This window comes from Thermoproteota archaeon (assembly GCA_003352285.1).
In the GTDB taxonomy this organism is placed as follows: Archaea; Thermoproteota; Nitrososphaeria; order Nitrososphaerales; family Nitrosopumilaceae; genus PXYB01.
This window is the reverse complement of sequence record QQVN01000005.1, coordinates 288,358-513,313: the sequence shown is the minus strand read 5'-3', so window position 1 is coordinate 513,313 and position 224,956 is coordinate 288,358. Positions and strand designations below refer to the sequence as shown.

Below are 224,956 nucleotides of genomic sequence, written 5' to 3'. Positions count from 1 at the left end.
CACTTTGTAAGCTACCGAACACTTCATCAGTTGATATTTGAATAAATCTCTTTTCTGTATTCTTTATAATCTCTAATATGTTAAATACTCCATATGTATTTGAATCAAAAAATGGTTTAGCATTTGCAATACTTCTATCAACAAATGATTCTGCTGCAAAATTAACAATAATGTCACAACCGTTAATCAATTTTTTCATCAGATCGTGATTGCAAATATTTCCTTTGAAATAACTATATTTTTTTGAATGGGCGACTTTTTGTACATTTTTCTGGTTTGAACCATAAAATTCGGAATCTACATTTACTACTTGATGTTCAGAAAACTCTTCTAATATTTTATTGATAAAATTACTTCCAATAAATCCTAATCCTCCTGTCACTAAAATCTTCAATACACCTGTAAATTTTTTCATCTTAATAAAATCTTGTACTTAAGAATTCAATCTTAAGAAATACTCCAAACTTTTTATGATGCAATAAATCTAATCATAACAATGATTGAACCCTTTTCAAAAAAATTAGAAAAATATTCGACAAAAGATGTTTCTGATAGTCATGTTAACGGCTCTTTAACTGTAATATGGAGAGATTGGGATAAAATCATCTCACATGATCCAAAAATGGTTTATGTTAGTTCTGTTAATCCTGGAGAAATAAAAGGCCCACATATTCACACACAAAGAAATAGTTTTTTTACTTGCATACACGGAAGAGTAATTTTCATTATTAAAGACAAAAATAATACATATTTAGAAATTGAATCAAGTGAGGATGAACCTGTAATGGTCTTTGTTCCTAAAAACTTTGCATCTGCACACATAAATTTATCAAAAAATATCTCTCGTGTTTTAACACTTGCTGATGTCGCATGGAGACCAAATGATAATGAGATGATAAATACACAATTTACAGACTATGATTTTAACAAATGGAAATAACTTTATCTAAAATAATTTATAATCAAATTCTCTATTACAATCCGATACGATAAACAATGAACCCAAATATTTTATTTTTAGTTATTGATTCCTTTAGAGCAGATAAATTTATTGGAATAAACAAAACATCAGTAACTCCAAATCTTGATTATTTAATAAAAAGTGGTACTTATTTTAAACAGGCTATTTCCTCATCTGATGCTACTTTGGTTTCTGAAGCTAGTACATTTACTGGTTTGTTCCCAATTAAAAGCGGAGTTCGTTCACATAAATTTAACAAAATTCGTAAAGATGTAAAAACATACTTTCAAATTTTTGGTGATCTGAATTACAAATTTTACGGATATTTTCCACAAGTTGCTATGGCCATTGGATTATTACCTAACTTTGAAAATTCTGATAAATCATACGCTCGTCATCCTACATTGGTTGACGGTGCAGGAAAACGGATAATTGAAAAACTACAATCTGGAAATATGAATAATCCTTGGTTCTTTTACATACATTGTATGGATTTACATTTTCCTATTTCAATTCCATCAGAATTTGATAATAAAAAGTTTGGAACGACAAAATACGATCGACAAATATCTGCAATTGATTTCTGGATTGGGAAGATCATAAAGTGTATAGATTTAAAAAACACATTAGTCGTGATTACCGCTGATCATGGATCTTATAATAAAGAACTTTATTTTGATAATAACGAGATAAACTTTGGATCCAATTCCGGAATACAAAAATATTCAACGTTTCTTGGAAGTCGAACACCTAAAGTCCTAATTCCCTTACGTACAAAAATTTTTGTTATTCTGGAAAAGATTAGAAAAAAAAGGAAAATTAAGAAAATTGAAAAGCTGAATCTATCTCCTCATGAAAAACGTAATTTATTAAATCAGCGAGGGGATACTGATAGATTTGTTTATGATGATTTATTCCGAATCCCACTCCTACTTGTAGGTCCAGGTATTCAAGAAGGAAAAATTATTTCTCAACAAGTACGAAGTATCGATATTTGCCCTACAATTTCTCATATTCTTGGTCTACCAAATCGTGATGATGAAATCGATGGTCGCAGTTTAATTCCATTCATTAGCGGTGAAAAAACAGATGATCTGATAGCATTTATGGAAAGTGAACCGTTACTCGATCTCAAATCAAATAATGTCATCGGTATTCGTACGCCAGATTTCAAATATTTCCGTGATCGATTTAATCCCAATAAATTAGTTCATCTTTATGATTTAAGGGACGACCCAAATGAGAATAATAATCTTGCTCGATTTAATCTAGAAAAGGTTTCTGAATTGGAAAAAATATTGCAAGATATTACAAAAAATTATGTTTTCACACGTGATAATTCAATCAACGTAAAGGAAGCCGAAAAAATAGAATCTGAACTAAGAAAATTAGGATATATCTAAAACAATGTTTTAAATTTAAAATGAACAAACTAAAATTAACTGTATTACTGAGATGACTACGCTAATTATCGTTGAAGATTTTTTAGATATAGAACAGCTAAATTCAAAAAACCATTTTTACAAAGCAGATAAAATTTTTACTTTGAATTTTCAATCTCATAATAAACTTAATGAAATGAACATTCAGCATGAAATTGGAGAATTATTACTATCAAAAGAAGATAAGATAAAAGCCTTCGATACAACTATTTCATTAAAAACATGGTATAGGAATCATCCTCATCTTTCTGAATTAACATTACAAAATTTAAACATAATTGAAATATTTGATTCTAATGAATTACAACAATTATTACTTGACACAATAACAAAATTGTTGACTATAAAAGAAATAATCAAAAAAAATAATCCCACAAGAATTTTGGCATCTGAAACTATTGGAAGATTTATACGCTCTATTCCGTTTTCTAGCAGTATTCATTTAGATTTATTTCAAAAATCAAATTATAATTCACTATTTTTTGACAAGTATCAAATACATTATAAAATTGGTCCCATACCACTAACTTTCAATTTAAGTCGTAATACATTAATGAAATTAAAAACATGGTATGAAAAAATCATCGCAGTAAATTATAATTTGTTTAATTATAAAGAGCATCAAAAAAAAATTTTATTTTTAGAATTTGATCCAATAAAATATGAAGATCTGTTAAATGAATTAAATAAATTAAATATTACTCCTGTTTTATTGAATAGAAGGAAGTCTGCAATTTGGAATTCAAAAGCAATTTCAATTATTAAAAAATATGATTGTAAATTAATTAACGAGTCATATTTCCTTCCACAAAAAAAACTATTTAATGAAACTGTTAATAATTTAAAAATGAAATTAGAGAAATTTTGGACAAATACAGAATTTTTTGATGAAATGTTTACAATTGATGACTGTCATTTTTGGCAAACTCTGGAGGAAACTTTGAAAAGAGTATATCAAAAACGATTAGAGGAATATGTAAAATTAATTATAATTTCCAATGGTTTACTAAATAAATTTCATTTCAATTGTATTGTATCGTTATATGCTACAGGCGAAACTGAAAATGCAATATTAAAATTGAATAATAATCGTATTTCTAATATATTATTAGAACATGGTTATGCTAATTTTGTTGATGAAGTTTCAAGATATGATGTTTTACACATGTATGATGTATTTATGGATAAAATTGGAGTCTGGGGAAAAATAGAAAAAGATTATCTTACTGATTGTAGAAAAATTAGTGAAAATAGAATTCTTCTTACTGGAAATCCTAGGCATGACATATTTTTTAGGACAAAACGTAATTTATCTATTAAAAATAGAGTTTTGATAATTCCCTCTCCTATCGTTAATTATAGTGGGTTAACAGACACCGATACTTATCTAAGATATGATAAAATTATTAAAAATTTAATGTCCATACTTAACAAATATCATATTGATGTTATAGTAAAGCTTCATCCAACTCAGGATTCGTCAAATAATTTTATAAAAAATATTTTCCTTCAAATTAATAAAAATATCAAAATTTATCATATGTCTTCTATCCTTGATCATTTAAAAAACGTTGACTCAGTTATTCACATAGAACCTCATGGAGTTGGATTATCGACATCCATCTTGGAATCCTTAATACTAAATATCCCAACTATGAATATTGTAATAAAAAATGAAATATATCAATTTGATTGTGTTAAAAAAAATGCGATTTTATCATTAAAGGATATAGATATTGTTGATGAAAAAATCCATAATTTTCTTTTTGATAAAAAACTGAGAAAAAATCTTATTAAAAATGGACAAAATCATGTGTTCGAATATTTAGCAAATCCTGGGAAGTCATCAATAGAATTTGCTAAAATCTTAAAATTGTTGGCTAATTAATTCTGTCCTACTTCAAATTTCTTATGCCATAACCCATACTGATCTTGTTCAAATAATTCTGGATTGTACCATTTATCTAAAATTTCATAAAATTTCTTAACTGAAATATCTGCAAAAGAGCAAAAACCATCTACAATACCTTGATCAAGTACTCCATCAAGTTTTTTTACAATTGGTATCATTTCTTCTCTAGTTGTCATTCCGTAACGAATCCATCTCGATGCCATTTGTGTAGCTGACGCATGACCGTATTTTGTGTATTTAAGAAACTCACTTAGTAAGTATGTAATAGAATCAATTGAATTATAATCTTCAATAGTGTTTTCTTTTTTATACTCATGTCCTAAATGTCTAAAACCCCAGCGCTTAGCAATTTCAAAATTTCTATGTGAATTCCATGGTGTGAAATAACTTAAGTAAATCGGATTAAAGTTATGTTGTTTACAAAATTCTAAAGTTGGAATTCGGCTTGAATTCAATTCTTTTTTGGAGACAACTCCTTCATCAATAAGCTCATCATGAATTGGTTTAACCACATCATTTTTTGGTTGCAATAACGCTGAAGGAGTTTCTTCATCATACTTACCACCGTATGTATAATTCACATCTTCTCCATAGATTAATAATTCAAGATTTAAGTTAATGGTCATTTTTATTGGGAAAGCATAGATTAAAGAATCAACATACCATGTAGGAAACCCATATCTCTCAAATGTTATTTTTGTAATTTTTTTCAAGACATTTCTATTGGGAATGTGTGAAATAATATCACATCCAAAAGTTTCAGAAATGTTCTCTAAGTTTGATTTTCCAGTTTCTGTGGAATCAATATTACCTACAGTTAATAATACTGGATTCATCTTCATAACCTCTTTTATAAAATATACTTGAAAATGTGAATCTTTTCCACCAGAAATAGCTATTGCACAATCATAATCACTGTTTTTGTTCCTATATCTGTTACATAATTTTTCAAGCTGGTTTTTTCGCAAATTCCAATCTGTTGTTTTTTGTTTTTCAAAATTAATACATCCTGTACAAACCCCATTTTGAAATTTAATACCTGGTCTTGTATCTGGCATTAAGCATTTTTGGCAATACTTCATAATATTAGCAAGTTTCTTTAATATATGAAGTGTTCCTTCAAATAAGTAAATTAATTGTATAATCAGTATAGTTAATTGAAGTTTTTCTCAAATAACTTCTTTACAAATTCTTTATCTTCCTGGGAAAGTTCTGGTTTTTTATGATCATTAAGAATTTTTTTTCCAACTTTACGTCTTAAAGAAAGTGGTATAAATTTTCTAACAACATTTCTGCTTGCATCGTTCTGAATTAATGTTCTTGTGATTTGGTTTGATGCCATCCCAAATTCATTTTCATGTGTAATCTTTAATTCTATATGTTCCTTGATATTCAAAAATGTCCATAACTCATTAATTATTTTTTGGGGAGTTTTTATCCAATCTTTAAAAAATACCACTCTAAGATTTTCTTCCGAAAATTGTTTTTTCCAAGTTTCTATATGTGAAGTCAAACCATCATTATAATAATTAAAAATTTCATTACTTTCATAATCTCGTTTCATGGCATTACGAAATGAAAGTTTTTCATAACCCATTGACCAACGAGCTAACCATGCAGAATAAGCTCTGTCAACCGGATCCCTTACTGTGATGATGATTTTCGATTCAGAATTAAAATCATAAATTAGTTTTGGTGCCGATGGACTTGAATAATATGTGACAGAAGCATCACCTATTGCAATAGCAGGCCCTGCGTCCCTAAAAATTTCTAAATAGTCACTAAGATTTTTTGGACCTTGTATTCCATCCTGTGGCTCTTTAATAAAATAGTGAATTTCTTTTTGTGGAGGTATGTATACATCAGGATGTTGGTTTAGATAATTAGCTAAAGTTGTTGTCCCAGCACGTGCCATGCCAACAATAAAAAAATTTGGTTTTTTCATCGTTTGTACATCCTAACCTCAACTAATAATTCCAATTACTAAATCATAATAATAAAAATATTGGAATTCTTTCATTGTTTCTAAATTATTATTTATACGTCATTAATTGTGTTTTTTACTTAAATATTACTTAGATAATACTAAAATAAAATTTCGTTTTTTTATCAAAAAATTATTCAAATATTGTATAATGTAAAATTTTTTAAAAAAGCTCATTAAATTGGTTATTTTTTTACGAAGACATACATAGATAAGGATAAAACTCTCTCCAAAAATTATTTTTTGTGAAAGTACTTATTATTGGATTAGGTTCTATCGGATTGCGTCATGTTAGAAACCTTCTAACAAATACAACGTATAAGATTGTAATTTTTACGAAAAGGAAATACCCCGAATTCAAAGAAAATAAGAGAATAACTCTTTCCGATTCATTAGAAAAATGTTTACAAGAGAAACCAACAGTTGCTTTTATTACTAATGAAACTGCATATCATATTTCCTTAGCTACTTTATTGACAAAAAATGGACTTGATCTGTTTATTGAAAAACCATTATCAAATTCATTAGACGGAATAAAAAAATTACAGAAAATTACGAAACAAAAAAAATTAATCACTCAAATTGGATGTAATTTACGATTTCATAAATGTATTAAGAGAATTAAGAAATTAATCACACAAAAAAAAATTGGGAAAATAGTTTCTGTACAATGTGAAACTGGATCCTTTTTACCAGATTGGCATCCATATGAAGATTATAGGAATGGATATGCAGCTAAAAAAGAATTAGGAGGAGGTGTGATCCTTACAATGATACATGATATAGATTATTTGTATTGGTTCTTTGGGAAACCTATCCAAGTTTTTTCTACCTCAGGAAAATTTAGTGACTTGAAAATATCTGTTGAAGATTATTCAGCTAGCATTATAAAATTTAAAAAAAATATTACTGCAGAGCTTCATTTAGATTTCTTTCAACGACCTGAATTTCGTAGCATTAAGATTAAAGGTACTAAAGGAATAATATATTGGGATTCTGAAACAAATGAAATAAAATTATTTAGTAATCAAAATAATAAATGGATTAGTGTATTAAAATTAAAAAAATTCGATAGAAATCAAATGTATGTGGATGAGATGAACCATTTTCTAAAATGTGTTAAATCAAAAAAGAAGACGATAAATAGCTTAAGCGAGGGCATTGATACATTGAAAATTGCTTTAGCTATGAAAAACTCTGCAAAATATGGGAGAGTAATACGTCTTGCATTTTAAATCTGTTAACAAGATCTTTAATTTACAAAATAAAGTGATAATTTTAACTGGAAGTGCTGGTCTTTTAGGAACCGAATATGCAAATATTTTAAGTGATGCTGGCGCTACTTTAATTCTCGTTGACACCAACACTACAAAAAATATAGAATTAAAAAATAAAATCAATAAACAATACAAATCCAATTCAATTGCTATGAATGTAGATATTACATCAAAAAATGATGTACAAAAAATGGTACTTGATGTAGTTAGTAAATACGGGAAAATTGACGGTTTAATAAATAACGCTTTTTTGAATCATGCAAAAAATCAATCACAAAATGGAAAGAATTCATTTGAATCATTCCCAATTGAAATTTGGAATAAATCCTTAGATCTTAATCTTACTGCGGTTTTTATCTGCTGTCAGGAAGTCGGAAAAGTAATGGTGAAACAAAAAAACGGTGTAATTGTAAATATTTCTTCAATATATGGGATTTCTGGTGCAGACCAAAGAATTTATGGAAAGAGTAACTTAAACTCCCCTGTTTCTTACGCAGCATCAAAGGGAGGAATAGTAAACCTTACTCGATATCTTGCTGCATATTGGAATAAAAAAAACATTCGTGTAAACACGTTAACACTAGGAGGAGTTCAAGATAATAGCTATCAGACAAAAGAATTCATCAACAAATATTCAGAGAAAACCATTCTAGGTAGAATGGCAAAGAAGGAAGACTATAAGGGAGCAATATTATTTTTGATGTCTGATGCATCATCATATATGACTGGCTCAAATTTAATTATTGATGGTGGATGGACTGCTTGGTAGTTTTTAGTTCTTTTTATTTTCTAAAATTAGTTTTGCTAAATTAAATTCAAATTCAGTATCGATCATCAGTCCTGTTTCTAAGGGAATCTCACATGGAATCATTTTCTGCATAATTTTTTTTCCTTTTTTGAGAAAATTCTTTGCGTTAAAAACATACAAACCATTCATTTGATAAACTATTGGCGCATCTTGTCTATTCTCAGGAATTTTTTTTAATTTTTTACATAATTGTAAATGACCTTTTTTATTTATCTCTGCGATATTAAAATATGGATTTAGATGTTGTCTATATACTCCGCATACTACATCTGCATTTTTCTTTTGTAGAGTAGTAACTGCTTTTTTAATATCTGTAATACGTAAAAATGGTACAGTGCAATCTAAAAGTACTACAATTTCAAAATCGAAGTCCATAGAATAAAGTTTTTTTATTCCATCAATTAGTGCATCTTCCATTGATGCTTTATTCGTTGCCAATTTTTTTGGTCTTATAAATGGAATTTCAGCACCAAATTTTTTTGATATTTTCGCTATCTCTGGATCTTCAGTTGATACAATAACATGACTAAAAAATTTTGAATTAATTGCCTTTTCAATTGTATAAGCTATCAGTGGTTTTTTTTTAATAATCCGAATATTTTTTTTTGGTACGCCTTTGGAACCGCCCCTAGCTCCTATAAAGCAAATTGGTTTTGTCATTTTCATCTATTTTTTTAGTTTTGATGTATATCAATGAACTGTTTTTGAATTGGAATACTCCATACTGATGAACTATGCAAAGTGTCTACAAATTTTTCAGTAGTATTTTCTATATAACCAAAAAAACTCATTTCCTTAAGTCTTTTATTCTCAACTTGTCTAATCGCTTCAAGAATACTTTTCTTATTTGGTTTGACATTAACTATATCTTTATTTTTACTTCTGTTCAACTGTCTAGTCCCGATATTGATTGCTGGTGTACCAAAAACTTCTGCTTCTCTTATAGCCGCACTAGAATTACCTATTATGAATTGAGCATTTTTTAAAATTGTTAAAAAATAAAGAAATCTAATTGATGGAAACACGGAAAACTTTTCTCCTCCTTCGATCCTTTTTATTTCATCTAGAATAATCTCTGTCCCAGTATCGTTATTTGGGTATATCACTACATAATTTTTTTTAGAGTCTATTAACGCAGAAATCACTTCACTAATTTGACTATGTAACGAATTCAATTCAGTGGTAACAGGATGAAAGATAAACACCGCGAAATTATTAAATGGAATTTTATAATGTTTTTTTACTGTTTCTATTGAGGGCAATTTCACACTAGTCATGACTTCAATATCGGGAGATCCAATTACAAAAATACTATCTTTTGATTCTCCTAATTGTATTAATCTTTTTTTTGCATCATCATTTGCTGCAAAATGAACATGAGATAATTTTGTTATCGCATGACGAATTAACTCATCCACAGTTCCTGAAATTTCTCCACCTTCTATATGAGCAACCAAAATATTGTTAAAAGAACCTACAATTGCACCCGCTAATGCTTCTATTCTATCACCATGAACAATTATCATGTTAGGATGAATTTCATTAATATATTTTGAAAAGCCTACAATTGTATTTGCCAAGATAATATCTTGTTTGTTAGTATCTAATTGATTATGAAATATGGTGATATTTTTATAACCATTTTTTTGAACTTCTTCAAATGTATTTCCATATTTTTCCAAAGTATGCATTCCAGTAACAAAAATATGACACTCAAAATCTTTCTCTCTGTCAATTGCATCCATTAATGAACTGAGCTTTCCAAAATCAGCTCTTGTTCCTGTAAGAAAAACAATTTTTTTAGTCATTAATCATACTCCATTTAAGTTGTGTATTCTTTTTGATATCTTGTTTAGATTTTTTACTAGTTAATTTTTCAAAATACTTTGCTCGTATCTCTCCTGTTCCTGGTCTCTTAACCCAAATATTTTCTTTTGAAAAAGATTCTCCTTTTTTAATATCTTTAATTGATACAACTGAAGCATAGGCAAATTTTGCAGTTATTTTTTCATCTGGGAGAATATTCTTTTTATTTCCTAATGCTTTAAAGATTGCATTACTTCCAAAAATAAGATCTCTTAACTCTGCAGGACTAATGGATATTGGAATATCTGGTCCTTTCCAATTTTTATTTGAAGTAAAATGTTTTTCAATTATTGATGCTCCAAGTGCCACTGCACCAAAACATGTATAATTTCCATAACTATGATCACTTAGACCTACAACTGTGTTTGGAAATTTAGTTTTTAATTTAGAAATAAATCGTAATCGAACATCCTCATATGGTGTAGGATACATTGAAGTTACATGCATTAACGCAAAATCAATTTTTGCTTTTTTTAAAATCTTAACACTATTAGTAATTGTGGATATATCGTTCATTCCAGTGCTTAAAATAATTGGTTTTCCAAATGACGCAATATGTTTTATTAACGGAAAATTATTACACTCACCTGAACCAATTTTATATGCAGAAACTTTCATTTTTTTTAACCTATTTGCAGCAGCACGGGAAAAAGGTGTATTAAGATATATCATATCTAATTCTTCTACATAGTTTTTTAATTCGATTTCTTCTTCTTCAGAAAAAGAACATCGTCTCATAATATTCCAAATTGATTCATTTGCATTAGCAGGTACAACATCATTTTCAATCATTTCATCTTCGATTATATGACATTGAAATTTTACACATTCTGCACCGCTCAAATGTGCATCTTTTATCATTTTTTTTGCTTTAGTAAAACTACCTTCATGATTAATTCCAATTTCAGCTATTATAAATGGGGGGTTATCTTGACCAATCTTTCTTTTTCCAATTTTAATTGTTTTAGGCATTTTTTTTAATAATTTCCTCGAGATTAAAAAATAACTGTTAAGATATTTGAGTGTCTGATTAAAAATAAAACGTACGATAAATTTAATATTTTGAAAAAATCATTGATTTTTTTCTTAACTAGTAAGATATTTTTACTAATTATTATTAACCGCTTTGATGAAAAAATACAACGTAATTTTCATACTAGTTGATGGTTGTAGAGTAGATCGTATTCATAAGACTCCTATTTTTGAGCAACTTCAAAGTCAAGGGACATTTTTTTCACAAATGATATCATATGCTCCCTACACACTTGCTTCAATGAATTCGATCTTTACAGGAATGTATGGTACAAAAAATGGGGTTGATGCATACTACAAGATGTTTAAACTAAATGAAAGTTCTAAAACAATAGCAGAATATCTCTCTGAAAATGGGTGGTATACACAGGGTGATGCAATGCGTTTGAGTTTGGTATCCGATAGAGGCTTTGATAAAATTACAGAACATGATGAAAAAACAACCAACTATGAGGTGGTGCACTGTGATATGTTAGATGAAATTGTAGAAAAATCAAACGGAAACCCATTTTTTGCTTATTTACATTATCCAAAAATTCACACATCTATTGTGGAGGCTGTGTTTTCTAAATATGATGATTTTTCGGATGAATATTTTGCTAAAAAAAATCAAAACCTAAATGATTATGATTCATATCTGTCTACCGCAGGGCATTATTTAGAAACAATTTTTGAAAAAATCCGTTCCCTTAATTTAGAAAAAGACAGCATCATTATTGTTATGGCTGATCATGGGATGGGAGTTGGCGAAAAAAAAGGAGAACGAGCATATGGAGTATATACATATGATTATTCTATCAAAAGTTTCTCAATATTTTTACAACCTGCTATCTTCCCAAAAGGAAAAAAAATTTCTGACTTAACTCGCACAATAGATGTTATGCCCACAATTTTGGATATCTTAGAAATTTCACATGACCAAAACTACCAACAAATGCAGGGTATGACACTTTTACCCTTACTAGATGGGAAAATAAAAAAATCTTTTTTTTCAAAAAAATCATCCCAAGAGAGATTCGCATTTTCCGAAACAGGAGGCCTTTATGGACCATGGCCTTCTCCAAATGAACCTAATGTAAAATGTATCAGAACAAACAAATGGAAATTAATACATAATACTACTCCTAACACATGGGAATTTTATAATTTAGAAAATGATCCTGGAGAAAATAATAACATCTATGACGAGAATTCAAAAACAGTAAAAGAACTACAAAAAAAATTAGAACAAATCCAAAACGAATAAAAATTTAATATAATCTCTTATCCGCCATTAAATATGAAAATCATCTCTCAGAATCTCGCAAATTATGGTTTTCCAATGCCAGAAGACGTAATTTTTCGTATTAATTTAGCTTGGTGTAATAGCCTATCTGAATTAGAAGAAATCTTGAAAAAACATAAAACTACTCCTATTTTTCTTGATCTTCCTGTAGGTCGCTTAAAACCTCCAAATAACAAATATTCCATGGAAGATCTAATTCCTATAATTAGATCATTTGAACAAATCAAATATTTTGCAATTTCAAATGTTGAATCAAAATCCAACCTTGAAGAGTATGTCCAATTATTACCTAAAGGCGTTACTATAATTCCAAAAATCGAAAGTCCCACTGCAGTTGATAACATAAAGGAAATAACAGATTTTTTAAATTACTCAAAACGAATTATCATGCTAGATCATGATGATCTATTCTCCGCAATTTTACGTAGAAAAGAACCTGAATCTAAATTCAAAGAATATGTCAAAACCCTAATTGATTTTTGTAATGAAAATAATATCATTCTTTTACGTACTGTTGGAGTAATCTTCAGCGATGATGAAAAACGTATTTCACAATATATTAAATGAAAGTGGATTATTAGTTGACTAGTGCATATTCGATAAATATTGATGAAAATGTTGCAATGGATATTGAACAATTATCCTCTGATGGTTTTTTACCACTAACATCTTTTTTGGATTATGAAAATCTTGATAGTGTTCTAAAAACAATGCGATTAAAAAATGGAGAAATTTGGCCAATTCCGATTCTTTTCCCAAAACCCGCAAAAGAAGTTCATCGTGGAGATGAATTAACATTAAAATTTAAAAATCAAATATTTGCAAAATTAACTATAACTGACTCTTTTAGTTATGATCTTTTAAAAATATCAAAGTTCTTTTTTGGAACAACCAATACAGATCATCCTGGAGTCAGTAAACTAAAAAATTCATCTACTGAATTTATTACCGGAAAATTAAAAAAATTAAAAAAACTGTCCTCAATACTTAATGTTGAATCATATTCCCCTACAGATTCTAAAAAAATCATTAAAAAACGAAATTGGAAAAAAATTGTTGGATTTCATACTCGAAATCCTCCCCATAGAGCCCATGAATTTTTACATAAGTGCTCGTTAGAAAATTCAGATGGATTATTCATTCATCCTGTAATTGGCAGTAAAAAAAGTGGAGACTTCTCTAGCTCAGCAATCATGCATAGTTACAAAAAATATATCACTCATTATTTGCCGAAATCAAACGTTATTCTTAATCCATTGTTAACTTATTCAAGATATGCTGGTCCTAAAGAAGCCGTTTTTACTGCATTAATTAGAAAAAATTATGGATGTACACATTTTATCGTAGGCAGAGATCATACAGGAGTCAAAAATTTTTACGGAAAATATGATTCACAAAAAATCTTTAAGAAACTTCCTGATATTTCACTTGAAATTTTAACTTATGATGAACCATATTATTGTAAAAAGTGCTCACAAATCACAACCTCTAAAACTTGTCCTCATGGTTCAAAGTATTATGTTGAGATTAGTGGAACTATCATTAGAAATTCTATTTTGAACAAATCTAAACTTTCAGAGATCTATATGCGTCCTGAAGTTATCAAATATTTAAAAATGAAAAAAAATGTCTTTGTTAAATAGACTAATGTTTTCCTTCTCGTACTACACTAACTAACGAATATAGTATTATTGCAGCCACCATCAAAAGTGCGCCTAAAACTACTCCTCCAACCCCTAATAACGCAATATTTGTGATAACTTTGTTCGTTTCAGTAAAAATCTGTAACGTCCATACAACAAAAAATAATCCGATTCCAAATAAAACTACTCCTGGAATTCCATAAAATGTTAATGGTCTATCTATTGAAACAAATTTCATTGTACTCAAAATTACTGAAGCTCCATGAGAAACTGGATGATGAGTTGACGTATCCTCACCATACAAAATTTCTATTGGAACCTCTGCTATTCGAAAATTCTGTTTAGATGCTTTAATCAAGATCTCTGTTGAAATACCCATTCCCTGTTCAGATGGATTTAAATTTTTTAATACATTATTACTATAAGCCCTAAACCCACTTTGGGCATCAGAAATTTTTGAACCTACAGTAGCATTTGTTAATCCCGTAATAACTTTAATTCCTAATTTTCTATATTTTGGAACATTATCATTCTTACCCAAAAATCGTGAACCAATAACGATGTCTGCCTCATTATTTTTTATTGGCTCGGTAACTTTGTTTATATCGTCTACTTTATGTTGACCATCTGCATCAAATGTGACTAAAATATCAATATTCATTTCTTTTGCCTTGAAAAAAATGGATTTAATTGCTGCACCGTAACCTAAATTCTTTTCATGACTAATTACAATTGCTCCTAACTCTTTTGAAATTAATGATGTAAGATCTTTTGAGCCATCATCACAAACGATAATTGTGTTTGATATTTTTTTTAATTTTAGAATAATTGCAGCTATGTTTTTTTCCTCATTGAATGCAGGAATTCCAATTGCTAAATTCAAGTAACTGTCAACTTTTTTACTAACTATTTAAATTACTAGATGAAAAAATTAACTACAATTATAGTCGCTTTTTAACAAAATCAATTGATTTTACTGGTGAAGGATCAATTTTTGATAAAACTCCTCTATAAATTGAGGCATAATCTAGCAGGTATACTAAATGAATAATTTTTGAAAGAATACTATTCCCTTCAGCAAAAACATTTCTGTACTGTATGTTATTTTTCTCAAAATATTCCTTTATAATCTTCCATCTTTCTTTGGTTTTCACATAATCATTTTTACCTTGTATTAAAATTGGTTTAGGAAATGTTTGATTTTCCCAAGCTACAATTCCATTATGACACGCCTCTAAAACATCTTCAGCAATAACATGAATTTTTGCATTTTCTTGTAATGAGCTCTTAAATCTAATCGCTGCTGCTTGCAATCCATTAGGATAATAGATTAGTGGCAGTTCAGTAATCCATTCAGCAAGTGTTAATGAAGGATTATCTTCATTTAGATTTGATGACGAAATTTCTTTGTTGGTTTTTTTTAGCTGTTCAATAGACTCTGTAATATCATTAGTATCAATTGGAATTTGAGGTTTTAAAATTTTTAACATAGAATATAAAAATGCAGTAAACGAAGCTCTTGGGGAATGTATTTGATCTATGTGTCTATGATGGATGTTATTTTTTTTACAAAAATCTTCTAACTTTCCTCCTGATGAAAAACCAATTGCATTTACATTATTTTTTACAGCGTAATCAAGAACATTTAGAGTTTCTACAGTATTGCCCGAAACACTTGTTGCAATTACAAGAGAGTTTTTACTAACAGTTTTAGGTAGCAAATAGCCTTTTACTATTGATACATGTGCATCAGTTTTAGATAAGATCGAACTAAAAATATCTCCAATAGCTCCTGAACCCCCCATTCCTACAAAAACAAAATGATCTATTTCATCAAAGTCTGTCTGCTCAAATTGATTGTTGAAGGATTCTTCAGCGATTCTAGCCCATTGATCATAAATTTTGTACATTCCTTTAGAATCATATCTATTAAGATCATCAATTTCCAGCAATTCCTAACTTTTACGGTCACCACTTTATAACGTTTCAAAAATTAATTATTTACAACGAAAATTATCATATTTTAAATATTGCAAATTTTTTTTGCAATAAATGGAAAATCAAAAAAAAAGTGATTCCCAATTAAAAACGGTTGAGTGGAAAAACAATAAAGTAATAATGATTGATCAGACTAAATTACCTACAGCATTAGTTTTTGTCGAATATGATAACTTTCATCAAGTTGCAGATGCAATTAAAACATTAGTGGTAAGAGGAGCTCCTGCTATTGGTGTCTCAGGTGCTTTTGGTTTAGGATTAGCAGCATTACAAAGCAAAGCTTCTACAAAAGAAGAGATTCTAAAAGATCTAGAAGAAGCCCGCTCGATTTTACAAGCAACAAGACCCACTGCGATAAATCTCAAGTGGGGATTAGATAAAATTATGGAAATTGCACGACAAGGAAATAATGTAAGTGAAATCAAACATCAAATCATTGAATCTGCAAAAAAAATTGCTGATGATGACATTACTACCAATATGATTATGGGAAAATTTGGTTCAGAAATGTTTGATGATAAAGACACAATAATGACACATTGTAATGCTGGTGCACTAGCTACTGTTGCATATGGTACCGCATTAGGTGTTATTCGGGCCACAAAAGATAGTGGAAAAAATATCAAAGTAATTGCAACAGAAACGAGACCTGTTCAACAAGGATCTCGTCTTACCGCTTTTGAATTAAAACATGATGGTATTGATGTAAGTCTTATTCCAGATACTGCAGTTGGATATGCAATGGCGAACAAACTTGTAAACAAAGTTGTGGTGGGAGCTGATAGAATTTTACGTACTGGACATGTTTATAACAAAATTGGTACATTTCAGGTCGCAACCCTCGCAAAGCAACATAATATTCCATTTTATGTGGCAGCTCCATTATCTACATTTGATCTTGAGAATTCTCCTGAGAATGTTATAATTGAACAAAGAAATCCTGAAGAAGTTACTGGAATTGGAGATAAGAAAACTGCTCCAGATGGCATTAAAGTTATTAATCCTGCATTTGATATGACTCCTCCTGAGCTAATTACTGGCATTATTACTGAAAAAGGAGTAGCAAAGCCCCCCTATGAAGAATCTATCAAAAAGTTATTTGAAGCTAATTAATAGAAAGTTTTTATTGTTTTTCTAATCTTTTACAAAAATATGAGTACTGTAACATCTGAAGCTGTTAGAAATTCTTTAAAACAATGTATGGATCCTGAAGTTCCATTAAACATTGTTGATATGGGTTTAATCTATGGAATCGATGTTGTCGAAAATAATGATGTTAATATCAAAATGACTATGACTACACAAGGATGTCCTCTACATGAAACTTTGGTCCAAGATGTTACTAGATATGCAAAAAAAGTCCCAGGCGTAAATAATGTCAAAGTTGACATTGTTTGGGACCCGCCATGGTCCATGGATAAAATGTCTGATGATGCAAAAGCTATTCTAAAGAACATGGGTGCTGGATTAACCACCCCTGCTCCAATAAACTATGAAACTGCAATGCCACAAGGTGTAGGAAAACTAGTAAAACAGGATGATGGTTCACTCGTTCTTGCAAATGAACATGAACAAGGATTCATGGTTAATCAGGCAATTGTTGACTTTTGGAAATCTTGTAACGGACAACGCAAAATTACTGAACTAGTTGAGCTATTTGCACAACAGACCGGTTTACAACGAAACCAAGTAGAAAAAGAAGTAATGCAACTGGTAAAACAACTTAATGATGGGGGTCTATTGGTGATTCCAAGTGGATCAGATGGGCCAAATGTAGAATTTAAGAAAAACTAGAAAATATAGTTTGAATTTGCTCCATCAAAGTTAATCGTAGTTCCTGACAGATATTTTATTTTCTTTTCAACAATAGATTTTACAAAATTTCCTATCTCTTTTGGATCTCCAAGTCTTTTCATTGGTAGTGACTCTGAATATTTTTCTACATCATCAATTAACTCTCTAGTTCTGTCAGTATTGATTGGACCTGGGGCAATATTGATGCAACTGATGCCTCTTGCAGCAAATTCTTTACTTAGAATTTTAAATACACTAGTAAATGCTGTTCTATAAGCACTCGACATAATTAATTTTGAATTAGGCTCTTTGATCACATTGGAACTAATTAGAAAAATGTATCCTCCATTATTCACTTTAATATCTTGTAGTATTATACAGAATCCTAGAAATAACTGCCTGTGAAATTTTTCCCATTCTTCTTGAGTAATTGAGTAGAATTCTTTTGCTGGAGGGCCTCCTGTATTCAAAACAAGAATATCCGTTTCATTATTTGATGTAATAAAATTTTTGATACTCGAAATATCAGATGTATCAACATGTTTTTTTGATGTTGCAATCACATCAAAACCTAATTCATTTAGCGAATTAGCAATCGCTTTTCCAATTCCTCTTGAACCACCAAAAACAATTGCTTTAGACATGATTTACTTGATCAGATTTCTTTTATTTCTGTTATTGTTCCTTGTACCGAATCCATTCTAATAATTGCCTTTTTTTCATCCCAACCCAAGGCAACATACCAATCCCCTGCATCATTATGGTATTTTGTTTCTAGAGTCTTTATCTGACTAGGTTGAATGTTGTATTTTTTTGATATTCCTGAAACTGCTAGAGATATGGCATCTTGTTCTTTTTCAAGACGACGCTTCATTAATCCAATACCTGGACTCATGACTAGTCATGGTTTTTCATCTAAATATAGTTACTTGATTATAATGAATATGATTTTAATAATTAAAAATATTGAAGATCTATATATCATTAATTAGAAAGTAGAAAAATGAAAGCAATTCCACGTTTAAATTCTATATTCTCAAGACGTTACTCAATTTTATCCATTATTGGTATTCTTTCTACATTTGGAACGGGTCAAATGTTGTCCGGTGGTGTATGGGATGCAGCATCTCATGCATTACGTGAACCAGAAAGCTTTTGGTCAATACAACACGTTGCAGTTTATGCTGGAGTATCAATGATTGCAATATCAGCTATCCTGGGATTAATTCTATTAAAAAAATATAATCTTGATAAATTTATCAGACGTGGAATTCAACTAATTACTGTAGGTTCTATCTTGCAAATTATATCAGGATATGGTGATTCTATATCACATGACATTTTTGGAATAGATGGATTGATTTCGTTATCTCATCAGCCTTTAGAACTTGGATTGATTTTAACCGCACTAGGAGGATTTTTAATTATAAAACATCACTCTAGTACAAACATTAGAAAATTATTGCCTATTTCAACTGTGATTTTACTTTTATCAATTCTCTGGTTAGGGTTTAATCTTACGCTCTTGGTCGGCGGTGTAGTACTTTGTATTCCTGTTTATGAGATATTCTCATCTGGATGTGCAATTTTATAATTATTTAATTTTCTATAAAACTTAAACACAATAAGCATCATACCAACCAGTACCATAACACCGGGAATCATCATCTCATCAGAGTTTGTATCTCCAAATTCTGAATTAATCAATATTTTATCTTGACTTAGATTTGTAATCTTCATTGTATATCTTTGACTGGAAGAAAATTCAAAATAGTTTATTGCAAGTTTTGTTTCAATTTTTTTATCTGAGATAATCCCATTTGAATCCAATATCTGCACAAATACAGAATCACCTAGTTTTGGTAATTCAATCTTGTAGAATCCTTTTCCCTCTCCTTCAAAATCTAGCATTATGGAATTTGCTTCTAATACTTCCAGTTCCATGATCTGAGAAATTTTTGTACTTTCTGAATACACAAATCCAATCCAAACTATTCCTAAAACCGTCAGAATGACTCCAATTTTTAATAAATTTAGCCTCAAATACACTACAGGTGAGAAAATTCCTACATAAATTAGCTCCAATGAATAAATTTTGATAAGAAGGGCTCGGAGGGCTTCGATCCCTCGACCTGGCGGTCCGAAGCCGCCCGCACTATCCAGACTGTGCTACGAGTCCAAAAAAATAAGCATTTAACAGGCCTAAATACCTGTCTAGATGACTTTGAAAGTTTCAAAAAAAGTTTCAGGTGTTGAATATGCAATTAGAGATATTGTTACAGCTGCAAGAAAATTAGAATTACAAGGAAGACAAGTAGATTATCTTAACATTGGTGATCCAGTGCAGTTTGGATTTCAACCACCTGATAATGTCAAAGAAGCTTTAATCAAAGCTATTCGAGATGGCGAAAATTACTATTCTGCATCAGAAGGAATTCCTGAATTACGAGAGGAAATCACAAAGAAGGAAAAAGTAAAAGGATTGAATGTTAGTGCAGAAAATATTCTTGTAACAAATGGCGTATCAGAAGGACTTGATATGGTAATATCATCAATCGTTGAAGAAGGTGATGAAGTTTTACTTCCAGGTCCATACTATCCACCTTATGCCTCTTACGTTAGATTGCATGGCGGTATTCCAGTAGAATTTGCAGTTGATATGCAAAATTCAAAACCAAACATTGATGATATTAGATCTAAAATTACAAAAAAAACAGTTGCAATTTGTCTTATCAGTCCAAATAACCCTACTGGTCTCGTGTTTAATCAAAAGTCATTAAAAGAATTAGTTGATGTAGCAAATGAAAATAATCTTTACATTATTTGTGATGAGATATATGATCAAATAGTATTTGATGAACAATTCACTGGTATTGGCAAAGTCGCAGGAGACTCGCCTGTTATATTACTAAATGGATTCTCCAAAGTCCATCTAATGTCTGGATGGCGAATTGGATATATTGCATTTAACAACTCACCACAGTTAGCATCCATTCAAGAAAACTTGCCGAAATTAGCTCGTGTTAGAATTTCTACCAGTCTTCCAGTACAGTATGCTGCACTGGAATCATTACGTGGACCACAAGGATACATTTCTGAATTTGTAAATGAACTAAAAAAGAGAAGAGACTTGGTAATAAAGAGACTAAACTCAATTCCGGGACTCTCTTGCCCTAATCCAAAGGGGGCATTTTACGCATTTCCTAAAATTGAAAACAATCCCTTTTCCACTGATGAAGAATTTGTCTTGCAACTACTTGAATCAAAAGGTGTGCTTACCGTTCATGGTTCAGGATTTGGAAAACAGTATGGTAGCGGTCATTTTAGATTAGTATATTTGCCAAATCTTGAAACTCTGGATTCTGCATTAAATAAAATTGAAGAGTTTATGTCTCAATAACTCCATGTGACTATTTTTCTTGGATTTATCTCAATAATACAATCAGTATCATCTAGCAATTCTTTTGCAGATTTATTCTCTAATGACTTGAAATATCTTAATAGGATTTTTTTTGCAATTTTATTTACAGTATTTTCTTCTTGAATTAATTTTGCATTTGCATTTCCCATAATGCCATAGATGTCAGGAGACTTTATGCCAGTATCTATGCAAAAACTAACTTTTTTGTTTCTCAGAAGATTTTTTGCTTTTTTTGTTCTAGTGTTTGTTCCGATGTAAAATTTTTTTTCAGAATAAATATACCATACAGGAACTACATGGGGAATTCCCTTTTCTGAGATTGTAACTAGTCTTAGAATTTTCTGTGATTTTAAAAATTCATCTTGCTTGGACATTTTTTCTAAATCCCATTCCTACCATAAATATTCCAAACGAAATCATTGCAACAGATACTTTTTCATTTGTAAATTCCCCATTGATAATAAAGTCAGATACAAATTCAGGTCCCCATAAAATTAACTGCCGCACTAAGACTATAACTGCTGAAATAATGAATAAAACACCAATAGCAGTATACCAATTTCTGCCACGACGATAATATTCGTGACTCATTTAGATGATTTTAATTCCAGGATTCTTTAGTTTGTTTTTGATCATTGCATTAAGCAATAATGGAGTTGCAATCTCTGCAAGATATGACAGTGAGCCAGGTCCAAGATAGATTGGTCTAAGCCCTTTAATCTCATTAATTAAACCATTAACGATATCTACAGAACCCTTATCGTCTCCACATACAAAAATATCATAATCTAAAGCTAGTTTAGGATTGATGAGTTTTTTTTCTGATATTACATGAAAGGCAGAAACTAGTTTTGATTTGTCTTTCATATGTTTTGATACTAATTGATATGAAAATGGTTTGTTGTCTTTTAGTGGAATAAACTCAAAGCCTACATCAGTCTTTGTCATTGGTACAATAGGGGAAATAACCGTACATGTATCTTTGACTACGGGTAATACTTGGGAACATACAGAATCAATATTCTCATATGGAATTGATAAAATCAAGACATCACTTTCCTTTGAAATTGCAACATTGTCATTACCTGTAATACTTCCTTTGATGTTCCCGAATTCTTCTTTTGCTGTCTGTGAATATTCATTTGCAGAAGCAGAGGCTCTTTCTGCATCTCTTGAGCCAATTAAAACATCATGATTAATACACCATCTGAGTGCAAATCCTTTTCCCATTCCCCCTGTTCCACCAATAATGCCTATCTTCACAAAACTACTCTGGCAATGTTATTATTATCTCTATTTGACATTCGAGTAAAATCTTGACTTCGATCATTTTTCTCAGACATGGTCAGGCCAAAAATAATACTGAACGTCTATTGGCAGGAAGAACAGAAGGCGTTCCTCTAACAGACACTGGTATTAAACAAGCAGAATCCATTGCAGGATTCATCAAGGAGATGAAAGTTGATCACATCTATACTAGTCCAATTCAACGTGCAAAGCACACTGCCGAAATAGTTGGAAATCATAATTCCATTGATCCAATTGTAGATGAACGATTAATTGAGCTAGATATGGGAAAATTTACCGGAATGAAATATGATGACATTTTCTCTAGTCATGGAAATGTTTTTTTGAAATTTTATCAAGGTGATGTTGAAATTGCACATCAAGGAGTTGAGACATTTGCCCAAGTCAAATCTCGGGTTCAAAGTATTGTAGATCATGTGATTTCACAACATTCAGGAAAAAATATTGTCTTAGTAACGCATATGGATCCAATCAAGGCAATGATCTCTTCAGTCCTTGGATTATCTCCTGAAAGAATGTTTGAACTAATTGTTGCAAATGCATCAATTAATGTATTCAAGGAATATGATGGAAAATTATCACTTAAAGCGATTAATGTAATGAATCCATCAAGATTCGATCAGGATTGGTAACTGCAAATCTTCAAAACCCTTAAATAGAAAGTTTGGGCCACGTGAAATCAACCGGGATATGAGGAGTATAACAGCAGTATTCTTAGTTTTGACGATTCTAGTAGTAATTCCAACAGTTCAATATGCATTTGCGGCTGGAGATGAGCCTGGAGAATATCTGGATAGACGTGTAGAAATTTGGAATCTTTTCTTTAGAATGATGACTGTAGCATTTACAATTGGCGCCATAGTATCTGGTACTATAGTATGGCTTTGTTGGCGATTTAGAGAATCTCATCCAAAAGCATCTCCAACAGAATATGAAGCAAAGGGAGAATGGTAGAAAATGGGACATCACTCTAACTGGCCTGAATGGATTTACATTGGCGTAGTTATTGCATTACTTTGTTGGGTAGGTGCAGAAGCATGGAATGTAGAACGATTAATTGAACATGTTCCAGAAGATGCAAAAATTATCAAAGTAACCGGTCAACAGTGGTTCTGGACATTTGAACACGAAGACGGAACAAAAGAAATAGGTGAACTACATGTTGAAAAGGGCAAAGCCTACAAGTTTGAAATTACATCAAAGGATGTGAATCATTCCTTTAACATTCATGATTATGTTGTTTTAATGGACGCTGTTCCCGGTAGAGTAAACACAGTTTGGTTTGCACCAATGGAGGCAGGAGAACACGACATTCAATGCAAAGAATTCTGTGGATTAATTCACTATAACATGCGAGGAAAGCTAATCGTCGAGGAGCCATCATCTTGAGTTATACTGATATTACAATCAATGTGAGGTCATTCTAATGGTTCTAGAATTACAAAAGCCACGACCAATTTGGCAAATAATGTTCTCCACTCATCACACTGATGTTGGATTACTTTATCTTATTACGTCATTGGCATTTCTCTTTATGGGTGGTGCACTTGCACTTGCAATTAGACTAGAACTATTCTTGCCAGGATCTCAATTCATTGCAGACTCTATGACATTTAATAGAATTTTCACTGTTCATGGTACTACACTGATCTTTTTGTTCATCTTACCATTTGCATCTGCAGTTGGTAACTACTTTGTCCCAATCATGGTTAGATACAAAGACATGGCATATCCAAAACTAAATGCTATAGCATTTTGGATGATTCCACCAGCAGGAGCTCTAATCTGGTTGGGATTTGCTGACTTTACTTGGTATGCAACTCCACCATACTCTATTATCAGCGCTCCTGGTCCAGCTGCCGACATGTGGATCTTTGGACTAAAGATTTTGGGTGTTTCATCAATACTTGGTGCAATTAATTTTGTTGTAACTATAATGAAATGCAAACACCCTGACATGTCACTTGGTCAAGTGCCACTTTTGGCTTGGTCTTTTCTATCCTCATCATTAATTATTCTAGTCGCTCTACCAACATTTGCAGCAGCCTTACTGATGCTATTAACTGATAGATTAGGAGTATCTGGATTCTTCAATCCTGCAATGGGTGGTGACCCAATTGCATATGCTCATCTCTTCTGGTTTACATTCCATCCCGAAGTCTACGTATTGGTAATTCCAGCAATTGGTATGATGTATGAAATTATTCCGCGATTCTCTAGAAAGCCAATATTTAGTCACAGCTCTGGAATCTTTGCATTTGTTCTTTTAGCAATTGTTGGTTTCTCATCATGGGCTCATCACATGTATGCCACAGGAATGTCCTTTACTGAAAAGACAGTATTCATGATAGGAACACTTGCTGCAGTACCCGCATCCGCAATGCACGTCTTTAACTTTTTGGCAACAATGTGGGGTGGCAGAATCAAATTTTCAACTCCTATGATGTGGGCCGTAGGTGGAATTGCATTATTCTTCTCAGCAGGTGCTGGTGGTGTAGTTAACAGTGCAATGCCTTTGGACTTTACAACTCATGACTCTTACTGGGTCGTTGGACACTTCCACTTGTTTGTAATGGGAACAATTGCATTTGGTTCCATTGGTTATCTCTACTACATGTTCCCATATGTTACAGGAAGAATGTATAATGAAAAATTAGGAAATGTTCACTTTATCATGTCATTTATCGGAGCAGTAATGGTCTTCTTTACACAACATGTACTTGGATTGTTTGGAATGCCAAGAAGAATTTACGATTATCCACCAATCCCCGAATGGATTGCAATGAATCAAATTGCAACAGTTGGTGCAATGTTGATTGGAGTTAGCATGGCAATATTCTTAGGTAACATGATTTACAGCGCAGCCAAAGGAAAGCCAGCAGACATGGATGATCCATGGAAGCTTGGAGGCAAATACTATTACCCTTACCAAAACAAGAACCCACATCATGATTAGGAGATTAAAATGAGTCAAACACACCAAGATCCAATTTACAGAACATCACCAGCAAGAACTGGAAAGATGATGGTCATCATGCTAGGCATCTGTATTGCAGGTGGTGCCATCTTCTTTGGTATGTGGGACTATTGGATATCTGCCCCACCACCAGTAGCTCTAATGGGTCAAACAGAAAAAGAAGCTCCTGCACAAGCAACAGGAAAAGATATTCCAATTACTTTGGAATTTGTAGAATCTTCTGATTTTCGTACTTTGGCATTTAATGCATTACCCGGTGAAGAAGGAAATAACCCAACCATTGAAGCAAATGTAGGTGATAAAATCATCTTTGAGGTAATTAACGCAGGTAAATCATTCCATGCATTTGGCGTTACCGCTGATGAGGAGGGATTTGCTGGCATAGTCTCTGGCAGTGAAGTAGCATCTCCAAATAATCCACTAAAACCAGGAGAGTCAGGTAGTGCTGAATTTGTTCCAACAGCTGAAGGCACCTATTACTATATCTGCACTGTTCCAGGACACAGAGAACAAGGAATGGTAGGAAAGATTGTAGTTGGCCCATCAGAAGGACCAGCAGAGGCAGCAGCACCAACAGGAGTCAGTCATGACTTTACAGTTGACTTTGTAGAATCTTCTGATTTTCTAACATTAGCATTTAATGCGTTACCAGGAGAAGAAGGACACAATCCCTCATTTACAGTAAACTCTGGTGATCAAGTAACATTTACTGCAGTAAACAACGGAAAATCATTTCATTCATTTGGTATAGTGTCTGATCCAGAAGACTTTGGAAATACTTTATGGAGTTCAGAAATTGCATCTCCAAATAACCCATTAAAGCCTGGAGAATCCGGTGAAGTAACATTTACTGCAGGAGCACCGGGAACATACTATTACATCTGTACAGTTCCAGGTCATGCATTACAAGGCATGCAAGGCACTTTCACAGTTGAATAATATTGATTTTAAAATATCTCTCTTTAGCTAGTCTCATTGTACTTTACTCACTGATGTTTGTAGGTGGTTATGTATCTGCAGCTGGATTAGGATTAACATGTCCTGACTGGCCACTTTGCCCAAACGGATTGCTTCCAGATGATGAATATTTTACTGAGTGGATGCATAGACTAATTGCAGCTACGACTGGTGCCTTGATAATTGCAACAACCGTTGGTGCATGGGTCTCAAAGGAATCTTATACTAAAATTAAAATCACAAGTGCTTTGGCAACTGCATTTGTTATTACACAAATTACACTAGGTGCACTTGTAATTGACATGAAACTTCATGCAGTTTTAGTAGCAATACATTTGGGTATTGGAGTGCTATTGTTTGCCATGGTTCTACTCACGACTCTATTTGCCTTTAGAATGGGCAAGCAAAAGTCAATTGAAACTAAGGCTTAAACTTTGAGCGAATCATTTTTGGTAGATAGATGTATCCAATTACTACTGCAAAAATAGCTGCTCCAATAGTAATACTTACGATGAAAATGTAACCAAATGGACTTTGGGTACTCATGTTAAAAGTATAGGTGATTACTCCATCCTCTCCTTCTACATCATAGAGATCTACCTTTACGATATGATTGCCCGGATGCTCAAAGACAAATTTTGTCTCCCAATGACTTCCTTCATGAACTTCTGGTCTAAAGGCAGTAATCTGCTCATCATTGAAAAATATCCTGACCCCCATAGTAAAGCGGTCTACCTCGTTATAGTCGCGATCAGTAATTCTAAATAAAATAGTAGACTCTTCATCGATCTGTGGAAATTCTGGCAGTGTGGCAATCTGTACCCTGTTGTTTCCAATTGTCTGCTCTGCTGAATTAAACAGAGAATGAGCATTGACACTAGAAATTTCTGAGATCGCAAAAATTGAGAAAACCACTAAAATCAAAACCAAAAAGTGCTTGGACATGACAGATCTACGCTGTTTGGCGAATATATTGTAAAGGAATTTTTCAACGGGAAATTGTCAAAACCTTTAAATCCAGACCTACAAGAACTTGAATCGTTGACAGTCGTAAGCAAATCAATCGACATCAAAGTTCCTGTTGATTCGGTCTTTACATACTTTGCAAGACCAGAACACGTATCCGATCAAATGTCTGACAAAGGTGTTGGAATGACAGTTATTCCAATGGATATCAAAGAAGGAATGGGTGTTGGAACTACCTTTAGAATCATTGGTGATTTTGGAGGTAAAAGACTAGAGTGGGACTGTGAGACAACAGAATTTATCAGAGAAGAATTGATCACAGCAAAACAAATCGAAGGACCATTCAAAAGATGGGAGATTCGAAACGAGTTCAAGGCACTTGGTGAAAACTTGACCCGAGTCACAATGACTGTTGATTATGAGATGCCATTTGGTCCATTAGGAACCATTATGGATAAAGCAAAATTTGCAAAATCTGCTGAAAAAGGAATGGAGACTGCACTCTTCAAAGTGCGTGGACTCTTAGAAGGAAACGGCTCAATTCCTGTATACATCACACTTGATGCATACCAAAAACTATTGGCAGAAAAGAAAAAGATGAACGACGTTCCAGTTTCAACTGTTTTGACTGCAATTTTAGAAAAATACAACGAAGTCGAAGCAAAAATTTCAAACTAACTTATCTTAACGTTAATAACAAATCCATTTTGTCTACTTGTAGGTGGGTCTATGGCTCAGCCAGGTAGAGCACCGGACTCTTAATCCGGCTGTCGAGGGTTCGAATCCCTCTAGACCCGCTCCGTTATGGCAAAAACTAGAATTTCTTCATACTTTAAACTCGTTTAATTTGGTATCTTATTGATAACAAATTTTCATTTTTTGCCAAGTGTGGTTTATTGACAATGATGACTAGGTACATTTGATGAACATATACGACACAAAGACTGTTCGTTGTATAGAGTGTGGAAAAAATATTGGTGAAGTTGACTATGACGCAGAGATCATTCGTCCAAAGTGTGGACAATGCTCAAATCCTATTCCAAGCGCAGAAGACAAATTTCAATACTCTGTAACTGCAATAAAGAGTCATCTTAAGCATTAATCGTATACCCATAAATTGTAAAATTTAATCAAATTTTCAAACAAATGTTTCATTACTTTTCTGCCAACTCTAAATACCTGAAACAATAATGATAATCATGCAGGCCTATGTTTTGTTATCATGTGTAAGTGGTTATGAAAAAGAAATCATTAGTGAACTAAAGTCAATATCTACAGTAGTTGAAGTAAATGGGATATGGGGAAAATATGATATTTTTGTAAAAATCTCATCCATGGAATTACTCGGGATTGAAAAAACTATTGAAAAGATTCGCTCCATCAAACAGATTACAGCTAGTGACACCATGCATGTAATCTACGGACAGGGTGGTAGTGTAGATGAGCTTGATAAGGGATAACTAATTCAGATTTAAAACATCATAGTATGATTTTGGAATCATATCTTGTGCTTTGAACAGCACATTATTCACTGCAGTATCTAGCACATATGTCACTGCCCAATCATCCTCGCTTCTAATAGAACGCCCAAATCCTTGTAATAACTTCATCAGCGTTTGTGATGTGTACCATAAAGGAAATTTTTTCATCTTCACATTAACGCGCTTTTCCATGTAATTTGGGTATGGGACTTTTGCAATAATTTGAAATCGCGATAAATCATCTTTTAGATCTACTCCCTCCCATAAAGAAGATGAAAGCAATACGCTGGAATTATTCTCTTTATGTTCTGCTAACACCTGCTCTTGTGTCTTTCCATCTGCGTTTACACTATGACAAATTTTTATTCGTTCTTTGTTTTGTTGCGATAGATGTTTTAGAATATTATAGCATCTTGAAATTGATGATGTAAGAACTAGGCCCCGCTCATCTGAATGCTCTGTTAGCAACTCATCAATTTTTTTTATAACTTCTAATTCATCTTCCTGTGTTGCACCGTAGCTTAATCTTCTGACATTTAGAAAATTTATTCTTCTACTTTCAATGGGAAATGGTGATTTTGGTGTGTCAACAAAAGCAATCTCGTCTTGACTCATTCCGGTATTCTCACAAAAGCTTTTCTTATCTAGAGTGGCTGACATGAATATCTGATATTCTGATGTAAAAAATGATTTTACAAAACTTGAGATATCAATTGGTTTTATTGAAATTGATCTAAAGTCACCATAAACGTCATTTTCTGGATTATTTATTACAAAATTTTCCTTATCAGTTACAATATCTACTCGTGCATTTGCAACTCTCTCATACTTTCTTTCAAGCTTTGATATCTGCTCATAATCTGGATTTCTCTGAAATTCCCTACTCTCTTTGATATCTCTGATTCTTGCAGAATAATAATCTGCCATGGTATCAATCATAGTAATCATAGAGTCAATATCACTGGAATCATAATCATTGAATTTTAGACCACACTCTTCTAGCTGGCCTTTAAAGACATCAATTCCTACAAACTGGATTACCTGATCCTCTATCTTATGAGCCTCATCAAAAATTGAAACCTTTCTTTCTAGATACTTTGCAAATAACTTTCGATTATACTTCATAATTTGAAAGTATGAATGATAATTCCACAGGGAATGTGCTGATACTAGAGCCTGATACTTTTGCAAATAATACAGACATGCATCTGAGCAATCTTCATTCTCCTCAATGCTTGATATCTTTGGCTTGTACTTGCAAATTTCCGTAATCTCTTTTCCATTTTTTGTAGTCTTTTCCTCGCACTGACCCTTGTCGCATGTAAGTCCCCATCTCATAGCTCGTCTTGGGATGGTTACTTTTTCAGAATCCATCAGTTTCAGGCACGGAAAATTTTGCTTTCCTTTGACTGCCATTAAAAATGAGAAATCCTTGGTATACTGGTCCTGGAGATGTTTTGATGCAGTTACCACAAATGAGCTATCAAAATATCGAGCCAAAGTGGCCCCGATCAAGGACTTTCCCACACCAGTAGGCGCACAGAGGATGATCTTTTTGTATCCTGACTTTATCTTCTCCTCGATCTCAGATAGTATTTCTTTTTGAATATTCCTTGGAGTGAACTCCTTTGGAAACTGTTGTAAAAGACTCAGGCTTTGAGTTTAGTTGATGGGTATTAAAACTATATTTTGATTTTATTTCTAACTAAATATGGGGAGCTATTTGACAAGAAAAATTTATTCTAATGAAATCTCAATATCATTTTCAAATTCTTTTGGAAGATCTTTCCACCATACTTTACTTTCTGCCATTTCAATCAAACGAGAGAGAATTGGTTTATAGATCTTGCGGTCAAAAAACCAACCGCATCGATCTTTACATATAACAATTGCTACAAAATGGAACTGATCTTTTCTGCCCTTCAGTTAAATGATATCGATCAAAGTTTTACTGGGGGAAACAACAACTGTCAATTGAAAAACACTGTCCAATGTGTGGGAGAATAATTAAGCTTGGAGATGAAAACTGCAAAGACTGTCAAACAAACAAGATTCAAAAATTCGAGCAAAAAAACTGATTATATAAAGATGAGATTTACTATTTCTTTTATTATGCCTGATTCATGCCTAGATATTTGAAAAACATCGAGCATTTGTCTAGATTTTATACACAAATAGTATTTATGGACCCGTCCTAGGATGAGCTCAAAGATGAAACCAAAAAAGATACACCACAAGCTTCTAAACAAAATTAGGGGCGAAGCAGTAAACAAGGAGATTAAGATATGTGTCGACTGTGGAAGTACAACAATTTCAATTAATGAAAAACACATCACATGCAAAGACTGTGGCTCTTCTCATAGATTTGCAAAAGAACACCATTCATTCAAATTTCATCCTGGAGAACTAGTCCAGATAATTGATTCTGGAAAAGGTCCCAGCATCATTTACAAAATTGCCAAAATTTCTCAAGATTCTGATGGCATTATACACTATACCCTAAAATCAAAATCAAATCCAATTACACTATTCTATCATGAAAACCATGATTCTTTTCTTGAAAAAGTAACATCACGCTAGCTTTCTAACTAGAACAAATCTTGATTTTTCAGGATCAATCTCTTCGTGCATCTCTACATTGCTGATTATCTTTACTTTGTAATTCATCCATCTTTCCAGCATGTTTCTTCCTTTTCGATTATTTTGCTCATCTATGATGTTATTTGCACCATAGATCTCACAATTTACTACATATCTTTTTGATACCCGAAAAATCTCCTTTATTCCCTCATCAATTTCCTCATCATCCAAATAATTGAAAAAACCATGAGTAAATACAAGATCAATTGATGAATCCTCATAGGGCAGCTTTGTCACTTTTCCTACTTTGAAATTCACAGTTGGATTTCTCTTTTTTGCAATCTCTATGATTTTTTCATTTGAATCAATTCCATGTGAATCAATATTTTCTGTAAAAAGCTTCAAATCATTTCCTGCATTGCAGCCAACCTCCATAACGCTTGAACAGCGCAGAGAAACTACTAGATCCCTGATAAACTTGGCAAACTCTTCGTTATAATGTAAATCTGCATCCTCTGCATATTTTTCCCAAAACTCCCTATTCATTATGCTTACACATACATGGAATCATTTTTGTATCAAAGGTACAATCATGGGGTCCATCAGATTTACCATCAACAGGAATCTCCTTCATACAGTCATCATGTCTGCCCTTTTGGCAAAACCAGCAAATTTTACTTGTATTTCCAGGGGAACAACTATCCATTTTCTATCCTAACAAGATATACTAACATTAAATGTATTTTAACCAAGGAAGAAATCTCTCGTCTTTTCCCATTGCAACATCCATGAAAGTTTTTTGTAATGCTTTTGTGATCTTTCCAGGCTTTGCATCTCCAATCTTTATCTTGTCTATCTGTGTAACTGATTTTACTTCGGCAGCTGTTCCTGTCATGAACACTTCGTCTGCAGCATATAGATCCTCCCTATCAAGATCTGTTTCAATAACATAACCGCCATTTTCTTCAATTATCTGAATTACACTGTCCCGTGTGATTCCCTCTAAAATTCCTGCAGACATTGGGGGAGTCATTATTTGATCATCTTTTACAATGAAAATGTTTTCTGCACTACCTTCTGAGACTTTGCCGTGATAATTTAACATGATTGCCTCATCGTATCCGTTATCCAAAGCTTCCATTCTTGCAAGTGCGGCATTTGCATAGTTTGATGCAGCCTTTGCCTTCATTGGCTGAGCTCTTGAATCTATCTTTATCCAGCTTGAAATTTTACACTTTGCACCTGAAAACTTTCCTGCCTTTGATTCACCCATCTTCCACTCCCAGCATGCAATTGCAACATCAACGTTGTTTTGAGTTGGTGTTAGGCCCATTGTTCCATAGCCGTAATATGCAATTGGACGAATGTAGCATTCTTTTAGCTTGCTCTCCTTAACTGTTTTAATTATAGCATCAGAGATTTGTTTCTTGGAAAAATTCATCTTCATTGAATAGAGCTTTGCAGATTTGAATAATCTGTCAATGTGCTCAGGTAATCGGAAAATAGCAGAACCCTTTGGTGTATCATAACATCTTATTCCTTCAAACACTGATGTAGAATAATGTAATGCATGTGTCAAAACATGTACTTTTGCATCCTTGAATGGAACAAATTTTCCATTCATCCAAATCTTTCCGATCTCTTTCATAGAAAATTGGAATAACAATAGTAATTTAAAGAATTATCTTGAATCTTCAGAATCTTCCTCAGAATCCTCTAGTGTCTTCTTTGTGGGTCTAGTGGGGATGTAGATTCCACGCATTTACAATTCTGGGAATAGTGAATTAATATGGAAAAGTGTGATTGGAATAAAAAAACAGGTTTAGAGTTTTTCATTTCATTATACCTAAACATGATCTATATAGATCAGCTCTAAATAGCTGAATTGTGTATACAAGATAGAGCGTGTTTTGGGTAACGCCAGGGCGGATTCTAGATTTAGGCCCGAGAAAAAACCCACCTTGGCACTTTTGGTGATTTCACCATTAGGGCCAATTTAGAATTATCAAACAAACTTTATCTTAGATTTTTCATCATGGATTGCACGGATTGCATTTTTTATGTTGTCCCCGGAATCCTCAACTACAATAATTATTCTTGATGTCTCTTCTTGTGCATCCATGTTTAGTATGTTTAATCCAGCTTCACCAATCTTTGCACTTGCCTTTGATGCAATCTGTTGTACTCTCCACATCTCATCGCCGATTAATGTGATTACTCCCCTGTTGTATGTTATGGTTGCAAGTGAATCAAAACCTAACAGATACTTTTCGTTTCTTTTAACATAATCCCCATCCAAAAATAAAATTCTGGTAAATTCTATCCCATCCTTTGTGTACGGAGATAATACAATAAACTCGCTGTATCGCTTTAACTTTTCTAGAGATTCTAGCAACCTTACTGCAGACTCACTTTCAATTCTAAATATTGCGCAATTTTTCTTTCCTGTTACAATTTTGAGTGGATGACCGTTTTGTTTATCAGGAGTTCTTTTGATTACAGTTGTCTTTGCAGGATTTTTCATGTTAGTGACTATGATTGGCATGTCTGCTCCGTTTTCAAGGATCTCCTTGATAGCTATTGGATCAAGAATTTTCATTCCAAACATTCCTGCCAGACGCGCTTCATTAAATGAAAGCTGTGACACCTCATCTAAGCCATCTGATACTATTTTTGGATCGGCAGAAACTACAGAGCTATCCTTTTCAAAGTCAATCTGTGTGTTGAATTTTTTGTGAAATAAAATTCCAAGATCAGCTGCTGTCCTATCTGATCCGCCTCTTTCATATGTTGTTGTTATTCCATCAGCGGTTTTTCCAATAAATCCGCCAATTGATACTATGTCATTTTGTTTTAACAGTGATTCAATAGGAGCAATTCGTTCAGCTGATTTTGAATAAAGAAAATTTGTAGACTCTATGTTGCTATCTGTAATGATTGGCCATGACTCAAAATCAACTGCTGCTGATTTTATCCCCTTTCCTTTTAGAATGTAATTCATTACCTGTGACATTAAAATCTCACCTGAGAATGCAAGTGCATTTGAGCGATCCTCATTTGCAAAATCTTTCTTTTCTTGGGCTAGGACCAAGGCGTCTTTTGCCTTTTGCAGATACTCTTCAATTGTCTTTTTGCAAGCCTCTTGATATTCCGTACTGACCAAGTCTAGAATCTTTGAATATGCATTTGAGACCTTCTCCAGAGTAAAACTCTCTCCGTTTTCGGCCTTTTGGCCAATCTCTAGTATTACATCGGTGATGGACCTTGTCTTTCCATCATCAATTGTAAGTGGTGCTGAAAATACAGCGATAATCTTGGAATTTTTCTTTAGTTCTGTAATCCTTTGAATAATAATTGGTATTGATAGACCATCAGGACCTATTGCACTACCGCCGAACTTTGCAACAACTAGATTTTCCATTTTAAGAGTAAAGTGCAAGCACTCCATCTATTAATCATTGGTTCACTTTGTAATTTCTGCAATCAATTTTGCGGCATTTTTAGCCCCCTTTGCTTGAATTGGGGTTCTGTTTCTTTTTGCATACTTTGGAATCAGCTCATCTAGCTTGAATATGTCATCATAGGAAAATCCTGCTTCCTTTGCATTGTCTTCTTGCTCAAAGTGATTCCTTATTGGAATAAAAATTCCTGGAGTGCCATACGCGTTTGCCTCATCTATTGTAGACTTACCTGCAAGTGACACAACAACATCTGCTGCATAAATTGCCTCATGCAAATTTTCTAAAAATCCTAAATTTCTTATCTCTTTGAATTCTTCTTTAATTGATGGTCCAGAAACTAGTACCAGCTCAAAGTCACCAAGCTTGGATGTTGCCTCTATAGTTTTTTTAATCAAATATAGTCCTGCATCTGTTCCTCCAATACTTAACAGAATGGTTTTTTTTGAAAAAGAAAACTTTTCTCTTAATTCTTCTCTTGAGTGGTTAGTTTCTCTAACAATTGGTCCTACTCTGTAGATGTTTCCTTCGTTTGCACCATTTTCAGGAAGTATAACTATGTCAGATTTTTTTATAATCTCTTTCATGGATTTGTTCATCTTTTTTTCTATTATTCCAACAATTCCATTTGTGAATTTTGTCTCTAAAATATCCGTAATTAGAACAGTTGGAATCTTTCTTTCTTGAGCTACAGTTAATGATGCAAAATCTTCATCGCTAACAACAACTCTTGGATTTTCATCTTGAATTATTTCTGATGAAATGTTTTTGCATTCTTTGTAGTACTTGTAGTATTGCCAAAGCCACTTTGCAGAGCCTTGCAATGAACCACTTTGGACATCAAAGTTTGGTGGTACATATGCATCATTTACACCAAATCCATATTTTTTGATTAATTTTGCAGCGCTAGTCCCTGATGTGAATTTGATTGTAAATTCATTGAGATATTTTGCAATTGCAATATCTCTTGATGCATGTCCTAATCCAATGGGACTAGAAAAAAATGAAATCGTCATGACAGAAAATTACGTTAATTACATTTCTAGCTTTTTCATTCTCAAAGTTTAAATGGATTTTAACAAGGAAGTTTGCTGGGCCCATGGTCCAGATCGGTTATGACGTCGCCCTTACACGGCGAAAATCCAGGGTTCAAATCCCTGTGGGCCCATTTGGACTTTAACCATTTAGGTTCAACTCCTTTAATATGGAAAATAACTTCTAAAATCGTGGTGAAACAATCAATTTGGGTAGGAATTACTATTGGGGTATTTTTTGTAGGACTTGCAGTAGGATTTGCAGTTTTTCAAACCCCAGATCTATCTACGGTCTCATCATCCAATGAATTGGAAAAATACAAGATTGCTGAACAACTTGCAAATCAGCATCTTGAAACATTTGATGAATTAGATTTTGATGTCTTTACTAATCAACAATGGCAGAGACTCCATGAGAGTCACTCGCAGGATATTGTTGTTCACTGGCCAGACGGGCGTACAACAGAGGGCATTGAACCACATATTGAGGATCTAAAAGCCATGTTTGTTTATGCTCCAGACACGCGGATTCAACAACATCCAATCAAGATAGCATCTGGGCAATGGACAAGTGTGATTGGAATTATTGAGGGTACATTTACAGAACCGATGCCTTTGCCAGATGGAAGCTCAATTCCTCCAACTGGAAAATCTTTCAAGCTTACAATGAATACCGTTGGCTATTGGGAAAATGGCGTGATGACTGAAGAATACTTGTTTTGGGATAACCTGGAATTCATGAAACAGATTGGATTGGCTTAATCATTTCATCTATCTTAATTTTTTAAAAAAAGCATTCGAGTCCATCTAACTTGAAATAGATTTACAAACTAAGCAAAAACTAAGGAAAATCTTAGATGATTCTTAGATTCCAAAAATTTCTTTAGATCATTCTTTTATAGTATATGTTCTGTTTTTTGATAATGAACAGTCTACTATCATTCTCAGTTCTTGTCTTTGCAATTGCCGGATTCTTGATAATGCCAATTCAAAATGATGCATTTGCTACAAAAGATGACAATAGTGGCAAGGCAAAAGGATGTGAGAATGCAAATGAGAATAGTAAAGCAAAAGAGAAAAATCCGCACTGTGAAACTGTAACTATAGATCCAACAAGCGGTCCTGTTGGAACAGCATTTACAATAATTGATCCTGAAGGACGTATTCAATCAGGAGATACTGCAGTATTTTTCCTTGAGGGAACTGATCCATCCGATGGAGCTGTAGCAGACAATGTTTCAGTATCTGCTGATGGAACAACTTTGACAGGAAATGTGCCTTTTGGATTGCCAGCTGATTTGCAATATTATGTTCATGTGTCTGGCAGTGGCGCACAACCTGAACGATTTGCACATTTACCATTCCTTGTCACTGCCGGTTCTGCTGGCGGCGGATTTTAGAATCTGTAGAGAAAATTAATTTCTTTTTGAAAAAATTTTAGATTTTTGGGACCAAAAAGATTTGAACCATTTTAGGAATTAACACTTTTCACGCCTAAATGCGCCCAAAATATTGCCCATTATGGTGGTAGAGTCCCTGTGGGCCCATTTTTGGCATTTCAAGAGGAAAAATTTTTAAAAAATCTGTTACAAGGCTTTGTCCTTAAGGTCAGCAACCGGGCAGTAAGCCGACGAGAGGACCTGCTTAAGACCAGCAACGAGATAGGAGTTTGCCGGTGACAGCAGCAGTTTAAGGCCTTCTCTGTTTGAAGAAGGCGACAACTGAAGCCCTTGTAATTATAGATACATCGTAATGATATTTAACTAGTGCTAAGAGTTATGCCTAGTGCTAAAAAATGAAAACTTTCGGACAGTCTAATTTTAGTATCAAATAGATCAAAGAATTATGTGACACAAAAAGAGCGAAGCCCATTATGGTATGCATTACCACTTGTCTTTAGTATAGTTGGCGCCATCATTGCGTACTATATTTTAAGAAAAGATGATCCTACAAAGGCAAAAAACTCATTATGGATTGGAATATGTCTTTTGGCATTTTATCTGGCATATTATCTAGTATTTTCTGTAATGCTTGAAATGTTTGAATTTTCCTAGTATTTGTTTAAATCATTTCTTACGATTAATGTTCAATGACAAATCAATCCCCAAAGGATTTAGTACCGCATTTCTTTGGTCAAACTGCTAGTACCTATGATAAAGTTGTACTTTTTACAACCTTTGGAAAGGATAACTATTGGAAAAACGAAATAATAAACAAAATAAAATCCCCAGAATCAATTTTAGATCTAGCCTGTGGAACAGGAATCTTAACTGGAAAATTAGCAAAAAAGTTCCCAAAATCAGAAATCATTGGGATTGATATATCACAAGATTATCTCAAAATGGCAGAAAAGAACTCTTCAACATTTTCAAATATTTCATTTTTACATCAAGATGCTGAAAATCTTAATCTTGATTTAAAATTTGATTGTATATGTTCATCATATATTCCAAAGTATTGTAATCCTGAAAAGCTTGTAAAAAATTGCATTGCTCATCTTAATTCTAACGGTCAAATCATCTTCCATGATTTTTCTTATCCAAAAAATAATCTAATAAAAAAACTTTGGAATTCGTATTTTGTTTTATTGAACTTGCTTGGAATTTTCCTACCTGCTTGGAAGTATGCTTTTGCAGAGCTTCCAAAGCTTATCAGGTCAAGTAATTGGGTTTTTTCCTACAAGCAAGAACTTGAAAAAAATGACTTTCAAGTAAAAGTCCAATATCTGACATGGGACTCATCAGTTATTTTGTATGCAGAAAAGCCTCAATCTACGAAATAAAATAGAATTTTAAAACAAAGTACGAAATCGTTCCTAAAACCACCCCCAGAGATAGCATTTTCAAGACTAATTCCTTTCGTTTAATGAGATTGATATCACCATCGTTGAGTTTTAGTAATTTGTAGGGCCTTGATGTAGATATCAAAGCATATGTAATCAGAGCTGTTATTGCCGCTATGATTATGGTTTCATAGGATATTGAATTTGTCTGAATAGCAGATCCTGCAAATACCGGTAATACTCCCCATGAAATAATTGTAGAAGTTTTGTTGTGAAATTTTCCACCAAACCACTCTAGATTATATGCAAATAGGAAAAATCCTTCTAAAATTCCAATGGGAAATAGTAACGGCGAATCTAAGAATGCATAATAGATTCCAATTGCAAATGAAATTCCTAGAGCCCCTAGAGCAATGCTCCATACTTTTCTCTTTGGCAAGTTTCCCCATGGTTTTGTCTTTCCTCCTACTGCATCAAGTAAATGAGCGCTTATTCCAAGTGCCAAAAAATAGATTATGCATATTGCAACAATTCTTTCTATATCCATTGGTCCAGAAATTGCACCAAGTGCTGCAAAACAAGTAACAATTGCAGTGTAAGGCAAAAATAAAATTCCTATACTTTTACGAAATCTATTTGATCCAAATTTTGGAACAAACCACTCTGATGTTCTGTCTACTTGCAATGGATATCAATAGGGATTCATTGCTTATATGATAAGATGCTTCAAAAGAGTCATGTTATTTAATAGAAAAAACAATTATTTTTGTTGAAAAAATATCAGAACTTAATTAAAAAAGGAATCAATGAATCACTAGAAAAAATCCCATTTCATAAAAAAGCTCCAATAAAACGTCTGTCTATGCTTAGTAAATCAATAATTCCAGAATCTGATACTCATATTGCAGTACACTTTGTTGATGCCTCAAAAAAACTTCCAGAGTATAGTCAATTGCATAAGCATAACCATGATGAAATTAATCTCATACTCTCTGAGAGTTCAAAATTAAAATATCAAATACAAATTGAGGATGAATCTTACACAGTAACTTCCCCATCGACAATCTTTATCCCAAAAGGACTTAGGCACAGTGCCCAGGCTATATCAGGAAAAGGAATATTCGTATGCGTGATATTATCTGACAAATATTCTTCAAAATAAGACCTGACTAAACCTCGTTACAGTCAGGAAGTTTCCCATACTCACTTTTGTAGCTGTTTAAGAGCTGTTCCTTTTTCTCAACTGGATTTTCAACGAAAAGCTTCTGATACGTATGGGTTTTTTGTTTGCATTCATTATTCTCAAAATTTGTATCAAGATATTTTGTAAATTGATTTTGTAAGTTCTCACTATCTCCAATGAATAATACGTTTAATTTTTTATCATAAAGGACATAAACTGCTGGTTTTGGTTTTACAAACCTTGCACTATCCAACCACAATTGCACTTTTTCTCCTAGAATTTCCATCTTCCTTCTATGTCTATTCTAGATGCTAATTATCTTCCGAATTCTGCTCTTGTAGGCAATTTATGCAAAGATGCTTTCCTTGTAATGGGAAAAATGTATAATTGTGTATGTATCCTGTTTTGCAAGCCATATTACCAAAAATAATCACTCGATGATTAGAAGAAGTTGGTGAGTTAATTCTGCCTTGTAAGGTAAAATTTACTTCGATCAAAGTCAGTTTGACATATAGTACTTTGCAGCGCACTCTTGGGAGCAAAACTCACTTGTGAAAAGATCAAACTCCTTCTGGCAATTTTTACACTTTACATTCATGCTAGAATCCCAGAACCTGTATGTTGTCACTCCAAGCAATGTCTGCCTTGTTGAAGACTTCTTTTATTTTTGAAGCGCAATCAGAAGGAACAGCAATGTAAAACTGCATTAATTTTCCAGCAGATTTTCCACTAGTAATGACTGTTTTTGGAAAATCTTGAAACTCTTCCTTTGTAATTTGATCAGTTAACTCACTGCACATCTTTGCCTCACCAATGTATACCTGACCAGTTTCTGAATGAATTCCTATGATGTCTGGAGCATGCCTTTTTAGCTCCATTGGTTTTTTGTAGCCTGGATAATTTGCATAATGAACTTTGATCTTTTTTGACTCAAAATACTCAATCAACTCCCTGAGTAATGATTCATGACTCTGCCTTCCTTTCAAATTATCCCCGTTAACATCTTTGAAAATATCATAAACATCGAGTGAAAACAGGATACATTAAAGTTTGTAAATCTAAATCAAATTCAGGCCCATTTACTGTGATTAGTTCTTATAACAGAGTAATTCATTCAGGGCATGTCAGAAGACAGAAAAATGTACCCTTGTACATGTTCAGACTGCGGCAAAGAATCAGAAGTTCCTTTCCAACCAAAAGAAGGACGACCGGTTTATTGCCGAGAATGTTTACCAAAACATAGAAGTAAAAGATTTTAAGAAATTCTAGTTTAAATTAATTTTAAATTTAATTATCTTATCAGAAATTTACTACATTTTTTTCTATTTTTTATTATAGAGTAATCTATGCCTATTTGCAACTAGGCGTGAGTATCCAAAAACATGCTAAAACCAAGAAAACACGCATAATGCACTAGTACTTATAATCTGAAAATCTATGATATAGTGAATATTATCTATGGTTTTGAAAAATTATCAAGCAGATAGCATTTGTGGACGTTGTAGAAAAAATTCAATGGTTACAGATAATGTAACTGGAGAAAAATTTTGTGGAAGTTGTGGATATGTTGATTCTGGTGTGATAGTAGATTCAAGTCAAGAGTGGCGTTCGTTTTCTGATGACACCGGAGATAGAGCCCGTGCAGGTTCTCCAACATCATTGACAATGCACGACATGGGACTTGCAACCGTGATTAATCCTGTTAACCGTGATGCAACAGGCAAGCCCCTTACATCCTCTATGCGTACAACAATTGAAAGACTGCGAACATGGGATAGCCGCAGCCAGACACATGATGCATCAGATAGGAATCTTCGAATAGCGTTTGGTGAACTCAACAGACTAAAAGACAAACTTTCTCTTTCTGATTCAGTTGTAGAAAAAGCAGCATACATTTACAGAAAAGCTATTGATAAAAAACTCGTAAGAGGCCGTTCTATTTCCGGAATGATTGGCTCTGCACTATATGCTGCATGTCGTGATACAGCAGTACCAAGAACTATCAAAGATGTTGCAGCAGCATCTAACATTAAGAAAAAAGACATCGCAAGATGTTATCGTCTACTTGTAAAAGAATTGGACCTAAAAATGCCAGTTACTGATTCAATTCAATGTGTTGCACGAATTGCAAGTACAATTAACATATCCGAAAAAACAAAACGTTATGCAATCAAGGTTTTAAAAACTGCCCAACAAAATGAAGAATCTGCAGGAAAAGATCCAATGGGGTTAGCTGCTGCAGCATTATACCTGTCTTGTGTTAAAAATGGCGAAGACAAGACTCAGAAGGATGTAGCAGAAGCAGCAAATGTTACTGAAGTTACTATCCGAAATCGTTACAAGGGACTAAAAGAAGTATAATTCTTAATTCTTCTTAATACTGCAGCAGCTATTGTTTTGAAGGCCACGTGCCACCCAATATACTGAAAAAATTAAAACTCCTACTGAAATGAATTTTAATTCCAAACCTTGCATGGGAAACAATGATAGTCCTCCTATTGCGCCAAGGATTACTGCCAATGGAGCAGTACATGCGGGACAGCCAGGTGTAAATGCAGCAAATGCTCCACCTAAGACTGCAGAAGAGTTTGATTTTACTGAATTCATCATCTTCATTCTCTTCATCTTGTATGCAATCATTGCAAAATTTATTCCAGCTAATGCAGAGATGACTACAGTAAGCGCAACAGATGTAATAACATAAGATGGTGCAAGTTCTAATTCAGCATTAAAATGAATTGGCAGCATTGACATTGTCAGGAAAAAGTAAATTATTCCCAATCCAAGACCACTTACTATAGCAATCATTGAATATTTTTTCATCTTCAATACGCTTGAAATTAATTGTAGTTTTGTTGCCAAGTACACTAAATTACCAAATCTGCTATTTTAACCGTTTTTGCTCTGTAAAGATATTTAGCCACAAACCTGATACTCAAAATATGGCAGACTTTACCGCTGATGAAAAAATAATTCTAATCCAGTATGCAATAAAAAAATACGAAAATGAGGAAGAGGTACTTTCAAAGCTGAAAACAATCTTGCCAGAAAAGGACGTCCAAAGAAACATCGATACTTTGATTGGAACTCAAAGAGTCAGACGAATTGGACCTGAAATAATTCAAAACAACGAAAGCCATACCGAACTGCCTGAACTTCCTGAAAAACTAAAACCAATTATTGATGGATTATAAACTAGTGAAAATTTTTAATATTGAATCCCTTTAGAACAGCCATGCAAAAAACTCTCGTACTATCAAGCATTTTGATTGCTTTTCTGATTTTACCTTTATCGTCGGTATCCTTTGCGCACCCACACTCCGGAATGATTGGAGTTAATGGTCATACACATACTCCCCAAACTGAAATCTTTCCAATAGATGCTACTATGGGAGTTGAAAAGTCAACTGTTTTCTTTCACGCACCTGCAGACAACGTTCTTCCATGGGCATTTGTTGAGGGAAAAATTGCAAATCATGTAAAGGACTACCCTGTAATTATCCAAATGTACCAGAATGGTGAACCTGCACGCTTTGCTCAAGCTGTAGTAAATGAAGATGGAACGTATGAATACAAATTTCGAGTAAGAAGTGTGGATGATGGACAGGTTACTCGCTCATTTACAGGCGACTATACTGTTGTGATTTACAAAGTAGTATATCTGCATCCAAACTTGGATACTGCCTAAAATCCTCGCAGTCCTTTTGGTCTGATTACCTCAGGATGTTTTTTCATCCATGAAATTTTATCCAGCATATCCTGCTTATCTTGTGGAAATGTGCCCTTTATTGTATAAGCATTAGAACCGTGATTTGCCCTAAAGACAACCTCATCTTTAACATCAATCTGAGAAATTAGATCCTCAAGCTCATCTAGTGCTTGTTCATCTGATACTGGAACAAACTCCTCACCAAACTTTGTTAGGAATTCATCCTTGATTCCATTTTCCAAGTATAATGTTAATGCCCCAACATAATTTGGAGAGCATGCACTGATTACTTCTGCAGTTCCTCGAATGTGTTCTTTTGAGTACTTGGAACCGCCTAGTCCCAATATCACCATGCACGACATTGTATATCCTACATCTTTTGCTTTGTTGACTGCCTTGATTATTGTTTTAGCTATTGCACCTTTTGTTACTTTTTTTAGAATTACATCAGAGCCGCTCTCAATTCCAAGATAAAACATTGTTAATCCAGCATCATGCATTCTTTTTAGCTCTTCAGGAGTTTTTTTTAAGATGTTCATTGGCATTGCATAGCATGATATTCTTTCAAGATTTTGAAATTTTTCTTTGATATATTTTACAACTTTGACCATGTATTCCGTATCTAGATTTAATGCATCCCCATCAGCAAGAAAGATTCTTTGAGTATCTGGAAGCTGTTTTGCCATCATGTCGATTTCTAATTTTACTTCGTCCCAAGGGCGCTCGCTGTACTCTTTTGATCTGTACATGTCACAGAAAGAACATTCGTTAAAAGAACATCCTAGTGTTACTTGAAAGATTAATGATCTTGCTTCAGATGGTGGTCTGTATAATGGATAGTCATAATTTAGCATCATAATACTACATTAGTAATTACATTAATTTATTCTTACTATGAATTTTTTTGATCAATTAAGCCCAAAATACCTTTTAGTAGAGTCACTTAAGAAATCTTGAATTATTTATGGCCAATGATCCTCATGCCAAACGTCTTTTGTGGTTTGTCTTTGCAGGCTCTCGAGGCGGAATTAATCGATTAAAAATTATTCAATCATTGAAAAATCAACCATCAAATACGAACCAATTGGCAAAAGAATTTGGATTAGATTACAAAGCAATTCAGCATCACATCAAAGTTTTAGAAAAAAATAACATGATAATCAAAGAGGGTGAAAAATATGCAATCACATATTTTGTATCTCCTTTTTTAGAAGTGAACCTGGAGACGTTTGAGGAAATTGCAAGGAAATTGGATAAAAGTACATAAATCTACGAGGTCGAAAGTTTTCTAATGGAACCTACCTCAGCTATTCTTTCTATTGTGTCCATTGCAAATATGGTCATTCTTGGTATTCTGATTGGAATATTTGGAAAGATGTATGTTAAAACAAAGGCACAGCTACCGCTGGGTCTGATTGTTGTTGCAGGCATGTTATTTTTGCACAACATCATTGGTTCTATGGCATACTTTTCTATGCATGAAATATTTTCGCATGAAATATTTCCATACATGTTAGGTGTTGGCATTGCAGAACTTATTGGCTTGTTAATATTCCTCAAAATTACGTTGGACTAGCCTTGGTTTATTTGCTGGATTAATAACAAAATTCTATGAAACAAAAATACAAGGAATACTTTGGATTAAACAAAAACATTCTCATTGCATTTGCAGCATCTATTACAATTTCTGCAGTTGTGGCCCAATTACTTGCTGGCCAAGAGGATTATCTTAACACCACGTATACATTGATTGTCGACTATACTGTGTTTTTTTCCGTTTTTGGTGGATTGTTTTACTTAGATAATAGAAAAAAATACAAGCTAAAATCAGGAGAGACTGATAAAGCACGCTTAAAATCTGACCTAATCAAAATTGTCTCATCATTAGGAATTGGAGAAGTCGTTTACACCATAGTTCGATGGATTTTACAATATTATCTGTTAACAATTGAATATGATCCATACATTGCATCCATAGTTTCACAGGGAATTTCTACAATTGTCTATATGATCGTAATAAATTTGAGTGTCAAGTTGACTAGGTTGTATAAGGATGACAATTAGCGTTTATGTTGATGGTTCCGGAGGCTCTGATTCGGGGTATGGCTTCTTTGTAAAAGAGACTGGGGAATCATTTTATGAAAAAAAACCAGACATTACAAATAACCAAGCAGAATATTTGGCAATAATTTCTGCTCTAAAAAAATTTGTAGATACTAAGGAACCTCTTGAAATTTTCAGTGATTCAAAAAATACTGTATCGCAACTTAATCATGAATTTGCAATAAACAATGAGCAGCTTAGGGAGCTGGCCCGTGAGGCATGGTCGCTAATTGGAAGATTCCCTAATCTGAAAATTACTTGGGTTCCAAGGAAAGAAAATCTCGCTGGCAAAATGCTTGGAAGCTAGATCGGCCTTTGATGAATAACTTTATTATGGAAATTGTTTTGATCCATTTTCGTTAATGTCTGAATCCGTTTTTCTATCACCAAAATCAATTGCAATAATTGGTGCATCAGATAAACGAGGAAGCGTCGGACGAACCATTACTTCTAATATTATGAATGGATTCAAAGGAACTGTTTTTCCAATTAGCCCAACTAGACCAACTGTATTTTACAAAAAAGCATACAAGACAGTTTTAGATGTGCCAAAACCAATTGATCTTGCAGTCATTGTTACAAAAAATACAATCGTTCCAACTGTACTAGAAGAATGCGGTAAGAAAAAGATCAAGGGTGCAATTGTAATCACAGCTGGATTCAAAGAAGTAGATGAAGAAGGCGCAAAATTAGAACAACGACTAAAAGACATTGCAAAACAATACAATATCAAAATTATTGGTCCAAACTGTCTTGGCGTAATGAATTTAGATCCAAAGACGATGATGAACTCTACATTTCTCAAAGTTACTCCAAAATCAGGTAGTATTGCTCTTGTTTCTCAAAGTGGTGCAATCTGCGCAGCACTAGTTGAAGACGCAAGTGCACAAGACATTGGATTTTCAGCAGTAGTCAGCATGGGTAACAAGGCAGCAATGAGCGAAATTGATGTCTTAAACATGCTGGCAAACCACAAACAAACCAAAGTTATTGTGATGTATCTTGAGGACATGGGAAATGGTCAACAATTTCTCAAGGTTTGCAGAAATATCACAAGAAAACTCAAAAAACCAATTATAATTTTAAAATCTGGTCGTAGTCCTGAAGGTGCAAAAGCTGCAATGTCACACACTGGTGCACTGATGGGCTCTGATGAAATCTACGATGCATTACTAAAACAATCTGGTGCACTCAGAGTTGATACAATGGAGGAGCTCTTTGATTACGCTGTGGCATTCTCAAAGCAACCACTTCCAGCAAAAGGTGATTTAGTTATTGTCTCAAACGCAGGCGGTCCTGCAATTATCTCAACTGATGCATGCTCAAAGATGGGAATCAAGATGGCAAAGATTGAAAACATTAGGCCAAAGATTGATGCAGTAATTCCACCTTGGGGCAGCTCACGAAATCCCGTTGATATCGTTGGGGATGCTGATTTTAATAGATTCCATCATGTGTTGGATCTTGTTTTAGCTCATCCAAAAGTTGGCTCTGTAATTTCAATGTGTACACCATCTGGTACTCTAGATTATGATCAACTAGCGGAAGTAATTGTTGCAATGTCAAAAAAATACAAAAAGACAATGCTTGCCAGCTTGATGGGATTAGATGAAGGAGTTACAAATCGTGAAGTCTTATCAAATGGTGGAGTTCCATACTTTACCTATGCAGAGGGCGCAATTCGTGCACTAAACGCAATGTTGACCTTTTCAAAATCTGTAAACTCTCCATTGGGAACTGTTACAAAATTCAAAGCTGACAAGGCAAAGGTAAAGAAAATTTTTGATAATGTAAAGAAGGAGGGACGACCAAATCTTCTAGAAGAAGAAGGACAAGAGGTTTTACGTGCATATGGCTTTCCTTTACCAAAGAGTATTCTTGCAAAAAATGAAGCAGATGCTGTAAAGAATGCAAAAAAGATTGGGTATCCTGTTGTAATGAAGATTGCATCCCCACAAATTATTCACAAATCAGATGCAGGGGGAGTCAAAGTTAATCTCAAAAATGAACAAGAAGTAAAGTCTGCCTTTAAGGAAATCGTATCCAATGCTAAAAAATACAACAAAAAAGCCGAAATCAAAGGCGTTTTGATTGTCGAAATGGTCAAAGGAGGAAAGGAGATGATTATCGGTTCTAAACTAGAACCAGGAATGGGACCAGTTATCATGCTTGGAATGGGTGGAATCTATGTTGAGGTACTAAAAGATGTGACATTCAAGCTAGCACCTGTAACAAACAAAGAAGCAGACGACATGATCTCTTCAATTAAGATGAAAAAGATTCTAGAAGGCGTAAGGGGAGAAAAGCCATCTGATAAAGCTAAACTGTCTGAATGCATTCAACGACTCTCCCAGCTTGTAACTGATTTCAAGGAAATAAAAGAACTAGACATGAATCCAGTCTTGGTAATGGAAAAAGGCAAAGGATGCAAGATCCTTGATGTCCGAATAGGACTTTAGATGATAGAAGTATCATTCCTGCCTGGATCTTTAGAATATTTATACAACTTAGAGTGAGGTATTTCTGATGGGCATTAGGACTGGCGAAGAGTACATTCAGAGTCTTAGGGGCAGAAAGCTGAAAATTTTCCTGTTTGGCGAATTAATTGAGAATTATGTAGATCATCCAATGATTAGACCATCAATTAATGCACTTGCTGAAACATATGATTTAGCTGTTCGTGAAGAAGAGCTTGCATCTGCTCAATCATCAATCTCTGGAAAACGTGTAAACCGATTTTTGCACATTGCAGAAAGCGCACAAGACTTGGTAATGCAAAATAAAATGCAAAGAAAGCTTGGACAAAACACTGGAACATGTTTTCAAAGATGTGTAGGAATGGATGCAATCAACTCTCTACATTCTACAACATATGAAATTGATGAAAAGCATGGAACAAACTATCACAAACGACTGTTAGATTTTATCAAAATGATGCAAGAAGAAAATTTTGTAATCGGTGGAGCAATGACTGATCCTAAGGGTGATAGAAGTCTTGGACCATCAGAGCAAGTTGATCCTGACATGTTTGTTCATATTGTAAAAGAAGATGACAAAGGAGTTTACGTTACAGGAGCAAAGGCACACCAAACTGGATGCATTAATTCACACTGGATTATCTTGATGCCAACAATTAGACTAACGGAAAACGACAAGGATTATGCTATTGTAGGTGCAATTCCAGCAGATGCAGAAGGTGTCACATACATCTATGGCAGACAATCCTGTGATACACGAAGCATGGAGGAAGGAGATCTTGATGCAGGCAACTCTATGTATGCTGGTCAGGAGGCCATGATAATTTTAGATAATGTGTTTATTCCATGGGATAAGGTATTCATGCACGGCGAATACGAATTTGCCTCAATGTTGGTAGAGAGATTCACTTGCTATCATAGAAGAAGCTATGTATGCAAAACTGGATTAGGTGACGTCTTAATTGGTGCAGCTGCTACCATCGCAGATTATAATGGAATTCCAAAGGTATCTCATATCAAAGATAAACTAATTGAGATGACACATCTTAACGAATCAATCTTTGCTGCGGGAATTGCATCTTCTTATCAGGGACAAAAAATGAAGTCAGGAGTTTACCTAAATGATGACATGCTTGCTCAAGTTTGCAAACACAACGTTACTAGATTTCCATATGAGATTGGCAGACTAGCGCAAGACATTGCAGGCGGTCTTGTTGTAACTCTACCATCAGAGAAGGACTTTAGACATCCAGAGGCTGGACCAATACTCCGCAAATATCTAGCGGGAAGAAAGGGCGTGGATGTTGAAAACAGAATGAGAGTATTGCGATTAATTGAAAACATGACCATGGGTAGAAACGCAGTTGGCTATCTTACTGAATCAATGCATGGTGCAGGTTCACCACAAGCTCAGAGAATTCAGATTGCAAGACAGATGCAGCTAGGATACAAGAAAAACTTGGCAAAACATCTTGCAAAAGTAAAAGATGACTTTGAGGAACCAAAAGAACAATCTGAATACTTTAAGCGAGTATTCAAACTACCATCTGAAAAATAATCTAGTCTTTCTTATCTGATTTTGTATCTTTAGTATCTAAAGACTCACCGGATTTTTCATTTGAATTTAACCCTGATTCTTTAGAGTATTCAGAATCTTTTGGAATGTTATCAAGATCAGTCAAGTTCTGTACATCTTGCTTTGGCTGGGTCAAATCAGTAAATTTAGAATCAATATCTTTTGATGCATCTTTTGTCTTTTCATTCTTCTTTTTTGAGAACTGTTTTGCTACCATGACTCCAATGATTATAACAATGATGATGTAGTTGATTGGAGGCTGTAGTATTCTTGTAATGTATCCAACTTGTGGAATTACGTATGCAACTTGTCCGATATACTCTTCTTCTGTTATTGGAAAGTCAGTGCCAGGTATTGAGGCAGGATTTGCATCTCCTTTGGTTCTAATTGTGAGAGGATCCTCATTGATAATTGAAGCTACCCTGTGAACAATCACTCTGTCATGATCTGATGGACGATTAAAGACAATAATGTCCCCAACCTCAACTTCTTCAAACGGCTCGTTTCCTTGAACCACTAAAACATCATACACCTGCAAAACTGGAATCATACTGCCACTAGATACAACATAGAATGGATTCTGAGTTCCAAATACTAGCTGCAATCCAATCCAAATTATAATTACACCAACTACTACTATGATAATGTCTTTGATGACACCCTTTGAAATTGAGATTGCAGTCAACTAGATTCCAGCCTATTCTTTCATTAGATAAATCTTAAGATAGACTAGATCTTTGTTCCACATTCTTCACAGAATTTTGAACCTGCTTTGTTAACAAAATTGCAACTAGGACATTTTCCTGAATCAGTTGGCGTCTGTACTGGTGGAGCAACTGTGGGTGGTGCTTGAGATGCAGCAGAGGATGTTCCAACCAAAACAATTTCTCCAACTTTTTTGATATTACTCCAAGGAATGGTTTGATCAGAACCGTTGTTATTACTAATTACCAAAACTAGTGATTGAGATGAATCAATGCCAATTTGTTTTGCAGTACCAATTCTCTTTGCTTCTTCATTGTATACTGCCATTCCAACTATTGAGCTAACAGAACCAACAGGTTGAGATTCAGCAGCTGGTGGTGAACTCTGTTGTGTGGAAAAGCTTGGAGTTGGTGGTGACATTGGAGGCTCTGGAATGCTTTGTGGTTCTGGTTCTGGCTCTGTAAATGAGGGAGGCTCTGTTGTAGTTTGTGGTGGTGTAAATGTTTGCTCTGGTGATTCAAATGGATTTGATTGCTCCATTGGTCTTGCATTACCAACATCTGTCATCTCATCTGGTTTTCTAAACTCCCTGTACTCTGCTAGTGTTGAGCCACAAGTAGCACAGATGTATTGTCCTTTTTCAAGTAAAATTAAATTTTCAGCAACTTCTTCGTTTGGATTTTCATATTCGATTCTAGGGCTACCTTCATAGTCTTTCTCACATGTATTGCAAAAATATTTTGAAATTGTATCTGAATCTAATCTCCCAATTGGTGCCAAAAACAAATCAGGGCCTCCAAGATTCCCTTTTCTTTGTTGGTCATCATTGACGCTTGCCATGATGTAGCCTCCTGATCCTCTCAACTTCTTTATTCGGAGATCAGAACTCATAATTCAGTTTCATTCAAAGGGAATTTAAGTATATTTCACAAAGTAATATTTAGAAAGTTATCAATTCCAAGCGCACAAATTCTGGTGAACATATTTAGGTGTGTTCGATTAAGGCATAACTGCTATGGGAATTACTCAAATTTCTGATACCAAAACATGGGAAACCGACGTCATGAATTCTTCATTACCGGTCTTTGTTGACTTTTGGGCCGAATGGTGTGGTCCTTGTAGAATGGTTAGTCCAGTTGTAGAGGAACTTGCAGCTGAATACGAAGGCAAAGTAAATTTTGTTAAAGTAAATGTAGATGAGGCCAACGAATTGGCATCAAAATACAATGTTTTTAGCATTCCAACTTTGGCCATATTTAGCAAAGGTCAAGTAGTCAGTCAACAAGTGGGTGCTGCTTCAAAGGAATCATACAAAAATATGATTGACAGAGCACTAGAGAAAGCATAGAACCTTTTTTCTTATTTCATTCTTTTTAATCTAAAGTAATTAATAATACAATTCATAGAATTGTATCATGTCGCTTGGTGAAGTTGATACACTTAACCTGTTAACTGAGAAGCTTGAAAATTTGTTCAATGATTCTCAAGGTTACTATGAAAGTTTTCTTGATGCAAACAATCTCTACAAGAATGGAAAACTATCTGATTCTGAATTCTTTCAAAAACTTGGTGATTACGTAGTAGCATATTCTGCTTTGGAATTTTTATCAATCAAAGTTATCTTGGAATTAAAAAAGTCAATTGACAGAATCGCTGGAGGCAAGGCACCTGGCGGAACTCAATCTCCAGGACTGATGCCCGGAATGGGCTCTGGAATGATGGGTGGAGGAATGGCTGGCGGAATGGCAGCAGCAAACCAAGCTAGAGTTGGAACTGCAGGAAATCCAGCAGGCGCACCACCAAGCATTGTCTCTGCAAAACAAGGATTTGGAGACATTGGAACACTACCATCACCTGATCCATCACTAGTCTCAAGACCTAAAGGCCCTGCATGTTCTGCATGTGGAGCACAACTAAGACCAAATGCTAAATTCTGTACCAAATGTGGTACTAAAGCTCAATAACTAATCCTGAGTACTACCGCACTCGGGACAAAACTTTGCTGAAGCAGAAATTTTTGCACCACAATCTGAACAAAACTTTCCACTACCACTAGATTCTTTGTTTGGATTTCCATACATGCCAGAAGTTCTTACAGCACCTGTTGGCTCGTAATGCTCTTCATCAATTATGTTGACAGGCTCAAAGTCTTTTTCTTCAACGTATGTGTATACTCTGGGGATAGTCTTTTCTTTATTTTCTGGATCTGGAATGGTATCTCCCAACCAAAATGCAAATCTCATCAGTGTTAACTCTGGTGTGGAAAATGCTAGAGTGTGACTTGACATGTAATCTTCTGCAGCCTGCTTTCCGTTTAGAACCTTCATGGAGAGCAGTAATAATGAATTATGTATAATAGTTTCTAGTTTGGTGGACCGGGAGGGAATTGAACCCTCGACATCCGCGTTGCGAACGCGGCATTATACCCCTAAACCACCGGCCCTCTAAATACAGATTTTTGATCTGCTTTTATTCATTTACTCAAACTAAAATATCCTAAGAGAGACTAACAGACATGACATATGATCTGGTAATTACTGATTCACATGTGATATTACCGCAAGGAATGGTTCAAAAAAACATTGTAATTGATGAGGGCAAAATTGTACAAATTACAAATGACACACCAAGCTCTGATCATAAAATTAACGGAAACGGTCTAGTCTCAATTCCAGGACCAATTGACACACATGTTCACTATGGAGTTTACTCCCCAATAGATGAGGCAGGCATTACAGAATCTCATGCAGCAGCGATAGGTGGCATTACAACTATGATGAGAATGCTAAGACTGGGAGACTCTTACAAAAAGTCCCTACCAGTACAACTTGATGCAAGCTCTCAAGTGCACTATGTTGATTATACAATTCATGCCTCAATTTTCAATGATTCGCAAATCAATGAGATGGAATTTTGCACCCAAAAGGGAGTCACATCATTCAAGCTTTACATGAATCTTGGAGGTGATGTGGGACATGTCTACATGGACATGGCTCCAGGCTCTACAAAACTGCATGATGCAAGAGTTGAGGTAAACTCTGAAATTGTACGAAAAGTTGTCCAAAAGGCTGCTCAGCTAAAATGCCCAGTTTTGGTTCATGCAGAAGACTATGAATCATGTGCATGTGGAATCAAAACTGCAAAAGAAAAGAAGCAAGATGGTTTAGGTGCATGGTCAGAGAGCCGCTCACCTGACTATGAAGCAAAAGCAATCAAAACTGTTTCAGAATTTGCAAGACAGTACAACTGTACCATTTACTTTGTTCATATTGGCTCCTCAAAAGCCCTTGAGCAGATTCGCATAGAGCGAAAAAACGGAACTAAAATTTTTGTCGAGACATGTCCTCACTATCTTACTCTGTCACATGACAAACAAAAGGGCTACCTTGCAAAAGTAATGCCACCAATTAGATCATCAGCAGATGTAGAACACATCTGGAATGGCATAAAACAAAACGAAATAGATACTGTAGGAACTGATCATGTAGCTAATCAACTAAAACTAAAACTTGGTGGTTCTGATGTCTGGGGTGCACTTGCAGGATTCCCAGGAATTGGAACTGTATTGCCTATTCTGCTTAGTGAAGGAGTCAACAAAGATAGAATTAATCTGCAGCAACTAGTAAAGCTGACTAGTACCAACGCTGCAAAAATTTTTGGAATGTATCCACAAAAAGGCTCCCTTGAGAAAAACACTGATGCAGACATTACCATAATAGATCTCAAAAAAGAAAAAAAAGTTACAACTGAACTATTTGGTGGATTCTCTGATTATTTGGTTTATGATGGATGGAATCTAAAGGGATGGCCTGTGAAAACAATTGTTCGTGGAGAGATAATTGCAGAAGATTTCCAAGTTGTTGGTAAACCAGGCTATGGTAAACTGGTACAAAGAAGCATCTGATAATTGATTAGTTTTTTACCTATGATGACCTATAGTACAGTATGGTATTGATATGGATTGGAATTGCAGTGGGAATTCTAATAGGAATTGTACTATTACGTAAAATTTTCAAATCGGGAAAATATGAGCGATTTAGCATTAACGCAGGATGTCGACGTTGTGGATATCCTACAAATGGATTGTCATGCCCAAGATGTGGCGAATCTCAAAGAAAAACAAGGTGATTTCATGATTGATAATCTTGGTCAATATATTGTTCCAATAGTTATAGCATCAGCTGTTGGAATCTTTATTGGAACACGTTTGTGGATATTATTCAAAAAATAATCCTAAAGAAAGGTGGCCCTCTTTGTCATTACTGCAAATAATGCTTTTGGTAGAGGATCAAGCGTCCCATAATACACTGTTGGTTTTATGCTGTTTATCTCAAATCCGTTTTCAAACGCATTGATGATGTCATTTTTTGAAAATCTATACGGTCCTTCATCTTGTGGAAGATCTTTTTCGTCTTTGCTCATTACTTTAAGAAATAAGATGGAACCATCACGCATAATTCTCCTAATCTCTCTCATGTAATCGCGTCTTTGGAATTGATCAAAGATGTGATAGCATCCTCTGTCTAGTACATAATCAAACGAATGGTCTGGCAGCCTAGAATGCAAAAAATCATCTACAAAAAATTTTGCTTCTTTTGATGTCTCTTTTGCTTTGTTAATGGCATTATCTGAAATGTCTGTACCAACTACCTCAAAGCCTAACTTTGCTAGCTGTGCTGCTTGAGTGCCTGGTCCAGTTCCTAGATCCAAAAATCTTCCTCTACTCAGCCTTTGATTTTTTATCTCTTCTGCCAAGTCTGCGTCAAGCTCTTCCTCATACCATGGCATCTTTTTTATCTCATTTTCTTTGTAGTATGCATCCCAACTTGGTAGGTTGTTTTTATCATCCAATTTAGTTTAGCAAACAGAGAATTTGCTGTAAATTAAAGCCTAGGGTATAGCGATCAGATTTGAGGCATACCACAACAGCAGAGCTATTTCCATATAATATTTTGAATAAGGTACTTTATGTCATTAGTACAGATTCACAAAAATTGGCAACCTGAGCCAACAAAAACACTGGTTGAAAGAACACCAGCTCAAGAAGGCACAAAACTTTCTCTTCCCTCAAACGTTACCTGGCAAGACCTTCGAGGATTGTCCTGGATAATGCTAGATGATTGGAGTGATTAGAATGCGTAGAAGCAAAAAATCTATCTGGATTCATAGAAATGGAAATGTCTATGTGAAATTCGTGCACCCACAATTTCTATAATTCTCCCTCCTTTTCACATAGCAACACGTTAATTTGATGAGTGATTCATTAGCCTCAGAACAAAATGAAGGCAAGATTTAATGGAAAATGTGTTGAATGCGGCGAAGCAATCAAAGTTGGAAAGGAAATTTTAAAAAATTCTAAAGGTAATTGGGTTCATAAAGCATGCTGTGATTTAGAAGAAGAACTCCCTTAATTTTAAAAAACTAAATTTTACTTAGTATCTTTTTCTTCTTTTCACGAAATTCTTTTTCCGTAATGACTCCTTCTTTTCTCAGCTTTCCAAGCTTCTCTAGTAGAATTAACTGATCCTTTGCAGATGATTTCATCGACTTTGTCTTTTTGACTCCTTTTGAGACATCCTTTTTTATCTTGACACTAAATTTTGCTCCTTTTTTGAGTAGGGAATCACTTACCTTATGTCCTTTGCTGGTAGCCTGTTTGAACATCTCTTGGGATTTTTGTTTTGAAATTTCATCGATTCGTGTTCTCTTTTTTGCTAAAATTCCTAATTCTTTTGTCTTCTTTTTTGCCAAGTTTGCTTGGACTTTTAATTTCTGCAAGATCTCATTTTTGGATTTTTCTTTGAATCTTCTTTGGTATTCCCTGAGAAGTAATACTGGAAATGGAGAATACTCTACATCAAGATAATATCTGATTATTGTATCATCAGGCAGTGTCTTTAGATAAGCTATAACCGATTCTTCTGATTTTAATTCCACATTGAAGCTATGTATTCTCGTCTTAAAAAGATTCAAACATATAATAAAATAAAAATGCACAAGAAAATTTCTTAAATTTTTATAATTTGTTTAGTATGGAGTGCCTTTCTGTCTTTGCTGCTTCATAGCTTCCATATACCATTCAAATTCATCTAGGAATCGCTTTACTCGTTTTTCATGCTTTTCATCAAGAAGATTTCCATTTTCATCAAAGACTGTTTGAACCTTGGAAATGGGATATGTAGAAGAAATTGCAGGCGTTCCCATCTCTGATAAAATCTGCCTCAAATGTGCTGCAGCATTTACTCCTCCAAAACCACCAACAGAATATGACACAATTGCAGAAGGCTTGAAAAAGTACTCTTCTAAAAAATAATCCAGCGTATTCTTCATAGCTGATGAAGTGCTGTGATTATACTCTGGAGTAATTGGAAGATAACCATCAGCATCTACAATCATCTGTCTTAATTTTTTTAGATTTTCAGGAGGATTCTCCATTTCCTTGTACATTCTATCCAGTAATGGTAAATTCAATTCCATTGGATCTATGAAAAAGACTTGATGGCCTCGCTCCTTTAGTTTTTGCTCCATCCATTTGGCAACCTTTATCCCATTTCTATCACGTCTAACTGAGCCAACTATCATTGCTACCTTGAACATAATTTTTCCTTGTACTATTCCAATAAAACTATTTTAGCAAAAAATACTATGGAACATGCATTCCACCACACAACACAACAAGCTGTGCGATTAAGTAGAAAATTTCCATGAGGATCTTTTTGTTTTCAAACTATTAAGATTATCCAAAATCATGGTACAACTCTCGAATGTACCAATTTGTCTTTTATCCAGAACCGTGTAATACTATTTGTTCAGATCATAGTGGATGAGAAACTACTAACACGCTTATTCATTGTTGTCATTTGTTTCTCATCCATTAAATCCCGTATTAGATGATGCCACATGAGAAAAAGAGTTACATTTTCAATAGATAGTTCCTTGGAAGAAAAGATTCGCCAGATTCAAGCCAAAAAAGTTCAAGAAGAACAATACTGGTATAGTTTTTCAGACACTGTTAATTTTTTACTAAACGAATATTTCTCAAAATAAATACTGACTCTGATACTCATCATATCTGTTCTAGAATTGTACCGGTATAATTTTTGAATGTACCAATTTGATTTTTAATCCATGACATAATTCCTGTCTAATGACTAATCTAAACAAGAACAAACTTCCATTGTTACTTGGAACAGCATTCTTGGCAATCACAATTGCTTATGGCGGAACAGTCTTTGCAAGTCATAGCTTTGAACTAGGAGCTGCAGCAGGTACCATTCCTGATAACACACACATCAGACTAAATGATATCACAATGCAACCAGGGGATATCTTCCCATTGTATGATTCTAGCCCAAACTATGTCTCAGGACACGTCTTGCTTAAAGCACCATGCGAGCCAGTAGCTGAAGGTGAAGATACCTACCAACCAACAATTGCACTAATTGCTGGCCATGTGGATGAGAACCTTGAGCACGCAAACATGCAGCTAGTTCCATTGTATTATATCAACGCAATATCAAAAACTACTGAACCAAGTAGTTGCATTTACCATGCACACATCCCAGACCCATTAAACGGTGGTGCACCAAGAGTGACTGATATTGATTTGATTAACCTCTCCGATGAGGCAATCTCATTTGGTGATGTTGATGTTGTTGATATTAACATACAACAAGTACTAGGAAGCATTGGAACTGATCAATACCATGACGGTCCAGTATTAGGATTTGGTCCAGGTGACCACAACCCAGTATATGACCTCAACGATGAAGACCCTCATAATGATGGTCTAGGACATTCATAGGAGAAATATGAAAATGAAACATACTACTCTTAGTCTCCTTGGTGTAATGGCAGCAGTCACACTGATCTCTGTCATTGCTTCTCAAGAGGCATATGCACATGGTAATATCAAAATACCATTGACTATTGCAAACGGAGAGCAAAGAACCGTTCAAGTCGTTTTGGGACATACTAATGAACCATCTTATGGAAATGAACCAGGTACATGGGATGGTATTCACGGTGTTGACATCACAGTTAGGGATGCTGACACCAAGTTACCAATCAAGACAGCCAACCTCAAAGTAGACAAATACTTTTTCAAAAATCAAAAGAAAGTAGACAAAGCTTCTGTTCCATTTAATCCAACAGATGCTGATGCTAAAGATTTGGGCGTTACAGCTGGTGCTGTATTTGGTCAACCAGGAAAGTTCCTTGCAAGACAAATGGTAATTGATGGAATTTACGGATACCGTGTATATGGTACTGTAACATACTTTGATGGTACAAACGTTCCTGTAGACTTTACAGGATTCTGTAGTGATGCATCCAAATTCAACTCTCCAGGATTCTCTGGCGGATATGGTTGCATTGGTGACATCAAAGATACTAAATTTCCAGGTAAAAAACACAAAATGAAGGATTAAGACAGCAAAGTCTTTTTCACTTTTCTTTTCTTTTTATTTTTTATTCTAAGTATGGTTAAGCTGCAATTCTATATCTACCATAAATGATATAGACATTAGCTAAAAGCAAAGCCATTGCAGCACCAATAAACCACTGACTAATTGATGCCCACTCTATTTGGTATTCCATGTTTGAGCTAAGAAGTGTGAATATTTCGTTTAGAGTTTTTTCATCTACAGATTTGAAATATTTTCCATTTGTCTCATCTGCAATTTTCTTCAGAGTCTGTTCGTCTAGCTCAACATATTGTGGTTCCCCATACACGTCATTTCTTAGAAATACTGGCTCTTCAGAACCTAGACCAATTGTGTGAATCTGAACATTGTTCATCTTAGCATAATCTATGGCCTCATCAGGCGTGATTAAGCCAGAATTATGAACACCATCACTAAGAAGAATGAGAATATTCTTCTTGTCTGGGATTGATGATACCATATCAATTCCCAAAGACACTCCGTCTCCAAGGGCAGTTGCTCCCTGACTCTGTTGTATTGATGAAATGGCATCAATGGTTTTCTCCTTGACTGGTGTCATGTATGAGATTGTAGTTGCTCCTGATTCAAAAAGAACTATTCCAACATTGTCATTTTGATTTAATTTTCCTACCAAACTACTGACTGCTCTTTTAGCCGCCTCCATTCTCGTTGGCTGATAATCTTTTGCTGACATGCTTTCCGAACCATCAATTACTATACTTAGATTAATTCCCTTTTCGACTGAAAATGATGGTATCTGTGGATTTGCCAGTGCAATGATTATTAGAGATACAACTATCAGTAATAACACAAATGGAAGATGTTTTCTAAGAAAACTTTTTCCAGAAATTGCTTTTTTTATTATGCTCAATGAGCTAAATTTCAAAAGTGATTCTTTTTTACTAGAGTTGTATTTTGAATACAAGAAAAACAATCCTGGAATTATTGCAAGTAACAATAATGCTGGCAAGAACTCAAACTGAATATTCATTGTAAGTGTGACCTCATCTTGTTTCTAAAATATTGATTGAATGTAATGTCAAATGGTTCTTCATTACTTAAATTCAACATATCAATGCCTAACTTTCGTGCATCATAATGAATTTTTTTTGATGCATCATCGATTAGTTTTGTGTATTGCTCTTGGAATCTCTTATCCGAAGTATTTACTAAAATTTGTTCTCCAGATTCAGCATCTTCCAAGTATGCATGTCCAATATCTGGAATTACTCTTTCACGAATATCTGAAATATTTACCAAGATTACCTGATGTTGTAATTTTAAGAGCTGCAATGGTTTAGAAAATGAATCTGACAAGAAATCCGAAATAATTATGACTACACTGCGCCTTCTTAATTTTTTGTAAAGATCTGAGATTGACTGAAAGATGTTTGTCTCCTTGCTTGAAGGATTATGATCTAAAAGCTGCTGAAGAATCTGTAGCATATGCCTTTTTCCCTTCTTGGCTGGAACAAACTTTTCCAGGGTATTTGTAAAAACTCCCATTCCAACTCTATCATTATTTTTTAATGCAGAAAATATCAGTGATGCAGTAATTTCAAAGGCAAGCTCTTTTTTGCTCTTCTCAAAGCCAAAATCGTTACTGGCTGACAAATCCACTACCACATAGACGTTTAGCTCCTTTTCCTCAACAAATTCCTTGACAAACAGGTTATCGTATCGAGCAGAAACATTCCAGTCAATTCTTCTGGCATCATCTCCAGGCATGTAACCACGCACTTCTGAGAACTCTATTCCGCCACCTCGAAATCGAGAGCGGTATCCTCCTGATTCCATTCCTTCAACTAGGGTCTTTGTATTGATTTCAAGATTTTTTATCTTCTTTAGGAGCTCAGATAAATTAGTCATTGCTACGGTGTAGTGATCTTTTCTAAAACAAAGTCGATTATCTTATCTGTGTTAATTCCGTTTGCTTCTGCCTCAAATGTCAGAATAACTCTGTGTCTGAGAACTTCATGTGCAACTTCCTTTACATCTTCAGGAATTACGAATCCCCTTCCATTGAGTAATGCATTTGCCTTTGCTGCTCTCATCAACCAAATTGAGGCTCTTGGCGATGCTCCAAACTCTATCATGCTAGCTAGATCAAGTTCGTACTCTTTTGGATTTCTTGTTGCGTTTACAATGTCTGCAATGTATTCTGTAATTACTTTGTCTGCATAGATGTTTTCATTAAATTTCTGAATCTCAATGATCTCTTCTGGTTTAATCAATGACTTTACTGATTCTTCATAACCGTTTGAATTGCGCTCAATAATTGATACTTCTTCATCTTTTGAAGGATAACCAATCAAAATCTTTAGTGCAAATCTGTCTACTTGTGCTTCAGGTAGCTTGTATGTTCCTTCATTTTCTATTGGATTTTGTGTTGCAAGAACTAGAAACGGTTTTGGTAGCTTGAATGTGTCACCATGAATGCTTACTTGTCTTTCCTGCATGGCTTCTAATAATGCTGATTGAACCTTTGGTGGTGCACGATTAATCTCATCAGCTAGAACAAAGTTGTGAAAGATTGGTCCTTTCTGGGTTACAAAATTTCCTGAAACATTTTTGTAAATTTTTGTTCCAAGAATGTCTGCAGGTAATAGGTCTGGAGTAAACTGAATTCTAACATCCTCTACATTGAAAATATTTGCCATTGTCTTTACCATGAGTGTTTTTGCCAAACCTGGTACACTTTCAAGTAGAACATGACCATTTGCAATAACTGAAATGAGAATTTTTCTAATTACATTCTGTTGTCCAACTATTACCTTCTGGGACTCTTCTAATACACTGGATAATTTTTGAGCATACTCTTGTGATTTCTGATTTAGATCTTCTATGTCCTTATTTGATATTTGAAAATCGGGTTCATACTCTCTCAGTGCCAATATTGTATTTTCTGAGTTTTTGCATTAATAGCAAAGTGGTTCATTCTAAGAATGTACCAATTTTCATTATAGTTGTTTTTTGCCTTTGAATTCTTGAAATTGACTATACGGGAATCATTTCTGTCCATTTTTCATGATTCACACACGTGTACTTGATTTTGGAGATTTATCATGCAACAAATTATTCGATTCAAAAAATTTCTACTTTGTCTGCTTTTGTTACCACTGATACTTTATACAAATCCAATCTATGCAGCACATCCTGATATCCAAATTGATTGGATGATAGAGGGACAGCTGAATTCTGGATTACAAACATCTTCAAATCAAATCATCTCAAATTATGAAAACATCATAGAGGAGCAAAAAAAAGAATCTGAAAAAGTGTACTATGATAAATTTGTTACAGGTAATGGTTACAGCATTGGTGATCATGCAATAACCATAGAATCCGAAGAAGGTCAAATACTAAACAAAGTCTTAATTGATCAAAGAGATCTGAGTGAGGAAAACTGGTTACACAAAATAAAATATCATGATAGATATTCAGATGGCTATGTTGAAGTCGCTGAAGCACTTTTAGATCCAGTAGGAGAACAACGATACATTATTCGTGGTGTTGCATTTGATTATTATCCAAACTCTAATTTGGAATTATTTCTACTTGAACGTGGTTATGATCTTGATGATTTGGAAGCAATTCCAAACGGTGTCTTCTCACCAGCTGCATTAGATAAGGCAAGAGAGATTATTGCTAACAGTCAAAAATACGGTGGAGAGTTTGATCTAAATGAACTGTCACCTAACTACTTGAGATTAGATCAAACCCAAATGCGTGAACGCATGATAGAGGATCTAACTGCTCAAAGTCAGCAAATATTTGAAGAACTACTTACTGGTAAGAAACTTCAACCTGATGGATCACTAAAAGAATTAGAGGTAATGGTTTCAACACCTCAAGACACTAGGAGCAGGATATTTGATAATCTAAAATTAGAAAGACCGCAATTTGAAAATACAAAGCATATCAGAGATGCACTCAATGAAAGACCAATCTTTGAACTACAACCAACAACATCAATTGACAACTATGTGATACTGATTATGATACCCGTAGTTGTTGCATTGATTGTTTTGGGATATTTGATGCACAAAAAGCCTTGGGAAAGAAAATTAGAGGCACCGTTATTGCAAACTGTTTCAACCCAAGTTGATTTCAAAAAACAAACAGCAGTAATGCTTGATGAATCAATTTCTCTATTCAATGGCGGACAAAGAAAGGATGCATATGAAAAACTCAGTCAGGCAATAAGATACTACTACTGCAACAGATTTGGCATTACTTATGAAATGACTAGTATTGAGCTAATCTCAATTATTCGAAAATCCAACATTGCAGAATCTGACGCTGTACAACAATGGTTAATGCACTGTGCTAGTGTGGAATTTGCAAAATTAGAGCCTAGTATGACTAGATTTAACGATATTACGTCAAACTTTGCCCATTTGATTAAGTAGGACTCTTTGAGTCCAATACAGATGCATCACAGGATAAAAATTGACCAGTCCACTTTGTGTATCCAATGAATTTCCTACTTTCAAATTCTTTTACATCATAAAGACTGACAGTGTTTTTTCCTACCGGTAAATTATTACTATCAAAAAATGTGATCTGCAAATCAACGTTTTGTTTTTGCCTTTCATCATTGTTGTATTGTCCTGAAATCTTTACTAGTCCAAAATCATCTCGTTGGCATGAAAAATTCTTTATTCCAAAAATTTTAGATTTTTCTGGCTCTCTATTAATTATTTTTTCATCTTCATCTGATGAATTTTTTTGTAAAACATAATCCAGTCTTTCATTTACTTTTTGATTTTTGTATTTGGCAATCTTTTGTAAAATTTCGCTCATGAATCTTGTTGATGGCTCACTTCGGTCAATCAGAAGATTTTTTTTGCCATACTCATAATGTTCATTATACTCATCATAAATCACAACTTGAATTATCATGTTATCATAATTGCATGAGGTTACTGCACCCTCATATGTATAACTAAAAAAGCAATCCGAGTTGTCACTTGGTGATCCTACCATATATGCTCTTGAAAAAATACTTCCTTCACTATCTTTTTCAAAAGAATTCCAATAATTTTCTAAATCTTTTTTGTTGTTAAATTCTGTTATCTGCATCATCATTGATGGAACTTTGTATTTGTTGAATATCGGATCATGCATACGCTTGATGTCTTTTAGAATAATTTTCACAGAATCAACAACTCCTTCTTTTTCTTCAAATTCATATTCGGTTGAAACAAACCTCCAAATCGTTCCTTGAGTAAATCTAGATATTTCCTCTTGGGTCAAGAGATATTTTTCTAGACTAGAGTCGTGCGTATCCTCTTCTGAAAATATACTGATTTCAGGATTATACTCCATAATTCCCATGTTTCTCAAATAATGAAGTGTTCGAAGAAACTGTTCATCAGTAATCTTTCCTTCAACCCACCATGCAGCTCGCTCTTTAGCCCATAGCGGTATACTTTGATTGTCTTTTCCTACAAATACGCCAGTCTTTTCATTGATTTCATTTTTTGGAACAAGCAAAACCGATGATTCATCTAAAGTAACTTCGGAAGGAATAATCTGACTATTTAGAACATTCTCAATCAAGTCGATAAATTCTTGGTCAGAAATTTTTTCATTTACCCACAATTCTATTACTTGTTTAATCCAATTTGGAAGAATTGATTCCTCTTCACCAAATACAGATGATGCAGATGGAAAAACAATCAGTATGCTGAAAATAATTAAAAATAATTCTTCATATGTCATAATTTTTTATTTTGAAAAAAAATTAATAGATAATTGGTACATTCTTAGAATGAACCATTCTACTTTTAATAAAAATTTTATCTAAAAACATTGTACAATGGTAAAGGCATCACAACTAATGATATTTGTTCTATTAGCAACTTTGGTGATGTCTATCCCAGTGCAAAGTGCATCTTCTGAATCTGGATTCTCAAATACAAAAAAGGCAACAGGTGTAATTATGAAATTTTGTTCAAATCAGGCAATGACGATGCAAGAATGTGATGAAAAATATGAAGGCTACACATGGACAGACAGAGTTAATGTCTTAATTTATGCTCCAGGATGGAATGAGGATGAACTCTTAATTGATCACATTGGTGAGGCATATGGAAGCAAGATTACAATTGCAACTAGAGATTACAAGGTTACAACAGCAGTCTTTTCAGAAACTGGACCCGATACAGGACTTTTCTTTGGTGTTGTGAAACTAAATGGTCAACACTATATTGTTCATAATGAAAATGGTCAAACAGTAAAGGCACACGGTCACACCTCATCTAATTATGGTGAAAATATTACCCCCAATTGTAGACCATCGAGTAGTGGTGGACACGGCCACGGGTTCATATTCCCATTAATCAAATTACACTCTTTCTTATTTTCAGGAATGCTTAACACATTCCTCCCTGAAGCACATGCCCAAATGATGCATCATAAGCCAGCATGTTCTGATGCCATACTTGGTAGTGCTTATGATGTAGCTGCAAGATTAACAACAAACTTCCAAAACGGTGCTGTAACAGTATCATGGGAAGCAAATGACAATGTTGTAGTTTCAAAGACTGCAACATGGACATGGAGAATGGGTGAGATATCCTTTGATAAGGAAACTTTTACCACTGATGAACTAGTCACATTTACCTTGCATGATGCAGATTTATGGGTACATCATGCAGAATTCTTCACATATTGGATTCGTGCTTGGTCTGAATCTGATGAATCTGGAATTTATGTCCCTGTACAGTTCATCCCAAACCATGATCATGGTTCAGCCGTTGAATATGAAGGAATAAGTGAACCATTATCAGAACCTGCAGCATCATCACTTACAAAATACACTCCTGATGGAAAATGGAAGATATACTTTTGGTGGGAACCAGGAGGTGTAATTGGAGTTGATCAAGATTACCATCTTAATCTAATGGTACATACTGGAAAGACTGACATTCACCAAAAGAAGCTTAGCTATGATATGGAAATTTACTTTAATGGTGAGCTAGTTGAAACTAGAAACAACCGCTACTTTGATGATGGACACGGCATTGAGCCAATCAGATTTGATGAACGTGGTTCTGTCAAAGTTGTAGTCAAGAATGTGTTTAATTCTGGATTAGGTGAAGACTTTTCTTTCCAAGTCGCACCTGAAGCTGTTTTACAACAAATTGTTGGCAAACACAGTGCTTTCAAAAAGGCTGGTCAAACACCAGAGTTTGAAGGTCGTACACATGCACACTTTATTGATGTCCTTAAAGGAGAATTCCGTGTTACCACTGATGATTCCTCAGACAAATTAGACAGACTACGTGTATCTGATCAAGATACTATCTACATTGAATATACTGATTTGACACTACCAAAACCATTCTCACGTCAAGATCAAGTGGATATAACTTCCAAGGCAATAATCTATGATTTACCCTACAGCAAAGGAATAATGAATGGAAATACAGACATTACATCTCCATCTGAAGAGCCTTCTGTAATAACACCAACTCAAGAAACCAAACCAAACAAAGTTCTCATTACTCCAGTTGCTACCGATATAGTCATACCTGATTGGGTAAAGAAAAATGCAGCCTGGTGGGGCGATGTTAAAATTGATGATAAAGAGTTTGCAAGTGGAATAGAGTATCTAATTCAACAACGAATAATCGAAATTCCAACATCAGAAGAAACAACAGATGAAGAAGTAATCAGTGAAACATCGATTCCTGATTGGGTAAGAAACAACGCAGTATGGTGGTCAGAAGGTCACATCTCTGACATTGAGTTTACAAATGGAATCCAGTTTCTGATCTCATCTGGTTTAATCAAAGTCTAAACCTTTTTGTGACCTTGAAATTTTTCTAAATTGATAACTTTGAATAATTATTTTCTCTTTGGAATTATCTCATTAATTCTGATAGCTGGAACTAGTGAGGTATACGGACATGGGTTAGGAAGTGTTGAGAGTGAATCAATCAAGATAGGAAATGATTATCTCAAAGTCAAAGTTGAAACAAATCCCGATGTACTAAAGGGCGATGAGAATGAGATCGATTTCTCTGTCACTACTATCGACGTAGACTCTATGAATTCTGTCTCATCCATAGAGTATAACATAGAAATCCATGATGGGCAAACAAATGATTTGATTGCATCATTTGATGCATTCTCACCAGAACAGCAATTATCAATAAAGATCATTCCAGATTCAAAGCTAAATTATTCTGGAGAAAAAACTCCTAACGGAAAATGGATTGGAACTATTACAAGTCCGCTTGTGATTAAGGGCCCATTATTTTTAGAAGGCGGACTAGTAAACGTCAAAGTCACAATTCTCTCAATCAATGGAAAAACTATCTCTGGTAATGATAGAACCTTTGAAACTTTACTTACAATTGGTGAGTATATTCCATTCGAGATTGACATTAAAAATAAAAAATATCACCTTATGTTTGCCACATATTTTGACAAGATAGAAGAATTTTCATTTGATGAGAAAAATAAAAAATTAACTGCACTCATGCCATTTAACTGGGACAAAAAATTCATTGAAAAAATACCCTTTGTTCATGCAGAGTATTATCTCCCAAAATCAATTACTGAATTTAACAATCACGATATTTTGATGACTGTAAATGATATCTCGATTCTAGGAACAATAGATCGTTCAGGTGATGAAGAAATAGTAGTTCATTTTTTGATTCCTACTCAGAAACTGCTCAAACTCTATGACCAAATCCCTGCTAATCAGCGTGACAGAATAGTTTTTGGAATTGAATCTGGGAATCAACGAGAAGTAGAAAAGAGTGATGCAATTCTAGAAGAAGGAGAAAAATCAATCAAACTATCAACTCAAGAAGATTGGAAGTTTCATTTGTGGTTGAGCCCAAAGGGCAAAATCAATCCAAATAATGATGTTACATTGAACATTGAATTTCATGATCCTGTATCTAATGCATTGATACCACAGATATCATACGATCTAGATGTGTTACTAAATGGTAAAACTGTAAAGTCTCAAACACAAAGAGAGACACCAGATGGAAAGGACTCTATCAGGGTAAAATTTGACACTACAGGTGCAGCAATAGTAAAAATTTCTAATGTGAATAATTTTGATACCTCTGGAGAATTTTCATTCAGAGTATCCGAAGCAAAAGAAGTTACTACAAAAGGAGATCATGAAGTCTCAATTAGATCTGGATCATCATCTCCGGGATGCGAAAGAAATGATTCGTGTTATGAACCAAAGTCAATATCAGTTCAACAAAATGAAGTTGTAGTTTGGAAAAATAATGATAATGCTGCTCATACTGTAACATCTGGAATTCCGTCATCTGGGCCTTCGGGTGTTTTTGATAGCGGAATCATTGCAACCAAACAAAGTTTTTCATACAAGTTTTCATCTGCAGGTGACTTTGATTATTTCTGTACATTGCATCCTTGGATGATTGGAAGTGTTTCTGTAAAGAATGCATCCGATGATATCCCACAATGGGTTAAGAATAATGCTAAATGGTGGTCTGATGAACAAATCTCAGACAAAGACTTTGCAGCTGGATTAGAATATTTGATAAATGAAAAAATCATCAACGTTCCAGCATCAACTACCACACAGGAAAGCACTGAAACTACAATTCCCAATTGGCTTCGAACAAATGCAAAGTGGTGGTCTGATGGAACTTTGTCAAATTCTGAATTTTTGCAAGGGGTAGAATGGATGATAACAAACGGGATCATAAGGGTAGGAAGCTAGTCAATAAGCCAATTTTTCGATATTTGAACCAGTTTTTTTAAATTCCTAGAAGAGTCATTGTAGTTACTTGTTTAGGCCCAGTCAGATCTTAGAGAGAAAATCAACCCTGTTTAGTATAGTGGTTGCAGGAGTGGTAGGAATACTAGCTGCACCTGTAATCTTACCTCATATCTTTCATGGTTTCCATATTGCCCACATTCTCTTGCATGTAGGCGGAATAACTTTGGCTACTTTTCTTACAATTCTAAGTGTCATGGCATACGTCAGAGTTCATTCAAAGAGACTTTTGATAACAATTTTTGCATTCTCCACCTTTGTTATGGCAGAAATAGTTACTTTGCTTGATGCAACATGGCCAAGCTTGTATAACTTGGGTGATCTAGCTTTATTAGAGGTTGGCCACCTTTTGATGATAATGAGCTTGGGTTTGTTGGCTATGGGTGTATTTCGAAATGACTAATGAAAGAACCACACATTTGATTCAGGTAATTGAAAAAAATCCTGGAATAAAGTATAGAGAGATTATGCGTTTTACGGGACTAAAAAACGGTGTACTAAGTCACTATTTGGATAAGCTTGTAAAATCTGGATTAGTCCAAGTTGTCCGTGAACCAAGACAGACTAGATTCTATCCATTAGAAGTTTCCGAAACAGATTCAAAGATTATTAAAAATCTCCGACGTACCACTACAAGAAAAATCATTCACAGCTTAATGATTAACAAAGAAGGCTTGTCATTTAATGAAATTGTAGATAAAGTAAACAAGGCACCATCTACTGTATCATTTTATGTATCACAACTAGTTGATGAAGGTATTTTATCACTATCACTACAGGATAGAAAGAAAATATTTCTAGTCAAGGATAGAGATTCTGTAGATAAACTAATTGAAGATTATCAGCCTGGATTATTAGATAAGCCTGCAACCGGACTGGAAGATATTATTAACGCGTTATAACAAATAACACTGTGATAACACTTTCAATCATTGTAGTTTTTGTATTTGGCATATTCTTTTTTTCGCAATTTGCGTATGCAGAGGTATTCATTCCTGAAAAAGAATATGTTGGCTATTTTGATAGTGATGGAGTCTACACTGTTGTCGGAGCTATTAGAAATTGGGAACCCTATCCCGTAATTCCAACAATATCTATTACAATTCTTGATGGAGATGAAATTATCAAAAGGGATTTTCCATATGTCAATATCATGCCATCAAAAGACTTGCCTTTTAAATTCAAATTCCCTGAGGTAAAAACAGATAATCCTATCCTAAACGAGGCTGAAATTGATTTCATTGTAGGTATCAATGAAGCCACTGGGCTAGAAGTAATTTATGATAATACCCTTGTCGTGCATGATGATGGTCACGTAACAGGGAGAGTGATTAACACTAGTGAAAAAACAATTTCTGATGTAAAACTGCTTGCTGTAATTCACGGAAAAGGAAACGTGGTTCTAGATGTAGGACAAAATGCTGTACCTATAACAAATCTTGGGCCGGGTGAAATTGCTGAATTTGCCATGTATCCTGATTCATCTGTATCGTCTCAAGTTTTGTACTATAGTTGCTTTGCTCCAGCTGATGATACAATTATTCCTGTATCAACTACTCGTAATGATGAGAGATTCTTTTTCCGATATGATTCTGGTGCTTGGTATGCTTATGCAGAGTTTAACGATAAAGGAACAGAATTATCCATGCGAATGCAGAATAGCTATCCAATTGAAACATATGCAAATTTTGAATTTCCAGTCTCATCTTTGGATGAAAAATTCGATGTTACATTAAATGGTGAGCAAGTTGATTTTCTGCAAAGTATTGATGAGATGGGAAACTGGCATGTGGCATATACTGTTAAGCCATACTCAAACGGAGTTTTAAAAATAAATGGGTTCAGTGAAAACTATGAGTTTGACAACACAGTAATCCCACTGTGGGTAAAAGATAGAGCTGCTGCATGGTCATCTGGAATGATTGATGAAAAAAGTTTCATCAATGGTGTCGACTTTTTAATTGAAGAGGATTTCATTAACACAGAATCTGATAATGAACTTAAAATTCCAAAATGGTTTAAAAATTCTGCAGGTTGGTGGTCGCAAGGATTGATCACTGATGAAGAGTTTACACAGTCTTTGGAATTTTTAATACAAAATCAAATTTTCCACTAGCTTTTCATTGCGTCTTTGAAAACTCTCTATACTCGCCAATAACACCATTGCATTTTTCACATGCATAGTGACCTCTTTCTTTTAGAATCATTCCTTCTGCAACGGTCTCATTAGGATTCTCAAATTCTATTTTTGGTGCATTATCAAATTCTGCATCACAGTTCTTGCAAAAATATTTTGAAATTTTACTCTCTTCTATTCTTCCAAGTGGTGCCAAAAATAGCTCACCCACGCCTAGATCTGCCTTCTTTGCCTGAATCTCAGTTACATCAGCTATGACATAACCGCCAGAACCTTTGAGCTTTAATTGTGCCATGATGGAGGTTTTTTCTTTCTGGTTAAGTATCTTCTGGATAATTCATTTTTCTAGGAAGCAATTTCCATTTTTGGAAGATTTTGCTTAATTATTTGAAAATTTTTTTAAAAATAAAATGCAAAAAACATGCCAGTTTTGTGGACAAAAGTATGACTTGGGTTACGATGAAAATTATTGCTCATCAGATTGCATGGAAGACGCATCAGAATAAATTAACTAATTCTTTTTTCTGATATTTTGAAAAATACTTTAATCTTAAAACGAATTTTCTAATATTGTGCTGTCTGCCGAAGAAGTAAAAAAATTAGATGATGCGTGTGATAAGCTTGTTGAGCATCCAAAAGTAAGATTTGCAGGAGTCATAAATGATCGTGGAAATATGGTGGCAGGTGATATCAAGACTGGAATAAAGCTGTATGATACTGATGCCAGAAGAAAGATGCGATTTAACGAATTGGTTTTAGAGCATTCCATGAGAAAAGAGGATGATGACATTCTCGGTTCGATTTCCTTTATTGCCTCAAAAAGAGAAAAGGTTCTCATGATCAGCATCCCAATGGGTGAGCACCTCATAATCATCTCAGCAGAGCCTGATAGCAGTGTTTCTGAGATTACCGGATTATGTGGAAAATTATTTGGATTGTAAATTGAAAAATAATTATTGAAAAAAGGAAAACTGAGATCTAAGTTTTATGATCTCGTTTATTTTTTCTTTGCTGCTGCCTTTTTCTTAGTTGCTGCTGCTTTTTTCTTTGCTGCCATTCTTTCCGTAAGCAAATTACTGGGATAAAACAGAGATGAATTAACTAAATTTCACAACAGATACCAAAAACTGGAAACATTATTTTCTACTTTTTATTCCGATCTCAATTGTCAATCCGATAATTACAATGGATAACACAACAATTACGGACCAGAAGATATCGATTACCGGCTCGCCTGTTGTTGGTGGTGCAGGAGCTGCTGGTGCCATTTTAGCACTTGCCATCTCGGTGCTCTCAATTGCCATCTCAGATCCTGCAATTGCAGTCTCTTCCATGCCTCTTTGAGCCATCTCAGGTGCAGAAAACTGCATGGTTTCATCTGAAATTGTATCTACAGAAACAGTCTTTGTGGTCTGAATGAACTGCGATGAGAACCATGCTGCAACACAGGCAGCACCCAAAGTAGCTAACCTATGAATTCTATTAAATGAGTTAAACAATGACTTGCTCTTCTTTGCGGGATCCTTCATTTCTGTTGGCAAAATCACTATTGCAAGCTTGTCAATTGTGTAAAATTTCATGTCATGGGACTTTGTGTTTTTACCAACATTTGTAATCTTTACAACACCTGCCTCTTGCATTTTTTTAAGGTGATAGATTGTTAGCGGTAAGGAGGAGCCTGTCTTCTGTGCTAGCTGATTTGCAGTTAACGAATCATTGAAGAGAAGTTTGAGAATTTGTCTGCTGGGATCAGAACTTAGTATCTCGCCTATGGCCTTTATCTTTTCATCCTCTGTTGTGAGAATCTCTACTTTGTCTGAAATAGACATTGTTTCGTCTTTTACTTCTGAGGCCATTAAACCAGTGGAAAACCCCGATGTCTTATTAAGGATTTTGATTAAATCGAACTTTAATCAAACCTTATCTTCAAAACTAACTATTCTTATTCGATGAAAAGCAAACAACTCATCGCAACAATAACTGCGGTACTTGTAATAGCTGTTACACTAAGCGTTGTATATCCAACAGAAGCTAGTGCACAGGAGGTTACTCCTTTTCCTTCACGTGAAAAGACAATCTCAGTTACTGGTACTGCAGCAACACAGGTAGAGCCTGATCTACTTCACCTATCATTTGGAGTAGAGACTCAAGAAAAAACTGCCAAAGAAGCCCTTGAAGCAAATTCTTCATTGATGAATACTGTTGTTTCTGCAATCAAATCTGCAGGAATCTCAGAAGATGAAATTAGTACATCATCTTTGAACATTTATCCTGTCTATGAAAGCTATCAAGAAAAGCTTACAGGTCATTACAAGCAAGAGTTGGTAGGCTACAAAGTATCAAACATACTAAATGTTGATACAAACAAACTTGGATTAGCAGCAGATATCATTGATAGTGCTGTCTCATCCGGTGTCAACAGAGTTGATAGCGTATACTTTACTTTGTCTCCTGCAAAACATCTACAAGTAAAAGATGATCTTTTGGCAAAAGCAGTTCTAAATGCAAAATCAAAGGCAGAAAAAGCACTTTCACCACTTGAGCACCACATCATTGGTGTAAAGTTTGTTAGTCTCTCTGAATTTGGTATCCCTGCACCAATGCCAATGTATGCAGCATTTGACATGGCTGAAGGAATGGCAATGAAGTCTGCACCAACACCTGTGTTCTCTTCCGATCAAGATGTATCTACAACTGCAACTGTTGTATTCATTATCGGAAGCAACTAATTTTTTTTCATTTTATTTTTTTATAATAATACTTCGAATGTTGTACCAATATATAGAAAATTTTTTTTAAATATATTTTTTCTAGTGGTAATGTTTTCCAATTTTTGAAGCAATTCCTTAAATTAGCAAACTAACTATAATGAGTTATGACGCAGGAGACAAAAAAACAAGTGATTCATGATTTAGATTTTGATTTGATCTTTGAGTGCTCTGATTCAATTAGATTTGTTGGAATATGTACAACTCATGGACAACTATTGGATGCAAAATATGCAGATGGTGTCTCCCCTCTCTTGTCTGATTCTGGATTACAGTTTTCAGTAATGAAATCATCAATTAGACATGCCACGCGTATGGATGCAGAGGGAGATCTTGGAAAACCCGAATACTCCATCACATCATATGAAAATGTCAAAAGGGCAACTATACCAATTGACTCTAGTCTTTTACTGTTGGTATCCTTTGAGAAAAATGCAGATGAAGCAACCATAATGCAAAAGATTTTTGAAATAATCCAATTTGATAAATAACTGTCCAAAATGGGGTTAATTTTTCCTGTTTTATGCCATTACGGGCTTCATAATGTATGAAAAATTCCTCTCTACTTAATGCAATTTTTTGATATTACAATGCATTGGGGCATTGGACAGAAGATAATATTGATAAATCATTTGATTACAAACTATCGGATGATCCTGAATCATCATATTCTATGATTCAAGGAAGAACAAACTCTTATTCAAAAATAGGAGATCTGCTTGATAGTTCAAAAAATCCGATCTTTATGGTAACGACGATCGAGGATGTTTTGCGAATGTACTATACACCCATTCCTGAGAAGATATCTCAATGCAAGGAAAGGGGGATTCCTGTTAAACTTCTCACCGATTCAAAAAGCAATCATTTTCTCTCCTTAACAAGAAGGCTGCAAGCAACTGAGACTAGAACTGGCCCTCTGCCTTCTTCAGGAAGAATAATTGTAGAAAAGTCATCACAACTTGCTATTTCCGGTGAGCTAAGTCAATCCCTTGATTTGGATGACTCGGGTGACACTTTACTATATACAAATTCTACTGGAATGATAAAGACCATGTATGATTTGTGCAAAAGAATGTGGCTTATTTCAAGACCACTTGATATCTCACAATAGTATCCTTAAGTAATCTCTTCAAATTTTCCACCAGACTTTGCTTTGTAAATTACATCTGGCTTTCTTGTAAAGATGCCAACTTCCATGACTCCTGCAATTCCAATAATTTTTTGTGCAAGACTCTTTGGGTTTTTTATGGTTCCAAAATCACAATCAATTATGATGTTTCCATTTTCTGTGATAAACGGATAATCTCTGTCTAATGAACGAATCTCAGGCTTGCCTCCAATTTTTTTTAAAGTACTTGTAACAATATTTCTTGCAAGTGGATGAACCTCTATTGGAATTTTTCTGTTAAAATTTTTCACAAACTTTGAACTGTCTGCCATGATTACAACTTTTCTTGCAGCACTGATCAAAATGTTCTCTCTTAACAGTGCGCCGCCTCCGCCTTTAATCAAATATTTTTGTGAATCAATCTGGTCTGCACCATCAAATACTACATCAATTTTGTCCACTTGGTCTGCTTCAAGTAATGGAATTCCTCCTTCTTCTGCAATCAATTTGATTTGAAGCGAGGTTGGAACTCCCTGTACTGAAATGTTTTTTGCTTTTGTATATGCTGATAATGATTTTACAAATGCAGTCGCTGCTCTCCCACTGCCTAACCCTATAACATTTCCATCTTTGACATATTTCAGAGCATCTGTTGATAATGCCTTGATGGCACCATCAAATGACAACTATTCTACCTCTGCTTGTTCAAGTTTGGAGAGTGTCTTCATAATCTCTCCTTTAATTTTCTCAAGATCATCAGTGTCATCTTCTTCTGATTCATCTTCTGCTGGTAAGTTTAATTTTGGTTTGGGTTTTGGCTCTGGAAGCTCTTCTGCCTTTGGAGATTCAATCTCAGGCTTTGGTTGTGGTAATGACGGTGTAGTTTGCGGAGTAATTGTTGGTGTAATCTCTTGCAGTGTAGTTTGCACAGGTTCTGGTTTTTGTTCTTGAGGCTTTGGAATCTCTTTTACTACCTCAGGCTTTGGCTCGATTTGCTTTTTCTCAAATAATGGGAACTCTATTGGTCTGTTTGGAATCTCTGTAAGTGTTGTAAATTCTACTCTCCTTCTTGGAGCATAAGATGGTAATTCTATCTGTGGGATGATTATTGGTTCTGGTTTTGGTGGTATTGTAACTGTTGGCTCTTTTTGTTTTGTTTCCTGTTTTTGTTTTATCTCTAATTCTTCTTCCTGTGGTTTCTTTATTTGAGGAACTGAAACATTTGCAACTGCAATCTTTGAGGATAGCTCATAGAGTCTTTGGTCTAGTTGTGATAGCTTTTGATCCATCAGAGTAATGAGGCCATCTCCAACAGGTCCCATGTCTGGATGCTTACTTGCAGCTTCAAGCTTTTCAATTCTTGCAAGAATTATTCCAAGTTGGTGTTGATACTTTAATAGTAATTTGTCCCGCTGAATCTTTGTTAGTCCAGCATCGGATTGATATAATCTTGAGATTGTCTTTGTGAGAATCTCCTTTTCCATTCTAAGTGAATTAATTTGATTTTGAATCTGTGGGCTTGCCCCAAGTGATACAAGTTCTTGTTTTGACTTTGGGAATTTTTTAACAGCAGCAGCTGTGGCTACACCAGCAATTGATGTTAAAAAAAGCGCAATTTCTTGCATTTAGGTATACCATTTGATCCAAGAGTACTTTCGAATCTTTGCTGCAGGAAAACCGCAACTTGCACAGGTGTGGTGTCTTTTATGAAAAGAGTTCTTTCCACATCTTCTACATCTGATGTGTACTTTCTTTTTGGTAAAACCACCCATTGAAGTTGTGCCTTTAGTCATTCCTATACCCTCACTATGATGACGGTGGTGGAGAGATCATAACTACATTATCTCCACGAACGACTATGGTTCCCAGACTCTTTGAATCGCCTTCAGAAGGGATCTCTTCTGACGAGTCGAGTAGCAGGTTCATGTGTTGGTCAAATCCTTGAAGACTACCTCGTATTGTCTTGCCGCCTTTGAGCTTGATCAAGACTACCTTGTTGATACTTTCTTCCAGTACTTTTACTGCCATATCTACGGACATTTATTTCACTTATTGGCGTGAGTAACTAGGGATTATATTAAAATTTCATTGGTGTAACTTTGGACTTTTGCCGGTGAGGCAAGTTTGACACTTTTTTCCAAGATTTGTGACTATTTCAGCTAAGATCTTCTTTCCATCTCTTGAATTAGCATCTCGGGGATCACCCCAGACTCCATTTTTTGTAACAGAAATGAATGATTTTGATGCTTTTTTGTTGATTGCCTGTCTTTGTTTTGCAGAAATATTTCCTGGAGAAAATCCCTTTACAGCTTTTTTCATATTGACATTTTTTGAAATTGCTAGCATTAACGATGTCTCAACAAATCCAGCATGATCAAACTCTTGACTCATAAAGTGCCAGTATGAAAAAGTAAAGACTTTGGTCTTTTTTGAGAAAGCCTTTGATTTTTCCAAAGTCCTCAAGGCATCAATATTTCCATGATGACCATTTATCACAAAAACGTTTGAAATTTTGTTTTGCTCAAGTGAGAGTATCATGTCTGCTAGAATCTTTGAAAGCGTAGACTTGGTTACACTGACATTAAAGTAGGGGGCGTGCTCATATGAAACTCCGTAATTTACTGTGGGCAGTAATAGAAAATTGTTTTTTTCTGAAATTCTCTCACACACTTTAGTTACAATATCAGAATCAGTAGATACTGGTAAATGCGGCCCGTGCTGTTCAAGTGAACCGACGGGAATGACAGCAGCAATTTTTGTTGTTCTTATTTTTTTTCTTATTACTGGATCAAATTGATCTTTGATTCTCATTAAATTCACTTGGATTTTATGTGAACTTTTCTCCAGCGGACCTCTAGCTTGTTCTCAAGGTGTAATTTTAGAGCCTTGAGCAGTGTGCTTGCCTCGAGTTTTTGTCCTTTTTCCTTAATCTTCTCAAGGCTATCGTTTGGATCTACTGTAAAGGAGTCTTGGAAAATAATTGGACCTTGGTCTAGGTTTTCAGTAACATAGTGCGATGTAACTCCGATAATCTTTGTTCCCCTCTCAAAGGCTTGAGCATATGCAAGTGCGCCAGGAAATGCAGGCAATAGCGATGGATGAATATTGATTATCCTATTTGGATATCTCCACACAAAGTTTGGTGTAAGGATCCTCATGTATCGTGCAAGTGCAATTACATCCACATCATATTTTTTACAGATGCTTATCAGGTGCGCTTCTGCCTCTTCTTGATTACGTTCTTCAACTGCTACAAATGGAATTTTTGCTTTTTTTGCAATTGATGCTAATGTCTTTTCAGTACCTACAATAACTGAGATCTTTCCTTTGATCTTACTTTTTTCTGCAAGAATTTTTTGCAAGCAATGAGGCTCTTTAGTTACAAATACTGCAATATTTTTTTGAGAATTTGTTTCATGATGTGTGTCCACTTCCATCTTTTGTTTTTTTGCTTCACGTTGTAATTCCAAATCAAATTTTTTTAGATCTAATTTTTTCACAAACGATGCTTCTAGATACATTCCAAACAGTCCCTTGATGACATTCTGATTTACTTTTTCGATGTTTCCTCCTTTTTGAAATACAAAATTTGTAAATGCAGCAACAATACCTTCTCTGTCTTTACCAACAATTGTTATGCCAACAATGGTCTTTTTCACGAACGTTTTTGATGGAATATACTTTATTAATGCTTTAGAAATTTTTCAAAGATTTTAGATGCGGGAGGTGGGATTTGAACCCACGAACCCCTAAGAGACAGGGTCCTAAGCCCTGCGCCTTTGACCAGGCTTGGCAACTCCCGCATCACCACTGCCTTTAAACACAAATTTATCTATTGTTAACACAAAGCATATGGCAAAATTATTTGGAACAAATGGAATTCGCGGAATTTTCGGTCAAGATCTTAATTTAGAATTCATTCACGACATTTCATTATCAATTGCAACGTATTTCAAGAAAGGACCCATCTTGATTGGATATGATGGACGTGATTCAAGTCCTGTGATTGCCAAAGTCGTATCTGCTGCAATTAATTCATCTGGACTAGATTGCAAAATTGCTGGATTGGTTCCAACTCCATGTCTTGAATATGCAATTAAGAGCCTTGGATATTCTGGCGGAATAATGATCACTGCATCACATAATCCTCCTCAGTACAATGGAATCAAGCCTGTAGCATCTGATGGGGTAGAGATATCAAGAGAGGATGAGCTGATTATTGAAGAAATTTACTTTAACAAAAAATGGATTTCTAGTGAATCTTGGGGAAATACAGGTACTGAGACTAGAGCAAAGAGAGTATACTATGACGGAATAATGTCTCACATTGATGCTGATTCTATAATTTCAAAAAAATTCAAGGTCGCTTTGGATCTTGGTAATGGTGCGCAGGCAGTCACCGCACCAGAACTTTGCAAAGAACTTGGTTGTATGGTATATTCTGTGCATGAAACAATTGACGGAAATTTTCCTGGAAGAGGTTCAGAGCCAACACCACAAAATCTTGAGACACTGTCTCGATGTGTTAAAGAAAATTCATGTGACTTTGGTGTAGCATTTGATGGAGATGGTGATCGAAGCCTTATCTGCGATGAATTGGGAAATGTTCTGACTGGAGACAAGTCTGCATTGTTATTATCAAAATTTTTACTTGGAAAATTTCCTTCATCAAAAATTGTTACCTGCTTAAACTCTGGCTCTGCAATTGAAGAGATTGCAAAACAAGCAGATTCACAAGTAATCAGAACAAGGGTTGGAAGTGTAGAGGTGTCAAGAAAGATGGTTCCAATGAATGCACTAATTGGTTTTGAAGAAAATGGTGGTTTTATGTTTGGAAAACATAATCAAGTTAGGGACGGGGCCATGACAATGTGCCTTGTACTAGATCTCTTATCAAAGTCTGGGCAAAAACTATCGGCATTAACAAAGGAGCTGCCTCCAAGCTTTACTACAAAAGACAAGGTTTCCTGTACAAAGGAACAATCAGTGCGTCTTATCAAAACCCTAAAGGAACAAAACCCGTCGGCAGACACAACCGAAGGCATCAAAATCAACGTAGATAGCAAAAACTGGATAATGGTAAGACCTAGCGGAACTGAACCTATCGTTAGAATATATGCCGAAGCTAGCTCCCAAGAAAAACTTGATGAGCTGATGTCTAAATACATGAAAATAGTAACTTTGGCACTTTCCGAATAACACTTTTAAAACCAATCGCTTGCATTCAGGGAATGAGAGATGATCCCTTAGGGTGACTTAGTATGGGTAAAGCATATTATGTTAAATTTGAAACGCCAGAAGACCTGGTTAGTCCAATCTTGGAAGCAGTACGAGTTGCTGCCACAAGCGGTAAAGTAAAGAAAGGAACTAACGAGGCTACAAAGGCTATTGAGAGAGGTACCAGTAAACTGATAGTTATTGCTGAAGATGTTGAACCACCAGAGGTAGTTGCACACTTGCCAATCTTATGTGAAGAACAAGGTGCAGCATATGCATTTGTACCAAGTAAACAAGAACTAGGCAAAGCACTTGGTATTGATATCACATCTGCTGCAGCAGCAATCTTAGACTCTGGAGACGCACAACACATAGTTGATCAAGTAGTTTCATCAATCGCAAAATTGAAAGGTGGAAAGTCTGATCAATGAGCACTCAAACTGACGAAGTAACTGCTGCAGAAGTTATTCAAATTGTCGGCAGAACAGGTATTGCCGGAGAAGTTATTCAAGTACGAGTCAAAGTTCTTGATGGAAAAGACAAAGGCAGAATTCTAACAAGAAATGTCAAAGGTTCAATTCGATTAGATGACATTCTAATGCTTCGAGAAACTGAAAGAGAAGCAAAGAAGATTAGATAGGTGAAATCATGAGTCTCTTAGTTAAACCATGTAGTTTTTGTGACAGACCAGTAGCAAAAGGCTCTGGAACAATGTTGGTAAAAAATGACGGCACAGTACTTTGGTTTTGTTCTGCAAAATGCAAAAAAAACATGCTAGAGCTAAAACGTGATCCAAGAAAGTTAAAGTGGACCAAAAAGTACGTCAAAGGCGGAATTAGAAAGAAGTAAGTTGACTGAAAGATCATTATTCATTGTAAAGCCTGATGCAGTAAAGCGTAATTTAGTAGGAGAAGTAATTGCACGCTTTGAAAGAAAAGGCTTCAAGTTAGTCAAATTAAAAATGTTTGAGTTTACTAAAGCGCAAGCAGAAGAATTCTATTCTGTTCACAAAGACAAACCGTTTTTTGGAGAACTAGTTTCATTTATCTCATCAGGAAAAGTTGTTGCAGCTGTCATTGAAGGAAATAATGCAGTTGCTACTACAAGAATAATGATTGGTGCTACAAAATCCTTTGAAGCAGCTCCTGGTTCAATTCGAGGAGACTTTGGATTAGGATTTACTGATAACATCATACATGCATCTGATTCACCAGAAAGTTTTGAAAAGGAAGAGAGGGTAGCATTTCAGTGATTAATCTTGACAATAAGACAACCAATTGTGGCCGTACTGGGTCATGTAGATTCTGGTAAGACATCTTTATTAGATAAAATTCGTGGAACTGGTGTTCAAGGCAGAGAAGCTGGAGGTATCACTCAACACATTGGTGCAAGCTTTCTTCCACAAGAAACAATCAAGAAACGATGTGGTCCACTATATGAAAAATTAAGCAAAGTAGAAACCCAAATTCCTGGAGTGCTGGTTATTGATACACCTGGACACGAAGTATTTACGAATCTTAGAGCACGTGGTGGCTCTGCAGCAGATATTGCAATTTTAGTAGTTGATGTTAATCGAGGATTCCAACCACAAACAAATGAGAGCCTCAAAATTCTTCAAACCCGTAAGGTACCATTTGTAGTGGCACTAAACAAAGTTGATCAAATTTCTGGATGGCGAAAGAGCGATACTGCATTTATCACAAAGTCAATTAAAGAACAAGACGCTTCGATTCAAGCCGATCTTGATCAGAAGATTTACGATGTAGTAGGAACTCTCTCGATTTTAGGATACCAGTCAGAGGCATTTTACAGAGTTACGGACTTTTCAAAAGAGATCTCCATTGTTCCAATGAGTGCCCGAAGTGGTGTAGGAATTCCAGAATTACTTGCTGTATTGGTAGGACTCACCCAACAATATCTAAAGAAAAAACTTGATCAAACTCAAAAATCAACCCGTGGTATCGTACTAGAAGTCAATGATGAAGTGGGATTGGGTGTTACTGCAAATATGATACTAATTGATGGTTCCATGAAAAAAGGTGACACAATCCTTGTTGCAAAACGAGATTCTGTAATTGTTACAAAACCAAAAGCAATTCTTTTACCAAAACCACTTGATGAGATGCGGGATCCTAGAGACAAATTCAAACCAGTAGATTCTGTTCAAGCAGCAGCTGGAATTAAAATTGCATCCCCTGATCTTGAAGGTGTATTGCCTGGCAGTACAGTTTATGTTGCAACAAAACCATCTGAGATAGAAGATCTCAAAAAAGCAATTGAGTCTGAAATGAAATCTGTATTTATCGAAACGGAAACTGACGGTGTGATTGTAAAATGTGATACAATAGGTTCCTTAGAGGCAATTACTGAAATGCTTCGCAGACAACAAATTCCAATTTCCAAAGCAGACATTGGACCAGTTAATCGACGTGACATCATGGAGGCAAAAGCCATCAAAGAAAATGAGAGACATCTTGGAGTAATTTTGGCATTTAATGTTAAAACACTACCCGATGCACAGGAAGAATCTGAAAATCATCATATCAAAATTTTCAATGATCAAGTAATTTACAGCCTAATTGATAATTACACAGCATGGGTTGAACAAGACACACTTCATGAAGAAGATGCTATATTCTCCGAAATAACACCAATTGCAAAATTTACTTTTCTTAAAGGCTTTATCTTTAGAAATAATGATCCTGCAGTATTTGGAATACGTGTTGATGCAGGAACACTTCGACAGAAGGTAAATTTCATGAATGAATCAGGAAAAAAAATTGGCCAGGTACATCAGCTACAAGAAGACAAAAAAACTGTCCAGTCAGTCAAACAGGGAGCAGAGGTGGCTTGCTCTGTCCAAGGAGTTACAATTGGAAGACAAATTCACGAAGAAGACGTATACTATTCTCTACCGCATTCTCATGAAGCAAAGCAACTTCTCAAACAATTCTCACACAAGCTATCTTCTGAGGAATTTGAAATACTAAACCAAATAGTAGAGATTCAACGCAAAATTGACCCTGCTTATGGGTACTAAACCAATAATTTCTCGTATAATATTATACTCATACTGTCCGTTTGATTTAAACAACTTTTGAGTTAATTATTCACAAACCAAATCCAGTCTATGTCATGTAGGGCAATTATCATTGATGATGATCAAGATACCGTAGAAGTATACGAAGAATATCTAAAATGGAAAGGAATTGATGTAGTTGGTACAGGTTTTGATGGAAAAACTGCAGTATCTCTATACAAAATAAAGAAACCTGACGTTGTACTTTTGGATGTTATGATGCCTGATTTTGACGGATTTTATGCTCTAGAGAATATTAGAAAACATGATCCAAATGCCAAAATTGTAATGGCTACGGCAGATAAGACAAGAGAGACGCGCGATAGACTATACAAAATGGATGCAAATGCAATTGTTTACAAACCATATGAGATAGACGCAGTACTCAAAGCAATTGACAGTGTGCTAGTTGGCGAAAAAGTGTATGCTGAATTATAATCGCTAATCTTGTTCTGATATTACGTTTAATGTCATTGACGTTCTAACATTTTGCAAATTTCTAACAAACTTTGTAATGATTCTTTCCAAATCTTTGTGATTCTCTGCTTCTATCTTGCCTATGACATCATAGTGACCAAAAATTACATCTCCCTCTTTTACTTCTGGAATTCTCATTAGATTTCTTAATACAAAAAACTCCTGTCCTTTGTCTGTGTGTAGTATGACATACGCTTGAGCTTTATTTTTGCCCAAGATAGAGCCCATCAATTTATCTGCACCCTGAGAGATCTCTTCGCCACCCTCTACTCGCATCAACGTAATTGTAGAATGAATTTTATTCATACTACGAATTTTTGATGTTATAGTCTTGTTTATCTTGTCTTCTGTATCTGCTTCAACTTTTAGAATTATATCGTAAAGACCTAAAGTTCCGTGAACTTCTTTGACGTTTTCAATTGTTCTAAGCTGGGCTATGATGTCTTTTTCTGCACCAATATCTCCAGTCAAAAGAACATATGCACGTGCCATGCTATTCTTGCCCTGAAACTCCCATTAATGTAAGAGTTGATCTAATGTTTTGAATTTTTCTTATGTTCCAAGTAATTGTCTCTCTTAGCTTTTCAACATTATCGGATTCTAATTTTACTAAAATATCATATGCACCAAATGTTCCATGCGTTTCTTTTACTCCTGATATTGCCTTTAACTGCTTGATGATATCTTCCTCTGAACCCAGCTCACAGTTAATCAAAACATAAGCTATTGCCAAAACTATCTATCCGCTCCTAATTTCATGAAATTAGGATGCTAAATGAGAATTTACACATTTTTTTGAAATCCTTTACAATTGTTTATTTTTTAAATTTAAAATAAACAGATCTTAGTTTAGCAGTTTAATTCAAAATTGAAATTTAGATTTGTTCCATCAACTTTTGTTTGTACTTGCTATTTCGGGGACGCAATCTGAGTCTAGAGCCACAACAAGGGCAGTATGATCCCTCCCATTTCATGAATGTGTCACAATAATTGCATCTTTTCTGCCCTATTCCATAGCGACTGCCCATTGGCTTCTTAGCCTTGTGCCTATAACACAAATTTTTACATGTAAACGACAACCAATACCCCCAGAGGATCTTTGGATCATGTACTAATTGAAAAATATGTCGATATTAGTGAACAATTCCAATGAGATCCTACTGATGGATCCCTCATTATGAAAATTTCTTACTTATGTCAGCTGATTTTTTATTCAATTAATTTTGTCTCATAAACCTAAATTGTGTTTGAATCAATGTGTAGCATGGATGAATCCCTTATGATAAAGGCTCAAGAGCTACTTGATTCAGGATTGGGCGATACTGGAAGATTAGAGCATATAATGAATTACATAAAAAAAGATAAAACACTATTCAAATCCGATTTAAAATATTTAGAAAACATGCATGATTTTCTCTTAGAGAAAATTCAAAAACTCGAGCATGAGAGTAAATCCCTCAAACCAAATCATCTTACATTGTCTGAGCCCAGACCATCATCAAACAGAAAGCCATTACTAGCTGATGAAGATCTTGATAGAATTTTGGACGAACAAGAAAAAAGAAAGCAAAAAAATCTGGTTCCAAGAGCCGAATCGTTGCGGGCAGAAAACAATAAACAAAAAACCAGCAAACTAAAACAACTCTTTAGAAATAAGAAAAACTGAACGTAAAAGTAACTTAAGTTTCCTTATTTATGACTAAAGTCTTAGCCATTATTTTCCAAAAACTGTTTATTCAAATCAAAATCCTACGATCTTTTAGAATATGAACAAATCATAGAAACATGGCAACTCAGGTAATTGTAGTGGAAGATGATAATGACAGTAGAGAGATTCTTTCCGAATATCTTGAGATGAAGGAAATTAAAGTTGTAGCAAAAGCTCAAAACGGTAAAGAAGCAGTTGAAATGTATACAAAATTTCAACCCGAAGTAGTTTTACTAGATATTGTTATGCCCGGATATGATGGATTTTATGCATTGGAACGAATTAGAGAATTTGATAATAATGCCAAAGTAATTTTTGTTACTGCAGCAACTAATGCAACAACTCAAGAAAGACTCTTCAAATCTGATGTCGATGGAATAGTTTTCAAACCATATGAGATGGATGAATTAATGAAAGCAATCTCTATTGTGAAAAATGGTGGAAAAAGTATTCCAAAATCTGTACGATCAATTGTTCATGGTTAACCTATTCATTACCAAATTTGGTAATTTATTTTCAATTTTCGAACATACACGCATTTACTATTTCTAAAATTGATCTATCAACATTGAAAATAAATATCAAAATTGTCTCATTATTGATTATTCAATTATCGATAATCTTCTTTAGCTATCAAATCATATCAAATCATATATCTGAAAACATAAATTCTGATAACAACAATATTTCTTCTGTTCCACAAGGTATTAACCAAGTTAATGAATCTAAATTTCGACAGATAGAACAGTTTTCCTCAGCATATCATAAAAAAATCTATGACTCTCAAAATCTATTTCTAATGTTTCTTTCATTGAATCTCCTATCCTTTGCTGGTATAACTGTAGGAATAATGCACTTCATGAAAGCTGATACCTCTAAACAATTAAAAACAGAAAAACTTGCCATAGTTGGAACTCTTGCAGCAAGAATAAACCATGATTTACGAAATCCTCTTTCAATCATTAAAAACTCCAATGAAATTTTAAAAATTGAATTAGAAAATAACGAAAATCCAAAAGTACAAGAAATTCTTGATAGAATGGAACGCTCAATACTAAGAATGAATCATCAGATTGAAGATGTTCTAAATTTTGTCAGACCATCAATTTTGGAAAAAAATCTTTATTCACTGTGTATGATAATACAAGATTCGATAGAACGCTTAGATATTCCTGATGAAATAGTAATTAAATTACCAACCAATGATCAAAAAATTCTTTGTGATAACGAAAAACTCGAAATTGTTTTTGTCAATATGATCTCAAATGCAATTCACGCATTAAAAAACAAAGGACGTATTCAAATACGAATAGATGACTCTAAAAAAGATTTTGTAATAGTAGAAATCGAAGATGACGGTCCTGGTATGGACTCTGTGACAAAAAATCAAATTTTTGACCCACTATTTACTACAAAAAGTCATGGAACAGGATTAGGCCTACCAAGTTGTAAATCCATAATTGAAAATCATGGAGGCTCAATCTCAGTTTCATCTGAATTAGGAGTTGGAACAACTTTCAAAATCAAACTTCCAAAAAATCATGAATGAAATCCTGTTCTATGATTTTTTAATTAAACAAAACGATTAAAATTTAGTTTAAATCTTTACAACAATTTGATCAAAAACTTAGATTTCCAGCCTTAAGCAAAGACTCTGAAAGCGACATCCATGAAATCAGTCTATCTAGGTTTAGTGTTAGTTGCGTTTGTAATGCTAATGCCTATGGCTAGCGCTCAGAGCAGTACCATGTCAGTTCATGCTAAGGCCTCACAATCATCCTTCACTACAAGCACAAACCCAGCAATTGTAGGAACAGTCATGGATGCATCAAAAAACCGACTATCTGATGTTACAATCTCTATAGCTTCTTCTAAAGGAGTAAAGACAGCAAAAACTGATCATAATGGAAGTTTTCTTGTTAAACTAGACAAAATATCTGAGATTGGAATCCATAAAGTTACTATCACTGCATCTAAACAAGGGTTTACTTCGGTATCATCTTCGGTTAATATTGATATTAACAATCCCGTACAAATTCTAGAGCCAATACAGCAGATTCCTACTGCTATCGGAGATGGAATTACAAGCAATCCTGTATCAAAATTCATTTTAGAGCAAACAGAGATTATGAAAAACCAAGCAGAACAATTCTCAAAATCAACCAATGAAGAATTCATCAATGCCCAAAGAATGCTAGCAAAACAATCCTTGGAAAAAGATCTTGGACGATTTGCTTCTGAAAATCTTGCATACCAACCACAAAATGCATTTGCTAGTTTTGTTAAAGGAGTTGACGAATCAGTTCAGGGTATTTTTTGGGCCCAGTTTGATTTTACCCAACAATTAACAAACCAGGGCAAGGCTGCTAAAGAGCAAGTGCTAAAAAATGGAGGCACCAGTTATGAGGCAACTCAAGCATTCCAACGAAAGGCAATATCCCATCGAGAGCAAATTATTGCCGTAAATAATCAGGCCAACATACAATTTGGCAATGCAACAGAATCAGTTCAGAATCAATTTGATGCAAAGGGAAAGTCACTTGATAGGCTTTACTCTAACACAATGGAATAAACCACAAGCTCGCCCTTTGCCTTTGTCATAAATCCTGCCAATAATGCCTTGAATCCGTATTTCTTCTTACGTAGTTTTACTGCATTTTCTGCTTCTTTTCCTCCAATTAAAGTAGCAACTCCAGAAAACCAATCCCCATGAACGTTTCCACTAAATGAGCATGCTGCTAATTTTATTTTCGGATTATTTGCCAAGCGCTTGACCTTGCCAGTAGATTCTCTTGTGATTACATACAGTTTTTCTCCATCTACTACAAACCATACGGGAGTCTTCACAGGAGTTTCATCTTTTTTGTATGTCTCTAGATTGATGTATTTCTCATCTTCTAGAAATTTTGAACTAGTCATCAGATCCTCATTAAATTATTGTAATATTTAGGTACAATCTAGAAATGTTCTAATTACTACTATTTGGGAGTATCATATGGTCAAGGATAAAGAGCAACCAAAAAAACAATCATTCAAAGAATTTCTAAAAAAGCGTGCTCCTATCTATCTTGGATTAATTGGATTGTTTGTTATCTTTGTAGTTCCAGAGCTAACACAAAGCAATTTAGAAAAATTCTATCCAGAAAATTTACCACAAAACGAAGAGCAGGCATTTAGGACTGTGATGTCATATAATGGACCAAATCAAAAGGGACTGACAGTGATTGATGCACTAAAACAACAGATTGATGATGATTACTCAGATGAAAAAATCTATGATAAAAAAGACACAAAGATCTCCTTTAGCGTGATGCCTTCAGAGGGAGAGAATAATTTCGATGTTACTCTTACCTTTGATACGTATAAGGAATCTAGGGAATTTGTATGGAATGTTAACTTGGAATCAAATGAAATTACTGCTGAATCATTAGATGCAAAACATATCTTAGATATTGTAAATTATTACGACTAGAGTCATTCTAGGATGATAGAATACTAGTCTAAAGTAACAAAAACATTTTAAATTAAACCGTAAATTCAATGTCGTAATGAAATTTCTCTTAACTATTCCATTGTTATTATTAATTACAATACCTTCTGCTTTCGGAGATTCTGATAGAGATGCAAAATTTGAATTTGCAGGAACATTAGAAGAAACCCTGGGACATTTCTGGGCACTTGAGTTAAACTTGGATGAAAAAAACTCAAAGTTAGCTTTAGTTCATGCCACTCACCCAATATCTGAATTATATGATACAATGCAAGAACATCTGTCTGAAAATCCTGACTTTGATGCAAAGCTACAAGAGACACTAATGGATTTGCAAAACAAAGCAAATACTGATGTCACTCGTGAAGATGCACAAATTGCAATTGATGAGGCAAAAGAAATCATCCAAGAAGCACGAGACCTTGTTGTTGGTCAAGAACTTTCTCAAGAATCAGAATTTAAAATGCAATTAATCAATGGCTTGCTAGAAACTGCAAAGGTAGAATACCACGAAGCAGTAGAGGATGGAACTATTAAGGAAATGGCTGAATTCCAAGACGGCTCATCCTTTGTTTGGCGCTCACAACAAATTTTTGATGACATGGCAGATACTTTGGATCCAATTGACTCTTCTCGATTAAACCAATTATATTCTGAGGCATGGGAACACTTTGATTCGAATGCAGATCCATCAGATGTTGAAAATATTTTAGATGCAATAATTTACGAATTTGAAGAACTTTCAGGAATTCCATCTGTACAATCAGAACATGAAGACGAGGTATACTCTAATCTACCTCCCTTAAAACAAATTGATGCCGGTGTAGAACCTGAAGACGTTGTTTGTAGGGAAGGACTTGAACTCATTTTTACTCCAAGCAATGAGCCTGCATGCGTAAAACCAAATAGTATATCCAGACTGATTAGTTTTGGATGGACTCAATAATTCTCAAGCCATCCACTTTTAATACACAAATCTGTTGACATTTATTCAGGGAGACTGGGGCCTAAGAATTGTCAAATCCAACTGTAATCTTTGATTTTGATGGAACTATAGCTGATACCCTTGATGTAATAATCAAGATATTAAACAAATTATCCGACGAGTTTCATTTTAAGAAAATTAAAGATGATGAAATTGAATATCTACGTGGAAAACGACCCAGAAAAATTCTTCGACATCTTGGAATATCTTTGATTAAACTACCTTTTGTTGTAAGAAAAACAAGAAAGGAGATCAATAATCAAATAGCCTATCTGAAACCTCCTTTAGAGCTTCGTGAACCTCTATTGGAATTAAAAAAGCGGGGATGTAAGATAGGCATCCTTACTACCAACGTTGAATCAAATGTTCAAAAATTTCTACAAGGTAATAACTTGGATATCTTTGATTTCTTTTATTCGGGTCCAAGCGTTTTTGGCAAACACAAAATTATCAAAAAAATTCTTCATGATAAAAAATTGAACCCTAATCAAGTATTCTTTGTAGGCGATGAAGTCAGGGATATTACTGCTGGAAAAAAGTCAAAGATACACACTATTGGAGTGGCCTGGGGATACAATACCAAGGAAGCCTTGATAAAAGAAAATCCCGAACATGTCATTGACTCTCCTACTGAATTATTGAAGATAGTTTTTCCTAAAGAGAAAGAAGTTTAGGCATACCGCAAAAGGATTGGTATGGTAAAATATCATTTGATTATAGCATACATATCAAGTCATGTTATTACATGAGGGGGCAAAAGACTCCCCCTCATGTCCTATCTCAATAAAAAATCTAAATCTAGTAGGTATGTTTGATTCAAACAAACAAATTATTTCTTAGAAACAAGCCATTTTTTACTATGGATAAAGTTCTTGCAACAATTGCCATTATTGGAGTATTCATCCTTGCAGCAACTGCATTGTCACTTTACAATTTAAACAATGAACAGTATTTCCAAGAAACACTAATCGAATATCAGCCAAAGTCATACAGTGTTCCAATTATTGAAGATGATCCAATAAAGATTGGAATCATTCATTCCTTAACAGGAACCATGGCAATTAGTGAAAAACCAGTTGTTGATTCTACACTGTTAGCAATAAAACAACTCAATGATCGGGGTGGAATTCTTGGAAGAAAAGTCACTCCTATAGTTTTAGATGGACAATCCGATTGGAATACGTTTGCCAATCAAGCAGAACATCTCATTGTACAAGAAGAAGTCGATGTAATTTTTGGTGGTTGGACATCTGCAAGCAGAAAAACAATGCTTCCTGTAATTGAAAAATATGATCACCTTTTGTTTTATCCAGTACAATATGAAGGACTTGAACAATCACCAAACATTGTTTATACAGGTGCAGCACCAAATCAACAAGTTATACCTGCAGTAATTTGGGCACACCAAAACTTGGGAGAAAGATTTTTCTTGGTTGGCTCTGATTATGTCTTTCCAAGAAGTGCAAATGAGATAATTAAACATCAGATTGAGAAACTTGGTGGAGAAGTTGTTGGAGAAGAATACAAACTACTGGGAGAAAAAAACTTTGATGATGTCATTGAAAAAATTTCTACAACCAATCCAAGCGTCATATTAAATACAATTAATGGGGATAGTAATGTCTATTTTTTTAAAACCTTACGAAATAACGGTTTAACTTCTGAAAACATTCCAACAATTTCATTTAGTATTGCGGAAGACGAAATACGACACATTGGAGCTGAATATGTCAAAGGGGATTATGCTTCATGGAATTATTTTCAAAGTTTAGAAAATGAATCAAATAGGGATTTTGTTACAAGCTTCAAGAATGAATATGGACAAGACCGTGTAACGGATGATCCAATGGAGGCTGCATACAATGGAATCTTCCTTTATGCAAAGGCCGTTGAAAAGGCAGAAACAACGAGTTTACATAATGTTCGAAATGCAATAAAGGGCCTTACCTTATCTGCACCTGAGGGAACAGTTGGCATAGATCCAACTAACCAACATTTGGCCAAAGTAATTCGAATTGGTCAGATTCTAGATAATGGGCAATTCAAAATAGTTGCAAGCTCAGAAGATCCTATAAGGCCAATTCCATACCCAGATTATCATTCTAAATCTGAATGGGATGAATTTCTAAACGATTTGTATGTGAAATGGGATGGAAACTGGGCAAATCCTGGGATCGTAGAAATGGATGATGTATGATGATATTCGGTTCTTTTAGCTACTCAAAAAAATTAATTTCTCTAATGCTACTTCTAAGCTTAATTCCGATTGCACTAATCGGTGGTTCATTCTATGTTGAAAAGATAAACAATGAAACTAACTCCTTAAAGAATCAGTTAAACTCTATATCGGGAATTGGTGCACAAAATGTTGAAAAATGGATTAATGAGCGAAAGTCAAATACTGAAAACATTGCCACAAATCAGCTCTTTATCTTGAATACAAAGCAATTACGTATTTCTGATCCACATTCGACTGACTTTTTTGATTCTCAATTTGTATTGGAAAGACAAGCCGATGTACTAATTAACAATTATAATTGGCTCTCTCAAATTATGATTACTGATCCACACACAAACAAAATATTATTTTTTACAGGCATTGAACCCATTAGTTACAATCTAAATACACAAGAACACTTCATACTCGCAAAACAAGGAATTATCTCTGCAAGTGATATTCATCCATCTGAAGGAGCAATCGAAAATGAATATGGATTTTATGAAGTTGGAGTTCCAACATTATTCATTTCTGCACCAATTCGTGGGGAAGTCGGCTTAGAAGGAATTCTAACTATTCGAATTAATGTTTTTGAAATGAATCCAAGCCTGAAAAGCTTAATCGATGATTATAGTACTGTTGATACATTTGTAATTAATTCGGAAGGATTCATGCTATCAAAACCAAATCCCACAAAACAACTCATTGATTCAATTAACAACAGACCCGAGCTTGAAATTCAAATGATTGATCCACAAACAGGTGATAAATCAAAAATTTTGAGCGGATTATCAGAAGGAAAAACTTCGAATCTTGATGGATACAATAACTATCTTGGGAAAAATGTTGTAGGCTCAATTACTCCTATTTCTGGAACTGATTGGTACTATGTTGTTGAAATTAGCAAAGATGAAGCCTTTTATGAAATCCAATATTTACAAATAATTCTAACCTCTGCAATATCTTTAATCCTCATCTCTGTAATTGGCGGCTCTCTTGTTTTTACTAACCACCTTGTGAGACCAATAAAAAATCTCAAACAGGCGACACTTCAGGTTCAAAGTGGCAATTTTGATGTAAACCTACCTGCAACTAATGATGAAATTGGCGCATTAGCTAAATCGTTTAATAAAATGGTAAATTCCCTAAAGGAATCACAATCTCTACATGAATCTGCAGTAAAAAAATATCAAGACTTGTATGAAAAGTCACCTGGTTTGAATAGAACAATAAATCTTGAAGGAATAATCACTGATTGCAATATTCCATATGCAAGAGCATTTGGATATGAAAGAGATGAAGTCATTGGCAAATCAATATTTGATTTTTGTTCCAAGGATAGTATTCCAGACATTAGAAGATCATTTGAACTTTGGAAAAATGATGGTGAAGTAGTTAATCAAGAAATGATTTTTCAACGTCGTGATGGTACAACTTTTCCGGGATTACTTTCAGCATCTAATCTGCATGATGAAAAAGGAAATTTGGTTGGAAGCAACACTGTGATTCGTGATATTTCTGATATTCGAAGTGCTCAAAAAGTTATTGAAGAACTACAAATGAAGAGACTTTCTGTAATTGGAGAGCTGACAGCTAGAATCGCACACGATATGAGAAACCCACTCAGTGTTTTAAAAAACACTGTCGAGATGTTAATTCTCAAACGAGAAGGAAAAATGGATGAACATGAAAATTCACAATGGACTAGAGTCAACAGAGCAATTGATAGAATGCAACATCAGATTGAAGACGTATTGGATTATCTAAGAAATACTCCGTTGACAAAGAAAGATCACTACTTATCGCAGATAGTTTCCGATAGCATAGACAGGATTCATGTACCAGAACACATAACAATACATCCTCCTTTAGAATCCATTACAATTCATTGTGATTCAGAAAAACTCGAAGTAGTTTTTGTAAACTTGTTCATGAACGCTATTCAAGCTATAGGTGGACAAAAAGGAGCAATAACTGTAACTGGAAAGGAAATATCTGATAGAGGAGATTTTGTCTTAATTGAAGTCAAAGACACTGGACCAGGAATTCCACCAGAAATAATTCCAAAAATCTTTGATCCTTTGTTTACTACAAGACAGGTAGGAACCGGCTTGGGACTGCCAAGCTGTAAAAACATTATTGAAAAACACGGAGGAACCATCTCTGTTTCAAGTATTGTTGGTAAAGAAACAAAATTCACTATCAAACTTCCAAAAAACAAAGAATGGAATGAATTTTTGAATACTTCAGAAATCCAAGAAAAAGAGATCTCGTTCTAGTCCTCTTTAAAAATCTCACAAAATTCCATTATTGGTAATTTTTTTATTTTATCAAATTGATTTTTTGATATTGTCTCTATTCTAATTTCTGATTCTCCCTTCAGTTTGAATCTTATTTTTATCGTATCATTACCCACTAGTATGAGTATAATAATTTATGATAAATATCGTTTTCTATAAAATGAGAAAAATCACTTGAAAAAATTAGTGATTAGGAGTACTGTATTTTGGTAGAGTACATCTTTTTTAGACTTTGAAGATCTTGGTAATGATCAAATTTTAGCTGTTTGAATTGCTTATCATAGGCGCTTTTGATTTTCGTTATTTCTGCATCATATTTCTCATAAGCTTTTTTGATCTTTACCGTATTGCTGGAAGCCTTCTTCAAATCCTTGTCTAGCGTCAGCTTTGCATCGGCCTTTGACTTTGCAAAGTTTGCCTCAAGAATCATGTTTTTCATTTCAAATTTTTTGTTGACTGCTACAGTATCTTTGATTCTATCTGCTTGAGTTTTTATTGCAACATCTGTATTGACATATTTTGCTGTGGATAGTGCATATGCTTCAGTAACATGAGAACCAGTAAATATCAAACCTAAGGAAAGCACCAATGTTAGAATTATGTTTCTAGTTTTATTCATCATAACACCTCCTCATAGTATTCTAAGTGAAATCGTCTTCAAGAAAAATCCATGATAACCCTGCAACTTCCATCCAAGGTTCATTCACTCCTGTTGGAAGAGGGTTTTTGGCCTCACTTCCACCAGGAAATGACTCTATGTCTGGCTTTTGGGGGTAACAGGTTAGAACTGTTAGCGACATGAATAGTATCATGGCAGAGAAATATTATAGGATGGCGAGCAATTTGTGGCCTGCCTTTTTGTAAACTCTTAATGGTAGGACAAAACCCTGTATTGAAATTGGCAAGAACATTTTACGTTAAGGAAATCATTACGATTCTTTCTGATCCTAGGTTGTGTCCTACCTGTAACAAATCCGATAGGCTAGAAGAAAATGTCATAGCTGAAAACATCTCTTGTGGTAAAACCTTTCTCTGCACAAGATGTGAGGCACTAACCGTTGTAACGAATCTAAATTTGAAGAGAGTTAATTTGGCAAGTAGGCATGATGACATTTTACTTTTAAAAGAACCACACCTTATTCGAAAAGTTACCTACTAAACGAAATAAGCAAGATAATACCATAACCCTGCCTTTTTTATCTCATCAAACATTTTTCCACTATGTCGCTACAAGAATTTGATACTGTAATTGATAGAATGGAACGTGCCTTTGATTATGCCATGAATCTGGGGCAGCCTATAGATGCAATAAAAGTACTATACTCTATGAATGCACAACTACCTGACGATATGCAGTTAGACATGGAAGACATTGAAAGTGAATCAATGGTAAAACAGTTCATCTCTGAGTACAAGCCTCAGTTAAAATCTCTGATCCTAGAATATCGTCAGCGCCTAATGAACTTCTAATGACCTAGCACTAAATGCACTGTTTTTGACCCATCGGAATCAAATATTCTTGACACGGTTTGCTATTAGTCAAATTTTAAATTAAAACTGATTCGGATGCAGTTTGTACTAAGCATACTAGAGATCCTTAATCAGTATGTCGGGGGATTATCTCTTCCACAAATTGATGGCAGTAATTTTTCAATAGACCTTAGTGGTATTTTTCCCACATCTGGTGAATCATCTGGCACTGCCGTAATTGGACCTGCAATAGATTGGATAAATAATATAGTTCATTCTCTTGCTTCTGATTCTATCGTTTCAGCCCCGGTTTTACTACTTGCTGCAGGTGTGACAATATTTCTAGGAGTCTCAGGTGAGGCATTTTTCAAAAAAACAGGAATTCCAGATGTTGCATTCTTGATGATTCTGGGCGTTGTCATAGGACCCGTTTTGGGATTAATCCAACCTGATGTAGTAATTGAAATTGTTCCCTACTTTGCTGCCATTGCATTAATCATCATCATGTTTGATGGAGGTCTAAATCTTGATCTTAAGAGTATGGCAAAGACTGCGCATTTTGCAGTAATATTATCCGTTGTAGGTTTTGCAATATCTGTAGGAATTGTAGCTGCCTTAGCTCACTTTGGATTTGGATGGGAATGGCTTGATAGCATTTTGCTTGGCTCTATTGTTGGTGGAAGCAGCTCTGCAATTGTGTTTGGCTTGGTTAGAAATCTTAAGATCTCTGATAAAGCAAAATCTCTACTAAGTTTTGAATCTGCCCTTACTGACATCTTGGCCACTATTGTTGCATTTGTAATGTTTGGAGCAATAGTTGTTGGAACGCTGGATATGCAAACCCTTGGTGATACAATAGGAAGCTCAATTGCAGTGGGATTAGTCCTTGGTCTAGGAGTTGGATTGCCTTGGATGTATCTTTCAAGCAAATTCATGAAAGGTCAACACGTTTACATGCTTACTTTGGGCATTTTGTTTGTACTATACTTCTTTGCAAATCATTATGGAGAATCTGGAGCATTAACGGCACTAGTGTTTGGCCTGATGGTGGGAAACAAGCATCGTTTTGCAAAATTATTCCGATTCAAAATGCCACACATTGACACAAATGATTCCATGCATAATCAATTGACATTCCTGGTTAGAACATTCTTCTTTGTCTTTGTAGGACTATTAGCAAGCTTTGGAAATATAGAATATGTCATATTTGGAATAATTGCAACTGTAGCAATTTACATTGGTAGAGTTATTCTAAGTAAGATGACTCTAACAAATTCCTTCTCAAAGCTTGACAAGAAAGTGACTACAATAATGATCCCACGTGGATTGGCAGCAGCAGTCTTGGCAACATTTCCTCTAACTATGGGTCTTCCTAATGCTGAGGCCTATCCGCAGATAGTATTTACAATAATCATGGCATCAGTAATTATTACGACACTTGGTCTAGGCGGTGCAAAGAAGATTCCTCCTCCTGAATATACAGAAGGAGGATTTGTAGTGCGGGAACAGCCCAAAACTGCAATTAGCTAGAAACATTCTATACTTTTTTGTTCTCAACGGGTTTAAAACAAAGTATGACGTATTATCATCGTGGTTGAACACAAGCTTCCAAAGATGCCTTATGCGTATGATGCACTAGAGCCTCATTTGGATGCTCAGACTATGGAGATTCATCATACAAAGCATCATCAGGCTTACACCAATGGATTAAATGATGCTTGGGAAGACATGTCTGAAGAAAATCAAGATCAAGGAGTAATCAAAATACTTGCTGATTTGGATCAAGTTAAGCCAGAAATTCGCGGAAAGATAAACTTTCATGGTGGTGGTTATGTTAACCACGAAATGTTTTGGAAGAGTATGGCACCAGGTGCAGGGGGAAAACCAGATGGAAATATTGCAAAATCAATAGACAAATCATTTGGAAGTTTTGATAAATTCAAAGAAGAATTTTCTAATAAAACTGCAACAATCCAGGGAAGTGGATGGGGCTGGCTTGTTTACAATCCAAAATCAAAAAATGTTGAATACAAAGCAATGGAAAATCAGGATAACCCTGTAATAGAGCAACTTGTTCCACTTTTGGGATTGGATGTATGGGAGCATGCGTATTATCTAAAATATCAAAACAAAAGACCTGACTATATTGCTGCCTGGTGGAATGTTGTAGATTGGCAAGAGATAAACTCTAGATTTTCAAGAGCAGAAAGCTTTGCAAAGGCATTGTTTTCATCATGGTAATCAATATCATTAGAGATTTTTTAGAATATAAAAAATAAAAAAAGTAATTCTTAGTAGCTTTCAGCAGATGATTCATCTAGTGATGAACGAATTGAAGTCGGTACAGATGGGAATTTTTCACCAATCTGTGCACCTGCAACTGCAGAAGCCTCACTCAATATTGCATCTGTATCAGCTGACGTTCCAACATCAGAATCAAATGATCCTTCAAATGTATTGGACATCATGCCGCCTAATGCACTTCCCATTGATTCAAATTCTGCACTTGCTTCTGGCATGAATTTTGCAAGAGCTGGGCCCATTACACGCATTGTTTCTAATGCTGGCTGTAATGATGCAACAACATCTCCAACTTCGTTTACTGTAGTTAATCTAAGCTGTACTTGTTCTAGAGCGACACGCATACCGCTAACTTTCTTCTCGTTTTTTCTCAATTCGACAAGTTCGTTTGCAAGTGCTCTTGCCATCCCTAAATCATGTCTCTGTCTTGCCTCAACAATGCGTTTGAAAAGTTTAGAGTCTTTTTCTGCCAATTTATTTGACATGTAATCCAATTTTGCAATTGGTTGAGACATCTTTCTCATTGCATTTTCTACTTTGGGCTTCAACGGACCTTCTTTTTTGATCGTTCCACGAATTTGATCAGCCATTCCGGGTGATTGTGGTTTTGACCAAGATTGCTCAAAATTAGCCATTTTCTATGAATCATATGGTTTATTCTTAATTATCAAAGCTAAAGAAAGTAAACCAGACACGTATAGTTCTACAACAAAAGTAGATACTTCAGATGAATTTGTCTGATTTTTAATTAATGCTTAAGAATTTTTTTGCAATCATGTGTATTCCAGGCTCACCAACTGCTCCCATCATGCGCTTTGCCTCTTGGCCTCCCTGAAACATAATAAAAGTTGGAATTGCCTGAACACCAAATTTCTGGGCAATAGGCTGGTTTGAATCAACATTAACTCTAACAAATTTAATTTCACGATATTTTTTTGCCATTCTCTCAAAAACTGGATGCATTATTTTGCATGGACCACACCATTCGGCCCAAAAATCTACCAAAACAAGATTATTTGAAGCAATAGTGCTATCAAAATTTGTAGAATCTAATTCCAAAACACTTACCTGAGATTGTTCTTGCATCTCTTTTTGAGCAGAAATCATCTCTTGAAGTTTTCTTTGCTTTATCTTCTCTAACTCTTCATCTTCCATGTATTTTGGACAACGTATTCCATTATAAAATAATCTACAGGTCTAGCAAAAATTTCATGTATATCTCATCATTTTGCTTTATTTCCATTTCATGAAATGTTGGTGCCTTTATCTCTACTTTGAAGTGATGCTTCTTCAAATCAATCTGTTCTCCATACACTGTCGCTTCTAGGGTGTATGATTCTTCTTTTGTAATCTTTACAGAAAATCTGCAGATTGCAAATCCTTCGGTAATTAATTGGTAAATTACTGCCTCAAGCCAATCAAATAAGAGATAATCTAGGGTGGAGCCAGCTACAGCTATGTATCTTTCCTCTTCTTCTTTAACAGATTTTATATCTAGTGTAGTGTCGACTACTGCCAATCCTGCTTGAGTAAATGCCTCATTCAAATTTTGGGCAGTCACTTCAATGATTGCATCTGTTGCATGTTCAAGGAATTTGTAGCTCAACTACTTTTCAAAATACTATGCAGTATTAATAGATAGGAAGATGGATGATGTAATCAAATCCCAAGTCTTAAATCAGATCTTTAAAGGCGTAAAAATATGGAATCTAGAAATCTAGAATACTCTAAATCTCAAAATCTACTTTTAATTTCGTTTCTAATTGCCATGTCTGGCTCTGTCATAGCAATATGGGGTGGCAGCTGGGATGTTACCTCTCATCTTCTAAACATTCCAGATACCTTCTTTACTCCATCTCATTTGATTTTGTATTCTGGAGTCGGAGTTAGTGTAATTGGTGCAGTTCTAGGATTAGGAATTTTATTTTTTAATAAAGAGATACGACAAAACTCTGTTTCACTAGGTCTAAAAATGATTATCATCGGTGCTGTTTTGCAATTGATTGCAGGACCTGGAGATTTTTACTGGCATGAGGCATTTGGTATAGATGGACTTCTTAGTCCTACTCATATTGTCATTTTGCTTGGAATGATGATGGTTGCATTAGGTTCTGTTATAGGAATTACCAGAATGAAAATACATTTTGGTGGAAACGTCAATTTTTATAAAATTATTCTACCGGTTTCCTTTGGAGTTTTTTGGTTTATTTCAATTTCATTTAATTTCATGTTTACTCTTCCAATTTCTGAAGGGGATACTCACAACTTTAATCCAGATCCATACGTCGCAGTTGGATTATCTTTTGGGCTGCCACTTGTCGGTTCTATGATATTTCTTTCTGCGGTAAGATTTGTTGGATTTGGGGCAGGGATTTTATCCATTATATCTCTAGTTCTTCTAAACATCACTTCTGATATTCTTACAAATGAATTACTTTACCAATACATTCCGTTGTACGCTGCACCAATTATTGCATCAGTGATTGCAGAAATTATTATTAAAAAGAGAATAAGATACTCTGAAAATATATCTGGAGCAATTATAGGCTCAATGTTCTTTGTCTACTGTTTTCCTCTGGTAACTATGACTTTTCTTCTCTTTGAATTGTCTCCAGATGTATTAGCTTATGATGTTTTACACCTATATCCTAATCTTGTTTTTCAATACTGGGGATTAACCATGGTTCCAGGTGCCATATTTGGATTAGTTGGCTCATTACTGATTAAGAAAATGATTGTAGATTAGCCTCTCAACCCATTCTGTATATTCTGGACATCTAGTTTCTTAAATGGAGTTTATCTCAAAAATTGTTTAATGATCCCTGTATCATTAATGCTACTAATTCTGACAGCAGTAGGCTCTGTGCTGTTTGTTTTTCTTTATGACTCTACCACATATGATGAAGTATTAGAAGTAAAAAAACAACTAGCAGATGATAATTACAAACTTCAGAGAAGCCTAGAGAAGCAGATGAATCAATATTACATGGGTGAGATTGATGATGAGAAATATCTCAAAGCATTATATGAAATTCAGAGTCAAGTAGATGAACACATATTAGATATTAAGCAAAAAATTGACAATCCAAATGAGAATATTACTTTCCATGATGCCAATGACCTACAGGTAAGAATATCTGGTGAGATTACCATGGCAGAGTTAAATCTTCTCAAATGAATTGAAAATTACATTACAGCAAAGTCTTAAATCATAATCATGAAATGACATGATAACTTGGAACTACCTCGAGGTATGAAGGACTTTGATCCTGAAGAACTATCCCAAATAGAATATGTAAGAGAAAAATTCATAGAAACTGCAAAAATTTTCGGTTTTTCACTAATGGATCCATCTCCAATCGAATCCCTTTCCACATTGGAGGCAAAGTCTGGTCCAGCTATTCGTGAAGAGATTTATTTTTTCAAAGACAAAGGGGAACGTGAGATTGCATTACGGTTTGACTTCACCGTGGGACTGACAAGGTACGTTGCATCACAAAAATCATTGAAACTTCCTGCAAAACTTGGCTCCTTTGGAGGAGTATGGCGTTATGATGAACCCCAAAAAGGACGATATCGATTCTTTCACCAATGGAACATTGAATTATTTGGCAAACCAAGCTTAGAATCTGAATCTGAAGTAATAGAATTTACTTCAAGACTTTTTGAAAAACTAGGACTCAAAAACATTGTCATTGAAATTAATCATAGAAAGCTTGTAGAATCTTTTGTTAGAAAAACACCTCAAACAAAATCCTCATTTGTTGATGACAAAATTCTTGCTGATTCCTTTAGACTGATTGACAAAGTAGCAAAAAAATCCCGTGATGAACTAATCAAAGAATACGAAGAATCCCTTGGTCATCAATTTACTCAAAAACTACTTGATTTTGCCAGTATCAAGGGTAACCCTGAAGAGATTGAGAAAAAAATAGACGTCTCCTCTATTGAATCATGGGATTATCTTAAGCGACTGTGGAATTCTTTACACAATAGAGGGATATCAAATATTAGAATTAATTTTGGAATAGTTCGCGGACTGGATTATTACTCCGGTACTGTCTTTGAAGTATTTGATGACTCTTCAGATCTTGGTGCATTGGCAGGTGGAGGAAGATACGATGCATTAACGGAAGCATTTGGAAGAAATGATATTGGTGCAACTGGTGTTGCAGGAGGTGTGGAGAGAATAATTCTCACTATGAAGGATCAAGGAATTGAAAATAAACAAAATCCACCCAGAGTTTCGGTTTTATATGTAAATGATGAGATGCTCCCTCATGCAATGAATCTTGCATCAAAACTACGACAAGCAAAAATTCCTACACTTGTGGATCTTGTTGGCCGACAGCTAAAAAAACAGATGGATGCAGCATCTGAATCCATGTTTAGTATTATTGTCGCACCTGCCGAATTTGCAGAGAAAAAAATTGTACTACGTAATATGAAAGATGGAAATGAATCTAAAATTAATCTAGATGAATTAGTATCGAATCCAAAATCTTTTCTTCAACTTTGAAATGCTCTTGTGAGCATCATTATTTCAGGCCCACTGGTAAATGAACCGACTACGACTGAATTGTTATTTGCTAGAACGCCGGAACCCACAAATGGAATTCCTCCATTAATAGTTGCAGGCTCTATCTCTGTCTTTAACACATTTGATATTATTCTAATGTCCTCATCATCTGTTTCTGGATGAATGATGCCACCATGACTAGTTGATACCAACATCGCACCGACTTGGTGATATCCTGCCACTCTTTTTTGTAAAACTTCTACTCCTAACACATCTTGAATTTTTTTCAAAGACTCTTTTGGTATAGATGGTGAAACAATTGCACCTGAATCATTTGTTGCAATCATGTTTCCCAATGCATTATGTTTTGTATCTAAAATTTCTACATTAAGTCCTGTCTCTTTTTTCAAAAATTGCAGCTCATGCTCTGATGCTGTACTAGGTAAAAGAATTCCATTATTGTTTAATGCCATCATAATTCCAATCAATCTTGTGTTTGCAATTGATGTGATTAGAACTTCTGTTTTCAAATATTTTGCAAGCGTATCTGATTTTTCTTTTGTAAACCCATTTGGTAAAAAGACAAAACTGTCATTTGTCTTGGTGTAAATTCCAATGTTTGGGCCACGATAAATATCGTATTTGTAAATATCCAACAAATCAGACATCTTCTAAAAAGATATGAACGTAAGGAAAAAACGGTGTTATAATTTCTGATTTTCAGCGATCTGAAAATTTAGTGGCGACTAAGTTTGTCTAGGTTTAAATATTATTTGACAAAAAGTGTATCATGCCAATTGCAGAAAATTTTCCAGAAGGTCTAAAGCCAATCGGAAAAATTAATCACGCAGACGGTGAACACTTTCACTTCATGTGGGGTCCAGGTAGAGGCGACGCAGAAACTTCATCTAACGAGGAAGTTCAAGCAGCTTACAAGGCCCGTGGTGAAAAATTTCAGCCACTAGGTGTCAGCGGAACAATGGTCGCAGTCGATTGGGATTCTTGTGTAGCAGACGGTGCTTGCATCGAAGCCTGCCCAGTACAAGTTTTCCAATGGTACAGAACTGAAAAAGATATTCCAGCCAACAAAGTCATTGGTGAAACTTTTGAGGGTACTGGAAGTTCTGTAAAAGAAGAACGTAAGGATTACACTGACAAAGCAGATCCAATCAGAGAACATGATTGTATCTGGTGTATGGCTTGCGTCTCAGTCTGTCCTCCTCAAGCTATCAAAGTTGATCAATCTAACTTGGAAGCACATGAGAAAGCAGCTGGAACCTTCGTCAAGATGGAAGCAGGAACTGCTAATCCACACGCACACGACTAAAACAACATCTTTCTTTCTTTCTTTTTGATCTACTGTTACGTTATGCGTTCTTAACAAATTTTAATCAGTTGTTATCATCGAAGTTCGCAGAGGTCGCCTAGCTCGGTAGGGCGCGGGCCTTGAGAGCCTGTGTGAGCAATCACCCGGGGGTTCAAATCCCTCTCTCTGCGCTTACTTTTTTCCAAACTTGCTAAGCTCAGCCAAAAGTGCTGACAATTGGATCTCTGGATTAGATCCCATAAGTAATCGATAATCATATTTTGCAATTACCTCAAGAATTTCACCTAGATTGTCATTCTTTGTCTTAAAGACTGCAGCGTTAATGTACTTTAGAAAATCTGATTCTGACATGCCATATACTTTCACAAGCTCTACCATCTTGTCTCTTGCCTCTGAAATCTTTCCATCCAATGCAAGCTTTAGAATGTCACTGACATCTTTTGTCTTTGAAAGTCCAGCAGCACCCTTTACATGCTCCTCAGTAATATCACCCAAACTAGCAGCTGCCTGCAACAAGTTAATTGAATGTCTCATGTCTCCTTCTGCATAATCACAAATTGCCTTTAGACCCTTTTCGTCTGCCTTTAGCTTTTCTTTCTTTGCTATAACCTTTAGATGATCAATTACGTCTTTTTCTGGAATTGATGTAAATTTGAATACTGCACACCTACTTTGAATCGGTGCAATAATCTTTGAGATATTATTTGCAATTAGAATAAATCTACAATATTTTGCAGTATCTTCAATGATTCTGCGCAATGCAGTCTGGGCATCTGATGTCATCTCGTCTGCCTCATCCAAGATAATTATCTTAAATGGGATCTGAGAATCCAATCCTGCAAATCTTGAGAATTTTTTAACCCTATCTCTTACCATGTTTATGCCGCGCTCATCTGAGGCATTTAGCTCAAGTGTGTAATCCTTCCAATGCTCTCCCAAAATTTGTCGTGATATACAGACTGCTGCAGTGGTCTTGCCAATACCTGCAGATCCTGAAAATAGCAAATGTGGCATCTCATCTTGATTTTTTAAAAGAGAAGTAAGACTACCGATGATCTCTTTTTGATCTACTATCTCAGATAGCTTTGTTGGCCTGTATTTTTCCACCCACATAAAATGAGAACTAGCCATCGATCTGATGATTTTCTTACCCGCATAAAAACGATTTATACAGGATCAATTGATCTGACCTTTTGGTAAACAGAATTGATCGATCCGATACATCAAGTTCAAACCGGGATAAATTGATCTCATGAACACAGCATCCCTTGAAAAGGTGCACAGGACCTCCTTTGAGCTAGAGGACGTAAAGGTCAGCCTATTGCAAGATCTAAAACTTGATGTGGCTGGAGTAAACGTTACTGGAAATCAAGGCGAGATGCTCAACATTCCACGATGGGTTGCATCTGTGTTGGAGAAAGAGAAGCTAGGCCAAATTCAAGATACTGACATGGTAGTTGAGCTAAAACAAGCAATTGTTAAAGAAAATGTTCAGGGAGCATTTGAGATTTCTACACTAGAACCACATTTTTACATAAAGCTAAAGGCATACATGAAAAGACTAAACGAATCAGACTTTGACAAAGTTCAAAGTATGCTAAACACACTTGTTAGAAAAAGACACGGAAAAATTATTCATTTGGCAGATTCTTCTAAGCTGACTGCTGATCTTGCAAAAAAGATGACAGTCGAGGAGAGGGAATTCTATAATAACCTGCATAATATCAGCGAAGAATTCACAAAACAAATTTTAGGTGATTTGAATTGACGATGGAAACTCAACAGATGACAGAATCTGCACTAGCAGACATGGTAAAGTCATTTCTTGTACAATTCAAAGACAAATCTGGCTCTTTCAAGTATGTAGAACAGATTGATGGCATGATGCCAAAGAATTCCAAATTTATCGTAATTGATTACAACGATCTTGTCTCTTTTCCAGAAATTGATTCAAGGTTCAATGAGCATCCAGATCAAATTCTATCTGCATTTGCTCGCGCAATAAAGGAAATACTTCAAGAAAGATTTTCAAAATATGCTGAAAAGATAAAAGATGACATTAGGGCACGTATTGTAAACTATCCAGTTCAGCGTAGCCTTAGACAAATCAATGCCGAAGTAATTAACAGAATGACAAGTGTCTCAGGAATGGTAGTTAGGTCCTCCGAAGTAAAGCCACTTGCAAGAGAATTAATCTACAAATGTCCAGATGGTCACCTTACACAAATCATTCTACTAAAAGGAATGAGTGTTAATACTCCAAACAAATGCAGTGACCCCAAGTGTACACATAGAGAACTTGACATTGAACCTGAAACTAGCAAATTCATAGACTTTCAAATCTTAAGATTACAAGAACTTCCTGAAGACCTTCCACCTGGTCAGCTTCCTCACTATATTGATGTGGCAATAAAGCAAGACCTGGTTGATAACGCAAGACCTGGTGATAGAATCATCCTTACTGGAATTGTTAGAATTGAGCAAGAACCAATTGCTGGAGTAAGCAAGGTAAACAGTGGTTTGTATAGATTAAGAATTGATGGTAACAACATTGAATTTCTTGGAGGCCGTGGCTCAAAGACCTCTAGAAAATCAGAAAGAGAAGAGATTTCACCAGAAGAAGAAAAAATTATCAAATCTTTGGCAAGAAATCCTGATATCTATCAAAGACTAGTGGACTCTTTTGCCCCCCACATTCAGGGTCAGATGCTTATCAAAGAAGCAATCTTGCTTCTAGTAGTTGGCTCTACTCAAAGACTACTAGGTGATGGAAGTAAGATTCGTGGTGACATTAACGTATTTTTGGTCGGAGATCCAGGTACTGCAAAAAGTGAGATGCTAAAATTCTGTGCTAGAATTGCACCAAGAGGTCTTTACACCTCCGGTAGAGGTTCTACTGCAGCAGGTCTTACTGCAGCAGTTGTTAGAGACAAGAGTGGAATTATGATGTTAGAGGCAGGAGCAGTTGTACTTGGAGACCAAGGACTAGTATGCATTGATGAGTTTGATAAGATGAAACCTGAGGACCGCAGTGCACTACATGAAGTCATGGAACAACAATCTGCAAGCATTGCAAAAGGAGGAATCGTTGCAACACTAAATGCTAGAACTTCAATTCTTGCAGCTGCAAACCCAATGTATGGAAAATATGATCCATTCAAAAATATCACTGAAAATGTAAATCTCCCAATTCCTCTTTTGACAAGATTTGATCTGATATTTGTCGTACGAGACATTCCATCAAAAGAAAGGGATCGTACCATTGCACAACATATCATTGATCTTCACACTCCTACAGGTGTTGAGAATCGCTCTCTGATTGATGTTGATATCCTGACAAAATATCTTGCATACTCTAAGCGAGTTGATCCTGTTTTAACTAAAGATGCTGAAGAAAAGATTCTAGAGTACTATATGAAGATGAGAAATGTTGACTCTGAAGAGATGATTACTGTTACCCCAAGACAGCTTGAGGGACTAATTCGTTTGACTACTGCACGAGCTAGACTATTAATGAAAGATCAAGCCGACGGCGAAGATGCAGAAAGAGCAATCTTCCTAATTCAAAGCATGCTTCAAGATGCTGGGGTAGATGTAAACACCGGTAAAGTTGATCTAGGTGTGTTACAAGGAAGACCAAGAAGTGAAGTATCAAAGATGCAACTCTTCATGGATGTTCTAAAATCCTTGGAAGGCGAAAACAAGACAGCAGTAGAAGAAAAACTCTTTGTAAAGGAGCTTGAAAAATCAGGTAAATTTACCGAGGAGGAAGCAAGAAACTACATTAGAAGAATGCTTCGCGAAGCATCTATTTATGAATCAAAACCCGGTCACTATAACCGAGTATGAAGATATCAGAGCTAGATTTTCCAAAACCAATAATTGATTTTTTCAAGGAACAAGGATTCAAGGAGCTTTACCCTCCCCAATCAGATACGATCAAGGCAGGTCTCTTAGATGGAAAGAGCATTCTAGTTTCTGCACCAACTGCCAGTGGAAAAACTCTGATTGCAACACTTGCAATGATAAAATATCTGCTTGAGAATAATGGAAAAATAATCTACCTGAGCCCACTTCGTGCACTTGCTTCTGAAAAATTTAACGAGTTTAAAAAAATTGAAAAGATTTCAAACATGGGTAAAACAAAGGTGATGATCTCCACTGGAGATTTTGAATCAGTTGATCAAAATCTAGAGAAAGGAAACATCTTGGTTCTAACAAATGAAAAGATGGACTCACTAGTTAGACATGGTGCTGAATGGATTGATGATGTTGGTTTAGTTATTGCTGACGAAGTCCATTTGATTGGGGACCAGGACAGAGGACCTACACTAGAAATGGTTCTAACAAAACTCAAACTTTTAGAGAACAAACCCCAGATTGTAGGTCTCAGTGCTACCATAACTAATGCTGATGAGATTGCAAAATGGCTTGGATGCACTCTAGTTGAAAATTCATGGAGACCAGTTCCACTATCTGAAGGAGTCTATGATGGAGGAAGTGTGACTATGGGTGATGGGAGATTTTTTGAGGTAGAATCAACCATTCGTGGTGCACCTATTGACTTGGGTGCAGCATCTGTAAAGGATGGAGGCCAATCCTTGGTATTTGCTGAAACTAGAACCAGATCTGCATCATTGGCTGCCAAAGCATCTGAAATTATTTCGCGGTATCTGCAAGAATCTGAGAAAAAAATTCTAGAGGAGACATCAAAAAAAATACTGAGCAATAATGAAAACACTGCACTAGTAAAGACTCTAGCTGAGTTAGTCAAGAAGGGAGTTGCATTTCACCATGCAGGATTAAATCAAAATTGTAGAGAGATAATTGAAAATGAATTTCGTAGTGGACGAATCAAATTACTTTCCTCAACTCCCACTCTTGCAGCAGGAGTAAATCTTCCTGCACGACGAGTTGTAATATCAAACATTGCAAGATATAATGCAAAGATTGGAGCAAACAAGCCAATTAGCGTTTTAGAATACAAACAGCTTTGTGGACGAGCAGGTAGGCCTCAATATGATGAGTTTGGTGAAGCAATAATCGTTGGAAAATCAAACACTGATGAATTAATCGAGTATTACATTCGTGGAGAACCTGAACCAATAGAATCAAAGATTACAGATGATAAGGCTTTACGAATTCATCTGCTTAGCGTAGTTGTTACAACTCCAGGAATTAAAAAGGAAGAGATTCTTGAATTCTTTTTGCAAACATTAGGGGGATTACAATCAAGAAAGTCTACAATGAAATTTGGAATTGATATTGCAACAAGATATCTACTTCACGAGGGATTTTTAATTAAAAAAGGTGATAGATATGCTGCAACTGATTTTGGAAAAAAAGTTTCCAAGCTGTACATTGACCCATTAACTGCATCCTACTTTAGAAAAGCATTAGAAAATGTTTCAGAAGAAAGAAATCATACGTTTGGATTTTTACATCTTGTATCAAACAGTGAAGAGTTTTTCCCAAAATTTGCATTGCGAAACAAGGACTATGAGACTGCTAGTCTTATGATTGAAAATCATTCCTCTGAATTATTGGAACCAATATCTGAGTATGACTGCAACCGAAGTTTATTGGCCCTACAATCATGGATAACAGAATCTTCGGAGGTCTCATTATCTGATAATCTAAAGATTGAATCAGGAGATATGCACAGAATGGTTGAGACATCAAACTGGTTAGTGTATTGCTTGAGGGAGCTTGCAAAGCAGATGGAGCGTCCGGATTTACTTGATGAATTAGATTCACTTCGAAAGCGTATTGTCTATGGAATTCGTGAGGAGCTTCTTGACCTTGTAAAGATCAAGGGTATTGGAAGAATTCGTGCAAGAAAACTATACAATACTGGAATCAAAAACCTTGATGATTTGGCTGCAATTCCTGTTAAAAAATTGGCAGAGATTGATAAAATTGGTTCAACACTTGCAGATAACATAAAGTCTCAATTACGGAAAGGTAGATAATTGTCTGAGCTAATAATTCCAGGAATAATTACATCGGTAGTTGCTTTCTTTACGGTTTTTGTAGTGACTCCATTTTTAATCAAAGCCCTTGAAAAGCGTAAGATGACTGTAAAAGACTTTAACAAACCTGGCGAAATAATGGTGGTTAGACCCGGTGGTCCTGCACTCATTGCAGGAATTCTTGCAGCAGAATTTACACTGTATGCATTCTTACAAATGAATGAAATTCTTGCAGTAATTGCTACAACTAGCATGGCCTTTGTTGTCGGAATGATTGATGATAGAAAGGTAATGGGTGGGTGGTTTAAACCCATTGCACTTGCAGTTTCTGCAGTACCGATAATTCTCTTTGGTGCATATGATTCAAATCTATCTTTTCCAATTTTTGGTGATGCTGTAATTCCTGCACTATACCTTGCAGTAGTAATTGTAATGATTCCCATTACAGGAAACACAATCAACTCAATTGATGTGTTAAACGGAGTTGCTAGTGGTTTTATGACCATTGCAAGCTTTGCTTTAACAATCTCGTTGGTAATAGTTCAAAACTATGAGGTAGCCTTGATTAGTTTGCCGTTAGGTTTTGTCTCACTTGCATTTTACAGGTATCATAAAGTTCCAAGTAAAATTTTTCCAGGTGATTCAGGAGCACTGACACTTGGTGCAATGTATGGTGCAATTGCAATTGTAGGTGGAGTTGAAATTATAGCAGCAATTGCTTTGCTACCAGCTGTAATTAACTCATTTTTGTTTCTCTCCAGCATGAAGAGAATTGTCGAGCACAGACAGATAAAAGCAAAACCTGTTACACATACTGATGATTTTAAACTCAAGGCAACTACTGAAAAGGATGCTCCAGTTACACTGGTTCGACTAATTCTTGGGGACAAGCCATTATCTGAGAAGCAAGTTGGCTATGAAATATTCAAACTGGCAATTTTTTCAGGCATTCTGGCAGTGATAAGCGCCTTTTTGACGGTGATCAAATTTTGAATAAATCACTTTACATCTTTATCTTTGCAATGTGGGTTTTGTTATTAATTGGAGGAGGAATAGTGATCACAGTTCTTGGACCTATATCGATATCTGGATATGGGGAATTAAACCAAGTAATATCTTCTGGAATAAAGGCAATTGTTGCAATAATTCTTGTTGTACTGTGGGTTTATGTTTTATCAAAATTCAAAAAATGGATATTTCAAAAACAGATCAGTAGCTAAATCTTTGCAAAAGTATATGTCTAGAATGTGGGCATTTACAGATGAGAAATGAATTTAGAAGTTGATGAGAACGCAAAAAAAGAAATCGGACAAGCAATTACTAGTCCTGATAGCCCAGTTGGAATTGATGCAAAAAAGACACACATCATTATCATCAACAAGCTAATCGAAATTGAAAAGCGACTCGATAAACTTGAAAAACTACATTAACTAAGATTCCAACCAATCTTTTTGTTTTTTATCATACTCTTCTCTAGAGTACTTTACTTTAGCTGGAACTCCAACAACTACTGAATTTGGAGGAACATCCTTGGTTACTACTGCTCCCATTGCAACAACACTATTCTTTCCTACCGTGACACCTGCCTTAATCACGGCACGTGCACCAATTATTGCACCATCTTCAATAGTAACTCCAATCATTTTATCACACATTGGGTATGGATCATTTGTTAATGCAGCATTTGGTCCGATAAACACATTCTTTCCAATTCGTGATAAAGGCGGAATGTAAGCAAGTCCTTCGATCTTTGTATTTTCTCCAATCTTTACGTTATAGTCAATATGTGCAAGGGAACCAATCTTGACATTGTCTCCAATCTCTACATTGTCTCCAATATACGAAAAATGCCAGATGCTTACATTTTTTCCAATCTTTGCTTTTTGAGAAATATGATTTGTTACCAAAAACGCTTCACAAGTGCCATGGTGATGCCTGCTTAATTATTTTTTCAGGAAGTTTATCCTTATTATTTTTCAAAAATTCCATATCTTGTTTTTTGTCACGTAATTCATCAGGTAACATTATTGGAATCTCTTCTATAATTGGATAGAATCTCGAGCATTTTGTGCAGTACAATACTCCTTCCTCAACTATCTCTGTTTTTGATTTACACTCTAGCAGTTCAAGTGGAAAATGTTTGTCAATTGGACATGCTAAGATATCCAGCATACTTTTTTTCATTTTAAATCGAGATAAATCGGGGTTCCTTTCTGACTAGATAAAAGTGCCGCTTCTGCAATCTTTGTAACGTTAACAGCATGCTGTGCTTTTACTAATAACTCGTTTTTCCCTTCAATTGCTCCCAAAAATGTTTGAAGCTCGAGTAACAGCGGCTCCTTTTTTTCATTGCGAGGAATTTCTGTATCATTATTTGTTTCAATCTTTACTTCTTGTGTGATAAAGTCTGATGAAATTATTGCATCAGTACATACTGCATTGAAAGTTCTGACTCTGGTTGGTGTAATCCAGTTTGATGATATTATTGCAACTTTATTGTCTTTGAATCCAAGCATTATTGAAGCAAAATCTTCATGCTCGTGTCTTATCTTTCCTGCTCTTGCAAAAATTACTTCAGGGGTATCATCAAAAAGCCACATGGCAGTGTCAATATCATGAACAGATGTATCGTAGATAATTCCTACATCTTTGATATGCAAGGGCATCCTATTTTCTCTATGAAATTCTAGCATAACTAATTCTCCGTATTTTTTTGATTTAACAAAATCTTTCACAATTCCTACTGCTGGATTGAATCTCTCAATGTACCCGCAGGTGAGAAGAACTTTATTTTTTTCAGCAAGTTTCATGAGATCTTCGCCTTCTTCTGAGAGATACGTCATGGGTTTTTCAACGAAAACATGTTTTTTTGCTTGAATCAATTGCGTGGCAATCTTTGCATGTGTTGATGTAGGTGTACAGATTACAGCTGCATCAAAATCTTCTGAAGATAACAATGAGTCAACAGAGTCGTATTGGTTAACAGAGTATCTTTCTCCAAACTCCTTGCATCTCTGCTTGTCGGCATCACAAATTGCAACAAGAACGCCTAACTGTGAGAGAATTCTCGCATGGTTTTTGCCCCATCCTCCGGTTCCAATTTGTGCAACTCTCATTGGTATACCGCCGTTAACCAGTGTGAATATTTCTTCTTTCTATTCATTACAATATCCGTATATTCTGACATTATGGCTTTTGTGATGGGTCCTACTTTGCCGTTTCCCACTTTTTTTCGATCAATTTTGATTATTGGTGTTATCTCTGCTGCAGTTCCTGTAAGGAAAATCTCATCTGCCTTGATCAATTCATTCCTGTTGAATTTCTTGATTGATGCTTTGTAACCACTATCTTTTGCAATTTTTAGAACTGCATCTCTGGTAATTCCATTAAGGGCTGATGAACTAATTGGTGGAGTGTACATCTTTTCTCGTTTAACTATGAAGATATTTTCTCCAGGTGCCTCACTTACATTTCCTTCCAAATCTAGAAGAATCGCCTCATCGAATCCTTTTTTCTTTGCTTCTTGTGTTGCGATGATTGAGTTTAGATAGTTTCCTCCCATCTTTGCTTGAGTTGGAGTTGATGCATCAGAGAATTTTCTCTTTGATGACACGCCAGCGGTAATGCCGTTTTTGTTAAACAGATCTCCAAATGGAAACATAAAGATTGCAAGGTGTGTTGGTGCATTTTTTGTAACATGCAAATTGATTCCATACTGACCAATAAAGTAAAACGGTCTAATATAGCAGGATTTTTTCATCTTGTTTTTTTTGCATAAATTGATGATTGCTTTTTTGATCTCTCCATCAGAATAATTCAAGGACATGGAATAAAATTTACCAGAATTTCTAAATCGTTTTACATGCTCATCTAGTCTAAAAATAAACAGGTTTTCTGAATTCCAATATGCTCTAATTCCTTCAAATACTGATGTTCCATAATGAATTGCATGTGTTGTGACAGGAACTTTTGCTTTATCTATGGAGACTAACTTTCCATCAAACCAAACAAATTTTGAATTAGAAAATTTCACATCAATTCGAGGATTTGGTCATAATTAATCTATTTCCATAAATAATTTGGAAAATAAAGAATTCTTAGTTCATATACCTAATAAAAAAATAGTAATTCTTGGAAACTCATAGGAAATTTTCATTTGTTGGACTTTTTTTGTTAATTGCAACATTTGGAATAAACTATTATCATGAACAGAATCATCCTGGGGATGAATTCAACTATGCATATGTGACTGGAATAGCAATGATTATTTTTTTCATGCTTAGCTTTGCCATGTTTAATATGGATAGATGGAAAAAATCAAAAAAATCAAAGTAAGGACATTATTTTGACCAGCCTTCTTTAGGAAACTTCATTCCCAGTACGCGTGTGGTAGAATCCTCCAATTTCGCAAATTTCTCTATTATGCTCCAATTTTCTTGAATAATTTTTGCAACAGATTCAGGTACATCATTCTTCCATCCAGAATCTGCCCTTTCTACTGAATCATACATCTTTTCTTTGACTGATGCAGCTGAGATTGATTTTCTGGTACCAACCTTTGGTCTTAATCGATACATCTTGAGCATGTATCCCTCTGCTTTGTCTCCAGTGTATGTAAAATAATCATCCTCTATTCCTTTTAGAATCTGTTTTCGAAGCTTCCAAGAGTTTGGTGATAAAAGAGGTGGCATGTATTTTGAGAATGGTGCAAAGAATGTATAATTTCGTGATACCTCAACTGAATCACCAAAAACTGATTCTATCATTTTTTTTCGTATTTCAAAACCAAATGGAAAACTCTTACTATTAATTTCAGAATCTTCTTTCATGAAAATAACCGGCATTACAATTATTTTGTCAGCTTGTGATTTTAGATCATTAATAATTTCAACATGAGCGTTTGTTACTGGATTCAAATGTGCAAGGTATAATGCAGTTGCCAATCAGACTATGATTTCATTTGTCCTATTTCAATGATTGAATTTGTAACATGGGGACGATGGGAGTTGAACCCATGATCTCCAGCGCCCGAGGCTGGCAGTCTACCAAGCTAACCTACGTCCCCGTAGGTAAATTCTAGTGCATGATATTATTTCTTTAAAAAAATCTACTGCTATCCGTATGATTCGAACTTTACTTCGAAGCTTCCGTCAGCTCGCTTTTCTCTTTGCGTAACAAAGTTCTTTGGTTTTAAGAAGTCCATTACACCATCAATTGTTCCTTGCCAACCACAAATGTAAAACATTGTGTTGTCTTTTGTAATCTTCTCGCCAACTAATTCTTCAAGTGGTGACATTCCGTCTTCACGTGGTCTCAGAAATGTCTCAACTCTTCCAGTTTGTCCGCCCCATGATCTGTTAAACCAGTCTTGTGGTCTACTGATAGTTGCGCGATAAGTAAAATTCCATTTGTCCTTGCCTTTGTCGAGGCTTTCGTATTCTAGATTAGTGAAAAGTTCTTTGTAGCTGAGCTCATCAACATAACTGGCACCGTGTAATACAACAATTTCTCGTTTGTCTCCTACATCATGGAGATGTTGTGCAAAACTAACAAATGGTGCAATACCTGTACCACCACCAATACATACGATTCTTCTGTTGTCTTTGTTACCGTTTGGAAGTGTTTCATTAATTGATAGTGCTGCACCAGTTGGTTTAATCCAAGTTACTTCATCTCCTTCTTTTGCATTAAACAATTGAGTGGTTAATCTTCCAGGAAGTGGTTTTCTTACCCATCTGATAACAAGTTCAATGTATTTTTTGTTTTCAGGATGTGATGCAATAGAGTATGCTCTTCTGATGACTTTGCCCTCACTTGGAACATTCATTCCAATTGTAATGAACTGACCTGCGTGGTAATCTGGAACTACCCCATCGTTTGGAACTAGTCTGAATATTGCAAGATCTTCTTTTAGTAATTGAATATATGTAATCGTGGCCTTATTTTCTACAACCATGCAGTATTGATCGTGATCTCCAGTGGTTAAATATCTTATGTTAGGATGTTGGGAAATTGGCCTAACATCTAAAACGTTAATAACCAATCCAAAAAATCTTATTCGATCGCAGATTCTTGCTGATCACTTTGGGCCGGTCGTCTAGACTGGTAGGATACGCCCTTGGCATGGGTGAGATCGAGGGTTCAAATCCCTCCCGGTCCACTTATGATTTCTTTTGAGCTAAGACTATTAGCTTTTCAAGCTCTGCATCTTTTTCTTTAGAAATTTTATCTATCTCTTCTTTGTGAACTGTTTCTCCAATGTCGATTGCAGCCTTTAGCGCACTTTTTTTCACTTCAATGCTTGAATCAAAGAAACATCTGTGAATGACATCTTTTGCCTTTTCTGCTTTTAGAAATCCTAATGCTCCTAATGCACACTCGCGAACCATGGAGCTCTGATCTTCTGTAAGTTTGATGATTGACTCGATACAATTTTTCTCATTTCTATTTGCCAAAATTAATGCAGAAAAACCTCTTACATATCTGCTCTCAGAATCAAGACTTTGAATTAAAAATTCTGAGATGTCATTTTCATTTAGAACAAGGGCGCTAAATGCCTCCCCTCTAACCTGAATATCCGGATCATCTAATTTTGTGATAATTTTTCTGATAATTTCTGGGTCTTTTGCTTCAGAAAGTGACTCTAGAGTTTGAATTTTCAAATCTTTTGAATCAGAATCTAAAATTTTTGTAATTTCCGCATTATTTACCATAAATTATCGCTCTCCATATCTTGAATTTTGGATTTTTTCAAAAAAATTCCCCCAATATTCAAATTCGCTGATCTTAGATTTAAATTATCCTGAGTAATCTCAAGGCCTATGTCAAACGAAGCAAGAGACACCATATTCATTGGTAAGAAACCTTTGATGGCGTATGTTACTTCTACGCTAATTCAATTGGCAAACTTACCTTCCGTACACATCAAGGCAAGAGGTCTCAGCATCGGACGTGCAGTTGACGTAGCACAAATCATCTCACGAAAAACCGAAAACGCTGGATACTCTATTGGTGAAATCAAGATTGGCTCTGAATCATTAGAGTCACAAGACGGCAAACAAAGAAACGTATCAACAATAGAAATTGAAGTAAAGAGAAACGCATCCTAAATGCGCTTTACTTGACATTTTTTATTCTCTTTTTGAATATCCGTACTTCTTTTCTAGCTTTCTAAACTTTGATAACTCTACTAAATTGTTAAACTCTTCAAAGTCTACAAGTTGCTTTTGAATTTTTTTAGTTCCACCTGTCTTCTTTAATTCCTTGAGAACATTCATTGTCGAAAATGTATTTGCAAACAAAACAGAAAGCGGATACAGAATTATCTTAAATCCCATCTTGTACAAATCTGATGCAGAACTAATTGGTGTTGCTCCACCTTCAATCATATTTGCAACAAGTGGAGCTTTAATGGATTTGCCAATAATCTTCATCTCCTCAATTGATTGTGGAGCTTCAACAAAAATAATGTCTGCTCCTAATTTTTTATTTTTTAATCCACGCTCTATTGCAGCATCCAATCCTTGAGTTGCTCTTGCGTCAGTTCTTGCAACAATAACAAAATCCTTACTGCTTCTTGCATCTAACGCAGCACCTAGTTTTTCTGCATACTCTTCATACGGCACTACTTCCTTTCCTTGCATATGTCCACATCTTTTTGGCCATCTCTGATCCTCTAGAAAAATTCCAGATGCACCTGCACTCTCAATTTCCTTGACTAGTTTCCATACGCTGAGGGCATTACCATATCCTGTATCTACGTCTACAATTACCGGAGTAGAAACCGCTCTACAGATTCTCCTTGCATTATCCACAGTTTCGGTGGCTCCAATAAAGCCATAATCAGGCATACCAAATAGAGTTGCAGAGGTGCCATATCCAGTTTGGAACATTGCATCAAACCCAACCTTTTGCGCTATCTTTGCACCTATTGCATCATAGACACCTGGAATTACAAGCGGTCCTTTCTTTTTTAGAATGGCCTTGAATTTTTTCAATGAGGAAGATTTGGCGGTGAATTATTTATGATTTTAATTCATCTGATTTGTTTTGAGAAACCCACTTTTCATACATTGCAATCAACTCATCTACATCAGTACCCTTTTCTGAATAAGTTACTATTACACCAAATTTTCCTTTCTTGTCATGTCCTCTTGCAAAGTAACCCCAAAAGGAATCTGGAAGTTTTTGGAAATTTGCCTTATCTCTTGATACTCCTATCAGGTTTTTGGCAACTGTCTCTAAAACCTTTGAGGCATCATCTGACTCTATCATGAAACTCTTAAAACTTGACTAATAATAAATGCTGAATTTTCTATTCTACCTTGAACTCTTTGCCTTTCTTTTTGGCTGATTTTTCATCTAATTTTTCAAGCTCTGACTGGAGGAACTTTCTATATTTTTCAGTCTCTTGCTTTGTCATGTTTTCGGCATTTGAGCTCAATAATGAGCCCATGCTGTAGATCTTCTCCAAAGTATCCATGGCTACAAAGCGTCCAATGTTTCCTAGTCTAAACAATACGTCAAGTTGTTTTCTTACAACATCATGAATCTTCTCGACATCTTCTGCTGTTGATTTTCCCTTTGATGTAATCTGATACTTGCCATCCTTTGTTTCATCGATTAATCCCTCATCTAGTAGCCTGCCAAGTAATGGATAGATCAATCCTGGAGATGGTTTCCATATGCCTTGGCTTTGCTCAGAAGCATGATCGATAATCTCTTTGCCAGAATATGGTTTTGATTTTAAGAGCTCCAAGATGTAGTATCTTGAAAATCCTCTGGGTACCGAACTGCCTACCCTTTGAAACCAGTCTGAAATCATCACTAGTGATATCGCTAGCGATATATATTAATTATTCGGATCAAGGGGATTCTATACTACATATTTAACCACCCTCATGGTAGTCTGACTGAAAATGGTCGAGTCAATCGAATATGATTTGATTATCTGTGGCTCCGGATTGGCTGGATTGCGTGCTGGAATTTCAGCTGCACAAAAAAGTCCTGATATCAAAATTGCAATGGTATCTAAAGTTCAGGTTATGCGTTCACATTCAGTCTCTGCAGAGGGTGGTACAGCTGCAGTACTGTTTGAAGAAGAAGGTGACTCTATTGAATCTCACATTTATGATACGGTAAAGGGAAGTGACTTTTTAGCAGACCAAGATGTCGCTGAAAGACTTTGTCGTGAAATGCCAAAACAAGTTTACCAGCTAGAACACTGGGGAATGCCTTGGTCTAGAAGAAAGGACGGAAGAATTGATCAAAGAGCATTTGGTGGATATAGTTTTCCAAGAGCAACTTATGCATCTGATAAAGTTGGATTTTTTGAGATGCAGACACTCTATGATACATGTCAGAGATTTGATAATATTGAATATCTCAATGAATGGTTTGCAACTTCAATAATTCACGATGGTCAGAGATTTCTAGGAATTACTGCAATTGATCTAAAGTCTGGAACATTTTATTCAATTAAAGCTAAAGCACTAATCATTGCAACTGGCGGTGCAGGAAGACTGTACAGCTTTTCAACATATGCTCACTCTTCAACACCTGATGGACTAGACATGGCATTTCGTGCAGGAATGGCACTCAAAGACATGGAGTTTGTTCAGTTCCACCCAACTGGAATCTTACCATCTGGAATTCTAATCACAGAGGGAGCAAGAGGTGAAGGTGGTTACCTTCTAAATAACAAGGGTGAGCGATTCATGAAAAAATATGCAGCAAACAAGATGGAGCTTGCACCAAGAGATATTGTTTCTCGTTCTATGATTACTGAAATTAACGAAGGCAGAGGATTCAAACATGAGACAGGTGTTGACTGTATGAAGCTTGACCTGCGTCATTTGGGTGATGAAGTAATCAAAGAAAAACTTGGAGGAATCAGAGAGATTTCAATCAAGTTCTCCGGTATTGATCCTGCCCAAGAGATTATGGATGTTAGACCAGTATGTCACTATATGATGGGTGGAATTCACACTGACATTGATGGTGCCACAGAATTACAAGGCGTTTGGGCTGCTGGTGAGGCTGCATGTAACAGCGTTCATGGCTCAAACAGATTAGGCGCAAACTCCACATCAGAATGCATTGTATGGGGAAACATCACAGGCTCACTTGCTGCTGAATACATCAAAAAAGGAGTTCCTTCTACACCATGGCCACATCATCTAGTTACTGCAGAAGAGAAGAGAATCTATGATGGAATATTTCGCGGAAATGGAGATGCAAATCCATACGAGATTAGACAGGAGCTTACTGATATGATGAATGAAAAAGCATACGTATACAGAACTGAAGAAAAACTCGTTGATGGTTTGAGGAAGCTTAGAAAACTACGTGAAGAAACCTGGAAACATGTTGATGATAAAGCCAAAGAATACAATACAAACTTTACAAATGTAATGGAGCTAGATTCTATGTTTAGAGTGGCAGAAGTTGTACTGATTGGGGCAATCAACAGAAAAGAATCAAGAGGAGCTCATGCAAGAACTGATTATCCAAAACGTGACGATACAAAATTCTTACATCACACTTTGGCATACTATGATCCAAAAGAGCCAATAATGAAGACTCATCCTGTAACAATTACTAATTACCAACCAGTGGAGAGGAAATACTGAATGCCAAAAGTAGATGAAAACAAAGTAAACGAGAACAAAGAAGGAATCAAGGGAATGGCAAATCCCGGAAGATACGGGATTGAGCGCTTTGCATATTGGTTAATGCGCTTGACAGGATTGGGACTGTTGGCATATTTTGTTGCTCACATTTATGAAACAAGTAATATTCTAAAAGGAAAGGCCGGTTGGGCAGAAGTCCTTGCCATGACACAGACCACAGAGGGTCACATCGTTCTTACCATTGTAATTGGAATGTGTGTCTTTCATACTGTAAACGGAATTCGTGTAATGCTAGGACATGGTGGTATTGGCGTTGGAACTCCAGGTAGAGCTGACTATCCATACACTCCACGTTCTCAAAACTATCGACACAAAATTGGAATCTACTCTGCAATAGTATTGGCTGCAATAGCAATGATGTACGGAATGACCGTAATGTTTGGTGAATAAAATGAGAGAAAGCACAATTATGAAAATTCACTATGGAACTGCACTTGGAGCAGTTGCTCTTGTCGCAGTGCATATTTTGTTTAGACTAACACAAGACTTCTCTCAATCACTAGAGTATGAGAGTGTAATTGCAAATTACCAGTTCCTACCATATGCTGGAATGCTTGAGATAATCTTGATACTATTATCCATTCATGGATTCAATGGATTGCGGGTTATATTGCTGGAGTTTAAACAAGGACCGTCATATGAGAAAGCAGTATCGTATGGGTGTATAGCTGCAATGATTGCAGTAATTGCATATGGTTCACGAACTATATTTATGACGAGCATGGGGATGGTGTAAATGGCAACAGAATTAGCTACTGAACAATCATCTAGTAATGTATCTCCTTCTCAGACAATCACACTGCGTGTTGCAAGAATTAATCCAAATGTCGATGGTGAGAAAAAATTCATGGACTTTCAGATACCTGTTCAGAAATGGACTACAGTCCTTGAAGCAATTCTTGAGGCAAAGCAACATTTTGATCATTCTATTGCTGTGCGATATTCCTGCAGACAGGCAACATGTGGTTCATGTGGAATGGTTATTAATGGAAAACCAAGATTGGCATGCTTTACAAAAATTAGTGAGCTAAACTCTAATGTTGTAACAGTAGAGCCGATGAATAACTTTCCAATAATTCGAGATCTTACAGTTGGCTTTGATAGAATGTTTGCAAACCACAAAAAAGTAAAGCCGTTTATGATTAACGATGAGACAGAAGTTACTGACAGAACTAAAGAACACATTCAAACACCAGAAGAGCTTGAAAAATTCATCCAGTTTGCTGGCTGCATAAAATGTGGCCTGTGTAACTCTGCATGTCCAACAATGACTATGGATTCATCCTTTGTTGGCCCACAAGCATTGGCACAAGCATACCGATACGTTGCAGATAATCGTGACAAAGGAAAGGATGACAGACTAAAAGTTATTGATGAATCACATGGTATATGGAGATGTCATTTTGCCGGATCTTGCAGCCAGGTCTGTCCAAAGGGAGTTGACCCTGCTATGGGAATTCAACTACTTCGAGGATATCTCTTAGGCTTTAATCGTTAACTAGCCCTGCTTTTTTGGATTTGGGCTGTTATTTACCTGATTGTTAATCTGCTCTGCCATAAAGTGATTTGAGACATTTACCTTGACATCATCAATTCCATCTACCTTTAGCAGATTATCATGAATATCTTGGCAGATCTTGAATCCAAACACTGCTGGACAAAATGGACTAGTCAGATGCAAATCCACTTTAACATTTTTTTCATTAATGTCTACTTCATCAATCAATTCTAAATCAGTAATTGATGTGTTGATTTCAGGATCTACGATCTTTGATAGTTCATCAAAAATTTTCACACGAAGTTGTTTGACGTCTTGTGACATGAACGGCAAATCGTCTATGCTATATATAACCATTCTAGAAATAATCGTGATGTATCGGTCACGTCTAGGAAATGACCTCAACAAAATAACTCTTGATTATGTTTCATCAATATCAGATGATACTGAGATTGCATTGTATGATATCTTGGGCAGTCAAGCACACGCAATAATGCTGTATGAGAATAATATTATTTCAAAAAATGATATCAAGAAAATTTTATCAGCACTTGAGGAACTCAAGAAAGAAAAATTTGACACACAATCTGATTCTGAAGACATTCATGAACTAATTGAATCACTAGTAATCAAAAAGGCAGGAATTGCAAGCGGTGGAAAGATGCACACTGCACGATCTCGCAATGATCAGGTCTCACTTGATATTCGAATGAAGATTCGAGATGACATTAACATCTTGTGCAATTGCTTGCTAGATACAATTGAAGCTCTAGTGTCTCTTGCACAAAAACATGACAAAACAATCATGCCGCTTTATACTCACTTGCAGCAAGCTCAGGTAGGAACATTCTCGCATTATCTATTGGCACATGCCGATGCATTATTTCGTGATTTAGACCGACTATACGTCACATATGGACGAGTAAATGAGAGCCCATTGGGTGCAGGACCTGTTGGTGGCACTAGCATCCCAATTGATAGGCAAAGCACCGCAAAGATGTTGGGCTTTAAGGGAATAGTTGAGAACTCTATTGATGCTACCAGCACTAGGGATTTTGTAGCAGAATATGTCTCTGCAATCGCAATTCTAATGACAAACCTTAGCAAGATTGCTGAGGACTTTGTAATTTGGTCAACATCTGAATTTTCATTCATAGAATTATCCGACGAGTTTACTTCTCCATCAAGTGTTATGCCACAAAAAAAGAATCCTGACATCTTGGAGCTTACCCGTGGAAAGACAGCTGAAATAATTGGTTACTTGATGGCAATTTTGTCCACTGTAAAGGGATTGGCAACAGGTTACGGACGTGACCTACAGCAGATAAAATCATCAATATGGAAGACATCAAAAATTTCAATCAGTGCCTTAATTGTAATGAAATCCATGCTGTTGACACTATCTGTTAATGAAAAGAACATGAAAAAGGCTGCAGATAGTGGTTATCTTATTGCACTAGACATTGCAGAAAAACTAGTTCAAAGCGGTGTTCCGTTTAGGACAACTCACAAGATTGCAGGACAGCTGGTACAAACAGCATACCAATCAAAAAAACAATTATCAAAACTCACGCCATCTGAGATAACAAAATCAATTCATGGAACAGGAGTTGACTCTAAAGTTGTAACTGAAATCATCAAGAGTACTACCATTGCATCATCACTCAAGGAGAGAAAATCCCAGGGCTCATCAGGATTTTCAGAACAAAAGAGAATGATTGAAAATAGATTGACAAAGATTCATGCATACCGGGGCGGTACTATAAAACGAGACAACGATGTCACAAATTCACTGGATGCATTATCCTCAAAAGTAAAAGAACTGACAAAATAATTTACAAAGAAACAATTTTCACAAGTGAAAATCATCCTAGATAATTATCCCTCCATTATAATACTCTAAAATAGGAATAATACTGAAAATGACTAGTAGAGGCATCTGGATTGGAATCACAATAGGTGTGTTCTTTGCAGGAATTGGTATTGGATACGCCGCGATACAACCATCTCAAACTATGCCTGTTATGAGTTCTCAACATATGCAACAAATGATGAATGATCCTCAAACAATGAACCAATGGCATCAACAAATGATGCAGAATCCACAGGTAATGGATGGTTGGATGCAAGCGATGATGAGTGACGAAAGTACTATGCAAAAATTTCATCAGACCATGATGAATGATAAAAGCCATATGCAACAAATGATGAATGATCCAAACCATATGGAAAAGATGGCAGAGATGATGAATAGCAATCCTCAGATGAAGCAACACATGATGGGTATGATGAGTAAGAATGGAACAATGTCAACTGAACACATGATGATGGGAAAGAACAATACTATGTCTGGAAACCAAATGATGATGCCATAATTCTTGAATCTTGATTTTGACTTGATTTTATAATCAATGAAGGAATTTTTGGCATATTTAGTAGCGGGTCTGGTGGGATTCGGACCCACGACAACCGGATTAAAAGTCCGGTGCGCTACCTGGCTGCGCTACAGACCCCCACAACACTGCCCGGCGTGTATAATTTAGTCTTTTACAACAAATTTTGATCTGAAGGAAAGTTTTAAACTGGCAAATTTGTTTTGAATTACTGCGCCCTTGTAGTATAGCCCGGTCTAGAATTCGGCCCTGTCACGGCTGAGACGCGTGTTCAAATCCCGCCGAGGGCGCCATAAGTTTTTTCTAAATAATATCTTGAGAAGGATTTTTAATCATCATGTGTGAAATTATAACATGAAACTTTCTGCCAAGATGACAAAAGCACTAAATGATCAAATTGCTATGGAGGCATTTGCATCAAATTACTATCTGTCAATGGCATCTTGGTCTCAAATTACTGGGTATGAAGGAACTGCCGGTCTGTTTTATGCTCAGTCAGATGAAGAGCGCATGCATATGCTCAAGATTATAAAATTTCTAAATGATCTTGGTGTTACAGTAGTAATTCCAGCAGTAAAACAACCACCAAAGGATTTCAAATCAATTGAGGGGATATGCAAAATAGCATTAAAAAATGAACAGGCAGTTACTGCATCAATAAATAAAATTGTAGAGTTGGCACAAAAAGAAAAAGATCACAGTACGTTTACATTTCTACAATGGTTCGTAGATGAACAAGTCCAAGAAGAGACAAAGTTTGAAACTATTCTTCAAAAATTTGAATTAATTGGCCGTGATAAGCTTGCAATAAACGAGATTGACAAGATTCTTGGTACTATGGCAGCAACACCAGAACCTGCTGCAAATTAGTGAATTATCTAGACATTATTTTGATTTTTCAATTATATCAATCAGATTTTTCTCAATCTCATTTCCCAAAAATTGCATATTATTTTCTGAAACTAAACCAAGTAAGGCTGAAGGTTTTGCAAGACTGATAAAATTTCTTCCTTTCTTTTGGTAAACTGCTATTGTGCAGGGTAACAAAAGACCCAATTCTGGATTTGAATCTAAAACCTGTTTTGCTAATTTTGGGTTACATACCTCTAACAATTCATAATTCTCTTTGAACTCTAAGCCCTTTTCTTCCAATATTTTCTTAAAATTTAGAGAACCAAGTACTCCAAACCCAATCTCCTTTAGGTTTTGAGTAAGACTTTGTATTGCACTCTCTATTGTTTTTGCTGTAGATACAGTATGACTAAAACTCATACTTTTCATTATACAATATTCAATATAACAAGGGAGATAATTTTCATCAATGGAAATTAAATATGAAAATTGCTTGCCTCTTAATTTTTTAATCAGTTTATCATTAAACATGCATGGCAGACGAAATCAGAACATTACCAAGTGATTCTCCTCTTAAAACTGCTTTACTTGATGCATTAGCTGATGATTATTCTCGAAATATAATGAACTATACAATTGAACAACCTAGATCTGTAATTGATATTGTCAAAGAACTTGATATTCCCATGACTACCGCATATAGACGAGTCAATGATCTTACTGATAAAAAAATTCTAAAGGTAACAGGTTCTGTAGTTACCGATGATGGAAAAAAATACTTTCTCTATCAATGTAAAGTAAAGGCTACCTATGTTGTATTTGGGTTAGAGGAGCTAAATGTACAGATTATTGATAATATTGGATTTACAAACAGTGCATACTGGTAAATTTTTACTAAATTCTGTTATTACTTGAAGATCTACCTCTAGGTTTTGTTCGTAAGATAGTTTTGCAACACGGACATCTATGTCCCTTACATGTCAAAAACAAACCACAGTATGTACATCGTTTCTGACCGTGTTGATATTTTTCCTTCATGGTAATTCCTTGACTCTTGTACTCTTCACACATTCCTTTACATGTTGCAGCCATTTTACTCGTAATCCCACAAAAATCCGCAGTTTCTACAAAAAATTCCATATTGATTAACGCAAGTATTTGAGCTCCCACATCTTAGGCAAATTCTAACAAGTCTATTCAGATGCCTATTTTTTGAAAAATCAAAACTGACAAGATATTGTTTCATGTGTAATATACGGTAATATCTGATATTATTACCGGGTACAATTTCCTTTCACGATTATCAATTTTGGAAATCAACAGTGGAAAACCTATTGCGTATTTTTATCCAAATTTTACCTAATTATTTCAATGTCTGCTATACCAACTAAAGAAAAAAAATCATCAAGCGTTACAACATATCTTATAATATCTGGTGTGCTGGCTGCAATTGGGATATCTCTATTTGCTTATCTGATGTGGTATGTTAGCCCAGCTGAGATTATAGAAAGAGTAGAGATCATTGCAGTTACTGACGCAGGTTGTATTGCTGAAACTCCGGACGGATATGCTGTAAATATTGGTCAGTGTGACGCAAAAGCAGGTGACTATATCATGGCACCTGTTGACCAAAAACTCAAAGAAAGAGCAGCTTTGATGAATCCCACTGGACAATAATTTTTTTCATTTTTCTTTAACAAATAGTTCATTGATTACTTCATTTGAGACATTATTTCATCTAGCATCTTTTGATTTGATGCTGCGACAAATGACAATCTTGTCTTGTAGCTTAAATCCGAATCAAGTGGTTTAAGATTTTCATCCAATAATAATCCCCCTGCCTCCTTTACAATCAGATATCCTGCAGCTATATCCTGAATTCTAATCTTATTTCTCAAATCGATAAATACATCCATCAAGCCTCTTGCAAAGAGTGCCATCTCTAGTGCATTTGCACCTAGATGTCTGATGTGATTGTGTTTCTCAAAGATTGGTTGCAATTTTTCTAACAGCTTTGCATCAGCCCCTGATGCGTTTACTCCAACAATTCTGTAAACTGGCTCCTCTCCGTGAACTTTGATCTTATTTTCATTTAGGAATGCACCCTTTCCCTTTGATGCCCAATACATGTTTCCATTTGTGAGGTCAGTGACTGCACCATCGGTAATGGAGCTAAGCCTATCCTCCTTTGCAAATGCAAGTGAGCAACAAAAGAATGGTACTCCTCGTACTGCATTTGCAGAACCATCAATTGCATCCATTATAATGAACCCTTTTGGCTTGTCTGATAATTCAACTCGTCCGCATTCTTCACCTAACACAATGCATTCAAAATTAATCTCGCTTAGATAATCAAGCACTGTTTTTTCGGCGGTTACATCGATGTTTCTTGAGATATCTCCTCCTGCACCTCTTCCAAAATCTCCTGCAGCATCATCTGTTCCTGCCAAGTCCTTAACATTTTCATAAACTCGTCTTGATGCTTCCTTGATTACATCAATTACTTCCATAACCGATCTGTCTGAAATCGTAATTTAAGTGAAAGAGACATTGAAAGCATAAATAACAATAAAATCGCCTTTGGTACGTGAGTGGAAAAGATCAATCTGTAGTAAGCAAAGAAGCTCTAATGAGTACAAAGCCTGGCAAACAAATTATCAAGCAGGGATTATTCAAATCAAAAGGATTCAAACTATTCAATCAATACAAGGAGGAGACTGAAAACGAATTTCCAAACTTTGCAAAAAGATTTGCAAGTGATCTTCTTAAAGAGATAAAATCTGATTCAAATCCAAATTCTACACAACAAGCGTTTGGAAACGAGGTAGGCTCAACTGAGATTATTCTAAAAAGCTCAGAGATTGATCCAATTAAATCAAAACTCGAAAGTTCTGACGTCTTACAGGATCGAGTGATGAGAATACTAAACTCAAATTTTGTAAAGATGACATTTCCTGTCTTTAACGCACTGTATGATGCAGCAGCTGACTATGCTGGAACATCAGATCCTCAAATGCGTGAAAACTTGGTTGACGGACATATCATTGCAATAGACCTTAGTGAGCCAATGGATAGAATAGTAGACAAGGATGAGGATCTTGACTATCTTGATGATTACAAGCTAATGAATCCATACATACTCAAACTTGCCCGAGACAAAATAGCAAAGGGTGGCGATACTGTTCTCAAAGAATTTGAAGAGGGATTCAAGGATGCAAGAATAGGCCAGTATATTGATACAAAACTCAAATCAAAACCAACTGAAATCACTGAAGAAGAAATGAATCAGTGCTACAAAAAATATCGAGCAGTCATGGGCACTGCAGGAAGAAACATGGCACTAGCTCAAAGACCTCTTGGTGAAATCTTCTACTTGGGTATGGCAAGAGCTGCCGAAGGAGTAGGATGTGGAAATGAGATTGAAGATTCTATCAAAAATGGATTTGTTAAGATACCATCTTGGCCACTTTATTATTCCCTACTTTCCGGTAATGTAAAAAAAGGATTTGAATTAACTCTGGAAAAAAGTAATCTGTATTTGCAGGATGCAAGATTAGCATTGGAATTACTCCCAGAAGGATTCTCTTACAAAGAATTTCTAGAGTTCTTATTCCTAACTGTTGAGCACTATAACCAATTTTGGTATAACAAGTTACAAAAAGCCAACATGTGGTCTGACTTTGAATCAAAACTTCCAAAGTGATTCAAATTGATGTGGTCAGAAAAACATAGACCTCAAAGCATTTCTGAAATGGTTGGAAATGAAGAGGCACGCGCAGCAATTGTAGAGTGGTTTGCAAAATGGAAAAAGGGAACAAAACCCCTCTTGTTAGTGGGACCGCCGGGAATCGGTAAAACAACGATTGCAAATTTGTCTGCAAAACAATTTGGTTATGACATGATTGGTCTCAATGCAAGTGATGTCAGAAGCAAAGCTCAGATTAATGATATTCTTAGTCCTGTACTTGGGAACGTCAGTGTCTTGGGTACTCCAATGATCTTTGTTGACGAAGTTGACGGAATTCACGGCCGCTCAGATTACGGTGGTACAGAAGCATTGATCAACATTCTAAAAGAACCGACAGTTCCAATGATACTTGCAGCAAATTCTGATTCTTCTGATAAGATGAAGAGCATCAAAAAAGTGACAAAATCTATCGTGTTTAGACCAATTCCGCCTAGACTCTTACGCCTCTATCTTGAAAATATAATAAAAAAAGAAGGTGCAAAAATCTCCCCAGGCTCTGTGATTAAAGTCATCGATGAATCACGCGGGGATATCCGCTCCATGATAAATATGACTCAGTCTATGGTTACTGGGTTTAATCCGTCCACTGAAAAGTCATTTGAGACATTAAATATTGAAGATGGAATCAATGCGTTTTTCAAATCAAACACACTAGATGAGGCAAGAATTGTTTTGTATTCTATGCAGATAGACCCACGAGAGAAGATTATTGCATTCTATTCTAGTATTGTGACTAGCAGGATTTCAAATGATGACATGCAAAACATGCTTCAGGTAGTATCTGAGGCTGACATCCTATATGGAAAAATAATGAAGAACCAAGAATGGAGATTACTGCGTTATCTTGATGCTATTCTGATTAAATTATACAAAAAAGATACATCCATTCGTTATAACAAATTCAATTTATCCTGGCCCCTTTTGAATCGATTACGTTGGGATGGTAAAAACATCAAGGCATTTGCAACTGTAATGGCAAAACAGATGCACATTTCACGTAGTACATTTGGTACGTTTTACCTACCGTATTTGTTATTCTGTCTAAAGAATAAACAATTTAACTTTCCTCTAGAGGAAAGTTTTGGTGAACTCGTTGAAAAAGAGATGGAGCTAATAAAATGAGCTGGAGAAAAATTCCCATGAAATTTCCTGGGACATGTATAGTATGTAATGAAAAAATTCAGATTAATGAAATTGGATTGTGGGCAAAAGGATTGGGCGTAAAGCATGAAAAGTGTGCTGAAGTTAAGGAACTAAAGTGTGGAGTTTGTGGTGGGCCTGCAGGATGTCAACAATGCGAGTTTATTGAAAACTGTGATCTAGAAAAAGTTTCACAAATATGTATCTGCAAAAAGTGTTTTGATCAAAAAAACTCTTTTGATAATTATCAAGAATCAATAAAAAAACAATTCCATATACTAAATCACTAAGAAAATTTTTTGGAACTTAATTTTGTTTAATCTGAATCTCTTGCTCTGATTTTTCTTTCAAATGATTGATTATCTTTGGATGACATAACATAGAACTATGTGCTGCAGAGTCAGTACCTATTCCATAGCTAATGGTTGAATCTCCCACAAAGAATAATCCCTTGATTCCCTCTATGTTATGCGGCATCTTTTGTTTCCAGACTAATCCCGGTTCTTTTACAACTGCTTCAACTAATTTCCATGCCATTGGTTTCTCCCAAAGGAGATTTTCCTTAAAATCAGGATAAATCTGAGAAATATCTGCCTTCATTCTGTCTACCACTTCTCTAATCATTTGTGGATTGTCGGTATATTCAGATGGAACAGGAGTGCCTGCCATGACTAGATGCTCTCCTTTAGGAGATACAGATGGTGCAATGTTTGTGATAAAAAAAACACCTTTTGCAGTATAGCTGCTTCCTACAGGAAAAACAATCTGTCTAGAATCAATCTTTTTTGAGAGACAAAAATGTACCTCAATTACTGATGTTGTCTTGTTTAGTTTTTCAACTTTGGATAAGAATTTTTTATCAAAAACTTCATCATCAAAGAATTTCTTTACGGCAATGTATGCTGGATTAGAGACTATCACACAGTTTGATGGGAAAAACTCTCCACTTTCTAGTACGACTCCCTTTACATAATTATTTTGTATTACAATTTTTTTTATTGGGGTAGATAGGTTCACTATTCCACCATTATTTTTGACATACTCCTCTAATATCTTTGAAATTTTGTCATATCCACCTTCTGATGGATAACCAAACTCACTTGTTCCGCCCTTAAACGGATTAGCCCTGATTATTGTTCGTACAAATTCCCCAAGTGATACATGATCAGGTGTATCAGCAAAAGCTAACATACACACTGCATCAAAAAAAGATCTTGTTTTCTCATCCATCGCTTTTGTAATTTCAGTTAATGATTTTGAATCTAACTCTTGAGCTTTTTCCATCGAAGTGAATGCCATTGGCAAAAGTATCCTTAACAGCTTTAGTCTACTCTTCATTGGAACAATTGATAATTGAAAAAAATCCAAAATACCTTTTGGATATTTATGAAATTTTTTTTCTTGAAAAAAAGTAATATCATCGACAATTGATAATTTTAAATCAGAAACTATTCCTATCTCTTCTAATACTTTGTAAACTGCCGACGTTTTGTAAAATGGCATAATATGAAATCCATTATCCAAAATATGTCCCTTGTAACTAGTAGATGTTGTTCTACCACCAACTTTAGGAGATTTTTCAAATATTCTGACTGGAATTTTTTCTTTTACCAATAATGCCGCAGATGATAATCCACTTACACCTGCACCAATAATTATTACTTCATCTTTCATTGAAATTTTTTTTGAATTATTGTATTTAATCTCAAAATGAATTTTCTTCTAGTGCTAAATCCGTACAGAGCATGTTTTCTTAAAATACTAAATCGAACCAATGTTAGTTGCGAGGAACGAGCATGCGTGACAAATTGGTTCCTAGAATGCAAGAATCCCCCTCGAGCATTAACCTGTCACACCGAGTCATTATCATTCCTCGCTTTTCTAGTGACCGTTTTTTTACCACTAGGTGATCAATTTAGCACTAGTTATATACTATAAGAGCAAACTAGTGCTAATGAAAACAAAAATCGCTGTTATTGCTACTGTTTTGGTACTACTACCACTTGCACAAAGTGCAAGCGCAGAAGTACCAGCATGGATTAAGACCAATGCAGGTTGGTGGGCGGATGGACAAATCGGAGATTCTGATTTTGTACAAGGAATTCAATTCTTGATAAAGGAAGGAATTCTAGTTGTTCCTACAACAAGTGTATCTGGTGAGAAATCTGATGTCGTACCTGACTGGGTAAAAACCAGTGCAGCATGGTGGTCAGACGGTTTGGTTAGTGATGATGAATTTGTAAATGGATTACAGCATTTAATGAAGATTGGAATTATCTCTGTACAAACCGATTCAATGGCTGAGGATACAGTAAAGAGCGCTTCAGTAGAATCTTCTGATAATTCTAAAGTCGCTGCATTGCAAGCAGAGCTTGAAGCATGTCAGGAAATTACAAAGGCATACAAGAGATTAGATTGTGAAAAAGAAGTTAAAGAAAAATTAACTTTGATTGAATACAAAGAAAATTCAACTCCATATAATGTTGGACCTGTCACTTTCTATTATCCTGGAGTCGAGTTTGAAATAAGCTCCTCTGGTCAAGCACTCTTAACTGTTAAAATGCTAGCAGAAAATACAGGATCAAGTGATAACGTCGCACTCTCATGTACAGGCCCCGCAATATGTAGCTATGATGTTACAGATGGCTCAAAAGCATACAAGTATTCTGGAATGGACTTTACCAACGGTCAAATTGTTTTGAAACCAGGTGAAGCAAAAGAATTCACAATGCTCTTTGGACCAAACATTGGTTATGGAGGAACAACTTTCGAATATGATTCATCAAAGAGTTATTCTTTTAGAATCAATGAGCCATGGGGAAGTATGAACATCCCATTAGATTTGGGATGATTCCAAATTTTTTATGGTGAAAAATATGATTATGATGAAATTAAAAAATAAAAAATCAAACCCACAATTCGGGAGTGAGCAATAGATGGGACGCTCATGCAAGGGAGTATGCCAAATACTTCAAGCAGAATCACTTCCAAATGGAATGCGTTATGAAAAAGGTCATAAGCGATGCACCTTCTGTGGCTTCTTTTTCTCAATTCCTGATGTGAGGTGTCCTTGCTGTAAGGCAGTCCTGCGTACAAAACCACGAGGAAGGAAGAGGGATTAGCATGGTGTATGTTAGAGCTAAAACAGTAAAAGGAGACAAGTATCTTTATCTTGTCAAAAGCAAATGGGATTCTAAAAAGAATACTTCACGACAAGAGATTATCAAGTATCTTGGCAAAGCATCACTTGTAAAATTAAATGATGTTCCTGAAGATTACCGCAAAGATCCAAAAATCCTTTCTTTTCTGACAACACATTCAGGAGAAAACGTAGAAAAAAATCAAAAGCTCATTGATAAAGTCAAAAAAGAACTGTTCAACGCATTAACCAAAGGTGATCTTGATAGATGTCTTGACATCTTTGAATCATTTGAAAAAACAAACACTCTCAACGTTTTTTATGATTCAATTCTCAAACCCGTAATGTATAAGATTGGAGATTTATGGGAATCAAACGAATTAAGCGTTGCCACAGAGCATGTATCAAGCAACATTGCAAAAGAGCTTGTTAGCATTATTACAGAAAGAAATTCTGTAATAAAGAAGAAAGACAAAATTCTTGTCTGTACTCCATCAGGTGAAGAACATAATCTTGGATGTAATGTCATTCAATCATTCTTACAAAGCAAGGGATATCATGTTTACAACATATCTCCATCTGCTCCAACAGAATCTGTCCTAAGTTTTATCAGTGACAAAAAGCCACATGCAGTCTTTGTTTCCATAACACTTGAGGACAACATAAAATCTGGACAGCGCTTGGTTAGTAAAATTAATTCACAATATAAGGTACCTGTATTAGTAGGAGGACAAGCAGTTGAAGGAAAGGACTACAAATTTGATGGAGAGATAATTCAAAATCAACCGCTTGAAAAGATTCCTCGTATTATCAAGCAAGCAATGAAATGAAGTTTGCAAAAAATGTCTTTAGTGCATTTGGAGTTCTTTTCATTATTACCGCAATAATAGTTCCTATCCAAAATCTAATTGTTTGGGGGCCTGACTTTGTGACTGACTTTTACACTTCCCAAGAAATCACTGCTGAGAAGATTTCAATTGGCGTAATTGGATTCGGGGTTTTTATGATCTTTCTTGCACACAAAAAAGCAGATTACATCGAAAAATTATGATTCTTTCAAGTACACTTCAATTGTATCAAGCTCATCCTGATGATCTCCAATATAATGAAGAATTTCATCAGAATCTATCTCTATCCACTCTGAATTGCCTTTATGAGAGACAACATCTTCAATAAATACACCATTCTCACCGGAGAACCTGATTAAAACACGTTCTTGTTTTGGGTATGAAACTGGCAATTTAATTAATTTCTCTTTCCAATGTCCCTGAACATTAATTTTGTATTCTTTTTCGTTTATCAACGCAATTCCAAAAAAGTAACTTTGATTGATATCTAATTTTTTTATCTTAATTATAATTGGTTTATTTTCTGTTTGTTGCATACTAGATAGTATTCACAATTGAATAAAAGCATGAATCTAATTTTCCTCTAGTGGTAATATTATGTAAATAACAAAAAATATGTCTGTCTAATCAAATACCTCTTGTCAAATTTCATAGTCCAATTTTTTAATGTTAATAGAATATTTCTTAATTCTTTTTCATCTCTCTTCAGATTTTCTACCATCTTTGAAAATTCATTTTTTTGTTCCCTTGTAAGATCTTTTGAAAAGTGTCCAACTATATGATAAATTGTATTAAGATGTGATCTATTTGTAGGATTTTTTTGTAAAAGACTTCTCATAATGAGATAGTATTTTTCAAAGACCTCTTTAGGATTATCTCTGCTTTTGTTTGCAACTAAATTACCAAGCTTATTTAGCTGGTTTGGACTATGTGCCATAAACAAATACTTGTTGTTTGTATGGAATCGTATTAGCTCATTCAAATCACTGTGGTTTTTTGCTTCAAAAAATCTTTCATAAACAAACTGATGAATGTCGACAAGTGACAGATTATCTACTTTGGGGGATGGTATCTCTTTCAACATAGAAGAAGAGCAAGAAAATAGTATATGAAGCCGAAAACTAAATTTTCATATTACCACTAGCATTTTTCTCAAAATAATTAGCACTTGGACATCTTACAAGTAGGTGTTTTTATATTACAAATCATCAAAAACTGAATTTCTATGGAAGATAATCACGAAATATTCTGGTATTCCTTGTATTGATCCACTCTTTAATCAAAACTTAAAATTTACCCCCTGTTAGGTAACAGCATATTGGCTGACGAAAAGGAAAAAACTGCTACTGAAGAGAAAAAAGATACTGCAAAAACTCCCGAAACAGCAGTTGAGGCAAAAGAAGAGCCACCAAAACCAAAAGAATACACTCCTGAGGAGATTGCCGAAATAGCCAAAAAAGTAGAGACGCCATCAGATCAGATTCCTCCCTACAAGCCTGAATACATTCTAAGTCCAGAGTATGGTGGAACATCAAACTATGAAAATGGAATCAAAGAGATTCGTGAAGAAGCACAAAGACGATTATCTTCTTTAAAAAACAATTCTGATGCAACACCACAACAAATTGCAAAGGCAGAAGTTGATCTCAAAAAATTAGACCATCTCTATGAGAATTTCCACATTGGGATGAATGTCTTTAGAACCGCAAAAGGCGGACGAGACAAATTAAGAGAGTAGATCCGACAAAATAATATAGGTAAAAAGTTTTCACAGATCGCCGGCTATGCATTCTGAAAAAATAGATAAATTTTTGAAAAAAAACAAGCAGGCTGCCCAAAGTGGTGGACAAGACAGAATTTTAGCACAGCATGAAAAAGGAAAGTTAACAGCTAGAGAAAGAATAGATCTCTTACTTGATGAAGGAAGTTTTACTGAAGTTGATGCATTAACAACTCATCATTATCATGAATTTGATATGCAAAAGAAGAAGTTTTTTGGTGATGGAGTTGTTGGAGGATATGGAACAGTAAATGGAAGACAAGTCTTTGTTTTTGCATATGACTTTACAGTACTCGGTGGAACATTAAGCCAAATGGGTGCTAAAAAAATTACAAAACTTATGGATCATGCAATTCGAACAGGATGTCCTATTGTTGGTATAGCAGATTCTGGTGGCGCTAGAATCCAAGAAGGAATTCTTAGTCTTGATGGGTTTGCAGACATCTTTTATCATAATGAACTTGCATCAGGCGTAGTTCCACAGATTACTGCTAGTGTTGGTCCTTCTGCTGGTGGTGCAGTATACTCTCCTGCAATGACTGACTTTGTTATTATGGTTGAAAAAATTGGTAACATGTACGTTACAGGTCCAGATGTTGTAAAGACTGTACTTGGAGAAGAGATATCATATGAAGAGTTAGGTGGTGCAATGACTCATGGTTCTAAAAGCGGTGTTGCACACTTTGTAGCTAAACATGAATACGAATGCATGGATTATATCAAAAAATTACTATCTTATATTCCACAAAATTATACCCAAGAACCACCAATTGTAAAAACTGATGATGATCCTAACAGAACTGATCATAATTTAATCAATTTAGTTCCAGAAAATCAATTGCAACCATACGACATGAAAGAAATTATCTTTTCAATTGTTGATAACAGAGAATTTTTTGAAATCCACGAATTATTTGCACCGAACATTATTGTTGGATATGCAAGAATGAATGGAAGAACAGTTGGCATTGTTGCAAATCAACCACTCAATCTAGCAGGAGCACTAGATATTGATTCATCAAATAAAGCAGCACGATTCATAAGATTTTGTGATGCATTTAACATTCCGATAATTACTTTGGTAGATACACCAGGATATATGCCAGGTTCTAATCAAGAGCATAACGGAATTATTCGTCATGGAAGTAAACTACTCTTTTCATATTGTGAGGCAACAGTTCCAAAGATTACTTTGGTTATTGGAAAAGCATATGGTGGCGCATACATTGCAATGGCAAGCAAAAATCTTCGCACAGATGTAAACTATGCATGGCCTACTGCTAGGATTGCAGTTCTTGGTGCAGAAGCTGCTGTTAGAATTATGAATAAAAAAGATCTTGATGCCGCAAAGAATCCTGATGAATTAAAAAAGCAATTAACCGATGATTTTGCAGAAAAATTTGATAACCCATACGTTGCTGCAGCAAATGGTTCCGTAGATACTGTTATTGATCCTTCCCAAACAAGACCTATGATAATAAAAGCACTTGAAATGCTTGCTAACAAGCGAGACAAACAACCTCCAAGAAAACATGGAAATATCAATTTGTGAGTAAAAATGATTGAAAAAGTCCTTATCGCAAACCGAGGAGAAATTGCCTTACGTGTAATTCGAACATGTAAAGCACTTGGAATTAAAACTGTAGCAGTTTATTCTGATGAGGATACAAACTCTCTACATGTTAAAAAAGCAACAGAATCATATCATATCGGTAAAGCAGCTCCAAAGGAGAGTTATCTTAATCAAGAAAAGATAATGGAAGTAATTCAATCATCTGGAGCAGATGCAGTTCATCCAGGTTATGGATTCCTTTCAGAAAATGATGACTTTGCAAGATTATGTGAGAATAATAAAATCAACTTCATTGGACCCTCAGCAGATTCTATGAATCTCTGTGGTGATAAGATGGAATGCAAAGCTGCAATGCTCAAAGCTAAGGTTCCAACTGTTCCAGGTAGTCCTGGTCTAGTAAAAGATGCAGCTGAAGCTGAAAAGATTGCAAATGAAATTGGCTACCCTGTACTTTTGAAATCAGTTTATGGTGGAGGAGGTAGAGGAATTAGATTAGTAACTAATGATAAAGAATTACGAGAGGGATTTGAAACAGTAACTTCAGAATCAATTGCAGCCGTTGGAAAATCTGCTATAATTGTTGAAAAATTCCTAGAAAAAACCCGTCACATTGAGTATCAAATGTGCAGAGACAAGCATGGGAATGCAGTACATCTCTTTGAGCGAGAGTGCTCTATCCAAAGAAGAAATCAAAAACTAATTGAACAAACACCTTCTCCTGTTGTAGACCAAAAAACAAGAGAAAGAGTTGGTGAACTTGTAGTAAAGGCAGCAGAAGCAGTAGATTATACAAATCTTGGTACTGCTGAATTTTTACGAGCAGATAATGGAGAATTTTATTTTATTGAAATCAACGCCAGACTTCAAGTAGAGCATCCAATTAGCGAAATGGTTTCAGGACTAGACTTTGTAAAGCTGCAAATTGATATTGCAAACGGAGAACCACTTCCATTCAAACAAAAAGATCTAAAAATGAATGGTTATGCAATTGAATGTAGAATTAATGCAGAAGATACATTTTTGGATTTTGCACCATCAACTGGACCTGTACCTGAAGTAAACATTCCATCTGGACCAAACGTTCGTTGTGACACTTACTTGTATTCTGGTTGTACTGTATCACCATTTTATGATTCATTGATGGCAAAATTATGTACATGGGGACCAACATTTGATGAATCAAGACGACGAATGCTTACTGCATTAGATGATTTCTACATTCAAGGAGTAGAAACTTCAATTCCATTATACAAAACAATTCTTAGAACGGAAGAATACAAGAAGGGTGAACTCTCTACTGACTTTTTGAAAAGATATGGAATTATTGATAGATTAACAGAAGACATCAAGGCTGATAAAGAAAAAAATAAAGAAGCAGCACTTGCTGCAGCAATAATCCACTCGGAATACTTTAAGAGCAGAGTGAAAGATTCTACTGATGCTAATTCCACATGGAAGAGTAGATTATAGGTGAGCTAATGATGGAATTCAAAATCAAAGATATTGAACAAGTCTTCAACGGAGAAATTCTCCAAAATCATGGAAATAATGAGTATACAATCAAAATTAACGGGGATGACAGAAATATCAAAATCTTGCAAATGGATTCTAAAGGAATAGAATTTGTCTTAGACCAACAATATCATACAGTCAAATACCTCCAGACCTCCACTGCGGAGCTAAACATGGTTGTTGATGGAGTACCAATGATAGTCAACAAACACATCAATTTGGATAAAATAGTTTACAAAAACTCTGGTGGTGCAGGAGCAGGTGATTCCAAATTGGCATTACACAGCCAAATTCCTGGTAAGGTTGTCTCAATTGCAGTTGAAGAAGGTGCATCAGTGAAAAAAGGTGATACAATCTGTACTTTAGAATCAATGAAGATGCAAGTTGGCATAAAATCTCACAAGGATGGAGTTGTAAAATTGATCAAAGTAAAGAAAGGCAACTCTGTTGCAAAAAATGATGTCATCGCAGAAATCGAATAATAAAAAAGAAAAATTAGTTTGATTTTAGAAATTCTTTGATTTCGTTATAGTTTGGTTCCTTTAATGGATCTTCAGAAACCCACTTGTAACCAATCGTACCGTCTTCCATTACGATAAAGACAGAACGCTTTGCTGCATTGTAGTCTTTAACATGAAGGAGATCTGGCATTAGAACATCGTAAGCTCTAATGGTCTTACTGGTATAGTCACCAAGTACGGGAAAGTTAATGTTGTGTTGTTTTGCAAATGCTTTGTTTGCAAAAGGTCCGTCGTTACTAATGGCTACTACCTGTGCGCCAAGATTAGAAATTTCTTTCCATGAATCTCTAAAAGTACACATTTCAGTCTCACATACTGGAGAACTTGCAGCTACAAAGAATGATAAAATGACTTTTTTCCCTTTGAATTCGTCAAGCTTTCTCATTTTTAGTTCTGTATCTACAAGCTCAAAAGCTGGAGCCTTGTCACCTACATTGAGGGCCATATTTCAAAAACAGATCTAGTCATATTAAGGACTTTGCAAAAAATTTACTTAAAGAAAAATCTGCGATCCAAAAACCGAGCATAGCTTTTTATACCATCTTCAGGGTTTCAAAGCTACTTTGGTAGGGGAAGTAGCGGCTAACTATAGTACTATATTGATGATGTTTGGGTTTGCAGTAGCTGCAACAGCTCCCGCACTTTTAATTTCAAGAATGATTGCACCCAGAAGATTGAGCAATCCTGTAAAGTTTTTGCCAATGGAATGTGGTCAAGTTCCAAAGGGCGAAGGTCGTACTCATTTTATGATGCAATATTATGCATACATTCTCATGTTCGTTGTCTTTGATGTTATGGCAATCTTTCTTTATGCATGGGGAAGCACAATTCTGAATCTTCCAAAAGCCGCCACTCTTCCAATTATTGGATTCTTAGCAATTATGTTTGCAGCAATGGCATTTGCACTGTATCAATCAGGGAGACGAAACATTTGGTAATCGCAAGTTATAATCCGAGTATAATGGAGGACAGGAAATAAAATGCTAAAAGATCTTGTGACTCCACAAACCGCTAATGTGTTTGTTGGCAAGTTGGGAGATATTTTAGAAAAGGCAGTTGATCAACCACTAGGTTATGCACTCAATTGGTCAAGAATTTGGTCATTATGGCCAGTTCACATCGAAACGGCCTGTTGCAGTGTAGAATTTGGTGCAGCATCAGGACCAAGATACGATGTTGAAAGATTTGGCATCATTGAAGCATTTGGTTCCCTTAGACAATGTGATCTTGTTGTTGTACAAGGAACAATCACAAGAAAGATGGCTCCAAGACTACGTCTTGTATATGATCAAATGCCAGAACCAAAGTATGTAATTGCAATGGGTGCATGTGCAATCACCGGAGGACTCTATTTTGATTCCTACAACGTACTTCCTGGCATAGACGGTGTGTTACCTGTAGATGTGTATGTTCCAGGATGTCCACCTAGACCTGAAACTCTTATACAAGGATGTATGCTCCTACAGGAGAAAATTAAGAGAATGAAGGCTAGGAAGACTGTCTAATGAGTACTGAAACAAAACCAGCTGCCGCTGATGAAAAAAAGGAAGTAGCAAAGAAAGAACCAGAGCTTCCAAAATTTGAAAAAGGAATTGCTGATAAGATTACAAAAAAATTCAATGACAAGGCAGAAATTACTTTTGTAAAACCAAATAGAATTGGCGTCAAAGCAAGCAAAGAAAATGTTAAAGAAGTTGCACAGTTCATTCGCGATGAATTAAATTTTGATCATGCAGAATCTGTAAGCGGTGTAGATTATCCTGCTGATAAAGAAATAGAAGTAGTTTACCATCTAGGTTCCTATACTGATCCTACTTTAGCAAAACAAATCTTAGCTCTATCTACAAGAGCTCCAAGAGAAGACAAACCAAGTCCTGGTAAGGATTCCACTAGGTTACCAAGTCTTAGAGATGTATTTTACAGCGTAGAATTTCATGAAAGAGAATGCTTTGAGATGTTAGGTGTTTTCTTTGAAGATCATCCAGATAATCGCAGATTACTTCTCCCAGAAGATTGGGCAGATTTACCTCCATTAAGAAAGGACTTTAGGATAAAGGGAAGATAGAGATGAGTAAACAACTACCTCCAGGTTTAGCAGTCGAAAGCGTAGATGAGAGAATTATGACTCTCAATGTTGGACCACAACATCCTGGTTCTGGCCACATGCGATTGATAATCAAAATTGATGGTGACTATATTGTATCATGTGATCCTGATCCTGGATATGTCCATAGAGGAGAAGAAAAGATGGCAGAGTATAGAAATTACATTACAAACATTCCTCATCTTGAAAGACCAGTAATTCATGATTCATGTAATGTACTGTATCCATATTGTTTGGGTGTTGAGGACCTTTTAGGAATTGAAGTTCCAGAACGTGCAAAGTATGTTAGAGTTATTGCATCTGAGCTAAACCGATGTGTCTACACATTATACTGGTTGGCAATCTATGGAATATTCCTAGGACATTCTACAATGTTTATGTGGCCTGCAGGTGATCGTGAACTTTTAATCGACTTGCTTGAAAAAATGACAGGTGCTAGAGTTACACACGCATATTTTGTTCCAGGTGGTACAAGAAATGACTTACCAGCAAACTTTGAAGATGTTTGTCTTAGACAAGTAAATTATTTTGAAAAGAGAATTCGTGAATATGGTCCAATCTTTTATGATAATCCAATCTTAATTGCAAGAACACAGGATGCAGGAATTTTATCTCGTGAAGATGCTATTCGACTTGGAACAACAGGCTCTGTATTGCGTGCAAGTGGTGTTGACTTTGATATTAGAAAGAAAGAACCATACGATGCATATGAGGAACTTGATTTTCAAACAAATGTACTCAAAGAAGGTGACTCTTATGCAAGATCAAAAGTTCCATGGCTTGACATGCTTGAGAGCTGTAGAATAATTCGTGATGCATTAGCTAAAATGCCAAAGTCCGGTTCTGTACGTGTAAAACTGAAACCAAATCCAAAAGGTGGAGATGAATCTGTTTACAGACGAGTAGAATCCGGCAGAGGTTCTCTTGGCTGTCACATTGTTTCAAATAACAAACCAGAACCATACAGATTAAAACTCAGTGTTGGTTCCTTTAGAAATCTCATTTGTATGCCACATCTTCTCAAAGGTGAAAAACTCGGTAACATGCCAGCAGTTTATTGGAGTTTAAACTATTGGCCAGTGGAGGCTGACCGATAAATGTCAATTATTGCACCAAAATTCCGGCTGGGATATTTTCTAAAGTACGTTCTTGATAACGTATTTTGGATAATTGTACTGTTGACTCTGGTTGGACTTCCTCTTGTCCAAATTATGTTGTTTTACATTGACCTACCAATAGTTAATGGAGAACTTGTAAACCCCTTCCTGGCACTTACATGGCTAGCAGATCCGTCTCGTACCTTGCCCCTAATCAAAGCACTAATGTTTACAGACATTTTTAGAATTGCTGCATTTCCTGGATTTGGTTTTGCTGCACTATTAGCAGCTGGCACAATTTTTGTTGAAAGAAAAATGCTAGCAAAACTCCAGCTCAGAGTTGGACCATTTTACTGTGGAAAAGTCGAGGGAATATTACAATTAATGGCAGACGGCCTAAAGTTAATCTCAAAAGAAATTATCATTCCTGCAAAGTCCGATAAGCCAATCTTTATTGCAGCACCACTTTTGTTTGTGGGCGCAGCTGCTGCATTCGTTGCATTAATCCCAGTAGCTCCTGGAGGATGGGTTGTTGCAGATGTAGACATTGGTCTAATTGCAGTATTTGCCGTAATTGGTTTCTTCCCAATAATTACAATCTTATCTGCTTGGTCTGCAAACAGCAAGTTCCCATTCATTGGTGGAATTAGAGCACTTCACCAAATGGTTTCATTTGAAATTCCATTAATCTTATCATTACTTGGCGTTGTTATTCTTACAGGAACTCTAAATCTTACAGAGATTATTGAATCCCAGTCTTCATTCCCTTGGATTATCTTTTTGCCAGTTGGTGCAATTGTATTTTTCATATGTGCTCTAGCTGAGCTAGAAAGAATTCCTTTTGATCTTCCAGAAGCAGAAAGTGAAATTGTTGCTGGATGGTTAACTGAATTTTCTGGAATGATGTATGGACTAGTTCAACTTGGTTCTTACTTGAAATTATATGCATTTGCTGCATTGTTTGTAGTGATCTTCCTAGGTGGATGGCATGGACCTATGATCTGGCCTCCCTTCCCAGAAGAAATAATCACTGAGGGTATAACTGCAGGTCCAATCACTGCAAAGATTCCTGGTTTGCCAGTATTTTCACAAGAAATGCTTAATGGCGTTTTGTGGTTTGTAATTAAAACAGTATCTGTAATCTTTTTCATATTACTCCCAAGAGGTGTGTTCCCAAGAATTAGAATTGATATGTTATTGAAAATTGGTTGGTACAAATTAATTGGTCTTGCATTCGTTAACATCTTTATAGCACTCACCTTGCTTTATGCTGGAGTATTTGGTCCTGGGGGAATTTTGTAATGGGAACTGCTAGTGGAATTATCAAAGCACTAAATTCAGGAATAAAGCATTTAGCTGTAAAGCGTTTCACACTAAGATACCCTGAACAAAAACTCAAATTCGTAGGTGACGGTTATCAATTTGATCCAACAACGGGTGTTGGTATTGCAGGTCTCAAAGGAAGACACATGCTATTTCATGACCATTGTACTGGTTGCCAGCTCTGTTCTATAGCATGCGAAGGTGTTGCTGAAGCAATTGCAATGGTAAAAGTTCCAGAAGAGTGGAAACAAAACAAAAAAGCAATCATGCCACAAATTGATTACGGAAAATGTGTATTCTGTGGATTGTGTGTTGATGCTTGTCCATTTTATGCATTATACATGACTAATGATTATGAGTTATCATCTTATTCCAAAGAGGGACTGATATACACACCAGCTCAACTACAGGTAAAACCTGATGTTCAACAAGATGCTGAAATAATAATTACTGATAGAGGTGCAACTCATGGCTGATGCTGCGTTTCTAGCATTATCTGTTCTAACAATTGGCTCTGCAATTGCAGCATTAGAATTAAGATCTTTAATTTATGGCTCAATTGCATTAATGGGTACACTAGGTGGTGTAGCTGGATTCTTTTTGCTACTTGATTCACCATTTGTAGCAATGTTCCAACTTGCAGTTTATGTTGGCTCTATTGCAGTATTGATTTTGTTCACAGTTATGCTTGTGAGAAGAGAATTAATCTTCAAAAAAATTGAAGACCCAAGAAGAAAATTTGCTGGAATTGCATTAATGCTAGTCTTCATGACTGCATTAGGTGCTGTCATCATGGATTCTGGTATAAAGAGTATTACTACAGATGAACCCCCAGTAGACTTTAGAGAGATTGGTACTGATTTTCTTACTTACTATTGGCCTGCACTTATTGCAATGGCATTAATCTTATCGGGTGCTGTAACGGGCGCATTGGTTTTAGCTAGACGGGAGGATATTTCAGATGAGCAACGAACTAATTGATTTTGTAATTGTCTCAATCGCTCTTTTGGGCATTGGTATCTATGGATTATCCGTAAAACGAAATGCTTTGAGAATGTTATTTGCAGTTGAAATCGTCATTAATGCTGCAAATCTTAACTTGGTAGCATTTGCTAGATTCCTACCTCATAGCGGTGGACAAACTTTAGCATTGTTTTCAATTGCAATTGCTGCAGCAGAAGTGGCAGTCGGTTTATCATTGATTATTGTTGCTTACAGAATGTACAAGAATGTCGACATTGCTGAATTTAGGAGCTTGAAGGGATAATGGAATTTGCATTAATGCAGGCAGTATTCTTGCCTCTATTACTCTCACCAGTAGCCTACATTATAGGTAGAAACGCGGGACCAAACGCAGCAACATGGTTTACATTTGGAGTATTACTCTACTGTACTGCTCTCGTAATTTTGACTGCACTCAACGGAACATATGAAGAGCATTATCAGTGGACCGAACTATTTGGCGAATTTGGATTTGTCCTTGATGGTCTAGCATCACCATTTGCAATAATGATCTATGTTCTCAGTACCATCTTGGCTTTGTACTCAAAACCATACATGGTTCACAAATTCAAAGAACAATTTGAAGAAAATAACAAAGAGGCTGCAGCTGAAGGCTCTGGACAGACAACAACACTGGTTGACTCTTCAGAATTAAACTCACATATCAACAAACAATCTGGAATCTACTTTGCACTATTTCTTGTATTTGCAATGGGAATGCTTGGAACAATCCTTGCAACAAACCTCATTGAATTTTACATCTTCTTTGAGGTAATGCTGATTCCTGGTTTCTTTTTGATTGCTTTTTGGGGTGATGGCCCAAGACGAAAAATAGCTTTAATGTTTCTATTCTGGACCCATGTTGGTGCAGTAGTTCTTCTTTTAGGATTTTTGATGATTGGTCTTTCAATTGGAAGCTTTGACTTTGCAGATATTCGCGAATCAGAAATTCCTCAAGATGTACTGTTATTGTCTGCAGTAGCAATAGCAATTGGACTTGGAGTAAAACTTGCAGCATTCATGTTCCATATTTGGTTACCCTGGGTTCACGGTGCAGCTCCTACTCCAATCAGTGCTCTCTTATCGCCAGTAATGATTGGAATTGGTGCATATGGTATCTTTAGATTAATTGTTGAATTCCTGCCAATGACATTTGCAGATTTGGCAATCTGGTTCCACGTTTGGGGATTGGTTACAATGATCTATGGTGGCGCAATGGCATTAATGCAAGATGATCTCAAAAGATTATTTGCATATTCTAGCATCAGCCAGATGGGATATCTTCTCTTTGGAATAGGCTCTTACTCTGTTTTGGGAATGTCCGGAGCTGAGATGATGTACATTACACACGCATTAGGAAAAGGAATCCTCTTCATGACAGCTGGAATAATTATAGTAAAAGTTGGCACCCGAAGCATCTCAAAGTTAGGTGGACTTGCAGGCAAGATGCCAATCACTGCAGTATGTGCAGTAATTGGAGCCCTTACAATAATGGGTGTTCCACCAACAAGTGGATTCATGGGTGAGTGGATAATGTTCTATGGAGCACTAGAGACTGCAATTGAAGAAGGCTCTACACTACGATACGTAACATTTGGACTAGGTCTTGTTGCAACCGCATTAACAATGTCATACATTCTTTGGATGCTAAAACGAGTATTCTTTGGAAAACTACCTGAAAATCTTTCTAATGTAAAAGATGGAAGTTGGTATATGCTTGCACCAATGATGGTGTTAGCAGGATTTACAATTGTAGTTGGACTTTATCCTGATATCTTTTTGGAAACAATTGTTCCATACATGAGTGGAGTGTTGGGGGCTTAGAGTATGGCTGACATGATGGGATTTGATATTGGTCAGTATGCTGCTTGGCTAATCTGGATACTGCCATTTGCTGCAGCAATGATTATTCCAGGTGTTGGTAAAGCCTCTAAACGAGCAACGGGTTATGTTGCAGTTGCATTTGCCCTAATGAGTGCATTATCTGCAGCATCTTTGCTTCCAATTGCATTAGAAGCTCATGAGGTGCATGATCAGATTAACTGGATAAATGCAATTGGAATTAAAGCTGGAGTCTTAGCTGATCCAATTGCAATTATCATGGCAAACGTTGTTGGTTGGATATCTTTCCTTATCATGATTTACAGCACTGGTTACATGAAAGGCGATAAAGATATTGTAAGATTCTGGTTCTGGATGATGTTCTTTATTGGTTCGATGCAGCTGATTGTTCTTTCTGATAACTTGTTACAGGTATTCTTTGGTTGGGAAGGTGTAGGACTTGCATCATATGCATTGATTAGCTTTTGGTATCGTGATAAAAAGAAAGACTATGTTGGAAAAGAAGGACGTACTGTTCTAGGTTTACTTGATTATTATTCTCCAACTCATGCAGGGATGAAGGCTTTCATCATGACCAAAGTTGGTGATGTGATGATGATTGCTGGAATGCTTTTGATATTTGCATTTGCTGGAACATTTGGATTTAGAGAATTACTAGAAGATACTACATGGGCAACTACAATGTCTGCCCAAGGATTGCTTATACCTGCAGCAGTGTTGCTATTTGGTGGAGCGATAGGAAAATCTGCACAATTCCCACTAAATGAATGGCTACTTGAAGCAATGACTGGCCCTACTGCTGTTTCTGCTCTAATTCACGCAGCAACGATGGTAAAGGCAGGCGTATTCCTTGTAGCAAGATTAGGACCATTATTCTTTGCATTAGGTGCAGCAGGAATTCTAGCAGATCAGTTCTTTGAAATTATTGCATGGGTTGGTGCTATAACTGCATTATTGCTTGCCACTCAAGGTATGGTCAATCCAGAAATTAAGAAGGTTCTTGCATATTCTACAGGTTCTCAAATCGGATATATGATGATGGCATTAGGCATTGCAGGTTTATCTGAACAATTTGTTGATGGTTATACTGCAGGATTTTTCCACTTGATATCTCATGCAATGTTTAAGGCTTCGCTCTTCATGGCAGCCGGTTCGTTACTGCATATTGTTGGCTCACGATTTATGACAGATATGGGTGGTCTGCGAAAACACATGAAAAAGACTTATGCGTTTATGTGGGCAGCAGGACTTGGTCTGATGGGAGCTCCATTTATCACAACAGGTTTCTGGAGTAAAGATGCAATCTTTGCATCAGTGTATGAATCAGGAAACGAATGGGCCTTGCCAATATTTGCAATTGCAGTACTTACTGCTATCATTACAGCATTTTACACAACAAGAATGATTGGAATGGTCTTCTTTGGTCCAAAGAGCAAGCACGTTGAAAAGATGGAATCCGAAGGACATCACATTCATGAAGCTCCATTGTCAATGTGGGTACCATATGGTATTCTTGCAGTCTTGACTATTGGAATAGGAATTATTGGATTGTCAGTAGAAGGTGGAATACACGAATTATTTGCAGAGTATTTGGAGCATTCATTTGGAATTCATTCCTTACATCATGCAGATGAGCATTCAATATTGCCTGAATTCCTACAGGGACTTAACCCCGTTGCATTGGGTGCATCATTGGTAGCATTTGCCATAGGAATTGGACTTGGATACATATTCTATATTGGTAGATGGGTTGATCCTGTCAAATTTGTAAACTCTAATCTCTTCTTCTATGGAATTCACAAAGTTATGTTAAACAGATGGTATCTTAATGCAATTATCTATTGGTGCTTTGTTGTAGCACCATTATGGCTAGCACGTGGTGTATTCCGCTACTTTGAGAAGACAGCAATTGACTATGGCATGAATGTAGGATTACAAAAAGCAGTAGGATGGGGCGCAAAAGTAGTTCAGGGAACTCAAACTGGTGTTGCACAATCATATCTATTCGTATTTGGAGCAGGACTACTCTTCGTAGTTCTGATATTGTTGATTTAGGTGATTAATGGATGATCGAAATTACTTCAACACCAATGATAATAATTGCAATACTTGGTACCATAGGTGTAATTCTTCCAGTAATTAGCATAGCTAGAAAAGAAAAGGGAAGCAATTCATTTTATGCTGTAATTGCATTTGGTGCCCTAATTGCATCCATCGGCTATGTCATCTATCAACTAGTCAGTGAGAAGACTCTCTCTGCTGCAATGTTTTCTTCAGGTGTTTTAGTTGATGACACATTTGGTGGTCTCTTTGCAATTGCAATGTTAATTGTAGCAATAATGACTACAGTTGGCTCTTTTAATTACATGAGAAAGCAGAGTCATTCTGCTGTTTACTATTCACTGATTTTACTCTCTGCAATTGGTATGGTTCTTGTTGCTTATGCAACTGACTTGGTAATGTTATTTGTTGCATGGGAGCTAATGAGCATTCCAACATACATTTTAGCAGGATTTATGAAAAAGAACCCAAGCTCAAACGAAGCTGCACTCAAGTACTTTTTGTTTGGTGCTTTGTCATCAGCAATAATCGTTTACGGTATATCTTTGGCTTATGGAATCACTGGTTCTACTAACATCAGCGAAGTAATGCAAGGATTTGCTACAGTAGATCCAGAATTGCTACCTCTTGCATTACTTGCTATAGGTATGTTCATAGCAGGATTTGGATTCAAGATGGGATTAGTTCCATTCCACATGTGGCTGCCAGATACATACGAAGGAGCACCTCCAACAATTACTGCATTACTTGCAGCCGGTACAAAGAAGGCTGGATTTGCCGCAGCGATTCGAGTAATTGTGATGGGAACTGTGGCATTAAATCTTGATTGGACTCTTGCACTTGGAATCATCGCAGTAATGACAATGACAATAGGAAACATTGCTGCTATAATGCAAAAGAATCTTTCAAGAATGCTTGCATATTCCAGTATTGCTCATGCAGGCTACATTTTGATTGGATTGGCAGTTGCACCGTTCTCACAGATAGGACTTTCTGGCTCTTTATTCCATATTCTTAATCATTCTGTTATGAAAGGTGCAGCGTTTATTGCAGTTGCAGGAATTGTTACGACTCTTGCTGTAACTCATTTGGATAAGATCAAAGGACTTGGTAGAAGAATGCCTATCACATCATTGGGTCTTGTAATCTCACTATTTGCACTTGCAGGTGTTCCACCACTAAATGGTTTTTGGAGTAAACTAATGTTATTTGGCTCTGCACTAGATGCTGGTACAGTTGTATGGTGGGCCCCATGGTTAGCTATAGCTGGAGTGCTAAACAGTGCACTATCTTTGGCATACTATGGTTGGATTATGAGAAAGATGTACTTTGAGGGTGAGACACAAAAGAGAGTCAAAGAACCAAAGTCAATCATTGCAGTAATGATATTCTCAATAATATTCATGGTTGGAATTGGTGTCTATCCAGATCCAATAATCAACTTTGCAGAAAGTGCTGCCCCATCACTAAGTTTAGGTATTACGCCTTAAAACTAGTGAATGCAATTAGTTGCTCAAGATTACTCTTTGCATCATTATCTGGAATCTTTCTTAATCCTACTCTAGCTTTCTCAGAATAACTTTTTAGCAAATCTTCCATTCGATTAAAAACATCTCTTGGATCGTGACTCTTTTTAATTAGCAAATTAAATAATTTGTCTTCGTTCTTCCAATCAAGTAAATCATCTCTTATTTGATAAGCAATTCCGATATTCTTTCCATATTCTGTTAGTGCTTCTATTTCTTCTTCAGAACCTTTTCCTATGATGGCGCCAATTCTAGCCGCTACCTCAAATGCAGTAGCTGTTTTATATTCTATCACCTTTAGATAATCATCAAAGGTTACATCTTCACTTGCTTCTAGCTGACCCTCAATCATTTCGCCCTCACTCATCAACATTGCAGTGGTGGCAAGATCTTTTGTTATCCTTGGATTGTTAATTTTTGATGAAATATTAAGAATTAATCCTAAAACAAAATCGCCTGTAAGAATACTAGTGTTGTATCCATATTTTATGTGGAATGGATCTTTTTGCCTTCTTAGGGTTTCATCATCAATAATGTCATCGTGAATGACGGATTCTGTATGGAGAAATTCGACTGCACATGAAGCAGTATAGGTATTTTCATCAACTGTTCCTACACTTTCTGCAGCCAAAACCAAAATTATTGGCCTAATTCTCTTGCCTCCATGAATTGAGTACTTTAATGGTTCTATGAACTCTGATTCGCTATAGAGATTCAATTCAGCTTCTAGAACTTCATCAATTTTCTTGATATAACGACCATAAGTTTCCAAAAGAGGATTAATTTCTATATTCTTTCTATCCAAATACAGCTCTATCCAAAATTCTTTTCAATTACTAATTAAATCTTGGTGCTCCCGCCGGGATTTCCATCAAATGATTTTGGACCCGGGATCACCGCCTTGAAAGGGCGGTATGCTTGACCGGACTACACCACAGGAGCACGTTTGCATCGGGTCATTCTTTATTTAAAATCCTTTGGAAACGAAAAAGACTTTTTTAACGGAGAATTTGGATATGAGATATGAATCAACTAATTCAAAAAATTGATGAAAAGATAGAAGAAAGAAGTTTACTAAAACACCCATTTTACCAAATGTGGTCAGATGGAAAATTAAGTATAGAATCACTTACTGGATATTCAAAAGAATATTTTCAACTAGTAAAAGAAGTCCCAAATTTCATGACACCAATTATACATCAAGCACCTGATTCCCTTGTTGCTGAGCTTTCTGCTAACCAAAAAGAAGAATCCGAACACATCCAACCCTGGATAGAATTTGCAGATTCTCTAGGTGTCCCAAAAAATGAATTGCAACAATATAATGGATTGGAAAAAACTAGACAAGCTGTTTCACAATTATCATCTCTGATGAATTCATTTGAGAGTGGTGCATGTGCAATGTATGCTTTTGAAAAAGAAATTCCAAAAATCAGTCAAACAAAATTAGAAGGATTGGCAGAATTTTATGGAATTACAAGCGCTCAGGCAATTGAATACTTTAAACTTCATACAGAAGCAGATATCCGACACGCAGCATCATGGAGAAATATCTTGGAGAATTCAACAACTGATCAAGAAAAATTACTACAAATTGCAGACAAATCAATATCTGCACAAAATTTGTTGCTTGATAGTTGTTATGAAGCATATTGCTAAATCTCTATAACATTTTATACCAAGGATAAAACCTCATTTGCGTGGGGCCCGTAACTCAGCTTGGTAGAGTAACCGGCTCATAACCGGTGAGCCAAGGGATCGAAGCCCTTCGGGCCCATGTTTTTTCAATTAGTTTTAAAAATAACTCATAGGTAATTTGTACGGCCGCAATGAAGAATCAGAGTTATATCTGAATCATGATGTAAAGGCATTTGACTGAGCTGCCAATCAATTTGTTCCTGTCTGCATCTTTACCTTATCTAAAATTTCTTCCGAAATCATTTTTTGCTCATAAAGAATTTTAGTGATTTCCATAATGTCTGTTAATTGATGCATTTTAACTCCTTCATCACGTAAAGCCTCAGTGGCGCCTTCCATTCTATTAATAATCACATATGTATCTGAAATCTCTAATCCTTCTTGTTTTAATGATTTAATTCCATTTATCACAGAACCGCCAGTAGTGGCAACGTCATCAATCATCAATACTTTCATACCTTTCTCAAAATATCCTTCAACAGATTTTGAAGTACCATAATCCTTGGGTTTGGTTCTTACATAGATTAACGGTTTTACTGTCTCAATCGCTAATGCAGACGCAATAATTAATCCTCCAGTTGGGACTGAAACTAAAGAATCAAAGTTCTCCAATCCTGTCTTTTCTATTATTTGATTTTGGAGATATTTGACCATCTTTCTGAATTGATGAGGGAAACTTGGAACTACTCTCAAATCAATATAGTATGAGCTCTTTTTTCCACTGGCTAGGGTAAAATCTCCAAACTTGATCGAGCCTTTTTGGAACAAAAATGTTGCAAACTCTTTTACAAATTCCATACCAAAATTAACTACACTGGATTTATTTTGGTTTGTTTTTTCAATGTATTATGCCTGAAATCTGGTTAAATTATGGAATTACTGATGTCGTTTTGGACATCAGGGCAGAGAATTTAGAAGAAAATATTGATTCTGATGGCAAAATACTTGAAGATACTCAGATTGCTGAAAAATTAAATTCGTTAGACACAACTAAACCAATTGAGTTAGTGGTGTTACACCACTCAAAAGCAGTTCAAAAAATCATCTCCATCTTGTTTTCTTCATGTGAACAAAAATCAAGGCCTATTCCAAGAATTTTATCTGATAGAAAAATTCTAAATCTTGTAAAACAAGGTCTTCCAGAAGGCAGCATCATATCAGAATTTGAAGAATCAAGCTTGACTAACTCAAATTTGGTATTTTTAAGTGAGTTAGAAATGGATGGACTATTTGGATTTGAAACAATTGCGACTAGATTGCTCAAACGATTTGGAACTGAAAACATGCTTTCAGCATATGCAAAAAGAAAGGGGAACCTACCTACTCCTTGTCAGGCCACTGAAAGCCTAGAGGAAGCAAAAAAATTTGTTGATAACTTTGAGATTATAGGAATTGAGATACTGGCAAACTCAAAGGGAATAGTTGACATTGCAGTTGGTCATCCCTCATCAACCATTTCTCTGACGAAAACCTTTGAATCTATTGCAATCAAAGATGTGGGAAAACACAAGACTATGTTTATCAGCACAGGCAAAGACGCAAGTAATGATACCCTTGGAAAATCTTTAAACTCTTTATGGAATTGTAGTGACGCCATTAAGGATAATGGATTGGCAGTTCTTGTTGCAGAGTGTAAGATGGGGATTGGTTCAGATGCTATCCAGCAATATATTGAGGATAGGTTGAGTTTAGATCAAATTCGAAATCCATCAAAATACATCAATGGAATGGAGGATTTACTATTTCTAAATGAAATTCAAAAAAGATTTCAGGTTGCATTAGTTTCAATACTTCCTGAGTTTTATGCAAAGAAGCTTAACATGATTTCTCTTTCTGGAATTAAACATGGAATGGATTATGTTCTAAAAACTCAGGGTGCAAGACAAAAGGTAGTAGTTGTCTCTGATGGTGCACGACTCCTATTAAGATAATATTCCATTTGGTATAGGAGCACAAAATATTGCCAATATTACAATTATAATATATGCAATTTTTCTATTTCTTGTTAGCGGTGTGACCTCTTCTAGAATTTGTGCACTAGGATTTCTAGAACTCAGAATTAAAATGAACATTGCCATAAACCAATATCCTAGTAACACAAGCACTCCCATACTTGCATATGTTGCATATCTATGCCATTTTTCTTTTAGCAAAGTTCTTGCCATGTGTCCCCCATCTAACTGCCATGCGGGTAGCAAATTTAGAAACGTGATAAGAAATCCAATCCATGCTGCAAAAAGCACTGGTGTCATGAGTACTTCATGAGTGTCTCCGCCCTTGCCAAACAACGCCAATGCTCCTGTCATAAAGAGTGGCTCTCCTTGACTCCATTCGATTAATCTTGCATCCTCAAACAATTGTTCTGCAATTACACTGTCAATCACAGGAGCTGTATATGCACCATAAATTGTGACAATGATTGTTATGACTAGTCCAGCTATTGGCCCTGCGATTGCAACATCAAATAAAATCTCTCGATTAATTGTAAGACCTCTTGATTGAATTACTGCGCCAAAAGTAGGGATAAAACCTAACACTGGTATTCCTGGAATAAAGTAAGGCCAAGTTGTTTTTAGCTTGTGTAATCTCGCGGCAACTAGATGACCTAATTCATGAATTCCTAAAATTCCTAAAAGTGATAGCGTGTAAATTCCTGCCATTTCAATAGGATCACCAATATTGATAATGGAATTTGCCCCAGCAGTCCTATAGTATCCATCAATCATTACAAAACTTACTACTATTGCAAAGAGAATTCTTGGCATCCATGATGATGATAACCACTTTCTCTTTTTTTTCGGAGGCATTCTCCTAACGATTACGTACATACCATCATCGCCCGATTCTATTTTTCCAATCAAATTCAAAGATTCAAGTTTCAATGCAAGATCAAGGAATCGCTCTTTAAGATCGGAGTCTTGATTAATCTTAAATCCCAAGGCGTCTAGTCCTTGCTCAAATTCGATAACATCAAATTTTGAGGAGACTAAATCTACAACCTCTTCTATAGTTGGCTCACTCATAATTATGCCACATTTTCTACACATTAATGGCTTTACTGCTTTAAAATTAAATAACTGACACTAGAAGTATCGACATGCAAGTAATTTTACGTCAGATTGGAGAATGTAGTGTGAGACGAGCAGAGCCTCGAGATCTTATTCCTGTGATGGAAATTAATCTAAAAACATTACCAGAACATTATTCAGATTATTTTTACGAAAGCCTACTTGCAGAGCTTCCAGAGGCATTTCTTGTAGCTGAAATTTCCGGAAAAATAGTTGGCTATATCATGTGTAAAACAGAGTATGGATTTTCAAATTTTAAAAAATTGGGTTTTGTGAAAAAAGGACATGTTGTATCGATTGCAGTCTTGCATGAACATAGAAGAAAGGGAATTGGAAATGCCCTTGTTGAAGAATCCATGAATGGTGTCAAATCCAAAAAATGTGATGAACTCTACCTTGAGGTTAGATGTAGTAACAATGAAGCAGTAACTTTGTATGAAAAACTAGGGTTCTTTATCAAACAGCGTCTGAAATCTTACTATCGAGATGGGGAGGACGCATACATGATGGCCATAGAATTCAACTACTAGTTCAAAACAATAATTAACTAACAAAATTTTTCAACCGCATGGATAAAAGGAAAACAACTGGAATTTTGATATTTGTCTCTTGTATAGGAGGTTTTTTCCTTTATGCATATCTCCTAATGTTATCTGAATGGAGTCCTATAGTTTTACAACTTTCTGTATTGATGATTGCAGGCGGTGTCCTCGGTGTGATTTCCTGGATTGGATACACTATGGCAACAACAAAACCATCTCCATCATCAATTGCATCTGATGATGATTAATTTTTGTAAATTCGTGCATCAACTACAGTTTGATAGAATCTAGGCCCAACCGCTCTGACAATTTTTGAATTTAGTATGTCTGCTTTTAATGGACACACGTTAAGAAAATGCTCTTCTGAAAGTTTTGAAGCTTCAGCTTTTGTTTCACTATGAATGTGAGAATAATAGTGAATAATACCTCTATCTTTTGTTACTGAAATAGCTGTATCTAAAAATTCATCTGATCTTTCTGGCAACAACATTAATGTCCTGTCTGCCTTTTCTTCTAGATTATTTTTAACAACTTTTGATGCATCTCCATTAATTGAGATTACTGCACCTTTTAGTTTGTTTATTGCAATGTTTTTTTCACACAATTCCGATGCAACAGGATTAATGTCAATACTAAACACTGTACATTTTTTCTTTTTTGCAGCTAATATTGAAAACATTCCGACTCCTGCAAAAAGATTGATTACTGTTTCTCCATCCGTTACTAAACTAGCAATTCTTTCTCTCTCTGTAGATAATCTAGGCGAAAAAAATGCTTTTTCTACATCGACAATAAACCTACATCCAAATTCTTTGTACTCTGTTTGAGTATCTTCAAGTCCTACTAATAGCTCTAATTCCCTTGTACGAAAGTCTCCTTTGACGTCTGATGACTGATAATAAACCGATCTTGCTGTCTTTACCTCATTTAACAGAGTTTGACCGATGATCTTCTTTTTTGATAATAACGATTCTGGAATTCTTACGACAATAATGTCACCTATCTGATCAAATGCTGAAAAAAGCTGCTTACTTTCATCTTCAGTCAAATGACCTTCCAATGCTTTTTTTAGCATCTTGGTCATTTTCTATAATAGAAATTACCAGTCTGTTTTTGTTGCTTATCTAATCTACTCTCTGATTTGTTAACTCTAGGCCTCATTGATGTTTCATCCCTTCTAAAGGAGATGTCTAATGATTTTAGGAAACGATTCATGGCGTTTGATTTTGACATGGGTTCAGTTGCATGACCTTCCTTTCCAGACTCTCCTTCAAATATTACCATGGTATCTGAAACTAAATCCATTAACTGTAGATCATGATCAATTACAATCGCTGATTTGCCATAGGAGCGAACAAATTTTTGAAGAAACTTTGCAACTGCTATTCTATCCTCTACATCTAAGAACGCAGATGGCTCATCTAATGCGTAAAGGTCTACTTTTTGCAGGAGGCAAGATGCTACTGCCACTTTTTGTAGTTCTCCACCTGAAAGATTCCTGACTGATTTATTGTAGAGTTTTTTGATTTTTAGAGGATCAACAATCTGCTCTTCTTCCTGACTGCCTTCAATCTGTCCTCCATTTGCCTTATCTAAAACTGATATCACTTCAACATCAATATCATTTTGGAGGTATTGAGGTTTGTATGCTATCTTAATTTTTTTAGTAATTTCACCATCATCGGGTTTTTCTACTCCTGCAATCATCTTCATGAAAGTAGTTTTTCCTAATGCATTTGCACCCATTATTCCTAAAATTTCTCCCTTTCGTACTCTTCCAGGTTCTACGGTGACTCCAAATGCGGGATATTTTTTTACAAGCTTTGGATATGAAATGACATCATCAGCATCTAAGAATTCGTCACTAGATGACGATACATCAAAAGAGAATTTTTTATCCCTAAATCGAACATTTTCAGTTGGAAGATAACCATCTAAGAATACGTTTATTCCCACTTTTGTTGATAACACACTTGAAACGATACCGTATGCTGCTGGCTCACCATATAGAACTTCAATATAGTCACTAAGATAATCTAAGAGTGTTAAATCATGTTCAACAACCATTACACTTTTTCCAATTTTTGCTAAACTATGAATGACTCTTGCTACTCCTGCTCTCTGAAAGACGTCGTTGTATGATGATGGCTCATCAAAAAAGTAAAATTCCGCATCCTTGGCAGCTGCAACTCCTACTGCAATTCTTTGAAGTTCACCACCACTTAATTCTTTAATGTCATGATCTACTGCATTCTCTAATCCAAGATCTTTGATAAGATCATTTGCTACTCCACGCTCATCATATCTTGCAAGTAATTCTCTTCCTGTTCCATTAAATGCCTGAGCTATTTGTTGTACTTGTTGTGGTTTTATGGATGCTCTAATTTTATTTTCCTTAATTTTCTCAAAATGAGATTTTAACTCTGTACCACTATAATATTTTAAAATTTCATCCCACTCTGGGGGATTTTCATACCTTCCAAGATTTGGTTTTAAATTTCCTGACAGGATATTCACAACAGTGCTTTTTCCCATACCATTTCTGCCAAGCAAGCCTACAACTTCCCCTTTCTTTGGAGTTGGAAGTTTGTACAATCTAAAAGAGTTCATTCCATATTGGTGAACTTTATCTGTCGCTAACTCTGATGCTAGGTTTACTATTGTAATGGCATCAAACGGACATACTTTAACACAAATGCCACACCCATTGCAAATATTTTCATCAATCTGAGCCTTTTTTTCTTCCTCATTTAGTATGATGCAATCTGCTCCAGATTTATTCACAGGACAATACTTGATGCATTCCAGACCACATTTTTTTGGCTGGCATAATTCTTTATCAAGTACGGCTACGCGATGAGTCATTCTGCTATCTAATTTTTCTTAGATTTATACCTCTTTTGTAAGAGTTTACTTTGATTCAAGTCGTTACCTTAATAGATAACTTGGACCAAGCATGATTCAAGCCGGCCATAGCGTTAGGGTGCGACCCAACCTCATTCCGAACTTGGAAGTCAAACCTGACGTCGCTGTTGTGTTACTAAGATGCGAGAGCTCTTGGGAAGCAGCAGTGCTGGCATTTTCATTCAATAGCACTATAAACCGGCAATATTCTGATTCATTTATGCCAAAATGTAGCGTTTGTGGGGCAGACATGGATAATGATATACGCCTTCTAAACCACATGATGGAAAAACATGGTTGGCGAAATCCAAATGTTGGTACTCCTGATAGAAACAGTAGGGGTTACTGAGTATTCTTTCTTAGATATTCTAAAATCAGTCTAACTCCAAATCCTGTTGCGCCTTTTGGATTGTATGGTTTTTCTTTTGTCCCTGTTTGTGTCCAAGCAACTCCTGCAATATCAAAATGCACCCAAGGAGTTTTTTCAACGGCATTTTGTAAAAATGCAGCTGCAGTGATAGTTCCTGCCGCCCTTCCAATTCCAACATTTTTCATATCAGCTACATCTGATTTTATCATGTTCATATAATCTTCATTTAATGGTAGATGCCATACTTCTTCATACGTTTCATTTGAAGCTGATGTCATTTCTTTTACAAGATTTTCATTATTAGATACCATGCCTGCAACATTTGTTCCTAATGCAACTATGCAAGCCCCAGTTAGCGTAGCAAAATCAATGATTGTCTTTGGCTTGTAAATTTTTTCTCCATATGAGAGTGCATCTGCAAGAATCAAACGTCCCTCTGCATCTGTGTTTAAAATTTCAGCAGTTTTTCCACTGTAAAGTTTTATGATGTCTCCAGGCCTATACGATTCTCCACTTGGCATATTTTCTACTGATGGAACAATACCTACAACATTCATTGGTAATTGAAGCTCTGAAACAGCTTTCATAATTCCTAGAACTGTACAACCACCACATTTATCAAATTTCATCTCATCCATTTTTTCACCTGGTTTCAATGAAATTCCACCTGTATCAAAAGTGACTGCTTTTCCAACGATAACAATTGGTTTTTTGTTTCCACCTTTGTTATGTTCTAAGATGATTAATCTTGGTTCATTTTTACTTCCTTGACCAACAGCAGTAATTCCACCAAATCCGCCTCTTTTTAGTTGAGATTTATCAAAAATTCTACATTTCATCTTGTTCTTGTTTGCTAAATCTTTAGCAAAATTAGCAAGTGTTATTGGAGTACATTCGTTAGGTGGAAGATTTGCAATTTCTTTTGTAAAAATTACCCCGTCTGAAATTATTTGTGCTCTTTTGATCACTTTAGGAATATCTTTTGAATTGGGAGCAATAATTGTAAGATTGGTCGAAAAATTAATTTTTTCTTTTTTATATTTATCAAATGAAAATAATGATAGTCTTACTCCTTCAATAATTTGTGAAATTATTGAAGTTTGTTTTAGTTGCATTTGTTGTGGAACTATAATTGCAAAGTCCTTTACTTTCATATCTTTGATTTTTTGAGCTATTTTTCCAGAAGCAAATCTAAAAGTATCATTTGAAATTTTTTCTTTTGTACCTATTCCAACTAGAAGAATTCTTTTTGCGGGAATTAAATCATATGTATTAATTATTGAAATTTTCCCTAATTTGCCTTCTATTTCGTTTAATGATTCTGTTATGGCGTTTTTGATTTTTGGATTTATTCCTTCAAGACCAAATACTTGATTTGTTTTTTCTGTTACGTATGCACATAAAACCAAAGTTTTCTTCTTTAACGGATTTGTAGTGTCTTGAATGATCTTCATGAATGCTGTAGAAAAGATGTTAATATTTAGATTTTGATCTTTTTACTATTTGTAAACAAGCTTGCAGATCTAACAAAAACTGCTTTGATTGTTTTACATTCTGCATCACATGACTCCATAATACTTTGAAATGAGTGATTCTTTGCACCGGGTAAAATTATTGTCTTGATTAATGGAAATATTCCAGCTCTTCCACCATATGCCATTTTGGCATCAATAAACCAAAACATATCTAACGCACTTGCATCAAGAATATCTTTCCTTATTTCTTCTCCAATTGTTGTATAGTGCCCCACAATCAAAATTTTATTCTGAGATAATTTACTGATAACTTTTGCAAATTTTGTACATAAGTAGCACTCATTATCATAAAGAACTAAGGGAATAATTTTCTCTAATTCCATATGGAAATAACACCATGTTTACATTAAAATTTTGACCAAAACTTCTTGATGAATTTTGATTCCAGTCCCATATAATACAAAAATAGGTTTGAAAAAAGAGAGTTAAGGCTTAGTCAGAAATTTGACTATTTTTTAGCCTTTTTTACCCTACGTTTTGCTTTTGCAGCAGTCTTCTTTGTTTTTCTTTTTGTAGTCTTTGCTGCTTTCTTAGCTGTACGTTTTGCTTTTGCAGCAGTCTTCTTTGTTTTTCTTTTTGTAGTCTTTGCTGCTTTCTTAGCTGTACGTTTTACTTTACGAGCTGCTTTTTTTACAGTTCTTTTAGCACTTGCCATTAAACTATGGAATTTTGTTAACTCTTTAAACTAGAAACAAGAATACAAGCTGAGCTTTAGTTAATTATTTTTAGTTAAAAAAAATTCTGCGATCATCTTTTCTATTATTATAATTTTAATAATTCGATAATGTAGAAATACTATGTCATCAAAACGACCAACAATTCCAAAAATTAACAAGCCAAGTATATCAAAACGATCCAAAATTGCTAAAGCATCAAAAATTTCTCCATCTAGATCATTAAGACGTATTAACACAACTGTTTCTACTACATCCTCCGTCCATCCACAACCTAAAAAGAAAATTATTGAAAAATTAGGTACATGTTATGAATTACTCGAATGCAAAGGCGAAATAATTGGAAGACGAATAAGTAAGAACAAGTGCAAATCACTAAAGGGTAAAAGTTGGAAGCCAAATAATGGAAAATGTCAGCCAACATGAAACCTGAATTATCCTATTTCGAAGATGATCTTTAATTTCTCAAAACAGAGTCTATGATATATCCAAAGACTACTGTTTGTAGAAGTAGATTTTTATTCAATTTGAATGAAAATCGAACCAAGTATGGGCCTAAATTATTATCAAATCAAAAAAAACGTTAGAAAGGCCCGAAAACTTGTCATTCAAGGTACAACTGCTGCTGGTTCAGGACATCCAGGAGGTTCTTTCTCTATGGCAGAAATTGTAGGTGTGATTTTATTCAAGTATTTACGTCATGATCCAAAAAACCCACAATGGGAAGAACGAGATAAACTGATTTTATCAAAAGGTCACGCAGCACCTGGTTTATTCTCTAATTTGGCTGTAGCAGGATATTTCGATGAATCTGAATTACTGACTCTAAGAAAATTTGGAAGCAAACTACAGGGACATCCTGACTTAAAATGCCCTGGCGTAGAATTTTGTGGTGGTTCTTTAGGAATAGGACTGTCATTTTCGATTGGATCAGCAATGGCTGCTAAAATTGATGGAAAGGATACTAGGATTTTTACAATTATGGGTGATGGGGAAACAGATGAAGGACAAGTATGGGAGGCTGCAATGACTGGTTCAAAATACAAGGTTGATAATCTGACTGCCATTTTAGATCGTAATTTTATCCAACAGGATTCTTACACAGAAAAAGTTATGCCACTTGATGAAGAATTAGTTGGTGATAACCTTTCTGAGATGTGGAAAGATGCATCAAGATGGAAAACCGGTGATAAATGGCGTTCATTTGGATGGAATGTTATTGAGATTGATGGACACCGTATTGAACAAATTGACAATGCGATAAAAAAAGCAACTTCAACCAAAGGATTGCCCTCAATTATCATTGCAAGAACTATCAAAGGAAAAGGTGTAGAGCATATGGAGGATAACCCGCAATGGCATGGCAAAGCAGCAGATCCTGACATTGCACCAATAATTGATACAGAACTCGATTGTCAATTTATGATAGCACCATCAATTATTGCAGGAGATATGTCTAATTTAGAAAACGAAGTGAAAAGATGCATTCATGGCAGAGCTGATTACATTCACCTAGATGTCATGGATGGACAATTTGTACCAAACAAGACCTTTGATTATACAAAAATTAAAGAACTGCGTCCATTAACGGTGATTCCTTTTGACACTCATTTGATGATTAATGATCCAGGAAAACAAATCAAAAATTATGTTGATGCTGGTAGTGATATTATCACTGTTCATGCAGAAGTATGTGATGAATCAAGTTTTGGTGAAATTTATGATTATCTAAAACAAAATCAAGTTGGAGTTGGACTTGCCATTAACCCAGATACTCATATTCCAAATTGGTCTTACAAATTTCTACCTACACTAGATCAACTAATAGTCATGTCTGTTGTACCCGGAAAATCAGGTCAAAAGTATATTGAATCAACCCATGAAAAAATGAATCAAATCAACTCTGTTTTACAACAAAATAATTTTCAAGGCTATATTGAGGCTGATGGTGGCGTCACTTTAGACAATATTGGCTCCTGTTTTAATGATGGCGCTCGAGTTTTTGTAGGTGGCAGTGCAATAATTGGGCAACAAGATGTTCGTGGAGTTATAACAGAATTTAGAAATGCAACATTACTAGCAAGAAGAAAACTTTTACTAAAAAAAGCAAATGACCTAGGTGGAACAGACCTTGTCAAAAAATGGATAGATCTTCATAAAATTGGAGAAAAGAAACAACAGTTAATGAAAATTGCAACGGAGGCAGGCTTCCTATGAGTGTTCAGATGACTGACATGCGTACTGAATATGGTAAGACAATTATCGAAATTGGCAAAACTAACCCTAATGTTGTCGTGTTAGGTGCTGACACAACTGATTCTTTGAAAACTGCAGATTTTGGCAAAGAATTTCCAAATAGATTTTTTAATGTTGGAATAGCTGAGGCAAATTTAGTTTCAGTTGCTGCTGGACTTGCAATCTCTGGAAAAATCTCCTTTGCAAGTACATATGCAATTTTTGTTCCTGGTAGAGCTGTTGATCAAATTCGTAATGCTATTGCATATCCTACACGTGGGGACAAAAAAGGACTAAATGTGAAACTAGTCGTTTCACATGGGGGACTTTCGGTAGGCGCTGACGGAGGCTCTCATCAACAAATAGAAGACATCGCAATTATGCGAGTTATTCCTAACATGCGTGTATTCATTCCTGCTGATACCATTGCTGTTTCAAATCTTACACGAATTATGTCTCAACAGTATGGTCCATTCTATATGCGACTAGCTCGCTCAAAAACTCCTGTTGTTCATTCAGAGTCTCAAGAATTTCAAATTGGTAAGGGAATTACTTTACGTGATGGCTCTGATTGTACTATTGCAGCTTGTGGAATCACAGTAAAAATGGCATTAGAAGCAGCTGAAAAACTCCAACATGATGGTATTTCATGTAGAGTTTTGGATCTCTTCTCGATAAAACCTATTGATGCTGATTTACTAGAAAAGGCAGCAAGGGAAACCGGCTCAATTGTTACTTGTGAAGAGCATAATATTTTTGGTGGTTTAGGTTCAGCAGTATCCGAAGTTGTTTCAGAAAGATATCCTGTTAAAATCAAAAGAATTGGTGCACAAGACAAATTTGGAGAATCATGTAGAGATGAAGAAATACCACTATTATTAGAGAAACATGGCATCACATCTTTTAATATAGCAAATACTGTCAAAGAAATCAGGAGAAACAAATGAAAATTTTTCTGGATACTGCAAATTTAGAATCAATTCGTAAATATAATGACATGGGACTATTGGATGGCATTACTACCAATCCTAGCTTGTTATCCAAGGAAGGTGGAGATCCTAAAAAAGCAATGGATGAGATTACTAGAATAATCAAAGGTGATGTCTCTCTTGAAGTTGTTAGTACAGATTTTCAAGGAATGATGGATGAGGGACATAAACTAAGAAAGTACGGTGACAATGTTGTTGTAAAATGCCCAATGACTGCTGATGGACTAAAAGCCTGCAAGTCATTAACAAATGAAGGAATACCTGTTAATGTAACTTTGATATTTTCTTCCAATCAAGCAGTTTTAGCTGCAAAAGCTGGTGCAAAATATGTTAGTCCATTTATTGGAAGATTAGATGATATTGGTCATAATGGCATGAACTTGATCAGAGAAATAAAAGAGATTTTTAAAAACTACTCTTTTAAAACTGAAATTCTTGTTGCAAGTGTGAGACATCCTCTTCATGTTGTTGAAGCTGCCAAAATAGGTGCAGATGTTGTAACCTTACCTCCTGATGTATTGGGTAAAATGCTAAAGCATCCTCTTACAGATATTGGCTTGAAAAATTTTCTAGCAGATTGGGAAAAATTAAAGAACACAAATCAAAATATTAGTATCTAGAAAAAATTTCTTTAAACACCTGATGATTCAGCTTTTGACAGCTCTAAGAATACTTTATCTCCAACTGATAAATTCATCTGTTTGTATTCATGCATGTCCATTTTTATTGATGTAACTCCACCTGGCATTCCTCCCATTCCTGAAAACATCTTGTTTAGATCTTTCATCATATCATTCATGTTGCTAAATCCCATGACTTTGGGACCGAAAGGTGATTGCGGCTGAATTCCTTCTTTTAGCTCTTTTGCAGATGATAATGATACTATTACATACGGAGCACCATCTGGTGCAGCATCAATACTCTTTACAACGAACTCTTTTCTCATGGTATCCATTTTTTCATTCTCATATTTTAAACTTCAAATAAATAGTCTATTGGTAAAGACTTTTCGTAATTTTTTTACAATATCAGAATCCCGATGACGATCACAAGGTTATATCATAATACAGTCTGCTTTTTAGATTCCATCTTTTAACTATAATTATGAAAAGTGACGAAAAACGTTCTCATAGATTAAATCATCTATTGAAATATTACCTGCAAAATCCTACTGAGCGAGAATTATTCAAAAGGGCAAAACAGATGGGTGTTTCTGATTCTACAGCAAAAGATTACATGAGGACTGTAATTATTCAAGCACGAAAAATCTATCCTCAATAGTTTTCATTTATAATCTAAAAAATTGGTTTTGTGTCTAATCTTTTCTTAGAAACGTTAAACAAGGCATTCCTGCTTATCTATTTTGAATTCCATGGTAGATACAATCCTAGATGATGTAAACGAACTGATTAATTTAGAAAAAGGAGATTTTAAAATCTTAGAACGAATTAAGAGGGCTGCAGAAAGAAATGAAGTAATTTCAGTTTATGAGCGAGATTATGTAAGAAAATTAGTAGAAACTCATCTAAGACCAAAATTTGAAGAGCTAAAAAAAGAAAGCATAAGAAAACCTATTGAATCACCCAAACAAACCAGTTCTCTAGAAAAACCAATACCAAAACCTGTCATCAAAAAACAACCAATATTTGTATCAAAATCAAATCCTAAAACAACAAAAATTGCTTTTGGAATTGGAGCAGCTGCTTTGGCAATAATATTGATTGTAGGAGTTTCTCAATTTGAATTTGATGACACTGGGACACAAGAAATACCTACACCAAAAGTTACACAAAAAGTATCTGGATTAATCATAGATACCGATTCATCGTCATATGAAATTGAAGATATCATTTCTATTTCTGGAAGCACTGATGCATCTGCTTCCAAAGTTTCTTTATCGATTAGAAACACACAGGGAAACCTAGTGTGGTCTGAGGATGTTACAACAAAGAGTGATGGTACTTATTCTACTCTACTGATTGCTGGGGGACCTGGATGGGAAGACTCTGGAAAGTATACTATTTCTGCAGATGATGGAAAGTCAGAAGAAGAAGTTTCCATAACCATTAAAAAATAATTTATTTAATTTTATATTTTGAGCGAGATTTTAAATCATCAGCTAACTTATTGAATATATCATTTGCACTAACATCCACTAAATTTATTGTTGCATTTTCACTTACTATTTGTTTTTCAAATTTTTCCTTAATTGCAAAAGATACTGATGACCAATGTAGTGTACCTTTCAACTGTTCCTCCATTATTACATTTGTTGTAGGAAAATTTAAGGGTGAAAAAACAATTCCATTAGCCCATTGCATTGTAGGTATTCCTCCACCCGATGTCCTACTACTAAATGCTATTTGTTTAACCCAGTCATCAAACTTGTATTCAATGACTTCATGAATAACTAATTTCTTCCAAGGTTCAATTGAAATTTCCATTTTTATTTCCTCTAAAACGTATATCTTACTATTCTCCATAGATCATTAATTGTTTTTCTTCAAGTAATGCATGTAAATTATGTACTGAACGATAAACATCAGCCTCTTTTTTTGCACCTGTACATACTAGTTTTCCTGATGCAAACAAAAGAATCACAGTTTTAGGGTCTACCATTCTATGAATTAAGCCAGGAAATTGTTCTGGCTCATACATGCTTCGTGGTAAAACCCTTGCTGCTCGCTCTAAGTGAATTTTACCGCCTAAATTTATGGCTGCAACTATATTTTGAACTACAATTACTGCATCATTTTTAATTTTTATTCCATTTTTTCTAAGATTTTGAACTACAGTTCTAACTGCTTTAACAGCCATTTCTTCAGATTTTGCACCCGTACAAACCATTTTACCTGTTCTGAAAATCAATGTGGCAGTTCTTGGATTTTTTAATCTAAATACTAATCCTGGAAATTGTTCAGGATGATATTCCGTATCTGGAAATTTTTTTGTAACTTCAATAAGATCAATTTTTTGATCAACAGATGCAGATGCAACAACATTTTCTACACTGACAATAGGCTTGGTCTGGGGCAATCGTTGCTCATTTAGAACGCCCCTTTATATACACATGGTGATACTTCAAAAAATTTTCCTATCTAATGATGCCCTATCCATTGATACCTGTATTCTTCATCAATAATGTCAGCTTCTATAGCTTTGTCATTGATTTTGCTCTTAGGAAGTTTCACTTCAAAAAAACCTAGTTTACCTTTCAATGGAATTGGAATCCGAAACGCTTTTTGATTTTTTAACAAAAAACCATATTTTTTATTCTGAATATTTTTAGCAAAATGATAATTGTAATCTTTTTTTAATTCTGAAATAGATTCATATTTTTTTACACCGAAAAGTTCAGCTTTGCCCACTATGACACCTGCTGGGAGTAGTTTAGTTATTTTCAGCCGCTTGTAATCTTCTTTTTTTATCTTAATTGGAGCATGGATTAAAAACTCACCACGAAAATTTGTATTCCAATTACGTAACTCTATAGTTTTTTTTCCAGAAATAATTAATTCTGCAAACGGTTGAGAGACAGAAAGACACTTCAAGTTTTATTCAGTTGCTGCTTTGATATAATCACCTGGGTTTCTACCTCTACCTTCAGGCAAATTTGTAATTCCTCCAGTCAAACTTTCTGTTACTACGCCCTTGCTTGCAAGAACGTTGACTGCCATCAGCGAAGTATTTCCTGCCATGCAGACCAATAATGACTTTCCCTTGGAACCATTCAATTCCTTGTTTAATTCTTCAGGGATCTGCTGTGTTTGAAGTAATTCCCCAATTGTTCTAGCTTTAGGCACTACAATCTTTGATTTATCTACTCCGAGGGATTTGGCAATAATTTCAACTCCTTCTTCCTTTGGAGTATATTGAGTGTGCACCCAGATGATTTTATCGTAATTGTCAATTTGTGATGCTGCTTCTTGTAGAGTAATCTGAGTTCGTTTTTGATTTTTTGACATCTCTTCCAAGTGCTTTCTATATTTGTCAATCCCATCTGCAATGATTACTACAAAATTTCCTACACTTCCAAAATTTGCCATTTGGATTACCGCATATAATGCAAGTGCACTACTCTCCCCAATATCGTATCCTTTGTCAACAAAAAATTTTAGGAGATGTTTTGCCTGCTCAAAATCTATTTCATACTGTCCTGCATAAATGTCAGGCTGAAACAATGTTAACCCTGATGCTTTGTCTTTTGTTCTGATTCCTGCGACATCTTGACCTGCTGGAGGAAATACAACGTGAACTGATTTTTTACCATATTTTTCTGAAATGTATTTGCTGATACCGCCTGATGTACCACCTGTTCCAAAAGAACAAACAACTTGATAATCGCCAAGTGATTTTCCTTCTTCATGTAATTGCTGGTCAATCTCGGGGGCAGTGATGGTACGGTGAACTTCGATATTTTGCTGATTATCATACTGCTCTGGACAAAATAATCCGTATATCTTTGCAAGAAACTTTGCTAAATTAATAATATCTTGTGCAGCTAAAAGTGATTCAATCTCTTTACTTGCATTATCAAATGGTACAGGATCAAAACCTAATTCTACTAATTGTGAACGAATGTTTGCTGCAGTTGCCTTTGCTGCTAAAACATTTGGATTATCTTTCATTCCTGGAGCGGGACAGATATCCATATCTAAATCCATGATTCGAATTTTTTCATTTCTTAATTCCTTGAAAACACCTTCTTGTAATTTTCTTGATACTAGAGCAACTACTGTTAATCCAAGCTTTGATAATTGTCCTAAAGCTATTCCAAAATTACCTGATGTTGCCTCTATTACTGTTTGACCACTCTTGAGATGACCTGCCATTATTGCATTGTACATAATGTGTACTGCAGGCCTTACTTTGATAGAGCCTGTTGGTAATTTAGAATCAAATTTACCATAAATGCTCAAATCCTTGTCTGATAAGTTGAGTTTAAAGACGCTTTTCGCACATTCCTTCAAATCTTCAGTGAGATTGACTAGAGGAGTCGCATTAATGACTTTGTGACCCTGTTCATCTAGATGAGGAACTTTACTCCAAATCCCTTCTTTGAATCGTTCAAGAAGCTTTGTGTCAACTTCTTTCATGAAAAACCTCCATTTCTAGCTAAATTTAGAACTTACTTAATTGAAAATTCTTCTAACCTTTACTCTTACGAGGCTTTGAATGAGCCTTTACCATATGTCTGAGTGTTCTTTCAGAATCTGAAAATTCCATTCCGCATATCTTACATACAGTTGCTAATTCCAAATTCTTGTTCCTGTTGAATAGTCCCATGTGGTGACTTTAGATCCCTTCAATAAATATCTAGATATGGTTTTTTTTCACAAGCTAAGAGTTTTGATAAAAAATTATTGCTCCTGTAAAACAGAAAGAACTCTATTTGGAATATCGTTTAATCTACTGACTGCCAAAGTTCTTTCATAACCCAAGCGCTTGAGATTGCTTGCAATAATTGTTGCACCAACGGTGTTTGGACCTAATCCTAGTGCAACCATCTTGATTCCCATTGATTTGAATGATTTAATCATGGAACGGACTGCATTAGGATCTGACGGCTCTCCATCAGTTAAAGTCAAAAAAACATTTGGTCTTTTGGATTGTAATACAGAATACATTTTATCATACACTTCGGCAAGTGGAGTTCCACCATTTGCAATAATTTGAGTAAGGCGTTTTGCGCATATATTATTCCACTTCATATTATCAGGTTTTACTAACCAACACATCACCGCTTTATCCACAGTACTAAATGCATAAACAGAAAAATTAATTTTCAAATATGATAATACTTCACATAAAGCTAAGGTTGCCTTTTTGTATTCTAATTGTTGAGAGGAAATACTTGATGAATGATCCAACAAAATTACAATTTTTGTTTTTATTACCTTTTTTTGATCAGTAAAAAATGGCTCATGCCCCTCAATGTATGTTTCTTCATCAAACTCATCACCTGTTTTTAGATGCTGTTCTTTCCAACCAGATTTCCAATCTTTGAATCGAATTTTTAGATTATTAATTAAATCCAAATCATAGATTGTTGTTTCATCAACATTTGTTTGGGATGGGATCTTGACTCCAATCGTTTCTGTACCTAATCCTTTATTTTGATTTTTTTTATTTTCTTCCAAGAGAACTTTGTATTCCTCAAAAATATTTTTTCCACGAAATGCAGCCTCGTGATCAATTTTTCCAAAATCACTTTCCCGATTTTTTGAAACTTTGATCAAAGCTTTTAGTAATTCCTCTTCTGTAAGGGCCATTCCTGGTTTTATCCATGGTAATGCAACTGGTATAGTCATCAATGAATCAATATCGAGAATTTTTATTATTTCAGGAATTTTTGTTTCTAACCAATTTGTATCGAGATCATTTTTAATTGAATATTGTAGAATTTCAGACGCGTATGAAGAGGCTTTCTTAATTCTCTCAAGATGACTAGGTTGAATTTCTCCTTTTACATCACCAAATAAAAAGTATTGATAGAGTGCTTCTACCATTCTTGCTTTTCCATATACTGTGTTTAACATGGGTCTGTAATTCCACATGAAGGCATAATTGAAGATTAATTCTTCATCCATTCCTTTCCAAATCTTTCTTCCTAAAAGCTCAATCCTTCTTGTTTCAATTGTATTGAGAATAAACCCAAACGCATGATCGTTGCTGAGAATCTTCTTACATAATTTCACTCTCATTGATTCATACCAAAGAGCAGTTCTAAATTGCCTATATCTTTGAAAATCATCTCCACTTAATTTCTCAAATGGTACTAAGATAATTCGACTTTCTCTTAGCAGGGTCTTTGTTTCACTTTTGTCTGAAAATTCTACTGTGATGTTTTCTTTTTCAGACCACCGTCTTGCTAGAAAGGTTGCTATCTCAACAAGAGAATCATTTCTAATTTGTAATGATTGCATCTAATTACCAAACATGGAGGTAATGATGTCGCTTACTTTTTGATATTCCACATTTCCCCATTGAGCATACACGTTACCAAAAACAATGTTTGCAGCTTCTTTTGGGGCTACTCCAGAATCTAGCATCTTCCCAAATGCAATACTCTCTCTCAAACTTGGAGAATAATACAATTCTTCAACTGCAGCTGCTTGTCGTAATGTATTTGCCAATTTTATTCCCTGCTTTAAGGAATCTTGATGTGATGCTGAGACATATTTTTTTATTATTTCTAGTTCAATTTCCTCTGGAGGATATTCTAGTCTTATTCTCACTGGAAATCTACTAAGCAGTTGAGGTGGAAGTTCCTTTGTTCCAACATGAGTTAAGGGATTAATTGTAGCTACAACAAACCACCCTTCCTTTGCATTGACAACTTCTCCTGTGGATTCCTTTAGCACAATTTGTCGTCTATCATCCAAGGCTTCATCTAATCTCAAAAGAACATCTGCTTCTGCAGAATTTAGCTCATCAAGATATAGTATGTTTCCTTCCCTCATTGACTTGATTAGTATTCCCTCATCAAATCCTATTGATCCATCATTGAGTGTTTTTGTTCCCACCAAATGGCTTTCTCTTGTTCTAAGGCTAAAGTTAATTGATTCTAATGGGACTGATTTGCTCTTTGCAAAATCCCTTACCAGAGTAGTCTTTCCTGTTCCTTTTGGACCAATAATTAAAACAAACAATCCAGATTCGTAAGCCTTGTTCAAAATTTTAAAAGAATCATTCCAATCTAAGTAACTTGCTTCTTGTAGCATCTACAAGATAGAATTTTTAATTTACAAATAAGTCTTAGTTTTGAAATTGTTCTAGTTTGGCATTAGATTCATCAAGAACTTTGTGTAATTTTTGACTCCAATCTGCAAATCCTTCAGGCGAATCTGGATAATTGTAATAATGTTCTGTTAACCATCTGTTTTGCTGTGTAGTAAATCTTAGGCCGTCGGCTAATTTTTTGTTTAGTGCTCCTCTGATAATCATTCCAAGTTTCCCAAGTGCACTAAAGTCTGGGTGCTCCCCTTTGGAAATTGCTTCAACATCCAAGTTTCCCAAAAAGTGTTTCATTCCATAGTCAATCTGTTCATTTGTTAATGTCTGAATTAATCTTCTAAATACCTCAAGACCTGCAGTTTTGTATCCATATTCGTTGATGAATTCTTTATTGTAATTCCACAGTCCTTTTTCTGTAACGTCTCCTTTTTGAATTGCCTCTACAGCACATTTTCCAATAATTGTGCCAGCTACTAGTGCAGGACCAATTCCTCCGGCATCTAATGGTTTTGGCATCCATGCAGCATCTCCAACCAACATGTATCCATTAGCTACTAGGCAGTCGTTTTGTCTTCTAACTGACACCTGGAAATTTCCAGTTGCATTATTCTTATCTTCTGGATCAGTTGAAAGCTTGGGATTTTTGATAGCTCTGTTTCGTGCTACATATTGATCAATCAACATTGATACGTTATCGTTTTTTCCTAAGCGCTTATTTCGTTTATCAAGAAGAGTTTTTTCAACACCTAGACCGATGTTTACTTTGTTTTTGCCTTTTGGAAATACCCAACCATATCCACCTGGTGCGATATCTTGGTCTAAATGTATGATACAATAATCTGGGTCAAATTCAGATAGGTCTTCTTCACCATTTTCAAAATACATGATGTGCCTGCCTGTGGATTCCACATCTCTTCTGTCTACCTTTCTTTCAATTTTAGTTGTGTTTTGAATTTGATTTCTTAGCATTGATGTAATTCCAGTTGCATCAATCACTATCTTTGCAGTTTTTTTGTAAGGCTGCTTATTTTTATTATCCACTCCTTGAACGCCAACTACTTGACTTCCATCATAAATTAGACCTGTAAGATTAATCTCAAAATCAAAGTTAATTCCCATTTTCATGGAACGCTCGTTTTGCCTTTCTGGGAGTTTTTGACGATTTAGCATGTAACCGTCCCCATCAAAAGGAATTGATGTTTCTCTGTTAGGAGAAAATGCCATGACTCCTTTTACTTTGTGTTCAATCTCAGGATCCGTCCAATTCACCTTGATTCTTTCTGACATGTAGTCTACAGCTTCTTTGCTTACTGCATCACCACAAATCCATCCTCCTACACTTTTTCTACCTGGTAGAAAACTAGAGTTTCTGTCAACAACTAGAATTTTTAGTCCTTGTTTAGAATAGTGAGATACTGATTGTGCAGCAATTGTTCCTGCTAATCCTCCTCCAGCTATAATGACATCATAATCGGCCACAAACATCCCCTCGTTCATCGGTATTTAAAACAATCTTGATTTTAAGGATCTATAATTGGGTCGGTTCGTCGCGGCATCTTCAAAGCTTGCGCTGCTCAGACTGGAGCGGCTGTTATTTCCTCATTCCCAAAAAATAGAAAGTGTGATTTCCTATTTAATCTAGATGGATTTTTTGAGCAAATCGGTAAATGCTTTGATAGTATTTTTTTTCGAATAGATTGGAGTGTAAATTTTTATCTTTATTGCATTCTCCTCTTGAAACGTAATTTTATTTTCCACAAAATCTTGTTTGCTGATTCTCAAATAAAGTGTAGAATTATCAATCATGGAATCAAGATTTGAAATGATCTCATCCATCTGTTCTTTACTCATCATTGAAGTAAGGGTTTCAACAAAACCCATTGCCTGTTCTTTAACAATTTTTGTAGTCATGATAGTAATTGGATTATCATAATGCCCTGAAACAATCTGAGTAGAAAACTCCTCTGGAGTTATAGAAAAGACATCTTGAAAAGTTTCCTGAAATTTTACCATGTCCTCAGTTGCGTGAATAATTACATCAATAGTAACTTCAGTTTTGTTTCCCATCTCTAAGTAGGATGTTTTTTAATATTTAGGCTTGAAGTAATGCTACTTCCTTTTCGGCAGTTCTTACAAGTTTGACTTTTTCTAGTCCAACATGTCTCATTCTGATTAGCTTCTTTGCTGCTGCCATAATATCAGAATTAATCTTTCCATAACATGTTGCTTGAACAAATTGGTCTATTGTCATTTGAGGTACTGTCTTTTCTATTACATCCTTTGCAATCAATCTTAAAGCATGTTTTCTAGATGTGTTTAACTGTCTGTGTGTTAATGCTAAAACCTTTAATCTGAAAACATGTCCGTCTTTGGTCTTTGCATCAATAATGAAATTGATTTTTGAGGAGCCTCGTCTAACAAGACTTCGTAAAAATTCTTTTGCATACTCGTATCTTTTGAAGATAGTTGTTGCTTTATCATCTTGAATTTTGTGTAACTGGAAATACATCTTGTATTGGTGTTGTGATGGATCTCCCTTTAGAATATCAAATAATGTAACTTCAAAGACTCTGCCAACAGCATTTTCCTCATCAGTAATAGGAACATAGGCTACTGGAACATTGTTAAATGAATCTGGAGCTAATACTGTAATCCATTTTTTCTCTCTCCATTTGTCCTTAACCTTAGTCTTTCTTCGTGCCAATTAGTAACCGACCTTTGAATCCAAAATATAAGGGTATGTTATTAAATTGAATCTTTGCCGATATAATTTCTTAAAATTTTTGGAATGGAAACATGTCCATCTTTTGTTTGGAAATTTTCCAATAAAGAAACTAAAACTCGAGAGGTTGCCACTAACGTACTATTTAGTGTATGAAGAAATTGTGTGTCCTCATTGGTTTTATCTCGAAATCTTATCTTTAGACGTCTTGCTTGATAATCTAGACAATTAGAGCAAGATACGATCTCTCGAAATGAATTTTGTCCTGCCATCCAAGCTTCAATATCATATGTCTTTGCTGAAACTTTTCCCATATCTGCACTTGAAAGCAACATAACTCTATGTGGAATTTCTAAACTTTGGTAAAATTCTTCTGCAATAGATAACATTCGTTCATGCTCTTTCCATGAATCTTCTGGTCTTGCAAATACAAATTGTTCAATCTTTTCAAATTGATGAACTCGGAAAATTCCTTTCTGATCTCTTCCATGTGCTCCTGCTTCTTTTCTAAAACATGGACTGACTCCAGCATATCTGATTGGTAAAGTATTTCCATCCATGATCTCCCCTGAGTGCATTGCAGCCATCGCGTGCTCTGATGTACCTATAAGGTATAGGTCTTCATCTTGAATTTTGTATATTACTTCCTCAAAGTCCTCAGAGATTACTGCGCCTTCCATTGATTCTTTTTTTATCATATATGGTGGCTGAATTAGCGAATAGTTTTTCTTGTTAAGAAAATCCAATGCGTAATTTATCAATGCTTGATTTAATCTCACTAGATCATTTTTCAAATAATAGAATCTGGCCCCTGCTACCTTTGCAGCTCTCTCCAAATCCACAAGATCCAAGTCTGCTGAAATATCAATATGGTCATGAATTTTAAAATCAAATTTTGGCGGGTTTCCCCAAGCTCTGATTTCTTTATTTGCAGTTTCATCTTTTCCTTTAGGTACTGACTCGTGAATTAAATTTGGAATAGTATATGCGAGTTTGGCAAAATCCCTTTCTATCTCATTTTGCTCCATCTCCAATTTTGCAAGTTTTTCAGAAACTGTCTTCATCTCATTGAGGATTTCTGATGCATCCTCTCCTGACTTTTTCTTTTGAGCTATTTGTAATGCAACTTGGTTTTTCTTTTGTCGCAGCTCATCAGTTTTGATTATGAAATCACGCCGTTTCTGATCTGAATCTAATAATTTTTCTAGATCAAAATTCACACAACGGGCTTCTAGCATCGAGCGAATTTCTTCTACATTTTCTCTGATAAATTTTGGGTCTAGCATCACTCTATCACTTTGAGAATCACTTGAACATGCTCTAAAACTTCATCGACAGAGGCAATCATACTTTTCATGTTATTCTGACTTTGGAAATCAAAAACAAGTTTGTTATCAACATTTTCAATTTTTAGAGTCAAGTTTTCTGGAAAATCTACATTGTCTGGCTCTAAAGCCTTTTTGATTGCCTCTGCCTTTTGGGCTGAAATATTATCCAGAGTTATCTGTAATCTACACGTTAATGACATTTGATTCCAAATAATCCAAAAATCCATCCAATTTGTCTTTAGTTATTTTTGCACCTGCTGCTGCATCATGTCCTCCACCTACTCCGTCAAATTTTTCTGCACCATTTCTCATGAGTAAGCTTAGATTTACTTCTGATTTGCAACCCATAGATTTTCTAGAAGAGAATTTTATCGTGCCCTCTTCTCCATTTGTTCTCAAAATGACTATCTTTCCAGCATTCTTTGGAGAACCTGCAATTAGCGATGAGATTGTACCTGTCATTGTTTCTGGTACTATGCCTTCTCCATTGACCATGACACATGACTGACTTTCAGAAATTCTCCATCTTTCATTGGCTAAAACATTCATGTAATTTCTTATCATCTTTCGATACTCTGTTAGAATAGTTTCGCCCTCTCTTAGCATCCTGTTTCGATCTCCCATGCAAATGGCTATTCCGACACCTGCCTTGCTAATCCTTCCACATGAATTCAGCATTGTTGAAAAGTCTCTACCATCTCTCAAAAAACTCATCTTGTCTTCTCTAGGAAAAGTGTAGGTATATCCAATCAATTCCTCCATGATATCAGTTGCATTCTTTCCTGACGTGAATTTTGTAATTGATTCTATTACTGCTCTTTTTTCATCTTCTGATAATTCTGCAGGAACTCTCCATCTTCCACCTTCTTTGAGTTTAATTCCTGATGAATTTAGTAATGATAAGCAGGCATCTCTATTCCAAGTAAGTCCTTCAATAAATGGCTGTGAGGTAAATGCCAAGGCATCAGGCAATGGCCTTGTCTCTCTACCAACAAGTAACAAATCCAAGTCCACATCTACCAAACCTTGTTCTTTGGCTGCTTTTACAATCTCAGAGTTTTTTCCTATGAAAGATTTTTTCTCTCCCTGATCCTGTCTGTCTCCCAAAGCTGAAACCACTGCCACTCCTGCAAGATCTGAGTTTTTCTCATCAAGAGCCATGGAAGCCAAGTAAGTCATTCCTCCTGCACAAATCTCTACTCCTCCATCTATGCCGTACTTCCATGCGTTAATCACTCGTTCATTGTCCATCTCTTCATCAGAAATTTGATGATGATCAATAACAAACCAATTATCATTTAATGCTGCATCAAGCTCATCTGCAAATCCTCCTCCAAGGTCTGTTACAATGTGAAAATCTCTAGAATCTTTTTGCATTCCAGAAATAACATTTTGACTAAACTCATTTGAGGTTCTAACTGTACATTTGACTCCTGCTCTGATGAGGGCTTTAGTGATAATACTTCCTGATGTTAATCCGTCACAATCTATGTGGGTAGTAACAACGATTGATTTGTTTGTTTTAATGCAATCTGAAATTTTATCGGTAAAACTAGATAATGATTCGCTTAGGCTTTTTCCCATTACTCTAACTGAGCTACCACGGATTTATATTTCCAGTTTTTGGGAATTCGACCTATTCTTTTGTAATAAGTTGCCAGCCTGTGAACTTTGGCTTCGATTAACTCTAATGATCTAACGTTTCTGTGATCTCCTTTGTTTGCTTTGAGGTGTTTTTGTAATCCTACTGCCTTGTTAACAATATTGTTCAAGTCTTCAGGAAGTTCTGGAAGCATCTTGTTTTCCTCCAGAATTTTTGTTACAGATTTTTGAGTGATTGGTTTTGTTAATGGAATAGAATACTGATCGCGAAGCTTAATGCCTATCTGACTTGGGGAGAGTCCTTCTTTTGCATACTTGACAACTAACTCTTCAACCTCTTTTGAGCTCTGAGTAATCCAAGATGGCGCTCTTACAGTTACCGGTCTGATAGAGTGAGATCTTCCGTGTCTGTGAGTGTGTAGTCGTCCCATATTCTGGCAGACTTTAGAAGAGAATTAAACGTTACTTACTGCGATTATCGAACAAAATTCCTGGATCTGGGTCTAAGAATAAAAGTTAAATAAGTATAATAGACATCTCACCAACAGGTAAACGGTATGACTAAGACAATACTATTCGCAAGTGTTTTGGCAGTAATTGCCTTCGGCAGCATGGGAATGACTGGCGTTGCTTATGCTCAATACATGGGTAATGTTGGAGACGAAGGACAAACTGGAAAATACACTTTAGAAGAAGCCCTCGAGATTCAAAGAAGAAGAATCGAGGCAGTACAGGAAAACCCTGCCAGCGGTTCAGGAACTCCATATCTTGATGCTAGCGGTGTAATTGGTGCTTCTGCAATTTCTGCAGCAGTATTTGGTGGCATTGCAGGCGCTCTATTCATTAGAGGAAGATCTGGTAAATACGCCGCTCAAGGTAGAGGATAAACAAAACCTCTTTTCTCTTATTTTATTAGATTTTTCTATATCATGTGCTGATCTCGTCCTTTTTGAGAATGAAGGAAATGTATATATCGCAGAAATATCGTTCGATATTCAATGACTCCTATATTGGGCACATTCCTCAGTATCTTGTCAACAATAACAGGACAACTGGGACCTAACTATGACCCATTGTTCTATGACGTTATGATTTACATCTTCGGAACCATAATGTTTACGATATTCCTTCTGGCTATCGTTTCCTTCTGGTTACGTGTTCACGGATGGGGATACAAAGACAACCGTGAGAGATGGGTCGACGAATTGGATAGACACTTTGAAAGAGAAGGTATCGGTCTAATTCCAGATAACGGCAAGTATTGGTAAAATTACCTTTTTCTTCTTTTCATTATTTTTAAAATCGGACTTAGATGATTCTATAGAATTCAGATTTATGGTTGTAACTCGGGTGGCAAAAAGTCCTTGTCTTTTGATTCATCATATGCCTTTGATGTGAACTCTGCTCTGTAGTGATATCCTTCAACTAACGGGGAGTGAATGAAGTTTGGTGATTCTACACCGTTAACTAGAATTCTTGATTTTGACTGTTCCATATCTCTTAACGGAAAGTCCCATGACCATAGAAAATGACCAATCTCAAATGGGTACTCTTCTTCCCACTCTGCATAAATTGTTCCATCATCTGTAATTGTATAAAGCGACCTTTGACATTCTCCCTCAACAAAGCCAATATTTGCAGGAATGTCTGCTTTCTGTTTATCAACATAAAGCTCTAAGGTTGCCTTGATCTTGTATGGTGTATTTCTGTCATTGATGCATGCCTTTAGCGGGTCGCCTTGACTAAGCTGACCTTGAATGAGACTGCCTGCCAAAAAAACCGACATTCCAATGGCTGCTGTCAAACCCAAAAACTTGAGTGTTTTTTTCCGCTTTGTGGGATCTCCCATCCCTGGCCAAATCATGTCTTATCTCTCTTGAAATTCTTTAAAGTCGTTTCTATGATTCTATTCATCTACAATTTCTATTGTGTCAAATTCATCCTGTTTATCTGCAAGTGCAAATACTATCTCATCAGAGTCAATCTCAAGCCATTCCGATTCTCCAATGTATGGCAGATAGTCCTCAACAAAGATATCTTCTTTCCCTGTAAATCTGACTAAAAATCGGTGTTTTTTTGAGTATGGTTTAATTGGCATTTTGAGCACTTTGCCTCTTCTTTGATCCTGAACATTTATGCTGAATTCTTTTCCTGCTGATTCTACCTTACCAACAAAATAACTCTGATGCATGTCTAATTTTGTAATTTTGAAACTGGTCACTTTTTCAAAATGAGACTTGGATAGATAAATCTATGATGTACTAGAAAAGGAAAAGGAAAGAAGGGATTTTAGATAACTTGCCAGGGTCGTGTCGCGAATGTGATTACATATCCAACACCAATGATGATTGATTGATATGCAATGTTGGTGTATGGAATTTCTTTGATGATTGGTTCTCCCTCGACTACTACTGTTTGTCCTGGACCAAGTCCTGGACCTACTTGAGCTACGTTAAGCTGAGTGTGTACATGGTATACACCTGGCTCAAGTGCTTTTGCGGAGATTGCATAATCTGTAACTGAGTTGCCAGACATATCAAAGACGTTACCTGGTGGATCTCTTGCTAGAATCTCCCATCTGTTTCCAGCATTGGTTGATTCAGAGAATATTGAAATCCATCCTCTAAGGTCTCTTTCTACGAGGCTGACTAACTTACCTTGTACAGTTAGTGTCTCTCCGGTTTGTAGAGATTGTCGATTGAAGGTTTCATCTTCAATTCTAACGAAACGACTCTGCAGTTGTGCTTGAACTCCGTGTGCTTCAGCTGTTGGAAGGATAGATTCAACCCAGTTGAATCCAACGGTTCCCAGTGCTAAAACGACGCTGAGTCCGACTACAATTAGTTTTTTATCGACCATAGTTATCCCGTTAATTACTCAGTGAGGTAACATACGTCGTTATATGTTTTACCTTAATGTGAGAGATCTAAGAATAGTTTTATTGATTATCATTGATGATTATCATTCAAATTCATTTCTAAATTGATATTATTTCTATATTTTTTTATTGTAAAATTACAGAAAATTACAAGTTTTAGTCATAATTTAATGAAAGAAATTTACAAAAAAACTCAGAATTGGAACTCTTACTTTATATTCAGATGGCAACACACTGTACCTATGGCACAAATGCCCGCATTAATCCCAAAAGAAGTCGAAATCCAGAGACTAAAGAAAATCTGGCTTATCGTCATCGCTATGGGTTCTACTGCAGCATCTGTCGAAGTAGATAACTTCGTTGATGGATCTTTACATCAAACCTCTATTAGAGATAGTGCATTTACACCAGCACACTGGTGGCTATACTCCCACTTCGTGGCTCTACCACTTGGATGGGGTTCAGTTGCAATCTATGATAGAAAAGTACCAATTCTAAGAGGTCCAAATAACTCTATGAATACTGGTCTTAAGATGACCATTCTAGGTTACTTGGCAACCATGTTTACCATTGGAGTAAATGAGATGTGGCACTTTTGGTTTGTAGAAGAAATCTTTGCAGTACCAAACCATTGGATGTTTAACATGGGTGTAGTAGTCGCCTTTATGGGCGCACTTGCATACGTGGTCAGAGTCTATGCTAGACTTGTCGAACTCGGTGCAGAAACACCAGGTGAAAATCCATATGTTGCTGAAATGTACAAGATGGCCCTAGAAGGCAAACTGTACAGCAGATCAATCCCATAGACAAAAACGTGCGAAAGCACTTTTTTCTTTATATTTTAACTATAACTTAGATCGAGTCTTTTTCGTCCTTTAAGAAAGACTTAAAAGTATTCTGCATAGTATAAACGCAAATGACTCTTCCGAAAGGATTTGGTTCAGGTGGCTCAGGTGGCACTGGTTCTGCTGACGTCGAAAAGATGATTGGCAGACGAGTTGAAAACATGACCGGCCTGATAACAATATCATACATTGCAGCATGGCTAGCAACATTTGGTGGAACAGCAGCTGGATACTTCTATTATCCATGGGCATATCCAACACCAAGCGGACACTATGCTTTCATCGTACTCACAATCATCGAGGCGATTGGTTATCTCTTCTGTGTTAAAGTCATGGAAGAAGGTTCTAGAAAGAATAGCAACGGAATCATCGCCGCTACACTTGCTGGTACTGCAGTAGGAACTGTGTTTATTTCTCTATACGTCGGTGTATAGTGAGATACAGTCCATTGGACTTTTTTCTCTTTTTCATTTTCTAGATAAAGACGATCATCATACCAGTCTAAAATTTTATATACCAACCCTATCTTCTACCTGATAATGGTCTGGCTAAGACGATGTACCCACTACTTATTCATAGTAGTAGTTGCGGTTAACTCGACTTTGTTAACAATTAATGCAGGAGACTATATCTTCTACACTGACTGGGCCTGGACATCGTTTGTAGTATTCTCAATATCTCAAACGTTAATGCTTGTAGTAGGTGCAGCATATTACCTAACATTTACAGGCGTTCCTGGAACAGCAACGTATTATGCGTTGATTATGACAGTATACACGTGGATTGCAAAAGGTGCATGGTTTGCACTCGGATATCCATACGACTTCATTGTTACACCAGTTTGGCTACCATCAGCAATGTTGATGGACTTGGCTTATTGGGCAACAAAGAGAAACAAACACTCACTGATACTGTTCGGCGGTGTACTGGTAGGAATGTCTCTACCATTGTTCAACATGGTCAACTTGATTACGGTAGCTGACCCACTAGAAACGGCCTTCAAATATCCAAGACCAACATTACCACCATACATGACACCCATAGAACCTCAAGTAGGTAAATTCTATAACAGCCCAGTAGCACTGGGAGCAGGTGCTGGTGCAGTGTTGTCTGTAACTATGGCTGCGTTGGGATGTAAATTAACAACGTGGACTTATAGATGGATGGCCGCTTGGTCCAAGTGGGACTAAACCCAATCTTTTCCTTTTCCTTTTCATTTTATTATCTACACTGAGAGAATTCTCAGCTCTTCCAAATTTGATTAAAAAATATTGCACAGATAGTGATCATTTGTTGTCTCTTCATACCTTCTAAATTGATTGAATCATATCATATTGGCACAGCAATATGATCAGATTCATGATTCTCCAAAACCATTTGTAAAATGGGCTGGTGGGAAAAGACAGCTATTATCTGAACTTGACAAACACATACCAGATGCTTTTGGCACATATTTTGAGCCATTTTTGGGAGGTGGTGCAATGCTATTTCATATGCTTGAGAAGAATCAAAAACAAGCATGTGTAGTTTCTGATCTAAACTCTGACCTGGTTCTTTCCTATGTGACAATTCGTGATAAAGTAAGCGAACTAATCTCCTGTCTAAAAAAACATGAAAAAAAATACTCTGAGGATTCTAGCTCCTATTACTATTCTATTAGAGATAGTGAGCCAAAGACCCAAGTTGAAAAGACGGCCAGATTGATATTTCTTAATAGAACCTGCTTTAACGGACTCTATCGGGTTAACAGTAAAGGAAAATTCAATGTTCCACTAGGACGATACACAAACCCAAACATCGTAAATGAGGATAATCTTAACTCAGTAAGCCACACCTTACAATCAAAGAAGGTTTCAATTAGTTGTCGTGACTTTACCTCTGTTTCTAAATTGGCACAAAAAAATGACTTTGTATATTTTGATCCTCCATATCAGCCAGTTAGTAAAACTGCTAATTTTACAAGCTATACAAACAAGGACTTTAGTGTAAAAGACCTAAAACGACTATTTGAGATATGCTTGGAATTGGATGCAAAAGGATGTTACGTTCTCTTATCTAACTCATATTCACCAGAAGTCAAAAAGATGTTTTCAAAAAAACCTTGGAAGACAATTGCAATAGCAGCTAATCGTGCAATCAATTCAAACTCTAAAAAGAGAACAGGCCATCTGGAACTGTTAATCAAAAATTATTAGAGCTCCGAGCGGGATCCGAACCCGCGACCTTTACCTTACCAAGGTAACGCTCTACCAGGCTGAGCTATCGAAGCACCGTTTTTGCCCTGTAGAAAATCCTTATAATTCTTAGTTATAGCGAGTTTCTCTCTAAACTGTTAAATTTCACACAAAAATTAGCATCAACGGAGGAGTAATCAAGCCTGGCCAAAGTAAGCACTTGTGCTTTTGGACATGCAGGACTTAAGATCATAAAATGGGTGATCCTGTCTCTCAGGAGTTCGTGGGTTCAAATCCCACCTCCTCCACTGCTCTTATCTTGGATGTTTAATTCCTCTAGAGTTCAAAACTTCGTAAACATCAGGTAATGAGAATACAAATCCAATATGGACACAATCTTTTTCATCACATAGCTGGCAGAATAGCTCGCCTCGCTGAATTGTAACTTCAGCAATCCTGTTTTTGATATTATCTTTAAGAACAACTCTGTCTCCGTCAACTGAAATCTTTTCTAATTTTGGAGCATATCTTGCAAAGGTTTTGTCCTTTTGCATCATCTCCTCTAACATGTATGTGACATATCCTGAAAAGCTGTTTACACCTTTCATGGTTAGGTCTTCTTTGTTCTTTTCATAAACATTGAAGAACTTATCGTAAACTGCTTCTGAAACTGTAATTGATTTGAATCCTGCTTTCGGCAATTTACTTTCCTCTTACCGTACTTTATGGTACAACTATTTAAGACTTGTTTTGTCTCTTTTGTGAACCTGATATCTAAAAAAAATTAGACTTTATACCATACTGCAAGGTTAGACCAGTATGGCAAGAGGATATCAAGTCAATGAGATACGTGAAAAAATAATTGATCTACTATCTGAATCAAAGACTGGTCTTTCTGGAACCGAAGTATCCGAACAACTAGGAATCAATAGATTAACTATTACAAAGTACCTTAACATTTTTGCAGCAGAAGGAAGTATCACACAAAAAAACATTGGAAATATTACACTGTGGTTAACCGAAGAGGGAATTGAAAAATACAGTTTCCCAGATGACTATTATAAAATTCAAAAAAAGTTTTCAGAACTTCTTAACACAGGAACACAAAATCAAATTAACAGCTTAATTCAAAATTGTATTCATTCTGGTGCCATTACCACAAAGATGATTTCAGAAGTGATCTATCCTTCTATCAAATCTGTTCAAAAACAATACGATGATGGAAAAATAGGAAATTCTGAAAGAAAATATCTTTACAACATCATTTCTAGTTGTATTCAATCCCTAAGAGCCTCCACGATTGACAACGATCCAAAAAAGAATGTCCTCATACTATCTGCAGATGCAAACAGCTCATTGTTTGCAGAGGCAGCATCTGCATCTTATCGATATGAAAAATGGACTGTCTCCTACTTGGGTGATATGTCCTCATCAATTGATGTAATCTTTGATTTGGATCTTCAAAAATTTCTAGGGAGAATTTGGAAGCAAAAAAATGGAATAATGATAATTGTTGTTTTTTCAGAATCCGAAGAAGGCCTAAACTTTTTTTCAGAATCTATTATATCGCTAAAAACAAAGATTGGAAAAAATCTAAAATTAATTTTATGTGGAAAGGTTGGCAAAAAAACGCGAATCAAGGCTGACCTCATTACGGAGGATATTGATGCAGTATTACAATGGTCGGAAACAGTTTTTGAAAGTAAGAATTAGAATATGGGCCCGATGTGATTCGAACACATGACCTTTCGATCTCTGAGAAATCTTATCAGTCGAACGCTCCAGCCAAGCTGAGCTACGAGCCCACGAACAGTTCTCTAGGCTAGACTCATTTAAGTTTAATTTTCCTTCCACTTTATTGAACAACCAATTGAAGGATCAAAGTCCTTTTGGATTTTTTCTTGATTTAGTAATTTGGTAATGTTATCAATCATGGTCTTTTCAGTAGCTACATCTTCTGGCTTCATTGCGTTGTCAATTCTTCCATGGAAAACAAGATTTCCGTTTTTGTCAAATAGGAATGGGTCTGGTGTGCACATTGCCCCAAATCTTTTTGCTACCTCTTGTGTGTCATCTACCAAATAGTCAAATTTGATACCCTTTTCTGAAGCAGTCTTTTTCATGTTTTCAAAATTATCATCTGGAAAGGCTATGGGGTCATTACTGTTGATGCCAACTACTGCCACCTTGTCACTAAACTTTTCATGAATCTCCTTTATTGCCTCAACTTTTGCTTTAACATATGGGCAATGATTACACATGAAAATAATTAACTTGCCATCATAGTCTTTGTAGTCACTTACTGAATGAATTTTATCGTCAATTCCTTTTAGAGAGAAATCTGGAATCTTATCACCAGTTTTTAATTTAATTTGCGACTCTAAAAGTACCATACAAAAAACCCCTTTTGAGCAAATAAAATCTTTACCGGCCAATAAGACAACAATTAAAATCAACACGAATTTCATGATTCCCGTGGGCTGATAGTATAGACTGGTAGTATACCCGCCTTGCACGCGGGGGGTCAGGGGTTCAAATCCCCTTCAGTCCACTTACACATTTTTCTAAAGCCATGCGATCTTTGAAGGATTTCAGACTACAGGATGGATTTAAATAGGATAAGTTAGGGTGAAATTAACATGGCAAGCGTAGTCGATGGATGGCCAGTATGGATTCCACTTATTGTTGGTCTAGCACCAGGATTAGTTTACTGGTTTGCAATTACCGCAATGAAGAAACGAAGATAAAATAACAATTTATCATTTACATCTTTTTCTTATTTATCATTCCTAGATGAAATAAGGTAAAACCTTCTAACTACCTTGTTTAGATTATGCTATTTCACATAAAATTAATCACTCTTCATTAGAACATCTATTGAAATTTCTTGTAATCTTGATTTTGATTGTTGGCCTTTTTCCGTTTAGTGCCAGCTATTCACAACTCCAAGACAAACAGCCTACACTTGGTATAGTTCTAACTAGTTTTACCCCATATCACTACACTGATGATGATGGATATACGATAATTATCGGTGAGGTCCAGAATACAAAAAACTTCCCAGTTACTGGAGTAAAAATTTGGGCTGGATTTTATGATGATGTGAATCTTCAACCCTTAGAATCAACCGTTGGCACTTCTCTTTTAGAAGTAATTCCACCAAATGCAAAGTCACCATATGTGATAAAATCCCCCACAAAAAATAGCGCAATAACTAACATCTCAGTCAATCTCTTAGGCTTCAATTCTGCTGGAGTAAAACCAAGCTCCCTTAATCTCAAAACAACTGATACCATAATGGGAGAATCGATAAGCTTCTCTGGAACAATTACAAACAATGGTGGTGTAAAATCGGAGAATACAACTGCCCACCTAATATTTTATGATGCATTTACTCCTCCACGATTACTGAAAATCTCATCAATTGATTTGGGAACTATTGAATCAAAAGCTACAAAGGAATTCACATTCACCGAAAAACGAATCAATCAAGCAAGCGGTTTTAAGATTTTATCTGAATCAAAGAGCTTTTCATCAAATGTTTTGAATGCTCAAGTAACCCCTCCCGAAATTTTAAGCAAAAGCATTTCCATTAATGATATTTCAATTAGTGATAAAGATGGTAATTTATTGAGCAGTCTGACAAAAGACACCCCAGTTAACATTCAAAGTAACATGTGGATACAGATTGCTTCTGAAAGTGAATCATATGATCAAGAATATGTTTACTATGCACAAGTAATTCAATCTGGAAAACCACCTTATGTTGAATTTATCGGTACATTCGAGGGAAAATTTGAAGGACCAAATTCCCAGATGCCATCAGTTGAGTGGATTCCAGAAAAAAGTGGGTTATACTATGTTGAAACTTACATTTGGGATCCAAGCGGTATTGCACTTGGCGATAAAGGTCCAATACACCTCGTATTAGTAAACTAGATTTAATTTCAAATGTAACTGTCATTATGAAAAAATTCAATCTTGTTGCAACCGGGGGAACTTTTGATATTGTTCACAAAGGTCATTTGGCATTGCTAGAAAAGGCATTCTCTGTATCATCTGGTGTTATCATAGGTCTAACAAGTGATGAGTTTGCCATACAAAAAGGAAAGAAAACTCTTAATGATTTTGAAACAAGAAAAATAAATCTAAAATCCATAATAGAGAAAACATTTCCTAATTCCAAGTATCAAATTAGTAAACTTGACAATGATTTTGGCCCGGCAGTGCTTGAAAAAGATGTTGAAGCACTAGTAACTAGTCAAGAGACCAGCTACCAAGGAAATAATCTCAACAAGTTGAGACAGGAAAAAAACATGCCTCCAATCGAGACAATAGTGGTCCCAATGATCCTTGCAGGTGATGGAAAAAGAATTTCCACAACTAGAATACGAAACTCTGAAATTGATTCAGAGGGAAACTTGTCATGAGTTGACAATTTACTTGCTTTACATTGAGTCATCGAGATAAAACAAAAAATTCTAAGACATTACTGTGACTGTAATTAATCACATGATGAAAAAACTGGATAATGATGTCACTAATTTACAAAAAGGGCTTCATCCTGAGAATCTTGCTTATTGGTATGAAAAAATTATTGCCGAAAGTATTGAGATGACTCCACCTTGGTTGCAAGATAAAATAAAAGTAAAACAGGATCCAATTTTACCACTAAAATTTAATCTGGATATCTCAAAGCGTGCTGTAAGATACTTTATGATTGCAGTTGAAAATAATATCGATGAAATGCCATATTCTACACAGCTGTATTTTTTGAAAGTTCAGGAAATACTTGCTGATGAAATGGATAAATCACTAGTCTAACCCTTTACTATCTCAACTTTTTCATTGATAGTTACAGTACTGATAATTTTATGCTGTTTTTCTATAACTGATTGAATAAAATCTGCAAATGTTTCAACTTGTTTAGTACTTTCTAGGATAATACTGTGCGCTGATTTATCTTTTAGAGATATGACTAGCTCATTTTCTACAATGTTTAGTATTTCGGTGATAAACGTCTCGTTTCCATCTTTAATGTAGATAAGACTAGATAATTTCTGCGCTTCATACTTGTCTTGACAGTTAATTATTGTCTTCATTTATTTTCTAGTAAAAATTTGGGTACTAGCTCTCTTGCTTTTTCACGCTTTTCTTGGTGAATTTTTAAAAATGCATTTATCTTTTCAATTAGAATTGCTTTTAGTTCTCCAGTTAACATTTTTCCTGATTTGTAATCATCATAAATTTTTTTGAGCTTCATATCATCTGGTTCAAAAAAGATTCTCAGATATTGATATGATACATCAATATCTGGATTGCCTCCCAGCTTTCTATGTTGTTCTACATCGGGTTGACCGCCAGAAAATGCATACTTGTTAATCTTCTTTTTAACAGCATTTGGAGAATCAGTTGTATAGATTGTGCCATTATCTGCAGATGCGGACATTTTTCCTCCAGGCCCTTCAAGCGCAGGAATCATTATGTTGTGAATAAGCGAAGGTTTTGGTTTTCCAATCTTTGGTGCAATATCTCGTGTTAATCTAAAGTGAGGATCTTGATCAACTCCCAGAGGAATTAGTACAGGAAGATCCTCAATGAAACATGGAGCAGATTGAAGTGATGTATAGAAAATCATTCCAATGTTAGTTTCATTTGTGAAACCAAAAACTGCTTTTGTATTTGAAAAGTTAATTTTTTTTGCTACTTGAGCAGCTATTGGATAAAGCGTACTGATGTTTTGTGTATTAATTATGATCTTTGTTTTTTTTGGATCAAACCCAAGTGCAATAAAATCAAGGGCATTTTCAAATGCATACTTGTTTGTCTCCTCTAAAGTAAGATTTTGCTTTGAGAAGAATTTCTCATCATCAGTGAGTTGAAAATACATGTTTACGTCAAATTTGTCTTGTAACCATTTTGCAAAAACCCATGGTACAAGATGACCAATGTGAGTATGGCCTGATGGGCCTCTTCCAGTATATAGGAAAAATTTTTTCCCTTTTTCATACTCATTGAGTAAATTTCCTAAATCCCTGTGGGAAAAAAACACTCCACGTCTCAACATAAAGTGATCCTCACCTGTAATCTTGGTAATTTTTTTCAAAAGTTCACTAGAAATTTTTTCTGTACCAAACTGCTTTATGAGCTTGTCATAGTCAATGTCTCCTTCAACATGCCATGGGGTAACTACAAAGTCATCGACTGACATTCATGTTTGACTTAGGTTAAGGTTTAAAAAGTCTTTTTAGAACTTTGTGCTGTGTCTCAGGTTTTTCATGATATAGAAAAAAAAATTATCAGAGTTTTAAAAGAAAAGCCAAAAATTTCTCCTGAAAAACTTGAAGAAGAAACTACGCTATCCACTGATCAAATAAGACGTGGGATAGAGTGGCTTAAGCTAAAAAATCTTCTTGATGTTTCAGAAACCAAAAAGACATTAATCAAATTAGGTAAAAATGGTCTTGAATCAAAAGCAAATGGCTTACCCGAAAGACAATTACTAAATTTACTAAAAGACGGACCAAAACAACTTCAAGATTTACAAAAAGAGATGAAATCTGTTTTTGGTCCTGCAATGGGAATAGCAAGAAAAAACAACTGGATAAAATCGGACGGAGATAAAATATCACTCAACAATCCTCCCTTGGAATTGCCAGGTGAAAAAATAATCAACCAAATTGGTGAAAGTAAAATATCACTTGAAGAAATTAGTAACAAATCCGATTATAATTCACTTGTCAAAAGACCGGATTTTATCACTGAAGAAATCACAACATCAAAAACAATATCACTTTCTGAAAGTGCTCGCAATATTGAATTAGATGATACAAGCGGAGCAATAGATGTAGAAGCAGATACTCCAAAAGTTTTTGCTGCAAGAACGCATCCTCTCAAAGATACTATTGATGAGATTCGTGAAACTTTTGTTACATTGGGATTCTCAGAAATTTTTGGCAATTTATCTCAGTCAAGTTTTTGGAATTTTGATGCGCTATTCACTCCACAGGATCATCCTGCACGTGAAATGCAAGATACCTTTTACTTGAAGAATCTACGTGATAAAAAACCCGCTACTCCCACTCAGATTAAGAATGTCTCTTCTTCACACAAAAAAAATTGGCGATACCAATGGGATATTTCTGAATCACAAAAAATGGTTTTGCGAACTCATACCACATGTGTGACAATAAAATATCTTGCAGAACAAAAGCCTGATGATGCTAGAGTTTTTTCATTAGGTAGAGTCTTTAGGAATGAAAAGGTAAGCTACAAACACCTTGTTGAATTTAATCAAATTGAAGGAATTGTCGTTGGCAAAAACGCAACCCTTCGTGATCTTATGGGAATTCAAAAAGAATTCTACAAACGTTTAGGATTAACCAAAATAAAATTCTGGCCTACATTCTTTCCATACACTGAACCATCACTGCAGACAATGGTTTACAATGATCGATTAGGAAAATGGGTTGAGCTCTTTGGAATGGGAATCTTTAGACCAGAGGTTACAAAGCCTTTGGGAATCACAAAACCTGTTTTAGCTTGGGGTGGTGGCATTGAAAGAATTGCCATGCTAAAATATGGTCTAGATGATGTTAGAGAGTTTTACAATAATAATCTCAGCTGGTTGAGGAGCACGCCAAAATGCCAGTAGTTGAATTAAGTTATTCTAGACTTGAGAAACTTATCGGTAAAGTTTCAAGAAAGCAAATTCTTGAGAGTCTTCCATATCTTGGATTAGACATTGAGTCTGAATCAAAAGATGAAATTAGAATTGAATACAGTCCTAACCGACCGGACTATTCAACTGATTTTGGAATTGCATTGGGAATGCAAGGATTACTCGGCACTAAAAAAGGTCTATACAAACTAAAAATTTCATCTGGCTCTAATAAAATTCTGGTAGATTCTTCAGTATCAAAAATTAGACCATATGTTACTAGCATAATTGCAAAAGGTGGTTCAATTGATGATGCCACAATTAAACAGCTGATGGTCATGCAAGAAGATCTTCATTTTGGTATTGGCCGACGAAGAAAAAAATCCTCTATTGGTATTCACGACCTAGACACAATATCCTTTCCACTTAAGTATTCTACAACTGATAAAAATCATAAATTTACTCCACTTAATTCAAATCAAGAGCAAACAATAACTGATATTCTAAAAAACACCGATGTTGGAAGAGATTATGGCAGTATACTTGGAAATTCAACGAAATTTCCAATTATTATAGACTCCAAAGGAAAAACCGTATCATTTCCTCCAATAATCAACGCTTCAATGACTACTGTTACTACTAAAACAAAGAATCTTCTTGTAGAAGTTACTGGTCTGAACAAAGATGATGTAGAAGACGCTCTTTCTGTAGTTGCAACCATTCTTCAAAGTGCAGGATTTAAGCTAGAGTCGGTAAAAATTTCTGGCTCCAAAAACTCTTCACCATTATTAAAAAATAAAAAACTGACGCTTGACTCTGACCTAGTAAACAAAACACTTGGAACAAATCTTACTACATCACTGATATGCTCATGCTTGAAAAAATCTAGATTAGATGCAATCGCTAAAGGAAAAAAGATCGAGTGTACTATACCTCGATATAGATTTGATATCTTTGGCCCAATGGATTTAGTTGAAGAAGTTGCACTGGGTTATGGCATTCAAAACTTGGAACCGATATTATCTCCATCATTAACTGTTGGTCAAAAAAACCAATTTTCAGAAAAACTCAAAACTCTAAGTTCAGTTTTGGTTGGACTTGGATTTACAGAAGCACTAAACTCTAGTTTAACAAGTGAACGAATTCTTTACAGTTCTACTCAAAGAGATCCGAAAGATAGTATTTCTGTCGTTGATTCCAAAAGTCAAGAGCACACAATTTTACGTGATTCACTTCTTCCTGGATTGATTGAAAATCTCTCACGAAATATTCATGAGCAGTACCCTCAGAAATTATTTGAAATCGGCACAGTCTTTACACTTGGAAATCCAATTAATGAAACAACACATGTTGCTTGTGTCAGTGCTCACCAATCATCAAATTTCACTGAAATAAAATCTATCATGCAATCTATGTTAAAGACCTCATTCAATCTTGACTCACTGACAAAGACATCCTCGGAATCTTTGTTCAAAAAAGGCAGATCAGCCAAAGTCATTCTTAATGGAAACTCAATTGGAACAATTGGAGAAATCGATTCAGCAATAATTGAAAATTTTAAGATTAGAGTTCCAGTAGTGGGATTTGAAATCAACCTGCCTGGTTAATATTTGACCAAGTGTATTGTATTGTGCCCAAGAGCAAGCACGCAGACGGATTGGGATGAGGTGATCGTATTGATTTCAATGATTTCTAATTCACCCAGGTGTGCTACATTCGGGCAACCCCGGTTAGAAAAACCCAAGGAGGTTAATGGCTAAAAACACCAATGATCTTGCGCGAGTCAGAACCGGGGAACATTCTCTTACAAAAATAATTAAACCCTGTATTGATAGGATTATCATGGTAAACTACTGGCTTGCAAAACAAGAACCTTCAAGTTACAATTTTGAAACTCTAAAGAAAGAAAAGAAAACTGTCTGGGATGGTGTGCATAACAATTTGGCACTAAAACATATACGCAATATGAAAAAGGGTGATCAAATTCTCTTTTATCATTCAGGTGATCAGAAACAAGCCGTGGGAATTATGGAAGTTACAAAAAACCCCTACCCAAATCCTGATGAAAAAGATGAAAGATATGTTGTTGTAGATGTAAAATACAAGAGTCAGCTCAAAAATCCAGTAACCTTATCTGAAATGAAAAAACAAAAAAAATTCAAAAACTGGGAATTATTACGCATTTCTAGGCTATCTGTCATGCCAGTTCCCAAAGAAATCTGGAGCAGCATCCTAAAATTATCAAAATAGCCAAATCGGTTTATTGATATAGCCGTATTTCCTAAAGCAGTACATGGCAACAGCTTATGTTTTAATAAACTGTGAACTCGGTTCTGAGGAAGCTATCATTCAGCAACTAAAAGGCCTTGAAGGCGTACGTGAAGTACATGGAACTTTTGGCGCATATGATATTTTAGCAAAAATTGAATCAGATACCGTGGAAAAACTGAGAGAAACCATTACATGGAAAATTAGAAAGATCGAAAAAATTAGATCAACTCTAACATTAATGGGCATCGAAGGCCAAACCTAACCATCTATTTTTCTTAAAATGCTTCTGCATTTCATTTTTGTAATAAAGGAAGAGGATTATGGAAAACGAAACGAAGAGTTTCAATATGTTATTCATATGGCAAATTTTTACAAAAAATGGATTAAAGAAAAATTCTCAAAAAATTATGATGTCAAATGTGACGAGATGATCACTGGTCATAGAGGTTTACTTGAACGACTTGACACCAATGCTCTACTGAGAGATCATCGGCAACGTGGAGAGGACACATTTCATTTTTACCTATCACATTTTAGGCCGTTTTGGACTGATTGCACTTGTGAAGGATATTTTGCTCAAAATTTTGCCATGATACATTGGCAAAAACCAAAAACTACTGATGATGTTATGTTCTTGGCAGAAAAAAACTGTACTACTGTATCTCATGAATTATCTCATGAGTTACTAAGACAAGCAGGGCATAAAAAATTCAAAGAAGATGTTCACGATGTCTGGACTAGACACTTTTATGCAAATTTGCCATTTGAACAATATGGAGAAAATTTTGAAAAGACCAATGACAAGCCAATGTTTCTTACAATGGATGTCTCAAGCTTTCGGTTATAGTGTTCTCACCATTTTCTTTTAATCTAATTTCTGTTATCCTTTTCATGTTTTCATGTAAAGGCTTGTGCCAAACATCATTAAAGCATCTTCTAGGTGATGTGCTGTTGAGATATAATTCTGGCCAAAAACGTTGTAGTGTTTGCAGTGTTTATATTAATTGGAAGGGAACAAAATGTCCTTGTTGTAATACTGTTTTGCATACAAGACCACGTCACTCTAAAGACAAAACAAAATATTATGAATTAGATGACGTAAAATGGTTATGAGAAAATGATTAGCACTTTGTTACAGAGTAAATATTGTTTTCAAAGTTAGCAGTTTTAAAATCAAGCTTATTTTCAGGATCATTACTTCTTGATTTGCTTAGTTTTTCAAGCTCAACTAGTGCTTCGCCCTTGAATCCAACAGAAGAACCATAAATTGCATCAGTGAGCATGGTTCCTTGTTCACCTTTCTTAATGTCATCTACAATATCATAGAATTTGACAGTGTCTTTTTTTGCAATTTGGTTTCCAGTAGCTTTGTTAAATGCTACCGCAATATACATTCCATTATTTTTTACTGCTACAGGAACCTTGTGATTTTTTCCTGATTTCCCAGGAATTGACTCATTTATCAAAACTTCACATTTGTGATACATGCTTGATACATATGCATAAAATCTGTATTGAGCATACTTTCCAGCATCATCTTCTTCACAGTCTACAAAGACTTTGTGTAAAAGCTCGAGTGCTTGATCATTCATACTTTGTAATCTATCGTCGATTCTACCCCTTTCCAATAATTCTGAATTTGATTCCTTTGCGACCAGCTCTAAAATGAAATCTGGTAAATTGTAATTTTTGAGAGCAGCTACAAATGCACCTGCTTGAGACATTCCAAATTTTGGGAAACCTTTGTTGACCATTTTTAATCACATTCGTAATAAGATACTCTTATTCTCCCCCTTATAGTAAAAAGCAGTTTTCGCTTATAATTGTTAAGAAATCATCAATCAAAATGCAAAAAAACCACTTTTGATAGTATTAAATTCCGGTTTATTTGTTGTACAAACATGGAAATTGAAACAACACCTTCTATGGTTTCCAAAGTTTATGCAAAATTAGAAGAAAATATTTCAAAATATAGAAAGGTTGTAAACAGACCTCTCACTTTGGCTGAAAAAATTCTAGCAGGCCATTTAGTAGAAGTGGAAAACAAGAATCTCGATGATGGTAAAAATTATGTTTTCTTACGTCCAGATAGAGTTGCATGTCAAGATGTTACTGGTCAAATGGTAATGCTCCAGTTTATGTCAACAGGTCTTAAACAAACTAGTTTGCCAACTACAATTCATTGTGATCATCTTATCAGAGCACAAGTTGAAGGTGAAACCGACATGCGCGTTTCACTAGATGAAAATAGTGAAGTATTCAAATTTCTTGAATCATCTGCTAGCAAACATGGAATAGGATTTTGGAAACCAGGTGCTGGAATTATTCACCAAGTTGTTTTAGAGAACTATGCATTTCCAGGTGGTCTGATGATTGGCACAGACTCTCACACTCCAAATGCTGGTGGTCTAGGAATGGTTGCAGTTGGTGTTGGCGGTGTTGATGCAGCAGAAACAATGGCTGGAATGCCCTGGGAGATTCTCTATCCAAAAAGAATAGGTGTCTACTTGACTGGCGAGCTAAACGGATGGACAGCACCAAAAGATATCATTTTACGTGTTGCAGGAGAGCTGACTGTATCTGGTGGCACCAATGCCATTATAGAATATTTTGGACCAGGAACAAAATCGATCAGCTGTACTGGAAAGGCAACAATTACCAACATGGGTGCAGAAATTGGTGCTACATGTTCTATATTCCCATATGATGAAAGAATGGAAACTTATCTCAATTACACTGAACGAAAAGAATTAGCTGAACTTGCAAACAAAAATAAAAAATTACTTGTCGCAGATCCTGAAGTAGAAAAAGATCCAAAAAAGTATTTTGATAAGGTAATTGAGATTAATCTTTCAACACTTGAACCACACATAGTTGGACCACACACTCCTGATCTTGCAAGACCAATATCAAAACTAAATGATGATGTCCAAAAAGAAAAATACATTGATGAAATTTCTGTAGCACTAATTGGAAGTTGTACAAATTCATCATATGAGGACATGTCCCGTGCTGCCAGCCTAGCAGAACAAGCAATCAACAATGGTGTTAAATCTAAAATTCCTTTACTAGTAACACCTGGTTCTGAGCAGATTAGAGCAACAATAGAAAGAGATGGACAGATGACTTCCCTAAAAGAAATTGGCGCAACAGTTCTTGCAAATGCATGTGGTCCATGTATAGGACAATGGAATAGACCAGAATTAAAAAAAGGTGAACAAAATACCATCATTACGTCATTTAACAGAAATTTTCCTGGAAGAAACGATGGAAGACGTGAAACAATGAATTTCATTGCTAGTCCAGAAATGATTATTGCACTTGCATTAGGTGGTAGACTTTCCTTTAATCCACTTACTGATTACATTACTACTCCTGATGGTAAAAAATTCAAACTCGAAGCACCAAAAATTGCACCAGAAGTTCCAAAAGATGGATTCAAAAAAGCAGAAAATGTCTATATTCCACCTTCTAAAAATCCTGAAAGTGTTGAGGTAATAATTAATAAAAATAGTAACAGACTACAAGTTTTAGAACCATTTGAAAAATGGGATGGAAAAGACTTTGTTGATTTTCCAATCATGGTAAAAGCTAAAGGAAAATGCACAACAGACCACATCTCTCCTGCAGGGCCTTGGCTTTCTTTTAGAGGTCACCTTGATAATCTAAGTGATAACATGCTCCTTGGTGCAGTTAATGCGTTTAATGATGAAGTAGGAAAAGGAAAAAATCAACTTAATGATAAAATGGAACCATTTCCACAAATAGCTCGTCAGTATAAAGAAAAGCAAATTCGTTGGGTAATAATTGGCGACTCTAATTATGGAGAGGGAAGCAGTAGAGAACACGCTGCAATGTCACCACGTTATCTTAACTGTGCAGCAGTTATTGCAAAAAGTTTTGCCCGAATTCATGAAACCAACCTGAAAAAACAGGGACTTTTGGCATTAACATTTGAGAATCCAAAAGATTATGATAAAATAAAAGAAAATGACAAGATTAGCATCATTAATCTTAAAGAAATGAAGCCATCTCAGCCTGTCAAATGTGTAATCACTCATGATGATGGTACCAAAGATGAAATTTCGTTGGTTCATTCGTATAACCAAATGCAAATTGAATGGTTCAGAGCAGGTTCTGCACTAAATGTACTGCGCAATAAAGAGTAAAAATTTTAATTTAAAATAACGTGGGGCCGACCGGAATCGAACCGGCGACCTACGGGTCACTACAGCTCCAAACTCACATCATCTTTTCATCAGTAGCTTAGTTTAACCTCTGGAGCCCTTAGCGGTGATCTATTCGTAGACACTGTCGCCCTACCAGGCTAGGCTACGACCCCACGGCTAATGCACAAATTAACTCGAATTTTAAGTTATTTTTACCAAGATTTATTGCTAATAGAATAATTTCATAATTATTAGAAAATCATGGTCAAACCAATCTTGTTAGTTTTAGGTGCAATTCCAGCAATTGTAGCAATATTGATTGCAATTCCAATAATCACTAAACCTGATATTCCTTACAGTGCATCAGTTCCTAGTGATATTATAGAAATTGAATTTACCAAACATAATATCAAAAAGGTTTCATTTGGTGTCACAGAGAGAACAATTCCACAAACATCTGAGATTCTCATCATAAAAGACAACGGAGATGTACGATACACAATTACTAAAGGTGGGGAACCACAACCCGACAAGCACTTCAAACTTGATGAAGCAACACTCAAAAAATTATCTGCAATCATTAAAGAGACTGGCTTCATGGAAATTCCATCAGAATCATTCCCTGTAAGTGATGAGGCAGATAATTATGATAGATTTTCAGTTAAGGTGACCCTAAATGGTGCAGTAAAGCAAATTTATTGGCCAGAGCAAAACGCCACCAACAAATTTGTTCCCCCAATAATCACCCTAGTTGAAACTGAACTTGAACAGGTAATATCAAAAATTAGCTAATTCCTTTTCTTACTACGTATGATATTATGTCAAAAAAGTGAATAGGTACAAATAGGATATGATGAGACTTTTACCATGATTCCACTTTCAGGTGATCTAAGAAACGCAAAAGGTATTGTAACTGAAAACATTGATGCAACTTCAATCACACGCGGTACTTCAACCCTCAAACGAGGTTTTGCTCATATGCTAAAAAATGGTGTAGTAATGGATGTCACCACGGTAGAGCAAGCTCAAATCGCCGAAGAAGCAGGAGCTGTTTCTGTTATGGTTTTAGATAAACTTCCTTCTGATGTTCGCAAAGCAGGCGGTGTGGCAAGAACTGCAAGCATTAGAGTTATTCAAGATATTATGGATTCTGTTACAATCCCAGTTATGGCAAAATGCAGGATTGGTCATGTCTATGAGGCTAGAGTATTACAAGAGACTGATGTTGACATGATTGATGAATCAGAAGTATTGACACCTGCAGATGAAACCCATCATATCTGGAAATGGGATTTTACTACGCCTTTTGTTAATGGTGCTCGTTCTCTTGCAGAAGCATTACGAAGAGTTGAAGAAGGAGCTGCAATGATTCGAACAAAAGGAGAACCTGGAACAGGAAACGTCGCAGAAGCTGTAACACACATCAAAAAAGTCAATGATGAGTTACGTGCAATTAAATCAATTTACGAATCAGGTGATAATCAAGATCTAGTCAGAATTGCCAGAGAGTTTAAGGTTTCTTATGACCTTGTAGAGCAAACAGCAAAAACTGGTAGACTACCTGTTGTGAATTTTGCAGCAGGCGGTATTGCAACTCCTGCTGATGCTGCATATCTTATGTCATTAGGATGTGATGGAATCTTTGTTGGTTCTGGAATCTTCAAAGCAGAAGATGCAAAGGAACGTGCAAGAGCAGTAGTACTTGCAACAACATTTTGGGAAGAACCAGATAAGGTAAAAGAAGCTCAAAAAATGATTGATGAAAGACAATCAATGTTGGGTCTTGACGTTAACACACTTGAGTTAAGAATGCAGGATCGTGGAAGTTCAGCATGAGTGGATTAAACATAGGGGTATTTGGAATTCAAGGAGATGTAGCTGAGAACATTAATTCTACTAAACAAGCATTAGATGAATTAGGCGAAACTGGAAATGTCACTCTTGTAAAAACTCCCGATGAAATCGAAAATCTAGATGGATTGATAATTCCCGGTGGAGAAAGCACAATGATGGGACAGCTTTCTTTAGTTAATGGTTCATTAAAAAAAATCAAAGAAAAAATTGAGTCAGGAATGCCTGTATTTGGAATATGTGCTGGATTAATTCTGCTATCAAAAAATGCAAAGGATAGAGTAATTGGCAAAACTGATCAGCCATTACTAGACATACTTGATGTACATGTCGAACGAAACTCATTTGGGAGACAAAGAGAATCATTTGAAGCAGAAATTGACATGCCTGAAATCGGAATTTCTGATTTTAACGGTGTGTTTATCAGGGCACCCTCAATATCTGACGTTGGAAGCAATGTTGAGATTCTTTCAAAATACAATGAAAAAATTATTGCAGTAAAACAAGGTAATATCGTAGGAACTGCATTTCATCCAGAGCTAACCGTTGATGGCTCAATGCACAAATATTTTGTGAATCTAATAAAACAGTCAAAACTAAATTAAAATTGTCTGTTTGATCACTCAAACTAATCATTCCTTAGCAATTCTTTTTAAAGATGAATAATTTTTTACTGTAAAATGGCTCAAAACACGCTTTTGGCAGGATTTGCAATTCTCACACTACTGCTAGGATTCTCAAGTGCAGTCTTGGATTTTCAGGCATTTGCACAATCATCAGATGATGACAGGAAAGATGTTGCCCAAGACAGACTGGAACAGCAACGAATTGAAGCAAAAGAAAAGGCAGAACAACGAATGCAGGAAGCAAGAGAAAAAGCAGAAGAACGTAAAGAGCAAGCCCGTGATCAGCTTGATGATAGAAAACAAGAAGCACGTGAAAAACTAGAACAAAGAAAACAAGAAGCACGTGAAAAACTAGAACAAAGAAAACAAGAAGCACAAGACAAAGTAGAAGATAGAAAACAACAAGCCAGAGATAAATTAGAAGAACAGAGAGAACTAGCAAAACAAAGATTAGATGAAAAAAGAGATGAAGTACGGGATACTGCCTCCGAAAGACGAGATGAAATTAAAGAACGATTGGAGACCAAACGTGATGAAATTAGATATAGATTAGAAGTAAAGAGAGATCAAGTCAGAGATAATATTTCTGATAAACGTGATGAAATTAGATATAGATTAGAAGTAAAGAGAGATCAAGTCAGAGATAATATTTCTGATAAACGTGATGAAATTCGCATTAAAGTTTTAGATAAAAGAGAAGATATCCGTGAAAAATTAATTGATAAAAAACAAGAGATTAAAGATAAAGTAAAGTCGGACGTTCTTGATAGGGTTCAAGATAAGATCAAAGACAAATTATCCGATAAAGCAAAAGATGTTGCTAGAGAGAAACTACAACTAAGAATTTCTGATGAAATTCATGATAAAATGATTCAAAAGGCACGAACAGAAGTTACTGCTTCCGCTAAAGCAAATGTCATAGATGATGTTCGCGATAAAATTACAGATGATGTTCGCGACAGAGCAATCGAAGCATTACGTGCAAATTCTGACCGATTAAGCGACGAAATGAAGGATCGTTTGATTGATGAATTACGTGACAAGGCAAAGTACAAAGCAGATTTGATTAAAGCAAAGATAAAAGAATCTGGCAATGATAAATTCCAACAATTAAAGATTCAATACAAAGAAAAAATTATTGATAAAGCAAATGAACGATTAGATACTATACGTGATCAAATCAAGTCACCTAGATTAGTTGATCAGGTAGAGGATGGCACTTACTATGGAATTAATCCTGACATTCCTGAGGAAGAGACCGTAAACTATTCACTAGAATTTAGAGGTGATGCTGTTAAGCAAACCGATTCCAGTGTGATTAAAGATGTAATTGGCACTTTGATATTGGAACTGGCTAATGCTGGTGATGTAAATGCAAAACTCAAAGTGATTGGTGGTGACTTTACCATAATTGATCCTGCAACTGGAGATGTGATTAACGTATGGGATGCATCATTTGGAAGAGCACGAGTATTATTTGACAGAAATGCTATGCAAGTTACTGTTAATGCCGTAGATACCAATGGAAAACATGGTACATTTAGAATGCAGGCTGATACTAACGGTGTATTCCCAATTGCATCTGGTGAAATAATGGATATTCATGCAACACATGGCAGAACATCAATTTCTGGTTCATGGATTCTTGATTTTGATGGAACACTAAGTGTTGACACTATAATTCCAATTAGCGAATTCAGTGATGTAGAAGCTGATGTACAGGCTGACATTGTTTCATCCGAACTCACTGAAGAAACAACCGATGAAATTATTGATGATATTGAGGTAAACCTTGATGAAATCTTAACTGATGAGGAATTGGCTGATTTCACTGAAGATGAAATACGCGAAATAGAGTCAGAACTAACTGCTGAAATTTTATCTGAACTAGAAGATGAAGTAAGCGATGAAATCGAAGATGATATCCAAGATGATGTGAAACAAGCAATCAATGCTGTTTCAGATGAGGAATAAGCATGAAGACAATACAATATTCAATATTTGCAATTCTCGGGTTATCATTGATTGGTTTTTCATCATTTGCCTATGCAGAGTCTGGCTCTATGTCAATCTTAGATCAAACAGTAGATTATGATATTGAAAACGGTCAGATTGTTGATATCTATCTTGATGTTGACTTTGTAGAATTGATTTTAGATTTTGTTGCAGTTGATGATGGCATTGTAGAGATAACCATACCACGAGGATTATTGGATTCTAAATTAAGCGAGACTGAAGATGATATCTTTTTCATATTGGTTGATGGCTTTGAGACCGAATACATTGAGATTGAATCTGCTATAGGTACAAGAACTTTGGTGATTCCTTTCTTTGGAGGCGATGAGCAAATTGAGATTATTGGAACTACCGCATTAGAACCTGTCAAGATGGTAGAAATTGAGATTCCAGGCTGGGTTAAGAACAATGCCGGTTGGTGGTCAGAAGGTGTGATTCCTGACTCTGATTTCGTATCTGGTATTCAGTACATGATTACCAACGGAATCATGACTATTCCTGAAACAGAATCTGGCCAATCAACTAGCGCTGACATCCCAGGATGGGTTAAGAACAATGCAGGTTGGTGGTCAGAAGGTAAAATTCCTGACTCTGATTTTGTTTCTGGAATACAATATTTGATAACAAATGGAATTATCGGCATCTAAACTGAATCTTCCTTAATCTTTCGAACGATTAGATAAGCTGCAATACCTGCAACAATCGCTCCAATTATCCATAGATCAAAATCCATTTGAATAGTAATTGGAACTACTTGTTTAAATCAAATTATGCATTGATATCAAGTCTTTTTCAAACGGAACAAGACTAGGTGGAACTTTAATGGCAATTGAATCCTTTAATGAAAGATCTTTACTCTTTTTTTCATTCCATACCTTGGAGTTGAATTCTTCTATCTCTTTGGTTATGGCACTCATATCTGTATGATCCTCTACGTCTACTTGCTTTTGTTTGTGGATGCTCTCTTCTGAGTAGAGTGTCTTCCATAGATGTTCTGTAATGAAAGGAGTGATTGGAGCCATGAGTTTCAATATTGTTGATAAGACTTTGTGAAGAGTATAGATTGCTGCATTTTTCTCTTCATCAGAAAATCCAATTCCATATGCTCTTGCTTTTACCATCTCAATATAATGTGCAGCAAACAGATTCCATGTGAATTCTCTAATTGCAATTGCTGGTACAAAAAAGTTGTATTCGTCATATCCTTTCTTGCATTCTTTGATTAGCTTGTTTAATTCTGATAGAATCCATTTATCAGAATCCAATATTTTTGTAGACTCGATAACTGGAAAACTAGATAAAAATCTTGAAACATTCCATAATTTGCTGAGGAATTTTTTTGTTGACTCTATCTTTTGTTCATTGCATCTAAAGTCATATCCGTGATTTATCTCACTTGCACTCCAAAATCGGAAAGTATCTGCACCAAACTTTTCTACTACTGGCAAAGGATCAATTGCATTTCCCTTACTTTTGCTCATCTTCATTCCTTTTTCATCAAGACCATATCCCATAATCCAGGCTTCTGCCCATGGTTTTTTCCCTGTCAGTTGCTCACATCTTAGGAGTGTATAGTATAACCACGTTCGAACAATATCCTTTGCTTGTGGTCTGATTCCGGTGGGGTATGTTTTTTTGAAAAACTCTTCATCTTTTTGGAATTTAGTCACAAATAATGGCGAAACACTGGAATCCATCCATGTATCAAACGTTCTCTCTTCTCCTACAAATTCTGAATTCCCACACTTTGTACACTTCTTAATTGGAGATTCATCCTGCCATGGTTTGAAATATTTTCCTGGCTCTGGAACATGTGGTTCTGAACATTTCTTACAATACCAGATAGGAATCTCAGTTCCATAGAAACGACGTCTTGAGATTGGCCAATCAATGGAAATTGATTCTAACCAGTTCATCAAAATTTGTTTGTGCATGTTGGGATGAAATTTAATCTCAGAACCAAGTTCTTTCATTTTTTCAACTGAATCTATCTGTTTCAGATAGTATTCCTCCATTGGAATGATCTCAATTGGAGTTTTGCTTCTCTCTGAAACTGGAGTTCTATGTGAAATCTCTTCAATTTTTTCTACAAAGCCTTTTGTTTGCAGATCTTCAATGATCTTTGTTCTTGCCTGTTTTGGTTTCAATCCTTGATATTCTCCGGCAGACTCTGTCATCCTTCCATCTAGCCCAATTGCAATGACTTCGTCTAGCTTTAGCTCTCTGAATAATGCAACATCATTCTGATCACCATAGCTACATACCATTACTGCTCCTGAACCAAATTCTTTCTGAGCAGAGTGATGCGTTTTAATTTCAACCTCGTTTCCAAAAATTGGAACGATTAATTTTTTCCCTACAAGTTTTGTGTATCTTTCATCTTCTGGATTTACAATCACTGTTTTACATGCGCATAATAGTTCCGGTCTAGTACTTGCAATGATTATCTCCTCACTAGAATCACTTACTTTGAATTTCATGTATACTAGTTTAGTTGGGATATCTTCGTATGTTATCTCAGCATCGGCAATCGTAGTGCCAGATACCCAATCATAGTTATTTGGACGTGTAGCAAGATACACTTGTCCCTTCTTCCATAACTCTATGAAAGTTGCCTGTGTGAGTGATCTATATTCTTCAGAATCTGTTCTATAATGCTCATCAATGCCACCACTTATTCCTAAATTCTTCATTATCTGAATCATCTCTGCTTCCAAGTCATCTAATGCTTCTCTGCACAATTCTAGGAATTTTCCTCGTTCTGTCTCCCTCATTCTAATGTTGTACTTTTTTTCAGTGTAGAGTTCTACAGGAAGTCCATTTCTGTCAATTCCTATAGGAAAATAGACATTTTTGCCAGCCATTCTTGCAGTTCTTGCAATCATGTCAATCTGAGCATAATGAGCGGCTGCACCAATATGCCAAGGTCTCCCAGATGGATATGGTGGAGGCGTATCAATTGTAAAATTTTCATTTGCTAGTTGAAACTTGTATAGGTTAGTTTCTTGCCAATTCTCTCTGATCTTCTTTTCTAATTCTGGATTCCAGGCTTTCTCTTGGATTTTTGGTTCCATCTTCTATTTTCTTGCAATGTTTGAGATGATATGCGAACCCTTGTTGTATCCCTCGTAAATGTAAACTCCTACTGCTTCTACATTTGGAGGAAGTTTTGGTGCTAAAATTTTGATAATTTCAGTTGAGAGGTTCTCTACGGTAGCTTCTCCCTCTAAAAGATATGTTGTATTCTTTGGAACTTGTAAATCAAATACTCCTTTTGGTCCATCAAATGAAATGTGATAGTGTGAATCATCTTCTTTGTTCATGTATTTTCTATTGATGAAGAATTTATGATCAAATACTCCGATTACTTCTTTGATGATCTTTTTTGCCTCACCAAAATCAATTAGAAGATTATTCTTCATCTGACCTACTAGCTCAACCATCACTGATGATGTGTGGCCATGAAGTATTGAGCATTTTTCCACTAGAGGAAGTATGTGCGCATAATCAAAAGTAAATGATTGATCTTCCATAAAGATTGAACCTGTCTGTGGATGCTTTTGATCATAAAATACAATATCTTGCAACTCTTTAATCTGGGCTGCATATTTTGGATGTCCAATTGCCATTACGTTCCAATCAAGTTTGCTTTCTTTGATCTCTCTGTATTTTTCAATGTCTTCTTCGTTATCAATTACTTCGATCAATCCTTTTTCAGTTCTAAAGTCCACTTTAATCTTTTTTCCATTAACTTCTAACTCATAATCATAATCATAATCTTGTCCCAAAAATGACAACATCTGGGCAATAGATAATTCTGTTCTGCTTTTTAGGAGATTTCCTTTTTTGTCAATATATCTAAAATCTGAATCAAGCATAGTCGGAGTTGTAGTCATTTGGAGTCTGTGGTCAGTAATCTGTATATAAATTCTGTAAAATAATTTTCAAAATCTACACAAGAGAATTTAAAATTTCAGCAAGGCATATGTCATTTTGAGTAATGCCTCCTGCATCGTGAGTCATCAAATCAATTGATATTTTGTTGTATACGTTAAACCACTCTGGATGATGATTCATCTTTTCTATCTCCATGGCTGCCCTTGTCATAAATCCAAATGCTTCATTAAATGAGGCAAATTCAAAATCCTTGTGTAGTTTTCCATCTCTGATTGACCACCCGGGAATGGATTTTAGAGCCTCCTCTATCTGCTCTTGGGATAGTTTTTGCATAATTCAAGTTTGTTGTTGTTAAATTAATAGTTTCAACACCGCAACCACTTTGTATTGGATTTTTTCTAAGTGTAATCATGGATGAGGCTCAAAAGGTTTTGCTTGAAAAAATAACCAACTCAATTAAATCTACAGTTGACGCAAAAAAAATCGGGGTTGCCTTTTCTGGAGGAGTAGACAGCACCATGATGGCAAAAATTCTGTCTTCTCTGGGATATGATGTTACCCTGCTAACCGTCGGCTTCAAAGACTCTCATGATATTGTGTTTGCTAAGCAAGTCAACGAACAACTAGGATTGCCTCACAAAATTCTTGAGATAGATCCAAAAACTTTTGAAAAAATTTCAAAGGATATCAATACAAAAATCAAGACAGATAATTTATCATGGAATGAAAACTGTATTGCGTTTTATTATGTTTCAAAACTTGCATCCAAATTAGGAATACGAGTCGTGGTTACCGCAAATGGCATTGATGAATTGTTTTGTGGTTACAATGCGTATAGGGACGTCGTATCTGATGGGGAATCTGCGGTTTTAGAATTAATGGAGAAGAAGCTTGCAAATGAAATAGAAATGATGAAAGCAGTAAACCACATTTCTTCTGAGAACGATGTAAAAATATTGCAGCCCTTGCTTACTATCGATTTTATTGATTTTGCAAAAAAAATTCCCCTTTATGATAAAATTAATGACAAGGATGATCTTATTCGAAAACACATCATACGAAAACTTGCTTTATCAGTTGGCGTTCCAGAAGTATCAGCTACTAAAAGAAAAAAGGCATTACAGTATGGAACAAAAATTCACAAAACTTTGCTAAAGTCTAGGTAAATTTCTTCGTATACTTTTGAACTGTTTTGTTTACATTTGAAATTATTGTAAACGAAGCTCCCAAATGACGTTGGGGAACAAAGATATCTTTGATCTCTTTTTCTGAAAGTTTTGATGATACTGCCTTGTCATTTTTTATTGCATCAAAGTATTCCATGTTCTTGTCCTTTGCCTCAAATGCAATTCTTTGAACATCTCTGTATGCTACAAATCTGGGTATCCCTTTCTTGATTAGTGCCTCCAAAACGAATTCTGCAAAAATTTGACCTTTAGTTTGGTAAAGGTTCTCTTTAACTCGCTTGTCGTTAACTTGTAGATTTGAGATTATCTTTATCATTGTTTCAAGCATCTCATCAAGTAGAATGGAAACCATAGGAAGAATAAAGCGCTCATTAGCTGAATTGGATAGGTCTCTTTCATGCCATAATGGAATATTTTCAAATGCTGTTCCAATTTGACTACGCAAAATTTTTGAGAGTGAAGAGATTCTTTCGCTTTTGATTGGATTTCTTTTTACTGGAACTGCACTGCTTCCCATCTGACCTTTCTTGAATTGTTCTGCTACTTCGCCGATCTCTGTTCTTTGAAGATTTCTAATCTCTATTGCAATTTTTTCTAACGTTGCACCGATTAATGATAACTGAAATACATACTCTGCATACCTTTCTCTTGGAATTATCTGAGTTGTAACTTCTGCAGGATATAGATTCAATCTTTTTGCTACTCTTCTTTGAACCTCTACTGCTTTTGCACCCATCAATGAACCAGTTCCAACAACTCCTAGGGTCTTACACATCAGTACTCTTTTTTTGAGTTCTTGAACTCTTTCCAAGTGTAGTGCCATCTCAGAAGCCCAGTTTGCAAATTTTAATCCAAATGATATGATGCTTGCATGTTGTCCGTGAGTCCTACCAACTGCAGGAAGCTCCTTGTATGTTACTGCTTTTTTTGCTAAAAGTATTGCAAGCTTTCCAATTTTAGGCTGAATTATAGAAATTGCATCCCTCATCTGCATTGAATTGCTTGTATCTACAAGATCATTACTTGTCAAGCCATAATGAATCCAAGGTCTTGTACTTGCAATGCATTTTTCACTTAACGCCTCAACAAGAGCTGCTGTATCGTGATCACTTTTTGCTTCTAATTGTTTTATTCTGTTGGCTGTAATTTTTCTTGATTTTGTAACTGCAAAAATGTTCTTTCCAGCTGATTTGGGAATTATTCCAATCTCGCCCTGTGAAATAGCAGCTGCACCTTCGATCTCTAATTGATAATTTACTTTATTTTGCTCACTAAAGATAGCCAGCATCTCTTTTGTACCATATCTTCCAGAATCTATTGGTAGAATTGCCAACATTTGCTATCATTTAACATCGAAAATAAATCTACTTCTTTGGAGTCTATTTCTGGTCTGTTTTTAGTCATTATTTATGACAATCACAACTGCAACTTTTAGGAACGCATCTATGGGCTATGCAGTCCTTGCACCCCTTACTTCGACCACTCTTTACACGAAGCCACTCCTTATCCAACTTGAATCTATTAGAAAATTTAGTAACATAAAGATGCTGAATTTTGAGAGTTTTTCCCACTGAGAAAAAAGAAGTCTCCTTTACTTTGGAGACTGGTAATACGTTAACTAGTTTATGTGAGCTTTTGGGCCACCAGCTAACACCGTGAGATGTCTCTGACTCAATGATTCCCATAGCAACGTGTTTTTGTTAAAAAATTGGGGCCAAAAAGGATCACAATTAGGTTAATTTTGTAAACCTTCCATTACTGATTCAGTGATGGAAAAAATGCTCACTATCTTAAATACAAATTTTGTTAGAGGAATCAGTGCTAATCCAATCCTCGCTGAACCAGGGGAAAACAAGGTTTGGCTTGAGTCGATAGATTAGCGTTTTCCCCATCTTATATGATTTAAATTGCTTAATTTTGGATCTTAAGCGATTCTCATGTCTTCTTTAACTCCAAAAAAAGTTCGTGACAATGAATATGTAATAAATCCTGATTCATCAAACGGACTTCAAGTACCTGTGAAAATTTTTGCAGACGAACAACTATTATCAAAAATGCTTACAGATAGAACAATTTCTCAAGCAATGAATGTTGCATCAATGCCTGGAATTGTAAGTCATGCAGTCGTATTACCCGACGGACATGAGGGCTATGGATTTCCTGTTGGAGGTGTTGCTGCAATGGATGCAAATGAGGGAATGATTAGTCCTGGAGGAGTTGGTTATGATATCAACTGTGGAGTGAGACTGATTCGCACCAATCTTACAGCAGAAACAATGCGACCAAAACTCAAGGAGCTAGTTACTGATTTGTTTAATACAATTCCTTCAGGTGTAGGCTCAAAAGGAGCGGTAAAGCTAAACACATCACAACTTGATGAAGTACTAGTTAGAGGTGTCAGTTGGGCAGTTGATCATGGTTATGGTACCAAAGATGACGTAAATGTTTGTGAAGAGTCAGGTCAGATTAAAGACGCAGATCCAAACAAAGTTTCTGATAGGGCACGCAAACGCGGAGCTCCGCAACTAGGTAGTCTTGGATCGGGAAATCATTTTCTTGAAATTCAGCAAGTATCTGAAATTCACGATGAGGAAGCAGCAAAAAGAATGGGAATTCAAAAAGGAAACATTACTGTTCTAATACACTGTGGCTCTAGAGGATTTGGCCATCAAGTGTGCAGCGATTATCTTAGAATATCTGAAAAAGCATTACAAAAGTATAACATCAATCTAAAAGACAGGGAACTTGCATGTGTTCCTAATTCTTCTGAAGAAGGCGAATCGTATAGAAAGGCAATGTTTGCAGCATTAAATTTTGCATGGAGTAATAGGCAGATGATCACACACTGGACAAGAAAATCTTTTGAGCGAGTTTTCAAACAGTCAGAAGCAGATCTGGACATGAAATTAGTATATGATGTAGCGCACAACATTGCCAAAGTAGAAAAACACAAAATCGATGGAAAAGAAAGGTCTGTAGTGGTTCACAGAAAAGGTGCAACTAGAGCATTTCCTGCAAATCGAGATGAAATCCCACAAAAGTATAGAGATTTGGGACAACCTGTATTCATTCCAGGTTCTATGGGAACTGCAAGCTGGATTTTACTTGGACAACCAAATTCTATGGATTTGACTTTTGGTTCTACTGCACATGGTGCAGGAAGAATGATGTCAAGATCAAAGGCCAGAAGAGACTATACAGAGTCTGAAGTAAAGCAATCCCTTTCCGATAAAGGAATTTTCATTAAAGCATTAACAAGAGACGGAGTAGTGGAAGAGACACCGCAAGCATACAAAGATGTGGATGCAGTCGTCAATGTTTCTCATGATTTAGGTATTGCAACCAAAGTAGCAAAACTTGTACCTATTGGTGTGATTAAGGGTTGAGCGAAGAAGACAAAGAACTAGAACAACTAAAAGCAAAACGCCTAGCAGAGATGCAAAGAAACCTTTCTTCAAAACAGATGCAGGAATCTAATAAAACTCAAGCAAAGAAACCTGCTAAAAAACCTCGTGAAATTTTGGTAGAGCAACTAGGATTTCGTGGACTAGAAGTACTACAGAATGCCGAATCTCAATTTCCAAATGAGACCAAAATGGTAGTTGACAAGCTTGCAGAGCTGATAACTTCTGGAGAAGTTGATGAAAAAATTGACGGTGGAAAGCTTCTGATGCTGTTTCGCTCAATTGGCATTAATGTTAGAATGCAAACGAAAATTAACATTGAGCAGGATGGAAAGTTTGTCTCCCTTTCAGATAAACTAAGCACCAAAAACGAAGAGCCTAGTGAATGATTCATGCCAACCATTCTAGAAATCAGCTCCACAAAGTACGATGATGATATTCCATTAATCAAAAAAGCACTGATTAATTTAGAATCAATCTGTGAAGTGCGTGACGGATTTTTAATTAGTGAACCAATGGCAAGGTTTGGCTGGACCTTTTTCAAGATTGCATTAAAACCTAATCTGTTTTTTGCAATAGAAAAAAAGTTTCATGATATGATTAACAACTCAAAGGGAAGAAAACCCGAAGATAGGTTTTCAAATTTTATGTCTGACTATTTTGCAGCTCGCGGTTGTGCAGTTAAGATAAAACTCTTAGACTACTAGACTCTACGTCCTCTTTTACCGCCTTTCTTTCTGGTGGTATCATGAGGAATTGGTGTAACGTCATCAATTCTACCAATCTTGAATCCGCCTCTAGCTAGTGCTCTGATTGCAGCTTGTGCACCTGGTCCTGGAACTCTAGAACCAACTCCGCCAACTGCTCTAACTCTAATGTGAAATGCTGTGAATCCTTTAGTTCTTGCTGATTCATTTACTGCATTGGCTGCTTTCATGGCAGCAAATGGTGATGATTCGTATCTGTCTGCATTAACATGGATTCCACCTGAGCTGATTGCAATTGTTTCAGCACCGGTAAGATCTGTCATGTGAATTATTGTATTATTATAACTGCTGTAAATATGGGCAATTCCCCATTTCTCCTTCTCTTCTGTCTTCTCCTCTGTCTTTTTTGATTTTGTTTTAACCTTAGTTTCCTCTACTTCGGCCTCTACTTGTTCTGGCTCTTCTACCTCTTCAATCTCTTTTACCTCGACTTCGGCTTCAGACAACGTCTAATCACGCCTTGAAGGGTTTAAAAAACATTAGTTTGAGAAATAGTTCCTATTCCAACTTAGATTTTCTCATTTTTAGCTAAAATTAAAGAAATCAGCTGATGATGAACTATTTGGGAAATTTACATCCTAATTTCATGAGCGATAAACAAGTAAAAACTGAGGCATGGGCTTCAGAATGGGGATTTCTTTTAGCATGTATAGGATCTGCCGTTGGAATAGGTAACATCTGGAGATTCCCATATATTGTAGGTGAAAATGGCGGTGGTGCATTTCTAATTCCCTTCATAATCATTGTTGGGAGTCTGGGATTCATTTTGATGTTGCTTGAATTTGCAATAGGGAGAAGATACAAGTCTTCAATCGTTACTGGATTAGCAAGTATTTCTAAAAAATTCAAATGGGCTGGAGCAGCAATTGCATTAGTAGCATTTGCAATGCTTAGCTACTATCTTGTAATCTTAGGATGGGTTTTATCATATTTTATCTCAAATCTTGGTCAATCATTTTTAGAATTTGAAAAATTCACTCAGTCATATTATCCTGTATTAGCTTTTACGGCTGTTTTGATTTTGACTTTTATTATTGTACGACGAGGAATTACTTCTGGAATAGAAAAATTCAACAAGATAGGAATTTTGTTTCTAATAGGAATTATTATTCCTTTGATGATTTATGGTGTGACTTTACCTGGTTCAACTGAAGGAATTTCATATTTTCTTAAACCTGATTTCTCTAGAATTGGAGAGCCACAAATTTGGTCAACTGCATTTGGTCAAGCATTTTTTTCTTTATCATTAGGTTCTGGCTCTTTGCTTACTTATGGTAGCTACCTTCGGGGTAAGCATTCGTTGATCCGTTCTTCTTCAATTATAATATCTGCCAATACCATGATATCGATATTTGCAGGAATTATGATTTTTTCATTTGTTTTCTCATTTGGAATGGACCCACAAGAGGGAATTCCATTAATCTTTGAAGTCTTACCAAATATTTTTTCTGACATTAATTTTGGCTTCTTTGTTGGTGCAATCTTCTTCTTCTTACTCTTAATAGCTGGACTAACTTCTGCAATAGGGCTTTTTCAAGTTCCAAACGCTTCTCTACAGGACTCATTTAATCTATCAAACAAAAAATCAAGTGCCATAATTGCAATTGGAATATTTTTAGTAGGTATTCCTTCAGCATTAAGTTATAGTCCAATTGAACTTGGTTTGTCCGGTGTTTTATTCCTAGATGGAATGGATTATGTATTTGGAACGTATGGTATTACAATCTCTGAACTGATTTTTGTAGTAGTGGTAACCTGGTTTGTTGATAAAAAGAAGATACTAGAAAATATTAACGCGACATCTAGATTCAATATACCACAATCGGCAATATCTGTGGTAAAATATGTCTCACCACTTGTAATTATTGCAATACTAGTATCCACTGCAATTTTCTAGATTTATTTAATCATTAAAACAAAACAAACAGAATTTTAGAAATGCATCAAAAAAGATCATATCTATTCAAAATCTCTTAAATTTTTAAGTGATAATTTCTTATAATTAACATGGGGATTTTTGATCGATTCAGAAAAAAACAGATAGAAAATTTAGGCATTGAAGACCAAAAAATTAAATTTTTGGAAATAACTTGGACAGAGCTCCTGACATGGCCAGATGAAAAAACTAGTCAAGAGATACAAAGAAATCTTGTACCTTATTATAAAAAACTAAAGAAAATGCAGATAGATGAATTACGTAATATGAAAATTGAGATAGTAGAGTCAAGAGATAAACATCTGCAAATTCCAGATTCCATATCACCAAATTTTCCCATGAATAAATTAAAAACTCCCAAATCCGAATTTACTAAATTGATTCAGGCTATTGAGGAAGAAATCAAAAATCGCAAACCAGAGTAAGACATTTTTCAATTACTTTATTTTTTGTGATGATATGATGAATGTAAATTACGAAACCAGCATGAATGATTTTTAATCATTCTTTGTCTTGTTTGGAACCTATTCCATTCATGTACTTGTCTACTTCGTAGATGGCAAGTTTATCACGGCCTACGACTTCGAATTTTTGCAAAATATTATCAAAGGTTTCTTCTTCTTCGATCTGTTCTTTTACGAACCATTGCATAAAGTCAAATGTACGGCGATCTCTTTCTTTTTCTGCTAATGTGATGATTTGATGTATGGATTGTGTTACTTTTTGTTCATTCTCAAGCGAAGTCTTGATGATTTCCTCCAACGACTTGACATCTTTTTTTGGTTCAGAGCATGCAGATATGTCTGCCATAGTGCCTATTCTATTCATGTAATGAACTATCTTTAACATGTGCTGTCTTTCTTCATCTGATTGAGCATAAAAAAAACTTGCAGCTCCTTCATACCCTGTTACTTCACACCATGAGGCCATTGCAAGATAAAAGCTTGAAGCATCAGATTCCATAACTATTTGCTCATTTAGAGATTTTCTCATCTCGTCTGATAGTTTCATACGTTACGTTTCGTTCTATTTGATAATAGTTTGTTTCTGATTTGTTGTTTACAAAATCAATATTTGTATAATTTCATAATGTTAGCTTATGTTTTATTGATTTTACCTACTGTAAAAAATCAATGTCATAATAACAGCTGAAAGCAAGCATTATGCTTTACCAGTTTTTTAATAATATCCAGAGTATCAATTCGTAATGACAAAACAAAAAACATTGAGCATGTTGCTGGTTGTCTCTGCCTTAGCAGTAGGCATCGGTTTCATAGGAGAATCATACGCTGAAGTGCGTACTGATTACTTTGCATCAGGTGATATTAGACAAGGAATTAACTCTGATACCACAGATGAAAAAAGCAAAGTTGGCTACTATGCAATTTCAGGCTTGGCTGATATGAGAAATTGGGTTCATGTTAGCATGGATTACTATCCGTCTGCTGATTCAACCTATGAAGTTCGTTTGGCAAATACCTCAACTGGCAATGAATTGGTTCTAGGTGAACTAAAAGGTGACGACAAGAGAGATCAATTCTCAACTGCAGAGGATCTCTCCGGGTATAATGTAATCAAGGTGTTTGAAATATCTGATACTGGTAATGTAGCATTGTCAGGACAGAGTTCTTTTGAATATCTTGATGCAGATAGAGCACCCACAAGACCCAACTAATTTTTTTTAATTATGAACTATGATAATCCCGTATTGAACTTTCATAGTTCATAAGCTACATTTGAAAATTTCAGCTTGACAACTTACAAAATTATTTGATTATAGATAATTTATCTATTACATGGATAGGTTGTTGGTAATAGCTATTTTAGGAATTTGGGTTTCTACTGTAACTCTAATTGGAATATGGTTAGTTGATGATGAAATCATAACATTAGATTTTCTTGATAATTTTACAAAAAATTACATTCTCATTGAAAACCAAATTTATTTAATTGATATTAGCCCTATAGAATCTGTTTATTTTTCCTCTTTCATGGATAATATTTCACTGCATTGAAAATGAGTTTAATTCATCGGGACATTATTGAAAACGTAATTATCTGTGTTGTTGTGATACTTGGCGCATTAGTTATTGCACTTTTCCTTGTAAATACAGATTTCTTTGAATTTGATTCGCAAAGTTTTTCTGATAATTTAACATCTTTTTGTAATAATCCACAATACTCTAAAATCGATTCTAATTTGCGTAATGCCCTCTGTGAGATATAGATCTCAAAATCAGCTATAGCAGATAATTTCAGCTATTTTTTTGAAATAATCTAATTAAAAACGGGATAAGACGATGATTATGTGTATTTGGGGTGAGAAATAATGCAAGAATCCCGCATTAGGACAAAGGCTGTGGTGGACACTCTTCATGATCTTACTGAAATTATTTCTGATAGTGATGATTACCTCATACCTAAAGAAATTCTAGTAAAAACTGATCCTGAATTCTTACGAATTTCTGATGAGAATTTTATTCCAAGGCAAGTGGTAGATATCCTTGGCGTATTGACCAAGCTTTATGATCGTGGATATGAGGATTCTATAAGAGATATTCAAAAATTAAGATAATTTTTCATTAACAATTCATGATAGGGATTTAGCTGAAATTCAACATTAAAGCTTAGAAAACATTATCATATTTTTTCTACAAATTCATTCATGTCTGACTTAGAAAATAATGAACTTGTAAAGAATCTAATCGATGAATTTCAGGCAAGCGGCTTGGAAGTAACATCAGCAAACTATGGGGGATTCAAAAAACCACACGCAATAAAAGATCAACGACCTGATGTTATAGCCTGGGATTCTGATAAACAACTATACTATTTGGGTTTGGTAGCAGATCCAGAAAAGATTGATCTAGAAAATATGGATAATAAACTAAAGATTCTATCCAATCTGGTTATGGATGTAGGATCTACTCAAAATGCAAGACTCCCGTTCTATCTTGGTATTCCAAAAGGAAACGTAGATGATGTAACAAAAATGTTAGATGATAATAATATTCCAAGAGATAATGTTTTTACTATAGAACTGTGATTAATTTTCTTTTAAAATTAAACTAAAATATTTGTTTTATTAATTATTTTCAAAATTATTTTGTATTATTTGAATTTTTTTTCTAGCACATTCTAACGCTTCATTTTTTGTATGAAAATGTTTAGACTTTTGACATATTGAACATATGTCTTTGTGATTATCCTCTGATGACATATCTAAGACGCTAAAGTGTTGACAACTTGTTTTTTAGGAAAGTTATAGTTTCGTTCTAATGGAACTATTAAATCATTAATGTGTGGTTTTGGATCTGAGCATTCTCCACATCTAGGGAAAATTATCTCTGCATCATAGTTTACTTCTCCAATACTTTTCTCACAAATTACACACTTTACTACTTTCTTATCGTAAATATTCATTGTTATACCTCTATGGAATCAACATATTTTGCTGCATATTTTCGAAACATCGAAGTGTTTTTTCTAATTGTCACTGCACTTACGTTGCATTTTTTTTCAAGCTTTGGATATGATATTTTTTCATTATTTGCAGCACATGATAAATAAATTGCACCTGCCGCTAATCCTAAGGGATTTTTCCCCTGAACTATTCTATCTTTTATAACATCTTGAAGTATTTTTAGCGCCAATCTTTGAGATTTTTCACTAGCTCCTACCTTACTTGCAATTTTTCCTAGATAGTCAATGCAACCTGGATGCTCCAAGGAGATATTTAGATAACTTACTAATCTCTTGTAACTTCTGATTAGATAACGTCTTGTAACATTCGATGCTTTTGCAATTTCATCAACACTTCGAGGTATTCCTGATAGTCTACAAGCAACATAGATTGATGATGCCATCATGACTGGAATTGATTTACCGCGAATTAGTCCTCTACTTGAAGCTTTTCGATATATTGTAGCAGTTTTTTCAATTACTGAATCGGGTAATCCTAATTTTGGTTTTAATGAATCTAAATGTGCAAATGCCTTGCTCAAACTTCTTTTTTTTCCTGCATTTTTACTTCTAAAATCCCACATTCGGAGTCTATGAAAGCGCTTTTTTGTACTGTGAGATAACCTGTTTCCAGACGCATCTACATTTTTTTGACTTATGGTGCTAGAAATTCCCATATCGGGTATAGAAATCCTTGAAGGACTGCCAGTTCTGGCCTTAGCTGATGTTTTTCCATCACTGTATGCTTTTTCTTGATGTGAAAAATCGGCTATTCTTTCTTTGAGAACGTATCCGCAATCACTGCAAATTATCTCTCCGTTGGTTTCATCAGTAACTATAGAAGCGTGTTTATTTGTCAGGCATTTTTGCACGACTATGCTTTTCATAATGTTTCTTTGTTAATTAAAAAGATAAGAACTCATAAGCTTCCTTTATGATAATAAGCTATTTTTTTATTTTGGAATAAAATATTCTGATAGTATATTTTTTGAATTGTATTTGATGAATCCATCATATACTGATACTTGAGAATTTTTTTGAAAAATAAATTCTAAAAATCCATCATCATATCCTAGTTTTACCGAGGATCGATCTGTTTTAGCAAGAAATGTTTTTAATTTTTCTGGTTTGTATTCTCCTAATTTTTTCCACGAATCATCAAATTTTATGGTTTGAAATGATCTAAATGCAGTATTGTTGTATACAAAAGGCTTATCAAAATTGGTCAATGAACTCATTACTTGTACTTCTTCATTCATCTTAATGATATTTTATTGAAAAATAAGCTTAATATCAAATTACCAGCTTAATTGCAATTATATCAAATTACCTCCATTATACACTAATGAAAAAGACTAAACAAATAGACGATATGAAAACAGCAATGATAAAAGATCTTACAAATAGAGAGAACATATCAAAAAAGAAAGTCAAAAAACTCGTAGAAAATTTCATAGAGTCGTGAAACCAAAAGAAAAAATTCGTAGCGAGGCATTAAAATCTGCCCGGAGAGGTAGAAAATTATTAAAAAAAGAAAGTAAGGTGACAAAACAGCCTTCTACAAAAATGAATCCGATATCAGTTGAACGAAGTGCAGCAGGAGCAAATTCTCGAAGACATCTTAAAAAACAATAATCGATATACTTGCTAAGCTTATTTTCAAAATATTAGCTTATGAGTCCATAAATCGTATCTAAATTAAATTTCCATATGAAACCATATCGAACTAGAAAAGTTGGAAAAGGAGTCAAAAGACCAAATTCAAAAAACATGGTTGGAATGAAGACCCCATCAAAAACTAACAGCATAAAACATAGTATATCGAAAATTCACTCTTATCAAAAATCATCAATTCGAGAACTAAAACTGGATATTAAAAAAATTGAGAATACAATAGTCTCCCCCGTGGGTTTGGATAAAATTTCCGCAATAGAGATAGAAAAAATTCAGGATAAAAGAAAGCACATCTCATTGCACATGATAAATGTAATTAGTAATATTGTAGCATCCGCTAGAAAACTATCTTATCTTGAGGACAAATACCAAGCTAAATAGATACAAAATCAACGTGTTGGCTTGCTTCTTACACTTTTCTTTGATTTTTCCCAAGTGAATTCCAGATAATCCTTACACCAATCTAGGAACAAGGGGTCATTACCATAAAACATATTCCTTAGATCTGGTTCACCATTGTTTGCAGCAAAGATAACTCCTGCTTCTTTTTCGTTCATTATCACAATGGTGTCAAGATCAGATGAAATCCTTCGTTCAATTCTTCCCTGTTCGATTAGGGTGAAGTATCCAAGCTTTTCAAGAGTTTTGGTACGGCCTTCTGGTTCTATGAGATCTTTTGTAATTATGTGTCGATAGGTGGCGTTTTCTTTTATCCGCTTCAATAAGGGATCCACAAGTCCTGGAGGAGATTCCGTAATTGCATCAAAAACAAAAACTTTAGCATTTCTGTATATTGACTTCCATTTATCTAGAACAACTGTAACTCCTTTGATGTGCTTACAATTTTCTAATACCCCTAATCGTCTAACAAATTTCATATGCATATTTCCTAATTCATGAGTTTCAAAGAATTTTTGATTTTTTGATAAAAATGTTATTAGTGGCAATTGTGATAAAATTATTTTTCCATTAGTCGTGATGTGGTAATGTTCATCCGTGCCTTTTCTGACAAAATATGCACTAGAAAGACGGTCTAGATTCCGATGAATTTCTTGAGATGTAACTTTGAGTAATTTTGCTAATGATGATACTCTATGTGGTTTTTTGTTAAGATTTGATAATATTCTTAATCTTTGTTCGCTTGCTAATTCCAAGAAACATAATGCTGCATCCTCCATTGACTGTTCTTTCACATTGTTTGATATACATCACTTGTTAAAAATCAATCTAATAATATTACAAGCTTATAATCATATAATTAGCTGATGACATGTTATAGTTTGTAAAAATCACTAACTATCAATGAAAAATAATGCAGATAGATTTGGTATGATAATTGCAATTGCAATAACTGCAGTAGCTATTGCATTTGTTGGTACATTATCAAATCCTCAAGATAGAAACATACAGCCACAAGGACAAGCAGTCATTGATAGAGCTACCACTGAGTTAAAGGAAATACCTGAAGTTGCACAAGATACGTTTACAGACACTGTAGAAGAATTAGAAAAATTACCTACAGAAATCGAGGAATCATTAGATGATGTTGACAATATCAAAGAAGAATCAATGGATATTATCGAAGATGTGATTCCAGATGTACCTGACGTTGTAAAACAATCCAAAGGAAAACTCTTAGAAACAATTAGTATTCCTAAGGATACTGCCGCACCTGGGTGTGAAGAGACCAACTCTTGTTATATTCCTGAAATCGTGACAATTAAGCGTGGAGGCGAAGTGATTTGGGAAAACGTCGACAATGCAGCACACACTGTTACCAGCGGTTCAGCAACATCTGGTCCTAATGGATTATTTGATAGTGGACTCATTTATCCTGGTGACACTTATTCAATCCAATTAGACTTGGTTAACGAGTATGTGTATTTTTGTCAAGTCCACCCTTGGATGACTGGAAAAATTGTGGTAAAATAACCTCTTTTTTATTATATTCAAATCTGTAACTGTTATGATGACTTTCTAGTTCATCAAAGAATTGTTTTAGCTTGATTCATTATCCGGATACATATCATATACTGAGTATCAAATGTATGATACAAATTTTAAAATCTGTTTTTTCAAATTCTAATTTCTTTTTTAGATTTGTTCACTATGATGATCTTGCACTTTGTGGAACTTTACTTTCATCGATACTGATATTTTTATTTGTACTTAATACTGGCACTTAATTAGGATTTTTTTACCTCTAATAATGATAGCTGAATTGTAAGATATTAGCTTAGAAAATGTTATGTTGTTTTGAACTAATTTTTTCCTATGTCAGAAAATCATAATGAGTTAGTAAAAGGATTAATTGATAAATTTGATGAAAATGGGTTTGAAGTAATTTGTGCTAATTATGGTGAATTCAAAGAACCTGAGGAAATTCAAGGTGTTAAACCGGATGTAATAGCATGGGATTCTGAAAACGAGTTATATCATTTAGCATCTGTTATCGAACCTGAAGAACTAACTGATGAAAAAACTAGTAGACGCGTTGAAACACTATCTAATTTAATGATGAGTAATGGCAAATCCACAAGAACACGAATTCCATTTTATTTGGGAATTCCAAAGCAAAAATCTAACCAGATAGAGAAATTTTTGAATAATAACAATGTAGAACAAACCAATATTTTTCCACTGGAGGTTTAAGATATTGAGTCAAATTACATTTTCAAAACCAACAGTTAGTGACGGAAAAGAAATCTTCAGACTAGTTAGAGAAAACCCTCCTTTAGATGAAAACTCTGAGTATTTCTATCTCTTGTTATGCCATCATTTTTCTGAGACTTGTGTTGTTGCAAAACAAAACTCTCAAGTTGTAGGATTCATTACTGGATATGTCCCTCCAAATGAAGAAAAGACATTATTTGTTTGGCAAGCTGCAGTATCCCCTAAGCTTCGTGGGAAAGGCATTGCTGCAAAAATGCTTTATTCAATTTTACAAAGAGAAAATTTACGTAATTTTGAGTTTGTAGAAGCCACACTTGCACCTTCAAACAAGTCATCCTACTCATTTCTGATATCTTTTGCCAATGATTTAGGCACAAATTTTACAAAATCTCCTCTTTTTACAAAGGATAAATTTGGAGAATCCAAACACGAAGAAGAAGAACTTATCAGAATTGGTCCATTCAAAACTCAAAAACTAGTGGAGGTTTTTGCTTAATGCAAAATATCAAAAAATTTGAATCTAGAGTGCGTTCCTATTCTAGAGCCTTTCCTGTTACTTTCAAATTAGCAAAAGATGCATACCTATATGACGAACAAGATAATGCATATCTAGATTTTCTTTGCGGTGCGGGCTCAATAAATTATGGGCATAACAATGAGGAAATAAAAAAGAAAGTAATCGATTATCTTGATAGTGATGGAATTGTACATGGTTTGGATCTTGCAACAACTGCCAAAGAAGAATTTTTGAAAACATTTTCGTCATTAATCTTGGAACCAAGAGAATTGAATTACAAAGTGCAATTTACCGGCCCTACAGGTACTAATGCTGTAGAGGCCGCACTAAAGTTAGCAAGAAAAGTCACTGGCAGAACAAACATCATTTCTTTTACCAATGGTTTTCATGGTGTATCTTTAGGGCCTCTTGCTGCAACAGGAAATTCAGGACATAGAGGTGGTTCAGGTGTTCCATTAACCAATGTAACATTTATGCCATATGATGGCTACTTTGGAAATAAATCAAACACAATTGACTATGTACGAAGATTCTTAGAAGATACTAGCAGTGGAGTAGATCTTCCCGCTGCATTTATTGTTGAAACAATACAGGGTGAAGGTGGAATTAATGTAGCAAAAGACAGCTGGTTGAAATCTCTTTATGAACTTTGTAAAGAATTTGAAATTTTATTGATTGTTGATGATATCCAAGTTGGATGTGGACGTACAGGATCTTTCTTTAGCTTTGAGCAATCAGAAATAACCCCTGATATGGTTGTATTATCAAAATCTCTTAGTGGTTTTGGATTACCATTTTCTATGCTTTTGTTAAAGCCCGAACTAGACATATGGAAACCTGGTGAGCATAACGGAACCTTTAGAGGCAATAACTTGGCATTTGTTAGTGCAACAGAAACTCTCAAAAAATATTGGTCCACACAAAAGTTTGAATCTGAAATTAATAAAAAATCTCAACTTTTAAAATCTGAACTTGAGCGTATCGTGAAAAAACATCTTTCTGCTGATATGGAGGTTCGCGGAAAGGGACTAATCTTTGGAGTTGATTGTAGGTCTCCTGATTTAGCCAAGCAATTAGCTGATAGAGCATTTGAAAATAGGTTAATTCTAGAAAGGTGCGGTTCAGAAGATCAAGTTGTCAAATTCATGCCTCCTTTAACTGCTGATATCGAAACAATTGAAGCAGGTCTGAGAATTTTTGAAAAAAGCATTGAACAACTAACTGCCAATTCTGAAATTCAATTGGAGGTAAAAAAGAGGACTGAACAAAATTGATTATACGTAAAATTGACTCCATAAGGGAGTCCGATAGGACAGTTGATACTCCAAATTGGTCTAGTAGCAGACTTTTACTAAAAAAAGATAACATGGGTTTTTCCTTTCATGAAACTTTGGTGCGGGCCGGAACTGAAACCAAAATCTGGTACAAAAATCACTTGGAAGCAGTGTATTGCATAGAAGGAATTGGTGAGATTGAAGATCTTGAAACTGGATTGAAGCACCAAATTGTTCCTGGAGTAATGTATGCACTTGACAAACATGAAAGACACATACTGCGAGGAAAAACTAACATGAGAATGATCTGCGTGTTTAATCCCCCTTGTATTGGAACAGAAACTCACGACAAAGAGGGAGCATATCCGCTTCTTGAGGTTGAAAATTCATGAGCGTATCTAAAACAGTGAATGATGACTATCCTACTAGAAACAGTGATTCATTTCAAGTAATTTCTAGAAGAGATCCCGTTGTGTATGGGAATTCATTGCAACTTGATGTACTTGAATCTGATCAAGTAAAATTTTTTGAAGAAAATGGATATCTCTTTTTTCCAAATTTATTTTCAACAAAAGAGGTATCTACTTTATCTGATGAACTTGAACGATTATCAAAAAACAAAGATCTGAAAAAGCAAGAACAATTTGTTTTAGAACCACAAAGCGGTGAAGTGCGCTCAATTTTTGAAGTGCACAAAAATAATAATTTGTTTGAAAAATTATCAAAAGATCCTAGAGTAGTAAATGTAGTGCGACAGCTTTTGGGAAGTGATGTCTATATCACTCAATCAAGAATTAATCGAAAGCCAGGATTTGAAGGAAAAGAATTCTATTGGCACTCTGATTTTGAAACATGGCACGCAGAGGACGGAATGCCCCACATGAGGGCCATAAGCTGCTCAATTAGCCTTACTGATAATTATGAATTTAATGGACCTCTGATGGTAATTCCTGGTTCCCACAAGCAGTTTATTTCATGCGCTGGTAAGACTCCTGACAACCACTATCAAATATCTCTAAAACGGCAAGAAATTGGGACTCCTGATAAAGAGAATCTTGAAAAAATGGTTAAACAAAACAGTATTGATACTGCAAAAGGACCTGCAGGCTCTGTAATATTCTTTGATTGTAATTTAATGCATGGTTCATCAGGAAATATCACTCCATACCCTAGAAGTAATGTCTTTTTTGTATACAATAGTATCAAAAACAAGCTCGAAGACCCATTTAGTGCAAGTAAACCACGACCAGAGTATATCGCATCACGTGAGCCTCAAGTAATTACTCCTCAATCATTGGAAATTAGCATTTAACTATCTAGGATGAATAATATTGGAATCTAATCTCTTTTTCCCAATTCTTTCAATAATTCTAGTAGGGAGTATTATAGCAGTAATCAAATTAGTTGAATATACAAAATTTCAAACTCTAAAAGGATCACACAAGGCTACAAGTGTAATTTTCATAATTTTAGGAGTGTCTGAAGTTCTCTATCTCTCACGATCAATGGGGATACTTATTCCTGCTATAGAAATTGTTACTTCTCTAAGTGCAATTTTGCTCTTTTTCACATTTGTTTATCTTAACAAGCTACAA

General features: G+C 35.3%; 273 protein-coding genes, 16 tRNA genes, 1 rRNA gene and 1 pseudogene (2 of these 291 running past the window's edge). 173 read left to right on the top strand and 118 right to left on the bottom strand.

Annotation, left to right across the window (positions count from 1 at the left end):
- On the bottom strand, positions 1-394 hold the 5' end (the start) of the coding sequence (gene rfbB, locus DWQ18_09280; GenBank protein ID RDJ33465.1) for a dTDP-glucose 4,6-dehydratase. The gene continues 593 nt to the left of window position 1, outside the view; the window shows 394 of its 987 coding nt (coding positions 1-394); it begins with the start codon at positions 392-394; its stop codon lies off the left edge, out of view.
- A gap of 102 nt (positions 395-496) precedes the next feature.
- Between rfbB and DWQ18_09275 the strand changes: the two genes are divergently transcribed.
- From DWQ18_09275 to DWQ18_09265, 3 genes are read left to right on the top strand one after another with little or no spacing between them, the layout of a single operon-like run.
- Positions 497-940, top strand: coding sequence for a WxcM-like domain-containing protein (locus DWQ18_09275; protein RDJ33319.1), 444 nt, complete (start codon positions 497-499; stop codon positions 938-940).
- Positions 941-996: 56 nt separating this feature from the next.
- Positions 997-2,364: a hypothetical protein gene (locus tag DWQ18_09270; GenBank protein ID RDJ33318.1), complete on the top strand. Its 1,368-nt coding sequence runs from the start codon at positions 997-999 to the stop codon at positions 2,362-2,364.
- A 52-nt stretch (positions 2,365-2,416) separates the two neighbouring features.
- Positions 2,417-4,291: a hypothetical protein gene (locus tag DWQ18_09265; protein RDJ33317.1), complete on the top strand. Its 1,875-nt coding sequence runs from the start codon at positions 2,417-2,419 to the stop codon at positions 4,289-4,291.
- On the opposite strand, the gene DWQ18_09260 is transcribed toward DWQ18_09265, so the two are convergent.
- Together DWQ18_09260 and DWQ18_09255 are read right to left on the bottom strand one after the other, a co-directional pair.
- A complete protein-coding gene (locus DWQ18_09260; protein ID RDJ33316.1) occupies positions 4,288-5,397 on the bottom strand; it encodes an N-acetyl sugar amidotransferase in 1,110 nt (369 codons plus the stop codon). The two genes, DWQ18_09265 and DWQ18_09260, sit on opposite strands and share 4 nt — an antisense overlap.
- A 71-nt stretch (positions 5,398-5,468) precedes the next feature.
- On the bottom strand, positions 5,469-6,260 hold the full coding sequence (locus DWQ18_09255) for a sulfotransferase (GenBank protein ID RDJ33315.1): 792 nt from the start codon (positions 6,258-6,260) through the stop codon (positions 5,469-5,471).
- Positions 6,261-6,544: 284 nt separating this feature from the next.
- On the opposite strand from DWQ18_09255, the gene DWQ18_09250 reads away from it, so the two are divergent.
- Both DWQ18_09250 and DWQ18_09245 read left to right on the top strand, forming a co-directional pair.
- Positions 6,545-7,534, top strand: a complete 990-nt coding sequence (locus DWQ18_09250; GenBank protein ID RDJ33314.1) for a gfo/Idh/MocA family oxidoreductase — start codon at positions 6,545-6,547, stop codon at positions 7,532-7,534.
- Positions 7,524-8,345: an SDR family NAD(P)-dependent oxidoreductase gene (locus DWQ18_09245; protein RDJ33313.1), complete on the top strand. Its 822-nt coding sequence runs from the start codon at positions 7,524-7,526 to the stop codon at positions 8,343-8,345. The genes DWQ18_09250 and DWQ18_09245 overlap by 11 nt, the downstream gene beginning before the upstream one ends.
- A gap of 3 nt (positions 8,346-8,348) precedes the next feature.
- On the opposite strand, the gene DWQ18_09240 is transcribed toward DWQ18_09245, so the two are convergent.
- From DWQ18_09240 to DWQ18_09230, 3 genes are read right to left on the bottom strand one after another with little or no spacing between them, the layout of a single operon-like run.
- Complete coding sequence (locus DWQ18_09240; GenBank protein ID RDJ33312.1) at positions 8,349-9,050, bottom strand: acylneuraminate cytidylyltransferase family protein; 702 nt, start codon at positions 9,048-9,050, stop codon at positions 8,349-8,351.
- Between the two features lie 8 nt (positions 9,051-9,058).
- The gene (gene neuC, locus DWQ18_09235; GenBank protein ID RDJ33311.1) at positions 9,059-10,192 is read right to left on the bottom strand and encodes a UDP-N-acetylglucosamine 2-epimerase (hydrolyzing); all 1,134 of its coding nucleotides are present in this window, start codon (positions 10,190-10,192) and stop codon (positions 9,059-9,061) included.
- Positions 10,185-11,222, bottom strand: a complete 1,038-nt coding sequence (locus DWQ18_09230) for a polyhydroxyalkanoate biosynthesis repressor PhaR (GenBank protein RDJ33310.1) — start codon at positions 11,220-11,222, stop codon at positions 10,185-10,187. Before DWQ18_09230 ends, neuC begins: the two co-directional genes overlap by 8 nt.
- Positions 11,223-11,379: 157 nt before the next feature.
- On the opposite strand from DWQ18_09230, the gene DWQ18_09225 reads away from it, so the two are divergent.
- Genes DWQ18_09225 through sat form a run of 3 tightly spaced genes read left to right on the top strand, consistent with a single transcriptional unit; the run spans position 11,380 to position 14,210 of the window.
- Positions 11,380-12,528, top strand: coding sequence for a DUF4976 domain-containing protein (locus DWQ18_09225; GenBank protein ID RDJ33309.1), 1,149 nt, complete (start codon positions 11,380-11,382; stop codon positions 12,526-12,528).
- Between the two features lie 33 nt (positions 12,529-12,561).
- Positions 12,562-13,134, top strand: a complete 573-nt coding sequence (locus DWQ18_09220; protein ID RDJ33308.1) for a hypothetical protein — start codon at positions 12,562-12,564, stop codon at positions 13,132-13,134.
- A gap of 14 nt (positions 13,135-13,148) precedes the next feature.
- The gene (gene sat, locus DWQ18_09215; protein RDJ33307.1) at positions 13,149-14,210 is read left to right on the top strand and encodes a sulfate adenylyltransferase; all 1,062 of its coding nucleotides are present in this window, start codon (positions 13,149-13,151) and stop codon (positions 14,208-14,210) included.
- A 93-nt stretch (positions 14,211-14,303) separates the two neighbouring features.
- Here the strand turns inward: sat and DWQ18_09210 are convergent.
- Positions 14,304-15,093, bottom strand: a pseudogene (locus DWQ18_09210) (glycosyltransferase family 2 protein).
- Positions 15,094-15,151: 58 nt separating this feature from the next.
- On the bottom strand, positions 15,152-16,120 hold the full coding sequence (locus DWQ18_09205) for a glucose-6-phosphate isomerase (GenBank protein RDJ33464.1): 969 nt from the start codon (positions 16,118-16,120) through the stop codon (positions 15,152-15,154).
- Positions 16,121-16,262: 142 nt separating this feature from the next.
- Between DWQ18_09205 and mtnA the strand changes: the two genes are divergently transcribed.
- Positions 16,263-17,321, top strand: coding sequence for an S-methyl-5-thioribose-1-phosphate isomerase (gene mtnA / locus DWQ18_09200; GenBank protein RDJ33306.1), 1,059 nt, complete (start codon positions 16,263-16,265; stop codon positions 17,319-17,321).
- A gap of 39 nt (positions 17,322-17,360) precedes the next feature.
- Complete coding sequence (locus DWQ18_09195) at positions 17,361-18,002, top strand: DUF59 domain-containing protein (protein RDJ33305.1); 642 nt, start codon at positions 17,361-17,363, stop codon at positions 18,000-18,002.
- Here DWQ18_09195 and DWQ18_09190 read toward each other — a convergent pair.
- Positions 17,999-18,646 carry an SDR family NAD(P)-dependent oxidoreductase gene (locus tag DWQ18_09190; protein RDJ33304.1) on the bottom strand — a complete coding sequence of 216 codons (648 nt, stop codon included), beginning with the start codon at positions 18,644-18,646 and terminating at the stop codon, positions 17,999-18,001. The genes DWQ18_09195 and DWQ18_09190 overlap by 4 nt on opposite strands.
- 11 nt (positions 18,647-18,657) lie before the next feature.
- Positions 18,658-18,897, bottom strand: coding sequence for a hypothetical protein (locus tag DWQ18_09185; protein RDJ33303.1), 240 nt, complete (start codon positions 18,895-18,897; stop codon positions 18,658-18,660).
- 108 nt (positions 18,898-19,005) lie between these two features.
- Between DWQ18_09185 and DWQ18_09180 the strand changes: the two genes are divergently transcribed.
- Positions 19,006-19,596, top strand: coding sequence for a hypothetical protein (locus DWQ18_09180; protein RDJ33302.1), 591 nt, complete (start codon positions 19,006-19,008; stop codon positions 19,594-19,596).
- Here DWQ18_09180 and DWQ18_09175 read toward each other — a convergent pair.
- Both DWQ18_09175 and DWQ18_09170 read right to left on the bottom strand, forming a co-directional pair.
- Positions 19,560-20,087, bottom strand: coding sequence for a hypothetical protein (locus tag DWQ18_09175; protein ID RDJ33301.1), 528 nt, complete (start codon positions 20,085-20,087; stop codon positions 19,560-19,562). The two genes, DWQ18_09180 and DWQ18_09175, sit on opposite strands and share 37 nt — an antisense overlap.
- Before the next feature lie 19 nt (positions 20,088-20,106).
- Positions 20,107-20,181, bottom strand: a tRNA-Arg gene (locus tag DWQ18_09170).
- A gap of 45 nt (positions 20,182-20,226) precedes the next feature.
- Between DWQ18_09170 and DWQ18_09165 the strand changes: the two genes are divergently transcribed.
- On the top strand, positions 20,227-21,402 hold the full coding sequence (locus tag DWQ18_09165) for an aminotransferase class I/II-fold pyridoxal phosphate-dependent enzyme (protein ID RDJ33300.1): 1,176 nt from the start codon (positions 20,227-20,229) through the stop codon (positions 21,400-21,402).
- On the opposite strand, the gene DWQ18_09160 is transcribed toward DWQ18_09165, so the two are convergent.
- From DWQ18_09160 to npdG, 3 genes are read right to left on the bottom strand one after another with little or no spacing between them, the layout of a single operon-like run.
- Positions 21,396-21,797 carry a pyridoxamine 5'-phosphate oxidase family protein gene (locus DWQ18_09160; GenBank protein ID RDJ33299.1) on the bottom strand — a complete coding sequence of 134 codons (402 nt, stop codon included), beginning with the start codon at positions 21,795-21,797 and terminating at the stop codon, positions 21,396-21,398. The two genes, DWQ18_09165 and DWQ18_09160, sit on opposite strands and share 7 nt — an antisense overlap.
- Complete coding sequence (locus tag DWQ18_09155) at positions 21,781-22,014, bottom strand: hypothetical protein (GenBank protein ID RDJ33298.1); 234 nt, start codon at positions 22,012-22,014, stop codon at positions 21,781-21,783. The genes DWQ18_09160 and DWQ18_09155 overlap by 17 nt, the downstream gene beginning before the upstream one ends.
- Positions 22,015-22,686 carry an NADPH-dependent F420 reductase gene (gene npdG, locus DWQ18_09150; protein ID RDJ33297.1) on the bottom strand — a complete coding sequence of 224 codons (672 nt, stop codon included), beginning with the start codon at positions 22,684-22,686 and terminating at the stop codon, positions 22,015-22,017.
- 53 nt (positions 22,687-22,739) lie between these two features.
- Between npdG and DWQ18_09145 the strand changes: the two genes are divergently transcribed.
- The 6 genes from DWQ18_09145 to DWQ18_09120 are packed head-to-tail and all read left to right on the top strand — an operon-like array spanning position 22,740 to position 27,096.
- Positions 22,740-23,363, top strand: coding sequence for a histidine phosphatase family protein (locus DWQ18_09145; protein ID RDJ33296.1), 624 nt, complete (start codon positions 22,740-22,742; stop codon positions 23,361-23,363).
- Between the two features lie 58 nt (positions 23,364-23,421).
- Entirely contained in the window at positions 23,422-23,685 is a 264-nt protein-coding gene (locus tag DWQ18_09140) for a heme transporter CcmC (protein RDJ33295.1), read from the top strand.
- A gap of 3 nt (positions 23,686-23,688) precedes the next feature.
- A complete protein-coding gene (locus DWQ18_09135) occupies positions 23,689-24,120 on the top strand; it encodes a hypothetical protein (GenBank protein RDJ33294.1) in 432 nt (143 codons plus the stop codon).
- A 37-nt stretch (positions 24,121-24,157) separates the two neighbouring features.
- The gene (locus DWQ18_09130; GenBank protein ID RDJ33293.1) at positions 24,158-25,687 is read left to right on the top strand and encodes a cytochrome c oxidase subunit I; all 1,530 of its coding nucleotides are present in this window, start codon (positions 24,158-24,160) and stop codon (positions 25,685-25,687) included.
- A 9-nt stretch (positions 25,688-25,696) separates the two neighbouring features.
- Entirely contained in the window at positions 25,697-26,647 is a 951-nt protein-coding gene (locus DWQ18_09125) for a hypothetical protein (GenBank protein ID RDJ33292.1), read from the top strand.
- A 2-nt stretch (positions 26,648-26,649) separates the two neighbouring features.
- Entirely contained in the window at positions 26,650-27,096 is a 447-nt protein-coding gene (locus tag DWQ18_09120) for a cytochrome oxidase assembly protein (protein ID RDJ33291.1), read from the top strand.
- Here the strand turns inward: DWQ18_09120 and DWQ18_09115 are convergent.
- Positions 27,086-27,610, bottom strand: coding sequence for a hypothetical protein (locus tag DWQ18_09115; GenBank protein ID RDJ33290.1), 525 nt, complete (start codon positions 27,608-27,610; stop codon positions 27,086-27,088). The genes DWQ18_09120 and DWQ18_09115 overlap by 11 nt on opposite strands.
- A 96-nt stretch (positions 27,611-27,706) precedes the next feature.
- Here DWQ18_09115 and DWQ18_09110 point away from each other — a divergent pair, with 96 nt between their 5' ends.
- From DWQ18_09110 to DWQ18_09095, 4 genes are all read left to right on the top strand, one after another.
- Positions 27,707-28,309 (top strand): SRPBCC family protein, encoded by a 603-nt coding sequence (locus tag DWQ18_09110; protein ID RDJ33463.1) that lies wholly within the window; start codon positions 27,707-27,709, stop codon positions 28,307-28,309.
- Between the two features lie 45 nt (positions 28,310-28,354).
- Positions 28,355-28,428: transfer RNA gene (locus tag DWQ18_09105), tRNA-Lys, on the top strand.
- Between the two features lie 125 nt (positions 28,429-28,553).
- On the top strand, positions 28,554-28,733 hold the full coding sequence (locus DWQ18_09100; GenBank protein ID RDJ33289.1) for a hypothetical protein: 180 nt from the start codon (positions 28,554-28,556) through the stop codon (positions 28,731-28,733).
- Positions 28,734-28,830: 97 nt separating this feature from the next.
- Positions 28,831-29,091 carry an Lrp/AsnC family transcriptional regulator gene (locus tag DWQ18_09095; GenBank protein ID RDJ33462.1) on the top strand — a complete coding sequence of 87 codons (261 nt, stop codon included), beginning with the start codon at positions 28,831-28,833 and terminating at the stop codon, positions 29,089-29,091.
- On the opposite strand, the gene DWQ18_09090 is transcribed toward DWQ18_09095, so the two are convergent.
- The gene (locus DWQ18_09090; protein ID RDJ33288.1) at positions 29,092-30,765 is read right to left on the bottom strand and encodes a helicase; all 1,674 of its coding nucleotides are present in this window, start codon (positions 30,763-30,765) and stop codon (positions 29,092-29,094) included.
- 546 nt (positions 30,766-31,311) lie between these two features.
- Here DWQ18_09090 and DWQ18_09085 point away from each other — a divergent pair.
- Positions 31,312-31,692, top strand: coding sequence for a hypothetical protein (locus DWQ18_09085; GenBank protein RDJ33287.1), 381 nt, complete (start codon positions 31,312-31,314; stop codon positions 31,690-31,692).
- Here DWQ18_09085 and DWQ18_09080 read toward each other — a convergent pair.
- The 4 genes from DWQ18_09080 to DWQ18_09065 form a co-directional block, all read right to left on the bottom strand.
- Entirely contained in the window at positions 31,684-32,238 is a 555-nt protein-coding gene (locus DWQ18_09080) for a class I SAM-dependent methyltransferase (GenBank protein ID RDJ33286.1), read from the bottom strand. The genes DWQ18_09085 and DWQ18_09080 overlap by 9 nt on opposite strands.
- 187 nt (positions 32,239-32,425) lie before the next feature.
- Positions 32,426-33,340: a branched-chain amino acid transaminase gene (locus tag DWQ18_09075; GenBank protein ID RDJ33285.1), complete on the bottom strand. Its 915-nt coding sequence runs from the start codon at positions 33,338-33,340 to the stop codon at positions 32,426-32,428.
- A 357-nt stretch (positions 33,341-33,697) separates the two neighbouring features.
- Entirely contained in the window at positions 33,698-35,113 is a 1,416-nt protein-coding gene (locus DWQ18_09070) for an aspartate kinase (protein ID RDJ33461.1), read from the bottom strand.
- Between the two features lie 42 nt (positions 35,114-35,155).
- On the bottom strand, positions 35,156-36,166 hold the full coding sequence (locus DWQ18_09065; GenBank protein ID RDJ33284.1) for a UDP-glucuronosyltransferase: 1,011 nt from the start codon (positions 36,164-36,166) through the stop codon (positions 35,156-35,158).
- A 77-nt stretch (positions 36,167-36,243) separates the two neighbouring features.
- Between DWQ18_09065 and DWQ18_09060 the strand changes: the two genes are divergently transcribed.
- The 5 genes from DWQ18_09060 to DWQ18_09040 all read left to right on the top strand — a co-directional run bounded on the left by DWQ18_09060 (position 36,244) and on the right by DWQ18_09040 (position 38,966).
- Positions 36,244-36,318, top strand: a tRNA-Val gene (locus DWQ18_09060).
- 58 nt (positions 36,319-36,376) lie between these two features.
- Complete coding sequence (locus DWQ18_09055) at positions 36,377-36,946, top strand: polyketide cyclase (GenBank protein ID RDJ33283.1); 570 nt, start codon at positions 36,377-36,379, stop codon at positions 36,944-36,946.
- A 161-nt stretch (positions 36,947-37,107) separates the two neighbouring features.
- On the top strand, positions 37,108-37,584 hold the full coding sequence (locus tag DWQ18_09050) for a hypothetical protein (protein RDJ33282.1): 477 nt from the start codon (positions 37,108-37,110) through the stop codon (positions 37,582-37,584).
- A 447-nt stretch (positions 37,585-38,031) separates the two neighbouring features.
- Complete coding sequence (locus tag DWQ18_09045) at positions 38,032-38,238, top strand: hypothetical protein (GenBank protein ID RDJ33281.1); 207 nt, start codon at positions 38,032-38,034, stop codon at positions 38,236-38,238.
- A gap of 35 nt (positions 38,239-38,273) precedes the next feature.
- Positions 38,274-38,966 (top strand): methyltransferase domain-containing protein, encoded by a 693-nt coding sequence (locus DWQ18_09040; GenBank protein ID RDJ33280.1) that lies wholly within the window; start codon positions 38,274-38,276, stop codon positions 38,964-38,966.
- Here the strand turns inward: DWQ18_09040 and DWQ18_09035 are convergent.
- Positions 38,956-39,651, bottom strand: coding sequence for a hypothetical protein (locus DWQ18_09035; protein ID RDJ33279.1), 696 nt, complete (start codon positions 39,649-39,651; stop codon positions 38,956-38,958). The genes DWQ18_09040 and DWQ18_09035 overlap by 11 nt on opposite strands.
- A gap of 84 nt (positions 39,652-39,735) precedes the next feature.
- On the opposite strand from DWQ18_09035, the gene DWQ18_09030 reads away from it, so the two are divergent.
- Positions 39,736-40,128, top strand: coding sequence for a 2-isopropylmalate synthase (locus tag DWQ18_09030; GenBank protein RDJ33278.1), 393 nt, complete (start codon positions 39,736-39,738; stop codon positions 40,126-40,128).
- 7 nt (positions 40,129-40,135) lie between these two features.
- On the opposite strand, the gene DWQ18_09025 is transcribed toward DWQ18_09030, so the two are convergent.
- A complete protein-coding gene (locus tag DWQ18_09025; protein RDJ33277.1) occupies positions 40,136-40,435 on the bottom strand; it encodes a hypothetical protein in 300 nt (99 codons plus the stop codon).
- Positions 40,436-40,748: 313 nt separating this feature from the next.
- The gene (locus tag DWQ18_09020) at positions 40,749-41,096 is read right to left on the bottom strand and encodes a hypothetical protein (protein ID RDJ33276.1); all 348 of its coding nucleotides are present in this window, start codon (positions 41,094-41,096) and stop codon (positions 40,749-40,751) included.
- Positions 41,097-41,270: 174 nt separating this feature from the next.
- Here DWQ18_09020 and DWQ18_09015 point away from each other — a divergent pair, with 174 nt between their 5' ends.
- Both DWQ18_09015 and tfb read left to right on the top strand, forming a co-directional pair.
- Complete coding sequence (locus DWQ18_09015) at positions 41,271-41,408, top strand: DNA-directed RNA polymerase (protein ID RDJ33275.1); 138 nt, start codon at positions 41,271-41,273, stop codon at positions 41,406-41,408.
- 199 nt (positions 41,409-41,607) lie between these two features.
- Positions 41,608-42,510, top strand: coding sequence for a transcription initiation factor IIB (tfb, locus tag DWQ18_09010; GenBank protein ID RDJ33274.1), 903 nt, complete (start codon positions 41,608-41,610; stop codon positions 42,508-42,510).
- Between the two features lie 3 nt (positions 42,511-42,513).
- Here the strand turns inward: tfb and DWQ18_09005 are convergent, their stop codons facing one another.
- Positions 42,514-43,011, bottom strand: coding sequence for a hypothetical protein (locus DWQ18_09005; protein ID RDJ33273.1), 498 nt, complete (start codon positions 43,009-43,011; stop codon positions 42,514-42,516).
- 80 nt (positions 43,012-43,091) lie between these two features.
- Between DWQ18_09005 and DWQ18_09000 the strand changes: the two genes are divergently transcribed.
- Positions 43,092-43,343 (top strand): hypothetical protein, encoded by a 252-nt coding sequence (locus DWQ18_09000; protein RDJ33272.1) that lies wholly within the window; start codon positions 43,092-43,094, stop codon positions 43,341-43,343.
- 41 nt (positions 43,344-43,384) lie between these two features.
- Positions 43,385-43,837, top strand: a complete 453-nt coding sequence (locus tag DWQ18_08995) for a hypothetical protein (GenBank protein RDJ33271.1) — start codon at positions 43,385-43,387, stop codon at positions 43,835-43,837.
- Here the strand turns inward: DWQ18_08995 and DWQ18_08990 are convergent.
- Positions 43,834-44,715 carry a radical SAM protein gene (locus DWQ18_08990; protein ID RDJ33270.1) on the bottom strand — a complete coding sequence of 294 codons (882 nt, stop codon included), beginning with the start codon at positions 44,713-44,715 and terminating at the stop codon, positions 43,834-43,836. The genes DWQ18_08995 and DWQ18_08990 overlap by 4 nt on opposite strands.
- A 107-nt stretch (positions 44,716-44,822) precedes the next feature.
- Here DWQ18_08990 and DWQ18_08985 point away from each other — a divergent pair, with 107 nt between their 5' ends.
- The 6 genes from DWQ18_08985 to DWQ18_08960 all read left to right on the top strand — a co-directional run bounded on the left by DWQ18_08985 (position 44,823) and on the right by DWQ18_08960 (position 49,996).
- Entirely contained in the window at positions 44,823-45,125 is a 303-nt protein-coding gene (locus tag DWQ18_08985) for an ArsR family transcriptional regulator (protein RDJ33269.1), read from the top strand.
- Between the two features lie 24 nt (positions 45,126-45,149).
- Positions 45,150-45,434 carry a hypothetical protein gene (locus DWQ18_08980; protein ID RDJ33268.1) on the top strand — a complete coding sequence of 95 codons (285 nt, stop codon included), beginning with the start codon at positions 45,150-45,152 and terminating at the stop codon, positions 45,432-45,434.
- A 35-nt stretch (positions 45,435-45,469) separates the two neighbouring features.
- Positions 45,470-45,922, top strand: coding sequence for a hypothetical protein (locus tag DWQ18_08975; GenBank protein RDJ33267.1), 453 nt, complete (start codon positions 45,470-45,472; stop codon positions 45,920-45,922).
- Positions 45,912-46,268, top strand: a complete 357-nt coding sequence (locus DWQ18_08970) for a ribonuclease HI (GenBank protein ID RDJ33266.1) — start codon at positions 45,912-45,914, stop codon at positions 46,266-46,268. Before DWQ18_08975 ends, DWQ18_08970 begins: the two co-directional genes overlap by 11 nt.
- Positions 46,269-46,323: 55 nt before the next feature.
- Positions 46,324-48,420, top strand: a complete 2,097-nt coding sequence (locus DWQ18_08965) for a CoA-binding protein (protein ID RDJ33265.1) — start codon at positions 46,324-46,326, stop codon at positions 48,418-48,420.
- Positions 48,421-48,487: 67 nt separating this feature from the next.
- Positions 48,488-49,996 carry a 4-hydroxybutyryl-CoA dehydratase gene (locus DWQ18_08960; protein RDJ33264.1) on the top strand — a complete coding sequence of 503 codons (1,509 nt, stop codon included), beginning with the start codon at positions 48,488-48,490 and terminating at the stop codon, positions 49,994-49,996.
- 1 nt (position 49,997) lies between these two features.
- On the opposite strand, the gene DWQ18_08955 is transcribed toward DWQ18_08960, so the two are convergent.
- Both DWQ18_08955 and DWQ18_08950 read right to left on the bottom strand, forming a co-directional pair.
- On the bottom strand, positions 49,998-50,699 hold the full coding sequence (locus DWQ18_08955; protein RDJ33263.1) for a signal peptidase I: 702 nt from the start codon (positions 50,697-50,699) through the stop codon (positions 49,998-50,000).
- Positions 50,700-50,743: 44 nt separating this feature from the next.
- Entirely contained in the window at positions 50,744-51,610 is an 867-nt protein-coding gene (locus tag DWQ18_08950) for a hypothetical protein (protein ID RDJ33262.1), read from the bottom strand.
- A 124-nt stretch (positions 51,611-51,734) separates the two neighbouring features.
- On the opposite strand from DWQ18_08950, the gene trxA (DWQ18_08945) reads away from it, so the two are divergent.
- Both trxA (DWQ18_08945) and DWQ18_08940 read left to right on the top strand, forming a co-directional pair.
- Entirely contained in the window at positions 51,735-52,067 is a 333-nt protein-coding gene (gene trxA, locus DWQ18_08945; GenBank protein ID RDJ33261.1) for a thioredoxin, read from the top strand.
- 67 nt (positions 52,068-52,134) lie between these two features.
- The gene (locus DWQ18_08940) at positions 52,135-52,683 is read left to right on the top strand and encodes a zinc ribbon domain-containing protein (GenBank protein RDJ33260.1); all 549 of its coding nucleotides are present in this window, start codon (positions 52,135-52,137) and stop codon (positions 52,681-52,683) included.
- On the opposite strand, the gene DWQ18_08935 is transcribed toward DWQ18_08940, so the two are convergent.
- On the bottom strand, positions 52,684-53,046 hold the full coding sequence (locus DWQ18_08935) for a zinc ribbon domain-containing protein (GenBank protein RDJ33259.1): 363 nt from the start codon (positions 53,044-53,046) through the stop codon (positions 52,684-52,686).
- Positions 53,047-53,087: 41 nt separating this feature from the next.
- Positions 53,088-53,162, bottom strand: a tRNA-Ala gene (locus DWQ18_08930).
- Between the two features lie 72 nt (positions 53,163-53,234).
- Here DWQ18_08930 and DWQ18_08925 point away from each other — a divergent pair.
- Both DWQ18_08925 and DWQ18_08920 read left to right on the top strand, forming a co-directional pair.
- Positions 53,235-54,623, top strand: coding sequence for a dihydroorotase (locus DWQ18_08925; protein RDJ33258.1), 1,389 nt, complete (start codon positions 53,235-53,237; stop codon positions 54,621-54,623).
- Between the two features lie 123 nt (positions 54,624-54,746).
- Positions 54,747-54,950 carry a hypothetical protein gene (locus DWQ18_08920; protein RDJ33257.1) on the top strand — a complete coding sequence of 68 codons (204 nt, stop codon included), beginning with the start codon at positions 54,747-54,749 and terminating at the stop codon, positions 54,948-54,950.
- A 2-nt stretch (positions 54,951-54,952) separates the two neighbouring features.
- On the opposite strand, the gene DWQ18_08915 is transcribed toward DWQ18_08920, so the two are convergent.
- The 3 genes from DWQ18_08915 to DWQ18_08905 form a co-directional block, all read right to left on the bottom strand.
- Positions 54,953-55,570 carry a class I SAM-dependent methyltransferase gene (locus tag DWQ18_08915; GenBank protein ID RDJ33256.1) on the bottom strand — a complete coding sequence of 206 codons (618 nt, stop codon included), beginning with the start codon at positions 55,568-55,570 and terminating at the stop codon, positions 54,953-54,955.
- A gap of 570 nt (positions 55,571-56,140) precedes the next feature.
- On the bottom strand, positions 56,141-56,383 hold the full coding sequence (locus DWQ18_08910; GenBank protein RDJ33460.1) for a hypothetical protein: 243 nt from the start codon (positions 56,381-56,383) through the stop codon (positions 56,141-56,143).
- Between the two features lie 363 nt (positions 56,384-56,746).
- On the bottom strand, positions 56,747-57,319 hold the full coding sequence (locus DWQ18_08905) for an NADPH-dependent oxidoreductase (GenBank protein ID RDJ33255.1): 573 nt from the start codon (positions 57,317-57,319) through the stop codon (positions 56,747-56,749).
- 547 nt (positions 57,320-57,866) lie between these two features.
- Between DWQ18_08905 and DWQ18_08900 the strand changes: the two genes are divergently transcribed.
- Both DWQ18_08900 and DWQ18_08895 read left to right on the top strand, forming a co-directional pair.
- A complete protein-coding gene (locus tag DWQ18_08900; GenBank protein RDJ33254.1) occupies positions 57,867-58,523 on the top strand; it encodes a hypothetical protein in 657 nt (218 codons plus the stop codon).
- A gap of 7 nt (positions 58,524-58,530) precedes the next feature.
- On the top strand, positions 58,531-59,148 hold the full coding sequence (locus DWQ18_08895; GenBank protein ID RDJ33253.1) for a hypothetical protein: 618 nt from the start codon (positions 58,531-58,533) through the stop codon (positions 59,146-59,148).
- A 55-nt stretch (positions 59,149-59,203) separates the two neighbouring features.
- Here the strand turns inward: DWQ18_08895 and DWQ18_08890 are convergent, their stop codons facing one another.
- From DWQ18_08890 to DWQ18_08880, 3 genes are read right to left on the bottom strand one after another with little or no spacing between them, the layout of a single operon-like run.
- Complete coding sequence (locus DWQ18_08890) at positions 59,204-60,154, bottom strand: VWA domain-containing protein (protein ID RDJ33252.1); 951 nt, start codon at positions 60,152-60,154, stop codon at positions 59,204-59,206.
- Positions 60,151-61,032: a DUF58 domain-containing protein gene (locus tag DWQ18_08885; protein RDJ33251.1), complete on the bottom strand. Its 882-nt coding sequence runs from the start codon at positions 61,030-61,032 to the stop codon at positions 60,151-60,153. The genes DWQ18_08890 and DWQ18_08885 overlap by 4 nt, the downstream gene beginning before the upstream one ends.
- Positions 61,033-61,034: 2 nt before the next feature.
- Positions 61,035-62,057, bottom strand: a complete 1,023-nt coding sequence (locus DWQ18_08880) for a MoxR family ATPase (GenBank protein RDJ33250.1) — start codon at positions 62,055-62,057, stop codon at positions 61,035-61,037.
- A gap of 216 nt (positions 62,058-62,273) precedes the next feature.
- Here DWQ18_08880 and DWQ18_08875 point away from each other — a divergent pair, with 216 nt between their 5' ends.
- On the top strand, positions 62,274-63,575 hold the full coding sequence (locus tag DWQ18_08875; protein ID RDJ33249.1) for a hypothetical protein: 1,302 nt from the start codon (positions 62,274-62,276) through the stop codon (positions 63,573-63,575).
- Here DWQ18_08875 and DWQ18_08870 read toward each other — a convergent pair.
- The gene (locus DWQ18_08870) at positions 63,568-64,890 is read right to left on the bottom strand and encodes a hypothetical protein (protein RDJ33248.1); all 1,323 of its coding nucleotides are present in this window, start codon (positions 64,888-64,890) and stop codon (positions 63,568-63,570) included. The two genes, DWQ18_08875 and DWQ18_08870, sit on opposite strands and share 8 nt — an antisense overlap.
- A 97-nt stretch (positions 64,891-64,987) precedes the next feature.
- Between DWQ18_08870 and DWQ18_08865 the strand changes: the two genes are divergently transcribed.
- From DWQ18_08865 to DWQ18_08845, 5 genes are all read left to right on the top strand, one after another.
- Positions 64,988-66,973 carry a hypothetical protein gene (locus DWQ18_08865; protein RDJ33247.1) on the top strand — a complete coding sequence of 662 codons (1,986 nt, stop codon included), beginning with the start codon at positions 64,988-64,990 and terminating at the stop codon, positions 66,971-66,973.
- Between the two features lie 39 nt (positions 66,974-67,012).
- Complete coding sequence (locus DWQ18_08860; GenBank protein RDJ33246.1) at positions 67,013-68,893, top strand: hypothetical protein; 1,881 nt, start codon at positions 67,013-67,015, stop codon at positions 68,891-68,893.
- 67 nt (positions 68,894-68,960) lie between these two features.
- On the top strand, positions 68,961-69,353 hold the full coding sequence (locus DWQ18_08855; GenBank protein ID RDJ33245.1) for a hypothetical protein: 393 nt from the start codon (positions 68,961-68,963) through the stop codon (positions 69,351-69,353).
- Positions 69,346-69,852 carry a winged helix-turn-helix transcriptional regulator gene (locus DWQ18_08850; protein ID RDJ33244.1) on the top strand — a complete coding sequence of 169 codons (507 nt, stop codon included), beginning with the start codon at positions 69,346-69,348 and terminating at the stop codon, positions 69,850-69,852. Before DWQ18_08855 ends, DWQ18_08850 begins: the two co-directional genes overlap by 8 nt.
- An 11-nt stretch (positions 69,853-69,863) precedes the next feature.
- Positions 69,864-71,066 carry a peptidase gene (locus DWQ18_08845; GenBank protein RDJ33243.1) on the top strand — a complete coding sequence of 401 codons (1,203 nt, stop codon included), beginning with the start codon at positions 69,864-69,866 and terminating at the stop codon, positions 71,064-71,066.
- Between the two features lie 4 nt (positions 71,067-71,070).
- Here the strand turns inward: DWQ18_08845 and DWQ18_08840 are convergent, their stop codons facing one another.
- Entirely contained in the window at positions 71,071-71,382 is a 312-nt protein-coding gene (locus tag DWQ18_08840; protein RDJ33242.1) for a hypothetical protein, read from the bottom strand.
- Positions 71,383-71,659: 277 nt separating this feature from the next.
- On the opposite strand from DWQ18_08840, the gene DWQ18_08835 reads away from it, so the two are divergent.
- Positions 71,660-72,028, top strand: coding sequence for a hypothetical protein (locus DWQ18_08835; protein RDJ33241.1), 369 nt, complete (start codon positions 71,660-71,662; stop codon positions 72,026-72,028).
- 195 nt (positions 72,029-72,223) lie between these two features.
- Here the strand turns inward: DWQ18_08835 and DWQ18_08830 are convergent, their stop codons facing one another.
- Positions 72,224-72,943 carry an ArsR family transcriptional regulator gene (locus tag DWQ18_08830; GenBank protein RDJ33240.1) on the bottom strand — a complete coding sequence of 240 codons (720 nt, stop codon included), beginning with the start codon at positions 72,941-72,943 and terminating at the stop codon, positions 72,224-72,226.
- A 93-nt stretch (positions 72,944-73,036) separates the two neighbouring features.
- On the opposite strand from DWQ18_08830, the gene DWQ18_08825 reads away from it, so the two are divergent.
- The 3 genes from DWQ18_08825 to DWQ18_08815 all read left to right on the top strand — a co-directional run bounded on the left by DWQ18_08825 (position 73,037) and on the right by DWQ18_08815 (position 74,966).
- The gene (locus DWQ18_08825; protein RDJ33239.1) at positions 73,037-73,816 is read left to right on the top strand and encodes a DUF541 domain-containing protein; all 780 of its coding nucleotides are present in this window, start codon (positions 73,037-73,039) and stop codon (positions 73,814-73,816) included.
- A 146-nt stretch (positions 73,817-73,962) separates the two neighbouring features.
- Positions 73,963-74,346, top strand: a complete 384-nt coding sequence (locus DWQ18_08820) for a hypothetical protein (protein RDJ33238.1) — start codon at positions 73,963-73,965, stop codon at positions 74,344-74,346.
- 104 nt (positions 74,347-74,450) lie between these two features.
- Complete coding sequence (locus DWQ18_08815) at positions 74,451-74,966, top strand: hypothetical protein (protein ID RDJ33237.1); 516 nt, start codon at positions 74,451-74,453, stop codon at positions 74,964-74,966.
- A gap of 5 nt (positions 74,967-74,971) precedes the next feature.
- Here the strand turns inward: DWQ18_08815 and DWQ18_08810 are convergent, their stop codons facing one another.
- The 7 genes from DWQ18_08810 to DWQ18_08780 form a co-directional block, all read right to left on the bottom strand.
- Positions 74,972-75,649, bottom strand: coding sequence for a ribose-5-phosphate isomerase RpiA (locus DWQ18_08810; protein RDJ33236.1), 678 nt, complete (start codon positions 75,647-75,649; stop codon positions 74,972-74,974).
- Complete coding sequence (locus DWQ18_08805) at positions 75,650-76,588, bottom strand: hypothetical protein (protein RDJ33235.1); 939 nt, start codon at positions 76,586-76,588, stop codon at positions 75,650-75,652. It lies immediately after the preceding gene.
- Entirely contained in the window at positions 76,589-76,756 is a 168-nt protein-coding gene (locus DWQ18_08800; GenBank protein ID RDJ33234.1) for a 50S ribosomal protein L37e, read from the bottom strand.
- A 13-nt stretch (positions 76,757-76,769) separates the two neighbouring features.
- Positions 76,770-77,003, bottom strand: coding sequence for an RNA-binding protein (locus tag DWQ18_08795; GenBank protein ID RDJ33233.1), 234 nt, complete (start codon positions 77,001-77,003; stop codon positions 76,770-76,772).
- Positions 77,004-77,048: 45 nt separating this feature from the next.
- A complete protein-coding gene (locus DWQ18_08790) occupies positions 77,049-77,774 on the bottom strand; it encodes a creatininase family protein (GenBank protein ID RDJ33232.1) in 726 nt (241 codons plus the stop codon).
- Positions 77,775-77,779: 5 nt separating this feature from the next.
- Entirely contained in the window at positions 77,780-78,622 is an 843-nt protein-coding gene (locus tag DWQ18_08785; GenBank protein RDJ33231.1) for a formyltetrahydrofolate deformylase, read from the bottom strand.
- Positions 78,623-78,681: 59 nt separating this feature from the next.
- Positions 78,682-78,766: transfer RNA gene (locus DWQ18_08780), tRNA-Leu, on the bottom strand.
- Positions 78,767-78,815: 49 nt separating this feature from the next.
- Between DWQ18_08780 and glmM the strand changes: the two genes are divergently transcribed.
- From glmM to DWQ18_08745, 7 genes are all read left to right on the top strand, one after another.
- Positions 78,816-80,162, top strand: coding sequence for a phosphoglucosamine mutase (gene glmM / locus DWQ18_08775; protein RDJ33459.1), 1,347 nt, complete (start codon positions 78,816-78,818; stop codon positions 80,160-80,162).
- 62 nt (positions 80,163-80,224) lie between these two features.
- Complete coding sequence (locus tag DWQ18_08770) at positions 80,225-80,611, top strand: 50S ribosomal protein L7ae (protein ID RDJ33230.1); 387 nt, start codon at positions 80,225-80,227, stop codon at positions 80,609-80,611.
- On the top strand, positions 80,608-80,820 hold the full coding sequence (locus tag DWQ18_08765; GenBank protein ID RDJ33229.1) for a 30S ribosomal protein S28e: 213 nt from the start codon (positions 80,608-80,610) through the stop codon (positions 80,818-80,820). Before DWQ18_08770 ends, DWQ18_08765 begins: the two co-directional genes overlap by 4 nt.
- Positions 80,821-80,828: 8 nt before the next feature.
- A complete protein-coding gene (locus DWQ18_08760; GenBank protein RDJ33228.1) occupies positions 80,829-81,029 on the top strand; it encodes a 50S ribosomal protein L24e in 201 nt (66 codons plus the stop codon).
- A 1-nt stretch (position 81,030) separates the two neighbouring features.
- Positions 81,031-81,432, top strand: coding sequence for a nucleoside-diphosphate kinase (locus DWQ18_08755; protein ID RDJ33227.1), 402 nt, complete (start codon positions 81,031-81,033; stop codon positions 81,430-81,432).
- 6 nt (positions 81,433-81,438) lie between these two features.
- The gene (locus DWQ18_08750) at positions 81,439-83,220 is read left to right on the top strand and encodes a translation initiation factor IF-2 (GenBank protein ID RDJ33226.1); all 1,782 of its coding nucleotides are present in this window, start codon (positions 81,439-81,441) and stop codon (positions 83,218-83,220) included.
- Between the two features lie 90 nt (positions 83,221-83,310).
- Complete coding sequence (locus tag DWQ18_08745; GenBank protein ID RDJ33225.1) at positions 83,311-83,697, top strand: response regulator; 387 nt, start codon at positions 83,311-83,313, stop codon at positions 83,695-83,697.
- Between the two features lie 3 nt (positions 83,698-83,700).
- On the opposite strand, the gene DWQ18_08740 is transcribed toward DWQ18_08745, so the two are convergent.
- Positions 83,701-84,228, bottom strand: a complete 528-nt coding sequence (locus DWQ18_08740; protein RDJ33224.1) for an Lrp/AsnC family transcriptional regulator — start codon at positions 84,226-84,228, stop codon at positions 83,701-83,703.
- Between the two features lies 1 nt (position 84,229).
- Positions 84,230-84,469 (bottom strand): Lrp/AsnC family transcriptional regulator, encoded by a 240-nt coding sequence (locus tag DWQ18_08735; GenBank protein RDJ33223.1) that lies wholly within the window; start codon positions 84,467-84,469, stop codon positions 84,230-84,232.
- Between the two features lie 531 nt (positions 84,470-85,000).
- Here DWQ18_08735 and DWQ18_08730 point away from each other — a divergent pair.
- The 4 genes from DWQ18_08730 (at position 85,001) to DWQ18_08715 (ending at position 88,016) form a co-directional block, all read left to right on the top strand.
- Positions 85,001-85,402 carry a hypothetical protein gene (locus DWQ18_08730; GenBank protein ID RDJ33222.1) on the top strand — a complete coding sequence of 134 codons (402 nt, stop codon included), beginning with the start codon at positions 85,001-85,003 and terminating at the stop codon, positions 85,400-85,402.
- A gap of 119 nt (positions 85,403-85,521) precedes the next feature.
- Positions 85,522-85,929 (top strand): response regulator, encoded by a 408-nt coding sequence (locus tag DWQ18_08725; GenBank protein RDJ33221.1) that lies wholly within the window; start codon positions 85,522-85,524, stop codon positions 85,927-85,929.
- 83 nt (positions 85,930-86,012) lie between these two features.
- Positions 86,013-86,993: a GHKL domain-containing protein gene (locus tag DWQ18_08720; protein ID RDJ33220.1), complete on the top strand. Its 981-nt coding sequence runs from the start codon at positions 86,013-86,015 to the stop codon at positions 86,991-86,993.
- Positions 86,994-87,113: 120 nt separating this feature from the next.
- Positions 87,114-88,016: a carboxypeptidase regulatory-like domain-containing protein gene (locus tag DWQ18_08715; GenBank protein RDJ33219.1), complete on the top strand. Its 903-nt coding sequence runs from the start codon at positions 87,114-87,116 to the stop codon at positions 88,014-88,016.
- Here DWQ18_08715 and DWQ18_08710 read toward each other — a convergent pair.
- Positions 87,995-88,363 carry a PPOX class F420-dependent oxidoreductase gene (locus tag DWQ18_08710; GenBank protein RDJ33218.1) on the bottom strand — a complete coding sequence of 123 codons (369 nt, stop codon included), beginning with the start codon at positions 88,361-88,363 and terminating at the stop codon, positions 87,995-87,997. The two genes, DWQ18_08715 and DWQ18_08710, sit on opposite strands and share 22 nt — an antisense overlap.
- 76 nt (positions 88,364-88,439) lie before the next feature.
- Here DWQ18_08710 and DWQ18_08705 point away from each other — a divergent pair, with 76 nt between their 5' ends.
- The 5 genes from DWQ18_08705 to DWQ18_08685 all read left to right on the top strand — a co-directional run bounded on the left by DWQ18_08705 (position 88,440) and on the right by DWQ18_08685 (position 94,416).
- Positions 88,440-88,916 carry a hypothetical protein gene (locus DWQ18_08705; GenBank protein RDJ33217.1) on the top strand — a complete coding sequence of 159 codons (477 nt, stop codon included), beginning with the start codon at positions 88,440-88,442 and terminating at the stop codon, positions 88,914-88,916.
- A 76-nt stretch (positions 88,917-88,992) separates the two neighbouring features.
- Positions 88,993-89,880, top strand: coding sequence for a hypothetical protein (locus DWQ18_08700; GenBank protein RDJ33216.1), 888 nt, complete (start codon positions 88,993-88,995; stop codon positions 89,878-89,880).
- 68 nt (positions 89,881-89,948) lie between these two features.
- Entirely contained in the window at positions 89,949-90,593 is a 645-nt protein-coding gene (locus tag DWQ18_08695; protein ID RDJ33215.1) for an HAD family hydrolase, read from the top strand.
- A gap of 185 nt (positions 90,594-90,778) precedes the next feature.
- Complete coding sequence (urtA, locus tag DWQ18_08690; protein RDJ33458.1) at positions 90,779-92,116, top strand: urea ABC transporter substrate-binding protein; 1,338 nt, start codon at positions 90,779-90,781, stop codon at positions 92,114-92,116.
- On the top strand, positions 92,113-94,416 hold the full coding sequence (locus DWQ18_08685; GenBank protein ID RDJ33214.1) for a PAS domain S-box protein: 2,304 nt from the start codon (positions 92,113-92,115) through the stop codon (positions 94,414-94,416). The genes urtA and DWQ18_08685 overlap by 4 nt, the downstream gene beginning before the upstream one ends.
- Before the next feature lie 211 nt (positions 94,417-94,627).
- Here the strand turns inward: DWQ18_08685 and DWQ18_08680 are convergent, their stop codons facing one another.
- Positions 94,628-95,056: a hypothetical protein gene (locus tag DWQ18_08680; protein ID RDJ33213.1), complete on the bottom strand. Its 429-nt coding sequence runs from the start codon at positions 95,054-95,056 to the stop codon at positions 94,628-94,630.
- Between the two features lie 279 nt (positions 95,057-95,335).
- Here DWQ18_08680 and DWQ18_08675 point away from each other — a divergent pair, with 279 nt between their 5' ends.
- From DWQ18_08675 to DWQ18_08660, 4 genes are all read left to right on the top strand, one after another.
- Positions 95,336-95,596 (top strand): hypothetical protein, encoded by a 261-nt coding sequence (locus DWQ18_08675; GenBank protein ID RDJ33457.1) that lies wholly within the window; start codon positions 95,336-95,338, stop codon positions 95,594-95,596.
- 62 nt (positions 95,597-95,658) lie between these two features.
- Complete coding sequence (locus DWQ18_08670) at positions 95,659-95,907, top strand: hypothetical protein (GenBank protein ID RDJ33212.1); 249 nt, start codon at positions 95,659-95,661, stop codon at positions 95,905-95,907.
- Between the two features lie 96 nt (positions 95,908-96,003).
- Positions 96,004-97,437 (top strand): peptidase, encoded by a 1,434-nt coding sequence (locus tag DWQ18_08665; GenBank protein ID RDJ33211.1) that lies wholly within the window; start codon positions 96,004-96,006, stop codon positions 97,435-97,437.
- 60 nt (positions 97,438-97,497) lie between these two features.
- Positions 97,498-98,148 (top strand): superoxide dismutase, encoded by a 651-nt coding sequence (locus DWQ18_08660; GenBank protein RDJ33210.1) that lies wholly within the window; start codon positions 97,498-97,500, stop codon positions 98,146-98,148.
- Positions 98,149-98,198: 50 nt separating this feature from the next.
- Here the strand turns inward: DWQ18_08660 and DWQ18_08655 are convergent, their stop codons facing one another.
- From DWQ18_08655 to DWQ18_08645, 3 genes are all read right to left on the bottom strand, one after another.
- On the bottom strand, positions 98,199-98,843 hold the full coding sequence (locus DWQ18_08655; GenBank protein RDJ33209.1) for a hypothetical protein: 645 nt from the start codon (positions 98,841-98,843) through the stop codon (positions 98,199-98,201).
- A 109-nt stretch (positions 98,844-98,952) separates the two neighbouring features.
- Complete coding sequence (trxA, locus tag DWQ18_08650) at positions 98,953-99,363, bottom strand: thioredoxin (protein ID RDJ33208.1); 411 nt, start codon at positions 99,361-99,363, stop codon at positions 98,953-98,955.
- Positions 99,364-99,397: 34 nt separating this feature from the next.
- Positions 99,398-99,814: an archease gene (locus DWQ18_08645; GenBank protein ID RDJ33207.1), complete on the bottom strand. Its 417-nt coding sequence runs from the start codon at positions 99,812-99,814 to the stop codon at positions 99,398-99,400.
- 96 nt (positions 99,815-99,910) lie between these two features.
- On the opposite strand from DWQ18_08645, the gene DWQ18_08640 reads away from it, so the two are divergent.
- From DWQ18_08640 to hisS, 3 genes are all read left to right on the top strand, one after another.
- On the top strand, positions 99,911-100,954 hold the full coding sequence (locus tag DWQ18_08640; GenBank protein RDJ33206.1) for a hypothetical protein: 1,044 nt from the start codon (positions 99,911-99,913) through the stop codon (positions 100,952-100,954).
- Between the two features lie 69 nt (positions 100,955-101,023).
- Positions 101,024-101,386 (top strand): hypothetical protein, encoded by a 363-nt coding sequence (locus DWQ18_08635; GenBank protein ID RDJ33205.1) that lies wholly within the window; start codon positions 101,024-101,026, stop codon positions 101,384-101,386.
- Positions 101,387-101,443: 57 nt separating this feature from the next.
- On the top strand, positions 101,444-102,727 hold the full coding sequence (hisS, locus tag DWQ18_08630) for a histidine--tRNA ligase (protein ID RDJ33204.1): 1,284 nt from the start codon (positions 101,444-101,446) through the stop codon (positions 102,725-102,727).
- Here hisS and DWQ18_08625 read toward each other — a convergent pair.
- The gene (locus DWQ18_08625; GenBank protein RDJ33456.1) at positions 102,718-103,383 is read right to left on the bottom strand and encodes a translation initiation factor IF-6; all 666 of its coding nucleotides are present in this window, start codon (positions 103,381-103,383) and stop codon (positions 102,718-102,720) included. The two genes, hisS and DWQ18_08625, sit on opposite strands and share 10 nt — an antisense overlap.
- 134 nt (positions 103,384-103,517) lie before the next feature.
- Here DWQ18_08625 and DWQ18_08620 point away from each other — a divergent pair, with 134 nt between their 5' ends.
- Both DWQ18_08620 and DWQ18_08615 read left to right on the top strand, forming a co-directional pair.
- A complete protein-coding gene (locus DWQ18_08620) occupies positions 103,518-104,054 on the top strand; it encodes a ferredoxin family protein (protein RDJ33203.1) in 537 nt (178 codons plus the stop codon).
- 86 nt (positions 104,055-104,140) lie between these two features.
- Positions 104,141-104,224, top strand: a tRNA-Ser gene (locus DWQ18_08615).
- Position 104,225: 1 nt separating this feature from the next.
- Here the strand turns inward: DWQ18_08615 and DWQ18_08610 are convergent.
- A complete protein-coding gene (locus DWQ18_08610; protein RDJ33202.1) occupies positions 104,226-105,167 on the bottom strand; it encodes a replication factor C small subunit in 942 nt (313 codons plus the stop codon).
- Between the two features lie 139 nt (positions 105,168-105,306).
- On the opposite strand from DWQ18_08610, the gene DWQ18_08605 reads away from it, so the two are divergent.
- Genes DWQ18_08605 through DWQ18_08585 form a run of 5 tightly spaced genes read left to right on the top strand, consistent with a single transcriptional unit; the run spans position 105,307 to position 111,246 of the window.
- Positions 105,307-105,822 (top strand): hypothetical protein, encoded by a 516-nt coding sequence (locus DWQ18_08605; protein ID RDJ33201.1) that lies wholly within the window; start codon positions 105,307-105,309, stop codon positions 105,820-105,822.
- Between the two features lie 2 nt (positions 105,823-105,824).
- Positions 105,825-107,903 (top strand): ATPase, encoded by a 2,079-nt coding sequence (locus tag DWQ18_08600; GenBank protein RDJ33200.1) that lies wholly within the window; start codon positions 105,825-105,827, stop codon positions 107,901-107,903.
- Complete coding sequence (locus tag DWQ18_08595; protein RDJ33199.1) at positions 107,900-110,026, top strand: RNA helicase; 2,127 nt, start codon at positions 107,900-107,902, stop codon at positions 110,024-110,026. The genes DWQ18_08600 and DWQ18_08595 overlap by 4 nt, the downstream gene beginning before the upstream one ends.
- On the top strand, positions 110,027-111,019 hold the full coding sequence (locus tag DWQ18_08590; GenBank protein ID RDJ33198.1) for a UDP-N-acetylglucosamine-1-phosphate transferase: 993 nt from the start codon (positions 110,027-110,029) through the stop codon (positions 111,017-111,019).
- The gene (locus tag DWQ18_08585) at positions 111,016-111,246 is read left to right on the top strand and encodes a hypothetical protein (protein RDJ33197.1); all 231 of its coding nucleotides are present in this window, start codon (positions 111,016-111,018) and stop codon (positions 111,244-111,246) included. The genes DWQ18_08590 and DWQ18_08585 overlap by 4 nt, the downstream gene beginning before the upstream one ends.
- Positions 111,247-111,456: 210 nt before the next feature.
- Here DWQ18_08585 and DWQ18_08580 read toward each other — a convergent pair whose 3' ends face one another.
- Genes DWQ18_08580 through DWQ18_08565 form a run of 4 tightly spaced genes read right to left on the bottom strand, consistent with a single transcriptional unit; the run spans position 111,457 to position 114,059 of the window.
- The gene (locus DWQ18_08580) at positions 111,457-111,933 is read right to left on the bottom strand and encodes an N-acetyltransferase (GenBank protein ID RDJ33196.1); all 477 of its coding nucleotides are present in this window, start codon (positions 111,931-111,933) and stop codon (positions 111,457-111,459) included.
- 7 nt (positions 111,934-111,940) lie between these two features.
- Positions 111,941-112,210 carry a Trm112 family protein gene (locus DWQ18_08575; GenBank protein RDJ33195.1) on the bottom strand — a complete coding sequence of 90 codons (270 nt, stop codon included), beginning with the start codon at positions 112,208-112,210 and terminating at the stop codon, positions 111,941-111,943.
- A complete protein-coding gene (locus DWQ18_08570; GenBank protein ID RDJ33194.1) occupies positions 112,207-113,142 on the bottom strand; it encodes a gfo/Idh/MocA family oxidoreductase in 936 nt (311 codons plus the stop codon). Before DWQ18_08570 ends, DWQ18_08575 begins: the two co-directional genes overlap by 4 nt.
- Positions 113,139-114,059 (bottom strand): branched-chain amino acid transaminase, encoded by a 921-nt coding sequence (locus tag DWQ18_08565; GenBank protein ID RDJ33193.1) that lies wholly within the window; start codon positions 114,057-114,059, stop codon positions 113,139-113,141. Before DWQ18_08565 ends, DWQ18_08570 begins: the two co-directional genes overlap by 4 nt.
- Positions 114,060-114,157: 98 nt before the next feature.
- Between DWQ18_08565 and DWQ18_08560 the strand changes: the two genes are divergently transcribed.
- Positions 114,158-114,361: a hypothetical protein gene (locus DWQ18_08560; GenBank protein RDJ33192.1), complete on the top strand. Its 204-nt coding sequence runs from the start codon at positions 114,158-114,160 to the stop codon at positions 114,359-114,361.
- Between the two features lie 5 nt (positions 114,362-114,366).
- On the opposite strand, the gene DWQ18_08555 is transcribed toward DWQ18_08560, so the two are convergent.
- The 3 genes from DWQ18_08555 to DWQ18_08545 all read right to left on the bottom strand — a co-directional run bounded on the left by DWQ18_08555 (position 114,367) and on the right by DWQ18_08545 (position 115,982).
- Positions 114,367-114,969: a hypothetical protein gene (locus DWQ18_08555; GenBank protein RDJ33191.1), complete on the bottom strand. Its 603-nt coding sequence runs from the start codon at positions 114,967-114,969 to the stop codon at positions 114,367-114,369.
- 48 nt (positions 114,970-115,017) lie between these two features.
- Positions 115,018-115,091, bottom strand: a tRNA-Pro gene (locus tag DWQ18_08550).
- A gap of 48 nt (positions 115,092-115,139) precedes the next feature.
- Positions 115,140-115,982 carry a ferredoxin--NADP reductase gene (locus DWQ18_08545; GenBank protein RDJ33190.1) on the bottom strand — a complete coding sequence of 281 codons (843 nt, stop codon included), beginning with the start codon at positions 115,980-115,982 and terminating at the stop codon, positions 115,140-115,142.
- Positions 115,983-116,112: 130 nt separating this feature from the next.
- Here DWQ18_08545 and DWQ18_08540 point away from each other — a divergent pair.
- Positions 116,113-116,186, top strand: a tRNA-Ala gene (locus tag DWQ18_08540).
- 1 nt (position 116,187) lies between these two features.
- Here the strand turns inward: DWQ18_08540 and DWQ18_08535 are convergent.
- Positions 116,188-116,739, bottom strand: coding sequence for a HEAT repeat domain-containing protein (locus tag DWQ18_08535; protein RDJ33189.1), 552 nt, complete (start codon positions 116,737-116,739; stop codon positions 116,188-116,190).
- A 108-nt stretch (positions 116,740-116,847) separates the two neighbouring features.
- Here DWQ18_08535 and DWQ18_08530 point away from each other — a divergent pair, with 108 nt between their 5' ends.
- Positions 116,848-117,135, top strand: a complete 288-nt coding sequence (locus DWQ18_08530; protein RDJ33188.1) for a DNA-binding protein — start codon at positions 116,848-116,850, stop codon at positions 117,133-117,135.
- A gap of 21 nt (positions 117,136-117,156) precedes the next feature.
- Here the strand turns inward: DWQ18_08530 and DWQ18_08525 are convergent, their stop codons facing one another.
- From DWQ18_08525 to DWQ18_08515, 3 genes are read right to left on the bottom strand one after another with little or no spacing between them, the layout of a single operon-like run.
- Positions 117,157-118,005 (bottom strand): carboxyvinyl-carboxyphosphonate phosphorylmutase, encoded by an 849-nt coding sequence (locus DWQ18_08525; protein ID RDJ33455.1) that lies wholly within the window; start codon positions 118,003-118,005, stop codon positions 117,157-117,159.
- Positions 118,006-118,048: 43 nt separating this feature from the next.
- Positions 118,049-118,300 (bottom strand): hypothetical protein, encoded by a 252-nt coding sequence (locus tag DWQ18_08520; GenBank protein ID RDJ33187.1) that lies wholly within the window; start codon positions 118,298-118,300, stop codon positions 118,049-118,051.
- A 40-nt stretch (positions 118,301-118,340) separates the two neighbouring features.
- The gene (locus DWQ18_08515) at positions 118,341-118,850 is read right to left on the bottom strand and encodes a PadR family transcriptional regulator (protein RDJ33186.1); all 510 of its coding nucleotides are present in this window, start codon (positions 118,848-118,850) and stop codon (positions 118,341-118,343) included.
- Between the two features lie 94 nt (positions 118,851-118,944).
- Between DWQ18_08515 and DWQ18_08510 the strand changes: the two genes are divergently transcribed.
- From DWQ18_08510 to DWQ18_08495, 4 genes are read left to right on the top strand one after another with little or no spacing between them, the layout of a single operon-like run.
- Positions 118,945-120,657 carry a succinate dehydrogenase/fumarate reductase flavoprotein subunit gene (locus tag DWQ18_08510; protein RDJ33185.1) on the top strand — a complete coding sequence of 571 codons (1,713 nt, stop codon included), beginning with the start codon at positions 118,945-118,947 and terminating at the stop codon, positions 120,655-120,657.
- Entirely contained in the window at positions 120,658-121,107 is a 450-nt protein-coding gene (locus DWQ18_08505) for a succinate dehydrogenase (protein RDJ33184.1), read from the top strand.
- A 1-nt stretch (position 121,108) separates the two neighbouring features.
- A complete protein-coding gene (locus DWQ18_08500; protein RDJ33183.1) occupies positions 121,109-121,453 on the top strand; it encodes a succinate dehydrogenase in 345 nt (114 codons plus the stop codon).
- A complete protein-coding gene (locus tag DWQ18_08495) occupies positions 121,454-122,215 on the top strand; it encodes a succinate dehydrogenase/fumarate reductase iron-sulfur subunit (GenBank protein RDJ33182.1) in 762 nt (253 codons plus the stop codon).
- On the opposite strand, the gene DWQ18_08490 is transcribed toward DWQ18_08495, so the two are convergent.
- On the bottom strand, positions 122,216-122,539 hold the full coding sequence (locus DWQ18_08490) for a DUF59 domain-containing protein (GenBank protein RDJ33181.1): 324 nt from the start codon (positions 122,537-122,539) through the stop codon (positions 122,216-122,218). It abuts the gene before it with no gap.
- A gap of 49 nt (positions 122,540-122,588) precedes the next feature.
- On the opposite strand from DWQ18_08490, the gene argH reads away from it, so the two are divergent.
- The gene (argH, locus tag DWQ18_08485; protein ID RDJ33180.1) at positions 122,589-124,049 is read left to right on the top strand and encodes an argininosuccinate lyase; all 1,461 of its coding nucleotides are present in this window, start codon (positions 122,589-122,591) and stop codon (positions 124,047-124,049) included.
- 88 nt (positions 124,050-124,137) lie between these two features.
- Positions 124,138-124,590, top strand: coding sequence for a hypothetical protein (locus DWQ18_08480; GenBank protein RDJ33179.1), 453 nt, complete (start codon positions 124,138-124,140; stop codon positions 124,588-124,590).
- 64 nt (positions 124,591-124,654) lie between these two features.
- Here the strand turns inward: DWQ18_08480 and DWQ18_08475 are convergent.
- Positions 124,655-124,728, bottom strand: a tRNA-Lys gene (locus tag DWQ18_08475).
- 95 nt (positions 124,729-124,823) lie between these two features.
- Between DWQ18_08475 and DWQ18_08470 the strand changes: the two genes are divergently transcribed.
- Positions 124,824-124,901 (top strand) — tRNA-Asp (locus DWQ18_08470).
- A 61-nt stretch (positions 124,902-124,962) separates the two neighbouring features.
- The gene (locus tag DWQ18_08465; protein ID RDJ33178.1) at positions 124,963-125,478 is read left to right on the top strand and encodes a ferritin; all 516 of its coding nucleotides are present in this window, start codon (positions 124,963-124,965) and stop codon (positions 125,476-125,478) included.
- Between the two features lie 15 nt (positions 125,479-125,493).
- Here DWQ18_08465 and DWQ18_08460 read toward each other — a convergent pair whose 3' ends face one another.
- A complete protein-coding gene (locus DWQ18_08460; protein ID RDJ33454.1) occupies positions 125,494-125,880 on the bottom strand; it encodes a DUF302 domain-containing protein in 387 nt (128 codons plus the stop codon).
- Positions 125,881-125,993: 113 nt separating this feature from the next.
- Here DWQ18_08460 and DWQ18_08455 point away from each other — a divergent pair, with 113 nt between their 5' ends.
- Complete coding sequence (locus DWQ18_08455; protein ID RDJ33177.1) at positions 125,994-126,347, top strand: ArsR family transcriptional regulator; 354 nt, start codon at positions 125,994-125,996, stop codon at positions 126,345-126,347.
- 7 nt (positions 126,348-126,354) lie between these two features.
- Here the strand turns inward: DWQ18_08455 and DWQ18_08450 are convergent, their stop codons facing one another.
- Positions 126,355-126,552 (bottom strand): hypothetical protein, encoded by a 198-nt coding sequence (locus DWQ18_08450; protein RDJ33453.1) that lies wholly within the window; start codon positions 126,550-126,552, stop codon positions 126,355-126,357.
- A gap of 384 nt (positions 126,553-126,936) precedes the next feature.
- On the opposite strand from DWQ18_08450, the gene DWQ18_08445 reads away from it, so the two are divergent.
- Positions 126,937-127,137: a hypothetical protein gene (locus DWQ18_08445; protein RDJ33452.1), complete on the top strand. Its 201-nt coding sequence runs from the start codon at positions 126,937-126,939 to the stop codon at positions 127,135-127,137.
- 35 nt (positions 127,138-127,172) lie between these two features.
- On the opposite strand, the gene DWQ18_08440 is transcribed toward DWQ18_08445, so the two are convergent.
- A complete protein-coding gene (locus DWQ18_08440; protein ID RDJ33176.1) occupies positions 127,173-127,970 on the bottom strand; it encodes a fructose 1,6-bisphosphatase in 798 nt (265 codons plus the stop codon).
- A gap of 77 nt (positions 127,971-128,047) precedes the next feature.
- Here DWQ18_08440 and DWQ18_08435 point away from each other — a divergent pair, with 77 nt between their 5' ends.
- Genes DWQ18_08435 through DWQ18_08425 form a run of 3 tightly spaced genes read left to right on the top strand, consistent with a single transcriptional unit; the run spans position 128,048 to position 130,638 of the window.
- A complete protein-coding gene (locus DWQ18_08435; GenBank protein RDJ33175.1) occupies positions 128,048-129,163 on the top strand; it encodes a hypothetical protein in 1,116 nt (371 codons plus the stop codon).
- 9 nt (positions 129,164-129,172) lie between these two features.
- Positions 129,173-130,330, top strand: coding sequence for an AAA family ATPase (locus DWQ18_08430; protein RDJ33174.1), 1,158 nt, complete (start codon positions 129,173-129,175; stop codon positions 130,328-130,330).
- Positions 130,327-130,638: a hypothetical protein gene (locus DWQ18_08425; protein ID RDJ33173.1), complete on the top strand. Its 312-nt coding sequence runs from the start codon at positions 130,327-130,329 to the stop codon at positions 130,636-130,638. Before DWQ18_08430 ends, DWQ18_08425 begins: the two co-directional genes overlap by 4 nt.
- Before the next feature lie 16 nt (positions 130,639-130,654).
- Here DWQ18_08425 and DWQ18_08420 read toward each other — a convergent pair whose 3' ends face one another.
- Positions 130,655-132,022: an FAD-dependent oxidoreductase gene (locus DWQ18_08420; GenBank protein RDJ33172.1), complete on the bottom strand. Its 1,368-nt coding sequence runs from the start codon at positions 132,020-132,022 to the stop codon at positions 130,655-130,657.
- Positions 132,023-132,302: 280 nt separating this feature from the next.
- Between DWQ18_08420 and DWQ18_08415 the strand changes: the two genes are divergently transcribed.
- The 4 genes from DWQ18_08415 (at position 132,303) to DWQ18_08400 (ending at position 134,538) form a co-directional block, all read left to right on the top strand.
- On the top strand, positions 132,303-133,199 hold the full coding sequence (locus tag DWQ18_08415; protein ID RDJ33171.1) for a peptidase: 897 nt from the start codon (positions 132,303-132,305) through the stop codon (positions 133,197-133,199).
- An 85-nt stretch (positions 133,200-133,284) separates the two neighbouring features.
- Complete coding sequence (locus DWQ18_08410) at positions 133,285-133,470, top strand: hypothetical protein (GenBank protein RDJ33170.1); 186 nt, start codon at positions 133,285-133,287, stop codon at positions 133,468-133,470.
- Between the two features lies 1 nt (position 133,471).
- The gene (locus DWQ18_08405; protein ID RDJ33169.1) at positions 133,472-134,317 is read left to right on the top strand and encodes a histidine kinase; all 846 of its coding nucleotides are present in this window, start codon (positions 133,472-133,474) and stop codon (positions 134,315-134,317) included.
- Positions 134,314-134,538 carry a hypothetical protein gene (locus tag DWQ18_08400; protein ID RDJ33168.1) on the top strand — a complete coding sequence of 75 codons (225 nt, stop codon included), beginning with the start codon at positions 134,314-134,316 and terminating at the stop codon, positions 134,536-134,538. Before DWQ18_08405 ends, DWQ18_08400 begins: the two co-directional genes overlap by 4 nt.
- On the opposite strand, the gene DWQ18_08395 is transcribed toward DWQ18_08400, so the two are convergent.
- On the bottom strand, positions 134,533-134,871 hold the full coding sequence (locus tag DWQ18_08395) for a hypothetical protein (GenBank protein ID RDJ33167.1): 339 nt from the start codon (positions 134,869-134,871) through the stop codon (positions 134,533-134,535). The two genes, DWQ18_08400 and DWQ18_08395, sit on opposite strands and share 6 nt — an antisense overlap.
- Before the next feature lie 59 nt (positions 134,872-134,930).
- The gene (locus DWQ18_08390) at positions 134,931-135,419 is read right to left on the bottom strand and encodes a DUF1722 domain-containing protein (GenBank protein ID RDJ33166.1); all 489 of its coding nucleotides are present in this window, start codon (positions 135,417-135,419) and stop codon (positions 134,931-134,933) included.
- A gap of 234 nt (positions 135,420-135,653) precedes the next feature.
- On the opposite strand from DWQ18_08390, the gene DWQ18_08385 reads away from it, so the two are divergent.
- Genes DWQ18_08385 through DWQ18_08370 form a run of 4 tightly spaced genes read left to right on the top strand, consistent with a single transcriptional unit; the run spans position 135,654 to position 139,682 of the window.
- Positions 135,654-136,073: a hypothetical protein gene (locus DWQ18_08385; protein RDJ33165.1), complete on the top strand. Its 420-nt coding sequence runs from the start codon at positions 135,654-135,656 to the stop codon at positions 136,071-136,073.
- Between the two features lie 46 nt (positions 136,074-136,119).
- Positions 136,120-137,667 carry an acyl-CoA carboxylase subunit beta gene (locus DWQ18_08380; protein ID RDJ33164.1) on the top strand — a complete coding sequence of 516 codons (1,548 nt, stop codon included), beginning with the start codon at positions 136,120-136,122 and terminating at the stop codon, positions 137,665-137,667.
- 6 nt (positions 137,668-137,673) lie between these two features.
- Positions 137,674-139,158 carry an acetyl-CoA carboxylase biotin carboxylase subunit gene (locus DWQ18_08375; GenBank protein RDJ33163.1) on the top strand — a complete coding sequence of 495 codons (1,485 nt, stop codon included), beginning with the start codon at positions 137,674-137,676 and terminating at the stop codon, positions 139,156-139,158.
- Positions 139,159-139,169: 11 nt separating this feature from the next.
- The gene (locus DWQ18_08370) at positions 139,170-139,682 is read left to right on the top strand and encodes an acetyl-CoA carboxylase biotin carboxyl carrier protein subunit (protein RDJ33162.1); all 513 of its coding nucleotides are present in this window, start codon (positions 139,170-139,172) and stop codon (positions 139,680-139,682) included.
- 13 nt (positions 139,683-139,695) lie between these two features.
- Here DWQ18_08370 and DWQ18_08365 read toward each other — a convergent pair whose 3' ends face one another.
- Entirely contained in the window at positions 139,696-140,166 is a 471-nt protein-coding gene (locus DWQ18_08365; protein RDJ33161.1) for a peroxiredoxin, read from the bottom strand.
- A gap of 160 nt (positions 140,167-140,326) precedes the next feature.
- Between DWQ18_08365 and DWQ18_08360 the strand changes: the two genes are divergently transcribed.
- From DWQ18_08360 to DWQ18_08310, 11 genes are read left to right on the top strand one after another with little or no spacing between them, the layout of a single operon-like run.
- Positions 140,327-140,659: an NADH-quinone oxidoreductase subunit A gene (locus DWQ18_08360; GenBank protein RDJ33451.1), complete on the top strand. Its 333-nt coding sequence runs from the start codon at positions 140,327-140,329 to the stop codon at positions 140,657-140,659.
- 42 nt (positions 140,660-140,701) lie between these two features.
- Positions 140,702-141,226, top strand: a complete 525-nt coding sequence (locus tag DWQ18_08355) for an NADH-quinone oxidoreductase subunit B (protein RDJ33160.1) — start codon at positions 140,702-140,704, stop codon at positions 141,224-141,226.
- The gene (locus DWQ18_08350) at positions 141,226-141,786 is read left to right on the top strand and encodes an NADH-quinone oxidoreductase subunit C (protein ID RDJ33159.1); all 561 of its coding nucleotides are present in this window, start codon (positions 141,226-141,228) and stop codon (positions 141,784-141,786) included. Before DWQ18_08355 ends, DWQ18_08350 begins: the two co-directional genes overlap by 1 nt.
- Positions 141,787-141,788: 2 nt before the next feature.
- Entirely contained in the window at positions 141,789-142,922 is a 1,134-nt protein-coding gene (locus DWQ18_08345) for an NADH-quinone oxidoreductase subunit D (GenBank protein RDJ33158.1), read from the top strand.
- Entirely contained in the window at positions 142,923-144,224 is a 1,302-nt protein-coding gene (locus tag DWQ18_08340) for an NADH-quinone oxidoreductase subunit H (protein RDJ33157.1), read from the top strand.
- Positions 144,224-144,721 carry an NADH-quinone oxidoreductase subunit I gene (locus DWQ18_08335; GenBank protein RDJ33156.1) on the top strand — a complete coding sequence of 166 codons (498 nt, stop codon included), beginning with the start codon at positions 144,224-144,226 and terminating at the stop codon, positions 144,719-144,721. The genes DWQ18_08340 and DWQ18_08335 overlap by 1 nt, the downstream gene beginning before the upstream one ends.
- Entirely contained in the window at positions 144,714-145,226 is a 513-nt protein-coding gene (locus tag DWQ18_08330; GenBank protein RDJ33155.1) for an NADH-quinone oxidoreductase subunit J, read from the top strand. The genes DWQ18_08335 and DWQ18_08330 overlap by 8 nt, the downstream gene beginning before the upstream one ends.
- Positions 145,207-145,512 (top strand): NADH-quinone oxidoreductase subunit NuoK, encoded by a 306-nt coding sequence (locus DWQ18_08325; protein RDJ33154.1) that lies wholly within the window; start codon positions 145,207-145,209, stop codon positions 145,510-145,512. Before DWQ18_08330 ends, DWQ18_08325 begins: the two co-directional genes overlap by 20 nt.
- Positions 145,512-147,071 carry a formate hydrogenlyase gene (locus DWQ18_08320; GenBank protein ID RDJ33153.1) on the top strand — a complete coding sequence of 520 codons (1,560 nt, stop codon included), beginning with the start codon at positions 145,512-145,514 and terminating at the stop codon, positions 147,069-147,071. The genes DWQ18_08325 and DWQ18_08320 overlap by 1 nt, the downstream gene beginning before the upstream one ends.
- A 3-nt stretch (positions 147,072-147,074) precedes the next feature.
- On the top strand, positions 147,075-149,144 hold the full coding sequence (locus DWQ18_08315; protein ID RDJ33152.1) for an NADH-quinone oxidoreductase subunit L: 2,070 nt from the start codon (positions 147,075-147,077) through the stop codon (positions 149,142-149,144).
- Positions 149,145-149,155: 11 nt separating this feature from the next.
- Entirely contained in the window at positions 149,156-150,640 is a 1,485-nt protein-coding gene (locus DWQ18_08310) for an NADH-quinone oxidoreductase subunit N (protein RDJ33151.1), read from the top strand.
- Here the strand turns inward: DWQ18_08310 and DWQ18_08305 are convergent.
- Positions 150,630-151,481: a polyprenyl synthetase family protein gene (locus tag DWQ18_08305; GenBank protein RDJ33150.1), complete on the bottom strand. Its 852-nt coding sequence runs from the start codon at positions 151,479-151,481 to the stop codon at positions 150,630-150,632. The genes DWQ18_08310 and DWQ18_08305 overlap by 11 nt on opposite strands.
- Positions 151,482-151,524: 43 nt before the next feature.
- Positions 151,525-151,618: transfer RNA gene (locus DWQ18_08300), tRNA-Glu, on the bottom strand.
- 81 nt (positions 151,619-151,699) lie between these two features.
- On the opposite strand from DWQ18_08300, the gene DWQ18_08295 reads away from it, so the two are divergent.
- Both DWQ18_08295 and DWQ18_08290 read left to right on the top strand, forming a co-directional pair.
- Positions 151,700-152,335 carry a pyrroloquinoline quinone biosynthesis protein PqqC gene (locus DWQ18_08295; protein ID RDJ33149.1) on the top strand — a complete coding sequence of 212 codons (636 nt, stop codon included), beginning with the start codon at positions 151,700-151,702 and terminating at the stop codon, positions 152,333-152,335.
- 44 nt (positions 152,336-152,379) lie between these two features.
- Positions 152,380-152,453: transfer RNA gene (locus DWQ18_08290), tRNA-Met, on the top strand.
- A 110-nt stretch (positions 152,454-152,563) separates the two neighbouring features.
- Here DWQ18_08290 and DWQ18_08285 read toward each other — a convergent pair.
- Positions 152,564-153,172 (bottom strand): orotate phosphoribosyltransferase, encoded by a 609-nt coding sequence (locus tag DWQ18_08285; GenBank protein ID RDJ33148.1) that lies wholly within the window; start codon positions 153,170-153,172, stop codon positions 152,564-152,566.
- A gap of 50 nt (positions 153,173-153,222) precedes the next feature.
- Here DWQ18_08285 and DWQ18_08280 point away from each other — a divergent pair, with 50 nt between their 5' ends.
- On the top strand, positions 153,223-154,305 hold the full coding sequence (locus DWQ18_08280) for a transcriptional regulator (GenBank protein ID RDJ33147.1): 1,083 nt from the start codon (positions 153,223-153,225) through the stop codon (positions 154,303-154,305).
- Here DWQ18_08280 and DWQ18_08275 read toward each other — a convergent pair.
- Complete coding sequence (locus DWQ18_08275; protein RDJ33146.1) at positions 154,297-155,397, bottom strand: site-2 protease family protein; 1,101 nt, start codon at positions 155,395-155,397, stop codon at positions 154,297-154,299. The genes DWQ18_08280 and DWQ18_08275 overlap by 9 nt on opposite strands.
- A 74-nt stretch (positions 155,398-155,471) precedes the next feature.
- Between DWQ18_08275 and rimI the strand changes: the two genes are divergently transcribed.
- Both rimI and DWQ18_08265 read left to right on the top strand, forming a co-directional pair.
- Positions 155,472-155,972 carry a ribosomal-protein-alanine N-acetyltransferase gene (gene rimI / locus DWQ18_08270; protein ID RDJ33145.1) on the top strand — a complete coding sequence of 167 codons (501 nt, stop codon included), beginning with the start codon at positions 155,472-155,474 and terminating at the stop codon, positions 155,970-155,972.
- A gap of 38 nt (positions 155,973-156,010) precedes the next feature.
- Positions 156,011-156,232: a transcriptional regulator gene (locus DWQ18_08265; protein ID RDJ33144.1), complete on the top strand. Its 222-nt coding sequence runs from the start codon at positions 156,011-156,013 to the stop codon at positions 156,230-156,232.
- Here the strand turns inward: DWQ18_08265 and DWQ18_08260 are convergent.
- Together DWQ18_08260 and DWQ18_08255 are read right to left on the bottom strand one after the other, a co-directional pair.
- Entirely contained in the window at positions 156,229-157,059 is an 831-nt protein-coding gene (locus DWQ18_08260; protein ID RDJ33450.1) for a class I SAM-dependent methyltransferase family protein, read from the bottom strand. The two genes, DWQ18_08265 and DWQ18_08260, sit on opposite strands and share 4 nt — an antisense overlap.
- A gap of 5 nt (positions 157,060-157,064) precedes the next feature.
- Positions 157,065-158,849, bottom strand: a complete 1,785-nt coding sequence (locus DWQ18_08255) for a ribosome biogenesis/translation initiation ATPase RLI (protein RDJ33143.1) — start codon at positions 158,847-158,849, stop codon at positions 157,065-157,067.
- Between the two features lie 97 nt (positions 158,850-158,946).
- On the opposite strand from DWQ18_08255, the gene rrf reads away from it, so the two are divergent.
- Positions 158,947-159,066 (top strand): 5S ribosomal RNA (gene rrf, locus DWQ18_08250).
- A 164-nt stretch (positions 159,067-159,230) separates the two neighbouring features.
- Here rrf and DWQ18_08245 read toward each other — a convergent pair.
- The 3 genes from DWQ18_08245 to DWQ18_08235 form a co-directional block, all read right to left on the bottom strand.
- Positions 159,231-160,712, bottom strand: a complete 1,482-nt coding sequence (locus DWQ18_08245; protein RDJ33142.1) for a leucyl aminopeptidase — start codon at positions 160,710-160,712, stop codon at positions 159,231-159,233.
- 26 nt (positions 160,713-160,738) lie between these two features.
- Positions 160,739-161,011, bottom strand: a complete 273-nt coding sequence (locus DWQ18_08240; GenBank protein ID RDJ33449.1) for a hypothetical protein — start codon at positions 161,009-161,011, stop codon at positions 160,739-160,741.
- Positions 161,012-161,241: 230 nt separating this feature from the next.
- A complete protein-coding gene (locus DWQ18_08235) occupies positions 161,242-161,448 on the bottom strand; it encodes a hypothetical protein (GenBank protein ID RDJ33141.1) in 207 nt (68 codons plus the stop codon).
- Between the two features lie 142 nt (positions 161,449-161,590).
- On the opposite strand from DWQ18_08235, the gene DWQ18_08230 reads away from it, so the two are divergent.
- The 4 genes from DWQ18_08230 (at position 161,591) to fsa (ending at position 165,311) form a co-directional block, all read left to right on the top strand.
- A complete protein-coding gene (locus DWQ18_08230; GenBank protein RDJ33140.1) occupies positions 161,591-161,893 on the top strand; it encodes a hypothetical protein in 303 nt (100 codons plus the stop codon).
- Between the two features lie 123 nt (positions 161,894-162,016).
- Complete coding sequence (locus DWQ18_08225) at positions 162,017-163,684, top strand: ribulose-phosphate 3-epimerase (GenBank protein ID RDJ33139.1); 1,668 nt, start codon at positions 162,017-162,019, stop codon at positions 163,682-163,684.
- Between the two features lie 8 nt (positions 163,685-163,692).
- A complete protein-coding gene (locus DWQ18_08220) occupies positions 163,693-164,649 on the top strand; it encodes a transketolase family protein (GenBank protein RDJ33448.1) in 957 nt (318 codons plus the stop codon).
- On the top strand, positions 164,646-165,311 hold the full coding sequence (fsa, locus tag DWQ18_08215) for a fructose-6-phosphate aldolase (protein RDJ33138.1): 666 nt from the start codon (positions 164,646-164,648) through the stop codon (positions 165,309-165,311). The genes DWQ18_08220 and fsa overlap by 4 nt, the downstream gene beginning before the upstream one ends.
- 11 nt (positions 165,312-165,322) lie before the next feature.
- Here fsa and DWQ18_08210 read toward each other — a convergent pair whose 3' ends face one another.
- On the bottom strand, positions 165,323-165,637 hold the full coding sequence (locus DWQ18_08210) for a hypothetical protein (protein ID RDJ33447.1): 315 nt from the start codon (positions 165,635-165,637) through the stop codon (positions 165,323-165,325).
- A 426-nt stretch (positions 165,638-166,063) separates the two neighbouring features.
- Between DWQ18_08210 and DWQ18_08205 the strand changes: the two genes are divergently transcribed.
- Positions 166,064-166,768, top strand: a complete 705-nt coding sequence (locus DWQ18_08205; GenBank protein ID RDJ33137.1) for a hypothetical protein — start codon at positions 166,064-166,066, stop codon at positions 166,766-166,768.
- 1 nt (position 166,769) lies between these two features.
- On the opposite strand, the gene DWQ18_08200 is transcribed toward DWQ18_08205, so the two are convergent.
- From DWQ18_08200 to DWQ18_08140, 13 genes are all read right to left on the bottom strand, one after another.
- The gene (locus DWQ18_08200) at positions 166,770-167,135 is read right to left on the bottom strand and encodes a hypothetical protein (protein ID RDJ33446.1); all 366 of its coding nucleotides are present in this window, start codon (positions 167,133-167,135) and stop codon (positions 166,770-166,772) included.
- 28 nt (positions 167,136-167,163) lie between these two features.
- Positions 167,164-167,727, bottom strand: coding sequence for a TATA box-binding protein (locus DWQ18_08195; GenBank protein ID RDJ33136.1), 564 nt, complete (start codon positions 167,725-167,727; stop codon positions 167,164-167,166).
- Between the two features lie 62 nt (positions 167,728-167,789).
- Positions 167,790-168,242, bottom strand: a complete 453-nt coding sequence (locus DWQ18_08190) for an ASCH domain-containing protein (GenBank protein ID RDJ33135.1) — start codon at positions 168,240-168,242, stop codon at positions 167,790-167,792.
- A gap of 3 nt (positions 168,243-168,245) precedes the next feature.
- Complete coding sequence (locus DWQ18_08185; GenBank protein RDJ33134.1) at positions 168,246-169,787, bottom strand: pyridoxal-phosphate dependent enzyme; 1,542 nt, start codon at positions 169,785-169,787, stop codon at positions 168,246-168,248.
- 264 nt (positions 169,788-170,051) lie between these two features.
- Positions 170,052-171,617 (bottom strand): VWA domain-containing protein, encoded by a 1,566-nt coding sequence (locus DWQ18_08180; protein ID RDJ33133.1) that lies wholly within the window; start codon positions 171,615-171,617, stop codon positions 170,052-170,054.
- A complete protein-coding gene (locus DWQ18_08175; protein RDJ33132.1) occupies positions 171,618-172,415 on the bottom strand; it encodes an AAA family ATPase in 798 nt (265 codons plus the stop codon).
- 34 nt (positions 172,416-172,449) lie between these two features.
- Positions 172,450-173,907, bottom strand: coding sequence for an NAD(P)/FAD-dependent oxidoreductase (locus DWQ18_08170; protein ID RDJ33445.1), 1,458 nt, complete (start codon positions 173,905-173,907; stop codon positions 172,450-172,452).
- Positions 173,908-174,066: 159 nt separating this feature from the next.
- Positions 174,067-174,495, bottom strand: a complete 429-nt coding sequence (locus DWQ18_08165; protein ID RDJ33131.1) for an exosome protein — start codon at positions 174,493-174,495, stop codon at positions 174,067-174,069.
- 25 nt (positions 174,496-174,520) lie between these two features.
- A complete protein-coding gene (locus tag DWQ18_08160; GenBank protein ID RDJ33130.1) occupies positions 174,521-175,132 on the bottom strand; it encodes a 30S ribosomal protein S3ae in 612 nt (203 codons plus the stop codon).
- A 41-nt stretch (positions 175,133-175,173) separates the two neighbouring features.
- A complete protein-coding gene (locus tag DWQ18_08155; GenBank protein ID RDJ33129.1) occupies positions 175,174-176,436 on the bottom strand; it encodes a serine--tRNA ligase in 1,263 nt (420 codons plus the stop codon).
- Positions 176,436-176,678 (bottom strand): hypothetical protein, encoded by a 243-nt coding sequence (locus tag DWQ18_08150; protein RDJ33128.1) that lies wholly within the window; start codon positions 176,676-176,678, stop codon positions 176,436-176,438. Before DWQ18_08150 ends, DWQ18_08155 begins: the two co-directional genes overlap by 1 nt.
- Positions 176,662-178,062, bottom strand: a complete 1,401-nt coding sequence (locus tag DWQ18_08145) for a single-stranded DNA exonuclease RecJ (protein RDJ33127.1) — start codon at positions 178,060-178,062, stop codon at positions 176,662-176,664. Before DWQ18_08145 ends, DWQ18_08150 begins: the two co-directional genes overlap by 17 nt.
- Positions 178,062-178,511, bottom strand: a complete 450-nt coding sequence (locus DWQ18_08140) for a 30S ribosomal protein S15 (protein ID RDJ33126.1) — start codon at positions 178,509-178,511, stop codon at positions 178,062-178,064. Before DWQ18_08140 ends, DWQ18_08145 begins: the two co-directional genes overlap by 1 nt.
- A 126-nt stretch (positions 178,512-178,637) precedes the next feature.
- Here DWQ18_08140 and DWQ18_08135 point away from each other — a divergent pair, with 126 nt between their 5' ends.
- Positions 178,638-178,967, top strand: coding sequence for a hypothetical protein (locus DWQ18_08135; protein ID RDJ33125.1), 330 nt, complete (start codon positions 178,638-178,640; stop codon positions 178,965-178,967).
- Positions 178,968-179,078: 111 nt separating this feature from the next.
- The gene (locus tag DWQ18_08130) at positions 179,079-179,348 is read left to right on the top strand and encodes a hypothetical protein (protein ID RDJ33124.1); all 270 of its coding nucleotides are present in this window, start codon (positions 179,079-179,081) and stop codon (positions 179,346-179,348) included.
- A 65-nt stretch (positions 179,349-179,413) separates the two neighbouring features.
- Here the strand turns inward: DWQ18_08130 and DWQ18_08125 are convergent, their stop codons facing one another.
- The 3 genes from DWQ18_08125 to DWQ18_08115 form a co-directional block, all read right to left on the bottom strand.
- Positions 179,414-179,944: a hypothetical protein gene (locus tag DWQ18_08125; protein ID RDJ33123.1), complete on the bottom strand. Its 531-nt coding sequence runs from the start codon at positions 179,942-179,944 to the stop codon at positions 179,414-179,416.
- Between the two features lie 42 nt (positions 179,945-179,986).
- Positions 179,987-180,301, bottom strand: a complete 315-nt coding sequence (locus DWQ18_08120; protein RDJ33122.1) for a hypothetical protein — start codon at positions 180,299-180,301, stop codon at positions 179,987-179,989.
- Between the two features lie 68 nt (positions 180,302-180,369).
- Positions 180,370-180,939 carry an ammonia monooxygenase gene (locus tag DWQ18_08115; GenBank protein RDJ33121.1) on the bottom strand — a complete coding sequence of 190 codons (570 nt, stop codon included), beginning with the start codon at positions 180,937-180,939 and terminating at the stop codon, positions 180,370-180,372.
- A gap of 261 nt (positions 180,940-181,200) precedes the next feature.
- Between DWQ18_08115 and DWQ18_08110 the strand changes: the two genes are divergently transcribed.
- From DWQ18_08110 to DWQ18_08095, 4 genes are all read left to right on the top strand, one after another.
- Complete coding sequence (locus tag DWQ18_08110; protein RDJ33444.1) at positions 181,201-181,764, top strand: ammonia monooxygenase; 564 nt, start codon at positions 181,201-181,203, stop codon at positions 181,762-181,764.
- 110 nt (positions 181,765-181,874) lie between these two features.
- Positions 181,875-182,237 (top strand): hypothetical protein, encoded by a 363-nt coding sequence (locus DWQ18_08105; protein RDJ33120.1) that lies wholly within the window; start codon positions 181,875-181,877, stop codon positions 182,235-182,237.
- A 105-nt stretch (positions 182,238-182,342) separates the two neighbouring features.
- Positions 182,343-182,993: an ammonia monooxygenase gene (locus DWQ18_08100; GenBank protein ID RDJ33119.1), complete on the top strand. Its 651-nt coding sequence runs from the start codon at positions 182,343-182,345 to the stop codon at positions 182,991-182,993.
- 144 nt (positions 182,994-183,137) lie between these two features.
- Positions 183,138-183,998 carry a DNA adenine methylase gene (locus DWQ18_08095; GenBank protein ID RDJ33118.1) on the top strand — a complete coding sequence of 287 codons (861 nt, stop codon included), beginning with the start codon at positions 183,138-183,140 and terminating at the stop codon, positions 183,996-183,998.
- Here DWQ18_08095 and DWQ18_08090 read toward each other — a convergent pair.
- A tRNA-Thr gene (locus DWQ18_08090) sits at positions 183,999-184,072 on the bottom strand. It abuts the gene before it with no gap.
- A 92-nt stretch (positions 184,073-184,164) separates the two neighbouring features.
- Here DWQ18_08090 and DWQ18_08085 point away from each other — a divergent pair.
- Positions 184,165-184,285: transfer RNA gene (locus tag DWQ18_08085), tRNA-Thr, on the top strand.
- Positions 184,286-184,291: 6 nt separating this feature from the next.
- On the opposite strand, the gene DWQ18_08080 is transcribed toward DWQ18_08085, so the two are convergent.
- Complete coding sequence (locus DWQ18_08080; GenBank protein RDJ33117.1) at positions 184,292-184,678, bottom strand: hypothetical protein; 387 nt, start codon at positions 184,676-184,678, stop codon at positions 184,292-184,294.
- Between the two features lie 118 nt (positions 184,679-184,796).
- Here DWQ18_08080 and DWQ18_08075 point away from each other — a divergent pair, with 118 nt between their 5' ends.
- Positions 184,797-185,690 carry an ArsR family transcriptional regulator gene (locus tag DWQ18_08075; GenBank protein ID RDJ33116.1) on the top strand — a complete coding sequence of 298 codons (894 nt, stop codon included), beginning with the start codon at positions 184,797-184,799 and terminating at the stop codon, positions 185,688-185,690.
- Positions 185,691-185,694: 4 nt separating this feature from the next.
- Here the strand turns inward: DWQ18_08075 and DWQ18_08070 are convergent.
- Positions 185,695-185,782, bottom strand: a tRNA-Ile gene (locus DWQ18_08070).
- A 33-nt stretch (positions 185,783-185,815) separates the two neighbouring features.
- Positions 185,816-186,370 (bottom strand): thioredoxin family protein, encoded by a 555-nt coding sequence (locus DWQ18_08065; protein RDJ33115.1) that lies wholly within the window; start codon positions 186,368-186,370, stop codon positions 185,816-185,818.
- 84 nt (positions 186,371-186,454) lie between these two features.
- Here DWQ18_08065 and DWQ18_08060 point away from each other — a divergent pair.
- The 4 genes from DWQ18_08060 (at position 186,455) to DWQ18_08045 (ending at position 188,801) form a co-directional block, all read left to right on the top strand.
- Positions 186,455-186,528 (top strand) — tRNA-Ala (locus DWQ18_08060).
- 326 nt (positions 186,529-186,854) lie between these two features.
- Entirely contained in the window at positions 186,855-187,916 is a 1,062-nt protein-coding gene (locus DWQ18_08055; protein ID RDJ33114.1) for a hypothetical protein, read from the top strand.
- 26 nt (positions 187,917-187,942) lie between these two features.
- Positions 187,943-188,407, top strand: a complete 465-nt coding sequence (locus DWQ18_08050; protein ID RDJ33113.1) for a pantetheine-phosphate adenylyltransferase — start codon at positions 187,943-187,945, stop codon at positions 188,405-188,407.
- A 64-nt stretch (positions 188,408-188,471) separates the two neighbouring features.
- Positions 188,472-188,801, top strand: coding sequence for a hypothetical protein (locus DWQ18_08045; GenBank protein RDJ33112.1), 330 nt, complete (start codon positions 188,472-188,474; stop codon positions 188,799-188,801).
- Here the strand turns inward: DWQ18_08045 and DWQ18_08040 are convergent.
- Together DWQ18_08040 and DWQ18_08035 are read right to left on the bottom strand one after the other, a co-directional pair.
- Complete coding sequence (locus tag DWQ18_08040) at positions 188,798-189,079, bottom strand: hypothetical protein (protein ID RDJ33111.1); 282 nt, start codon at positions 189,077-189,079, stop codon at positions 188,798-188,800. The genes DWQ18_08045 and DWQ18_08040 overlap by 4 nt on opposite strands.
- Positions 189,076-190,188 carry a tryptophan--tRNA ligase gene (locus tag DWQ18_08035; GenBank protein ID RDJ33110.1) on the bottom strand — a complete coding sequence of 371 codons (1,113 nt, stop codon included), beginning with the start codon at positions 190,186-190,188 and terminating at the stop codon, positions 189,076-189,078. The genes DWQ18_08040 and DWQ18_08035 overlap by 4 nt, the downstream gene beginning before the upstream one ends.
- Before the next feature lie 51 nt (positions 190,189-190,239).
- On the opposite strand from DWQ18_08035, the gene DWQ18_08030 reads away from it, so the two are divergent.
- The 6 genes from DWQ18_08030 (at position 190,240) to DWQ18_08005 (ending at position 195,021) form a co-directional block, all read left to right on the top strand.
- Positions 190,240-191,631, top strand: coding sequence for a phenylalanine--tRNA ligase subunit alpha (locus DWQ18_08030; protein RDJ33109.1), 1,392 nt, complete (start codon positions 190,240-190,242; stop codon positions 191,629-191,631).
- Entirely contained in the window at positions 191,622-193,244 is a 1,623-nt protein-coding gene (locus DWQ18_08025) for a phenylalanine--tRNA ligase subunit beta (GenBank protein RDJ33108.1), read from the top strand. Before DWQ18_08030 ends, DWQ18_08025 begins: the two co-directional genes overlap by 10 nt.
- Positions 193,245-193,479: 235 nt before the next feature.
- Positions 193,480-193,887: an EVE domain-containing protein gene (locus tag DWQ18_08020; protein ID RDJ33443.1), complete on the top strand. Its 408-nt coding sequence runs from the start codon at positions 193,480-193,482 to the stop codon at positions 193,885-193,887.
- A gap of 43 nt (positions 193,888-193,930) precedes the next feature.
- Complete coding sequence (locus tag DWQ18_08015) at positions 193,931-194,170, top strand: Lrp/AsnC family transcriptional regulator (GenBank protein ID RDJ33107.1); 240 nt, start codon at positions 193,931-193,933, stop codon at positions 194,168-194,170.
- A gap of 18 nt (positions 194,171-194,188) precedes the next feature.
- The gene (locus tag DWQ18_08010) at positions 194,189-194,755 is read left to right on the top strand and encodes a hypothetical protein (protein ID RDJ33106.1); all 567 of its coding nucleotides are present in this window, start codon (positions 194,189-194,191) and stop codon (positions 194,753-194,755) included.
- Between the two features lie 44 nt (positions 194,756-194,799).
- Complete coding sequence (locus tag DWQ18_08005) at positions 194,800-195,021, top strand: hypothetical protein (GenBank protein ID RDJ33105.1); 222 nt, start codon at positions 194,800-194,802, stop codon at positions 195,019-195,021.
- Between the two features lie 8 nt (positions 195,022-195,029).
- Here DWQ18_08005 and DWQ18_08000 read toward each other — a convergent pair whose 3' ends face one another.
- Entirely contained in the window at positions 195,030-195,662 is a 633-nt protein-coding gene (locus DWQ18_08000; GenBank protein ID RDJ33104.1) for a hypothetical protein, read from the bottom strand.
- Positions 195,663-195,809: 147 nt separating this feature from the next.
- Here DWQ18_08000 and DWQ18_07995 point away from each other — a divergent pair, with 147 nt between their 5' ends.
- The 6 genes from DWQ18_07995 to DWQ18_07970 all read left to right on the top strand — a co-directional run bounded on the left by DWQ18_07995 (position 195,810) and on the right by DWQ18_07970 (position 203,217).
- The gene (locus DWQ18_07995; protein RDJ33103.1) at positions 195,810-198,077 is read left to right on the top strand and encodes an aconitate hydratase; all 2,268 of its coding nucleotides are present in this window, start codon (positions 195,810-195,812) and stop codon (positions 198,075-198,077) included.
- 261 nt (positions 198,078-198,338) lie between these two features.
- Positions 198,339-198,869 (top strand): hypothetical protein, encoded by a 531-nt coding sequence (locus DWQ18_07990; GenBank protein RDJ33102.1) that lies wholly within the window; start codon positions 198,339-198,341, stop codon positions 198,867-198,869.
- Between the two features lie 75 nt (positions 198,870-198,944).
- Positions 198,945-199,913 carry a pyridoxal 5'-phosphate synthase lyase subunit PdxS gene (locus DWQ18_07985; protein RDJ33101.1) on the top strand — a complete coding sequence of 323 codons (969 nt, stop codon included), beginning with the start codon at positions 198,945-198,947 and terminating at the stop codon, positions 199,911-199,913.
- Positions 199,910-200,533 carry a pyridoxal 5'-phosphate synthase glutaminase subunit PdxT gene (gene pdxT / locus DWQ18_07980; protein RDJ33100.1) on the top strand — a complete coding sequence of 208 codons (624 nt, stop codon included), beginning with the start codon at positions 199,910-199,912 and terminating at the stop codon, positions 200,531-200,533. The genes DWQ18_07985 and pdxT overlap by 4 nt, the downstream gene beginning before the upstream one ends.
- A 75-nt stretch (positions 200,534-200,608) precedes the next feature.
- A complete protein-coding gene (locus tag DWQ18_07975) occupies positions 200,609-202,528 on the top strand; it encodes a hypothetical protein (GenBank protein RDJ33099.1) in 1,920 nt (639 codons plus the stop codon).
- A 2-nt stretch (positions 202,529-202,530) separates the two neighbouring features.
- A complete protein-coding gene (locus DWQ18_07970) occupies positions 202,531-203,217 on the top strand; it encodes a hypothetical protein (protein ID RDJ33098.1) in 687 nt (228 codons plus the stop codon).
- 111 nt (positions 203,218-203,328) lie between these two features.
- Here the strand turns inward: DWQ18_07970 and DWQ18_07965 are convergent, their stop codons facing one another.
- From DWQ18_07965 to DWQ18_07955, 3 genes are read right to left on the bottom strand one after another with little or no spacing between them, the layout of a single operon-like run.
- Entirely contained in the window at positions 203,329-205,644 is a 2,316-nt protein-coding gene (locus tag DWQ18_07965) for a valine--tRNA ligase (GenBank protein RDJ33097.1), read from the bottom strand.
- A 3-nt stretch (positions 205,645-205,647) separates the two neighbouring features.
- Positions 205,648-206,466: a 6-pyruvoyl tetrahydropterin synthase gene (locus DWQ18_07960; protein ID RDJ33096.1), complete on the bottom strand. Its 819-nt coding sequence runs from the start codon at positions 206,464-206,466 to the stop codon at positions 205,648-205,650.
- A 55-nt stretch (positions 206,467-206,521) separates the two neighbouring features.
- Positions 206,522-206,800 (bottom strand): 4a-hydroxytetrahydrobiopterin dehydratase, encoded by a 279-nt coding sequence (locus tag DWQ18_07955; protein RDJ33095.1) that lies wholly within the window; start codon positions 206,798-206,800, stop codon positions 206,522-206,524.
- A 77-nt stretch (positions 206,801-206,877) separates the two neighbouring features.
- Here DWQ18_07955 and DWQ18_07950 point away from each other — a divergent pair, with 77 nt between their 5' ends.
- A complete protein-coding gene (locus tag DWQ18_07950; protein ID RDJ33094.1) occupies positions 206,878-207,633 on the top strand; it encodes an asparagine synthase in 756 nt (251 codons plus the stop codon).
- Here DWQ18_07950 and purB read toward each other — a convergent pair.
- Complete coding sequence (purB, locus tag DWQ18_07945; GenBank protein ID RDJ33442.1) at positions 207,626-208,987, bottom strand: adenylosuccinate lyase; 1,362 nt, start codon at positions 208,985-208,987, stop codon at positions 207,626-207,628. The genes DWQ18_07950 and purB overlap by 8 nt on opposite strands.
- Before the next feature lie 604 nt (positions 208,988-209,591).
- Here purB and DWQ18_07940 point away from each other — a divergent pair.
- From DWQ18_07940 to DWQ18_07930, 3 genes are read left to right on the top strand one after another with little or no spacing between them, the layout of a single operon-like run.
- Positions 209,592-211,040: an RtcB family protein gene (locus tag DWQ18_07940; GenBank protein ID RDJ33093.1), complete on the top strand. Its 1,449-nt coding sequence runs from the start codon at positions 209,592-209,594 to the stop codon at positions 211,038-211,040.
- Positions 211,037-211,447 carry a double-stranded DNA-binding protein gene (locus DWQ18_07935; protein RDJ33092.1) on the top strand — a complete coding sequence of 137 codons (411 nt, stop codon included), beginning with the start codon at positions 211,037-211,039 and terminating at the stop codon, positions 211,445-211,447. The genes DWQ18_07940 and DWQ18_07935 overlap by 4 nt, the downstream gene beginning before the upstream one ends.
- Positions 211,448-211,450: 3 nt before the next feature.
- The gene (locus DWQ18_07930) at positions 211,451-211,765 is read left to right on the top strand and encodes a hypothetical protein (GenBank protein ID RDJ33091.1); all 315 of its coding nucleotides are present in this window, start codon (positions 211,451-211,453) and stop codon (positions 211,763-211,765) included.
- Here the strand turns inward: DWQ18_07930 and DWQ18_07925 are convergent.
- Positions 211,762-212,271 carry a 30S ribosomal protein S11 gene (locus DWQ18_07925; protein ID RDJ33090.1) on the bottom strand — a complete coding sequence of 170 codons (510 nt, stop codon included), beginning with the start codon at positions 212,269-212,271 and terminating at the stop codon, positions 211,762-211,764. The genes DWQ18_07930 and DWQ18_07925 overlap by 4 nt on opposite strands.
- A gap of 104 nt (positions 212,272-212,375) precedes the next feature.
- On the opposite strand from DWQ18_07925, the gene DWQ18_07920 reads away from it, so the two are divergent.
- Both DWQ18_07920 and DWQ18_07915 read left to right on the top strand, forming a co-directional pair.
- The gene (locus DWQ18_07920) at positions 212,376-213,722 is read left to right on the top strand and encodes a sodium-dependent transporter (GenBank protein RDJ33089.1); all 1,347 of its coding nucleotides are present in this window, start codon (positions 212,376-212,378) and stop codon (positions 213,720-213,722) included.
- A 110-nt stretch (positions 213,723-213,832) separates the two neighbouring features.
- Entirely contained in the window at positions 213,833-214,186 is a 354-nt protein-coding gene (locus DWQ18_07915) for a hypothetical protein (GenBank protein RDJ33088.1), read from the top strand.
- Between the two features lie 76 nt (positions 214,187-214,262).
- Here the strand turns inward: DWQ18_07915 and DWQ18_07910 are convergent, their stop codons facing one another.
- Positions 214,263-214,772 (bottom strand): ferritin, encoded by a 510-nt coding sequence (locus DWQ18_07910; protein ID RDJ33087.1) that lies wholly within the window; start codon positions 214,770-214,772, stop codon positions 214,263-214,265.
- Positions 214,773-214,968: 196 nt separating this feature from the next.
- Between DWQ18_07910 and DWQ18_07905 the strand changes: the two genes are divergently transcribed.
- The 4 genes from DWQ18_07905 to DWQ18_07890 all read left to right on the top strand — a co-directional run bounded on the left by DWQ18_07905 (position 214,969) and on the right by DWQ18_07890 (position 216,807).
- Positions 214,969-215,436: a hypothetical protein gene (locus DWQ18_07905; GenBank protein ID RDJ33086.1), complete on the top strand. Its 468-nt coding sequence runs from the start codon at positions 214,969-214,971 to the stop codon at positions 215,434-215,436.
- Positions 215,437-215,557: 121 nt separating this feature from the next.
- Entirely contained in the window at positions 215,558-215,776 is a 219-nt protein-coding gene (locus tag DWQ18_07900; protein RDJ33085.1) for a hypothetical protein, read from the top strand.
- A 314-nt stretch (positions 215,777-216,090) separates the two neighbouring features.
- Complete coding sequence (locus DWQ18_07895; protein RDJ33084.1) at positions 216,091-216,336, top strand: hypothetical protein; 246 nt, start codon at positions 216,091-216,093, stop codon at positions 216,334-216,336.
- Positions 216,337-216,426: 90 nt separating this feature from the next.
- The gene (locus DWQ18_07890) at positions 216,427-216,807 is read left to right on the top strand and encodes a hypothetical protein (protein RDJ33083.1); all 381 of its coding nucleotides are present in this window, start codon (positions 216,427-216,429) and stop codon (positions 216,805-216,807) included.
- Between the two features lie 176 nt (positions 216,808-216,983).
- Here DWQ18_07890 and DWQ18_07885 read toward each other — a convergent pair whose 3' ends face one another.
- The 3 genes from DWQ18_07885 to DWQ18_07875 form a co-directional block, all read right to left on the bottom strand.
- Complete coding sequence (locus tag DWQ18_07885; GenBank protein ID RDJ33082.1) at positions 216,984-217,184, bottom strand: hypothetical protein; 201 nt, start codon at positions 217,182-217,184, stop codon at positions 216,984-216,986.
- 2 nt (positions 217,185-217,186) lie between these two features.
- A complete protein-coding gene (locus DWQ18_07880) occupies positions 217,187-218,110 on the bottom strand; it encodes a transcription factor TFIIB (GenBank protein RDJ33081.1) in 924 nt (307 codons plus the stop codon).
- A 66-nt stretch (positions 218,111-218,176) separates the two neighbouring features.
- Positions 218,177-218,482: a hypothetical protein gene (locus DWQ18_07875; protein RDJ33080.1), complete on the bottom strand. Its 306-nt coding sequence runs from the start codon at positions 218,480-218,482 to the stop codon at positions 218,177-218,179.
- A 451-nt stretch (positions 218,483-218,933) separates the two neighbouring features.
- Here DWQ18_07875 and DWQ18_07870 point away from each other — a divergent pair, with 451 nt between their 5' ends.
- On the top strand, positions 218,934-219,278 hold the full coding sequence (locus DWQ18_07870; GenBank protein RDJ33079.1) for a hypothetical protein: 345 nt from the start codon (positions 218,934-218,936) through the stop codon (positions 219,276-219,278).
- 8 nt (positions 219,279-219,286) lie between these two features.
- Here the strand turns inward: DWQ18_07870 and DWQ18_07865 are convergent, their stop codons facing one another.
- Positions 219,287-220,075 carry a transcriptional regulator gene (locus DWQ18_07865; protein ID RDJ33078.1) on the bottom strand — a complete coding sequence of 263 codons (789 nt, stop codon included), beginning with the start codon at positions 220,073-220,075 and terminating at the stop codon, positions 219,287-219,289.
- Between the two features lie 124 nt (positions 220,076-220,199).
- On the opposite strand from DWQ18_07865, the gene DWQ18_07860 reads away from it, so the two are divergent.
- The 7 genes from DWQ18_07860 to DWQ18_07830 form a co-directional block, all read left to right on the top strand.
- Positions 220,200-220,829: a hypothetical protein gene (locus DWQ18_07860; protein ID RDJ33077.1), complete on the top strand. Its 630-nt coding sequence runs from the start codon at positions 220,200-220,202 to the stop codon at positions 220,827-220,829.
- A 342-nt stretch (positions 220,830-221,171) separates the two neighbouring features.
- A complete protein-coding gene (locus tag DWQ18_07855) occupies positions 221,172-221,549 on the top strand; it encodes a hypothetical protein (GenBank protein RDJ33076.1) in 378 nt (125 codons plus the stop codon).
- Between the two features lie 4 nt (positions 221,550-221,553).
- Positions 221,554-222,066, top strand: a complete 513-nt coding sequence (ectA, locus tag DWQ18_07850; protein ID RDJ33075.1) for a diaminobutyrate acetyltransferase — start codon at positions 221,554-221,556, stop codon at positions 222,064-222,066.
- Positions 222,066-223,361, top strand: a complete 1,296-nt coding sequence (ectB, locus tag DWQ18_07845) for a diaminobutyrate--2-oxoglutarate transaminase (protein RDJ33074.1) — start codon at positions 222,066-222,068, stop codon at positions 223,359-223,361. Before ectA ends, ectB begins: the two co-directional genes overlap by 1 nt.
- Positions 223,358-223,753 (top strand): ectoine synthase, encoded by a 396-nt coding sequence (locus DWQ18_07840; GenBank protein ID RDJ33073.1) that lies wholly within the window; start codon positions 223,358-223,360, stop codon positions 223,751-223,753. Before ectB ends, DWQ18_07840 begins: the two co-directional genes overlap by 4 nt.
- Complete coding sequence (thpD, locus tag DWQ18_07835) at positions 223,750-224,673, top strand: ectoine hydroxylase (GenBank protein RDJ33072.1); 924 nt, start codon at positions 223,750-223,752, stop codon at positions 224,671-224,673. The genes DWQ18_07840 and thpD overlap by 4 nt, the downstream gene beginning before the upstream one ends.
- A gap of 19 nt (positions 224,674-224,692) precedes the next feature.
- Positions 224,693-224,956, top strand: the 5' portion of a protein-coding gene (locus DWQ18_07830) for a hypothetical protein (GenBank protein ID RDJ33071.1). It continues 228 nt past the right edge of the window; only the first 264 of its 492 coding nucleotides appear in the window; it begins with the start codon at positions 224,693-224,695; the stop codon falls past the right edge of the window.

What these genes read in the sequence shown, in the direction of transcription:
- DWQ18_08420 (RDJ33172.1), bottom strand. Translation starts at nt 132,022, where the DNA reads ATGAAAGATGAAGTAATAATTATTGGTGCAGGTGTAAGTGGATTATCA.
- DWQ18_09220 (RDJ33308.1), top strand. Translation starts at nt 12,562, where the DNA reads ATGAAAATCATCTCTCAGAATCTCGCAAATTATGGTTTTCCAATGCCA.
- DWQ18_08665 (RDJ33211.1), top strand. Translation starts at nt 96,004, where the DNA reads ATGCAGTTTGTACTAAGCATACTAGAGATCCTTAATCAGTATGTCGGG.
- DWQ18_09185 (RDJ33303.1), bottom strand. Translation starts at nt 18,897, where the DNA reads ATGAGTCCAGGTATTGGATTAATGAAGCGTCGTCTTGAAAAAGAACAA.
- DWQ18_08790 (RDJ33232.1), bottom strand. Translation starts at nt 77,774, where the DNA reads ATGAGAATCAAAGATCAATTTGATCCAGTAATAAGAAAAAAAATAAGA.
- DWQ18_08245 (RDJ33142.1), bottom strand. Translation starts at nt 160,712, where the DNA reads ATGAAGATCATTCAAGACACTACAAATCCGTTAAAGAAGAAAACTTTG.
- trxA (RDJ33261.1), top strand. Translation starts at nt 51,735, where the DNA reads ATGGGAATTACTCAAATTTCTGATACCAAAACATGGGAAACCGACGTC.
- glmM (RDJ33459.1), top strand. Translation starts at nt 78,816, where the DNA reads ATGGCAAAATTATTTGGAACAAATGGAATTCGCGGAATTTTCGGTCAA.
- DWQ18_09180 (RDJ33302.1), top strand. Translation starts at nt 19,006, where the DNA reads ATGAAAGCAATTCCACGTTTAAATTCTATATTCTCAAGACGTTACTCA.
- DWQ18_08635 (RDJ33205.1), top strand. Translation starts at nt 101,024, where the DNA reads ATGATCCCTGTATCATTAATGCTACTAATTCTGACAGCAGTAGGCTCT.
- DWQ18_08935 (RDJ33259.1), bottom strand. Translation starts at nt 53,046, where the DNA reads ATGAAGGTTCTAAACGGAAAGCAGGCTGCAGAAGATTACATGTCAAGT.
- DWQ18_08285 (RDJ33148.1), bottom strand. Translation starts at nt 153,172, where the DNA reads ATGGAATTTGTAAAAGAGTTTGCAACATTTTTGTTCCAAAAAGGCTCG.
- DWQ18_08180 (RDJ33133.1), bottom strand. Translation starts at nt 171,617, where the DNA reads ATGCAATCATTACAAATTAGAAATGATTCTCTTGTTGAGATAGCAACC.
- DWQ18_09230 (RDJ33310.1), bottom strand. Translation starts at nt 11,222, where the DNA reads ATGCCTAAAACAATTAAAATTGGAAAAAGAAAGATTGGTCAAGATAAC.
- DWQ18_08480 (RDJ33179.1), top strand. Translation starts at nt 124,138, where the DNA reads ATGACTAGTAGAGGCATCTGGATTGGAATCACAATAGGTGTGTTCTTT.
- DWQ18_08205 (RDJ33137.1), top strand. Translation starts at nt 166,064, where the DNA reads ATGGTAGATACAATCCTAGATGATGTAAACGAACTGATTAATTTAGAA.
- DWQ18_09240 (RDJ33312.1), bottom strand. Translation starts at nt 9,050, where the DNA reads ATGAAAATGACAAAACCAATTTGCTTTATAGGAGCTAGGGGCGGTTCC.
- DWQ18_09000 (RDJ33272.1), top strand. Translation starts at nt 43,092, where the DNA reads ATGGCAGACTTTACCGCTGATGAAAAAATAATTCTAATCCAGTATGCA.
- thpD (RDJ33072.1), top strand. Translation starts at nt 223,750, where the DNA reads ATGAGCGTATCTAAAACAGTGAATGATGACTATCCTACTAGAAACAGT.
- DWQ18_07865 (RDJ33078.1), bottom strand. Translation starts at nt 220,075, where the DNA reads ATGGAGGATGCAGCATTATGTTTCTTGGAATTAGCAAGCGAACAAAGA.
- DWQ18_08110 (RDJ33444.1), top strand. Translation starts at nt 181,201, where the DNA reads ATGGCACAAATGCCCGCATTAATCCCAAAAGAAGTCGAAATCCAGAGA.
- DWQ18_08830 (RDJ33240.1), bottom strand. Translation starts at nt 72,943, where the DNA reads ATGGCCTCAGAAGTAAAAGACGAAACAATGTCTATTTCAGACAAAGTA.
- DWQ18_08610 (RDJ33202.1), bottom strand. Translation starts at nt 105,167, where the DNA reads ATGTGGGTGGAAAAATACAGGCCAACAAAGCTATCTGAGATAGTAGAT.
- DWQ18_08015 (RDJ33107.1), top strand. Translation starts at nt 193,931, where the DNA reads ATGGCAACAGCTTATGTTTTAATAAACTGTGAACTCGGTTCTGAGGAA.
- DWQ18_08940 (RDJ33260.1), top strand. Translation starts at nt 52,135, where the DNA reads ATGTCGCTTGGTGAAGTTGATACACTTAACCTGTTAACTGAGAAGCTT.
- DWQ18_09275 (RDJ33319.1), top strand. Translation starts at nt 497, where the DNA reads ATGATTGAACCCTTTTCAAAAAAATTAGAAAAATATTCGACAAAAGAT.
- DWQ18_07890 (RDJ33083.1), top strand. Translation starts at nt 216,427, where the DNA reads ATGTCTGACTTAGAAAATAATGAACTTGTAAAGAATCTAATCGATGAA.
- DWQ18_08400 (RDJ33168.1), top strand. Translation starts at nt 134,314, where the DNA reads ATGAAGTTTGCAAAAAATGTCTTTAGTGCATTTGGAGTTCTTTTCATT.
- DWQ18_08505 (RDJ33184.1), top strand. Translation starts at nt 120,658, where the DNA reads ATGCCAAAAGTAGATGAAAACAAAGTAAACGAGAACAAAGAAGGAATC.
- DWQ18_08725 (RDJ33221.1), top strand. Translation starts at nt 85,522, where the DNA reads ATGGCAACTCAGGTAATTGTAGTGGAAGATGATAATGACAGTAGAGAG.
- DWQ18_08575 (RDJ33195.1), bottom strand. Translation starts at nt 112,210, where the DNA reads ATGAAAAAAAGTATGCTGGATATCTTAGCATGTCCAATTGACAAACAT.
- DWQ18_07855 (RDJ33076.1), top strand. Translation starts at nt 221,172, where the DNA reads ATGTCAGAAAATCATAATGAGTTAGTAAAAGGATTAATTGATAAATTT.
- DWQ18_08040 (RDJ33111.1), bottom strand. Translation starts at nt 189,079, where the DNA reads ATGAAGACAATAATTAACTGTCAAGACAAGTATGAAGCGCAGAAATTA.
- DWQ18_07985 (RDJ33101.1), top strand. Translation starts at nt 198,945, where the DNA reads ATGATTCCACTTTCAGGTGATCTAAGAAACGCAAAAGGTATTGTAACT.
- DWQ18_09080 (RDJ33286.1), bottom strand. Translation starts at nt 32,238, where the DNA reads ATGAATAGGGAGTTTTGGGAAAAATATGCAGAGGATGCAGATTTACAT.
- DWQ18_09160 (RDJ33299.1), bottom strand. Translation starts at nt 21,797, where the DNA reads ATGTCCAAGCAAGATGAATTTTTAAAATCACAGAAAATTCTAAGACTA.
- DWQ18_08430 (RDJ33174.1), top strand. Translation starts at nt 129,173, where the DNA reads ATGTGGTCAGAAAAACATAGACCTCAAAGCATTTCTGAAATGGTTGGA.
- DWQ18_08890 (RDJ33252.1), bottom strand. Translation starts at nt 60,154, where the DNA reads ATGAATATTCAGTTTGAGTTCTTGCCAGCATTATTGTTACTTGCAATA.
- DWQ18_08340 (RDJ33157.1), top strand. Translation starts at nt 142,923, where the DNA reads ATGTCAATTATTGCACCAAAATTCCGGCTGGGATATTTTCTAAAGTAC.
- DWQ18_08965 (RDJ33265.1), top strand. Translation starts at nt 46,324, where the DNA reads ATGTCTGAATCCGTTTTTCTATCACCAAAATCAATTGCAATAATTGGT.
- DWQ18_08415 (RDJ33171.1), top strand. Translation starts at nt 132,303, where the DNA reads ATGAAAACAAAAATCGCTGTTATTGCTACTGTTTTGGTACTACTACCA.
- DWQ18_09040 (RDJ33280.1), top strand. Translation starts at nt 38,274, where the DNA reads ATGACAAATCAATCCCCAAAGGATTTAGTACCGCATTTCTTTGGTCAA.
- DWQ18_08105 (RDJ33120.1), top strand. Translation starts at nt 181,875, where the DNA reads ATGACTCTTCCGAAAGGATTTGGTTCAGGTGGCTCAGGTGGCACTGGT.
- mtnA (RDJ33306.1), top strand. Translation starts at nt 16,263, where the DNA reads ATGGAAAATCAAAAAAAAAGTGATTCCCAATTAAAAACGGTTGAGTGG.
- DWQ18_08410 (RDJ33170.1), top strand. Translation starts at nt 133,285, where the DNA reads ATGGGACGCTCATGCAAGGGAGTATGCCAAATACTTCAAGCAGAATCA.
- DWQ18_08910 (RDJ33460.1), bottom strand. Translation starts at nt 56,383, where the DNA reads ATGTTCAAACAGGCTACCAGCAAAGGACATAAGGTAAGTGATTCCCTA.
- DWQ18_08425 (RDJ33173.1), top strand. Translation starts at nt 130,327, where the DNA reads ATGAGCTGGAGAAAAATTCCCATGAAATTTCCTGGGACATGTATAGTA.
- DWQ18_08005 (RDJ33105.1), top strand. Translation starts at nt 194,800, where the DNA reads ATGTTTTCATGTAAAGGCTTGTGCCAAACATCATTAAAGCATCTTCTA.
- DWQ18_08320 (RDJ33153.1), top strand. Translation starts at nt 145,512, where the DNA reads ATGGAATTTGCATTAATGCAGGCAGTATTCTTGCCTCTATTACTCTCA.
- DWQ18_09205 (RDJ33464.1), bottom strand. Translation starts at nt 16,120, where the DNA reads ATGTACAAAATTTATGATCAATGGGCTAGAATCGCTGAAGAATCCTTC.
- DWQ18_08970 (RDJ33266.1), top strand. Translation starts at nt 45,912, where the DNA reads ATGACAATTAGCGTTTATGTTGATGGTTCCGGAGGCTCTGATTCGGGG.
- DWQ18_08325 (RDJ33154.1), top strand. Translation starts at nt 145,207, where the DNA reads ATGAGCAACGAACTAATTGATTTTGTAATTGTCTCAATCGCTCTTTTG.
- DWQ18_07970 (RDJ33098.1), top strand. Translation starts at nt 202,531, where the DNA reads ATGAAGACAATACAATATTCAATATTTGCAATTCTCGGGTTATCATTG.
- DWQ18_08465 (RDJ33178.1), top strand. Translation starts at nt 124,963, where the DNA reads ATGAAACTTTCTGCCAAGATGACAAAAGCACTAAATGATCAAATTGCT.
- DWQ18_09025 (RDJ33277.1), bottom strand. Translation starts at nt 40,435, where the DNA reads ATGGAAATTCTAGGAGAAAAAGTGCAATTGTGGTTGGATAGTGCAAGG.
- DWQ18_08740 (RDJ33224.1), bottom strand. Translation starts at nt 84,228, where the DNA reads ATGGCACGTGCATATGTTCTTTTGACTGGAGATATTGGTGCAGAAAAA.
- DWQ18_08460 (RDJ33454.1), bottom strand. Translation starts at nt 125,880, where the DNA reads ATGAGTTTTAGTCATACTGTATCTACAGCAAAAACAATAGAGAGTGCA.
- DWQ18_08225 (RDJ33139.1), top strand. Translation starts at nt 162,017, where the DNA reads ATGGGCCTAAATTATTATCAAATCAAAAAAAACGTTAGAAAGGCCCGA.
- DWQ18_08895 (RDJ33253.1), top strand. Translation starts at nt 58,531, where the DNA reads ATGAAAATGAAACATACTACTCTTAGTCTCCTTGGTGTAATGGCAGCA.
- DWQ18_08235 (RDJ33141.1), bottom strand. Translation starts at nt 161,448, where the DNA reads ATGGCAAGTGCTAAAAGAACTGTAAAAAAAGCAGCTCGTAAAGTAAAA.
- DWQ18_08515 (RDJ33186.1), bottom strand. Translation starts at nt 118,850, where the DNA reads ATGATTTCAGACTGGTTTCAAAGGGTAGGCAGTTCGGTACCCAGAGGA.
- DWQ18_08310 (RDJ33151.1), top strand. Translation starts at nt 149,156, where the DNA reads ATGATCGAAATTACTTCAACACCAATGATAATAATTGCAATACTTGGT.
- DWQ18_09140 (RDJ33295.1), top strand. Translation starts at nt 23,422, where the DNA reads ATGAGGAGTATAACAGCAGTATTCTTAGTTTTGACGATTCTAGTAGTA.
- DWQ18_07965 (RDJ33097.1), bottom strand. Translation starts at nt 205,644, where the DNA reads ATGGAACCAAAAATCCAAGAGAAAGCCTGGAATCCAGAATTAGAAAAG.
- DWQ18_08620 (RDJ33203.1), top strand. Translation starts at nt 103,518, where the DNA reads ATGCCAATTGCAGAAAATTTTCCAGAAGGTCTAAAGCCAATCGGAAAA.
- DWQ18_08510 (RDJ33185.1), top strand. Translation starts at nt 118,945, where the DNA reads ATGGTCGAGTCAATCGAATATGATTTGATTATCTGTGGCTCCGGATTG.
- DWQ18_07930 (RDJ33091.1), top strand. Translation starts at nt 211,451, where the DNA reads ATGCCAACCATTCTAGAAATCAGCTCCACAAAGTACGATGATGATATT.
- DWQ18_08760 (RDJ33228.1), top strand. Translation starts at nt 80,829, where the DNA reads ATGAGTCTCTTAGTTAAACCATGTAGTTTTTGTGACAGACCAGTAGCA.
- DWQ18_08825 (RDJ33239.1), top strand. Translation starts at nt 73,037, where the DNA reads ATGAAAAGCAAACAACTCATCGCAACAATAACTGCGGTACTTGTAATA.
- DWQ18_09125 (RDJ33292.1), top strand. Translation starts at nt 25,697, where the DNA reads ATGAGTCAAACACACCAAGATCCAATTTACAGAACATCACCAGCAAGA.
- trxA (RDJ33208.1), bottom strand. Translation starts at nt 99,363, where the DNA reads ATGGAAGATGAAGAGTTAGAGAAGATAAAGCAAAGAAAACTTCAAGAG.
- DWQ18_08255 (RDJ33143.1), bottom strand. Translation starts at nt 158,849, where the DNA reads ATGACTCATCGCGTAGCCGTACTTGATAAAGAATTATGCCAGCCAAAA.
- DWQ18_09050 (RDJ33282.1), top strand. Translation starts at nt 37,108, where the DNA reads ATGAACAGTCTACTATCATTCTCAGTTCTTGTCTTTGCAATTGCCGGA.
- DWQ18_08985 (RDJ33269.1), top strand. Translation starts at nt 44,823, where the DNA reads ATGGCCAATGATCCTCATGCCAAACGTCTTTTGTGGTTTGTCTTTGCA.
- DWQ18_09115 (RDJ33290.1), bottom strand. Translation starts at nt 27,610, where the DNA reads ATGTCCAAGCACTTTTTGGTTTTGATTTTAGTGGTTTTCTCAATTTTT.
- DWQ18_08185 (RDJ33134.1), bottom strand. Translation starts at nt 169,787, where the DNA reads ATGAAAGAAGTTGACACAAAGCTTCTTGAACGATTCAAAGAAGGGATT.
- DWQ18_08920 (RDJ33257.1), top strand. Translation starts at nt 54,747, where the DNA reads ATGAGCGATTTAGCATTAACGCAGGATGTCGACGTTGTGGATATCCTA.
- DWQ18_08370 (RDJ33162.1), top strand. Translation starts at nt 139,170, where the DNA reads ATGGAATTCAAAATCAAAGATATTGAACAAGTCTTCAACGGAGAAATT.
- DWQ18_09190 (RDJ33304.1), bottom strand. Translation starts at nt 18,646, where the DNA reads ATGTCTAAAGCAATTGTTTTTGGTGGTTCAAGAGGAATTGGAAAAGCG.
- DWQ18_08050 (RDJ33113.1), top strand. Translation starts at nt 187,943, where the DNA reads ATGAAAAAATTCAATCTTGTTGCAACCGGGGGAACTTTTGATATTGTT.
- DWQ18_07875 (RDJ33080.1), bottom strand. Translation starts at nt 218,482, where the DNA reads ATGAATGAAGAAGTACAAGTAATGAGTTCATTGACCAATTTTGATAAG.
- DWQ18_09085 (RDJ33287.1), top strand. Translation starts at nt 31,312, where the DNA reads ATGAGCTCAAAGATGAAACCAAAAAAGATACACCACAAGCTTCTAAAC.
- DWQ18_07920 (RDJ33089.1), top strand. Translation starts at nt 212,376, where the DNA reads ATGATGAACTATTTGGGAAATTTACATCCTAATTTCATGAGCGATAAA.
- DWQ18_08115 (RDJ33121.1), bottom strand. Translation starts at nt 180,939, where the DNA reads ATGGTCGATAAAAAACTAATTGTAGTCGGACTCAGCGTCGTTTTAGCA.
- DWQ18_08925 (RDJ33258.1), top strand. Translation starts at nt 53,235, where the DNA reads ATGACATATGATCTGGTAATTACTGATTCACATGTGATATTACCGCAA.
- DWQ18_08535 (RDJ33189.1), bottom strand. Translation starts at nt 116,739, where the DNA reads ATGGTAAATAATGCGGAAATTACAAAAATTTTAGATTCTGATTCAAAA.
- DWQ18_07915 (RDJ33088.1), top strand. Translation starts at nt 213,833, where the DNA reads ATGGGGATTTTTGATCGATTCAGAAAAAAACAGATAGAAAATTTAGGC.
- DWQ18_08165 (RDJ33131.1), bottom strand. Translation starts at nt 174,495, where the DNA reads ATGGGAAACAAAACTGAAGTTACTATTGATGTAATTATTCACGCAACT.
- DWQ18_09255 (RDJ33315.1), bottom strand. Translation starts at nt 6,260, where the DNA reads ATGAAAAAACCAAATTTTTTTATTGTTGGCATGGCACGTGCTGGGACA.
- DWQ18_08455 (RDJ33177.1), top strand. Translation starts at nt 125,994, where the DNA reads ATGGCAGACGAAATCAGAACATTACCAAGTGATTCTCCTCTTAAAACT.
- DWQ18_08345 (RDJ33158.1), top strand. Translation starts at nt 141,789, where the DNA reads ATGAGTAAACAACTACCTCCAGGTTTAGCAGTCGAAAGCGTAGATGAG.
- DWQ18_07990 (RDJ33102.1), top strand. Translation starts at nt 198,339, where the DNA reads ATGGTCAAACCAATCTTGTTAGTTTTAGGTGCAATTCCAGCAATTGTA.
- DWQ18_08980 (RDJ33268.1), top strand. Translation starts at nt 45,150, where the DNA reads ATGGAACCTACCTCAGCTATTCTTTCTATTGTGTCCATTGCAAATATG.
- DWQ18_08380 (RDJ33164.1), top strand. Translation starts at nt 136,120, where the DNA reads ATGCATTCTGAAAAAATAGATAAATTTTTGAAAAAAAACAAGCAGGCT.
- DWQ18_08640 (RDJ33206.1), top strand. Translation starts at nt 99,911, where the DNA reads ATGGAATCTAGAAATCTAGAATACTCTAAATCTCAAAATCTACTTTTA.
- DWQ18_08700 (RDJ33216.1), top strand. Translation starts at nt 88,993, where the DNA reads ATGAAATTTCTCTTAACTATTCCATTGTTATTATTAATTACAATACCT.
- DWQ18_08820 (RDJ33238.1), top strand. Translation starts at nt 73,963, where the DNA reads ATGACGCAGGAGACAAAAAAACAAGTGATTCATGATTTAGATTTTGAT.
- DWQ18_08450 (RDJ33453.1), bottom strand. Translation starts at nt 126,552, where the DNA reads ATGGCTGCAACATGTAAAGGAATGTGTGAAGAGTACAAGAGTCAAGGA.
- DWQ18_08150 (RDJ33128.1), bottom strand. Translation starts at nt 176,678, where the DNA reads ATGTCATTAACGTGTAGATTACAGATAACTCTGGATAATATTTCAGCC.
- DWQ18_08495 (RDJ33182.1), top strand. Translation starts at nt 121,454, where the DNA reads ATGGCAACAGAATTAGCTACTGAACAATCATCTAGTAATGTATCTCCT.
- DWQ18_08900 (RDJ33254.1), top strand. Translation starts at nt 57,867, where the DNA reads ATGACTAATCTAAACAAGAACAAACTTCCATTGTTACTTGGAACAGCA.
- DWQ18_08770 (RDJ33230.1), top strand. Translation starts at nt 80,225, where the DNA reads ATGGGTAAAGCATATTATGTTAAATTTGAAACGCCAGAAGACCTGGTT.
- DWQ18_08530 (RDJ33188.1), top strand. Translation starts at nt 116,848, where the DNA reads ATGTCAAACGAAGCAAGAGACACCATATTCATTGGTAAGAAACCTTTG.
- DWQ18_09155 (RDJ33298.1), bottom strand. Translation starts at nt 22,014, where the DNA reads ATGAGTCACGAATATTATCGTCGTGGCAGAAATTGGTATACTGCTATT.
- DWQ18_08795 (RDJ33233.1), bottom strand. Translation starts at nt 77,003, where the DNA reads ATGTCCGTAGATATGGCAGTAAAAGTACTGGAAGAAAGTATCAACAAG.
- DWQ18_08405 (RDJ33169.1), top strand. Translation starts at nt 133,472, where the DNA reads ATGGTGTATGTTAGAGCTAAAACAGTAAAAGGAGACAAGTATCTTTAT.
- DWQ18_08355 (RDJ33160.1), top strand. Translation starts at nt 140,702, where the DNA reads ATGCTAAAAGATCTTGTGACTCCACAAACCGCTAATGTGTTTGTTGGC.
- DWQ18_07880 (RDJ33081.1), bottom strand. Translation starts at nt 218,110, where the DNA reads ATGAAAAGCATAGTCGTGCAAAAATGCCTGACAAATAAACACGCTTCT.
- DWQ18_07955 (RDJ33095.1), bottom strand. Translation starts at nt 206,800, where the DNA reads ATGCAAAAACTATCCCAAGAGCAGATAGAGGAGGCTCTAAAATCCATT.
- DWQ18_07860 (RDJ33077.1), top strand. Translation starts at nt 220,200, where the DNA reads ATGAAAAATAATGCAGATAGATTTGGTATGATAATTGCAATTGCAATA.
- DWQ18_08995 (RDJ33271.1), top strand. Translation starts at nt 43,385, where the DNA reads ATGCAAAAAACTCTCGTACTATCAAGCATTTTGATTGCTTTTCTGATT.
- DWQ18_08275 (RDJ33146.1), bottom strand. Translation starts at nt 155,397, where the DNA reads ATGAGTGAGCCAACTATAGAAGAGGTTGTAGATTTAGTCTCCTCAAAA.
- DWQ18_07940 (RDJ33093.1), top strand. Translation starts at nt 209,592, where the DNA reads ATGTCTTCTTTAACTCCAAAAAAAGTTCGTGACAATGAATATGTAATA.
- DWQ18_08210 (RDJ33447.1), bottom strand. Translation starts at nt 165,637, where the DNA reads ATGAGAAAAGAGTTCGTTGTAAAGAGTATTGATGCTGCACCAGATGGT.
- DWQ18_08360 (RDJ33451.1), top strand. Translation starts at nt 140,327, where the DNA reads ATGTTTGGGTTTGCAGTAGCTGCAACAGCTCCCGCACTTTTAATTTCA.
- DWQ18_08595 (RDJ33199.1), top strand. Translation starts at nt 107,900, where the DNA reads ATGAAGATATCAGAGCTAGATTTTCCAAAACCAATAATTGATTTTTTC.
- DWQ18_09225 (RDJ33309.1), top strand. Translation starts at nt 11,380, where the DNA reads ATGAAAAAATACAACGTAATTTTCATACTAGTTGATGGTTGTAGAGTA.
- DWQ18_08230 (RDJ33140.1), top strand. Translation starts at nt 161,591, where the DNA reads ATGTCATCAAAACGACCAACAATTCCAAAAATTAACAAGCCAAGTATA.
- DWQ18_09075 (RDJ33285.1), bottom strand. Translation starts at nt 33,340, where the DNA reads ATGAAAGAGATCGGAAAGATTTGGATGAATGGAAAATTTGTTCCATTC.
- urtA (RDJ33458.1), top strand. Translation starts at nt 90,779, where the DNA reads ATGGATAAAGTTCTTGCAACAATTGCCATTATTGGAGTATTCATCCTT.
- DWQ18_08000 (RDJ33104.1), bottom strand. Translation starts at nt 195,662, where the DNA reads ATGGTCAACAAAGGTTTCCCAAAATTTGGAATGTCTCAAGCAGGTGCA.
- DWQ18_08100 (RDJ33119.1), top strand. Translation starts at nt 182,343, where the DNA reads ATGGTCTGGCTAAGACGATGTACCCACTACTTATTCATAGTAGTAGTT.
- DWQ18_08840 (RDJ33242.1), bottom strand. Translation starts at nt 71,382, where the DNA reads ATGGCACAATTAAAGCTCAAAGGTTCTGGCGGTTATGTCATAGCTGAT.
- DWQ18_08145 (RDJ33127.1), bottom strand. Translation starts at nt 178,062, where the DNA reads ATGGGAAAAAGCCTAAGCGAATCATTATCTAGTTTTACCGATAAAATT.
- DWQ18_08035 (RDJ33110.1), bottom strand. Translation starts at nt 190,188, where the DNA reads ATGTCAGTCGATGACTTTGTAGTTACCCCATGGCATGTTGAAGGAGAC.
- DWQ18_08605 (RDJ33201.1), top strand. Translation starts at nt 105,307, where the DNA reads ATGAACACAGCATCCCTTGAAAAGGTGCACAGGACCTCCTTTGAGCTA.
- DWQ18_08140 (RDJ33126.1), bottom strand. Translation starts at nt 178,511, where the DNA reads ATGGGACGACTACACACTCACAGACACGGAAGATCTCACTCTATCAGA.
- DWQ18_08670 (RDJ33212.1), top strand. Translation starts at nt 95,659, where the DNA reads ATGTCGCTACAAGAATTTGATACTGTAATTGATAGAATGGAACGTGCC.
- DWQ18_08155 (RDJ33129.1), bottom strand. Translation starts at nt 176,436, where the DNA reads ATGCTAGACCCAAAATTTATCAGAGAAAATGTAGAAGAAATTCGCTCG.
- DWQ18_08765 (RDJ33229.1), top strand. Translation starts at nt 80,608, where the DNA reads ATGAGCACTCAAACTGACGAAGTAACTGCTGCAGAAGTTATTCAAATT.
- DWQ18_08365 (RDJ33161.1), bottom strand. Translation starts at nt 140,166, where the DNA reads ATGGCCCTCAATGTAGGTGACAAGGCTCCAGCTTTTGAGCTTGTAGAT.
- DWQ18_09095 (RDJ33462.1), top strand. Translation starts at nt 28,831, where the DNA reads ATGCAGGCCTATGTTTTGTTATCATGTGTAAGTGGTTATGAAAAAGAA.
- DWQ18_09195 (RDJ33305.1), top strand. Translation starts at nt 17,361, where the DNA reads ATGAGTACTGTAACATCTGAAGCTGTTAGAAATTCTTTAAAACAATGT.
- DWQ18_08390 (RDJ33166.1), bottom strand. Translation starts at nt 135,419, where the DNA reads ATGTTGAAAGAGATACCATCCCCCAAAGTAGATAATCTGTCACTTGTC.
- DWQ18_08375 (RDJ33163.1), top strand. Translation starts at nt 137,674, where the DNA reads ATGATTGAAAAAGTCCTTATCGCAAACCGAGGAGAAATTGCCTTACGT.
- argH (RDJ33180.1), top strand. Translation starts at nt 122,589, where the DNA reads ATGTATCGGTCACGTCTAGGAAATGACCTCAACAAAATAACTCTTGAT.
- DWQ18_08280 (RDJ33147.1), top strand. Translation starts at nt 153,223, where the DNA reads ATGCCTGAAATCTGGTTAAATTATGGAATTACTGATGTCGTTTTGGAC.
- DWQ18_07975 (RDJ33099.1), top strand. Translation starts at nt 200,609, where the DNA reads ATGGCTCAAAACACGCTTTTGGCAGGATTTGCAATTCTCACACTACTG.
- DWQ18_08655 (RDJ33209.1), bottom strand. Translation starts at nt 98,843, where the DNA reads ATGGCTAATTTTGAGCAATCTTGGTCAAAACCACAATCACCCGGAATG.
- DWQ18_08350 (RDJ33159.1), top strand. Translation starts at nt 141,226, where the DNA reads ATGAGTACTGAAACAAAACCAGCTGCCGCTGATGAAAAAAAGGAAGTA.
- DWQ18_08295 (RDJ33149.1), top strand. Translation starts at nt 151,700, where the DNA reads ATGAATCAACTAATTCAAAAAATTGATGAAAAGATAGAAGAAAGAAGT.
- DWQ18_08265 (RDJ33144.1), top strand. Translation starts at nt 156,011, where the DNA reads ATGGATAAAAGGAAAACAACTGGAATTTTGATATTTGTCTCTTGTATA.
- DWQ18_07885 (RDJ33082.1), bottom strand. Translation starts at nt 217,184, where the DNA reads ATGAATATTTACGATAAGAAAGTAGTAAAGTGTGTAATTTGTGAGAAA.
- DWQ18_08800 (RDJ33234.1), bottom strand. Translation starts at nt 76,756, where the DNA reads ATGACTAAAGGCACAACTTCAATGGGTGGTTTTACCAAAAAGAAAGTA.
- DWQ18_08130 (RDJ33124.1), top strand. Translation starts at nt 179,079, where the DNA reads ATGACTCCTATATTGGGCACATTCCTCAGTATCTTGTCAACAATAACA.
- DWQ18_08395 (RDJ33167.1), bottom strand. Translation starts at nt 134,871, where the DNA reads ATGCAACAAACAGAAAATAAACCAATTATAATTAAGATAAAAAAATTA.
- DWQ18_08885 (RDJ33251.1), bottom strand. Translation starts at nt 61,032, where the DNA reads ATGACTAATTTATCTGAGCTCCTAAAGAAGATAAAAAATCTTGAAATC.
- rimI (RDJ33145.1), top strand. Translation starts at nt 155,472, where the DNA reads ATGCAAGTAATTTTACGTCAGATTGGAGAATGTAGTGTGAGACGAGCA.
- DWQ18_08010 (RDJ33106.1), top strand. Translation starts at nt 194,189, where the DNA reads ATGCTTCTGCATTTCATTTTTGTAATAAAGGAAGAGGATTATGGAAAA.
- DWQ18_08715 (RDJ33219.1), top strand. Translation starts at nt 87,114, where the DNA reads ATGAAATCAGTCTATCTAGGTTTAGTGTTAGTTGCGTTTGTAATGCTA.
- DWQ18_08520 (RDJ33187.1), bottom strand. Translation starts at nt 118,300, where the DNA reads ATGATAGAGTCAGATGATGCCTCAAAGGTTTTAGAGACAGTTGCCAAA.
- pdxT (RDJ33100.1), top strand. Translation starts at nt 199,910, where the DNA reads ATGAGTGGATTAAACATAGGGGTATTTGGAATTCAAGGAGATGTAGCT.
- DWQ18_08570 (RDJ33194.1), bottom strand. Translation starts at nt 113,142, where the DNA reads ATGAGAGTTGCACAAATTGGAACCGGAGGATGGGGCAAAAACCATGCG.
- DWQ18_09070 (RDJ33461.1), bottom strand. Translation starts at nt 35,113, where the DNA reads ATGGAAAATCTAGTTGTTGCAAAGTTCGGCGGTAGTGCAATAGGTCCT.
- DWQ18_09065 (RDJ33284.1), bottom strand. Translation starts at nt 36,166, where the DNA reads ATGACGATTTCATTTTTTTCTAGTCCCATTGGATTAGGACATGCATCA.
- DWQ18_08730 (RDJ33222.1), top strand. Translation starts at nt 85,001, where the DNA reads ATGGATGAATCCCTTATGATAAAGGCTCAAGAGCTACTTGATTCAGGA.
- DWQ18_08440 (RDJ33176.1), bottom strand. Translation starts at nt 127,970, where the DNA reads ATGGAAGTAATTGATGTAATCAAGGAAGCATCAAGACGAGTTTATGAA.
- tfb (RDJ33274.1), top strand. Translation starts at nt 41,608, where the DNA reads ATGGTTTTGAAAAATTATCAAGCAGATAGCATTTGTGGACGTTGTAGA.
- DWQ18_08490 (RDJ33181.1), bottom strand. Translation starts at nt 122,539, where the DNA reads ATGTCACAAGACGTCAAACAACTTCGTGTGAAAATTTTTGATGAACTA.
- DWQ18_08960 (RDJ33264.1), top strand. Translation starts at nt 48,488, where the DNA reads ATGGGCATTAGGACTGGCGAAGAGTACATTCAGAGTCTTAGGGGCAGA.
- DWQ18_08950 (RDJ33262.1), bottom strand. Translation starts at nt 51,610, where the DNA reads ATGAGTTCTGATCTCCGAATAAAGAAGTTGAGAGGATCAGGAGGCTAC.
- DWQ18_07960 (RDJ33096.1), bottom strand. Translation starts at nt 206,466, where the DNA reads ATGACTACAACTCCGACTATGCTTGATTCAGATTTTAGATATATTGAC.
- DWQ18_07900 (RDJ33085.1), top strand. Translation starts at nt 215,558, where the DNA reads ATGGATAGGTTGTTGGTAATAGCTATTTTAGGAATTTGGGTTTCTACT.
- DWQ18_08135 (RDJ33125.1), top strand. Translation starts at nt 178,638, where the DNA reads ATGACTAAGACAATACTATTCGCAAGTGTTTTGGCAGTAATTGCCTTC.
- DWQ18_07950 (RDJ33094.1), top strand. Translation starts at nt 206,878, where the DNA reads ATGGATGAGGCTCAAAAGGTTTTGCTTGAAAAAATAACCAACTCAATT.
- DWQ18_09100 (RDJ33289.1), top strand. Translation starts at nt 28,554, where the DNA reads ATGAACATATACGACACAAAGACTGTTCGTTGTATAGAGTGTGGAAAA.
- DWQ18_07905 (RDJ33086.1), top strand. Translation starts at nt 214,969, where the DNA reads ATGACAAAACAAAAAACATTGAGCATGTTGCTGGTTGTCTCTGCCTTA.
- DWQ18_08020 (RDJ33443.1), top strand. Translation starts at nt 193,480, where the DNA reads ATGGTAAACTACTGGCTTGCAAAACAAGAACCTTCAAGTTACAATTTT.
- DWQ18_07910 (RDJ33087.1), bottom strand. Translation starts at nt 214,772, where the DNA reads ATGAAACTATCAGACGAGATGAGAAAATCTCTAAATGAGCAAATAGTT.
- DWQ18_08685 (RDJ33214.1), top strand. Translation starts at nt 92,113, where the DNA reads ATGATGATATTCGGTTCTTTTAGCTACTCAAAAAAATTAATTTCTCTA.
- DWQ18_08445 (RDJ33452.1), top strand. Translation starts at nt 126,937, where the DNA reads ATGTGGTATGTTAGCCCAGCTGAGATTATAGAAAGAGTAGAGATCATT.
- DWQ18_08600 (RDJ33200.1), top strand. Translation starts at nt 105,825, where the DNA reads ATGGAAACTCAACAGATGACAGAATCTGCACTAGCAGACATGGTAAAG.
- DWQ18_08545 (RDJ33190.1), bottom strand. Translation starts at nt 115,982, where the DNA reads ATGGTTGTAGAAAATAAGGCCACGATTACATATATTCAATTACTAAAA.
- DWQ18_09135 (RDJ33294.1), top strand. Translation starts at nt 23,689, where the DNA reads ATGGGACATCACTCTAACTGGCCTGAATGGATTTACATTGGCGTAGTT.
- DWQ18_08705 (RDJ33217.1), top strand. Translation starts at nt 88,440, where the DNA reads ATGGTCAAGGATAAAGAGCAACCAAAAAAACAATCATTCAAAGAATTT.
- ectB (RDJ33074.1), top strand. Translation starts at nt 222,066, where the DNA reads ATGCAAAATATCAAAAAATTTGAATCTAGAGTGCGTTCCTATTCTAGA.
- DWQ18_08330 (RDJ33155.1), top strand. Translation starts at nt 144,714, where the DNA reads ATGGCTGATGCTGCGTTTCTAGCATTATCTGTTCTAACAATTGGCTCT.
- DWQ18_08175 (RDJ33132.1), bottom strand. Translation starts at nt 172,415, where the DNA reads ATGCTACAAGAAGCAAGTTACTTAGATTGGAATGATTCTTTTAAAATT.
- DWQ18_08500 (RDJ33183.1), top strand. Translation starts at nt 121,109, where the DNA reads ATGAGAGAAAGCACAATTATGAAAATTCACTATGGAACTGCACTTGGA.
- DWQ18_08260 (RDJ33450.1), bottom strand. Translation starts at nt 157,059, where the DNA reads ATGCTAAAAAAAGCATTGGAAGGTCATTTGACTGAAGATGAAAGTAAG.
- DWQ18_08990 (RDJ33270.1), bottom strand. Translation starts at nt 44,715, where the DNA reads ATGATGCTAAATTATGACTATCCATTATACAGACCACCATCTGAAGCA.
- DWQ18_09130 (RDJ33293.1), top strand. Translation starts at nt 24,158, where the DNA reads ATGGTTCTAGAATTACAAAAGCCACGACCAATTTGGCAAATAATGTTC.
- DWQ18_08125 (RDJ33123.1), bottom strand. Translation starts at nt 179,944, where the DNA reads ATGATTTGGCCAGGGATGGGAGATCCCACAAAGCGGAAAAAAACACTC.
- DWQ18_09270 (RDJ33318.1), top strand. Translation starts at nt 997, where the DNA reads ATGAACCCAAATATTTTATTTTTAGTTATTGATTCCTTTAGAGCAGAT.
- DWQ18_07870 (RDJ33079.1), top strand. Translation starts at nt 218,934, where the DNA reads ATGAAACCATATCGAACTAGAAAAGTTGGAAAAGGAGTCAAAAGACCA.
- DWQ18_08745 (RDJ33225.1), top strand. Translation starts at nt 83,311, where the DNA reads ATGTCATGTAGGGCAATTATCATTGATGATGATCAAGATACCGTAGAA.
- DWQ18_09015 (RDJ33275.1), top strand. Translation starts at nt 41,271, where the DNA reads ATGTCAGAAGACAGAAAAATGTACCCTTGTACATGTTCAGACTGCGGC.
- DWQ18_09260 (RDJ33316.1), bottom strand. Translation starts at nt 5,397, where the DNA reads ATGAAGTATTGCCAAAAATGCTTAATGCCAGATACAAGACCAGGTATT.
- DWQ18_08025 (RDJ33108.1), top strand. Translation starts at nt 191,622, where the DNA reads ATGCCAGTAGTTGAATTAAGTTATTCTAGACTTGAGAAACTTATCGGT.
- DWQ18_08220 (RDJ33448.1), top strand. Translation starts at nt 163,693, where the DNA reads ATGACTGACATGCGTACTGAATATGGTAAGACAATTATCGAAATTGGC.
- DWQ18_08315 (RDJ33152.1), top strand. Translation starts at nt 147,075, where the DNA reads ATGGCTGACATGATGGGATTTGATATTGGTCAGTATGCTGCTTGGCTA.
- DWQ18_08075 (RDJ33116.1), top strand. Translation starts at nt 184,797, where the DNA reads ATGGCAAGAGGATATCAAGTCAATGAGATACGTGAAAAAATAATTGAT.
- DWQ18_08865 (RDJ33247.1), top strand. Translation starts at nt 64,988, where the DNA reads ATGGTAAAGGCATCACAACTAATGATATTTGTTCTATTAGCAACTTTG.
- DWQ18_08200 (RDJ33446.1), bottom strand. Translation starts at nt 167,135, where the DNA reads ATGGAAATTTCAATTGAACCTTGGAAGAAATTAGTTATTCATGAAGTC.
- DWQ18_08710 (RDJ33218.1), bottom strand. Translation starts at nt 88,363, where the DNA reads ATGACTAGTTCAAAATTTCTAGAAGATGAGAAATACATCAATCTAGAG.
- DWQ18_08850 (RDJ33244.1), top strand. Translation starts at nt 69,346, where the DNA reads ATGACTAATGAAAGAACCACACATTTGATTCAGGTAATTGAAAAAAAT.
- DWQ18_08805 (RDJ33235.1), bottom strand. Translation starts at nt 76,588, where the DNA reads ATGCAAGAAATTGCGCTTTTTTTAACATCAATTGCTGGTGTAGCCACA.
- neuC (RDJ33311.1), bottom strand. Translation starts at nt 10,192, where the DNA reads ATGACTAAAAAAATTGTTTTTCTTACAGGAACAAGAGCTGATTTTGGA.
- DWQ18_08870 (RDJ33248.1), bottom strand. Translation starts at nt 64,890, where the DNA reads ATGACATATGAAGAATTATTTTTAATTATTTTCAGCATACTGATTGTT.
- DWQ18_08975 (RDJ33267.1), top strand. Translation starts at nt 45,470, where the DNA reads ATGAAACAAAAATACAAGGAATACTTTGGATTAAACAAAAACATTCTC.
- DWQ18_08065 (RDJ33115.1), bottom strand. Translation starts at nt 186,370, where the DNA reads ATGGTACTTTTAGAGTCGCAAATTAAATTAAAAACTGGTGATAAGATT.
- fsa (RDJ33138.1), top strand. Translation starts at nt 164,646, where the DNA reads ATGAAAATTTTTCTGGATACTGCAAATTTAGAATCAATTCGTAAATAT.
- DWQ18_08680 (RDJ33213.1), bottom strand. Translation starts at nt 95,056, where the DNA reads ATGAATAAAACTAGAAACATAATTCTAACATTGGTGCTTTCCTTAGGT.
- DWQ18_09265 (RDJ33317.1), top strand. Translation starts at nt 2,417, where the DNA reads ATGACTACGCTAATTATCGTTGAAGATTTTTTAGATATAGAACAGCTA.
- DWQ18_07995 (RDJ33103.1), top strand. Translation starts at nt 195,810, where the DNA reads ATGGAAATTGAAACAACACCTTCTATGGTTTCCAAAGTTTATGCAAAA.
- DWQ18_08335 (RDJ33156.1), top strand. Translation starts at nt 144,224, where the DNA reads ATGGGAACTGCTAGTGGAATTATCAAAGCACTAAATTCAGGAATAAAG.
- DWQ18_07895 (RDJ33084.1), top strand. Translation starts at nt 216,091, where the DNA reads ATGCAAGAATCCCGCATTAGGACAAAGGCTGTGGTGGACACTCTTCAT.